This window comes from Rhodococcus sp. PvR099 (genome assembly GCF_017833315.1).
In the GTDB taxonomy this organism is placed as follows: Bacteria; Actinomycetota; Actinomycetes; order Mycobacteriales; family Mycobacteriaceae; genus Rhodococcus_G; species Rhodococcus_G oryzae.
In genome coordinates this window covers 5,505,897-5,690,814 of record NZ_JAFIBV010000001.1, presented here as the reverse complement: position 1 = coordinate 5,690,814, position 184,918 = coordinate 5,505,897, and the positions used below count along the sequence as shown (strand labels likewise).

Below are 184,918 nucleotides of genomic sequence, written 5' to 3'. Positions count from 1 at the left end.
ATTCGTCTGCGCTCACGGGCACTTCACCCCGCACCACCGCGAGCACGTCGGCACCGAAGCGCTCGAGCTTCTTCGCGCCGATGCCCGGGATCGACACCAGTCCACGGTCGTCCTGCGGCTGCTGTTCCGCGATCGCGGTCAGCGTGTTGTCGCTGAACACCACGTAGGCGGGCACCTTGAGCTCCCTCGACTTCGCGGACCGCCACGCCTTGAGCGCGTCGAACAGCGCGAGGTCCAGATTCGACGGGCACGTCTCGCACCGGCCGAGCATCGTCGCGTTGGTCCCGAGGAGTTGCTTGCCGCACACTCGGCACCGCGGGCGCTTCTTCTGCGGCGCGGGCTCCGCGATCCGGGACGCGGGCGAGTCCTCGGGGATGAGACCGTGCAGGAACCGCGAGCGACGCCTGGACTTTCGGCCGCCCGCGTTGCGGGCCAGGGCCCAGGACAGCTGCAGGTGCTCGCGCGCCCGGGTGACCCCGACGTAGAGCAGTCGGCGTTCCTCCTCGACGGCCGCCTCGTCGTCGGGTGACTTGCTGTCACCGAGCGCGTGGGCGATCGGCAGGGTGCCGTCCGCGAGCCCGACCAGGAACACCGCGTCCCATTCGAGCCCCTTCGCCGCGTGCAGCGAGGCGAGCGTGACACCCTGCACCGTCGGTGGGTGCCGGGCCTCGGCACGGGCGGCCAGATCCTTGAGCAGTCCGTCGAGGTCGAGGTCCGGCTCGTGCACCAGTAGGTCCTCGGTGAGCGCGACGAGCGCACCGAGCGAGGCCCAGCGCTCTCGGGCCTGGGCGCCCACCGGTTCGGAGTCCGTCAGTCCCAGCGGTACCAGGATCGCGCGGACAAGCGTGATCAGTTCCTTGCCGCTCCCGGCCTCGGGCGGCAGGTCGTCGCGGCCGGCGGCCTGCCGGAGCGCGGACACGGCCTGGCGCACCTCTGGCCTGGTGAAGAAGCCCTCGCCCCCGCGCACCTGGAACGGTATGTCCAGCTCGGTCAGCGCCTGCTCGTGTGCCTCGGACTGCGCGTTGATGCGGTAGAGCACCGCGATCTCCGCGGCCGGGGTGCCGCCCGCGATGAGCTTCTGGATCGCCTTCGCGACTCCCGCGGCCTCGGCGGGCTCGTCGTCGAACTCGACGAACTCCGGCGCCGGACCCGGGGGGCGCTGCCCGATCAGCTTGAGCCGGGTGCCCGCGATCCGGCCGCGCGCGGCGCCGATGACCTGATTCGCCAGCGATACGACCTCCGGCGTCGAGCGGTAGTCACGCTCGAGGCGGACCACCGCGGCGTCGGGGAAGCGCCGGGAGAAGTCCAGCAGGTACCGCGGCGTGGCACCGGTGAACGAGTAGATGGTCTGGTTCGCATCGCCGACGACGGTGAGGTCGTCGCGCTCGCCCAGCCAGGCGTCGAGCACCCGCTGCTGCAGCGGCGTCACGTCCTGGTACTCGTCCACCACGAAGCAGCGGTACCGGTCGCGGAACTCCTCGGCGACCGTGGAGTGCTCCTCCAGGGCGGCCGCGGTGTGCAGAAGGAGATCGTCGAAGTCGAGGAGCATCGCGCCGTCGCGGACCTTGAGCGCCTCGTACGCGGCGTAGACGTCGGATACCTTCGCCGCGTCCGCGGGCGGTTCCCGTCGCGTCCGCGCTGCCGCGGCCGGATAGTCCTCGGGCGCGATCAGCGATGCCTTCGACCACTCGATCTCGCCCGCCAGATCGCGGACGGATTCGGTGCTGGTGGACAGGCCGACCCGGTTGGCCGCCTGCGCGACGATCGCGAACTTGCGGTCGAGCAGGTCCCACTGGGTGTCGCCGACGACCTGGGGCCAGAAGTAGCGGAGCTGACGGAGCGCGGCGGCGTGGAAGGTCCTGGCCTGCACCTGGTTGGCACCGTCGCCGATGCCAAGGGTGCGCAGCCGCGCCCGCATCTCGCCCGCGGCGCGCGCCGTGAACGTGACCGCGAGCACCTGTCCGGCGGAGACGTGCCCGCCCGCGACGAGGTGCGCGATCCGGCGGGTGATCGTCCTGGTCTTGCCCGTACCCGCGCCTGCCAGCACGCATACCGGTCCTCGTGGCGCGAGCACCGCGGCCGACTGCTGGGGGTCCAGGCCCGTATCGTCCGCTGACATGGCGTCCATCATGGCAGGGCGCACCGACAGCTCCGCATCGAGTCGTCGGGATCACAACCGGCGTGGAACAGAGCCGACGGCCGTGGTGTTATATCCGCCGTGACCGCTACAGAGACCGCCACCGACCTGACCATCTACTCCACCACTTGGTGCGGGTACTGCCGACGCCTCAAGAAGCAGCTCGACGAGTCCGGCATCAGCTATGTCGAGATCGACATCGAGGACGATCCGGCGTCCGCCGACTTCGTCGGCAGCGTCAACGGCGGCAACCACGTGGTCCCGACCGTGAAATACGCCGACGGCAGCACGGCAACCAATCCGACGCTGGTCCAGGTCAAGCAGGCGCTCGGTCGCTGACGTGCGGGCCGCTAGCTAGGCCTTCGCCCACGCCTCGAGCATCCCGCGGGCGATCGACACGGACCCCGGCACCAGGAGCCGGGCGTCCGTGTCCGCGGACCAGTCCCCCGCCTCGAGTGCGGCCTTGACCTCGTCCCGGCCGAACCAGTGCGCCTCGGCGATCTCACCGTCGGCGAAGATGATCGGCGCGTCGGGATCGCCCACCGCGGAGAACCCGATCATGACCGACCGGGGGAACGGCCACGGCTGACTGCCCAGGTACCGGACGTCGCTGACCACGAGCCCGACCTCTTCGGCGATCTCCCTCATCACGCAGGCCTCCAGCGACTCGCCCGCCTCCACGAACCCGGCGAGGACCGAGAAGCGCCGCTCGGGCCAGTTCCCGTTCCGCGCCAGCAGCACCCGGTCGGCGCCGTCGTGGACCAGGCAGATCACCGCGGGATCGGTGCGCGGGAACTCCTCGTGACCGGTGCTGGTGCTGTGTCGCGACCAGCCGGAGATCGTCGGCGTCGTCGCGGCCCCGTCGACGGGGCTGAACCCGGCGCTGTCGTGCCAGTTCAGGATGGCGATGGCCGTCGTCAGCAGGCCGGCGCTGGTCTCGGCCAACCGGTCCCCGACGAACCTGAGGTCACCCAGTTCGCCGGTCAGCGCGGCCACCCGGATCGCCCACAGGTGCCTGCCGTCGCGGCGGCCGAGAAAGACCGCACCGGAGACCGGTTCGGGCCCGAGTTCGGCCGCGGGGTCGAGGACCAACTCGGAACCGTCGAGCCGGACCTGACCACGGTGGTTCACCCGGAGCACCAGCGCGTCGGCCCAACCAGACCGCAAAGCCTCACTGTCCGAGCGCAATTCCTCGGCTCGGTCCAGCGCCGACCGCGACAGCATCGGCACGTCGGTCATTTCGAAGTTGGCCACGACCCCAACCCTAGGTGTCGCGCCTAATTGCTCACGCGGCGGATGTAGAGCAGGCGGTCGTTCTCCTCGACGGCGTCGACCTCGGGGCTGCCGACCCGGACCAGGCGGCCCTCACGCACCACACCGAGCACGATGTCGGACAGGTGCCGCGGCGAGCCGCCGATCTCGTCGCGTTCCACCTCGCGCTCGGCGATCGCGAACCCGGCCTCGGGGGTGAGCAGGTCCTCGACCATCTCGACGACGGTCGGGGTGGTCCTGGCGATGCCGAGCAGTCGTCCGGCGGTCTCCGAGGAGACGACCACCGAGTCGGCACCGGACTGACGCAGCAGGTGCGCGTTGTCCGTCTCCCGGATCGAGGCGACGATCTTCGCCTTCGGGGCGAGCTCTCGGGCGGTGAGGGTGACCAGGACCGCAGTGTCGTCGCGATTGGTCGCGACGATGATCGCCGCCGCGTGCTGTGCGCCTGCCAGCCGCAACACGTCCGACTTCGTGGCCGACCCGTGCACGGTCACCAACCCGAGGCTCGCGGCGGACTCCAGCACCGTGGCGTCGGTGTCGACCACCACGATGTCGGAGGCCGCGACGCCGTCCCCGAGCATCGCTTCGACCGCGGTGCGGCCCTTGGTCCCGTATCCGACGACGACGGTGTGATTGCGCACGGCATGCCTCCAACGCTGGATCTTGAATGCCTGGCGGGAACGCTCCGTCAGTACCGAGAGCGTGGTGCCGACCAGGATGATGAGGAAGAGCACCCGCAGCGGCGTGATGACCACGACGTTGATGAATCGAGCGCTCGGGGTGATCGGGGTGATGTCACCGTAGCCGGTGGTCGAGAGCGAGACCGTCGCGTAGTAGAGGCAGTCCAGGAAGGACAGCTCGTTCTCCTGGGCGTCCCGGTACCCATCACGATCGAGATAGACGACAACGACGGCGGCCATCAGCACCACGACGGCCATCAGGACCCGCCGGTAGATCGCGCTCGCGGGACTGCGCAGCACCTCGGGGATCCGCAGCACCCCGACCAACGCGAAGTCCGGCCGATCGGTCAGAGCCGCCTCCTGGTTGCGTAGCCGCGCACGCAATTTACCGGCCATGACGTGTTCTCCAGTTCGCTGACATCGGCTGGCAGCCTAACCCCCGATCCGGCGCCTGGGCCGGACAACCACGCGCGGCGCGTCTGGCGCGCCCGGTTCCGGTGGGGCAGGCTGGCGGCATGAAGATCTCGCCTGCCACCGGACTCGCCGCTCTCCTGCTGGGAACGGGCACGCTGCATTTCGTCAGCCCCAAGCCGTTCGACAGCATCGTCCCGCGCGCGTTGCCGGGCAGTGCCCGCACCTACACCCACCTCTCAGGTGCGGCCGAACTCGCGATCGGGGCGGCCATCGCGGTGCCGCGGACGAGGCGGCTCGGCGGTGCGCTGGCCGCGGCGCTGTTCGTCGCGGTCTTCCCCGCGAACGTGCAGATGGCCGCGGACTGGCTCGGCCGCAGCTCGACGCCGCTGCCGCTCAAGGCGATTGCGGTCGCTCGCCTGCCACTGCAGATTCCGCTGATCCTCGCGGCCATGAAGGTCCGCAAGGGCGACGTCGACTCCTGACCGTTCACCCAGTGCCAGGATCCGGTCGAGCTGCAAAACCCTAACTGGGCTCGGTGCTCGCCCCCGCCGAGTCGATCAGGCGGGCGAGCGCGTCGCCGTCGGGCAGCTCGGTCGGCGCGATGGTCCGTCCGCTGCGCACATAGTGGAACGCCGCACGGACCTTGCCCAACGGCACCGGCGGACCGCCCCTGGCGGCGGACCGCGCCGACATCAGCTCCGACCACGCCAGCCGGTAGGCCGCGAGCTGCATCACCACCGCCCGCTCGTTTGCAGCCGACGGCTCGGCACCGGTCTTCCAGTCGATCACGGTCCACCCGCCGTCCGGGTCGGCGAAGACCGCGTCGATGCGACCCCTGATCACCGTGCCCGCGATCGATGTCTCGAACGGGACCTCCACCTCGACCGGGCTGCGGTTCGCCCAATCCGAGCGCAGGAAGGCCTCCTGCAGCCCTTCCAGGTCGGTGTCTCCGACGGCCCCTGTGTCGGCGGCGCCCGGCAGCTCGTCCAGATCCAGCAGCCTGGTGGCACCGAACCTGCGCTCGATCCAGGCGTGAAACGCGGTTCCCCTGCGCGCCAGCGGATTCGGCGGATACGGCAACGGCCGACGCAGCCGGGCCGCGAGCGCATCGGGCGCGGCGGCCAGTTCCACCAACTGGCTCACCGACAGCTGTGCGGGCAGCGCGACCTCGGCGCGGGTCAGCGCCCGCTGCCTGCGCTCGGCCAGCAGCACGTCCACGTCGGCGGCCCAGCCCTCCGGGTCCGCATCGTCGTCTTCGGCCTCGTCTTCGTCTTCGTCTTCGGGGCCGAGCGCGATCAGTTCGGCCAGCACCAGTTCCGCGCCGTGTTCCACCGGATCACGCCTGCTCCCCAGCGGATCGCTCGGCCACTGCGCGGTCACCGGCTCCGCGGTGAGCGGATTCTCCGCGTCCTCGTCCGGGGCCTGCGCCCACAGCTCCACCGTCCCGATCGGTTCGGTCGGGTCGGCACTGTCGACGAGCTCGCGCATCTCCAGCAGGAACTCCGACGGACCCCGTGGCGCGCTGCCCGACTCCGACCAGTGATGGCCGGACAGATACAGCGCCCGCTCGGTACGGGTGAGCGCCACGTAGAACAGGCGCCTGTCCTCGTCGAGCCTGCGCCGACCCAGCGCGGCCTTGTGGTCGGCGAGGGCGTCCTCGAGGTCCTTGCGGTTGAACAGTTCCTCGAGATCGAGCACCGGGACACCTTCCGCGCCATCGCCGTCTCGGGCCCGGTCGCCGCGCAGCGCGGGCGGCAGTTCACCGACCGCTCCCAGCCAGCTGCCGGAGGCGGTCTTCGACGGGAACACGCCCTCCACCAGGTGGGGCACCGCGACGACCTCCCACTCGAGCCCCTTCGCCGAGTGCACCGTCAGGACCTGCACCCGATCCGGCGCGACCTCGACCTCGCCGGGGGCCAGGCCCTTCTCGATCGTTTCGGCGGCCGACAGGAAGGCCAGCAGTCCGGTCAGCGTCGCCGTGGAATTGCGGGAGTACCCGGCGACCGCGTCCGCGAAGGCGTCCAGATGCTCGCGGCCCGCACCACCGTCACCTGTGAAGCGCAGCCGGGCCTGCGCCTCGATGCCGATCCCCAGCACCCGCTCCACCTCGGCCACCAGCTCCGTGAGCGGCTGACCGATGCGTTCGCGCAGCGAGACCAGTTCGGCCGCCAACGCCCCGATCCTGGCGTAGCCGAGGGGCGAATAACGCTGCGGACCACCGGGGTCCGAGATCGCGTCGGCCAGGCCGGCTAGCTCGGCGTGCTCGCCGGGGAGCGCGGCCTCGAGCGCCTGGTCGAGGCTGGCCGCATCGGTGACCGCTCCCCCGGTGCCGTGTGTCGACCCGATCGCCAGCTCGCGCGCCCTGCGCCACAGCGCGGCCAGGTCGGCGGCCCCGATCTGCCACCTCGCCCCGGTCAGGATCCGCATCGCCGCGCTGCCCGCGAGCGGATCGGCGACCATCCGCAGCATGGCGATGACGTCCGCCACCTCGGGTGTGTGCAGCAACCCGCCGAGCCCGACCACCTCCACCGGCAGGCCGTGGCGGCGCAGCGCGGCCGCGATCGGCGCGGCGTCGGCGTTGCGGCGGATCAGGACGGCCGCGGTGGGCGGGGCCTGGCCGGAGGCGGCCGAGGCGGCGTACTCCTCGGCGATCCGGGCGGCGAGCCAGTCCCGCTCGCGCTCGACGTCCTCGGTGACCGCGAGCCGGATGTCACCCGCGACCGCACCCGGCCGCGGTCGCAGCTGCTGCACGGGAACCCCACGCTCGCGCAGCGATTCCGAGGCCGCGTTCGCGAGGGTCAGCGCCTCGGGCGGGTTCCGCCAACTGGTGAGGAGCTCGAGGCGCGGCGCGGGATCGCCGCCCGGCAGCGGGAAGTCGGTGGCGAACCTGGGCAGGTTGGCCGCCGACGCGCCCCGCCAGCCGTAGATGGACTGCATCGGGTCGCCGACGGCGGTCAGCGCGAGGTCGCCGTCCTCGCCGCCACCGAACAGCGAGGACAGCAACACCCGCTGGGCGTGCCCGGTGTCCTGGTATTCGTCGAGCAGGACCACCCGGAAGCGCCGCCGCTCCGAGCGCCCCACCTCGGGATGCTCCGAGGCGACCCGGGCGGCCAGCGACATCTGGCTGCCGAAGTCGAGCGCGCCCTCCCGCCTGAGCGTCTCGGAGACCCGCTGCACCAGCGGCAGCAGGGCGACCCGCTCGTGCTGGGTCTCGAGGACGTCGAGCAGTTCCTTCTTCGGCCCGCCGCGCTGCTTGGGGCCCGCGGGCAGCGTGTGGATCAGCTTGTCCAGCTCGGTGTGCGCCTCGCGCAGGTCGTCCGGCTCCACCAGATGCTCGGCCAGCTGCCCGGACAGCGCGAGCACCGCCTCGGTGAGCGAGGTCGGGGTGCGGTCGGTCTCCAGGTCGCCGTCCCATGAGCTGACCACCCGGTGCGCGAGCTGCCACAGCTCGGTCTCCGACAGCAGCTCGGCGGACGGCTCGATCGGCAGCAGCAGCCCGTGCTCGGACAGCAACCGGCCGGCGTAGGAGTGGTAGGTGCTCACCTCCGGCTCACCACCGAGGATCCGCCCGCGCAGGTCACCAGTCGGATCGAGCTTGCGCAACAGGGCCGAACCGGCAAGGCGCGCAAGACGTTGCCGGATCCGGCTGGTGAGCTGCTGGGCGGCCTTGCGGGTGAAGGTGAGCCCGAGGACCTGCTCGGGGTCGACCAGGCCGTTGGCCACCAGCCAGACCACCCTGGCCGCCATCGTCTCGGTCTTGCCCGCTCCCGCGCCCGCGACCACCAGGGTCGGCCCGAGCGGCGCCGCGATGACGGCGGCCTGTTCGGCGGTCGGCGGATGCTGGCCGAGCGCGACCGCCAGGTCGGCCGGGCTCACCCGGACCCGACTCCTCCATGTCTCGGTGTCCCGCATCATCCCTCGGTCACCTGCCGTCCGGTCTCCTGTGCCGGGCAGCTCGACTGGGCGGGGCAGTGCCTGCACCCGTCGTTCGGCTGCGCACGGAACCCGGGGCCCTTGGTGGCCGCGGCCGCGTCGTGCACCACGGTGAGCCACTCCTGTTCGCCGTCCTCGCCGAGCGGGGTCTGCAGGCGCTGGGTGGCGCCCTCCTTCTTGTTCGGCTTCGCCACGAACACCAGGCGCGCCCCGCCCGGCTCCGAGGGCGGCTCGCCCTCGATCGCGCCTGCCAGCGCCGCCACCTGATAGGTCGCCAGCTGCGCGTGCTGCTGCGCGGCCTCCTTGCTGACCGGGCTGCGCGCGGTCTTCACGTCCACGATCACCGGCCTGCCCTCGGTGTCGCGCTCGAGGCGGTCGATCCGGCCGCGCAGCCGGATCTCGGGTCCGCCCTCCTCGCGTGGTTCAAGGACGCCGTCGACGGCGACCTCCACGCCGACCTCCGTGAGCTCGCCGCGCGAGAGCCGCAGCCACTCGGAGAAGCTGTCGAGCATCTGACCTGTGCGGTCCATCTCCCGTCTCGAGTACCACTGCGAGCCGAGATCGACCGCATCCCAGGCGGTGGCGAGCGCCTTGCGCACCTGGTCGGGCGGCAGCTTGCCCGCCACGGCCTGGACCAGGGTGTGCACCAGGGTCCCGGTCACCGCGTGGGTGTTCTCGCCGTCGGTGCCGCCGTTGCGTTCGAGCGCCCACCGCAACGGGCACGTGCTCAGCTGCTCGATCGTCGACGGCGACAGCGGGACCGGCCCGTCGTCGGGTTCCCACAGCGGGGCGTCGGTGCTCATGCCGCCCACACCCCACCAGTTCTGCGGATGCGCGCCGCGCACACCGTCCCTTGCCAGCCGGGCGAGTTGCCGAGCCGCCCGGGCCTGACGTTGCGGATCGCTGCGGGCCAGGTCCGGATCGCACACGGCCCGACGGAGTTCCGCGACCAGCGACGGCAGCGACAGCACCCGCCCCGCGGGCACCGGCTGCTCCACGACCACCTCCGCGGGACCGTCGTCGCCCTCGACGCGGCCGATGAGCTCGTCCACGAACCGCGAGGGCACCAGGTCCGCATCCCCTGTCGCCGACTCGACGGCGGTGATCAGCAGGGACCGGCGGGCCCGACTGCAGGCGAGCAGGAACAGCCGCCGCTCCTCGGCCAGCAGCGGGGCGGTCCGCGAGAGCTGCGACTCGCTCGCCGGGGAGGCGTCGCCGACGCCTGCGGTGAGATCGACCAGCACCTCGGTGCCCAGCAGGGTGCCGCGGGCGCGCAGGCCCGGCCACAGCCCCTCCTGGACCCCGGCGACGGCCACCACGTCCCATTCCCGGCCGGCCGCGGAGTGCGCGCTGAGCACCGTCACCGCTTCTCCGGGGACCGCGACGGTCCTCGAGTCGCTCGAGATCTGTTGTTCGGAAAGGTATTCCACGAAACCGGCGAGAGTCGCCCGGGGCAACCGGTCGACATAGCCGGCGGCGGCGTCGAAGAGCGCGACCACCGCGTCGAGGTCCCGGTCCGCCTGCGCGCCGATCGGCCCGCCGCGCAGCGAGGCGGCGGCCCACCTCTTCTCCAGGCCGGTCGCCTGCCAGCTCGCCCAGAGCACGCCCTCGACGCCGCGCGCCTTCCGGTGGGCTGCCCTGGCCTGGCCGAGGATCGAGAGGACCCGGCGCAGCGCGGCGGACTCGCCGTCGCTGAGCTTGGCGATCAGCCCGCGGTGCTCGTCCTCGCCGTCCACGATCAACGACCGCAGCAGGTCCGCGGAGTCGCGCTGACCACCGGCGGCGAGTTCCACCCTGCGCAGGCCACGGCGCAGCCGGCGCAGCGTCACCGGATCGGATCCGCCGACCGGTCCGGACACCAGCGCCAGCGCGTCCTCGCCGGTGAACTCGACGCCCGCGACCGCGCGCAGCACCAACAGCAGACCGCCGACCGAATGCTGCCGGGCGAGTGGGAGTTCCGAGGCCGAGGTGGTGACGGGGACACCCGCGGCCAGGAGGGCGCGACGCAGCGGGGCCAGCACCCGCGGCACCGACCTGACCACGACCGCAATCCGCGACCAGGGCACACCGTCGTGCAGGTGTGCGCGGCGCAGGGTGTCGGCGATCAGTGCGGCCTCCTTGCCCTGGGTGCCGAGCACCTGCACCTGGGCCCGGCCCGGTTCCTCGGTCGCGGCCGCCGCGCCCCGATGCGGCGGCCGACCGGGCAGGCGGCCGGCGATCGCGGCGGTGACCGCCGAGATCCGTTCCGCGCAGCGATGATCGGTGTCGAGGATGAGCCGGTTCTCGGAGCCGTTGTCGGCGAGGTCCATCAGGAACCGCGGGTCGGCACCCCGGAATCCGAAGACCGCCTGGTCCGGATCGCCCGCCACGACGGACAGGTCGGTGCCCGCGCCGATCAGCCGGACCAGCTCGGCCGCCTGCGGGTCGAGGTGCTGGGCGTCATCGACGAGCAGGTACCGGATCCGTGAGCGCTCCTGCTGCAGCAGCTCCGGGTCGGTGGCGAACGCGGTCAGCGCCGCGCCGACGAGTTCGGCCGCGTCGAGCGCGGGTGCCGTGGCCTCGGGGGCCTCCACCCCGACGGCGCCGCGCAACAGCATCACGTGCTCGTAGTGGGCGGCGAAGCGTCCGGCCGCCACCCACTCCGGCCGTGAGTGCGTCCGGCCGAGGGCGATGAGGTCCTCGGGCCCGAGGCCGCGCTCGCCTGCCCGCAGCATCAGATCACGCAGCTCGACCGCGAAGCCGGTCAACGACAGCGCGGGCCGCAGCCGCTCAGGCCAGTGCTGGGCACCGTCCGCGACGTCACCTCGCAGCATCTCGCGCAGCACCGCGTCCTGCTCGGCCCCGGTGATCAGCCGCGGCGGCGGGTTGGAATGCGCGGCGGCCTGCAGGCGGAGCACCGCGAACGCGTACGAGTGCACCGTCCTGACCAGCGGCTCACGGGTGGCCCGCAGCGCGTCGGGGCCGGCGGACCCGAGCAGACCCGCGGTGATCGCCTCCCTGACCACGGTGGCGGCGCGGCGTGAATGGGTCAGCACGAGAATCGATTCCGGGTCGCACCCGCCGTCGGCGATCCGCGAGACCGCGAGGTCGACCAGCAGCGAGGTCTTGCCCGTGCCCGGGCCGCCGAGCACCTGCCACGGCCGTCGACCCCGGCCTCCGCGCGGCACATCCATCAGCCGCTGTGCTTCGGGGCCCCACGCCCGGCGCGGGCCTGCCTCCGTCGACCGACGGACCAACGTGGCGGTGGCCCGCCGCGACTGTTCCCGATCGACCGACATGGGTGGCATTCCATCACGGGAGGCCGACAACCACCGCCGCGCGTCCGCCGCGTCCTCCGTGGTCCGTGGGATCCGGCAAGATGTCCGGCATGGGCGAGATCCACATCCACCGCTTCGGGCCCCCGGTCGGCAGGCAGGTCATGGCGCTGCACGGCCTCACCGGCCACGGTCAGCGCTGGCAGCACCTCGCGGAGGGGCACCTGCCCGAGGCCAGGGTGATCGCGCCCGACCTGCGGGGCCACGGCCGCTCGACGTGGTCGCCGCCCTGGGGCATCGCCGACCATGTCGACGACCTCGTCGGGGTCCTGGAGTCGGAGGCCACCGAGCCGGTCGTGCTGGTGGGCCACTCGTACGGCGGCGCCATCGCCGTGCACCTGGCCCGCCGTGTACCGGAGCGGGTGCGCGCCCTGGTGCTCCTCGACCCCGCGATCGGAATGGATCCGGCGTTCATGGCGGAGATCGCCGACCTGACCGTCCGGTTCCCGGACTACACCGACGCCGCGGAGGCGCGTTCGGAGAAAGTGCACGGGGCGTGGGCGGACGTGGCGGACGAGGTGCTCGACGTCGAGCTCGCCGAGCACCTGATCGACCGCGAGGGCGGCCGGGTCGGCTGGCGGATGTCGATCCCCGCGATCGTGGCGTCCTGGGGCGAACTGGCCCGGCCGTTCGTGCTGCCGCCAGCGGACCTGCCCACGATCCTGGTGCAGGCGATGCGGGTGCAACCGCCGTACGTCACCGCGGCGTTCCGGACCGCCCTCGCGGCACACCTCGGCGATCGCCTCACCGTGGTCGAGATGGACGTCGATCACATGGTCGGGCAGGCCCGGCCGGTGGACGTCGCGGAACTGATCGGGAAGCTGCTGTAGGTGGCCGCCACCACGGAGGCGCAGATCGAGCGGGTCCGCGAGCTGGTCGCGGCGATCCCGCCCGGCAAGGTGGCGACCTACGGCGACATCGCGGCGGCCGCCGGGCTGTCGAGCCCCAGGACCGTCGGCTGGATCATGCGCACCGACTCGGCCGACCTGCCGTGGCACCGGGTGCTCGGCGCGAGCGGCAGGCCCGCCGCCCATCTCGCGCACCGGCAGATCTCGAAGCTGGCGCTCGAAGGTGTGCCGATCCGTGACGGACGGGTCGACCTCGCCGCCGCGCGACACGAGTTCTGAGATCGTCGAGCGATGAGCGGCGAACGCGACCTCGAGGTCCTGATCTCATCGATGAACCCGGTCCGACATCCGGGGACGTTCGTATTCGTCTCGGTGCCCGCTGCAGCGGCCGCCGGGATCCCGGCTGCGGCAACGATCACGGAGGAGGAGGGCGTCACCCTGGTGGTCGCCAAGGCGGAGGCCGACGCCCGCGGCTGGGGCTACGACTTCGAAGCGGCCTGGCTGACGCTGCGGGTGCACTCCGCGCTGGACGCCGTCGGGCTCACCGCGGCGGTGAGCTCGCGGCTGGCCGAGGCCGGCATCAGCTGCAACGTCATCGCCGGATACCACCACGACCACCTGCTGGTGCCCGTCGACGATGCGTCGCGTGCGATCGACGAGCTGAACGCGCTGGCCGCCGAGGCTCGGGGCCGCCGGGCTTGACCGATCGGCTGCTCAGTCCCCGACCGCCAGCTCGGCGCGTATCGCCTCCACGCCGGCGACCACCTCACTGAAGCTGGTGCTCAGCGGGCTCAGCCCCAGCCGAAGTCCCTCGGGCGCCCGGAAGTCGGGAATCACCCCGCGCTCCCACAGCGCGGGGGTCGCGGCCCGGAAGCGCGGGTGGTCGATGGTGACGTGGCCGCCGCGCAGACTCGGGTCGACCGGCGACGCGATCGTCACCCCCAGCGGAACGAGCGACTCGGCTACGAGCTCGAGCGTGAACTCGGTGAGCCGCACCGATTTCGCCCTGATCTCACCGATCCCCGCCCCGTCGATGAGCTCGACGGTGTCGCGCATCGCGATCATCCCCAGGATCGCCGGCGTGCCGCTGAGGATCCGCCGGATGCCGCGCGCGGGCCGGTAGCCCGCCGCCATCTCGAAAACGTCCTCGCGGCCCATCCACCCCCAGATCGGCTGCACGAACTCCTCCAGCAGCCCGGCACGGACATAGGCGAACGCGGGCGATCCGGGCCCGCCGTTCAGGTATTTGTAGGTACAGCCGACGGCGAGATCGACTCCCCACTCGTCGAGTTCGATCGGGACCGAGCCGACCGAGTGGCACAGGTCCCACAACATGAGCGCGCCCGCAGCATGCGTGACCCGGGTGATCGAGGCGGCGTCGGCCAGATAACCCGACCGATAGGCGACGTGGCTGAGCACCACCAGCGCGGTCCGGTCCCCGACCACCGCGGCGACCTCGTCCGCGCGCACCCCGCTCCGCGGGTCCGACTCGATCCACCTCAGAGTCATCCCGAGCTCGGACGCGACCGCCTCGAGGACGTAGCGGTCGGTGGGGAAATTGTCTGTGTCCACCACGATCTCGTCGCGCCCCGGCCGCAGCGCGACGGCGCCCCTGGCCAGCTTGTAGAGCAGCACGCTGGTGGAGTCGCCCACCGCGGTCTGGCCCGCGGCCGCGCCGAGCACCACCCGCCCGAGATCATCGCCGATGGTCAGGGGCAGGTCGAACCACTCCTCGTCCCAGCCACGGATCAGCCTGCCGCCCCAGGACTCGGCGACGAAGCGGGCCACCTGCTCGGCACCCGCCTTGGTCGGCCGCCCCAGCGAGTTCCCGTCCAGGTAGGAGACGACGGACGGGGCGTCGACGAACAGGTCCCGGTACGAGCACAGCGGATCGGTATCGTCGAGTTCGACGGCGCGCACCGAGAAGTGTTGTGGGACAGGACTCGAGAGACTCATCCGAACTGCTCCTTGATCTGCGCCGACTCGAGGTTGCGGGTCGAGGCGAGCCAGGAGGCCCAGTGCCTCTCATCGCTGGGCGGCGCACCCGGCGCCCACGCGAGCCGGGTCGAGGTGCCCGGCGGCCACGGGATGGTGATCGACTCCAGCACCGCCACCCGATCGAGGCCTGCGTCGAGCAGGGCGTCGAGTTCACGCGGGTTGAGTCCGACCGGCTGCGGACCGTTGCCCTGGTCGGTTCCGTACTTCACGACCCCGCCACACGCACGGAACCGGCGAAGGTTGTCGGTGGCGACATCGAATTCGCCTCCGCGGCCGTGAATGTCGAGCGTGCTGATCCACCGCATCGACGCCGCCATCGCCGTGAGCAGTTCCTCGGGCAGGCGCTCGGTCCACGGGGTGTGCGCGAGTCGTTCCACTCCGGCCTCGAAGGCGCGCGCGGCCTGGCCCCGTCCCTCCGCGTGCGCGACGACGGGAACTCCGTCCGCGTGCGCGGCTCCGACCAGTGCGTCGAGCGTCGCGTCGTCGAACACCGGCCCCGCCGCGCTGTTCAGCATGATCTTCACGAAGGACGCGCCCGCCCTGACCTGGGTGTCGACGGCGCTCGCCGCCGCCTGCGGTCCGTCGACCACGCGCACCGACTCGGCCGCCGCCCAGGACCGGTCGGTGGGGTATCCGCCAGGGGCGGTGAGGAACTGACCCGCAAAGCTCACCTCGGGTAGTCCGGTGTGCACCGCCGCGTCGGCGAACGGGGCGAGAACCGACGGCGGCGAGCCGAGGTCGTGCACCACCGCCAGCCCACCCGCGAAGAGGGCGCCGGCATCGACCAGCCCGAGGTGCACGTGGGCGTCGCGCAGGCCCGCGAACACCACGCCGGGAATCTCGAGATCGGCGCGCCCGTCCATGGCGTTCCGCCGCCGAGCCGAGACCAGCAGATCGCCGCCAACCGTCAGTCGGCAGCGTCCCAACCACGCCCCGCTCCACAGGTTCGCGACGTCGACGTTCATGCCCCGGCCCGTCAGTTCCCCAGCTCGGTGCGTACCGCGAACAGCTCGGGAAAGAAGCTGAGTTCGAGCGCGCGCTGTAGGTACCCCGCGCCGCCAGAGGACCCGCCGGTGCCGGTCTTCATCCCGATCACCCGCAGCACGGTCCGTAGGTGCCGAAACCGCCAGAGCTGGAAGCTCTCCTCCAGGTCGACGAACTCCTCGAAGGACTCGTACGCGGGCCAGCAGTCCCCCGGATGCTCGTAGACGTGCTTGACCAGCGGCATCAGCTCTGGGTTCAGCACATAGGCCGCGGTGACCGCGCGGTCCAGCGCGGAGCCGGGCACGTCGTAGCCCGCACGGGCGAGGCAGCGCCAGAACTCGTCGTACAGGGTCGGCTCGCCCAGGAGATCGTCGAGGACGGCATGGGACGGCGGATCCGCCTCGAACACCCCGAGCAGGTCCGCGTTCTTGTTCCCGAGGATGAACTCGACGGCCCGGTACTGGTACGACTGGAATCCGGATGCGCTGCCGAGGAAACCTCGGAACTCGGCGTACTCGGTCGGCGTCAGCGTCGCCAGGATCGACCACTGCTCGGTCATCGACTTCTGGATGTGCTTGACGCGGGCGATGCACTTGAGCGCCACCCCGATGGCGTCCTCGGCGAACGCGGCGCGGGCCGCGCGGATCTCGTGCAGGACGAGCTTGAGCCAGAGCTCGGTGGTCTGGTGCGCGATGATGAAGAGCATCTCGTCGTGGTGCTGCGGCTCGCTGACCGGGTTCTGCGCGCTGAGCAGCGTGCCCAGGTCGAGGTAGGAGCCGTAGCTCATTCTGGCGCTGAAGTCCGTGACGATGCCAGGCTCGAGCTCCCGGAAGTTCGGTTCACCGCCCAGCGTCATGCGTGTGATTGTCCGCCGACCTGCGGATATCGTCCGCGGCCGTGGCCGAATCGTTGTGTTTACATCCGCACCGGGCAACTGCGACACTGAAAGGCGGCGTATTTCTACGACCGAATCGCGGTGAGCGATCATGGGCGGCGAGTACGACGTCGCAATTGTCGGATCGAGCCTGGCCGGGTGCACGGCCGCCATCCTGCTCGGACGCCGAGGCCTGCGGGTGGCGCTGCTGGAGGCGAATCGGAATCCGGCGGCGTACAAGCGAATGTGCACGCACTACATCCAGTCGTGCGCGCTCCCCACCCTCCAGCGGCTCGGACTCGACTCCGAACTCGAGGCCGCCGGGGCGATCCGCAACCACGGCAACGCCTGGAGTCGATTCGGCTGGGTCGAGGAACCGGAACCGACAAACCGACCATCGCACGGCTACAACCTCCGACGCGAGATCCTCGATCCGCTGATGCGGCGAACCGCCGCCAAGGCGCCGGGTGTCGATCTGATGTTGGGCGCGAAGCTGCGTGAGCTGACTCGAGGTCCCGATGGGCGCGTCGACGGTGTGGTCGCCGACCGCGTGGGACGGCTCTCCTGCCGACTGGTCGTCGGCGCGGACGGTCGGTTCTCGAAGGTGGCCCGGCTCGCCGGCCTACCCGGCCGGGAGTCCCGGAACGACCGCTTCGCCTACTTCGCCTCCTTCGTGAACGTCACCATCCCCCATGGGCAATCGGTCCAGCTGTGGCTGCTCGAGCCCGACGCGGCATACGCGTTCGGCAACGATGCCGGGGTCACCGTCCTCACCGCCGTGCCCGACAAGAGCCGACTGCCGGAGTTCGACGACGACAAGGAGGCAGCGCTGGTGCGCATGTTCGAGGGTCTGCCGGACGCCCCGGACCTGACCGATGCGGAGCGAGTGTCCGATGTCGTCGGCACCCGCGACTACCCGAGCGTCACCCGGCTCCGCATCACCGCTCCCGGCGTCGCGCTCGTCGGGGACGCCGCCCTGGTACTCGACCCTGTCTGGGGCGCCGGGTGCGGCTGGGCGCTGCAGACCGCCGAGTGGCTGAGCGACTCCGTCGCGAAACCGCTCGTGACCGGCACCGACCGAGAGATAGACCGGGCGGCACGTCGCTACCAGCGTCATCACCGGATGCGACTGTGGCCGCACCAGTTCTTCGCGATCGAATTCAGCCAGCGTCCTCGACTCAATCCGCTGCAACGCCTGCTGTTCGCAGGCGCCGCCCGCGATCCGTGGGTGGCGGACCGGTTCTTCGCGTACGGCACCCGCAACCGCTCGCCCTTCGTGATGCTCTCTCCACGAATGCTGGCCCGCGCGGCGCGCGCCAGGCGAGCGGTCCGGTGACGATCCTCCTCGCGAATACGATGGACAGATGGATCAGACCCTGCCCCCGTGCCCCCAGTGCTCCTGCGAGTTCACCTACGAGATGGGCTCGCTCCTTGTCTGCCCGGAATGCGCACACGAGTGGGCGGCGGGCGCGGGCGATGACGAGGGCACCGACGTGATCCGCGACGCCGTCGGCAACGTGCTCGCCGACGGCGACACCGTCACGGTGATCAAGACGCTCAAGGTCAAGGGCAGCCCGACCGGCATCAAGTCGGGCACCAAGGTGCGCAACATCCGTCTGGTCAAGGGCGTCGGCGACCATGACATCGACTGCAAGGTCGACGGCATCGGTCCGATGCAGCTCAAGTCGAGCGTGGTCAAGAAGGCCTGACTCGGGGTTACGTCGACGGTTGCACCAGTGGGGCGCCCGCGACGTACTCCATCGCGGCCACGAATTCCGGCTGCTGCGAACGGATCTCGAGTTCTTCTGGCGTCAGATCCACCACGCGGGTCTGAATCCACCACAGGTTGCCCAGCGGATCGCGGACGCGACCGACGCGATCCCCGAAGAAGAGTTCGGTCACCTCCGTGACCGGCGTTGCCCCCGCCTCAAGTGCCTGCAGGAAGGTGGCATCGGCGTCCTCGACGTACAGCCGCAGGAAGCCGGACGTGTCCGGCCAATCCGGGCGACCGTCGAACATCATCACCACCGAGTCCCCGATCCGCACCTCCGCGTGTCCGATCGCGCCCCCGTACTCGACGCGGGCCAGTTCTTCGGCGTCGAACGCGTCCCGCACGAAGTCGAGCAGCCGCGCGGTGTCCCGGGAGATGATCCAGGGCGTGACGGTGGCGTAGCCCTCGGGGACTGGCCGGACCTGGGTGGATTGCATCGTCTTTTCCATGCCTCCGACGCTAGGGAGGATCGAGGACAACCGGCGTCCTCAATTCGAATCACCTGCAGATCAATGGGATCATCTATCGATGACCACCGGCGCTCCCTCGGCATACGATGCAGTCATTCTCGCCGGCGGATCCGCCACCCGGATGGGTGGCGTCGACAAGCCCGCGATCGTCATCGCCGGCCGTTCGATGCTGCGCGCCGCGCTCGACGCCGTCGCCGGGGCGGAGCGGGTGGTCGTGGTCGGACCGCACCGCGACGACCTCGCCGCCTCGATCGCACAGACTCAGGAATCGCCTGTCGGCGGCGGCCCGGTCCTCGCGATGGACGCGGGCCTGCTCGAGTTGGGCGGCGGCACCACCCCGGTGGTGGTGATCGCCGCCGACCTACCGTTCCTGTCCTCGGCATCGATCGAGAGCCTGGTCGCGGCGCTAGACCGCGAGCCGAGTGCACCCGCGGCCTTTGCGCTCGACGAATCCGGTCGGGTGCAGTTCCTCCTCGGTGTGTGGCGCCGGGATGCGCTGTCCGCGGGGCTCGACGAGCTCGGGCGCACCGATCTGGCCAACAGGCCGATGAAGACACTGATCCCGGCCGGGTACGTCACCGTTCCCATGGCCGGGATCTCCGACTGCGACACCGAGGCCGATGTCGCAGCCGCCCGGGCGCGCAGCGCCTCCCCCGCCGTCGGTCTCGATGAGGCCAGGCGGGCCGTCCGCGAGGCCGTCGCCATGCTGCCCGCTCGCTCGGCCGCCCCGCTCGCCGCGATCGGGGGGGTGCTGGCGCGACCGATGCTCGCCGCCGACGCGCTGCCCCGGATCGACATCTCGGCGATGGACGGCTACGCCGTATCCGGCGACGGCCCCTGGCAACTCGACACGGCCATCCGCTATGCCGGCTCGGAGGACGAGGTCGAACTCGAACCCGGGCACGCGGTGCGCATCGCCACCGGTGCCCATGTGCCGTCCGGGGCCACCTCCGTCGTGCGCGACGAGCACGTCGAACTCGCGGACACCACGCTGAGCAGGCGCCCGGACGCACCGGTCCGCGACGACACCCGCAGGCGCGGTGAGAACTGGCAGCCGGGTGCACCGCTCGCGGAGGCGGGCGAACCGGTCACCCCCGCCGTCGTCTCGGTGGCGCTCAGCGGTGAGGTCACCGAACTACTGGTCCGTGGGCCCGTCACGGCCCACATCGTGGTGACCGGGGACGAGATCCGCCGAGACGGCCCGTTGCGCACCGGCCAGACCCGGGACAGCCTCGGACCCGTGATGCCGCATTTCTTGTCCTGGTGCGGGATTCGCACGGCCGCCGAATCGCACCTGCGCGACACCGTCGGGGGCTTCGATGAGCTACTGGCGCAGCCGGTTTCGGACACGGGAGCGCAACCCGACCTGATCGTCATCGTCGGCGCGACCGGGGGCGGCGCCGCCGATCACCTGCGGATGGCGCTCACCCGCTGCGGCGCCCGCCTGGTGGTCGGGCGGGTGCGATGCCGGCCGGGCGGTTCGCAGGTGGTCGCGGTGCTGCCGGACGGCCGCATCGTGCTGGGGTTGCCCGGCAACCCCTTCGCGGCGGTCGCCACGATGCTCATGACGGCGCCTGCCGTGGTCGCCGCGCTCACCGGCGCCCCGGCCCCTACCCGGCCGCGCGCGCCGATCGAGAACGCCGCGGAACTCGCCTCCGACGCCCCTCGGGTCGTCACGGCCACCCGACGGTCAGACGGTCACTGGCACGCGACCGCGCCGGTGGGGACGGCTCACCTCGCCGCGCTGATCGGGGCCGACGCCCTCGCGATCATCGAACCGGCAACGCCTGACGGTGGCTCCGCGGAACTGCTGCCGTTGCCTCGTTGACGGAGGCGATGTCCGCGCAGCCGGCGCGATAGCGGTCGGCCAACAGCCGAACCAGAGCCGGGTGCACCCCGAGCGGCTCGGCCACCCCGTCCGATCCGGCATCGACCAGCCTCCGGTGGAACAGGCCGTGCGCCAACAGATACGAGGCGATGAACACCCGGCGGTGACCCGCCGACCGCAGCCCCTCGACCACCTCGGGCACCCGCGGCTCCGCGGTCGCGACGTAGCCGATGTGCACCGTGCTCCGGACCAGTTCCGCGAGCATCATGGCGCCGCGGCGCACGTCGGCCAGCGCGCGCGGATCCGACGATCCGGCCGCCGCGAGCACCACCGCGTCGCCCAGCCGCCAGCCCGCCTCGCGCAGGCGCTCGAACAGCACGGTGGCCAGCACCGGGTCCGGCCCGAGTGCCCTGGTGACGGTCACATCGGGGTGCCCGGAATCGACGACCTCGCGCGGGACGTCCGTGTGCACGTGATACCCCGAGGCGAGAAAGGCGGGCACCACGACGGCGGGCCCGCCGAGGTCGCGGAGCACCTCCGAGGGCGACGGACCGAGGACGTCGACGAAGGCGACGCGGGTGGTGCCCACCTCGTCCGCCACGGCATCGGCGAGCGCGGCGACCATGTCGACGCCGCGCGGGCTCCTGGTGCCGTGCGCGACGAGCACCAGCGCCGGCCCGGCCACTAGTCGTCCCCGCAATCGACCGGGTCGAGCGCGAGACGGTAGCCGCGCTTGACCACCGTCTGCACGATCTTCGGGGCGCCGAGACAGGTCCGCAGCCGCGCGATGGCGGTCTCCACCGCGTGGGTGTCCTCGCCGCCGCCGGGGAGCACGGAGAGCAACTCCTCCCGCGAGACGACCCGTCCGGGCCGGTGCGCCAGTGTTCGCATCAAAGCCATTGCGGCAGGAGCGAGTTGACGAACCTCGCCGTCCACGACGACACATCCGCCCCGCACGCTCACGTCGTGACCCGCCGCGCGCAGGCGCATCGAGCGGCGCGGCAGCTCCTCGGCGATGTGCCGGGCCAGCGACCCGAGCCTCGCCCGCCCCGGCATGGTGCTCGGGACACCGAGCGCCTCGAGCGGCGCCGCGGTCACCGGGCCGACGCAGACCGCGAGCACCCGGGTGCGCAACGAGTTCAGCAACGGATCGATGAGACCGATCTCCTTGGCCCGGATCAGCATCGACGCCACCGCGGGCGCGCTGGTGAAGCTCAGCGCGTCCAGACCCCCTCCGACGGTCAGCTCGATGAGCCGGTCCATCGCGGTGGGGTCGTCGGGCTGGGTCCACCGGTACACCGGAACCGGGACGACCTCGGCCCCGGCCACCCGCAGCACCTCGCAGAAATCGGGCAGCGGCTCCCACTCGGTGGTGGCGCCGTGCAACTGCACGGCGATCCGCTTGCCCTCGACACCCTCGGCCAGCAGGTGATCGATCACCTCGGCCGACGACTCGGAAACCGGGGACCACTCCTCGCGCAGGTCCGCGGCGCGGATCGCGCCCTTTGCCTTCGGACCGCGGGCCAGCAGCCGGGCGGTCGACAGCGCGCCGCCCAACTGCTCGGCGAGGCCCCAGCCATCGGCGGCCTCCATCCAGCCGCGGAACCCGATTCCGGTGGTCGCGACCGCGATCTCGGGCGGGTTGTCGATCAGTTCCCTGGTCACCCTTTCCAGCTCGGCATCGTCGACGAGCGGGATGATCCGGATCGCGGCCGCGTGCACGACGGTGGCACCGCGACGGGTCAGCAGGGTGGTGAACTCCTCCGATCGCCTGGCCGCGGTCACCCCCACGGTGAAACCGGACAGAGGCTCACCGACCTGCGGCACCGCCTTGCCCTCGCTCATGCGCTGTCCGCCACGGCAGACGAGGTGCTGTGGACCTGGACCATGCCCGCCCAGACCCGCACGTCGTACACCGGCAGCCGGACGGACTCGTCGTCGAGGCAGCGCCCGTCGACGAGCGAGAACACCTGCTTGAGCAGGGGCGAGACCACGATGGGCTCGCCTGCCCTGTCCCCGACCAGGCCGCGCGACATCACCGCCGCGCGCCCGAAGGGGTCGATGTTCCCCACTGCGTAGAGCGAGCCGTCCTCCATGAGGAACAGGGCTGCCTGCTCGCCCCCCCGAATCAACACCGCGACACCGAGCCCCGGGATGAGGTGGCTGAGCGGGCAGGCCGAGGTCCATTCGAGTCGTCCGTCGTTGACGCTCTCGCGTCCGGGTCCGGTCACGTTGTGCGCCTTCATCTCGATAACGGTCATCATCGTGGTCCTCCTGTAATGCAGGCTTACTTTCTACTTTTCCGGTGTTACCTGGGCGTTAAGCCGTGATTCCCTCGGGGTAAGCAGGTTCTGAGCGGTCGTCATCCGCTACTGGGAGATCGTGGCTGGCATCGGCGGAATCCCCATCAGGACCGGGATCTTGCGATCGCCGGACTCGTCGAACACCACGGTCGGGTCGGCCTCCTCCGGTGCGTTGACGAAGGACACGAAGCGCGAGAGCTTCTCCGGATCGTCGAGCACGCCAGCCCACTCGTCCTGGTAGCCCTCGACGTGCTTGGCCATGGCCGCCTCGAGCTCCTCGGCGATACCAAGGCTGTCCTCGCAGACCACAGCTTTGAGGTGATCGAGGCCGCCCTCCATAGCCTCCACCCACGGCGCGGTGCGCTGCAACCGGTCGGCGGTGCGGACGTAGAACATCAGGTACCGGTCGATGTAGCGGATCAGCGTCTCGTCGTCTAGACCACCGGCCAGCAGCTGCGCGTGCTTGGGCGACTGACCGCCGTTGCCGCCGACGTAGAGGTTCCAGCCGTTCTCGGTGGCGATGACGCCGACGTCCTTGCCGCGGGCCTCCGCACACTCACGCGCGCACCCGGAGACACCGAACTTGATCTTGTGCGGGGAACGCAAACCGCGGTAACGGTTCTCGAGTCCGACGGCCATGCCAACGGAGTCCTGGACGCCGTACCGGCACCAGGTGGATCCGACACAGCTCTTCACCGTGCGCAGCGACTTGCCGTAGGCCTGACCGGACTCCATGCCGGCGTCGACCAGTCGCTTCCAGATCGCGGGCAGCTGCTCGACGCGGGCACCGAACAGATCGATGCGCTGGCCACCGGTGACCTTGGTGTACAGACCGAAATCCCGTGCCACCTCACCGATCACGATCAGCTGCTCGGGTGTGCACTCGCCACCGGGCATCCGCGGCACCACCGAGTAGGTGCCGTTCTTCTGGATGTTGGCCAGGAAGTGGTCGTTGGTGTCCTGCAGCGAGGCCTGGTTCCTGTGCAGGATGTGATCCGAATCGGTCGAGGCCAGGATCGAGGCGACCACAGGCTTGCAGATGTCGCATCCGCTTCCGGTGCCGAACTTGGTGATCAGCGCGGAGAAGGTGCGGGTACCGGTCGCCATCACGATCTCGAACAGCTCCGCGCGCGACTGCTCGAAATGCTCACAGAGAGCCTTCGACATCACCACGCCGGACGAGGCCAGTAGCTGCTTGATCGTGGGCAGGCACCCCCCGCAGGTGGTTCCCGCGTTGGTGCAGCTCTTGACGGACGCGATGTCGCAGGCGCCCTCGGCGATCGCACCGCAGATGGCGCCCTTCGTGACGCCGTTGCAGGAGCACACCTCGGCATCGTCGGGCAGCGATCCGGCGCCGGGCTTCTCGCCCGCAGGCGAGATCAGCGACGCCGGGTCGCCGGGGAGCTCGCGTCCCACCAGGGGCCGCAGCGACGCGTACGCGGACGCGTCGCCGACGAGGATGCCGCCGAGCAGGATCTTGGCGTCGTCGGACACCACGAGCTTGGCGTAGGTGCCCTTGGCCGCGTCGCTGAGGACCACCTCGAGCGCACCGGGCGTCTGCGCGTGCGCGTCACCGAAACTGGCGACGTCCACCCCCATCAGCTTGAGCTTGGTGGACAGGTCCGCGCCAGGGAACTCGGCCGCGCCGCCGAGCAGCCGATCGGCCACGATCTCGGCGGTGGTGTAGCCGGGCGCCACCAGGCCGTACGCGACGCCCTCGACGGCCGCGCACTCGCCGACGGCGTAGACAGCCTCGTCGGAGGTCCGGCAGCCGAGATCGGTGAGGATGCCGCCGCGTTCACCGACCTCGAGTCCGGCCGCACGGGCCAGCTGATCCTGCGGCCGGATGCCCGCGGAGAACACCAGCAGCGCCGCCTCGATCACCGATCCGTCCGAGAGCTCGACGCTCACGCCGTCGGGCCCCTCGGTGATGGCGGCGGTGCCGACGCCCGCGTGCACGGTCACGCCGAGGTCGGTGACCAGCCGCGCCAGCAGCGCGCCGCCGCCCTCGTCGACCTGCAGCGGCATCAGCCGCGGGGCGAACTCGACCACATGCGGGGTCATGCCCATCAGCCGGAGCGCATTGGCCGCCTCCAGGCCCAGCAGGCCGCCACCGACGACGACGCCGACCGCCCCCGGACCCGCCTTCTCCGCGGTGGCGCGGATACCGTCGAGATCGTCGAGGGTGCGGTACACGAAGCACTCGGGTCGGTCGTGGCCGGGAATCGGCGGCACGAACGGGTACGAGCCGGTGGCCATGACGAGGGCGTCGTAGCCGAGGGTGTCGCCGGCGCCGGTGGTGACGGTGCGTGCGGTGCGGTCGATCGCGACAGCCCGCTCGCCGGTCCGCAGGTCGACCAGCGGGTCACCGGCGTAGTCGTTGCCCGCGAGCGCCAGTTCCTTTGCGTCCCAGGACCCGATGTACGAGGACAGGCCGACCCGGTCGTAGGCGGGCAGCGCCTCCTCACACAGAACGGTCACTCGCCACTGGGCGTCCTCGTCCCGCGCGCGCAGCGCCTCGACGAATCGATGGCCGACCATTCCGTGCCCGATCACCACTACCGACTTGTTGTTCATGCTGCGCCCTCTTCTTCGATCGATGGTGTTTCGTGTGCTGGTTGGTCTCTTGGTTCCGGATCCGAGTTACGTAGCCATTCGCAGATGCCATGGACGACGGAGCTGCAACCGCCGCAGCCGGTGGTCGCCCTGGTTTCCGTGGCCATGGCCGCCACGCTGCGCGAGCCCGCCTTCCACGCCGTGGTCAGCTGCGACTTGGTCACCGAGTTGCACCTGCAGACCACAGCCGACCCCGGCATGGTGGCCGGGCTCGCCACCTCGACGCCCGCGCCCGATCCGCGGCCGATGAGAAGCGACATCCGATCCACCGGAACCGGCAGCTGCGCGTCGAACAGCTGGGTCAGGGTGCCGACCACGTCGGGGTTTCCCAGCAGCACCGCCCCGACCACCCGGTCCTCCCGCACCACGACCTTCGCGTAGCGCCCCCGGGTCGGGTCGGCCAGGGTCAGCACCTCGCTGTGGCTGCAGTGCATCTCGGCGCTGATGTCGCCCATCGAGGCGAGGTCGATGTCGTGCGCCTTGAGCCGCGTCACGTTCGCGGTCCCGTGGTAGGTGGCGAATCGGTTCTCGCCCGCGAGCCGCTCGGCCACCACCGCGGCCTGCTCCCAACCCGGCTGCACCAGTCCGTAGACCTCGCCACGGTGCTGCGCGCACTCCCCGATGGCGGAGACGCGCGGGGCGCTGGTCCGCAGCAGGTCGTCGACCACGATGGCCTGATCGATCGCGATGCCCGCGGACTCGGCCAGCGACACCTCCGGCCGGATCCCCGCGGACAGCACCAGCAGATCGGCGGGCAATTCGGTCTCGTCGTCGAGCACCACGGTCCGGTTCTCTGCGTCGCGGGCGACCGCCCTGCGACCGAGCACCATCCGCATGCCGAGCTCGGTGAGCACCCGGGTCAGCACCGCGCCGCCCGCGGGGTCGAGCTGGCGCTCCATCGGAAAGTCCTTGGGGTGCACCACCGTGACGTCCATGCCGCGCATCAATAGCCCGCGGGCCGCCTCCAGTCCGAGCAGGCCGCCACCCAGCACGACGGCACTGGAACCGCCGGTGGCCGCGGCGATGATCTGGTCGCAGTCGCCGATCGTGCGGAACGCGGCGACGCCGTCGACCAGCGTGCCCGACTCGTCCACCGCGCCCGCGATCGGCGGGATGAACGATCGGCTACCGGTCGCCAGCACCAGCTCGTCGTAGCCGATCTCCTCGTGACCGGACCCGGTGCCGTCGTCGCAGCGCACGGTCCGTGCGGCCGTGTCGATGCCGGTCACCCGGACTCCGGAGCGGACGTCGATGCCCTGACGCTCCCACCAGCCGTCCGGCTTGAGCCGGGTGTCGCGGCCGGTGATGCTGCCCGCCAACACGTTCGAGAGCAGGATGCGGTTGTAGGCGGGGTGCGCCTCGGCACCGATCACCACGATGTCGAGCCGCGCTCCGTCCGGGTCCCGTCGCCGCAGTTCCTCCGCCAGTCGCGAGCCGGCCATGCCGTTGCCCACCACCACGATTCGGGTCCTGGTCATGCCATCGCCTCCGTGTCTGATGTCGACTGACGTATCGTCTCCAGCCTCACCGCACATGCCTTGAACTCCGGCATCCCGCTCGTCGGGTCGAGAGCCGGGTTGGTCAACAGGTTCGCCCGACCGGAGCCGGCGAAATGGAACGGCAGGAACACGGTGTCGAGCCGCATGCTGTCGTCGCAGCGCACAGTCGCCTCGGTCCGGCCCCGCCTGCTCACCACGGCGGCCTGCTGACCCTCGGCGAGGCCCACCCGGTGCGCGGTGTCGGGGTGCACCTGCACGAACATCCCGCCCGCGGCGCGGACCAGTTCGTCGATCCGGCGGGTCTGCGCCCCGGACTGGTAGTGCGCGAGGACCCGTCCCGTCGTGGCCACCAACGGGAACTCGGCGTCCGTCCCCTCGCTCGGCCCACGGTGCTCCACCGCGACGAAACGCGCACGGCCGTTCGGGGTCTCGAATCGATCAAGAAACAAACGCGGTGTCCCCGGGTGTTCGGGCTCGCCCGCTGGGGTGGCCGGGCACGGCCAGTGCAGCGCGGCGCCCTCGTCCAGCCGGGCGTAGCTGATCCCCGAGTAGTCCGCGACCCCGCCCGCGGAGGCCAACCGGAGCTCTTCGAAGACGGCCTCGGGATCGGTTCCGAACCGACCCGCGGGCTGACCGAGACGGCGCGCGAGCCCGGCCAGCACCTCGAGCTCGGAACGCGGTCCCTCGGGGGCGGGCACGGCGGCCTTGCGGCGCAGCACCCTGCCCTCGAGGCTGGTCATGGTGCCCTCTTCCTCTGCCCACTGCAGGACCGGCAGGACGACGTCCGCCATGGCGGCGGTCTCCGAGAGCAGGAAGTCGTTGACGACCAACAGGTCCAGCGCGGACAGTCGGTCCACGACATGGCCGGCTCGGGGAGCCGACACCGCGAGGTTCGCCCCGTGCACCATCAGCGCGCTCGGCCCGCCGGGCGTGCCGAGCGACTCGAGCAGCTCGTACGCGCTCTTGCCCGGGCCGGGCAGCTCGGCGGGGTCGATGCCCCACACCTGCGCGACATGCACCCGCGCGGCGGGATCTGTGATCTTGCGGTAGCCGGGCAGCTGATCCGCCTTCTGCCCGTGCTCGCGACCGCCCTGCCCGTTGCCCTGCCCGGTGATGGCGCCGTAACCGCTGCCCCGGCGGCCGGGCAGCCCGAGGGCAAGGGCCAGGTTGATCACGGCCGAGACGTTGTCGGTCCCGGTCGCGTGCTGCTCGGCTCCCCTGGCCGTCAGGATGTAGGCACCAGCGTCGGACTGCTGTGCGCGCCACAGGATCTCCACCGTGCGGCGCAGCGCGCTCACCGGCACCCCGGTGACCCGCTCGGTGCGCTCGGGCCACCACTGCGCGGCGGCCAGCCAGGCATCGTCGAATCCCTCGGTGCGGGCGCCGACGAAGTTGTGGTCGATCCGGCCGTCGAGCACGGCCAGGTGCAGCAGGCCCAGTGCCAGCGGCAGGTCGGTGCCCGGGCTCAACTGCAGGTGCACCCCGCCGCCTGCGAGCGCGCGTTCCACGGTGGCCGTGCGCCGGGGGTCCGCGACGATGAGTCCGCCCGCGTCCGCCGCGGTCGCGAGGTGACCGACGAACGGCGGCATGGTCTCGGCGACGTTGCCGCCCAGGATCAGGATCGCCCGCGCCGCACCGAGATCGGCCACGGGGAAGGGCAGACCGCGGTCGAGCCCGAAGGCCTTGCCACCCGCTGCCGCCGCCGAGGACATGCAGAACCGGCCGTTGTAATCGATGTTCGAGGTGCGCAGCGCCACCCGGGCGAACTTGCCCAGCTGGTACGCCTTCTCGTTGGTGAGCCCGCCGCCGCCGAAGATGGCAACGGCGTCGCGCCCGCCCTTTGCCTGCGCCGCCGCGAAGCCGTCGGCCACGATGTCGAGCGCGGTGTCCCAGCTCGCGGGGGTCAGTTCCCCGTCCCGGCGCACCAGCGGTGCGGTGAGCCGGTTCGGGTTCCGCAGCAGTTCCGCACTGGTCCAGCCCTTCTGGCACAGCCCGCCCCGGTTGGTGGGGAAGCTCCGACCCGTGACCGTCGCGGTCAGGGCCTGATCCGTTGCCGAGGAGTCCCGCGCGATGTTCATCGCGCACTGGAGTCCGCAGTACGGGCAGTGGGTGGGGGTGGAGACCAGTGACGGAACTGCGATGGTCATACCAGCACCGACTCCTCGGTCTCGGTGACGTCCCTGGCCGCCGGGCGGCGCAGGAACACCACATAGGTGACGACGATGCAGGCCAGGTAGAAGCCGAAGAAGACCCAGAACGCCATGGTCGCGGACTTGGCCGGGCTCAGGTACGAGGCCCGGAGCACCAGGTTGATGCCGACGCCGCCGAGTCCACCGATCGCGCCCGCGAACCCGATCAGCGCGCCTGACATGCTGCGGGACCAGGAGGCCTTCTCGACCTTGCTGAGCTCGTCCATGCCCTGGGCCTTGGCCTCGAAGATGGACGGGATGATCTTGTACACCGAGCCGTTGCCGACGCCGGACAGGATGAACAGCGCGATGAAGCCCAGGACCAGGATGGCCAGCGTGCCGGTGGTCGCGGGGCCCGCCGCACGGTCGTCGAGGGTGCTCGCGCCGACCACGACCGCCGCGGCCAGCGCCATCGCCGAGAAGGTGTACAGCGTGATCTTGCCGCCGCCGACGCGGTCCGCGAGCTTGCCACCTATCGGCCGGGCGATCGAGCCGAGCAGCGGTCCGATGAACGCGATCTGTGCGGCGTGCAGCGCGGCCTGGGCGGGGGTGTCGCCGCCTGCCAGGAAGTTGATCTGCATGACCTGGCCGAAGGCGAAGCTGTAGCCGATGAAGGAACCGAAGGTGCCGATGTACAGGAAGCTGATGACCCAGGAATCGCGGAACTTGAGCGCCTTGCCCATCGCCCGCAGGTCGGCCTTCTGGTTGCCGAGGTTGTCCATGAACAGCGCGGCGCCGATCGCGGCGATGCCGACGAAGACCAGGTAGATCGAGCAGACGATCCAGGGCTCGGTGTTACCGACGGTGGCGATCACGAGCAGACCGATGAGCTGGATCAGCGGCACGCCGATGTTGCCGCCGCCCGCGTTCAGGCCGAGGGCCCAGCCCTTGAGGCGCTGCGGGTAGAAGGCGTTGATGTTCGTCATCGAGGACGCGAAGTTGCCGCCGCCGACTCCGGCGAGGGCCGCCACCAGCAGGAACGTGGTGTAGGAGGCGCCTGGGTTCAGCATCAGCACCAGGGTCAGCACCAGGGGGATGAACAGGACCAGCGCGCTGAACACGGTCCAGTTGCGCCCGCCGAACCGCGCGGTCGCGACGGTGTAGGGGATGCGGAGGATGGAGCCGACCAGGGTCGGGACCGCCACCAGGAAGAACTTGCCCGCAGGGTCGATGCCGTAGACATCGGTCGGCATGAACAGGATCATCACCGACCAGATGGACCACACCGAGAAGCCGACATGCTCCGCGATGACCGACCAGACGAGATTGCGCTTGGCGATGTCCTTGCCGCCGGCCTCCCAGGCCTCGACGTCCTCGGCATCCCATTCCGCGATGTAGTGCTTGCGATTCGAGAACTTGTCCTCGAGCGCGCCGGCTGTTGCCGTGGCTTCGTCCGAACGTGTGGTCACCGGGCCTCCTCTATGCGTGGGAGACCTAAAGGTACGAGTCGGATGTTGCCGAGGTGCTGCCGGCAATGACTCCGGAATGAACTTGCGCTCACGAACGCGGAGGCCGGTTGGTGAGGACGTTTCCGCAGGTAAACGCCGTGTTACGGCGTGTGACGACCGCTCACAGCAGGGTCAAGATGTGACAGGTGTCACAACCAGCTGTCCTCGAGGAACCTCGGTTTGCACGCCACGTAGCCCGCGACCAGGATCACCGCGACCGCGCTGAGCAACAGGGCGAACGGCCAGGTCCAGCCGCCGGTCAGGTCGTGCAGGATGCCGAACAGCAGCGGGCCGATGCAGGCCACCGCATACCCGAGCCCCTGGGTGAAGCCGGAGAGCGCGGCCGAGCCGGCCGCGGTGCGGGTACGCAGGTTGATCAGCGTCAACGACATGGGGAACGTGCTCGGGCCGAGGCCGACCAGCAGGATCCACAGCACCGGGGCCGCCATGGGCGCGAACAGCAGACCGGCGAATCCGGCCAGGTAGAACACGGCACAGGCGACCACGACGGGGTACGGGTTGGCAATCCGCGCGCACAGCGTTGGCGCCCCGATCGCCGCGATGAATCCGACCGCGGAGAACAGCGCGACCATGGCACCGCCGAATGCCGCGCTCGCGCCGGCCTCGGTCAGGATCTTCGGCACCCAGGTGAACATCGAGTACGTGATCAGCGAGGTCATACCGAACATCCCGGCCATCCCCCAGGCCACGGGCGAGCGCCACGCACGACCGCGCTCGCCGTGCTCCGTGTGCGGTTCCGCGGAGGTGTCGACACGGTCTCGGCCGCGCCTGCTGATCACGATGCCGACCCAGGGCAGGGCCGCAGCGAAGGCCAGCAAGGACCACAGCCCGAGCGAGACGCGCCACCCGTAGGCGTCCGCGACCGGCACCGCGACGAGCGCGGGAAGGAAGGTGCCGACCTGCACACAGGTGATGTAGATCGTGCTCATCATCGCGACGCGGTCGGAGAAATAGCGCTTGACCAGCGGCGGGATCACCACGTTGCCGATCCCCATGCCACCGAGGGCCAACGCGGAGAGCGCGAGCAGGGCCGCGGTGTCGGACACCATCGAGCGGGTCGCGATCCCGATGCCGGTCATCAGCATCGCCCCGAGCGCCACCCGCTCCAGGCCGAACGTCAGGGCCAGCCGGGGCGTGAGCAGCCCGAAGACGGCGAACATCGCCGTGGGCAGCATCCCGAAGACACCGACGATGGTGGACCCGAACCCGACGTCCCTGCTGATCTCGTCGAGCAGCGGGGTCAGGGAGGTGACGGCGGTGCGGAGCGTGAGCGCGGAGAGCACGATCGCGACCAGCACCATCAGCCGGCCGGTGACCAGTGCGCGGCGGTCGATCGGGTGCCGATGCCGTTCGGTTGCTTGCACGGACACCGCACACCTCGTTCCCTCAACAAATGATCGCAAAATCATAGGATGAATGGATGATCCGATGCAACTGAGTATGATGCGCAGACGTCTTACCAGAGAGGGACCGCGTGCAACCCGTACGACGAACAAGCCTCATCGCGCAGGTCACCGACCAGCTGCGCGCGGAGATCGTGGCCGGCCGCTGGCCGACCGGCTCTCGGATTCCGACCGAGCCGGAACTCGCCGAGCTGACGGGGACCGGGCGCAACACGGTCCGCGAAGCGGTCCAGGCGCTCGTGCACGCGGGCATGCTCGAACGACGCCAGGGTTCGGGCACCTACGTGATCACCACCAGCGACCTCGGCGGGACGCTCGGCAAGTACTTCGCGGCCGCGCACGAGCGGGACATCCTCGAGTTGCGTCAGGCCCTGGACGTCACCGCGGCCGCCCTCGCCGCGCGGCGCCGCGACGACACCGACATCGCAACCCTGCGCGATCTGCTCGCGCGCCGGAACCTGCTCTGGTCGCCCGTCGAGGGCGCGGCCGACACGACGGCCGCCGTCGCCGCCGATCTCGCCCTGCATCGCGCGATCGTCGCGGCCAGCCACAACGAGGTGTACCTCGAGTTCTACGACTCGTTACTGCCCGCCATCGAGCAGACCATCCTCCGCCACCCCGTCGCGGCCGAGAACTCCTACGAACCCGAGCACGACCAGCTCGTGCAGGCCGTCATCGACGGCGACAGCGAGCGCGCGGCGACCGCGGCGCGCCGGTTCCTCACCGAACTCCTCGCCCACCGCACCTGAGTCGCTAGAGCATCAACCGGATCAGGTCCGCGGTGCGGACCAGGCCAGGCAGCGCCTCCGCCGTCGAGCGCGGATGCAGCGCATGCACCGCCAGACGGAACATCAGGGCGCGCAACAGCATCTGCGGCCATTCCGGCAGATCTTCCCACCGGGCGATCAGCTCCGCGTCGGCTCCGCCCCAGGACAGCGCGTCCACCACGACGACCCCGGCCGCCCAGGCCACGGGCCGCCAGTACGGGGTGATGTCGGTGATGCCGGGTGCCTCCGAGCCGGAGAACAGGACGGTGCCGAAGAGGTCGCCGTGCACCAGCTGGTCGGGGCTGCGCACCGGCTTACGCAACGTCGCGAGTTGCCCGATCAGCTCGACACTGGTCCGGCCGTCGTCCGTGACCGCCTCGAACTGGCCCTTGACCGCCCGGAGGGGAACCTGCTCCCACGCAGCCCGGTCGGCCGCGACGAACACGTCGACGTCCGCCCACGGCGCCACCGGGGGTTGCACCAGGAACCGCGGCCGCTCGAGTGGCGCGGTCGCCGCGTGCAGCCGCATCGACAGCGAGACCACCTCGTCGTGCCGCGGCTCCGGCGAACCGCCGATGAATGTGTCTGCCCGCCATCCCGATACGACGTAGCGTCCATCCGTTGCCCGGACCGGCCTCGCGATCCGCACCCCGTCTGCGGTCAGCGTCTCGCGCACCTTCGCCGACCATGCGGCGCGGGCGTGGTCGGCGACCGGCGAGAGGACGACATCACCGCAACGCCAACCGCCGTCCCAGTCGGCTCCGAGCGGAATCGGAACCGTCTCGCGCAGACCAAAGGTGGAGCGCACGTGCTCGGGAGGTTCGACAGAGCTCACGTCAACAACGCTACCGCCGTCAGGCCTGTCGCCGTCCCTGACGCGCCGGGTCTGCCTCAGTACACCGGCAGGGACTTGTCCACCTGGTTCGCCCAGGCGATCACGCCGCCCTGCAGATGGGTCGCATCGGCGAAGCCCGCCTTCTTCAGTGCAGCCAGTGCCTCGGCAGACCTGATGCCGGTCTTGCAGTGCAGCACGATCGGCCGGTCCTGGGGCAGCTCCGCGAGCGCCTCACCGGAGAGTATGCGGTCCTTGGGGATGAGCGTCGCCCCCGGCAGGTGGACGATGTCCCACTCCACCGGTTCGCGGACGTCGACGATCTCGATCTCCTTGCCCGCGGCCAACATCGCGGCCAGTTCGGGCGCCGTGATCGTCGAGTCCGCGGCCGCGGCCACACCCTCATCGGACACCACGCCGCAGAACGCGTCGTAGTCGATGAGCTCGGTGATCGGCTCCCGGGCCGGGTCACGGCGCAGCTTGATGGTGCGATAGCTCATCTCGAGGGCGTCGTACACCATGAGCCTGCCGAGCAGCGACTCCCCGATTCCGGTGATGAGCTTGATCGCCTCGGTGGCCATGATCGACCCGATCGAGGCGCAGAGCACGCCGAGCACGCCACCCTCGGCGCACGACGGCACCATCCCCGGCGGCGGCGCCTCCGGGTACAGGTCCCGGTAGTTCAGCCCGCGTCCGTCCGGGGCGTCCTCCCAGAAGACCGACGCCTGCCCCTCGAACCGGTAGATCGAGCCCCAGACGTACGGCTTGCCCGCGAGCACCGCGGCATCGTTGACCAGGTAACGGGTGGCGAAGTTGTCGGTGCCGTCGAGGATCAGGTCGTACTGCGCGAACAGCTCCACCGCGTTGTCGGGCTCGAGCCGGAACTGGTGCAGCCGCACCTCGACGTTGGAGTTGATCTCGAGGATGGAGTCACGAGCGCTCTCGGCCTTGGGCCTGCCGACGTCGTCCTGCCCATGGATGACCTGGCGCTGCAGGTTGGACTCGTCGACCTCGTCGAACTCGACGATGCCGATGGTGCCGACGCCCGCTGCGGCCAGGTAGAGCAGCGCAGGCGACCCGAGCCCACCCGCGCCGATCACCAGCACCCGGGCGTTCTTGATCCGCTTCTGCCCCACCATGCCGACGTCGGGGATGATCAGGTGCCTGCTGTAGCGCGCCACCTCGGCGCGACTCAGCTCGGCCGCGGGTTCGACCAGCGGCGGCAATGAGTTCTTGGACTTCAGGTCAGACACGACGGCTCCTACGGTCTACGCGCTCACGCAGCTACAACGCTCCGCACGAGTCCATTCTTCCCCCGGTCGGTTACGGTCGGTCGCCCTGGTACGCACGATATTCGCGAGGAGTCCCGATGAGCACCGCCCCGACCCCGACCACCGATCCGGTCTCCTACCGCGCCGAGGTGCCGGTGCGGTGGTCGGACATGGACGTCTTCCAGCACGTCAACCACGCCAGGATGGTGACCCTGCTCGAAGAGGCCCGGATCGACTGGCTGCGCAGCGTCGGCCCGGAGGCGTCCCAGTTGCTCGGGACCTCGGTGGTGGCACACATCGACGTGCGGTACCGCTCCCCGCTCACCCACGCGGACAGCCCGCTGTCGGTCACGATGTGGATCGAGCGATTGCGCACCGTCGACGTGACCGTGCGCTACGAGGTGCGCGCGGCAACGGCGCAGGCGGATTCCCGGCCGGCCGTCGAGGCCGTCACCCAGCTGGCCCTCGGCGATCCGCACACCCAGCGGCTGCGCCGCCTGACCGCGGACGAACGCGCGCTCCTCGCGACCTGGGTACGGGGCTAGTCGACTAGCCGCGCGGGTGCGGCCAGGGGTTGAACCGGCAGGTCTTGCCGTCCATCGGCACCACACCCTCCGGGTCGAGCTTGGCGATGTCGTTGTTCGAGGTGCCGAAGGTCTGCTGCATCATCACCGGTGCCAGTCCCCCGTCCGACTCGCAGGGCTGATGGTCCTGATAGCCGATGGCGTGACCGACCTCGTGGTTGATCTGGTACTGCCGGTATGAGCCGATGTCGCCCTGGAAGGAAATCGCGCCGCGGACCCAGCGCGGCTCGTTGAGGACCACCCGGTTGATCGACGGGTTGTAGCAGGAGACCTCGAGTTCGATGTCGTATCCGCAGGCCTGGCGAACGGTCATCTGAGACGTCAGCGACACCCTGAACGAGGGTTCGCCGCTGTCGATCCGGCGGACCGCGAACCGCTGGTCCTTGGTCCAGCTCTTCGGGTTGGCCAGGGTCTGGTCCACCATCCGGCCGAACGCCTCGTCGCCGCCGAAACCGGACGTGTCGACGCCGTCCTCGACCTCGACGGTGTACGTGAAGACCTGCTCGGTGCCCTGCCCCGCCTGCCCGGTGCCACCCGGGATCACGTGCCACGTGCCCGCGCCCTGAGCTGTGAACGGTCCGCCGTCCGGGAGGGCGCCGGACGGGATCGTCGCGGCGAAGTTGCCGTCGGCCTGCGGCGGTACGCCGATAACGTCGGTGCCGTCGGTGGCCGTGCTGAGTGCGCCGAGACCCGGGCCGTCGCCGGTCTCCGATTCGGGGGAGCTGCCGCCGCCGCGGATCGCGTCGACGGCGACCAGCACGGTGACCACCAGCAGGATCGGGATCGCGTACGCCCGCCATCCGTACACGGAGACGAACTTGCCGAGCTTGCTCTGCTTACGGGCCTGACGTTCCGGTCTCGGGGCGCGGGGTCGTCCCGGCTCGCGACTGGTGGGATCCCATTGCGCTCGAAGCGGCTGATGGGAGCCGGTCTCACGGCGCCCGTAACGCTCGTCGTCGGGGTATCGATCGTCTCGGTAGTCGTCGCCTGCGCGCGTGGCCGAGTAGCGGTCGTCGGGGTAGTCACTGTCGCCGGAGCGACGCGGAGCGTCGCCCCGCAACCGCGGTCCACCTCGATCTGTCACGGAGCCAGAATCTCACAGACCGGCGCCACGGCGATTCGGCGCGCCGAACGTCGCCCCGACCGGGCACCCGACGGCGACATGCCGACACCGACCGCATCACCTGGAATACTCACTTACACAGCATGCGCCATTGTGAGGGTGGCCCGGCGATCGTCCGGGTATCGTTCGATGACTTTGTGCACTCAGTGCAGTGAGCACCCTCACGGCACCGCACAGGTCAGTGATGGTGGATAGGCAGCAGATTGGGAGCACGATGACAGAACTCGCGGATCGGGCCGCAGCACCAGCCGGCCAGACCACCAAACGCAGCACCCGCCTTCCCCGCGACGCGCGGCGGTTGCAGCTGCTCCAGGCCGCGAGCGAGGTCTTTGTCACCAGGGGCTATCACGCTGCGGGCATGGACGAGATCGCCGAGTGCGCGGGTGTCAGCAAGCCCGTGCTGTACCAGCACTTCCCCGGCAAGCTCGACCTCTACCTCGCGGTGCTGCAGAGCTACGTGGACAGCCTGATCTCGGGCGTGCGGCAGGCCCTTCGATCGACCACCGACAACAGGCAGCGCGTCCGCGCTGCCGTGCAGGCCTTCTTCGATTTCGTCGACAACGACAGCCAGGGCTACCGGTTGGTGTTCGAGTCCGACGTGATGGGTGACCCGCAGGTCCTTGCGCGGGTCGACCAGGCCACCGAGGCCTGCGTTGACGCCGTCTTCGACCTGGTCAGCCACGACTCGGGACTCGATCCCTATCGCGCCCGCATCCTCGCGGTCGGGCTCGTCGGCACCAGCCAGTTCACCGCGCGCTACTGGTTGCAGGCCAACCGGCCGATCCCCAAGGAGGAGGCCGTCGACACCACCGTCGTGCTCGCCTGGGGCGGACTGTCACACGTGCCGCTGCAGCACTGAACCGCGCGACACGAACCACACAGGCACATACGAGAACGGGGCGCGGATGACCGCGCCCCGTTTCTTCGTCCGCTTCGCCAGATCAGCTGGTCGCGGCGAACCCGACCTTGCGGCTGTCCGACGGTCCGATCTCCACGTACGCGACCTTGCTGGCCTGGATCAGGAACTTGCGTCCCTTGTCGTCGACGAGCGCCAGCACGCCGCCCTCGCCGCCGAGTGCGCCCGCGACCAGGGCCTCGACCTCTTCGGATGTCTGTTCGCTGTTCACGATGAGCTCGCGCGGGCTGTCAGAAACACCGATCTTGACCTCCACGGCCAACCTCCGAAATCTCGTGCCATCACTATCGAAGCCCAAGGCTAGTGCAGCCGCTCGCCGCCGCGCCCGCGCTGTGCGTGTGCTGAGAGCGAACAGCAGCGGACCGGCCTCACACGAGTCCGAGCACCGTCATCCGCTCGGAGTGCCGTTCCTGCATCCGGTCGAACATGGCGGCGATGCCGCTGAGGTCGCCGCTCGCGGTGATCACCAGCTCGGTCAGATCCTGGCGCTGAGCCATCACGTACTGCGCCTGGGTGATCGCCTCCCCCAGCAGCCGACGTCCCCACAGCATCAGCCGATCCTTGTCCTGCGTGCTCGAGCGGACCGCCGCACTGACCTCGTGCACCACGAACTCCGAGTGCCCGGTCTCGGCGAGCACCTCGCGCACGACGCCTGCGACCGACGGGTCGAGGGAGTCCGCGATCTCCAGGTAGAAGTCCGCGGCGATGCCGTCGCCCACGTACGCCTTGACCAGCGATTCCAACCAGGTCGAGGGGTGCGTGGAGGCGTGATAGTCGTCCAGCGCCGCAACGAACGGCTTCATCGCGGAGTACACGTCGTGCCCGCGTGCGGTCAACGCGGACTGGAGGGTCTCGAAGTGGCTCATCTCCGCGGCCGCCATGCTCGCCAGCGCGACCTTCCCCTGCAGGGTCGGCGACATCTGCGCGTCCTCCGCGAGGCGATAGAAAGCCGAGATCTCGCCATACGCGAGAACGGCGAACAGTTCGCCCACTCCCGGATGATCGGCGGCGATGGCTGGCGTCAAAGAATCCGACGAATTGGCTCCCATGCGCACAGCCTAGACGTCGCGCGGCGCTCCTCGACCGGGGCCGCGCCAGGGCGGAGACGGTGAGATTGGCCATGCAAATACCGGCAGAGGCGGTCGCGCAAGCTACCATGGACGCGGGCAGCCGCCCGTAGCCCGAGCAAACGGGCCGACACAACCACGCGGCGACCCGCAGATAATGTGCGCGCACCTGATCTTGAAGTCCCTTCCCGCGCCGCGTCGAGATCCCCAGATTTCCGCGCTCAGGCAGCAGGAAGCGCGACTCACGGACGAGGGCACCGACATCGGCCGACAATCGGCCTGGCCCCACCTCGTGCGCGCGTGCCAACGAGGAAGGCCAGACCCCTGAGCAAGATCACGATCGACCATGAAGACGACGCGACCGAAACCACTCTCTCCGCCCAGCTCGACGAGACCCACACCGCCCCGACCTTCGCCGAACTCGGCGTCCGGGACGAGATCGTCCGGGCCCTCGCGGAAATCGGCATCGACCGCACCTTCGCCATCCAGGAGCTGACCCTGCCGCTCGCGCTGGCGGGCGACGACCTCATCGGCCAGGCCCGCACCGGCATGGGCAAGACCTTCGGATTCGGCGTCCCGCTGCTGCACCGCATCGCAACCGGCGACACCGGCACCGCGACGCTGGACGGCACCCCCCGCGCGCTGATCATCGTGCCGACCCGCGAGCTGTGCATCCAGGTCACCGAGGACCTGGTGAACGCGAGCAAGTTCCTCAAGGCAGGCAACCGCAAGCTCGAGGTGCTCTCGATCTACGGCGGACGCCCGTACGAGACCCAGATCGCCGCGCTGCAGAAGGGCGTCGACGTCGTCGTCGGCACCCCGGGCCGGCTGCTCGACCTTGCCAAGCAGGGCCACCTCATCCTCGGCAAGGTCGGAGTGCTCGTGCTGGACGAGGCCGACGAGATGCTCGACCTCGGCTTCCTGCCGGACATCGAGCGGATCCTCGGCATGGTCCCCGACAAGCGCCAGACGATGCTGTTCTCGGCCACCATGCCGGGACCGATCATCACCCTCGCGCGCACCTTCCTGACCCAGCCGACGCACATCCGCGCCGAGGAGCCGGAATCGTCGGCGGTGCACGACCGCACCAGCCAGCACATCTACCGGGCACACGCGCTGGACAAGGCCGAGATGGTTGCCCGCGTGCTGCAGGCCGAGGGTCGCGGCGCCACCATGATCTTCACGCGCACCAAGCGGACCGCGCAGAAGGTGGCCGACGATCTCGCCGAGCGCGGGTTCTCCGTCGGCGCAGTGCACGGCGACCTCGGCCAGGTGGCGCGAGAGAAGGGCCTCAAGGCCTTCCGCACCGGCAAGATCGATGTGCTGGTCGCCACCGACGTCGCGGCCCGCGGCATCGACATCGACGACGTCACCCACGTCATCAACTACCAGTGCCCCGAGGACGAGAAGACCTACGTGCACCGCATCGGCCGCACCGGTCGCGCGGGCCGCACCGGCATCGCGGTCACGCTGGTCGACTGGGACGACATCCCCCGCTGGCAGCTGATCGACAAGGCACTCGGACTCGGGATCCCTGACCCCGCCGAGACCTATTCCAGCTCCGAGCACCTGTACGCCGAGCTGAACATCCCGACCGACGCCAAGGGCACGATCAAGCGGGCCAGGCCCGAGCGCGCGACGGAGACCGGCGGCGACTCCGCCGACACCACCGGCACCGAGCGGAGCGAGAAGTCCGAGCGCCCGGCGCGCACGCGGTCCCCCCGCAAGCGCACCCGCGGCGGTCGCAGCACCACCGAAACCAACACCACCGCAGCGGTTTCCGACGCCCCGGCAACGGACACCACCGCACCCTCGGGCGACGGCACCGCGCCCGCGCGCCGTCGCAGGCGTCGGCGTAAGCCGGCGGCAGCGGCAGCCGCACCCTCCGTGGCCGTGGCCTCGGAGTAGCCCGCCGCCGTGGTCGCACCGGAGCGGCGCACGCGCGCCGACCTCATCGCCGCTGCCGCGATCGCGGTCGTCGTTGTGCTCGCCGCCGGTGTGATCTGGCTGCGCAGCGACGCCAGGGGCACCACCTCGATCACCGCGGAAACCCCTGCCACACCGGCAGATACGGCGCTGTCCATCCCGGAGAACGTCACCGAGATCTGGCGCGCCGACAGCGCATCGACCGGGCGTCCGGTCGTCGCGGGTGGCGCCGTGGTGACCGCGGAGGGCGGTGCGGTCATCGGTCGCGACCGTGACACGGGCACGCAGCTCTGGAACTACACCCGGGACCTGCCGCTGTGCGGGGTGATCGGGGCGTGGAACTCCGTCGTCTCGGTGTACCACGACGGTCGCGGCTGCGGCGCCGTCACCGAACTCGCAGGCGCGGACGGCGCCCGGGTGGCCCAGCGCAGCAGCGATGCCGACGACGCCGTGGTCCTGTCCGAGGACGGCACCTACGTGACCTCGCGCGGGATGGACCGGATGGAGCTGTGGCGTTCGGATCTGGTGCGCACCCTGGAATTCGGCCGCGTCGACGCGCCGGTGAACCCGAACACCCAGCCACGCTCGGGCTGCGAGCTGGTCTCGTCGGCGTCGAGCAGCACGCGGCTCGCGGTACTCGAGCGCTGCCCGGACGAGCCCGCCGACCGGCTCAGTGTGTTGAACCCCGCTCCCAAGGACAACACCGAACCCGACGAGTACGGCTCGAGCGTGCTCGCCGATCTCGACCCCGGCGTCACCGGTGCGAAGGTCCTCGCCGTCGCGGGTGACCGCACCGCCGTCTACCTGCCCGCCGGACCCTCGACGGGGGCCAGGGTCGGCGTCTTCGACGGCTCCGGCACGCCCATCGCCATGCACCCGGTACCGGCCGATGTCTCCGCCGATTCGAAGGTGGTCAAGGTCGGTTCGGTGTACTCGTGGTGGACGGGTTCACGGGTGATCGCCCTTGGCGCAACCGATTTCGTGCCCCGGTGGACCATCGAGGGGGCCATCGGCCCCGGCGCGCTGATGGCGGGCCAGATGCTGGTCCCCGTCGACGGTGCCATCGCCGTGCACGACCTGTCGACCGGAGCCGAGGTGCGTCGGATCGCCGTGGACCGCGCGGGCGAGCAGTCACCGATCACCAGCGCGGTGGTGGGCACGGTGCTGCTCGAGCAGCGCGGGGACGACCTCGTCGCCCTGCGCTGACGAGTCAGGCCGTGGGGCTGAAGGTCACCAGGTCCGCGCCGGTGTCCCAGTGCGCAACCAGTTGCTCGGCCAGCTCCCGGTAGGCGAGGGCGCCCTTGTTGCGCCTGCCCGCGAGCACCGTCGCCCCCGAGGCCGAGGCCTCCGCGAACCGCACCGTGCGCGGGATCGGCGGCGCCAGTACGGGCATCTCGTAGCGATCGGCCACGTCGGAGATCACGTCACGACTGTGCGTCGTGCGGGCGTCGTAGAGCGTCGGCAGCGCGCCGAGCAGGCGCAGGTCGGGGTTGGTGATCTGCTGCACCTCGCCGACAGTGCGGAGCAACTGTCCGACGCCGCGGTGCGCCAGCGTCTCGCACTGCAACGGCACCAGCACCGAGTCGGCCGCGGTCAGCCCGTTGAGGGTCAGGACGCCCAGCGACGGCGGGCAGTCGATCAGCACGATGTCGTAGTCGTTGTCCAACGTCGCCAGCGCGCGCTTGAGCGCGAACTCCCGGCCAGGCCGCATCAGCAGCATCGCCTCAGCGCCCGCGAGGTCGATGGTCGCCGGCACCAGCGAGATGCCCTCCTCGGTGTCGAGGATCACCTCGCGCAACGCCGCCTCGCCGGTCAGCACCTCGTGCACCGACGATTCGACCCGATCCGGGTTGTGTCCCAACGAGAACGTCAGGCAGCCCTGAGGGTCCAGATCCACCACGAGCACCTTGCGCCCGAGACCCGCGAGCGCGGCCCCAAGCGAGGCAACCGTCGTGGTCTTGGCGACCCCACCCTTTTGATTCGCCACAGCGAGCACAGTTGTCACGGGGTGATCTTTGCGCACTTCGTCGGATGTGGCGAGCGGTCGGGCTCAGATCGTCCTGGCATCATGGCGACATGAGCACCGCACGCCCCCGCATCGCCCTGGTCAGACACGGCGCAACGGAGTGGGCACTGAACGGCAGGCACACCGGCAGCACCGACATCCCGCTCACCGCGGCGGGAGAGGAGCAGGCACGGGAGGCCGGGCACCGGATCGCCCGGCTGGGGCTGCGGGACCCGCTGGTCCTGACCAGCCCGCGCAGCCGGGCCACCAGGACCGCGGAGCTGGCCGGACTCGAAAGGGCCACCGCCTGGGACGCGCTGGCGGAGTGGGACTACGGCCGGTACGAGGGCCTGACCACCCCCGAGATCCGCGAGAGCGTGCCGGGCTGGACCGTCTGGTCGCACCCGTGCCCGGGCGGGGAGAGCGCCGAGTCCGTGGCGGCCCGCGCCGATATGGTGCTGTCCACGGCGCTGTCCCAGCTCGAGGAACGCGACGTGATCCTCGTCGGGCATGCACACTTCTCCCGCGCCCTGTTGGCCCGGTGGGCCGAGCTCCTGGTCACCGAGGGCAGGCGGTTCGCGATGGACCCGGCGGCGATCTCCGTGCTCGGCTTCGATCACGGTGTTCAGCAGATCAATTCACACAACGTCACCTGTTGACGCGATTCGAGAGAGAGCAATCATGATCCGGCGGGCCACCCCCGACGACGCCGCTGCCATCACCGGCCTGATCTACGACCTGGCCGAGTACGAGAAGGCCAGGCACGAGTGCACCGTGACCGTCGAGCAGATCACCACCGCCCTGTTCGGCGAGAACCCGTCCGCCTTCTGCCACGTGGCCGAGGAGGCGGGAGACGTCATCGGATTGGCGCTGTGGTTCCGCAACTTCTCCACCTGGGACGGCGTCCACGGGATCTACCTGGAGGACCTCTTCGTCCTGCCCGAGCGGCGCGGCGCCGGCCACGGGAAAGCCCTGCTGGCCGCACTGGCCAAGGAATGCGCCGACAACGACTACAGCAGGCTCAGCTGGTCGGTGCTGAATTGGAACGCCCCGTCGATCGCGTTCTACGAGTCGCTCGGTGCGACCGCCCAGGACGAGTGGACCACCTACCGTCTGTCCGGCGACGCCCTCGGCAGCCTCGCCGAGCAGGCGTAGCGGCTAGGAGGCCTCGTCGCCGTACTCGTCGGCCATCCACCGCGACGAGGGACTGCTGAAGAGCAACACCAGCGCGGCGACCGCGACGACCGCGAGCAACACCCCGTACGCCGGCTGGTGCGAGTCGGTCAGCAGCGACCAGGACACCGGGAGCAGCAACAGCTGGGCGACGACGGCGATCGTGCGACCCCATCGCCTGCCCGTGATCAGCGCGATGCCCGCGGCCAGGACCGCGCCACCGAGGATCGCAAACCACGCCGCGGTGCCGTATCCGCTGGTCGCGGTCTGATCGTGGCCGAGGAGGCCGCGGATCACGAGCACGATCGCGATGCCGACCGCGACGGTGCCCTGCAGGGTCACCAGCATTCCGGCCCAACGGACCGTGGCGGGCGGGCTGGGGCGTGTGGGCTGTTCTGGCACCGCGCCAGCCTATAGAACGCGAAGCTCCCCGCTAGGGTGGTGTCCTGTGCGCGCGCTGCTGATCGTCAACCCGAATGCCACCTCGACGACCCCCGCGGCGCGTGATCTGCTCGCGCACGCCGTGTCGAGCCGAGTCCAGGTGCGGGTCGCGCACACCACCCACCGCGGTCACGCGGGCGAGCTCGCCCGGCGCGCTGCCCTCGAGGGCATCGGCCTGATCGTCGTGCACGGCGGCGACGGCACCGTGAACGAGGTCATCAACGGGCTGCTCGGCGCGCCCCGGCCGGATTCGATGAGCGAGGTCCCGATCGGGCCCATCCCGCTCATCGCGGTGGTCCCCGGCGGCTCGGCCAACGTGTTCGCCCGCTCGCTCGGTATCAGCGCGGATCCCGTGGCGGCGACCAATCAGCTCATCGAGCTGCTCGCCCTGCGTCAGAACAGGCGGATCGGACTCGCCCATTGCGACAACCGCTGGTTCACCTTCAATGCCGGTATGGGCCTCGACGCCCAGGTGTGCGAGGCGATCGATGCGAGCCGCGGCAACGGCCACCCGGCGACGCCGTCGCGCTACGTCCGGAGCGCGGTCCGCGCCTTCTTCCGCAATCGGGGCACCGAACCGACACTGACCGTCCAGGTACCCGGCCACGACCCCGTCGAGGGCGTGCACTACGCCTTCGTGTCGAACTCCAGCCCGTGGACGTACCTGAACGACCGTCCCGTCCGGATCAACCCCGAGACCACGTTCAGCACCGGCCTCGGCGTCTTCGCGATGCGGACGATGAGCGTCCCCAAGACACTGAAGTTGGTCCGGCAGCTCCTCACGCCCGGCGCACAACCCAAGGCGCGCAACCTCTTTCGGGTCGACGATGTACCGACGATCCTGATCCGCTCGAGCACACCGATCGCCCTGCAAATGGACGGCGACTACATCGGCATGCGCACCGAGGTCGAGTTCGTCTCGGTCCCCGACGCGATCTCGGTCGTGGCGCCCAGCGGCGTCTGACGACTCGACCCATCCCTCTGTCGCCACACTGCGCGATCGTCCCCAACATGAGAAAATGCCAAGAAATCTTACGGGACTAGTGCAATCTCGCCGCAACCGGGGTAGAAAGTAGCCCAGACCACATAGGGCAACCTAACAGAGTGAGTTACCCCACGAAGCGGTCTGATTCCATTGACATCCCGCTAGTTCGTGAAAGCATTCACAAGCAACAGCGCGGAAACATTTCACACAATGCGCATGAACTCAGCGATACGAAACGGTGCAGAACGCACCCGGTTAAGGAGCAGAAGGATGGACTGGCGCCACAACGCAATTTGTCGGGATGAAGACCCGGAATTGTTCTTTCCCGTGGGCAACAGCGGTCCGGCCATCGCCCAGATCGCAGACGCCAAGCTGGTGTGCAACCGGTGCCCCGTCACCGCCGATTGCCTGTCCTGGGCACTCGAGTCCGGCCAGGATGCAGGCGTCTGGGGCGGCATGAGCGAGGACGAGCGCCGCGCCCTCAAGCGTCGCAACGCGCGCACCCGCGCCCGCACCACGGTCTAGCAACACAGCACCGTACGAACGGGCCCGGCACCATGATGGTGCCGGGCCTCAGTCGTTTCTGGGGGTCGATCGTTTCTGGGGGCGGATCCGCGACTACACGCGGTTCGCGCGGCGCCCGAGCGGCACCCGCAGAGCGGCGTCGGTTCCGCCGCCTTCCGCGGGATGCAGCCCGAGCGAACCGCCTAACTCGGCGGATACCAGGGTCCGGACGATCTGCAGGCCGAGTCGATCGGACCGCTCCAGGCTGAAGCCGGGCGGCAGGCCGTTGCCGTCGTCGTGGATCACCACGTCCAGCCAGCGCGCGGACCGCTCCGCGCGCAGCGTCACGGTGCCGGGCTCTCCCGGCTCGAAGGCGTGCTCGATCGCGTTCTGCACCAGCTCGGTCAGCACCATGACCAGCGGGGTGGCCCGTTCGGCCGGGAAGACACCCAGGCTCCCCTCACGACGGATCTGGACCGCGCTGCCCACCATGGCGACGTCGGCCATGATCGGCACCAGGCGATCGACCACCTCGTCGAGGTTGACCTCCTCGTCCACCGACATGGACAGGGTGTCGTGGACGAGCGCGATCGAGGTCACCCGGCGCACCGATTCGCTCAGCGCCTGACGCGCCTCGTCGTTGTTGGTGCGCCTGGCCTGCAGCCGCAGCAGCGCGGCGACGGTCTGCAGGTTGTTTTTCACCCGGTGGTGGATCTCCCGGATGGTCGCGTCCTTGCTCAGCAGCGCGCGGTCGCGGCGCTTGACCTCCGTGACATCGCGGATCAGCACCGCCGCGCCCGCGGGCTGGCCGCCCGGCCGCAGCACCAGGGTGCGCAACAGCACCGTGGCCCCGCGCGCCTCCACCTCCATCCGCTTGCCCGCCTTGCCCGCGAGCGCGGCCCTGATGTCGTTCGCCACGTCCTGGGAGTCGAACGGGTCGGTGACCAGCGTCCTGGTCACCGAGGCCAGGTCGCTGCCCGTCAGGGTCGTGGTCGTCAGACCCATCCGGTGGTAAGCCGAGAGCGCGTTCGGGCTGGCGTAGACGACGGTCCCGTCGGAGTCGAGCCGGATGAAGCCGTCGCCCGCGCGCGGGCTGGAGAGGATCTCGCTGTGTTCTTCCGGCGTCGGGAAGGTGCCCTCGCTGATCATCTGACACAGATCCGCGGCGCAGTCGAGGTACGCGACCTCGAGCGGGCTGGACTGCCGATGCTGGGTGGGGTTGGTGTCGCGGCTGAGGACGGCGATCACGTCCCCCGCGCAGCGGACGGGGATCGCCTCCCGGCGTACCGGCGTCCCCTCGCCGGGCGGGCCGTCCTTAACCCGCACGATCCGCCACTCCGTCAGCGCCTGGCGTACGTGCGGGTGCTCGGCGTCCGAGACCACGGTGCCGACGGCGTCCTCGGCGAACGCGGTGGGGGCGGTGGTCGGACGGCACTGCGCGACGCAGACCACTTCACCGTGGCCGGCGACCTCCGGGTTGCCGCTGTCCGCGCCCACCCACAGCAATACGTCGGCGAACGACAGGTCGGCGAGCAGCTGCCACTCCCCGACCACCCGCTGCAGGTGGTCGACCGCACTGCCCGGTAGGTCGGTGTGTTCGGCGAGCAGGTCGCTGAGGGTGGACATCGATCAGGGTGTGGCGGTCAGGAGATGACGGCGATGAGGTCGCCCTGCTGGATGACGTCGCCGACCGTGACATCCACCGAGGTCACGCGGCCGTTCACCTCGGCAATCACCGGGATCTCCATCTTCATCGACTCCAGGATCACGAGGGTGTCACCCTCCTTCACCTCGTCACCTTCGGCGACAACCACCTGGAAGACGGTGGAAACCATCTCGGCACGCACGTCTTCTGCCATCGAGCACCTCGCTTCTCTAGACCTGCCAATGGAAGTACAGCCAACCACACGTGGAAGAATGTCCCGGAGCGAGATCAGAGGGAAGGAGACAACCATGGGTAAGCGTGGTCGCAAGAAGCGCAGCCGCAAGGGCAACAAGGCCAACCACGGCAAGCGTCCAAACAGCTGACGCGCCGTAGGCGAAGCCTCACGAGGGCCGGGACACACTGTGTCCCGGCCCTCGTTGCGTCCAGCGGCACCGAGGCCAAACCTCCGAAATATCGTTATACACAACAGTTTTCGCATTCTCCGACGGAGCTGAGTGGCTGTCCATACGATGACCGCACGCGGCCGGGGCACGCTCTGCGTACTCCCCCCAACGCGACCTGACATCGCCTGAGATCGGAGATCCGTGTCCCGCCCCACCACCATCACCCGGCGCGTCGCGACCATCGTCGCCACCACAGCCCTGGTCGTATCCGGTCTGGTCGCCGGCGTCGGCACCGCAGGCGCCATCGGCTCCTCGGACCTCGGCATCGGCTTGCCCAACCACCCCGAGCTGATCCCCACCGCAATACGCACCGCGGAGAACGTATCGGTCACCCGGGAGGTCATCGGCCCCAACGCCGGCTATGCGGGCGACAAGATCACCTTCAGGACCACGATCTCCGCTACGGCGGGGCCGGCACGGCAGGTCACCAGAATCATCGACCGCGCACAGCTCATGTTCTACGTCCCGAACACGGCGAAACTCACTTACACCAGCGCGAACGGCACCCGCACCACCGAGGCGGTCACACCGACCTACGTCAAGGCGACACATGACGGCCTCAACCTGACCGATCAGGGGGGAATGGAAGTATCGAGCGCTGGGTGGCCGATCTCCGTCGAATCCGGCGCCACCGTGGTCTTCGAGATCACCTACCAGTGGATCGATTTCCGAGGCAGGCCCTCCATGGAGGATGGCGTGGCCTACACCGGTGTGGGAATCGACGTCACCGGGCTGGACACGCTGGACTGGCCCAAGATGACCACGTCCTTCGGCAGTCTCCACAAGGGCGGCCCCTTCGGGAGCTGACCTCACCGAATCGATCGACGACGAGGGCCGCCCGGGAACTCCCGGGCGGCCCTCGTCGCGCGTATGCCTACTGTCCGGGGTCGACCCGCGTGATGATCGTCGTGCTGCGCAGCTGGATCTTGAGCCGCTCCCGCAGCCCGTCCGGCGCGTGCTCGCCGCCGCACTTGCGGTTCACCAGGGACTTGACCTTCTCCTCGATGCCATAGGCCTCGAAGCAGGATCCGCAGTCCTCCATGTGCCGCTTCAGCCGGGCGCGCGTCGTCTCGTCGCACTCGTTGTCGAGCATCAGCCACACGTCCGCGATCACCGCGGAGCAGTCCAACCGCTCGAACTCGTCCTGCTCGCTCACCGGGTCGCCTCCTGCTCCTGCGCCGCCGCCGACGCCGCGGCGCCGCTCCGGTTGAATCCACGTTCTCGTGCCACGTCGGCCAGCAGCCCACGCAGCTGCTTGCGCCCGCGATGCAGGCGGGACATCACGGTACCGATGGGCGTGCCCATGATCTCCGCGATCTCCTTGTAGGGGAAGCCCTCGACGTCGGCGTAGTACACCGCCATCCGGAACTCCTCGGGCAGCTCCTGCAGGGCCGCCTTGATGTCGTCGTCGGGCAGGGCGTCGAGCGCCTCCACCTCCGCGGACCGCAGGCCCTGCGAGGTGTGCTCGGCGGTGGCCGCGAGCTGCCAGTCGGTGATCTCGTCCGTCGGGTACTGCGCAGGCTGACGCTGCTTCTTGCGGTACGAGTTGATGTAGGTGTTGGTCAGGATCCGGTACATCCAGGCCTTGAGGTTCGTGCCCTCCTTGAAGGAGCGGAACGCCGAATAGGCCTTGATGTAGGTCTCCTGGACCAGGTCCTCCGCGTCGGCCGGGTTGCGGGTCATCCGCAGCGCCGCGCCGTAGAGCTGATCCAGCAGCGGCAGCGCATCGCGCTCGAACCGCGCGGTCAGATCGCCGCCCGACTCGTCCTGCGGTGGCTGATCGTTCTCGGGCCGGTCGTCAGGCACGCTGATCCCTTCGCTCGCCATAGGGATCAAGGCTACCGCTACCCGGTCGAGGGGACTGCGGTCAGCGGGGCGCTCGAGGCACTGCACCGACACCTACGACTCCTTTCGAGAGGGACCAACGTGCTGGGTGTAACGCCGGTCCACAGCGTTGTGTTCCCGGCTCACTAGAGTCGGCGCCATGGCCGGTACCTCGACCCCCGCGACCCAGGCGCTCTCCAAGGGCAAGATCGCGCACCGCGTGCACAGCTACGAGCACGACTCCGCCAACGCCTCCTACGGGGCAGAGGCGGTGGACGCACTGGCCGGGCAGCTCGGACTCGAGCCGGCGCAGATCCTCAAGACCCTGGTGATCAAGACCTCGGACGGCAAGCTGGCGGTCGCCGTGCTCCCGGTCCCCGAGAAGCTCTCCCTCAAGGCCGCGGCTGCCGCACTGGGGTCGAGCAAGGCGGTCATGGCCGAGCAGGCCGAGGCGCAGCGGTCCACCGGCTACGTGCTCGGCGGCATCTCCCCGCTCGGTCAGCGCAAGCGGCTGCCGACCGTGATCGACGCCTCCGCCGCGAACTGGGACCGGGTGCTGTGCAGCGCGGGCAGGCGCGGGCTGGAGATAGACCTGGACCCGGCCGACCTGGTCCGGCTGACCGGTGCGGTGCTCGCCCCGATCACCGCGGGCTGACCAGAAATACTCGGGCCCCGGCGACGGTTGCACCACGAGGCGCTCATCCCGCCGACGACAGTCATCTCCCGAACAAAGGCGGCACCACCGTGACGGTTCCACTCTCCATCCTCGATCTGGCGCACATCGGCGAGGGCGAGAGCGCAGGCGACAGTTTCCGGTCGAGCGTGGAGATGGCGCAGCGCGCCGAGCAGTGGGGCTACCGGCGGATCTGGTACGCCGAGCACCACAACATGCCGTCCATCGCGTCCTCGGCCACCAGCGTGCTGATCGCGCACATCGCGGCCCACACGCAGCGGATCCGCCTCGGCGCAGGCGGCATCATGCTGCCCAACCACGCGCCGCTGACCATCGCCGAACAGTTCGGCACCCTCGCCGAACTGCACCCCGGCCGGATCGACCTCGGGCTCGGCCGCGCACCGGGCAGCGACCAGAAGACCATGCGGGCGCTGCGCCGCGACCCCGCGTCCGCGGAGTCGTTCCCGCAGGACGTGCTGGAGCTGCAGGGCTACCTGACCGGTCCGTCGCGGATCCCGGGGATCGAGGCGACGCCGGGCAAGGGCACGAACGTGCCGCTGTACGTCCTCGGTTCGTCCCTGTTCGGCGCCAAACTCGCCGCCGCGCTTGGACTTCCGTACGCATTCGCATCGCACTTCGCCCCCAACGCGCTGCTCGACGCCCTCGCGATCTACCGCCGCGAGTTCCGCCCCTCGGCCCAGCTCTCCCAGCCCTACGTGATCGCCGCCGTCAACGTCATCGCGGCGGACACCCAGGACGAGGCGGACCGGCTGTTCCTCGAGACCAAGCGCAAGCGGGTCGGGCTGTTCGTCGGTCGGGGACGGACCTTCACCCCCGACGAGGCGGACATGATCCTCGAATCCCCCGCCGGCCAACAGGTGCTGCAGATGGTGCGGTACTCGGCCGTCGGGACGCTCACCGTGGTGCGTGAGTACCTGGACCGATTCGGTGAGGAGACCGCCGCCGACGAGCTGATGGTCGTCTCCTCGGCGACCGACCGCGCGGCCTGGCTGCGCTCGCTCGAGCTGGTGGCCGAGGTCAGCGACCTGTCCTCACAGCAGGGTGATCTGCTCGCCGACCGCTGACCCCGGCGCCCCGACCGGCGCGATCAGCTCCGGACCGTCGTTCCTGACGCTGTTCACCCGATCCGACACCCGCCGGATCTCGATGCCCGCCGCGACCGCCTCGTCGATCGGGTCCAACAGGTCGTCGGGTGCGTCCGCGTCCGGGTCGAGCCAGCTCTGCCACCGATCGGGCGTGAGGATCAGCGGCATCCGGTCGTGGATCGACTGCAGCGAGCCGACGGAGTCCGTGGTCAGGATCGTGACGCTGAGCAGTGGTGGGCCGTCGGCGTCCCGGTCCCGCCACACCGACCAGAGGCCGGCCGCGTACATCCGGGAGCCGTCGGTCGGGGTCATGAAGTACGGCACCTTCACAGCCTTGCCCTTCGCCGCCGGTTCCGTCAGCCACTCGTACCAGCCGTCCATCGGCACCAGGGCGCGCTTGGTCTTCAGCGCCGTGCGGAAGGCGGGCTTGGTTGCGGCGGTGTCCGCGCGGGCATTGAACAGCGGCGCGCCCTTCGCAGGACGGCTGACATTGCCCGAGGCTGCGCCCGAGGAGCTCGGTGCCGCCGCCTTGGTCCATGGCGGGATCAGGCCCCACCGCATCCGCCGGATACGACGGGTCGGAGTGTCGTCCGGGTGCTCGTGCGAGTGCCTGCTCACCACGGCGAGCACCGGGTCGGTCGGTGCCACGTTGTAGCTCTCGGCCGGCTCGCGCGCACCCCCGGGACCGGACGTCTCGTCGATCGCATCCAACTCGACCGCGAGCAGCGCCGGGTCGACCGTCGTCGCATATCTGCCGCACATACGACCATTGTGTCTCGCACCACCGACACTCTGGGAAGATGGTGCACGTGAGTCTGTGGAGAGCACCCGTCGCCGCATCGCCCGTGCATGCGTCCGTGACCCTGCCCGGGTCCAAGTCGATCACCAACAGGGCGCTGATCCTGGCCGCGCTCGCCTCCGGTCCGTCGACGATCACCGGCGCGCTGCGCAGCCGCGACACCGACCTGATGATCGACGCCCTGCGCGCCCTCGGCGTGCGGATCGACGACGGCGACGAGCCCACCACCCTGCGCGTGACCCCCGGGCCCCTTGGCTCCGCCGCCGTCGACTGCGGCCTGGCGGGCACCGTGATGCGGTTCCTGCCGCCGCTCGCAGCGCTGTCCGACGGCACCGTCGAGTTCGACGGCGACGAGCAGGCCCGCACCCGGCCCCTGAACACCATCCTCGACGCGCTGCGCGGTCTCGGCGTCGACATCGACGGCGACGGCCTGCCCTTCACCGTGAACGGGCACGGCAAGGTCTCGGGGGGCGTCGTGACCATCGATGCCTCGGGTTCGTCCCAGTTCGTCTCCGGGCTCCTGCTCTCCGCCGCGCGCTTCGACGACGGCATCACCGTGCGCCACGAGGGCCGTTCGGTGCCCTCGATGCCGCACATCGACATGACCGTGGAGATGCTCCGGGAGGCGGGGGTTCTGGTCCAGACCCCCCGCGACGGCGGCGACGCCGACACCTGGCGCGTGTCCCCCGGGCCCGTCGACGCGGTCGACTGGGTGATCGAGCCCGACCTGTCCAATGCCACCGCGTTTCTCGCCGCGGCCGCGGTGACCGGCGGCTCGGTCAGCGTGCCGCTGTGGCCGGACCGCACCACGCAGCCGGGCGACGCCATCCGCGGCATCCTCACCGAGATGGGCGCCGAAGTGTCGCTGGCGAATTCGACGCTGACCGTGCGCGGGCCGCGTAGCCTTCGTGGCATCGACGTTGACCTGCACGACATCGGCGAACTCACCCCCACCGTCGCGGCCCTGGCCGCCCTGGCGGACGGGCCGTCAACGCTGCGCGGGATCGCCCACCTGCGCGGTCACGAGACCGACCGCCTCGCCGCCCTGCGGACCGAGATCAACAATCTCGGCGGTGCCGTCACCGAGACCGAGGACGGGCTGCACATCGAGCCGCGCCCGCTGCACGGGGGCGCGTGGCACTCCTACGCCGACCACCGGATGGCGACCGCGGGAGCGATCCTGGGCCTGGTGGCGCCGGGCGTGGAGATCGAGGACATCGGCACCACGGCCAAGACCCTGCCCGGATTCGAGAACCTGTGGGCGACGATGTTGAACCAAAGCAGCGCCGACCAGACCGGAGCGCCCTCCTGACTGCGCGCCGGTACGACGAGTCCGATGTCCGGGTCCGCCCGGGCAAGGGTTCGCGTCCGCGCACCAAGACCAGGCCGGAACACAAGGGCGCCGAGACGGCGATGGTCGTCTCCGTGGATCGCGGGCGATGGGGTTGCGTCCTCGGCGACGATCCGGACCGCCTGGTGGTCGCCATGCGCGCTCGCGAGCTCGGCCGGACGCCCATCGTGGTTGGCGACCAGGTGGGCGTGGTCGGCGACGTCTCCGGCCGCACCGACACGCTGGCCCGCATCGTGCGCGTCGAGGAGCGCTCGACGGTGTTGCGGCGGACGGCCGACGACACCGATCCGTTCGAGCGGATCGTGGTGGCCAACGCCTCCCAGCTGCTGATCGTGGTCGCCCTGGCTGACCCGCCGCCCCGCACCGGATTCGTCGAGCGGGCTCTCGTCGCCGCCTACGTCGGTGGGCTGGCGCCGATCCTCTGCCTGACCAAGGGCGATCTGGCCGACCACGCGGAGTTCGCCGCCGCCTTCGCCGATCTGGACGTGCCGGTGATCCTCGCCGGCCAGGACGATCCGCTCGGACCGGTCAAGGACGCGCTCGCCGGAAAGGTCACCGCACTGATCGGCCACTCGGGCGTCGGGAAGTCGACCCTCGTCAATCGCCTTGTGCCCGATGCCGATCGGGCCACCGGCGTGGTCTCCGGCGTCGGCAAGGGTCGGCACACCTCGACCCAGTCGGTGGCCCTGCCGCTGCCCGATGCCACGGGGAGCGGACGCTCCGGTGGCTGGGTGGTCGACACGCCAGGAATCCGCTCGTTCGGCCTGGCACACATCTCGCCCGACGACGTGCTCGGCGCGTTCACCGACCTGGCGGCAGCCATCGAGGACTGCCCGCGCGGCTGCAGCCACCTGGGCCCGCCCGCCGACCCCGAGTGCGCGCTGGACCGCCTCGAGGGCGAGGCCGCCCGCCGGGTCGCCGCCGTGCGATTGCTGCTGGTTGCGCTCAATTCCAACGAGGCCTGGTAACGGTTTCGTCACCGGACAAGGTCACGGTCGGGTCAACTCCCCCGTGAAATCCCATGTTTGTAGTAATCGTGTTTTTACACTGTTTGGGCTCGACCTGATTCGAATCACTTCAAGGTCAAGACACACCGGGATCACCCGATCTCACCGTCACGACACAAGGAGTTTCAGATGGGTAGTGCAGAAGTCATCCTCGCCGCCGGATCGTCCATCATCGGCGACATCCAGAGCATTTTCGGAACGTTGCTCGACACCGGCTCGGCATTGGTCGGGTCCTAGCAAAGCAAAGTGACGTGAGTGCCCCGTCACCGCGGGGCACTCACGTCACCTTCCACAGATCAGTTCAGCGGGAGAACAGTCCCCGCACGGTCCTGCGCTTCTTCGCCTCACGGATGGCGGTGCGCAGACCGCGACTACGGCCGGTGACCGGATCCACCGTCAGCACCGCCTTGGTCCCCTCCCACTTGCGCTCCGAGGCGGTCTCCGGCGCATCGTCGGTGGTGTCGCGCAGGTACTGGTTGGGCAGTGACAGCTTGGCGATCGTCCGCCAGGCCTTCGCGTACTGAACCAGCAGGGGGCCAGTGGTGTAGGGCAGGTCGTACTTGTCGCAGAGCGCCCGCACCCGCACCGCGATCTCGGCGTACCGGTTCGACGGCAGGTCGGGGAAGATGTGGTGCTCGATCTGGTAGCTGAGGTTGCCGGTCATGAAGTCCATCACCGGGCCGCCGCTGATGTTGGCGCTGCCGAGCATCTGCCGCAGGTACCACTGGGCCTGGGTCTCGTTGTCGACATCGTCCTTGGTGAACTTCTCGGCGCCGTCCGGGAAGTGTCCACAGAAGATCACCGCGTTGGTCCACACGTTCCTGATCATGTTCGCGGTCAGGTTCGCGGTCATCGTCGACTTCCACGCCTTGCCGGTCAGGGCAGGGAACAGGACGTAGTCCTTGGCGAGCTGCTTGCCGACCTTCTCACTGACCTCGCGCAGCTTGCGCTTGGTCTCGGCGCGGTCGTCGCGTCCCATGGCGACCTTGCCCAGCTCGACGTGTTGCGCGGCGATGCCGAACTCGAAGAACAAGGCCAGCACGGTGTTGTACGCGATGTTGCCTGCGTTGAACGGCTTCCATCGCTGGTCCCGCGTGACACGGAGCAGGCCGTATCCCACGTCGTCGTCCATGCCGAGGATGTTGGTGTACTTGTGGTGCAGGTAGTTGTGCGTCTGCTTCCAGTGCGCCGACGGCCCGACGACGTCCCACTCCCAGGTGCTCGAGTGCACCTCGGGATCGTTCATCCAGTCCCACTGGCCGTGCATGACGTTGTGGCCGAGCTCCATGTTCTCGATGATCTTCGCCGTGCCGAGCAGTCCGGCGCCCAGCAGCCACAACGGGCGCTTTCGGCTGCCGAACAGGACGGCCCGGCCCGCGACCTCGAGGCCGCGCTGCAGGCGGATGGTGTTGCGCAGGTAGCGGGCATCCCGCTCGCCGCGCGACTCCTCGATGTCGCGGCGGATCGCGTCCAGCTCGATACCGAGCGCTTCCACATCCGCCTCGGTAAGGTGCGCGTATTCCTTGACGTCCGCAATCGCCATTCCGGCTCTCCCCGCAGTCGATCAGTTCCCTTGGTTCCGACCTACCGTACCGTAAGTTACGGCTGCGTAGGTTACCTGGACCGAGGTGTGATCCAACTCACGGGGAGAGCTCAGCGACGACGCTGGCGGAGCTCGCGCAGCGCCGACCTCAGGCCGCTGCGCCTGCCGGTGACCGGGTCGACCCGAAGCGGATTCAGCGATCCCTCCGAGCGGAACTTGCGCTCCGAACTGGTCTCCGGCGCGTCGTCGGAAGTGGCCGTCAGGAACCGGTCCGGCAGGGCCAGCTTGTGAATCGTCCTGAGCGCCAACAGGTACTGGCGCGCCAACGAGCCCGTCGTGTACGGCAGGTCGTACTTGTCGCACAACGCCTGCACCCGGACCGACACCTCACGGAGCCGATTGCTCGGCAGATCCGGGAACAGGTGGTGCTCGATCTGGAAGCTGAGGTTGCCGCTCATGAACGCCATCACCCGGCCCGCCTTGAAGTTGGCGCTGCCGAGCATCTGCCGCAGGTACCACTCGGGCTTCGTCTCGTTGCGGTACTGCTCGACGGTGAACTTCTCCGCCCCGTCCGGGAAATGCCCGCAGAAGATCACCGCGTACGCCCACAGATTCCTGGCGAGGTTGGCGGTCGCGTTCGCGGTCAGCGTGTGCTTCCACGCCGGACCGGTCAGCGCCGGGAACAGCACGAAGTCCTTCGCGACCTGCTTGGCGGCCTTCGCGTAGAACTCCCGATTCAGCTGGGCGACGTTGGCGCCGCCGCGCTTGAGGTCCTCGGCCTTGGCGCTCCCCAAGTCGTGCATCGCGATGCCCCACTCGAAGGTGGTCGCGAGCAGCACGTTCGCCGCGGGCTGCATCAGGTTGATCGGCCGCCACGGCTCATCGCGGGTCATCCGGAGGATCCCGAATCCCACGTCATGGTCCATCCCGACGATATTGGTGTACGTGTGGTGCGAGTAGTTGTGCGCGCGCTTCCACTGCGACGTCGGACCGGTCATGTCCCACTCCCACGTGGTGGAGTGGATCTCCGGATCGTTCATCCAGTCCCACTGGCCGTGCACCACGTTGTGGCCGAGCTCCATGTTCTCGATGCACTTGGCAAGGGCCAGCATGGTGGTGCCCGCAAACCAAGCCGGCCGGTACTTGCTGCCGAACAGGGTCAGCCGGCCGCCGACCTCGAGGACGCGCTGGAGCCGGATGACATTGCGGATGTACCGCGCATCGCGCTCACCGCGCGAATCCTCGATGTCGCGGCGGATCTCGTCGAGCTCGCGCCCGAGCGCCTCGATGTCGGCTTCGGTGAGGTGTGAGAATTCTTTGATGTCCGTGATGGCCATCAGGGCCCTCCGATGGGGATAGATAGATTGCCTGCGGAGGCCCCCGCGGCGTATCCGATACCGACAACGATAGCCGACATCCGTGAACTCGAGATGACGAAGAACCTAGAGGTCAAAGGTGCAGTCACCAGCAGCCGAGGCGATGCATGTCTGCACCCGCTCGCCCTCGCCGTGTTCGCGCCCGGACCGCAGATCCCGGGTGTGACCGGCGACGAGGGGAACCACACAGGTCTGGCAGATTCCCATCCGGCACCCGAACGGCATCTGGACCCCGACCTTCTCTCCGGCCTCGAGCAGGGTGGTCGCGCCGTCGATCTCGATGCTGCGGCCCGTCTTGGTGAAGGTCACCGTGCCGCCCTGCCCGGCGTCGTCCGCGCGCGAGATCGCGAACCGCTCGGTATGAAGCCGGTCGGCGAGACCCTCCTCCTGCCAGACGCGTTCGATCTCGTCGAGCATCGGCGTCGGCCCGCACGCCCAGGTCTGCCGCTCGCGCCAATCCGGGTACAGCGCGTCGAGGTCCGCCAGCCGGAACCGGCCACCGGTCCTGGTGTGCTGGACCTGGGAGACGAAATTGGGATGCGACTCGTGCAGCGCCGACAACTCCTCGCCGAACATCACGTCCTCGGCGGTCGGCGCGGAATGCACGTGCACCACGTCCGGCAGCTCGTCTCGGCGGACCATCGCGCGCAGCATCGCCATCACGGGGGTGATGCCGCTGCCCGCGGTGAGGAAGAGGATCTTCTCCGGCGGCGGCTCCGGGAGCGCGAAGTTGCCCTGCGGCGCGGCCAGCCGGATCACGGTCCCCGAGGGCACGCCGTTGATCAGGTGGCTCGACAGCTTGCCCTCCGGCATCGCCTTGACCGCGATCGAGATCCGCTTCTTCTCCCAGTTCGGCGGGGAGGTCAGCGAGTACGACCGCCAGTGGAATCGTCCGTCCACGAGCAGTCCGATGCCGATGTACTGGCCCGGCTGGTAGTCGAAGTCGAAGCCCCACCCGGGCTTGATCACGAGGGTTGCCGAGTCCGCGGTCTCCTTGCGGACCTCGATGACCTTGCCGCGCAGCTCGCGCGCCGACCACAGCGGGTTCGCCAGGTGCAGGAAGTCGTCCGGCAGCAGGGGCGTCGTCACCCGCGTCACCGCTCCGCGCAGCATGTTCAGCTTCGGCCGGCGGGGCGCCGAGATATCGGCAGCAGGCGCCTCGAGCCAGTTCCTCAAACCCATCAACAATCCATCCACTCGCGTAGGTTACGGAACCGTAGGTTACCTACACGCGTGCCCTGCTGTCACGCGGACCGTCACAACAGATCGAGTAAGAATGCGAGCTCCTGGGTGGCATACCAGGCCAACTCGTGATCCTCGGCGTCACCGAGCACGAACTCGGCGTCCGCATCACCCAGATCGGCCGCGTCGATCGCCTCGACCGCCTTGGCGATCGCCGGCTCCGCCTCCGCGAGATCGACATGGACCGACGCGACCTCGGCGAGGGTCACCGGCGCCGCCAACCGGACAACGGCGTCGTCGAGATCGGGCCGCAGCTTCACCTCGTCCACGTCGGCGGCGATGACCGCGCGGCGCTGGTTGCTCGCGACGCCCTCGTCATCGTCCTCGGCGGCCAGCAGTCGCAGCGAGGCACGTGCCGCCTCCGTCATCGCGACCTCGGCCAGCTCATCGTCGTCGCCGGAGGCGTACGCCTCGCGCAGCGCCGGGGTGACCGCGAACGCGGTGCGGCTCACCGGATCGAACTCCTGGTCCGCGACCAACCTCTGCAACATCGCGATGGTCGCCGGGATGTAGACCCTCATGCGTAATCCTTATGTAGTGGCATCCAACAGCTCCTCGAGCGACTCGTACAGAAGCGCCGTCACCACATCCACGTCGGACATCGCATCGCGGTCGGCATTCAAACCGTAGTAGACGTGGCCGTTATATGACGTCAGGCCGACACTGAGCGTCTGATTCTTCAGCAACGGCGACACCGGATACATCTCGAGAACCTTCGCCCCGCCCAGGTACAGCGGGGACTGCGGGCCGGGCGCATTGGTGATCATCAGGTTGAACACCCGTTGCGAGAGCCCACTGGCCACCCGCAGGCCCATCGCGTGCAGGGTCGCAGGCGCGAGACCGGACATCCGGGCCAGCGGCAGCGCGGCCGACCTGTTCTGCTTCGTGTGTGCCTCGGTGGCGTGCGCGATGTGCGAGAGCCGCACCACGGGGTTCAGCTCCCCCACCGGCAGGTCGACAAGGAACGAGGACACCCCGCGCTCGGCGACCCCGGAATCGACCGCCATCGGCACCAGCGCACGCACCGTGGTGAACGCGGTGACCGGCTCGCCACGGGACAGCAACCAGTTCCGCAGCGCCCCGGTCAGCACCGCCAGGATCGCGTCGTTGACCGTGCACGAGTACTTGTCACGGACGGCCCGGTAGTCCGCAAGGGACGTCTTCGCGACCGCGAATCGCCGGTTCCGGGAGATCGGCGCGTTCAGCGGGCTGGTGGGCGCCGTGTGCGCGGCGGTCCGGACCACCGCGGCGATGTTGCCTGCCACCTCGGCCGCCGTCCCGATCAGGTCGCCGACCGCCATCCGGAGGGTGGCCGCACCCTCGCTCGGGCGCGCGACCATCTCCGCGACGGCGTCGAGCACCAGCTCCGCCTCGCGCGGTTCGCGACGCGGCATCCACAGTTCCTCGATCGGCGGCGGCGGCGTCTTCGTCGGGTCGAGCAGCACCTGGCCGATCTCGAGCGCGTGCTCGCCGTCCACCAGCGAGGAGTGCGATTTGGTGAAGATCGCCACCCGGTTCTTGGACAGCCCCTCCACGAGGTACATCTCCCACAGCGGCCGGGACCGGTCCAGCGGTCGCGAGGTCAGTCGCGCCACCAGGTCGTGCAACTGCTCGTCGGACCCCGGCTTCGGCAGGGCCGAACGCCGAACGTGATAGGTGATGTCGAAGTCCCTGTCGTCCACCCACACCGGACGGGCGAGGCCGAACGCCACCTCCCGCACCCGCTGCCGATATCGCGGCACCAGCGCGAGCCGGTTCTCGACGCGGGTCAGCAGGTCCTCGTAGTCGAGACCCGACCGCGGCGGCTGCAGGATCGACAGCGAACCGAGATGCATCGGGGTGTTGCTCGCCTCGAGGAAATAGAACGACGCGTCGAGAGTGGTCAACCTGTTCACCATTGCACCGGCACCCCCTGCCCGAGATCGAAGAGTATCCGCAGTTCCTTTGCCGTGGTCTCCGCGTCCACGTGGTGTACCCCGACCATCCCAGACTCGGCGGCGCCGCGGACGTTGACCGCGAGGTCGTCCACGAACACGCAGTCCACCGGTGCCAGTCCGAGACGATCCGCGGTCAACCGGTAGATCCGAGGGTCGGGCTTGGCCATTCCGACGTCGCCGGAGAGCACCACCTCGTCGACCAGAACCCCGTTGCCGAGCCCGCGCAGGTCCGCGCCCGCAGGCCCGCCGGGATCGTTGCTGAGGATGGCCGAGCGGACCCCGACCGCGCGCAGTGCCCCGATGATCGCGGTCAGTCCCGCGCGGTCCGAGCCCGGCCCGGCCAGCACGCCGCCGAAGTCCACCACCAACCCTTGCATCCGCCCACCCTATGGCTCCGGGAACATCCGCGCGCGACGAGGTTCGCGAGAACCCGCGCGCCGCTTCCTGATCCGTGCGATCCTTCAGTCCGTCCGGCCTCTCCTCGGACTCGGCACCGCTGCCCGGCGACTCGTCACGAGCCGCCCGTCGAGACAGGAGACGTCCCTCATGCGTGACACCCACAGGTTCTTGACCCAGGCCCCTCGATGCGAACCGCCCATTGCGGGCCGGACGGAGCCTCGAGCGGCCGCACACCGCGCTCCGACCCGCTCGCCGCACAGCGGTCGATCCCCCGTCAGCGGCCGCGGTCACGGGAGGCCACCGGCCGAGGCCGTCGCCATCGACCCCGACGCGCAACGGTTCGCCGAGCACGCCCTCCGGCTGACGCTCGAGGTACTCGACCGTCGGCGTCCCCCCGCGCAACTGCGGCCGCTGCTGGCGCCGGCGCTGGTCGGGCTCGTCGGCACGCTGGCCCAGCGACCCCTGCCCGCCCGAGGGCTCGGCGTCGCCTGCCTGGGCCGCGTACATCTGCGACCGAGCGGTGCCGACTCCGCCGAGGTGTTCGGCAGCTACTCGCGCGGGCCGCGGATGTTCGCCGTCGCGGCCCGCCTCGAACGCACGCCAGCCGCCCTCGGATGGGGCGGCTGGCGTGTCACATCACTTCAGGTCGGCTGAGGCCGTCACTTCTTGCGCTTGGACCGTCCGGCCTGTCGGCGCTCGCGTCGGGAACCCTCGCCGGCACCCGCGGCGGTCCGGCGGACCTGAGCGTTGCCGTCCTCGGCGGGACCCGAGTAGGTCAGCCTGGTCTCCTCCGACGCATCGAGCCCCTTGGCACGCAGCGCGGCAGGCGCGGCAGGGGCCGCGGGAGCGGGCTCCTCGGTCGGCAGCACGGCGGGCGCCTGACGCGCCGCGGTGGCGGCGGCCGTCCAACCCGAGTGCTCCGGTTCGGCCGCGGGCGCGGCCTCGACCTGAAGGTTGAACAGGAATCCGACCGACTCCTCCTTCAGCCCCTCCAGCATTGCGGTGAACATGTCGAAGCCCTCGCGCTGGTATTCGACCAGCGGGTCACGCTGGGCCATCGCCCGCAGGCCGATGCCCTCCTTGAGGTAGTCCATCTCGTAGAGGTGCTCACGCCACTTGCGGTCGAGAACCGACAGCAGCACGCGACGCTCGAGTTCACGCATCCCGTTCTCGCCTGCGATCTCGTCGATCTGTCGCTCGCGCGCGTCGTAGGCCGCCCGCACGTCCGCCAGCAGCGCCTCGCGCAGTTCCTCGCGGGTGAGATCGCCGCGCTCGCCGATCTCGGTCTCGCCGGTCAGCTCCTTGTGGTCGATGCCGACCGGGTACAGCGTCTTGAGCGCCGTCCACAGCTGCTCGAGGTCCCAATCCTCCACATAGCCCTCAGCAGTGGCGCCGTCGACGTAGGCGGTGACCACGTCGGTGATCATGCCCTCGACCTGGCCCTCCATGTCCTCGCCCTCGAGGATCTGGCGACGCTCGGCGTAGATGACCGTGCGCTGCTGGTTCATCACCTCGTCGTACTTCAGGACGTTCTTGCGGATCTCGAAGTTCTGCTGCTCTACCTGCGTCTGCGCGCTCTTGATGGCCTTGGAGACCATCTTCGCCTCGATCGGCACGTCGTCGGGAAGGTTGAGGCGCGTCATGATCGACTCCAGCGCGGCACCGTTGAACCGTCGCATCAGCTCGTCGCCGAGCGACAGGTAGAAGCGGGACTCGCCCGGGTCGCCCTGGCGGCCGGAACGGCCTCGGAGCTGGTTGTCGATGCGGCGCGACTCGTGCCGCTCGGTGCCGAGCACGTACAGTCCGCCGGCCTCGCGCACATCCTCCGCGTCGGCCTTGACCTGGGCCTTGACCTCCTCGAGGGCGGGCTCCCACGCGGCCTCGTACTCGTCGGGGGTCTCGACCGGGTCCAGCCCCTGCTTGCGCAGATGCAGGTCGGCGAGGATGTCGGGGTTTCCGCCCAGCACGACGTCGGTGCCACGGCCGGCCATGTTGGTGGCCACGGTGACCGCACCGGTGCGGCCGGCCTCGGCGACGATGGTCGCCTCCTGCTCATGGAACTTCGCGTTGAGGACGCTGTGCGCGACGCCGCGCTTGGTGAACTGCTTCGACAGGTACTCGGAGCGCTCGACGCTGGTGGTACCGATGAGGACCGGCTGGCCCTTCGCGTGGCGCTCGGCGACATCGTCTACGACGGCGGCGAACTTCGCCTCCTCGGTCTTGTAGATCAGGTCGCCCTGGTCGACTCGGACCATCGGACGGTTCGTCGGGATCGGGATCACGCCGAGGCCGTAGGTCTGGTGCAACTCGGCGGCTTCCGTCTCGGCCGTACCGGTCATGCCCGAGAGCTTGTCGTAGAGACGGAAGTAGTTCTGCAGGGTGATCGTGGCGAGCGTCTGGTTCTCGGCCTTGATCTCGACCTTTTCCTTGGCCTCGATGGCCTGGTGCATGCCCTCGTTGTAGCGGCGTCCGACCAGGATGCGTCCGGTGAACTCGTCGACGATGATGACCTCGCCGTCGCGGACGATGTAGTCCTTGTCCTTCTGGTAGAGCTCCTTGGCCTTGACGGCGTTGTTCAGGTAGCTGACCAGCGGCGAGTTCGCGGCCTCGTAGAGGTTGTCGATGCCGAGCTGATCCTCGACGAGTTCGACGCCCGCCTCGTGCACGCCGACAGTGCGCTTCTTGATGTCGACCTCGTAGTGCACATCGCGCTTGAGCAGCGGCGCGATGCGGGCGAACTCGCCGTACCACTTGCTGGAGGCGTCGGCCGGGCCGGAGATGATCAGCGGCGTGCGGGCCTCGTCGATGAGGATCGAGTCGACCTCGTCGACGATGGCGAAGTTGTGGCCGCGCTGCACCAGGTCGTCGAGGCTGTGCGTCATGTTGTCGCGCAGGTAGTCGAAGCCGAACTCGTTGTTGGTGCCGTAGGTGATGTCGGCCGCGTACGCCGAGCGCCGCTCGGCCGGGGTCATCCCCGACAGGATCACGCTGGTGTCGAGTCCGAGGAAGCGGTGCACACGGCCCATCCACTCGGAGTCGCGCTTGGCCAGGTAGTCGTTGACCGTGACCACGTGCACGCCGTCGCCCGCGATCGCGTTGAGGTAGGCCGGGAGCACACAGGTGAGGGTCTTGCCCTCACCGGTCTTCATCTCGGCGACGTTCCCGAAGTGCAGCGCCGCGCCGCCCATGACCTGGACGGTGTAGTGCTTCTGGCCGAGCACCCGCCAGGAAGCCTCCCGTGCCGCGGCGAACGCCTCGGGCAGCAGCTCGTCGAGGGTCTCCCCGCGGGCGTACCGCTCCCGGAACTCCGCAGTCTTCGCGTGGAGTTCGGCGTCGGACAGGGCCTCCACGTCGGGCGAGAGGGTGGATACGTGCTCGGCGATGTGCTTGAGCCGCTTGACCATGCGACCTTCACCAACACGGAGCAGCTTCGAAAGCGACAACGACGGCACGGGCTTAAACGTCCTCAATCCTCGGCGGGCAGGTGGTGTACATGGTGGAGCCGGTCGGGAGAGTTCTCTCCCAACCGGCTCCATGGTAGGCGTTAACTCAATTGACCGGGGTCAGGCCAGTCGGATCAGGCCATAGTCGAACGCGTGTCGCCGGTAGACGACAGAGGGCCGATCCGATTCCTTGTCGTGGAACAGGAAGAAGTCGTGGCCGACCAGTTCCATCTCGTACAGGGCGTCATCGACGCTCATCGGTGCTGCGGTGTGCACCTTGGTCCGCACGACCTGACCTGGGCCGTCGGGCGGCGCGGTCTCGGATTCGAGTGACAGGTCGGGCGAAATCGCCAGGGAATCGTCCTCGGCGAGCGCCGCGGTCGCCTCGGCCACCGAGACCGGTGTCTTGTCGCCGTAGTGGACGCGGCGCCGATCCTTGGTGCGGCGCAGTCTGCTCTCCAGCTTGGTGGTCACGCCCTCGAATGCCGCGTAGAAACTGTCGGCGGTGGCCTCAGCCCTGGCGACGGGGCCCTTGCCCCTGGCGGTGATCTCGACGCGCTGGCAGCTCTTGGCCTGCCGTCGATTGCGCTCGTGATAGAGCTCCACATCGAAGAGGTAGATCGTGGGATCGAAGCGCTCGAGCCGAGCCAGCTTCTCTGAGACATACACACGGAAGTGGTCGGGGACCTCGACATTGCGGCCCTTCACCACAATGTCGGCGCGCGGGCCGTCAGGCTGCCCGGCCGAGTCCGTCTCTTCTTCGAAAAAAACCGAGGCTTTTGAAGGGTTCGTCACGGTACCTCCAGGTTACGGCCGTGTCACCGCGGTGACAGTCGGCGGGTGATCTGCGCCGGGAGGGGACCGCCCGGCGCCAGGTTTGGGGTATCACCTCCCGCCCGTGTCGTCGGTTGTGTTGGCGACGCTAGTCCGAGTTGGACGCGAGTGCCAGCGTTCTCCCCGATTGATTCATGCGGCGCCGATCACAAGCACGGCATCGACCCTGACACCGCTCCCGGCGAGCACCCGCACGGACTCCGCGGCCGTCGCCCCGGTCGTCAGAACGTCGTCGACGAGCACCACGCAAGCAGACCGGCCGGTTCGCGCACCGGGGGCCACCACGATCCGACCCGACAGGTTCTCGACGCGCGCCCGCGCCGAGAGTCCGACCGAATCCCGAACTCCCCGAGCAAGTTTCAGAATCGGCAACACCGCAACCGGTTCGGGCGACAGCGCCGACACCGCCGCGAGCGCCGCCCGGGTCACCGGGTCTCCCCCACGCACCCGCGCCGCCCTCGCCCGGGTCGGCGCCGGCACCAAGGCCAATCCGGCGAGTTCCGGCGGGTCGATCTCGCCGAGTTCTCGAAGCCGCCCAAGAGCACCGGCCAGCGCCTGCCCCAGCGGCCTCGCCAGGTCCCGGCGTCCGCGCTCCTTGGCGGCGATCACCGCGCTCCGTCGCGGACCCGTGTACCGCCCCAGCGCCCAGGCCGGAACCCCCGGATCGAGCCGGGGAGCGAGCCGCACCGGATCGCCCGACAGCTCCGCCCGGCAGCGGTCACACCAATCGGTGCCGACCGCCCCGCAGCCGCCGCACTCGCGGGGCAGGATCAGGTCGACGAGCGCGCGCATGCACCGCAGTGTGCACCCGCGCTACGACAGTCAGCCGGGCAGCACGGGGGTGGCCTTGACACCGGTCAGTCCGGGCACCTCACGCCAGTACCGATCGGACGCCGGGTCGTTGTTGTTGAGCTGGAACACCCCGCGCGCGTCTCCGACGAACACCGTCGTCGGGGAGGCGTCGACGGAGTCCACCGGCGACGTCAGGTTCCGGCTCGGCAGCGCGTCCATCCGGGAGCCGTCCTGCGACACCATGACCACCGGGATCTCGGACGCCGCCCGGACCACCACCACGGAGTCGGCACCACTCCAGTCCAGAGCCACCGCCGGGCTGCCGAGACCGACCGCGGCCGGCCGTGGATTCGTGAGCTGATACTGGCCGTCCGGACGACGCTCTGCGGTCGCCACGTACACCTTGCCGTCGACGATGATCGCCGCCCGCACCCCGTCTCGGGACAGCCGCAGTTCGGTGATGGACCCGCCCAGCCCGGCGATCGCGGCCGAGTCGACGGGCTGAACGGACATCTGGCCTGCCGGGTCCCGCTCGGCGCGCACCACCCGGGAACCGTCCACCACCGCCCAGATGGACCCGTTGTCGGGCGACCAGGTGGGCCTGGTGATGGACCCGCCCTGGAGCAGCGGCACCGCGTCACCGTCGATCGGTCCCGCCATCAGCGTCCGGACCGTCCCGGACGCCCGTCCCGCCGCCGACACGCCCGCAGCCCATCTGCCGTCCCGGGACAACGCGATCGACTCGAGGCTCGTCGCCGAGCCGAAGTAGCCGGGCCTCGGCGACACGCCGGTATCGGTCACGCTGACCAACGCCCCGTCCCGCAGCGCGTTCAGCCCGACGACCCCGCTCACCGAGGCGGTCGGGTTGGTCGAGGCGACGTCGGCGGTGCTCCATCCCTGTGGGAACCGCTCGTCGAGCGGCTTGCCGTCCGCGAGCAGCACATACGGCCCGGAGATCTCGGCCGTGGCGAGGGTCCACACGACCTGCGCCGCCAGCAGCTCGCGCTGGTGCTGGTCGAGTCCCTGCGCGCCCTGGAAGTCGATGCGGACGCCGCCGAACCCGATGCCGACGCCCTCGGTGCGGCCGTCGGCCTTGGTGACCGGCCCGCGCCGCGACAGGCCTGCCAGCTCGTTCTCGACCGCGTTCGCCAGCACCGCCTTGGGGCCCGCGATCAGCAGGTCCACCAGCCGCTCCGGGAGGTTCTCCTGGCGCGCCGAGATCCAGCGCAGGTCGGGAACCACCATGTTCTCGCCGGGAGCGACGAAGTACAGGGCGTTGCGCTGATAGGTCTTGAGAAACTGCGGCCGGTCCATGATCACGCCGGGCGGGAGTTCGTCGATCCGCCACTGACCGTCGGTTCGGTGCAGGTGGACCTTGGCCTCGAAACTCCCCTCGGTCGCCTGATAGGAGCCGCCGGGTTCGAGCTGACCGACCTTGTTCGCGCGGATGGTGAAGGTGGCCGTGTCGCCATTGCGCTGTTCCTCGAGCACGTCCACCTTGTCGACGATGGTCGTGCTCGCGGCGTCGTCCCAGCGCTCCGCCGCGGCCGGGGTCAGGAACTGGCGTGCCGCGGCATGCCGGTTCAGCGGGTCCGTGCTGGCCGCGAAGAAGTCCCGCAGCAGCAGGTTCGGCTCGCGGCCGGGCAGCGGCACCGGCACCTCCCCGGTGACAGGGCTGGGCGCGATGGTGCCGATCGCCTGCGGGGTGGACGAGTCGGGGAGGCTGGCGCAGCCGGCAAGCAGGAAAACCGACGCCAGCGCCGCGGCGATTCGTACCCTCATGGCCGCTCCCTGAGCATCGGCACGCTGCTCGCCTCATCCGGGTCGAGCGACTCGCTCCGCGTCTCGAGCCCGTCGTCGGATCGGGCGGTCCCCGGAATCGGCTGACCCTGAGCGTGTTTGCGGGTCGACGGCTTCAGCGGCAGCGGACTGCTGGTGATCTTGTGGCCGCGCACCAGGGGCAGCGTCAACCGGAAGCATGCGCCCTCCCCCGGCTCGCCCCACGCCTCGAGTCGGCCGTCGTGCAGCCGCGCGTCCTCGAGGCTGATGGCCAGGCCGAGCCCGGTTCCCCCGGAGCGGCGCACCCGGGATGGGTCCGACCGCCAGAACCTGTTGAACACCAGCTTCTCCTCGCCTGGGCGAAGTCCGATCCCCTGATCCCGCACGATGAACGCCGCCGCGTCGGCATCCGCGCGCAGCCGCAGCAACACCGGCTTGCCCTCCCCGTGGTCGATCGCGTTGGCGAGCAGGTTCCGCAGGATGCGCTCGACCCGGCGCGGATCTACGGACGCGATCACCGGCTCGTCCGGCAGATCGAGGATCAGCTCGGTCGAGGACTCACGGGCGAGATGACGGATCGTCGACACCGCGGCCCGCGCGCTCATCCGCAGGTCGAGTTGTTCGTTGGACAGCTCGGCGACGCCCGCGTCGTGGCGGCTGATCTCCAGCAGGTCGTTCAGCAGCGACTCGAACCGGTCCAGCTCGGCGACGAGCAGCTGGGAGGAACGCCGCATCGCCGGATCCAGGTCCGCACTGCCGTCGTGGATCAACTCGGCGGCCATCCGCACGGTGGTCAGCGGGGTCCGCAGCTCGTGGCTCACATCCGAGGTGAACCGCTTCTGCAGGTTGCCGAACTCCTCGAGCTGAGTGATCTGTTTGGACAGGCTCTCCGCCATGTCGTTGAAGGAGACGGCCAACCTGGCCATGTCGTCCTCGCCGCGGACCGGCATCCGTTCCTTGAGCCTGCCGTCCGCGAAGCGCTCCGCGATCCGCGAAGCCGACCGGATCGGGAGCACCACCTGACGCGCGACCAACATCGAGATCGCGGCCAGCAACACCAACAGCACCGCGCCGCCGATGAGCATCGTGCCGCGCATCAGCGACAGGCTCTTCTCCTCGGCCGCCAGCGGGAACACCAGGTACAGCTGCAGGCCGGCAACGTCGGACGCCACCGGGCTGCCGACGATCAGCGCCGGACCGGAGTAGCCCTCCGGATCCGAGACCGTCGCGAACTGGTAGCTGACCTGATCCTTCCTGACGAACTCTCGGAGGTTGTCCGGGATCTGCCCGATCGGGCCGCTCGACTCGGTTTGATGTGGCGGCACAGCCGGTGCCACCAGGACGGGAGTGAAGGTGCCCGCGGCGCCCGAGGCCGCGCCCGCATCACTCTCCCGATTCGTCAGCGCCGCGCGCGCCCCGTCGAGCTGGGTCTCGAGCGAGGTGCCGTCGTCGGCTCCCGCCAACTCGTTCTGCACGGTGCTTCGCGCACGGTCCATCTCCTCGGTGGCGGCGGTGATCTTCGCCTCGAGCAGCCGATCGGTGATCTGGCTGGTCAGCACCACGCCGAGAATGGTGATGACCACCAGCGACAGCGTCAGGGTCGAGACCACGACCCGGAGCTGCAGGGAACGCCGCCACAGATGCCCGAGCAAATGACTCAGGTCCTTGCAACGACGCAGCAGCGGCGTGAACGTTCCGTTGATACGCCGCCGCGTACGAGAGAATCGGATCACGGCGGTCCGGCCTTGTAGCCGACCCCCCTGACCGTGAGCACCACTTCGGGATTCTCAGGATCGGTTTCGACCTTGGCGCGCAGCCGCTGGACGTGGACGTTGACCAGGCGGGTGTCGGCGGCGTGGCGATATCCCCACACCTGCTCGAGCAGGACCTCGCGGGTGAAGACCTGGCGGGGCTTGCGGGCCAGGGCGACGAGGAGGTCGAACTCGAGGGGCGTGAGGGCGATGAGCTGGCCCTCACGGGTGACCTTGTGGGCGGGCACGTCGATGACGATGTCCGCGATGCTGAGCAGCTCGGCCGGCTCGTCCTCGGTGCGCCGTAGCCGGGCCCGCACGCGGGCGACGAGCTCCTTCGGCTTGAAGGGCTTCATGATGTAGTCGTCGGCACCCGACTCGAGCCCGAGCACCACATCGACGGTGTCCGTCTTGGCGGTCAGCATCACGATCGGGACCCCGGAATCGGCACGCAGCACCCGGCACACGTCGATGCCGTTCATCCCCGGCAGCATCAGGTCCAGGAGCACCAGGTCAGGTCGGATCTCTCGGACCGCGGTCAGCGCCTGCGTGCCGTCCCCGACGACGAAGGGCTCGAAGCCCTCCCCACGGAGCACGATGGTGAGCATCTCGGCCAGAGCCGTGTCGTCATCGACAACCAGAATGCGTGGCTTCATATCCCTATCGTGTCATCTCGGGACGCCGGAACCCGTCGTTGCGTGGGGTCCGGCGCAGTGTGTCGTCATATCCACTGTGCCAGATCCGCGGCGAGTGCCGCCGGATCGACGTTCGGGTCGATCAGCTTCCAGCTCGAGACCCACTCCCGCTTCGCCAGTCCCCGGTACACCGCACCGGTCCTGGTCTGCAGGTCCGAGTCCCGCTCATAGGCGTCGAGTTCGCGGGTCGAGTCGGAGGCCTCCCTGGCCAGCGCCCGCGCCCGCGCCAGTTCGACCGGCACGTCGAGCAGCATCTGCAGCGCCGGCCGCGGCAGGCCGAGGCGATCGAACTCCAGCTCGCGCACCCAACGGACGAACTCGCCGTCCGGCCCCTGCCGCAGGCGGGCCGCACCGTAGGCCGCGTTGGAGGCCACGTACCTGTCGAGCAGCACGATGTCGTGTCGCTCGAGCAGGTCCGTCAGTTCCGCCACCGCGCCGCCTCGGTCGAGTGCGAAGAGCACGGCCATCGCGTTGACCGACTCGGCCAGGTCACCGTGGGCGCCCTTGAGCGCCTCGGCGGCGAGATCCGCGTGGATCGAGACGCCGTAGCGGGGAAAGGTGTCCACAGCGACGCGGACGCCGGCCGACGTGAGCTCGGAGACGAGCTTGTCGACCAGCGTCCGCTTGCCCGCGCCATCGAGACCCTCCAGCGCGATCAGTGTTCCCACTGCGGTGTTGCTCAGTACCGGTAGTGCTCGGGCTTGTACGGGCCCTCGACGTCCACGCCGATGTACTCGGCCTGGTCCTTGGAGAGCTTGGTCAGGGAGCCGCCGAGCGCCTCGACGTGGATCTTCGCGACCTTCTCGTCCAGGTGCTTGGGCAGGCGGTAGACCTCGTTGTCGTACTCGTCCGGCTTCGTCCACAGCTCGATCTGGGCGATGACCTGGTTGGAGAAGCTGTTGCTCATCACGAACGAGGGGTGGCCGGTGGCGTTGCCCAGGTTCAGCAGGCGTCCCTCGGACAGCACGATGATCGAGTGGCCGTCCGCGAACGTGAACTCGTCGACCTGCGGCTTGATGTTGATGCGGGTGACGTCGGCCGCCCGCTCCAGACCTGCCATGTCGATCTCGTTGTCGAAGTGACCGATGTTGCCCAGGATCGCCTGGTGCTTCATCTGCTTCATGTGCTCGAAGGTGATGATGTCCTTGTTACCGGTCGAGGTGATGACGATGTCGGCCCAGCCGATCGCCTCCTCCACCGTCTTGACCTCGAAGCCGTCCATCAGCGCCTGCAGGGCGTTGATGGGGTCGATCTCGGTGACCGCGACCCGCGCGCCCTGGCCGCGCAGCGCCTCGGCGCAGCCCTTGCCGACGTCGCCGTAGCCACAGACCAGCGCCGCCTTGCCGCCGATCAGCACGTCGGTGCCCCGGTTGATGCCGTCGAGCAGCGAGTGCCGGGTGCCGTACTTGTTGTCGAACTTGCTCTTGGTGACCGAGTCGTTGACGTTGATGGCCGGGAACGTGAGCTCACCGGCCGCGGCCACCTGGTACAGGCGCAGCACGCCGGTGGTGGTCTCCTCGGTGACGCCCTTGACGGACTCCGCGATGGTCGTCCACTTGGACTTGTCCGCCTCGAGCGACTGACGCAGCAGCGCGAGGAACACCTTGTACTCGTCCGAGTCGTGCTCGTCGTCGGTGGGCGGCACGACGCCCGCCTTCTCGAACTGCGCGCCCTTGAGCACCAGCATGGTGGCGTCGCCGCCGTCGTCGAGGATCATGTTCGCGGGCTCGCCCGGCCAGGTGAGCATCTGCTCGGCGGCCCACCAGTACTCATCCAGCGTCTCGCCCTTCCAGGCGAACACGGGGATGCCCTTGGGCTCCTCCGGGGTGCCGTGCGGGCCGACGACGATCGCGGCCGCGGCGTGATCCTGGGTGGAGAAGATGTTGCACGAGGCCCAGCGGACCTCGGCGCCGAGCGCGGCCAGCGTCTCGATCAGCACGGCGGTCTGGATCGTCATGTGCAGTGACCCGGAGATGCGGGCACCCTTGAGCGGCAGGACCTCGGCGTACTCACGACGAAGGGCCATCAGGCCCGGCATCTCGTGCTCGGCGAGACGGATCTCCTTGCGGCCGAACTCGGCGAGCGAAAGGTCCGCCACCTTGTAGTCGATTCCGTTGCGGGTATCCGCCTCGAGCTTGTTCTCAGACACTGAGGTCGTCATCTGCCTCTCCTGGTTGCCGATATCTCGGGTAAGGCTATCGGGTTTCCTCCTGGGGCGGGCGCGCGAGTTACGCCTCGGCGGCGCCGACGATCGCCTCGATGAAGGGCACGAAGATCCGGGCCAGGTCCTCGGCGACGTTGCGATCGGAATCCGGCGGCATCGAGATGTAGCTGATCGCCAACCTGACGATCCCCCGACTGAGGACTCCGGCATCGGCAGGCGAAGCCTGAATCCAGCTGCGCTCCAATGTTTCCGCGAGCCTTGCCGAGGCGTGGTCGAGCAGCGGGGCACTGTCGGTGGTGATCAGCCGCAGCAGGTCCGGCTTGGCTTCCCCGGTGAGCAGCGACTGGACCAGCGGATCGGAGGCACTCTGCTGGAAGAACGTGGTGAACGCCTCGACCAGCCCCACGTGCGGCAGGCCCACGTTGCCGTAGATGGAGTCCTCGATGGCCCCGACGAAGCGGTCCGCCAACTGCAATGCGTACGCCTGCGCGAGACCCTGCCTGGACTTGAACTCGTTGTAGACGGTCTGCCTGCTGACCCCGGCTTCGGCCGCGATGTCGGTCATGGTCACCTCGGACCAGTCCTTGACCGACAGCAGATCCCGCATCGCGCCGAGAACCGAATCCCGCAGCAGTGTGCGGGTCGCCTGTTGGAACGGGATTCGGTTCGTCGGTGCCATGGTGGCGAGAGTGGCAGCATGCATCCGGGCCGTCAAACAGGAACCCGCTGACTCAACGCCGTGAGGTCCTGGCTCTCATCCGCCAGGAGCGCCGGATCGATCGTCGGGTGCTCGCCGATCAGGACTCGCGCGGCGCGGAGGTCCTTGGGCCTGCCGAGGGTCACCGCGCCGACCAGGCGGCCGTCCCGCCGCGCGAGCAGGGTGAAATCACGCCCGGCGATGCTGCCCCGAACGACGGTGTCGTCGTCGGCCTGCGGCCACCCCGCGATCTGGAGATTGAGCCCGTACTGCGAGGACCAGCACCAGGGCACCTCGCGGGCCGGAGCGGGCTCCGCGCCCGCCAGGCCCGCGAGCATTGCCCGCGCGGCCCCGGCGCCCTGGGTCTGCGCGGAGTTCCAGTGCTCGGTTCGATGCCTGCCGCCCAGCACGAGATTCGGGCAGTTGGCCACGTCCCCCGCCGCATACACACCGGGCTCGGAGGTGGCGTGGCGCTCGTCCACCACGATTCCGTCCGCGGTGGCGAGCCCGGCCCGCTCCGCGAGGAGCGTGTTCGGCACCATTCCGACCGCGAGCAGCGCCGCGCCCGCGGACCACACCGTCCCGTCGTCGGCGGTGGCACGCACCCCGCCCGCGCCGTCCGAGGCGAGCTCGGCGAGCCGCACCGAGGTGTGCAGCGCCACGCCGTTTTCGCGGTGGATCTGCTCGTACAGCGCGCCGACCTGCGGCGGGAGTACCCGGTGCAGCGGCGCGGGCGCCGCTTCGAGCATCGTCACCTCGGCACCGAGGCCCCTGGCGGTGGCGGCGACCTCGGAACCGATCAGGCCCGCCCCGATCACCAGGATCGAATTGGTCCGGTCGATGGCGGCACGCAGCGGTGCCACGTCGTGCATCGACCGCAGCGCCAGCACCGCGTCACCGGCCGAGTGCTCGATGCCGCGCGCCCGGCCGCCGGTCGCGAGGAGCAGGGCGTCGTACGGCAGCTCCTCGCCGGTGTCGAGCCGGACCGATCGGCCGGCCAGGTCGATCGAGATGACGGCCACCGACGTGCGGAACTCGATCGCTCGCTCGGTCCAGTAGTCGGCCGCGCGGATCCGGGCCTTCTCCGCGGGCATCGTCCCGAGCAGCAAGTCCTTCGAGAGGGCGGGCCGGCGGTACGGATGCGCGGGATCGTCGCCGATCACGGTCACCGCTCCCGAGAAGCCCTCCGCCCGTAGCGTTTCGGCAGCGGTGATCCCGGCTACCCCGGTGCCCACGATCACGATGGAGCTCACGAGCGGGCAACCTCGACCATCTCGAAATCGGCCTTGGCCGCGCCACAGTCGGGACAGCTCCAGTCATCGGGAATGTCGTCCCAGCGGGTGCCGGGCGCGATGCCGTCCTCGGGCCACCCCAGTTCCTCGTCGTACTCGAAACCACACTGGACACAGCGGTAGAGCTTCATCATTCAGTCCTCTCGAAATCGATCTTCTCCCGCACTCCGCAGTCCGGGCAGCACCAGTCGTCGGGAACCGAATCCCATGGGGTGCCTGCCGGGAATCCTTCTCGCGGGGCACCTTTCAGTTCGTCGTAGCGGTAGTCGCATACCGGGCACTGATAGGCAGCCATGATCACGCCGCCCCGTAGCGGGCGAGGATCCGCTCACGCTTGGCCGGCTGGACGTTCACCCGGGTGATGTCGCCGTCGTAGTGGTCGAGGACACGCTTGTCCATCACCTTGCGCCAAACCGGCGGGAAGTACGCGAGGGAGATCATGCTGGCGTAGCCGCTCGGCAGGTTAGGGGCGCCGTCCATGCTGCGCAGCGTCTGGTAGCGCCGCGTCGGATTGGCGTGATGGTCGCTGTGCCGCTGCAGGTGGTACAGGAAGATGTTGGTGCAGATGTGATCCGAGTTCCAACTGTGCACCGGGGCGCAGCGCTCGTAGCGGCCACTGGCGGTCTTCTGACGAAGCAGTCCGTAGTGCTCGAGGTAGTTCACGGTCTCGAGCAGCGAGAATCCGTAGACGGCCTGCAGTAGCAGGAAGGGCAGCACCTCCCAGCCGAACCCGGCGACGAGCGCGACGTACAGGACGGCGGACATCAGCCAGGCGTTGAGCACGTCGTTGTGGATGCTCCACGCGCTCTTGCCGAGGCGCTCCATGCGGGCCTTCTCCAGCTCCCACGACGACTTCAGGCTGCCCCAGACGCTGCGCGGCAGGAAGGACCAGAAGGTCTCGCCGAATCGGGCACTGGCCGGGTCCTCCGGGGTGGACACGCGAACGTGGTGGCCGCGGTTGTGCTCGATGTAGAAGTGCCCGTAGAAGGTCTGGGCCAGGGTGATCTTGGACAGCCAGCGCTCGAGCTCGTCCTTCTTGTGACCGAGTTCGTGGGCGGTGTTGATGCCGATGCCTCCCATCACCCCGATGCTGAACGCGAGTCCGATCTTGGAGGCGAGCCCCAGGCCGCCCTCGATACCCAGCCAGGCGAGGTTGTCCGCGGTCCACAGGTAGCAGGCGAACACCAGGCTCGCGAGCTGGAACGGGATGTAGACGTACGTGCAGTACCGGTAGTACTTGTCGTTCTCGAGCCGCTCCATCACCTCTTCCGGCGGGTTCTGGCCGTCCGGCCCGAAGAAGATGTCGAGCACCGGCAGCAGCCCGTAGACGAGGATCGGCCCGATCCACCACCACACCGGCGAGACCGCGGACCAGCCCAGCTCGTTGAATCCCCAGACCAGTCCGGCCGCGAGGAAGACGGCGGTCGGCGGGATCAGCCCCAGCAACCACAGATGCCGCTTCTTGTCTCGCCACTGCTCGGCGGGTGCCTGCGCCCCCGGATCGACCTGCATTGCCACGACTGCCTCCTCTGGGAACGGGGCCCGGCGCTGTGAGGTGGGCCACGTAGAAATAGACGATATGCGACCTTCCGTCTGCTGTCTATACAAATCGAATGATTTGTACACGCGGGGAATCCGACCGATGAACGCAGAACACCCCGCCGGGATCCGGCGGGGTGTTCGCAGCACAACGGTTCGGCCTGGTCGGCCAGGGGTCAGAGCCCGACCCCGCCTGGCCCCTCCGGACCACCGAGGTGACCGAGTGCCTCGGCCTCCACCCCCGGCTGGGGCCTGCCACGTAGGCCCACCATCGAATGCCGGTACCCGTAGAGGAAATAGACGACGATGCCGATCGCCATCCAGACGACGAAACGGATCCAGGTCTCCACCGACAGGTTGAGCATCAGCCACAGGCAGGCCAGCACCGCGAGGATCGGCACCAGCGGGACCAGCGGGACCCGGAAGCCGCGCGGCAGGTCCGGCCGGGTACGACGCAGGACGATCACGCCGAGGCACACCAGCACGAACGCGAACAGGGTGCCGATGTTGACCATCTCCTCGAGGGTCCCCATCGGGAAGAAGCCGGCGAGCAGCGCGGAGACGACACCGACGATGACGGTGATCCGCACCGGGGTCCCGTTGCGCCCGGTGTGCGCCAGTTGGCGCGGCATCAGCCCGTCCCGCGACATCGCGAACAGCACCCGGGTCTGGCCCAGCAGCATCACCATCACCACGGTGGTCAGGCCGGCCAGGGCACCCAGGTTGATCACCCACTGCGCCCAGGTGATGCCGTGGTACTCGAACGCCGTCGCCAGCGTCGAGTTCTCGCCCGCGAGGTCGGTGTACTTGACCATGCCGGTGAGCACCAGCGTCACCGCGACGTACAGGACGGTCACGATCAGGAGGGAGGCGATGATGCCTCTCGGCAGCGCCTTCTGCGGGTTCTTGGTCTCCTCCGCCGTGGTGGCCACGACGTCGAATCCGATGAACGCGAAGAACACCAGGCTGGCGGCGGCAAGCAGGCCGTACCAGCCGTAGGTGCTGCCACCCGCGCCCGTGAGGTAGGAGAACAGCGACTGGTGGATGCCCTCGCCGGTACTGCCCGGCTGCGACGGCGGGATGTACGGCGAATAGTTGTCCTTGTTGATGTAGAAGGCACCGACGACGATCACCAGCAGCACCACGCCGACCTTGATGCCGGTGATCACTGCGGACACCCGCGATGACAGCTTGGTGCCGGTCACGAGGATGACGGTCAGGGCCGCGATCAGCAGGATCGAACCCCAGTCCATGTCCACCGGCCCCATCGAGATCACCGTCGACCCTTCGGCGCCGATCACATTGCCGAGGTACAGCGACCACCCCTTGGCCACCACCGAGGCGGCAAGGGCGAATTCCAGGATGAGGTCCCAGCCGATGATCCAGGCGACGAACTCGCCGAACGTGGCGTAGGAGAAGGTGTACGCGCTGCCGGCGACCGGGACGGTCGAGGCGAACTCCGCGTAACACAGCGCGGCCAGTCCACACGCGATGGCGGCGAGCACGAACGCCAGCGAGACCGAAGGCCCGGCAACATTGCCCGCGGTGCGCGCGGTCAGCGTGAAGATGCCCGCACCGACGACCACCGCGACGCCGAAGACCGTCAGGTCCCAAGCCGTGAGATCCTTCCGGAGCTTGCTGTCCGGCTCGTCGGTGTCCGCGATCGACTGCTCGACCGACTTCGTTCTGAAAATCCCGGATCCCATCGCTACCTCCTCGTGAGGGAATGCGGCCAAGCCTATTGCGCCCGGCACCCCTCACACGAGGTTTCGCCGCGGTGGCGCGTCGGCTACGAGGCGGGTTCCCGGTACAGGTCAGGCTCGAGGTAGATGACCCGGGCCAACGGGACCGCGGCGCGCACCCGGGCCTCTGCCTCGTCGATCGCGGCCGCGACGGTCTCGATATCGGATCCGGGCGCGATCGCCACCTTCGCGGCGACGAGCATCTCCTCGGGACCGAGGTACTGGGTCTTGCAGTGGATGACCCGGTCGATCTGCTTGCCGTCGACCAGCGCGGCCAGGATCCGCTCCTCGTCGTCCTCCGTGGCACCCTCGCCGATCAGCAGGCTCTTCATCTCGATGATCAGGATGACCGCGATGATGCCGAGCAGGACACCGATGCAGAGCGTGCCGATGCCGTCGAAGACCGGGTTCCCGGTGAGCATCGACAGGCCGACACCACCGAGCGCGAGGACCAGGCCGACGAGCGCGCCGGTGTCCTCGAGCAGCACGACGGGCAGCTCAGGGCTGCGCGAGGTCCGGATGAAGTGCCACCAGCCGGCCTGCCCCTTGAGCGGACGGGATTCCTTGACGGCGGTGAGGAAGCTGAAGGTCTCCAGCCCGATCGCGATCACCAGGATGATCACGGCCACGATCGGGGACGTCAGGTCCTCCGGATGCTGGATCTTGTGGATGCCCTCGTAGATGGCGAACATCGAGCCGAGGGTGAACAGCACCAGGGCCACGACGAAGGAGTAGAAGTAACGGTTGCGGCCGTACCCGAACGGATGCAGCCTGGTGGCCGCCCGATTCGCCCTGGCCTGCCCGAACAGCAGCAGACCCTGGTTCGAGGTATCCGCGACCGAGTGCACCGACTCGGCGAGCATCGACGAGGAACCGGTGATGAGGAAGCCGACGAACTTCGCCACCGCGATACCGGCGTTCGCGAGCAATGCCGCGACGATCGCCTTCTTGCCACCATGAGCGGACACAGCAGTTCTCCTCTCCCCGATCGCATCTGCGACCCGGGCATCGATCAAACCTGACTAGGGGGTGTTCACCCGACAGCGGCGCTGAACACCTGCGCGGTCGAGGTCCGGGCGACGGCCACGAGCTCGGGATCCGAGGCCGCGATCCACGCCGCGCCGCCCTGCTCGAGATCCAGGGTCTTTCCGCCGCTCCGAAGTGTGACAGATCCGGAGGTGCACAACAGTATCCGCGGTCCGGCGAGTTCGAACTCCACCGAGGCGGGGTGCCGATCGCCGGATCGGTCCAGGTCCACCCGCGTCAGCGCGAACTCGGGGGCGGGCGTCTCGTAGACGACGGTGGCGGCACCGGGGACCGCGGACGGCGTCAGCACCGGCCCGGTGAGCGGCTCGAAGTCGAGCACCCGTAACAGTTCTGGCACGTCGACGTGCTTGGGGGTGAGCCCGCCACGCAACACGTTGTCCGAGTTCGCCATCACCTCGACAGCGAGCCCGTGCAGGTACGCGTGCAGGTTCCCGGCCGCGACGTAGAGGCCCTCGCCCGGCTGCAGGGTGATCCGGTTCAACAGCAACGAGGCCAGCACGCCCGCGTCGCCCGGGTAGGACTCGCCCAGACCGAGCACGGTCCGCAGCTCCGCGGTGTACGCGCGCGAGCCGGGCCCACCCGACAGGTACCGAACACAACCCTCGAGAATCTGTGGGAGCAGCGCTTCGAGCGCGGGCGGGGGCAGCGTGATCCAGGTGGTGAACAGCGCCCGCAAACCCGACGAATCGGGCTGTCCCGCAAGGAGAGCGATGTAGTGATCGAGCGCGGGCACCTCGAGTGCCATGAGCAACTCGATGGTCCGATGCGGATCCCGGAACCCGGCGAGCACCTCGAACCGGGTCAGCGCCACCACCAGTTCCGGCTTGTGACTGTCGTCGCGGTAGTTGCGTACCGGTGAGTCGAGCGGAATCCCGGCGGCCTCCTCGCGCTGGAAGCCCTCCTTGGCCTGAATCGCGCTCGGGTGGGCCTGCAGCGACAGCGGTTCCTCGGCGGCGAGCAGCTTGAGCAGGAACGGCAACCGGTCACCGAACTCGGCCCGCGCCCGGTCACCGAGCTGGCCGGCCGGGTCGGCGTCGACCGCCTCGAGCAGCGAGACCGGGTCCGCGCCGCCGAGCAGACGTGCCGGGTCGGCCGGATGGGCGCCGAGCCAGACCTCGGCCTCCGGATGGTTCGACGGCACGGGCCTGCCACACAGTTCGGCGATAGCGGTGCGCGAACCCCAGGCATAGGTGCGCAGCGCGCCTTCGAGCAACTGCACTAGCTACCGCCGATCAACTGCAGATAGGCCGCGGCCATCTCCAGGCGCACGGCCGTCACCGCCAGCTGCTCGATCTCGGTGCGCTCCCCAGCCATCTCCCGGCCCCCCTTGTCGATCTCTTCGTCGTCCTCCACGGCGAGCACCAGCTCGGCATCGCGCAGGACCGCGATCCTGCGCGATGCCGCGGCCTTGGTGGCCGCGCTGGACAGCACGAAGACCCGCACCGGATTGCTCGGTGGCGGACCGTCGAGTTCCTCGTCATGGAAGATCGGATCGTATCCAGCCGCGTCCGCGACGGATCCGCCGGACGCGAATCGTGTGGCCGAGGCCACCACATCGCTGAGGTCGGCCGCCGCGACCACCGCGCCCGCGGTGCGCATGAGCACCTCGGCTCCGTGCCGTGCGAGCGCGCCGGTTGCCGGGCCGTCTCCGGCGAGCACCACCCGGCGTCCACCCATGCGGACAGCCAGTGACTTCGCGGGATTGTGGAACACCTCGTTGGCCGGGTGCCCGCGCAGCGCCTCCGCGTCGACCGCGTCGGCGAGTTCGTGTAAGTCAGGCAGCAGGTTGTCGGTGCGCGACGGCCCGAGCACGGTCAGCACCGCGAGACCGGCGGACAGGTACCGCAGGAACCCGTGCTGATCGGCGACGCGAATGCGCGGCGGCAGCTGCATCGCCCGTCCGGCACCCGCTGCGCGGAGCGGCCCCTCGTCCGGCGCGGCGATCACTACCTCGGCGCCCCGGCGCAGAGCCGAATCGACCGCGGACAGCAACAGTGGATCCCCCGCGTCCTCGCCGGCGACGACCACGACATCGAGCGAGCCGACCCACGGCGGGACCGCGGGCAGGTGCAGGATCGGCACGCCGATCCGGGCGCCGAACGCACCGGTGAGCACCGAGGCGGCCCGGCCTGCGCGGCCACCGCCCGTCACCAGGACGATGCTGCGCGGGCGGAGATCCCTGATCCGATCGAGGGCGCCCTCGTTGACCGACTCCGCGGTGGCCCGCACCTGCGCGCCACCGAGCGCGGCGGACCGCAGCGATCCCTCGGAATCGGCTGCGGTGACGCTTGCGGAGTCATCGAGGTCGAGAAGGTGTGACGGAGCCGTCATGGCGTCCTTCCTCTCTCGCTCTGCCCGGGGCAAGAATTCTACGGCTCTTCCCGTGTCCGCTAGGCGCGCACGACACCAAGTATCTCAGCCACCAGCGCTTCGACCTCTTCGACCGTCCGTGCTTCCACGTTCAGCCGCAGCAAGGGCTCGGTGTTCGAGGCGCGCAGATTGAACCACGCGCCCTGGCCGAGATTGACCGTGACACCGTCGAGGCGGTCGACGGACTTCGTGCGGCCCGAGAAGGCGGCGAGGACGGCGGCGGTCCGTTCGGCGGCGTCGGCGACCGTCGAGTTGATCTCGCCCGAGGCCTCGTAGCGCTCGTAGCTCTTCATCAGGTCGGATAGCGGTCGGTCCTGCTCGCCGAGCGCCGCGAGTACGTGCAGCGCGGCGAGCATGCCGGAGTCGGCGCCCCAGAAGTCGCGGAAGTAGTAGTGCGCCGAGTGCTCGCCGCCGAAGATCGCGCCAGTCTCCGCCATCTGCTGCTTGATGAAGGAGTGCCCGACCCTGGTCCGCACCGGAGTGCCGCCGAGCTCGGTCACCAACTCGGGCACCGCCCTGGAGGTGATGAGGTTGTGGATGATCGTGGCGCCGGGCTCCTTGGCGAGCTCCCGCTCCGCGACCAGTGCCGTCACCGCGGACGGGGACACCGGGTTGCCGAGCTCGTCGACGACGAAGCAACGGTCCGCGTCGCCGTCGAAGGCGAGGCCGATGTCCGCGCCGGTCTGCCGGATCCGCTCCTGCAGGTCGACCAGGTTCTTGGGGTCGAGCGGGTTGGCCTCGTGGTTCGGGAAGTTCCCGTCGAGCTCGAAGTACATCGGATCCACGCTCAGCGGCAGCGGTTCGAACACGGCCGGGACCGTGTGCCCGCCCATGCCGTTACCCGCGTCCACCGCGACCGACATCGGCTTCATCGACGACAGGTCGACGAGGCCTCGGACGAAGTCGGCGTACTCGGCGAGCACATCCTGCTCGCTGACCGAGCCCGCCTCACCGTCGTAGCCGGGCACGCCCTCGATGACCTCGGCCGAGATCGTCGCCAGCCCTGTGTCCTGTCCGACCGGCTTGGCGCCCGCACGGCACAGCTTGATCCCGTTGTACTTCGCGGGGTTGTGGCTCGCGGTGAACATGGCACCCGGACAATCGAGCAACCCCGACGCGAAGTACAGCTGATCGGTGGAGGCGAGGCCGATGAGGACGACGTCGAGCCCCTGGGCCGTCACTCCGTCGGCGAACGCGTTCGCGAGCTCCGGCGACGACTCCCGCATGTCGTAGCCGATGGCCACGCGGTCGGCGCCGGCGCGGACCAGGCGGGCAAACGCGCCACCGACATCACGCACGAAGTCGACATCGATCTGTTCGCCCACCACTCCGCGGACGTCGTATGCCTTGATGACGGCATGGACGGATTCGGCGGGACGTGCCACTGCGATAACTCCTGCGTTCGGGGACGGTCTTGATCGGTGCACCGCCAGCCTAGTGCCAGGTGCCGCGCGGGTCAGTTCGTGGGATCGGGCAGAACCCGCAGATGGCCGCGACGACCGGTGCGCGGGGCCGGGGCAGGCGCGTGTGCCGTTTCCACCGAACCCGACGCCACGGAATCGACGGATGCACGCTCGGGCATACCCGCCTCGCGGACGGCCTCGGCGAGTGCCGTGAGGTCGTCCTCGTCCGGGGTGGTGGTGGAGAAACCGCCCTCGTAGCGGACCAACTCCCAGCCCTTCGGCGCGGTGATCCGGGAAGCATGCGTCTCGCACAGATCCCAGGAATGGGGCTCGTCGACGGTGGCGAGCGGACCGACCACTGCCGTCGAGTCCGAATAGACATACGTCAGCGTCGCAACGGCGGGGTTCTTACACCCAGGCCGGCAGCATCGACGCAGTGCTCTCACGCTGATGAGGGTAGCTGGCAGACCCGCAGGCTCCTACTCGGACACACCGGAAGCCGATGGGTGTCGGTAGGATTGACCTTCATGCGCAGAGCCCGACACGGACGACCGTTGACCTCCCGATCGGCCGCTCGACGGGGACGCGGTATCCGCGGACCGGTGCTCCCGGCGAGTGTGCCCGCATGGCGCAGCCGGGCGGAGAAGTTCGACATGCTGGTCCTGGAGGCGTTCGCCCCGATCGACGCCCGCTGGCACGATCGGATCACCAAGCTCGACATCGCCGTCGACGAGGTGCCGAAGATCCGCGCGCTCGACCCCGATTCGGTCACCTGGCCGCCGGAGGTGGTGGCGGAGGGACCGGTGCCGCTCTCGCGACTGGTACCGGCAGGCGTTGACCGGCACGGCGCCGCCACGAGAGCGCGACTGGTCCTGTTCCGCCGGCCCCTCGAATTGCGCGCCAAGCGTCAGGAAGATCTCGTCGATCTGTTGAACGAGGTGTTGGTCCGGCAGGTCGCCACCTACCTCGGAGTCGACCCTGAAGTGATCGACCCGGAGCTCGGTGAAGACCCCGAGGACTGAAAAGTACTTGATCCGTAAAGGATCCGGCTCTAGACGATTCCGCGCTTGAGCCGACGACGCTCGCGCTCCGAGAGTCCCCCCCAGATTCCGAATCGCTCGTCATTGGAGAGCGCGTACTCGAGGCACTCGTCGCGAACCTCGCAACCGAGGCAGATTCGCTTTGCCTCGCGGGTCGAGCCACCCTTCTCGGGGAAGAATGCCTCGGGATCGGTCTGAGCGCACAGGGCGCGCTCCTGCCACTGATCTTCGATGTTCTCGAACATCTCATCAAATCCGGTGACCAGGCTCAGCTGAGGCCGTACCGGCTCCCTCTCCCCCAAAAGTTCGCCAACACCCTCCACTGCGTTCGCTGTGAAATCGGTCTGCGGTTCGTAATCAAGCGCGCTCAGAAGTCGTGATCCCTCGTACTGGTTGGGCATCGTTCCGCCTCCTCACCTTGGATTGCGCAGAAAATTCCGGTCACTTTCGTTCCCCGACAATGTCATCCACTCCGAACGAACGTTCGAATCAAGGTTCGCCACAACTGATCTCGGGTGGCGAAGGTTGAATGACATACCTGTGATTAGACACGGCACCGAGCGCTGGGGTCAAGCTGTTGGGCAATTCCCCTTACCACCACACACGGCGGAATCGCCTCGACGACGCATTCGTGCGCGTCACCAGCGTGTCGCACCGGCTGTCACCGATCGACCGGTGCAAGTCGGCTGCACCGGCGCAGGACGCCTAGGCTCTTGAGCTGTGAGAGTCACAGTATTGGTCGGCGGCGTCGGCGGAGCCCGTTTCCTGCAAGGTGTGCGGAGCCTGCTCGGAGAACCGGATGCCGCGGGCGCACACGAGATCACCGCGGTCGTGAATGTCGGAGACGACGTCTGGATGCACGGCCTGCGCATCTGCCCCGACCTGGACACCTGTATGTACACGCTCGGCGGCGGCATCGACCCCGAGCGGGGTTGGGGTCACGTCGGCGAAACCTGGAACGCGAAAGAGGAACTCGCGGCCTACGGCGCGAAGCCGGACTGGTTCGGTCTCGGCGACCGCGACATCGCCACACACCTCATCCGGACCCAGATGCTGCGCACCGGCTATCCACTGTCGGCGGTCACCGAGGCGCTGTGCAATCGCTGGCAACCCGGGGTGCAACTGCTCCCGGTGACCGACGACCGCAGCGAAACCCATGTGGTCATCACCGATCCGGCCGACAACGAGCAGCGGGCGATCCATTTCCAGGAATGGTGGGTCCGCCACCGCGCCCAGGTACCGACGCACAGCTTCGTGCACGTCGGTGCCGACAAGGCCACGCCTGCACCCGGGGTCATCGATGCGATCGAGAACGCGGACGCGGTGCTTCTTGCACCCTCCAACCCGGTGGTCAGCGTCGGCGCCATTCTCGCGGTGCCCGGGATCCGCGGCGCGCTGCGAACCGGCAAGGCAAAGGTCGTGGGCCTGTCGCCCGTCATCGACGGAAAGCCGTTGCGCGGCATGGCCGACGAATGCCTGGAGGTGATCGGCGTGGAGACCACCGCCGAGGCGATCGGCCGCTACTACGGCGCCCGCTCGGACACCGGGATCCTGGACGGCTGGCTCGTCCACGAGACCGACACCGCGCAGGTTCCCGGAGTCCAGGTCGAGGCGGTCCCGCTGCTGATGACCGACCCGGAGACGACGGCGGAGATGGCGCGGGCCGCGCTGCGCCTGGCCGGGATCACGGTGTGAACGGCGATCACGGAGCCGGCGGTTCCATCGAGATCCTCCCCGTGCCAGGACTTCCCGAGTTCCGGCCGGGCGATGACCTGGCCGCTGCGATCGCGGCTCAGGCGCCGTGGCTGGTGGACGGCGACGTACTGGTCGTCACGAGCAAGGTCGTCTCCAAGGTCGAGGGCCGAATCGTGGCCTCCCCCACCGATCCCGACGAACGCGATGCCGTTCGCCGACGCCTGGTGGATCAGGAAGCGGTCCGGGTCGTGGCCCGCAGGGGCCGCACCCTGATCACCGAGAACAGGCTGGGCATCATCCAGGCGGCGTCCGGCATCGACGGATCGAATGTGGACCCGGCGGAGCTGGCGCTACTGCCGGAAGACCCCGATGCGAGCGCTCGGCAGTTGCGTGAACGGTTGGCCGAACTACTGGGCGTGAGCGTCGCCGTGGTCATCACCGACACCATGGGACGGGCGTGGCGGGTCGGCCAGACGGACGCCGCGATCGGCGCATCGGGACTACCGGTGCTGCACGGCTACGCGGGATCGGTCGATGCGCAGGGCAACGAGCTCTACGTGACGGAGGTGGCGGTCGCGGACGAGCTCGCGGCGGCGGGCGATCTGGTAAAGGGCAAAGTCGGGAGCGTACCGATCGCCGTGGTCCGCGGGTTCGAGTTCGCGGACGACGGTTCGGTGGCGCGGGACCTGGTGCGGCCGGGCGAGGAAGACCTGTTCTGGCTCGGCTCCAACGAGGCAGTGGAGCGCGGCCGCCACGAAGCCCTGCTGCTGCGTCGCTCGGTGCGCGAGTTCTCCACCGAATCGATTGATCCGCAGTCCCTTCGGGATGCGATCGCGGAGGCCCTGACGGCCCCGGCACCGCACCACACCCGCCCGGTGCGGTTCGTGTGGATCCGCACGGCCGCGACCCGCAGGCGCCTGCTGAACGCGATGCGGGAGCAGTGGCGCTCGGATCTCACCGCGGACGGGCTGAGCCTGGAGAAGATCAACGCGCGGCTCGACCGCGGCAACATCCTGTTCGAGGCGCCGGAGCTGGTGATCCCCTTCTGCGTGCCCGAGGGCGCGCACCGCTACCCCGACGAGGCCAGGACCAGGTCCGAACAGACGATGTTCACCGTCGCCGCGGGCGCCGCCGTGCAGGGGCTGCTGGTGTCGTTGGCCACCAAGGGAATCGGTAGCTGCTGGATCGGTTCGACCATCTTCGCGGCGGACCTCGTCCGGGCCGAACTCGGCTTGCGCGCGGATTGGCAGGCCCTCGGCGCCATCGCCGTCGGGCATCCTCTCGAGCCCCTCGCGCCTCGCGTACCGAGCGAGCCCGGAGACCTGCTGGTGGAAATGTGAGTGCTCAGTCCCTGCACCGTTCGGCGCGCGAGGCGTTGCTGGGCTGGCAGACACCGAACGCTGCCGACGAGTCGTTGCGGCACACCATGCTCGCATTCCTCGACTCGGCGCCGCTGGGTTGCCTGCGCGAGCACGCCCCCGGCCACATCACCGCGTCGTCGCTGGTACTCAGCGAGGACCGGCGCCAGGTGCTGCTCACCCTGCATCCGCGGGTGGGCCGCTGGATCCAGCTCGGCGGGCACTGCGAGGCAGCCGACGAGACGGTCGTCGGCGCGGCACTGCGGGAGGCCACGGAGGAGTCCGGGATCGCGGGCCTGCGGATCGATCCGTTGCTGCTGTCGGCGCACACCCACCCCATCACCTGCTCGCTCGGGGTGCCCACCCGGCACCTGGACCTGAGATTCCTGGTGTGGGCCGAGGTGGGCGCCACGCCGGTGCGCAGTGACGAGTCGCAGGACCTGCGGTGGTGGCCGGTCGACGACCTGCCCGACGGCGCCGAGAAGGAGACGATCGACCACCTGGTCCGGCTGGCGAACGGGCGCTGAGCCCGTCCGCCGGCCGGCGGCGACGCTAGAGCAGCAGCGTCGCGGCGGTGGCGGCGACGACGTCGTCGACGCTGATGCCGGGCGCGGTCTCGACCAGGCGCAGGCCCTCGTCGGTGACGTCGAGGACGGCCATGTCGGTGATGATCCGCTGTACGCACGCCTTGCCGGTGAGCGGCAGGGCGCACTCGTCGAGGATCTTCGACTCGCCCTTCTTGGAGACGTGCTCCATCATCACGATGACGCGCTTGGCGCCGTGGACGAGGTCCATCGCGCCGCCCATGCCCTTGACCATGTGGCCGGGGATCATCCAGTTGGCGAGGTCACCCTTGGCACTGACCTGCATCGCGCCCAGCACCGCGACGTCCACCTGGCCGCCGCGGATCATGCCGAACGACTGCGACGAGTCGAAGTACGACGCACCCGGCAGGACGGTGACGGTCTCCTTGCCGGCATTGATCAGCTCGGGGTCGAGTTCGTCCTCGGTGGGGTACGGGCCCACACCCAGGATGCCGTTCTCCGAATGCAGGACCACCGTGATGTCCTCGGAGATGTAGTTCGGCACCAGCGTCGGCATACCGATGCCGAGGTTGACGTACTGCCCGTCGGAGAGTTCCTGCGCCACCCGCGCGGCCATCTGCTCGCGGGTCAGCTTCTGCACAATCGTCTGAGTCATGCTCGCACCGTTCGCTTCTCGATTCCGACAGTGACCTTGCCCACGTGCACGACGCGCTGCACGTGGATGCCAGGGGTGTGGATCTGGTCGGGATCCAGCTCGCCCGGCTCGACGAGGTGCTCGACCTGCGCGATGGTGATCCGGCCCGACGCGGCGGCCGGGGGGTTGAAGTTGCGGGCGCTGCGGCGGAAGACGAGGTTGCCGTGGCGGTCACCCTTCCACGCGTGGACGAGGGCGTAGTCGGCGACGATGCCCCGCTCCATGACGTACGTCTGCCCGTCGAACTCGCGGGTCTCCTTGGCCGGGCTCGCGACGGCGATGCCACCGTTGCCGTCGTAGCGGCGGGGCAGGCCTCCGTCCGCGACCTGGGTGCCGACGCCGGCCGGGGTGAAGAACGCGGGGATGCCGGCGCCGCCGGCGCGCAGCCGCTCGGCGAGGGTGCCCTGCGGCGTCAGCTCCACCTCGAGTTCACCGGAGAGGTACTGCCGGGCGAACTCCTTGTTGTCGCCCACGTACGAGCTGACGGTCCGGCGGATCCGGCCCTGCTCGAGCAGCACACCGAGGCCGAAGCCGTCGGTGCCGCAGTTGTTGCTCACCGTCTCGAGATCCGTCGCGCCCTGTTCCAGCAGCGCGTTGATGAGGATCTCCGGCACTCCTACCAGGCCGAACCCGCCGACCGCGATCGTCGCGCCGTCGGGCACGTCTGCGACGGCCTCGGCCGCCGTGGCAATGACTTTGTCCATCATGCGAGCCAGCATACGACGGTTCGTGCGTAATATGAACCCCCGTCCGCATTGCGAACAATTTGGGCACGGGCCGTTGATCGCGCCCGCGGAACGCACTACGGTTGTTCGCATAACGTAACTTCGTCCACATTCCGAACAGGGAAGGCCGAACAAGACTCGGTGCCCCTCACCCGGACCGTCCCCACACGAGGTCGTCACATGCTTCATCTGCCCCCGCAATACCGGCCGATCGGCGCCGACGTGAATGCGCCGCCGGACTTTGCCGACTACAAGACCACCGCGCTGCGCAGCCCCCGGCAGCCCCTCAAGCTGATCCAGCAGCGCCTCGGCGAGGTCACCGGACCCGTGTTCGGCGAGGACCGAGTCCAGCCCGGCGACGCCGACCTGACCATCGCCAACGGCGGCGAGGCCCAGGGGCAGCGCATCGTGGTGCACGGCCGGGTCCTCGACTCGGGCGGCAAGCCCGTCCCGAACACACTGCTCGAGGTGTGGCAGGCGAACGCAGGCGGCCGGTACCGGCACATCGGCGACAACTGGCCCGCGCCGCTCGACCCGCACTTCGACGGCATCGGCCGGTGTGTCACCGACGCCGACGGCCACTACACGTTCACGACGGTCAAGCCGGGCGCGTACCCGTGGCGCAACCACGACAACGCGTGGCGCCCGTCGCACATCCATTTCTCGCTGTTCGGCCAGGCGTTCACGCAGCGCCTGGTGACGCAGATGTACTTCCCGGACGACCCGCTGTTCTTCCAGGACCCGATCTACAACGCGGTCCCCGCCGCCGCCCGGCACCGCATGGTCAGCGTCTTCGACTACGACGCGACCGTGGCCGACTGGGCCCTTGGCTTCCGTTTCGACATCGTCCTGCGCGGACGCGACGCCACCCCGTTCGAGGACGACGAGGATCACGATGACTGACACTTCCCCCAAGAACTCCGGTGCACCGACCTACGAGGTCACCCCTGGCGACTTCACCACCGCCGAGTTCGGCGTCACCCCGTCGCAGACGGTGGGCCCGTACTGGCACATCGGCCTGCCGTGGGCGGACGGCCCCGACGCCGCCCCCGAGGGCACCCCGAACCGGATCACGCTGCGCGTCACCGTCATCGACGGCGCCCGCACGCCGGTCGCGGACGCGATGATCGAGACGTGGCAGGCCGACGCGGCGGGCCGATTCGCCCACGCCGACGACCCGCGCGGCGCGGCCGAGCCGACGCCCGCCGGGTTCCGCGGCTTCGGGCGGGCCGGGGCGGACGAGAGCGGTACCGCTGTGGTCCACACCGTCAAGCCGGGTCCACTGCCCGCCGAGAACGGCGCCGTCGAGGCCCCGCACGTCAACGTCGGTGTCTTCGCCCGCGGCATTCTCGAGCGCCTGTACACCCGGCTGTACTTCCCGGAGGACACCGATGCGCATGCCGTCGACCCGGTGTTGACGTCGCTGCCCGAGTCACAGCGGCCGAAGCTGATCGCGAACAAGACCGACGACGGCTACAGCCTCACGGTCTATGTTCAGGACAGCGATCCCGAGGGCGTCGAGACGCCGTTCTTCGAGCTGTGATCAGGAGCCTGGCGTGACACACACCCGCGGTGCACTGTTCGATCCTGTCTTCGGCGGCTCCGCTGTCGCCGAGGAGGTCTCGGATCACGCGTGGGTGGTCGCACTGCTCACGGTCGAGGCGGCCCTGTCACGGGCCGCCTCGACCGTGGACCTGGTGACGGTCGAGCACGCCTCGACCGTCACGGCCGTCGCGACCGGGCTCGCCGTGCCCGGCACACTCGACATCGCCGACCTCGGCCGCAGGTCCGCTGCCGGCGGCAACCCCGTCATCCCGTTGCTGAAGATCCTGCGGGCGGCCTGCGCCGACGAGGGGGTGCCCGCGTCGGCCGTTCACGTCGGCGCCACCAGCCAGGACGTGATGGACTCGGCGCTGATGCTGATCGCACGCAGGGCGGGTCACATCGTGCTCGCCGGAATGCGGGCGGCGGCGACCTCCGGTGCCGAACTCGCGCGAGCGCACCGCGCCACCCCGATGGTCGCGCGCACGCTCGGGCAGCAGGCCCTGCCCACCACCTTCGGCGCGCTCGCGGTGTCGTGGTTCACCGGCCTCGACGACGCGGCCGCCCAGCTCGAGCGGGCCCTGTCCGCGCTGCCCGTCCAGTTCGGTGGCGCGGCAGGCACTCTCGCCGCCGTCCACCCGCACGGCCTCGACATGGCCGACGCCCTCGCCGACGAACTCGGCCTGGCGCGGCAGGTGGCGCCGTGGCACACCACCCGCACTCCGGTCGCGGCCCTCGCGGCCGCGCTCGGCGTGGCCGCGGGCGCGGTCGCCAAGCCCGCCACCGACATCATCGCGATGGCCTCAACCGAGTTCGACGAGGTCGCCGAGGACGCGCCCGGCGGCTCGTCGGCCATGCCGCACAAACAGAATCCGGTGGCGGCCATCACCGCACGTGCCGCCGCCCGCCGGGCGCCCGGCCTGGTCTCGACCGTCCTGTCGTCGATGGACCACGAGTTCGCCCGGGCCGCGGGCGCGTGGCACGCCGAGTGGGAGACGGTCACCGACCTGCTCCGCCTGGCGGGCGGGGCGGCACACCAGTTGGCGTCGAGCCTCAGCGGACTGCACGTCCACGCCGACTCGATGGCCCGCAACCTCGACATCACCGGCGGGCTGATCCTTGCCGAGCGGGTCACCGGAGCCCTTTCCGCGCACACCGACTCGGCGCGCGAGATCGTCACCGCCGCGGCGGCATCCGGGATCCCGCTCGACCGTGCCCCCGAGATCACCGCGCACCTGTCCGCCGACGAACTGCGCGACCTGCTCGAGCCCTCGAACTACCTCGGCCACGCCGTCGACCTCGTCGACCGTGCCCTCGCTTTCCGGCCCGCCCGAACCACCGGAGGACCCGCATGACCGTGGACCTGCACTACGAACGCCACGGCGACCCGACCGCGCCGCCGGTGCTGCTGCTCGGCTCGCTCGGCTCGGATCTGCACATGTGGGATCCACAGGTCCGTGCACTATCGAACCGCACACACGTGATCGCCGTCGACCACCGCGGCCACGGCGGCTCGCCGGCCCCCGCGGGCCCGTACACGATCGCCGACCTGGGCTGCGACGTCATCGCGCTGCTCGACACGCTCGGCCTCGACGCGGCGCACCTCGTGGGCCTGTCTCTCGGGGGGGCGGTCGGGCAGTGGCTTGCGGCGCACCACCCGCAGCGCGTGCAGACCCTGACCCTGCTGTGCACGGCCGCGCAGTTCGCGCCGGCCCAGCCATGGCTCGATCGCGCGGCCACCGTCCGCGCCGACGGCGTCGCGTCCATCGCGGAGTCCATCGTCGGCCGCTGGTTCACCCCCGAACTGGCGCAGCGTGATCCGGAACTGGTGGCCCGCCACGTCGCGATGGTCTCCGGCACCTCCGACGAGGGGTACGCCGCGTGCTGCGAGGCCCTCTCCCAGTGGGACGGCCGCACCGACCTGGCCCGCATCGCGGCGCCCACGCTGGTGATCGCGGCCGAGCAGGACGGCCCCACTCCGCCGTCCGCGCTGCGGACCGTCGCCGACGGCATCGCGGGGGCCCAGTTCCACGTGCTGTCCCCCGGCGCGCACCTGGCGAACGTCGAGCAGGCAGGCGCGGTGACCCGCCTGATCGAGGCCCACATCGCGGCGTCGACCCCGGTGGGTGTGGCCCGCCGCTCCGTCCACGACGTCGGAATGTCGGTGCGCCGTTCGGTTCTCGGCGATGCCCACGTGGACCGCGCGATCGGCTCCAGCACAGCGTTCACCGAGCCGTTCCAGGACTTCATCACCCGCACCGCATGGGGTGACATCTGGGCCCGCGAGGGTCTCGACCACTCCACCCGCCGGCTGCTGACCCTCGCGATCCTCACCGCCGTCGGCAACGAGCACGAGCTCGACCTGCACATCCGGGCCGCCCTCCGGGCGGGCATGGACCCCGAACAGCTCGTGGAAGTATTCCTCCATACCGCGGTGTACGCGGGTGTGCCGAACAGCAACCGTGCGTTCGCGCTCGGGAAGCAGGCTCTCGCCGACCTGGCGGGGGCCACCGAGGGGAGTACCTGACAGTGAGCAACTCGAGCGAGACGACTTCGACCGGGACCGAACCGATCGGGGCGTCGCCCGACTACGTGCAGTCGCTCGCGCGAGGACTGTCCGTCATCAAGGCGTTCGACGCCGACCATCCGCGGCGCACCCTGAGCGAGGTCGCCAAGCACACCGACCTGACGCGGGCGACCGCACGCCGGTTCCTGCTGACGCTCGCCGAACTCGGCTACATCCGCACCGACGGTTCGGTGTTCTGGCTGACTCCGCGAGTGCTCGAGCTCGGCTACAGCTTCCTGTCGAGCCTGTCGCTGCCCGAGATCGCCGGACCTCATCTCGAGGCGTTGTCCGAGCAGGTCCGCGAATCGACGTCGGTCTCGATCCTCGACCAGGACGACGTGGTGTACGTGGCCCGGGTCCCGGTCAGCCGCATCATGACCGTATCCATCAACATCGGTACCCGCTTTCCCGCCTTCGCCACCTCGATGGGCCGAGTCCTGCTCGCGGGGCTGAACAAGCCCGAACTCGACGAGTACCTCGCGCGGGTGACGCTGACACCCCTCACCGGCCGCACCATCGACACCCCGGACATGCTCCGCACCGAACTCGAGCAGGTACGCGCGGACGGCTACTGCGTGGTGGACCAGGAACTCGAGGAGGGCCTGCGCTCACTCGCCGCCCCCATTCGCGACCGCTCGGGCACAGTCGTTGCCTCCGTGAACATTTCGACGCAGGCGGCGCGGTACTCGATCGAGGACGTGTACAACACCCTCGTTCCCGCCGCCGTCGCCGCCGCGGAGGCCATCTCGGCCGATCTCGTCCGCACCCAGCATTGACCATCTCTGCAAGGAAGTAACCATGCCCGACGCAGTCATCTGCGAACCCCTCCGCACCCCCGTCGGCCGATTCGGCGGCGTGTTCCGCGACATCGCCCCCGAGGACCTCGCGGCCACCGTGATCACCGAACTCGTCACACGCACCGGCATCTCCGGAGCCGACATCGACGACGTGATCCTCGGCCAGGCCTCCCCCGGCGGCGAGGCACCCGCGATCGGCCGGATCGCGGCCCTCAATGCCGGTCTCGGCGTGGACGTTCCGGGCCTGCAGGTGGACCGCCGCTGCGGCTCCGGGCTGCAGGCGATCATCCAGGCCGTGATGCAGGTGCAGTCCGGCGGCAGCGACCTCGTCCTCGCGGGCGGTGTCGAGTCGATGAGCCAGGCCGAGTTCTACGCCACCGGAATGCGTTACGGCGTCCGCGGCGAGTCGCTGGCCCTCAACGACCGGCTGGCCCGGGCCCGCGTCACCGCCGGCGGACGGAACCACCCGGTGCCCGGCGGCATGATCGAGACCGCCGAGAACCTGCGCGCCGAGTTCTCCATCAGCCGCGCGGACCAGGACGCGCTCGCCGTGGCGTCCCACCAGCGGGCCGTCGCCGCGCAGCGCAGCGGCGTCTTCGCGCAGGAGATCGTCCCGGTCGCGGTGCCGCAGCGCAAGGGCGACGCCCTGATGGTCGACACCGACGAGCACCCGCGAGCCGACACCACCGTCGAGTCGCTCGCGAAGCTGCGCCCGATCCGCGGCAAGGTCGACCCCGACTCCACCGTCACCGCAGGCAACGCCAGCGGCCAGAACGACGGCGCCGCAATCGCGATCGTCACCACGCCGGAGAGGGCCAAGGCCCTCGGGCTGCGTCCGCTCGCCCGGCTCGCCAGCTGGGCGGTGGCCGGTGTGCCGCCGCGGACGATGGGCATCGGGCCGGTGCCGTCCACCGAGAAGGCGCTGAGCCGCCTGGGCCTGTCGCTGTCCGACATGGACGTCATCGAGCTCAACGAGGCGTTCGCCGCGCAGGCCCTCGCCGTCCTGCGCACGTGGGACCTCGAGGCCGACGACCCGCGCCTGAACCCCAACGGCTCGGGCATCTCCCTCGGCCACCCGGTCGGCGCGACCGGCGCCCGCATCCTCGCGACGTTGCTGCGCGAGATGGACCGTCGCGAGGCTCGCTACGGCCTCGAGACGATGTGCATCGGTGGCGGTCAGGGTTTGGCGGCGGTGTTCGAGCGGATCGCCTGACACCGAGCACAGACAGACGAAATGGCCGGTCCTCGTCCGGGACCGGCCATTTCGGTGCACCAAGAGCGAACCCGGCGACAGCGGATCAGGCATCCACAAGGGCCGACCGGGATTCCCGGTCGGCCCTTGTGCAGCCTGTGTCAGAGGCCCTGTGCAGAGATCGACTCCAACACAGGACGTCTCGCCGCCACGGTGTCACCCGAGGACTTTCCGGTCAGTCGGCGCCCGATCCACGGCCCGACGAAGTCCTTGGTCCAGATGTAGTTCACCCGACGCCGCTCGGCCTTGCTCAGCACCGGAGCCGGCCCCAGATCTGGCCCCTCGAGCTCGTGGCTGACACCGAGCGCATCGAGGGTCTCGACCGCCATCCGATGATGCCCGGCAGTCGACATGTGCAGGCGGTCCCAGTCCCACATCCGTTCGTCGTCGTAGCCGTCGAACCGCCAGAAATCGACAACCACCGCACCGTGCCGGTCCGCGACCTCGCGGACCAGTTCGTTGTAGATCGCGATGCGCCCGCGGATCTTGCCGAACACGGCCGACCACCCCGCGTCGTATGCCGTCCACAACGCCACCGTCGCCCCGCTCGCGGTGAGCTTGCCGATCGCCTCGTCGTAGCGGTCCACCATCGCGTCGATGTCCACCGACGGACGCATCAGGTCGTTCCCGCCGCCGTAGATCGTGACCAGATCCGGCCCAAGGGCGAGCGCCTGATCGACCTGGTCGTCGATGATCTGCCCCAGCAGCTTTCCGCGGACCGCGAGGTTGGCGTACCGGAAGTCCTCGCTCTTGCCCGCGAGCTGCTCGGCGACGCGATCCGCCCAGCCCCGCAGCCCGTTCGGCCGCGCCGGGTCGTGATCGCCGAGCCCCTCCGTGAACGAATCCCCGAGGGCGACGTAACGATTGAAGACAGGTTCCGGCGAATTCATCGCATAGATTTTGCCAGAATGGGCCAGGTCACACCTGCACGGGTTACACGTCGGTGGAGAACCGGACCCCGCCGTCGGGCAGGGCAACGCCCGGCCAGACCCGCGCACCGCGGAGCAGTTCGCAGCGGGCGCCGACGTCAGCGCCGTCGCCGATCACCGCATCGCGCACCAGCGCCCGGGGCCCGATCCGCGCGCCGAATCCGACGATCGACCGTTCCACCGTCGCGCCCGCTTCGATGACCGCGCCGTCGAAGACGACCGCACCGTCGAGCCGTGCGCCCGCGCCGATCTCGGCGCCGCGTCCGACCACCGTGCCGCCGATCAGCACCGCGCCGGGCGCGATGCCCGCGCCCGGGTGCACCAGCGACTCTCCCCGCGGGCCCTCGAGCGCGGGTGAGGGCGCGATGCCGCGCACCAGATCAGCGGACCCGCGGACGAAGTCCTCCGGCGTGCCCATGTCGCGCCAGTAGGCCGCGTCGACATGCCCGAAGACGCGTCGCCCCTCGGCCAACAGCCCGGGGAACACCTCACGCTCCACCGAGACCGGACGCCCGGCCGGGATCTTCTCGATGATCTCGCGCCTGAAGACGTAGCAACCGGCGTTGATCTGGTCGGTCGGCGGATCCTGGGTCTTCTCGAGGAAGTCCGTGACGCGGCCGTCGTCGTCGGTCGGCACGCATCCGAAGGCCCGCGGATCCCCCACCCGGACCAGGTGCATCGTCACGTCCGCCTCGGTGGTGCGGTGCGTATCCAGCACGGCCCGAAGGTCGGTGCCGCCGAGCACGTCGCCGTTGAAGACGATCACGTTGTCGGCCCTGAGCTTGGGCAGCACGTTCCTGATGCCGCCACCGGTGCCGAGCGGCTCGGTCTCGGTGACATAGTCGATCTCCAGACCCATCGACGACCCGTCGCCGAAGTAGTCCTCGAAGACCTCGGCCTTGAACGAGGTGCCGAGCACTACGTGTTTGATCCCGGCCGCGCCGATGCGCGCCAGCAGGTGCTGCAGGAAGGGCAGGCCCGCCGTCGGCAGCATGGGCTTCGGCGCGGAGAGCGTCAGCGGCCGCAGCCTGGTGCCCTTACCGCCGACGAGAACCACCGCGTCCACGTTCGGTTCGCTCGTCACTTGGTCATTCACCATCGTCTGCAGTCCCCTCGTTCTTCGCCCTGTTCCGTACCGCGGCCGCGACGGCCACCTTCGACCGCACCGCGAGACCGCCGCGTAGCGCCCACCGAAGCGGCGCCTGCCACCAATGCGGATGCCGATCGGCCTGGAAGCGGTAGGCGCTCTGGTGATGTGCCGGCAGCATCAACTCGGGATGGCGCCCTGCCGCATGTCCCTTGGCGTGGGTCACCTCGGCCGAGGGCACGAACACGTTGTGCCAGCCCGCGCGGCCGAGTCGATCGCCGAAGTCGACGTCCTCCATGTACATGAAGTACCGGGAGTCGAACCCGTTGATCGAGTCGAATGCGGCGCGACGCACCAGCAGGCAGGACCCGGAGAGCCACCCCACAGGGCGCTCGGACACCTGCTCGTTCTCCTGGCGGTACCGCTGGGTCCACGGATTGGACGGCCAGACGGTGCCGAGGAGGGCGTGGCCTGCGCCCGAGACGAGCCCGGGAACCTGGCGCGCCGACGGGTAGACGCTGCCGTCGGGTTCCAGCACCATCGGACCGAGTGCGCCCGCGCGGGGCCAGCGCTGAGCCGCGTCGAGCAGCACGTCGAGGGAGCCGGCGCCCCAGCGGAGATCGGGATTCGCGATCACCACGAACTCCACATCGGGGTCCAGCTCGGCCACCGCGCGGTTGATGGCACCGCCGTAGCCGATGTTCCCGCCCGTGCGCAGCAGGCGCACGTTGGAATTCTGTTCGAGGGCCGCCTCGGGAGCACCGTCTGTCGACCCGTTGTCGGCCATGACGACCTGGGTCTCCAACGTCGTGGCTTCCTCGAGGGTGTCGAGGAAACTCTGAAGGTGCTTGCCCGGCGAATAGGTCACCGTCACCACGGCCAGCTGCGAACTCACGCCGGCAACCCTAGTCGCTGGCCGGCGGCAACTGCGCCAGGGCCGCCGTCAGCGCCTCCTGCCACGGCCGCAACGGGGTCAGGCCGGCGTCCACCCAGGATGCCTCCGACAGCACCGAGTACGCCGGCCGCGGCGCTGGCCGCACGAACTGGGCACTGGTGCAGGGGCGGACCCTCTCCCGATCCGCACCGACACCGGCGAACACCGCCCTGGCGAGGTCGAACCAGCTCGCCTGGCCGGCGTTCGTCGCGTGCAGCACCCCGCCCGGCACCTCAGGCGAACCGGCCAGCTGCAGCAGGCCGTCGGCCAGGTCACCCGCATAGGTCGGCGACCCGATCTGGTCGTCGACCACGTCGACCGTGTCGCGCTCGCGTTCCAGGCGCAGCATCGTGGCCACGAAGTCCGCGCCCACACCGGTGTAGACCCACGCGGTCCGCACCACGAGGGCGTTCGGGTCGGCGGCGAGCACCGCGCGCTCGCCGTCGAGCTTCGTCCGCCCGTAGGCGGTCCGCGGCCCGGTCTCCGAGTCGGTCTCATATGGGCTGGCCGCGTCGCCCGCGAACACGTAGTCCGTCGACACATGGATCAGTCGGGCGCCGACACGCGCGGTCGCCGACGCCAGATTCCGTGGGCCGAGCACATTCACCCGCTCGGCGGCCTGCTCGTCGGATTCGGCCGCATCGACGGCGGTGTATGCAGCGCAGTTGATGACGACGGTGCCGGGCTCGACGAGCCTGTCGACCGCCTCACCATCGGTGATGTCCAGGTCTCTTGACCCGAATCCGACGATGTCGAGACCGGCCGCGGAACCGCGACGCAGCAACTGCGTGCCGAGCTGGCCACCGGCCCCGGTCACAAGGATCTTTCTCACACAGGAAAGTCTGGCACGCCGGTCCGCGGACACCGGAACCACGCGTCCCCACCAGTAGCCTGGACCCCGGTCGGGGTGAACCACATGCAGAGTTAGGGGGCATCAGGTGCCGGACAACGAGGGAGCTCCGACGGCGAGGCGTACCGCCTTCGGTCGGGGCCAGATAGCCGTCGCGGCCGCGTCGGTCCTCGTCCTCCTCATCACCGGATTCGCGTGGCGCAGCGTCGATGCCCTCACGTCGAACCTCGCAACCGCGCGACTCGAGCTGGGCGACGGCGGCAAGGACGGCGCGGTCGACATCCTCATGGTCGGCACCGACAGTCGCACCGACGCGCACGGCAATCCGCTCTCCGCCGACGAACTGGCCTCGCTCAGGGCAGGCGAGGCGGAGGCAGACAACACCGACACCATCGTGCTCATCCGGGTCCCCACCGACGGCGGCTCTGCGACGGCCGTCTCGATCCCACGCGATTCGTATGTCGAGGTCCCCGGCATCGGCCATTCGAAGATCAACGCCGCCTTCGGGGCCACCCGGGCCACCGAGCAGCAGCGGTTGCTCGACGAGGGCGAGTCCGAGGACGAGGCCGACAAGGCATCGACCCAAGCCGGCCGTGAGGCCCTGATCAAGTCGGTAGCGAACCTCACCGGCATCACCGTCGACCACTACGCGGAGGTCGGGCTGCTGGGATTCGTCCTGCTCACCGACGCCGTCGGCGGTGTCGATGTGTGCCTGAACAACCCGGTCGACGAGTGGATGTCCGGTGCGAAGTTCCCAGCGGGCGAACAGACCCTCAGCGGGTCCAACGCATTGTCCTTCGTCCGGCAGCGACACGACCTCCCGCGCGGCGACCTCGACCGGATCGTCCGCCAGCAGGTGTTCATGGCGTCGCTGGTGCACGAGGTCATCAGCGCCAAGACGCTGAGCAATCCCGGCAAGCTCGCGCAGCTGAGCTCCGCGGTGCAGCGTTCGGTCGTGCTCGACGACGACTGGGACATCATCGATTTCGCGAAGCAACTGCAGGGCCTCGCGGGCGGCGAGGTCAAGTTCCAGACCATCCCGGTCGTCGACCTCAACGCGATGACCGACTACGGCGAGTCGATCGTGCAGGTGGACCCGAAGGCCGTCCGCACGTTCGTTGCCGGCCTGGTGGGCGAGCACGACAGCGGCAGCGAGGCCACCGGCACCGGCGAGGCGCCGTCCATCGACACCTCGAAGGTCACCGTCGACGTGTCCAACGACAGCGGGATCGGCGGGCTCGCGTCCCGGGTGTCCGAGGCACTGACCGAGCAGGGCTACGTGCAGGGTGAGGTCGGGAACAACACCGGCACCACGGTGAGCACGAGCCGCGTCCTCGCGGCCGACCCCGATTCCGACGCGGCGAAGGCCGTCGCGGCCGCGCTCGGCGGCCTGACGATCGTCGGCGACAGCTCGCTGTCCGCGGGCACGGTGAAGGTCCTGATCGCGGCCGATTACACCGGCCCCGGTTCCGGCTCCGACTCCACCTCGGAGCCGACCTCGGATATCGTCGACATGGGCACCAGCCCCACCCCCGCGCCCCCTGGCCCGGCGATCGACGCCGGGAACAAGGGCCCGCGGTGCGTCAACTAGCGAGAACGGCGGCGGAAGTGCCCGACCCGAACACATCCGTGACCAACCTGAGCGCGGCATTTCTCGATCCGATCCTGCAGCAGGATCCGGCCGGCCCGCGCATCACCTACTACGACGATGTCAGCGGCGAGCGGATCGAACTGTCCGCGCTCACCCTCGCCAACTGGGCCGCCAAGACCGCCAACCTGATTCGCGACGAGTTCGGCCTGCTGCCGGGCGCCCGGATCTGTGTGCTGCTCCCCGCGCACTGGCAGAGCGCCGCCGTGCTGCTCGGCTGCTGGTGGGCCGGCGCCGAGGTGCTGCTGGCGCCCGCGGACGACGCGGAGCTCGCGCTGGTCGCGGCAGACCGGCTGGCCGAGGTCGAGGACGTGCCCGAGGTCGCGGTGCTCTCGCTCGACGCGTTCGGTCGCCCCGCCGAGGGGCTCCCGATCGGCGTCACCGACTACGCCACCTCGGTTCGCGTGCACGGCGACCAGTTCCGGCCGGACGCCGGAGCGTCGTCGGCTCTCGACGGCATGTCGATCGCCGAGGTGCTCACCGCGGCAACGGACTCCGCCGCGGCCCAGTCCATCGGCCGCGCGGATCGCGTGCTCTCGAGCTCAGAGTGGGGCACCACGACCGAACTGATCGACGGCCTGCTCGCGGTGCTGGCGGCCGGCGCCTCGCTGGTGCAGGTCGCGCGCCCCTCCGACGACGCGATGGCCAGGCGGATGGGCACCGAGAAGATCACGATCCGACGCTGACCCGATCGCCTGCGTGATCGACGGTCCAGATCCGGCTGCGCAGATCCCCTCCCCGAATCACCTGGATTCGCCAGGGATCAAGGCGCAGGACGTGTAGTTCGGGATCGTCGGGCGACCGCCAGAAGTTGCCCAGGTCGTATCCCGCCCCACGCGGGCTGGTCCGGCGATAGAGGTCCCACACCCGGCGCCTGGTGTCGCCGTCGTCGACCCATTCCGCGACCGTGTCGACCGCCACCGAATTGTTGCCGGGCGCCCAGTACGAGAAGTTCGTGTGCGGGTTCCCGCGCGGGTGCGCGGCTTTGACCGGGGTCCGGTAGGTGGCCAGCCAACCGACGTCACCTTCATGCCACTCTCCCGACGTATCCGCCGTCGACCAGTCCGGCCTCGATCTCGAATCGGTTGCGGTGCATCGGATGCCGAACCTCTTCGATGAGGTAGCGGACAACGAATCCGAGACCGTACCGGGCCCACTGCTCGGCATGGACCGCCTCGTGACGCAGGGTCGCGGCGCCGGTGTTTCGCCCGGTCAGGTAGGCCCCACCGATCGTGGTTCCTCCCCGCGCGAAGCCGAACCGCATCCCGGCACAGACGAAAGGGGCGAACTCCTCGTCGAAGGCGATCCTGGCACGCAGCGCCGCCGCGTACGCCAGCGCCGCCACTGTCGCCACCATCGACCCCGCGCTGCCCCGCGAGGCCCGGGCCAGTCGGAGTCGACCGGCCCGGGCCTCGCGGGGCAGCGAACTCGGTCCCGCAGGCACCCCTCCAGATTAGGCCGCCATGGCCTCGACGGGCGTCACCTTCGCGGCGCTCCTCGCCGGCAGCAGCGCCGCGATCACCCCGGCGATCCCGCCGACCAACACCGTCGCCACCAACTCCGGCCACGGCAGCGAGGGCAGCACCAGATCGTCGACACCGAACACCGAGGCCGTACCCGCCAGCCCGAAGGCCAGCCCGAGCACCACTCCGAGCACCGACGCGACCACCGACACCAGGACCGCCTCGTAGATCAGCAGGGTTCGCAGCCCGGCCCGGGTGACACCGATCGACCGCAGCAGACCGCTCTCCCGCCGACGTTCGATCACCGACAGCGCCATCGTGTTGCCCACCCCGATGACCGCGATCAGGATCGCCACCGACAGCAGTCCCACCACGATCATCAACATGGTGTCCAGGACCGAGTTCAGTGCCGCTCGCATGGACACCGCCCCGCCGATCTCCGCGGTGGGAACGATGTCGGTGGCCAGCGCGGTGACCTCACGTTGCGCGGTCGCGATCTCGTCGTCGGTCAGGCCATCCGCGATCCGGATCCACAACGAATCCGCGGCCGGGTTCGCCGTCACCGCGGCCAGGTCCTCACGGACCATGAGCGGCGGCGGACCCTCCGTGCCTTCCACAACAGTCAGGCTCCGGGTGGTGCCCGCGCCCCGGACGTCGATCGGCTCGCCTGCGCGCGCGCTGAGCTCCTGGAGGAGCTCCGGCGGAATCACGATCTGGCCGGACCTCGGCAGCGTGATCGGCACCCGCAACACCGCGGCTGCCTGCGCCGGATCCACCCCGGTCACGGTCAGCTCCTTCCCCGCAGCGGTGCTCACCTCGCCGCGTGAGAGCTCCGCGACCGCGGTCACCCGGTCCACGCCGCCGATCCGCTCGCCCATCGTCACCGGCAGCGCGGAGCCAGCGGCACCGTCCACCGAGACATCGACGGGGAACTGCTCGTCCAGCGCGCCCGGGGCGCTGGCCTTGACGGTCGCGATCCCGACGATCATCGTCGCGGTCACGGTGACGCCGATCAGCAATGCCGTTGCCGTTGCCGTGGTGCGGCGGGGATTGCGGCCCGCGTTGCCTGCCGCCAGCTCCCCCAACGGACCCGACACACGTCCCAGCCCCCTACCGAACGCCGCAACCGCGGGCGGGATGATGTACCGGCACAACAGGATCACCGCCACGAAACAGACCAGCGCACCCCCCGCCGCCACCAGTACCTGCTTGCCCAGCACACCGGCGGTCAGCACCGCGACGCCACCGATCAGGCCCACCACACCGACGAGCCGTCGCACCCGCGACGCCGTGACGGGTTCGGGCTTCGCCTCGGCCGGGGTCAGGGCGGCGAGCGGCGACACGGTGGTGGCAGCCCGCGCGGGCGCGACCGCCGCCAGGTACGTGACGACGACCCCGACCAGCAGACCGACCGCGAGCGCACCGGGCGAGACGGAGAGGTTGTCCAGCGGGATGGGAACATCAAGCGCGCCTGCGACTTCGGTCACGCCCGCAGCCAGGGCCACGCCGGTCGCAAGGCCGGCGAGCGAGGCCAGCAGCCCCACCACCAGCGACTCGATGCGGACGCTGCGGCGAATCTGATCGCTCGTCGCGCCGACGCAGCGGAGCAACGCCAGCTCCTGGGTCCGCGCCGCCAACAGCACCGCGAACGTGTTCGCGATGACCAGGCCGGACACCACCACCGCGAGCGCACCGAATGCGAGCAGCACGTTGCGCAGCATGTCGCTGCTGCCGAGGAAGCTCGCCGAGACGTCCTCGGCCTTCTCGGCGCCTGTGATCACCGTCGCGCCTGGCGGCAGCGCGGCGGCGACGGCCTCGCGGTCACCGCCCGCCACCCGCATCTCCCTGGCGGCCTGACCGTCGGTCCATGCCTCGATGTCCGCAGCGGTGCCATAGACCGAGATCCCGTCCATCCGCTGCGCGGTGCCGTCGAGGTCCACCGTGCCCACGACCGTCGCCTCGCCCGCCTCCGGGCCGGTGCTCTCGCCCAGCGCGGTCACCGAGACTCGTGTCCCGATGGGTAGGTCCGAGTTCGAGCCGACCGCGATCTCGCCTGCCGCGCTCGGAAATCGACCGTCCGACAGTTTCTGCCAGCGCAGACCCGCATCCGCGGCCAACGAGGTGGCCGTGCCGAACGACTTGTCCGAACCCGCCGCCGTCACCTTCACCGGCGTGGAGACGTCGGTGGTCACCGCCCGCACCCCTGCTGCCGACCGGACGGCACCCGCGGCCCGCTGCGCCTGGAGGCCGTCCCCGAGATCGGAGACCACGAAGTCGGTACTCCGATACTGTCCGGCAAGGGAATTGGTGACGCCCGCGGTGGCCGTCGAACTGAGCACCAGGGTCGCGACGACAAAGGCAACCGCGATGAGCACCGCGAGCATCGCGGCCAGGTATCGCCCGAAGTGCGCGCGCGCCTGTGCGAGGGTGAGCCTCAGCATGCCCGGGTCCCGAGTTCGCGCATCGTCTCGATCACCGAATCGGTCGTCGGGCGATCGATCTCACCGGCGATCCGTCCGTCGGCGATCAGCACCACCCGGTCCGAATAGGACGCCGCCACCGGGTCGTGGGTGACCATCACGACCGTCTGCCCGAACTCTCGGACGCTGGAACGGAGCAGCTCGAGAACCTCGGTGCCCGAGCGTGAATCGAGGTTTCCCGTCGGCTCGTCCGCGAAGATGACGTCGGGCCTGGGCAGCAGGGCCCGGGCGACCGCGACGCGCTGCTGCTGGCCGCCGGACAGCTCGTGCGGCAGGTGTCCGAGTCGCTCGGTGAGACCCAGTCTTCCGACGACCTCCGCCATCCACTCCGGATCTGGGTCCACTCCGCCCAGTCGCATGGGCAGCAGCATGTTCTCCTCCGCGGTGAGCACCGGCAGGAGGTTGAAGGCCTGGAACACGAATCCGATTCGGTGCCGACGCAATTCGGTCAGCTCCCGGTCGCTCAGCCCGGTCAGCTCGGTGTCCCCGAGGTACACCAGCCCGGACGTCGCCGTGTCGAGCCCGGCCAGGCAGTGCATCAGGGTGGACTTGCCCGACCCCGACGGTCCCATGATCGCGGTGAAGGCCGCGCCCAGGAACTCGGTGTGCACACCGTCGAGGGCGCGCACGGCCGCCTCGCCCTCGCCGTAGCTCTTGCTCAGGCCGACGGCGCGGACCGCGGCGGTTCGTGTGATGGTGGGTGCATTCATGTCCTCGACGCTACGAACGACACCCACTCGGCGCGTCGGCGTGCGGACGGATCCTCGCTGCGGCCGCGTCATACCTGGGTAGGACGGCTGCCTCTCCCCGGTCCTACCCGCCCAGCAGATCCTCCGGCTGCACCAGCCCGGTCTGGTACGCGAACACCACCGCCTGCACCCGGTCCCGCGATCCCGTCTTCGCCAGCACCCTGCCCACGTGCGTCTTCACGGTCGCCTCGGAGACGAAGAACTTCTCCGCAATCTCGGTGTTGGACAATCCGTGCGCCATCGCCTCGAGCACCTCCACCTCACGGGGCGTCAGGTCGTCGGGCAGTTGCGGGCGCTCGACGGTGGACGCGCCTGCCAGCATCGGACCCACGTGCTGGAGCAGCCGACGCGTCGAGCGGGCCGCGATCACCGCATCCCCCCGGTACACGGTCCGCAGCGCGGCGAGCAGGTCCTCCGGCTGCGCGTCCTTGAGCAGGAAGCCGCTGGCACCGGCGGAGATCGCGGCGACCACGTATTCGTCGTTGTCGAAGGTGGTGAGCACCACCACCTTCGGCGAGTGCTCCAGCGCGGTCAGGCGGCGGGTGGCCTCGATGCCGTCCAGGTTCGGCATCTGCACGTCCATCAGCACCACATCGACCGGAACCCGCGCGAGCTCACGCAGCGCCTGCTCGCCGTCCGAGGCCTCGACCTCGACGCTCATGTCGGGCTGGGAGTCGATCACCATCCGGAAGCCCGCTCGGACCAGCTGCTGATCGTCGACGATCGCGATCCGGATCGGATCCGTTGTGGCATCGGACATGTCATTCACCTCTCGAATATGGCAGCGCGGTGTGCACCCGGTAGCCGCCGCCTGCGGCGGGTCCGGCCTCGAATCTGCCGCCGTACAACTCGGCCCGTTCGCGCATGCCGAGCACACCCTGCCCACCCGCGGAGGGCGCGACCAGGGCGCCGGACGCTCCCCTGCCGTCGTCGACGACAGTCAGTTCCAGCGCACTGTCGGTCCAGCGCTCGGTGACCTCGACACTCGCCGCAGGACCCGCGTGCTTGAGCACGTTGGTCAGCGATTCCTGCACGATCCGGTACGCCGTCAGCTCGGCGCCGGTGGACAGCACGCGTCGCTCCCCGTCGGTGGTGAGCTGCACGTCGAGGCCGCCCTTGCGGACCTCTTCGATCAGCGTATCGATATCCGAAACCCCTGGCGTCGAGGAGTACTCGCGTGGCCGGTCCTCCCTCAGCACGGATAACAGCGCGCGCATGTCAGTCAGCGCCTGCCGCCCGGTCTGGGAGATGGTCTCCAGCGCCGTGACCGCCGCGGCGGGATCGGCGGCCGCGCTGTACCGACCACCGTCGGCCTGCGCGATCACGACGGTCAGCGAGTGCGCGACGATGTCGTGCATCTCCCGCGCGATCCGGGTGCGCTCATTGATGGCGGCGATCTCCGCCTCCTGCGCGCGTTCGAGTTCGAGAAGCCGGGCCCGCTCGGTGAGCCCCTCGAGTTCCTGGTTACGCACCCGGCGCAGGTCGCCGAACGCCCACACCGCGGTGACGTACACGATGAGGAACGCGATCAGGAAAGCGTGGGCCTGCCATGTGGACTCCGCACCGCCGAAGTACCGGAGGCCCGCCGCGATCACGCCGAGGATGGCCGCCGCCAGGCCCCATCCGCTCGCCCACCTCGGTCCGTACGCCGCCAGCGCGTACAGCGCGATCGGAACGCAGATACCGGGCATGACGAGGTTGGTCTGGTCACTCGAGATGATCAGATACGCCACCGAGAAAAACGCGACCACGGCGGCGGCCGCGACCGGCCGGATGCGACGCCAGGCCAGCGGCACGGTGAGTCCCAGCGCGATCACCACGTCGACCCACCCGACGGCCACCGACGCCGCCACCCCGATGAGCGCGAAGAAGGCCGCGACACTGCGATCGATCCCGACGACGTGATCGGCGCTCCAGCGGTACCAGCGCTCACTCAGCGGGAATCGGGGCATGGCCCCCAGGGTAAACACCTGTGGCCGGTGAGCGAGCTCACCGGCCACAGGTCGACTCACGCGTCAGCTCACTTGAGCAGCGCGCGCGACATCACGACTCGCTGAATCTGGTTGGTGCCCTCGTAGATCTGGGTGATCTTGGCGTCGCGCATCATCCGCTCGACCGGGAAGTCGGTGGTGTAGCCGGCGCCACCGAACAGCTGCACGGCGTCGGTGGTCACCTCCATCGCGACGTCCGAGGCGAAGCACTTGGCGGCGGCCGAGATGAAGCCGAGGTTCTTCTCGCCACGCTCGGCGCGGGCGGCCGAGGTGTAGACCATCAGACGAGCGGCCTCGACCTTCATCGCCATGTCGGCGAGCATGAACTGCACGGCCTGGAAGTCGGAGATCGACTTGCCGAACTGCTTGCGGTCCTTGGTGTACGCGAGGGCCGCGTCGAGCGCGCCCTGCGCCAGGCCGACGGCCTGGGCACCGATGGTCGGGCGGGTGTGGTCCAGGGTCTGCAGAGCGGTCTTGAAGCCGGTGCCGGGCGCGCCGATGATGCGGTCGCCGGGAATACGGCAGTTCTCGAAGTACAGCTCCGCGGTGGGCGAGCCCTTGATGCCGAGCTTCTTCTCCTTCGGGCCGACGACGAAGCCCTCGTCGTCCTTGTGCACCATGAAGGAGGAGATACCGTTGGCCCCCTTGTCGGGGTCGGTGACGGCCATGACGGTGTACCAGGTCGACTTGCCGCCGTTGGTGATCCAGCACTTGGAGCCGTTGAGGATCCAGTCGTCACCGTCGGCCTTCGCGCGGGTGCGCATGCTGGCGGCGTCGGAACCCGCCTCCCGCTCGGAGAGCGCGTAGGAGGCCATCGCCTCGCCCGAGGCGAGCGACGGGAGGACCTGCTGCTTGAGCTCCTCGGAGCCGTTGAGGATCAGGCCCATGGTGCCGAGCTTGTTGACGGCGGGGATCAGCGAGGACGAGCCGCAGACGCGGGCCACCTCCTCGATCACGATGCAGGTGGCCACGGAATCGGCGCCCTGGCCGTCATAGGCCTCGGGGACGTGGATCGCGTTGAAGCCGGAGTTGACGAGTGCCTTGAGCGCCTCCTCGGGGAACCGGGAGTTCTCGTCGACATCCTTCGCGTAGGGCGCGATCTCCTTCTCCGACAGCGCGCGGATCGCGGCCCGCAGCTCATCGTGCTCGTCGGCGAGCTTGAACAGGTCGAAGTCGGGGTTGCCAGCCATCTGGTTGCTCCTCGTGGAAGTCTCGGGGCGCGGCACTCAGTGCCATTCACGGGCAATCATACCGCACCGACCCGACGAGAAGCCGGTAAGACGTGCCACACTGCGGCACCGAGTGCCACCTCCCCTACTCGCCCTCCTCGAGCCTGCGGCGCAGCAGCTCCGCCACCCGGCGCGGTGCGGTGCCGCGCGGGAACACCGCCACCACCATCTCGCCGTCGCCGTCGGCGACTGAGGCATCGGGTCGGCCGACCCCGCGGCGGATATCGGCCAACGCCGCGCGCAGGTCCTCGGAGGTGGTCCGGGCGCCGTCGCGCACCATCCGGCGCAGCAGGTAGTTGTGTGTGGCGGTCACCGAGGCGGAGAACTGCACCATCGACAGGTCCGGCTCGCCGGGCAGCGCGCGGCGCAGGTAGTCGACGAACAATCGCTCGTACCGGAATCCGGTGACGATCTCCCTGTCCCGCAGCGCGGGCACCTCGTGCACCACCGCGTAGCGCCGGGTCGCCATGTCGTTCCACTGCGAGAACCGTTCGAAGACGATCATCGCGGCGTCGCAGACCGCATCCCACGGGTCGTCATGATCGGCGGCGAGATGCTCCTGCGCCTGGGCCAGCAGGATCTCGTGGTCGGCGAACACCACGTCTTCCTTGGAACGGAACTGCCGGAAGAAGGTGCGACGCGAGATGCCTGCCGCCTCGGCTATCTCGTCGACGCTGGTCGCCTCGTAGCCCTTCTCGGAGAAGAGCCGCAACGCCTCCGACACCACGTGGAGACGGAAACGGTCAGTGTCGTCGGGCATGAGCACAGCGTAGGCGGCTGCGCCACCCGTGCGCGGTTGACGAGTCCCTGCACCCGTCAACCGCGCACGGGCGCGCAGCGCCTACTGCGCCACCGAACCCCAGTCCACGAAGCCGGTTGGATCGTGCCTGCCCATGCTCGCGTGCTCGAACATGCCTGCACCCGGAACACCGTTGCAGGTGACACTGGACGGATACTCGTTGACGCCGTAGGGAATTCGTGCCGCGATCGCGGGGTCGGTGAGGTCGTACACCGACCGGGAAGTCCAGTTGCGGCCGCGCCATTGCCCGTGCGTCCACTCCGGGTCGCCGCCGTATCCCGCACCGACATGCAACGCGAGACCGTCGCGCGGGGCCACCTCGACGGTCAGCGGGCTGCCGTCGGAGGCGGTCAGGTGCAGCGTCGCCGCGAACGGCCTTCGGGTACCGGGGTGGTACTTGATGTCGTAGCGCGGCCAGCCGAGCTGCTCGATCCGGCCGTCGTTCCAGACCCGGGTCGCATCGTTCAGCGTCCGGTAGCCGTCGGGGTTCTCCTGCAGGATCACGATGATCGAGAACTCGTCGAAACGCAGCGGCACGTACATCCACCAGAAGCCCTCGGACGGCTCGTCGGCGAGCCTGCCCGCCGGGTCCCCGTCGCCGACAGGGCGGATGCCCCAGGAACGATCGCGGCTGCCGATCCACCGATCCGGGCTCACCACGACGTCCTCGCCGTCGACCGACAGCACGCCGGTCCACGTGCCGGTCTGTGCGAAACGACTCGCGTCCAGGGTCGGCCGGAACTTGCTCATCAACAGGTGCGGCTGCTCCGAGATCGCCGGGCCGGAACCCTCCCACGTGAGGTCGAACCCGAGCCCGCCCTCGCCGTCGCCCTCGCAGACCATCCGCAGCCTGCGCAGCGGCTCGAGCACCTCGATCCGATACCCGCCGACGGCGAGATCCATCGACCGCTCCTCGAGCGCATCGGAGAACTTGACCGCCCACTGCCGCTCACCCTTGCGGATGGTGGCGAACGCGTCGGTGACACCGAGGTTCGGGTACACGCCGAAGCCGCTCACCAGGAACAGCTCGCCCTGGGTGTCGATCGCGTTGAAATAGGACCGGTCGTAGAAGTTCTTGTCACTGGAGGCGACCCGGGCCATCGAGAGCGGCGTCTGATGGATCGGGTATTCGTCAAGCGGCGCAGGCATGGGGACACTCCCTGAGGATTCGTTACAGCGTCAAACGTAATCCGGACGACGCCATTTAACCCCGGAAGATCCGCTCAAGTGAGCCGATTGGCAGAACTCTCAGTCCAGCAGCTTCGCGCGCAGCGCCGCGTCCTTCTCCAGCACCATCGCCTCGAGTCCGGCCTGGAACGTCGCCATCGCCGCACGCAGCGCGGGGTCCGAGGCGCCGAGGATCCGCGCCGCCAGCAACCCGGCGTTGCGCGCGCCACCGATCGACACCGTCGCGACCGGCACGCCCGCGGGCATCTGCACGATCGACAGCAGCGAGTCCATGCCGTCGAGGTACTTGAGCGGCACGGGCACGCCGATCACCGGGAGCGGCGTCGCCGAGGCGACCATGCCCGGCAGGTGCGCCGCCCCACCCGCGCCCGCGATGATCACCTTGATGCCGCGATCGGCGGCGTCACGGGCGTAGTCGAGCATCCGCTGCGGGGTCCGGTGCGCCGAGACGACACCGACCTCGAACCGGATCCCGAACTCGGCGAGCGCCTCGGCGGCCGCCTCCATCGTCGGCCAGTCCGAGTCGCTGCCCATGATCAGGCCGACAACGGGCCCATTCGAATCACTCACCGTGCACATCCCATCCGTCGGTCCATTCCCCGTGCGAGAGCCAGTGTGCCGCCCGCTCGGCGCGCTCACGCACCGCCGCGACGTACGCCTCGTCGGCGATCGAGCCCTGCGCGCCGCCGACCACGTTGACGTGCCCGATCTTGCGTGCCGGCCGCTCGCCTTTGTCGTAGAGGTGCACCTTCGCGTCGGGCATACGGGCGAACAGGTGGTGCAGGCGCTCGTCCATGCTCATCTCCGGGGCCGACTCCGCGCCCAGCACGTTCGCCATCACGGTGACCGGCGCGATCGGCGCCGTGTCGCCGAGCGGATAGTCGAGCACCGCCCGCAGGTGCTGCTCGAACTGCGACGTCCGCGCCCCGTCCTGGGTCCAGTGCCCGGAATTGTGCGGCCGCATCGCCAGCTCGTTCACCACCAGCCGTCCGTCGGTGGTCTCGAACAGCTCCACCGCCATCGACCCGACGACGCCCAGCTCGGCGGAGATGCGCAGCGCCATCTGCTCGGCCTCCATGGCCAGCGAATCGGACAGCTCGGGGGCGGGGGCGATCACCACCGCACACTGCCCGTCGCGCTGCACCGTCTCCACGACCGGCCAGGTCGCGCCCTGCCCGAACGACGACCGAGCGACCATCGCGGACAGCTCACGCCGCATCGACACCTTCTGCTCGACCATCAGGGCGACGCCCTTGTCGAGCTGCTCGGTCACGATGGCCTCCGCCTCGTCGGAATCCGCGGGCATCCACACACCGCGCCCGTCGTAGCCGCCCCGAACCGCCTTGATCACGATCTGCCAGTTGTGCTCGTCCCCGAAGCGCACGACGTCGCCCGCCCAGGTGATCTCCGCGAACGCGGGCACGGGCGCGCCCAGCTCCGCGAGCTTGCGTCGCATGGCGAGCTTGTCCTGCGCGTAGATCAACGCCTGCGGCGGCGGCTGGACGTTCACGCCCTCCGCGACGAGGACCTCGAGGTGCTCGGTCGGGACGTGCTCGTGGTCGAAGGTCAGGGCGCTGGCCCCGGCCGCGACCTCCCGGAGCGCGTCGAGGTCGGTGTGGCTGCCGATCACGACATCCGCGCACACCTTGGCGGCCGGCTCGTCGGGGCCGCCGGAGAGCACCCGGAGGCACTGACCGAGTTCGATGGCGGCCTGATGGGTCATCCGGGCCAACTGCCCGCCGCCGATCATCGCGACCACCGGCAATCCGGCATTCGGGCCGCGGGGGGTGCTTGGGCGGTGCTGGGATCCGGAATCGACGCTCACGGCAGTCAATGGTGTCATGACGGCCTTCGAACCCACGATCGGAGTGTCAGTTCGTCGGATCGGCATCCTCTTTCGTACACTCAGTCGTTGTGTCTTTAGTCGATCAGGCGGTCAGCCGCGTACCCCAGCCCTACCGGGACGTGGTCCTTCGCCATCACGAGCTGATCAAGTTCGCGATCGTCGGCGGCACGACCATGGTCTTCGACCTCGCGATCTTCTACTCGCTGAGCCTCACGATCCTCGAGCAGAAGCCCGTCGTCGCCAAGATCATCTCCGGCGTGATGGCCACGATCTTGAGCTACATCCTCAACCGAGAGTGGTCATTCAAGAACCGCGGCGGCCGCGAGCGCCACCACGAGGCGTTGCTGTTCTTCACCATCAGCGGCATCGGCGTCGTCATCGCCGCAGCCCCGCTGTTCATCGCCAACAACGTCTTCGACTTCCGGTCAACGGCGAGCCTGACCACGCTGGTGATCGTCGACTTCATCCTCAACTACGTCATCGGCAACGTGCTGCAGATGGTCTTCCGATTCTGGGCACTGCGCCGGTTCGCGTTCCCCGAGGAGAACGCCAGGGGCACGGCGGCCGGGTCCACCGGCTTCGACCCGACGCCCGAGGAACTCGCCGAGGAAGAGCTCGGACACAGCTAGCGCTAGCGCGGCTCCGCATCGGGCGCCATCGGCAGGAACGCCGCGAACAGCGCGGGTCGCCTGCGCTGGAGATCGAGCCGGCCGCCGTCCGCCTCGACCAGGGCCCTGGCCAACGCCAGCCCCACCCCCGTCGAGCCACCGCCGGAGAACCCGCGGTCGAAGATGTGCGGGGCCAGTTCGTCGCTGACGCCATCGCCCTCGTCGCCGACCTCCACGCAGACCATCGCCTCGCGCTCCGCCGTCCCCGGCACCGACCGGACTGCGACGGTGCAGGTGCCCCCGCCGTGCATGAGCGCGTTGTCGACCAGCACGGACACGGACTCGCGCAGTCGCGAGGACCTGGCCGTCGACATCACCGCGGCCTCGCCCCTCAGCACCAGGTCCCGTCCCGCGTCCCGATAGGGCCGCTGCCAGTCCGAGACCACCCCGGCGAGCTCCCGGACCACCGCGACGGGTTCAGGGAGCTCGCCTGCCATCCGGGACGACCGCACCAGCTCGTCGATCGCCACCGTCAAACGGTCCACCTGGGCCAGCGCCTCCGTCGCCTCGTCGACCACCGCGGGATCCGGGTGCACCGACAACTCGTCGAGCCGCAACCGCACGGCGGTGAGCCTGCTGCGGAGCTGATGGGAGACGTCGCCGACCAGTGCCCGCTCGCGCTGCAATCGCCCGGCGATCTCGACGGTGACCGCGTCGAGCACGTCGGACACCCGGTCCAGTTCGGCGATCCCGTGCCTGCGCGGGTCCTTGCGGAAGTCGCCCTCCGCCAGCCGGGCGGCGCGGCCCGCGACGTCCCGCAGCGGATCCGCGAGCCGCCTGGCGGTCACCGTCGCCACCGCCGCGCCCGCGCCGAGTGATGCCAACACCACCAAGGCGACCGCGCCGACCGCCTGCTGCTGGAGCGATCGCATCGAATCCGACGGTGCCTCGAGACGCAACGAACCGGAGCGGCCCATGGAGAGCGACTCGCTCAGTGGCTGCTCGACCGCGGGCTCGCCGATGTCGACCTGCACCTCGCGATCGCCCGGGGTCGGATAGATCACGGTGAGTTTGGCGCCTGCGGGGACCACCAACCGCAGTGGCGCCGTGTCGAGGCCGTCCACGATCACGCCCTGCTCGCCCTCCTGCGAGACGATCTCCGCCGCCATCCGGTCAAGCCTGGCCTGCAGATCGCTCCTGGTGAGGTCCTCGACCCACAACCAGGCGGTGTACATCAACGGCAGCCCCAGCAGGAGCGCGATGAGGATGACGACGGCCAGGATGGAGAGCAGGATTCGGCGGCGCACGGCTGCGCCCGGCTAGGTGTTCAGCCGGAAGCCGACGCCCCGCACGGTCGCGATGCGCCGCTCGGCGACCGGACCCTCGTCGCCGATCTTCCGGCGCAGCCACGACATGTGCATGTCGAGGGTCTTGGAGCCGCGCAGATCCGCGTCACCCCACACCTCCTGCAGGATGACGTCGCGCGAGACCACCTCGCCCGCCCGGTCGAGCAGGACCTTGAGCAGCTCGTATTCCTTGTTCGCGAGGATGACCTCGGAGCCACCGACCAGCACGCGCCTGGCGGCGGGTTCGAGCCTGATGTCCCCCACCGCGATGGCGGTGTCCTCGGAGCCACCTCGGCGGCGCATCAAGGCGCGGACCCGCGCCATCAGCTCGGCCAGCCGGAACGGCTTGCCCACGTAGTCGTCGGCGCCCGCGTCGAGCCCCACCACGAAGTCCACCTCGTCTGTGCGCGCCGTCAGCATCAGTACCGCGAGGTCGGAGCCGCCTGCGCGTAGTTGCCTGCACACCTCCAGCCCGTCCATGCCGGGCAGGCCGAGGTCGAGAACCAGCAGATCGAATGACCCGCTCAGAGCGAGCTCGAGGGTCCCGGGACCGGTCGGTTCGACGGTGACCGTGTAGCCCTCACGGCCAAGGGCACGGGAGAGCGGGGCGGCAATGGCCTCGTCGTCTTCGGCAAGCAGTACGGCTGTCACGACCCCAGCCTACGGAGCGGCCCCACCGTACTCCGTCGGCGGACCGGAATCGAGATTCATCGCGTCGAACACCTGGTGATACAGAAGCGAATGCACCCGCTGCACATCGGGGATGTCGTCGAACTCCAGCGGATCGTCGGCCGCCGACGCGATCACCAGGGTGCCGGTCCGCAGCATCCGGTCGATCAGTCCGTGCCTGAACTGCACGTTGCTGATCCGCCCCATCGGGATGTCGATCCCCGTGTGGGTGATCACGCCGTGCCGGATCAGCACCCGTCGGTCCGTGACGATGAAGTGGGTGAACTTCCACCTCAACAGCGGTCCGACACAACGCCACCCGACGATCCCGACCCAGGCCACCGCAACCACGATCAGCGCGACGGAGCGGGCGGTCCCGTCGAGCCGGTCCTGGGCCAGTCCGAGCGCGAACCCGGCGAGCGCCGTCGCCACGATGAACGTCAACGCGGGTAACACCAGCATCTTCCAATGCGGGTGTCGGTGCAGCAGCAGCTCCTCGTCCGTGGCGAGGGCGTCCTCCGGATATCCCATCAGGAAAGCGTATCGACTACTTCACTTTCTCGACCGCACCCTCGATTTCGGACTCAACCGCATCCTCGACCTCGGATTCGGCCTCCGCGTGCAGCTCCGCTGCCTTCTCTGCGGCGTCGGCCTCGGCCGTCGCCAGCTCCTCCGCGGTTGGTGGGGAGCCCGTGATCAGTGCGTTGGCCCACCGGGTCGACGGATCGATGTCGAGCAGGAGCGCCTTGGCCAGCAGCGTCATCGGAATGGCGAGCAGCGCACCGAGCGGCCCGATCACCCACGCCCAGAACACCAACGCCAAGAACGTGAGCGTCACCGACAGCCCGACGGCATCGCCGACGAACTTCGGCTGGATCACCGACTGGATGATGACGTTGATGACGCTGTAGACGACGATCACCCACAGCATCAGCATCGGACCGCCCTCCAACAGTGCGATCAGTGCGGGCGGGATCACTCCGATGACGAACCCGATGTTGGGGATGTAGTTGGTGATGAAGGAGAGCAGTCCCCACAGGATCGGCAGCGGGATGCCCAAAGCCCAGAGCGCGCCCGCGTCGATCACGGCGACGATGAGGCCGAACACCGTCGAGACGATGAGGTAGCTGCGGGTACCGCTGGCGAAGGAGGAGAACGCGTAGGCGATGTCCGCGCGGGAGTAGGCCATCGCGCGCATCCGCTCGCCGAACGAGCTCGCGTCCATCGCCATGAAGATCAGGAGAGCCAGGATGAAGAAGAGATTCGAGAAGACACCCAGCAGCCCGAGCAACACGTCGTCGACGACACCGATGATCTTGCCGAGATCGACGCTCGAGAGCGCCTTCTCCACCTGTTCGGAACCGATGTTCAGCTGGGCGAACTGTTTCTGCACGTTGGCGATCAGCTCGTCGGCCTTGTCCGAGTACTGCGGCAGCAGCGTTGCCAGCTGGGCGATCGAGACGACGAGCGCCGCAACCAGACCGAGCAGGATCAGGTAGACGGCCGTCAGCGTCGAGATCACCGCGACCCATTTGGGCGCGCCCTTGCGCTGCAGCCAGTCGCCCAGCGGCTGCACACCCACCACCAACATCAGCGCCAGGAACACCGGCCCGATGATCCCGGCGAAGGCCTTGGTGCCGGCAATCGCGACCACGGCGCCCGCGAGGCCGAGCAGCACGATCAGCCCGCGCGGCAGGGTCGAGGGGGGCACCGGGGACGACGGGGTGGGCACGAGCACTGTGGCGACGGATCGACTCATTTCCACACCGCGGCTCGACCGGCGACACCGGGCAACAGCCCGAGGATCGGCAGGCCGATGGCGAGGTGGACCAGACTCGTGGCGATCCGGTCACCCATCACCGCGTCATAGGCGAAGGGCAAGATGGCCAGAGCAAGCGTGATCAGGCCGATGATCCAGCCGAAGAACGAGTCGCCGCCCGGGGTGGTCAGCAGCAACAGATAGAGAAGCCCGGCGGCGATGAGCGCCCCGACGAACCCGATGATCGCGAACCGGACCGCGACGGTGGTCTCGGGCATCCAGTTCGGCGAGAGCGGCATCAGGTCGAAGACCCGGAGGATCACCGTGGCCACCAGCGCGCTGAGCGCGGTGACCAGCGCGGCCGCGGCGGCACCCGCCCAGAACTTGCCCCCTGCGATGCCGCGCGTTGGCGCTCCTTGGGTGCCGGACATGCCCGGCTGTCCCTGATAGTTCGTCATTGCTGCTTTCCTCCCTCGATCTCACAGTCGATCACAGTGAGCGTCGCACCTACCGCGCCGTGCACGCTTCACCCACGACGGATGAGGCACAAGTGTCTAACGGGACTCACACTGCTTGTCGAAGCACCACTCCCATTTCTGAGAGAGGAACAGCTATGACGGCAAACCGCGCGGACAACAGCGTCAAGCAGGGATTCGCGGCCGGAGGCTCGATCGCGGCAGCGGTCCTGCTGCTGACCGTGGGCATCCTCCAGGTCTTCCAGGGAATCTCCGCGCTCGCCAAGGACAGCGTCCTGATCGTCGGGCCGGAATACTCCTACGCGCTCAACACCACGGGCTGGGGCTGGATTCACCTCATCGTGGGAATCCTCATCGCGCTGACCGGCTTCGGTCTGCTCACCGGTGCGACCTGGGCGCGGATCGCGGGCATCTTCCTGGCCGCCCTCTCGATCATCGCCAACTTCATGTGGCTGCCCTACTACCCGTGGTGGTCGATCCTGATCATCGCCCTCGACGTGGTCGTCATCTGGGCCATCGCGACGTGGGACAACGACTAGCCACGACGCTGTGCTGAAGAGGGTGCGGGCCATGGGCCCGCACCCTCTTGTCGTCATTCCTGCGGGCGCAGGTGCGTGATGTCGCCTGCCGAGACCGCGACCGGTTCCCTGCCACCGTCCGGGCTGATCACGATCCGGCCCTGCGCATCGATCCCGCTCGCGGTGCCCAGCAGTTCGCCGCCGCCCGGCAGTTCCGCGCGGACGCGCTGCCCGATCGTGGCGCACCGATCCCGGTACGACTCGGCGAGCGCCTTTGTGTCCCAACCATTCCGCTGCCATTTCGTCCACTCCGCCGCCAGCGCACGGAGCAATGCGCGCACCACGGTGTCCCGATCGGTTGTGGCGGCACCCGCGAGCGCGAGCGAGGTGGCGGTCGGCACCGGCAGTTCCGACTCGGTGAGGCTGACGTTCAACCCGATTCCGAGCACGACCGACGGGACCGGTGCGGTCGCGGCGACCTCGGCCAGGATGCCCGCCACCTTCTTGCCACCGATCAGGACATCGTTCGGCCACTTCAGCACGGCATCCACCTCGGCGACCGATCGCATTGCATCGACCACCGCGACGCCCGCGAGCAGCGGGAGCCACCCCAGATCGGCGGGATCGATCCCCGGCATCCGCAGCAACACCGAGACGGAGACAGCCGACCTCGGCGGTGCCACCCAGGAGCGGGCGTGCCTGCCCCGGCCGTGGTCCTGGAACTCCGAGATCAGCACCGCGCGGTCGAGGGCGGAGTCCGCCGCCCTGGCCAACAGGTCGGCGTTCGTCGAACCGGTCTCGGTGACGACGTCGAGACTCGAGTAGAAGGCGTGGGGGTCGCCGCCTGCCATCCCACGCACCAGCGCTCTGCGCAGTGCGTCGGCGACGAGCGGGGGCCGATTCAGATCGGTGTACATGCCGATCAGACTATGGGCTCCGGCCGCTGCGGCGGGGATCACAATTTCGTACTGGCCAGTAGCTTGGGTTCAATGATTGAACGCAACCTGACCTCGGTCAACAGGCACCGAGAGCGGCTGGATAAGCTCTGTCCTCATGACCAGTGTCCAGGAGCCCACTGCGCCAGAGGCGACAAACACCCCTGATATCCACACGACGGCTGGAAAGCTCGCCGACCTGCGTAGACGTCAGGAAGAGGCGAAGTACCCCAGCGGCGAAGCCGCCGTCGAGCGGGTGCACGCGAAGGGCAAACTGACCGCCCGTGAGCGCATCACCGCGCTGCTCGACGAGGGCTCCTTCGTAGAGCTCGACGCTCTCGCCCGGCACAGGAGCGTGAACTTCGGTCTCGCCGACAACCGCCCGTTCGGCGACGGCGTGGTGACCGGCTACGGCACCATCGACGGCCGCGACGTGTGTGTCTTCTCCCAGGACGCCACCGTGTTCGGCGGCAGCCTCGGCGAGATCTACGGCGAGAAGATCGTCAAGGTCATGGACCTGGCACTCAAGACCGGCCGCCCGCTCGTCGGCATCAACGAGGGCGCGGGCGCCCGCATCCAGGAGGGTGTGGTCTCGCTCGGCCTCTACGGCGAGATCTTCCACCGCAACGTGCAGGCCTCCGGCGTCATCCCGCAGATCTCGCTGATCATGGGCCCGGCCGCAGGCGGCCATGTCTACTCCCCCGCGCTGACCGACTTCGTCGTGATGGTCGACCAGACCAGCCAGATGTTCGTCACCGGCCCCGACGTGATCAAGACCGTCACCGGCGAGGACGTCACCATGGAGGACCTGGGCGGCGCCCACACCCACATGGTCAAGTCCGGTGTGGCCCACTACGTCGCCTCCGGCGAGCAGGACGCCCTCGACTACGTCAAGGACCTGCTCAGCTACCTGCCGAGCAACAACCAGGCCGCCGCGCCGCGACTGGCCCCGTCCGACCCGATCGTCGGCTCCATCGAGGACTCGCTGACCTCCGAGGACATCGAGCTCGACACCCTGATCCCGGACTCGCCGAACCAGCCGTACGACATGCACGAGGTCATCCGGCGCATCCTCGACGACGACGAGTTCCTCGAGGTCCAGGCCGAGCGTGCCGCGAACATCATCTGTGGCTTCGGTCGCGTCGACGGCCGCAGCGTCGGCATCGTCGCGAACCAGCCCACCCAGTTCGCCGGCTGCCTCGACATCAACGCCTCCGAGAAGGCCGCCCGCTTCGTGCGCACCTGCGACGCCTTCAACGTCCCGATCATCACCCTGGTCGACGTGCCCGGCTTCCTTCCCGGCACCGAGCAGGAGTACAACGGCATCATCCGCCGCGGCGCCAAGCTGCTCTACGCGTACGGCGAGGCCACGGTCGGAAAGATCACCGTCATCACCCGCAAGGCGTACGGCGGCGCGTACGACGTCATGGGCTCCAAGCACATGGGCGCCGACCTGAACCTCGCCTGGCCGAGCGCGCAGATCGCGGTCATGGGCGCCTCCGGCGCCGTCGGCTTCGTCTACCGCAAGCAGCTCAAGGAGGCCGAGGCCTCGGGCGCCGACGTCGACGCGCTGCGCCTCAAGCTGCAGAACGAGTACGAGGACACTCTGGTGAACCCGTACGTCGCTGCCGAGCGCGGTTACATCGACGCGGTCATCCCGCCGTCGCACACCCGCGGTCAGATCGTGGCGGCCCTTCGCCTGCTCGAACGCAAGCAGGTTTCCCTTCCGCCCAAGAAGCATGGGAACATCCCGCTATGACAGCGACGAGGGAAACGACACTCGAAGACGTCGAGGTGCTCTCCGCAGCCGCGGAGGCCATCGACTCCGCTACGGTCGAGGACGTGGCTGCCGACAGCAAGGGCTCTCAATTGCCGGTCATCACGGTGGTCAAGGGCAAACCAACCGACATCGAGGTGGCGGCACTGGTGACCGTCTTCGCCGCCGCTGCAGGCGCCGAGGAAACACCGGCCGACACTCGTCCGGCCGAGCGGTGGGGCGACCCCGCAGGCATGCACCGGGGCGCCGCCCCCCTGTCCCCGTACGCGTACTCGAACCGTCGGTGACCACGCTCGTTCTGGCCTCGGCCTCGCCGGCACGGTTGACCGTGCTGCGCAAGGCCGGGGTCGAGCCATTCGTACGGGTCTCCGGAGTCGACGAGGACGCGGTGCAGGAAGCGCTCGGCCCCTCGGCAGCGCCATCGCGGGTGGTCACCGAGCTCGCGCGGGCGAAGGCCACCGCCGTGCTCCCCGGGCTGCCGGCGGAGGTCTCCGCCGACGCGGTGGTGATCGGCTGCGATTCGATGCTGCTGATCGACGGCACCCTGCAGGGCAAGCCGCACACCGCCGACGTGGCCCGGGCCCGCTGGCGTTCGATGATGGGTCGCAGCGGCACCCTGCTCACCGGGCACTGCGTGCTGCGGGTGCGCGACGGGGTGACCGTCGGCGAGGCCGGCGCGGACAGCGCGACGATCGTGCACTTCGGGACCCCGTCCGGGGACGATCTCGAGGCCTACCTCGAGTCCGGCGAACCCATGCAGGTCGCGGGCGCGTTCACGCTCGACGGGCTCGGCGGGTGGTTCATCGACCGGATCGAGGGTGATCCCTCCAGCGTGATCGGCATCGGCCTGCCGTTGGTCCGCCGACTGCTCGGCGAGGTCGGCGTCGGCATCTCCGAGCTCTGGGCCGCGACCCCGGCCACCTGAACTCGAAGCCCCGCCCACTGAAAGTCATCGCCCACCGAGACCGCGATCGCGGTGTCGGTGGGCGACTTCATGTCCCGACCGAGGCCCGTCCCTACCGGACCCGGTTCCCGCCGGTGTGCTCCTTCAGGACGGGTCCGACGACACGCAGTGCGGCTGGCGACGTCATTCCCCAGTGGGTGCTGGCGATGCGATGGTTCTGGACATCGCCACTGACGTACGACTGCCAGCCGGTGGCCGCGAACCGACCCGTGGGGTCGTCCTCGGCAGCGGTGAAGAACAGCAGGTCGCCCTCGAACACTCCGGGCCGGTACGACGCGGTGAGGCCCGCATTGTGCTCGGCAGCCGCGAGCAGGCGCCCGACGACCTCGGCGGCCTGCTCCTCGCTCTGCCCGGTCAGCTGACCGAACATGGCCACCGCCTGGGGCAGGGTGACGTCCGCGACCAGCTGATCACCGGCTCCATCCATTCCCATGCCGCTGAGGACCTCGGCCATGGTCACCGAGCCGTTCGGCGAGGTCGGCAGGGTCTCCGCGGTGAAGCTGTCGAGCATCGCCAGCAGTTCCACCACCTCGCCCTGTTCCTGCAGTTGCACCGCGATCGCATGGCTGATCGTGCCACCGAGGGACCACCCGAGCAGGTGATACGGGCCGGAGGGCTGCACCCGACGGATCTCGCGGAGGTAGAGCTCGGCGACGGCCTCGATCGAACCGGGCAGCTCACCGTCGCCCTGTGCCGCCGGGGTCTGCAGGCCGTAGATCGGACGATCCGCATCGATGTGCTGGGCCATTCCCACGTAGCACCACGCCAGCCCGACGATCGGGTGGACGCAGAACACCGGCGGCTTCGACCCCGCCGCGCGGATCGGGAACAGCATGTCGAAGGCCTGCCCGACGACATCGTCGGCGCCACGCTCGATCTGCCGGGCCAACGCCTCCGGCGTGGCATCGGAGAACAGCCACGGCAGCTGGACCACGGTCTCGAGTTCGGTCCGCAGCCGCCCGACCACCCGCATGCCGATCAGCGAATTGCCACCGAGCTCGAAGAAGTTGTCGTCCAACCCCACTCGCTCCACACCGAGCAGCTCCGCGAACACCGCCGCGACCGCCTGCTCCGTGGCGGACACGGGGGCCCGGTACTCGCGTGCCGCGATCTCCGGAACCGGCAGCGCCCGACGCTCCAGCTTGCCGTTCGCGCTGAGCGGGAACTCGTCGAGCACCATGATCGTCTCCGGGATCATGTACGACGGCAGTGCCGCGGACAGACCCCGGCGAAGCGCCGCGGTGTCGATCTCACCCTCGCCGACCACATAGCCGATCAGCTGCTGGCCCGAGGTCCCCGAGTGCACGACGACCACCGCCGCCCGCACCGACGGGTCCGCCACCAGCGCGGCCTCGATCTCGCCTAGTTCGATCCGCAGACCGCGCAGCTTCACCTGGAAGTCGGTGCGGCCGAGGAATTCCAGCTCGCCGCCGGAGTTCCACCGGACAAGGTCGCCGGTTCGGTACAGGCGCTCGCCGGGACCACCGCACGGATCGGCGACGAACCGTTCCGCGGTCAGGTCCGCCCGGTCGTGATAGCCGCGGGCCAGCTGTGCGCCCGCCAGGTAGAGCTCACCCGGCACGCCAACCGGCACCGGCCTCAGCCGTGAGTCGAGCACATGCGCCCGGGTGTTCCACACCCCGCGACCGATGGGCACCACCGCACCGACGTCGGGCCCGATCCGATGCGCGGTCGAGGTCACGGTGACCTCGGTGGGTCCGTAGGTGTTGTCGAGCACAGCGATGGACCGGGCCGCGAAGCGACGAGCCAGCTCGGCCGGGAGTTCCTCACCACCGGCCAGGACGTAGCGAAGCGACGCAGGCAGCTGCAGCTGCGGATCGGCAAGGAAGACGTCGAGCATCGACGGCACGAACTCCATGATCGTGACCGACTGTTCCTCCGCGACGGCCACCAGGTACTCGGGGTCCCGATGTCCGCCCGGCTTCGCGATCACCGTGCGGGCACCCACCTGCAGGGGCATGAACAGCTCCCACACCGACACGTCGAAGGTGACGGGGGCCTTCTGGAGCACGGTGTCGGACGGACCCAGTGGGTACTGGCCCTGCATCCAGGCGATCTGGTTCACCACCGAACCGTGTGTGACGGTCACGCCCTTCGGTCGACCGGTGGACCCCGACGTGAACATCGCGTACGCGACGTTGGCCGGCCGCAACGGTCGGAGACGATCCGCATCCGTCAACGCGGTGTCGGCGAAGCCGGACAGGTCGAGCCCGTCGATCTCCATCACGTCGACCGAGGCCGGCAGGTCACCGGCGTCCTGTGATCTCGACAGCACCACAACCGGATTCGCGGTCGCCACGACATACTCGGTGCGCTCGTCCGGATGCTCCGGATCGATGGGCAGGTAGCCGCCGCCGGCCTTGAGGATGGCGTACATGGCCACCATCAGGTCGACCGAGCGATACATGCCGAGCCCGACCAGCGTCTCGGGCCCGACACCGATCGAGACCAGGTGGCGCGCCAGCCTGTTCGCCTCGCGGTCGAACTCCCGGTAGGTCAGCTCCTGCTCGCCGAAGATCAGCGCGGTGGCATCGGGCGTGCGTTCGACCTGTGCCTCGAAGGCATCGGCGAGCGTGAGTGCGGGTACGACGACATCGGTCTCGTTCCAGCGTTCCATCTCGGAACGTTCCGTGTCGCTGCGCAGTTCGATCGCGTCGACACTCACCGTGGCGTCCTTGGTGACCGCCTCGAGGATCGCGGTGAACTTCTCCGTGAAGCCGACCACCGTCGACTCGTCGAAGAGGTCACGCGCGTAGTTGAACACCCCCCGGATCCCGGTGCGCCGCGCCTCCTGATCGAACTCGGTCGACAGCGTCACCTGAAGGTCCAGCTTCGCCCCGTCGGGTACCGCGTCGAGCGGGGTGACAGTCAGCCCGGGCAGCGCGACCTCCGCTCGGGCGAAGTTCTGCACCACGAGCAGCACCTGGAACAGCGCCGAGTAGGCGGTCGACCGCCTCGGGTTGAGCACCTCGATCAACTGCTCGACCTGGGTGTCGGCGTGGGCGAAACCGTCGATGTCGTTCGCGCGGACCTCGTCCAGGAAGTCGGTGAACGCGGTCGCGGCCTCGACCCGGTTGCGCAGAACCAACGTGTTGCCGAACATGCCGATCAGGTCGTCGAGGGCCTCCTCACCTCGGCCGGCGACCTGCACTCCGATCACGATGTCGTCGCTGCCGGAGAGCCTCGACAACAGCACCGCGAGTGCGGCGTGGGCCACCATGAAGAAGGTCGAGTTGTGTTCCCGCGCCATGCGGTCGATCCGATCCGCGAGATCCGCCGACAGCACGAAGTCGACGTAGCCGCCGCGGTTCGACGCGACCGCGGGACGCGGCCGATCGGTCGGGAGCTCCAACAGGTCGGGAGCCCCATCGAGGTGCTGTGTCCAGTAGCCGATCTGCTTGGCGGACAAGCTGTTCGGATCGTCCTGATCGCCGAGCAACGCTCGCTGCCACAGTGCATAGTCCGCGTACTGCACCGCCAATGGCGCCCAACCGGGCTCGAGGCCCATGCGTCGCGCCTCGTAGGCGACGAGTATGTCCCTCGACATGGGCGCCATGGACCCACCGTCGCTGGAGATGTGGTGCAGGACGATGGCGAGCACGAACTCGTCCTCGTCGAGCTGGAACAGGCCGGCCCGCAACGGGACCGCCGCGGCGACGTCGAACCCGCCGCCGACGATCCCGATCAGCCGAGACCACATCTGATCCTCGTCGATGCGCTCCGGCTCGAGCGGCGGCACCACGTCGGCAGCGGGCAGGATCACCTGCTGCGGTCCCTCCGCCGAGTCCGGGAAGACCGTGCGCAGCGCCTCGTGACGCTCCACCACGTCGGCGATGGCCGCGCGCAGCGCCGCGGTGTCCAGCGCGCCGCTCAGGCGCACCACGAGGGGGATGTTGAACGCGGGCGAACTGGTGTCGAACTGGTTGAAGAACCACATCCGCTGCTGTGCATGTGACAGCGGGATACGTTCCGGCCGAGGACCCGCAACCAGCGCGGGGCGCCCGCCCTCGCCTGCGTGACGCTCCACCGCAACTGCGAGCGCGCCGACCGTCGACGCCTCGAAGAGCACTCGAACCGGCACCTGCGCGTCCAGCGCAGCACCCAACCGCGAGATCACCTGGGTGGCGATCAGCGAGTTGCCACCGAGGGCGAAGAAGTCGTCGTCGACGCCGACGCGTTCGACCCCGAGCACATCGGCGAACACGCCCGCCACGATCTCCTCGATCGGCGTCGACGGCGCCCGGTATGCGACGGCCTCGAAGGCAGGCACCGGCAGCGCCTTTCGGTCGAGCTTGCCGTTGACCGTCACCGGCAGCGCGTCGAGGACCACCAACTGGGCCGGCACCATGTACGCCGGCATCGATCCCGACAGCTGGGTGCGCAGTTCCTGCGGGTCGAGTGCGATCTCCTGGTCGGCGACGACGTAGCCGAGCAGACGCTGTCCGGTGTGCGGGTCCTCGTGCACCGTCACCACGGCCTGCGCCACCCCGGCGCAGGCCAGGAGGGCGGACTCGATCTCGCCGAGCTCGATCCGCAGACCGCGAAGCTTGACCTGCGAATCGGCGCGGCCCATGAAGTCGAGCTCGCCGTCGGACGTCCAGCGCACCAGGTCGCCGGTCGCGTACATCCGCGTACCTGCCTCGCCGAACGGGTTGGCCACGAACTTGCCCGCGGTGAGCTCGGCGCGGTCGTGGTAGCCGCGCGCCAGCCCGGCGCCGGAGGTATAGAGCTCACCGACCACGCCGATCGGCACCGGCCGCAGCCGAGTGTCGAGGACCACCGCACCGACGCCGCCGATCGGCGCGCCGATGGTGATCGGGTCACCGGCGGCCAACGCCCCCGTCAGCGTGACGACGATGGTGGTCTCGGTCGGGCCGTAACCGTTGAAGAACCGTCGTCCCGGCGCCAGCCGCGCGACCAGCTCCGGCGGGCAGACGTCGCCGCCGACGCCCACCATCTCCAGGTCGGGCAGATCCTCGGCGCGCATGGTCCCCATCGCGGCGGGCGCGCTCATCAGGTGGCTGACCCGCTGCTCGCGCACCAGCCCCGCGAGTTCGTCACCACCGACGACCTCCGGCGGCGCCACCACCATCGTGGCGCCTGCGCTGAAGGAGGTCAGCATCTCGAACATCGAGGCGTCGAAGCTGGCCGAGGCCAGGCGCAGCACCCGCGACTTGGCGGTGATGACCATCTCCGGGTGGGCGTCCGCGGAGAATGCGGACAGCCCGGTGTGGGTGACCACCACGCCCTTCGGCAGGCCGGTGGAACCCGAGGTGTAGATCATGTACGCGCCGTTGCCCGCGGACAGCGGCGCCGTCCGGTCGCGGTCGGTGACCGGGGCGGACGAGAGCCCGTCGGCCGTCGCGCCGTCGAGCTCGAGCCAGTCGGTGGTGCCCGGCAGATCCTCGCGGACCCCGGCGACCGTCAGCCCCAGGACCGCGGCGGAATCGGTGAGGATGTGCTCGATCCGTGCGAGCGGCAGCGCCGGGTCCACCGGCACGAACGCGGCCCCGCTCTTGGCGACCGCCCACATCGCGACCACCGACTCGAGCGACCGCGGGAACGCCAACGCCACGAACGTCTCCGGCCCGATACCCCGCGAGATCAACAGCCGCGCAATACGGTTCGACGTCGCATCGAGCTCCGCATAGGTCATCTCGGTGCCACTCGCGGCCAGCGCGACCTTCTGCGGGTCCACTGCCGCGCCGGCGGCGAGCATCTCCGGCAGCAGTCGCGCCTGCAGCGGTCGTGCGAGCGCGCGCTGCGCCAGGGTCGCCCGCTCGCCCTCGTCGAGCAGGTCCAGCTCGCCGACCACCACGGCCGGTTCGGCCACGATCGATCCCAGCAAGCGCACCAGGCGCTCGACGAAGACTCGTGCCGTGCACTCGTCGAACAGGTCCGCCGCGTAGGTGAGCGAACCGGCCAGGCCGTCCGCGCTCTCCCGGAAGGTCAGCTCGAGGTCCATCTTCGCGACCGCGGCGTCCGCCTCGAGCGGCGACACCTCGATGCCCGGCAGCTCGAACGAGGCCAACCCCTGGTTCTGCAGCGACAGGGCCACCTGGGCCAGCGGCGGGTGCGCCTGCGATCGAGGCGGGTTCACCACCTCCACGACCCGCTCGAACGGCACGTCGGCATTGCCGAACGCGGCCAGGTCCACCGCGCGGGTGCGCGCCAGCAACTCGGCGAAGGTCAGGGTCGGGTCGACCTGCGTGCGCAGCACCAGGGTGTTGACGAACATGCCGACCACGTCGTCGAGCTCGGCATCACCCCGACCGGCGATCGGGCTGCCAATGGTGATGTCGGTGGACCCGCTCAGGCGGGCCAGCTGCACCGTCAGTGCCGCGTGCAGCACCATGAACAGCGTGGACTGACGCTCCCGAGCCAGCTCCGTCAGCTGCCCCAGCAGCTCCGCGTCGATTGTAAAGTCGGTACGCGCGCCGCGCATCGACGCCACCGGCGGCCGCGGGCGGTCCGTCGGCAGTTCCAGGAGTGCGGGCACCCCTGCCAGCTGCTCGACCCAGTAGCCGAGCTGGACTGCCGCAGGCGACTCCGGGTCGTCCTCCGACCCGAGCACCTCGTGCTGCCACAGCGCGAAGTCCGCGTACTGCACCGTCAGGGGCGCCCACGTCGGGGCCTGACCCTCGGTCCGCGCCAGGTACGCCACCATCAGATCCCGCGCCAACGGCCCCGCCGAGAATCCGTCGGACGAGATGTGGTGCACCACGAACGCGAAGACATGCTCCGTCTCCGAAACGCGGAACAGGCTTGCCCGCAACGGGATCTCCGCAGACACGTCGAAGCCCCGCAGCGCGAAACCGGTGAACGCGGCCATCAAGCCGTCCGCAGACACCGCCACCTCGTCCAGCTCCAACCGGACGTCGTCGATGCCGACGACCACCTGGGACGGGCCGTCCGCCGAGTTCGGGAACACCGTCCGCAGCGACTCGTGCCGCTCGACAACGTCACCGACGGCCGCCCGCAGGGCCGCGACGTCCAGCTCGCCCGACAGCCGCACCGCGACCGGAATGTTGTAGGCAGGCGAGGCGGTGTCGAACTGGTTGATGAACCACATCCGGGACTGCGCGGGCGAGAGCGGGATCCGCTCCGGCCGGGGGCCCGCCACCAGCGCGGGGCGCCCACCGGAGCCCGCGTGCTGTTCGAGGGCCACGGCGAGGGCCGCTACCGACGACGCCTCGAAGAGCACGCGGACCGGAACCTGGGCATCCAACTCCGCGCCCAGCCGCGAAACCACCTGTGTGGCGATCAGCGAGTTGCCACCCAACTCGAAGAAGTCGTCGTCTGCGCCGACCCGCTCCACGCCGAGCACATCCGCGAACACCCCGGCCACGATCTCCTCGATCGGCGTCGACGGCGCCCGGAAGGCCCGCACCTCGAACACCGGGGCCGGTAGCGCCGTCCGATCCACCTTGCCGTTGGCACTCAACGGAATCCGATCGAGCACCGTCACCGACGAGGGCACCATGTACGCGGGCAACCGCGTCGCCAGCGCCGACCTCAGGTCGTCTGCCGAGACGGTCTCACCCGGCACCGCCACCACATAGCCCACCAGCCGGTCACCGAGGTGTCGGTCGTGGTGCAGTACGACCACAGCCTGTCCGACCGAGCCGTGTTCGACCAGCGCGGCCTCGATCTCTCCGAGCTCGATCCTCTGACCGCGCAACTTCACCTGGAAGTCCGACCGCCCGATGTACTCCAGGTTGCCGTCACCGTTCCACCGCACCAGGTCACCGGTGCGGTACATCCGGGAACCGTTGTCCCCGAAGGGGTTGGCCACGAACCGGTCCGCCGTCAACCCGAACCGGCCACCGTAGCCGCGACCCACGCCGATGCCGCCGACGTAGAGTTCGCCCTCCACACCGGTCGGGACCGGCTGCATCCGCCGGTCCAGCACGAACAGGTCGATGTTCGCGATCGGGGATCCGATCGGTACGCCGGAGCCGTCGGAGACCGCCGCGTCGAACGCGGAGACCACGTCCGAGGCCTCGGTCGGTCCGTAGCTGTTGACCACCCGCAGACCGGAATTCATCAGCGTCTCGAACTTGCCGATCCGGATCGCCTCGCCACCGAGGAAGACCACCTCAAGGGCGGACAGGATCCCGTCGGCGTCGGTGTCGACGACCGCCTCGAACGCGCTTGGCGACATGTTCGCCACCCTGACACCCGACCCGACCGCGGCGCCGGCCTCGACAATCCGCAGGATGTCCCGCGCGTCGAAGCCGTCGGCGGCGAGATGGATCGCGCGCCCCTCCGTCAGCGCCGCCCACACGTTCTTCTGCGTCAGGTCGAAGCTCGGCGAGGAGGCGATCAACAGTCCACCGACGGCGGGCAGTTCACGTCGGTACCAGGCCAGGGTGTTCTCAATGCCTGCCATCGGCACCAGCGTCGGCTTCGGCTTGCCCGTCGACCCGGATGTCGAGATGACGTAGCCCAGCCGCAGCCCCGCCGCGGGCTCACGCCACCGGTCGACAGGACGCGCGGAAACCTCACCGGCCCCTACGAACTCGTCCATTGCGACGACCGGGATCGGCAGGTCCCTGGCCGACGCACTCACCACGCACCGCGCACCGGTGTCGTCGAGGATCGACTCGATCCGATCCGCCGGGTACGTCGGATCGATCGGCGCGTAGGCCGCACCGGCCTTCCACGCCGCCAGCATCGCGACGACCCACTCCACCGACCGCGGCAGCACCAGCGCCACCACATCGTCGACGCCGACACCCAGCCGGACCAGTTCGGCCGACAACGCCGTCGATCGTGTGTCGAGCTCCGCGTAGGTCACCGATTCGTCACCGGCCGCCACCGCGACCGCGTCGGGGAACCGGTCCACCCGGTCACCGAACAGCGACACCGGAGACGTCACCGACACCGCCGAGCGCCTGCCCCGCGACCACCCGAGCACGCGGGCGCTCTCGACCTCGTCGAGAATCTTGACGTCGCCGACGGCGACGGACATGTCGGCCGCCATCGCGGACAGGATCCGCTGAAGCATCTCGGCGAACGACGCGACCGTCGACTCGTCGAAAAGATCTGTCGCGTACTCGAACTCGGCCTGCATTCCCCCGCCCGCCGCGTCAACCTCAGACATCGTCAGCTGCAGGTCGACCTTCGCTGCCGCTGCGTCGTAGTCGACTCCCGAGATCGTCAGTCCCGGCAGCTCGAACGAGGCCTCCGCGAAGTTCTGGAACACCAGCATCACCTGGAACAACGGGTGACGGGCCTGCGAGCGAGCCGGGTTGAGCACCTCGACCAGCCGCTCGAACGGTACATCGGCATGCCCGAAGGCCTGCAGATCCGACTCCCGGGCGCGCACGAGCAGCGCTGCGAGGGACTCGGACTGGTCCAGCTCCGTCCGCAACACCAGCGTGTTGACGAACATGCCGACGAGGTCGTCGAGGGCCGCGTCGCCGCGACCCGCCACCGGGGTGCCGACAGCGATGTCGTCCGTACCGGACAGACGCGAGAGCAGGACCGCCAAGGCCGCGTGCACGACCATGAACAGCGTGACGTGGTTCTCCCGCGCCACCCGGTTCAGCCCGCGCTGCAGGTCGGCATCGAGCGAGAAGCGATGCCGCGCACCACGGTACGAGGCGACACTCGGCCGAGGCCGGTCACCCGGGAGGTTCAGCTGGTCCGGCAGACCCTCCAGCGCGTCCCGCCAGTGGGTGAGCTGACCGGCGATCAGGGACGTCGGATCGTCTTCGGAGCCGAGGACCTCACGCTGCCACAGAGCGAAGTCCGCGTACTGCACGGCCAGCGGTGCCCAGCCCGGTGCCTGTCCGCGACTGCGGGCCTCGTAGGCGACCATGACGTCGCGGGCCAGCGGCCCGACGGAGAACCCGTCGGCCGCGATGTGGTGCACGACGACGACGAGAACGTGCTCGGCGTCGGAGAGCTCGAACAGCCGCGCCCGCACCGGAGCGCCGGTCGTGACGTCGAATCCGGCCGAGGCCACCTCGGTCAGTGCCGGGATCAGCGTGTCCGGGGTGAGCGGGAGGCCGACAATGTCGATTCCGGCCTCGGAGGAGGTCAGGATCCGCTGCCGTGGGCCGTCGTCCGAGCCGGGGAAGACTGTCCGCAGGGACTCGTGCCGCTCGAGCACGTCAGCCAACGCGGCCCGCAGCGCATCGACGTCCAACTCGCCCGACAGACGCAGCGCGATCGGCACGTTGTACGCCGACGACTGCGGATCGAACCGGTTGAGGAACCACATTCGTTGCTGCGCAAGCGACAACGGGATTCGCTCCGGGCGCGGAGCCGCGACCAGCGCCGTGCGTCCGCCCGCACCGGCGTGCCGCTCGACGGCCACCGCCAGTGCCGCCACCGACGACGCCTCGAACAGGAGGCGTACCGGAACCCGGGCATCCAGCGCCGCACCCAACCGCGAAACCACCTGCGTGGCGATCAGCGAGTTGCCACCCAACTCGAAGAAGTCGTCGTCTGCGCCGACCCGCTCCACGCCGAGCACATCCGCGAACACCCCGGCCACGATCCCCTCGATCGGCGTCGACGGCGCCCGGAAGGCCCGCACCTCCAACTCCGGCACAGGCAAGGACTTCCGGTCCAACTTGCCCACCACCGTGCGCGGGAGCTCGTCGAGCACCACCACCTGCGCAGGCACCATGTACGTCGGCAGCACAGCGGACAGCCCATCGCGCAACACCTGCGGTTCGAGCGCCGAATCCGCCTCACCCACCACGTAACCGAGCAACCGCTGTCCGGTGTGCGGGTCCTCGTGCACCATCACGACCGCCTGCGCCACTCCGTCGCAGCCGGCCAGTGCCGCCTCGATCTCGCCGAGCTCGATCCGCAACCCGCGGAGCTTGACCTGCGAATCCGCACGCCCCACGAAGTCCAGTTGGCCGTCTACGGTCCAGCGAACCAGGTCGCCAGTCGCATACATCCGACTCCCAGGGGCGCCGAACGGATTCGCCAAGAACCGGCTCGCCGTCAGCGCGGAACTGCCGTGGTAACCCCGCGCCAGCCCGGCACCCGACAGGTACAGCTCTCCCACCACCCCGAGAGGGACCGGCCGCAGCCGCGCATCGAGCACCGCGGCGCCCGCTCCCCCGATGGGTGCACCGATGGTGATCCGGTCGTCCACCGACAGCGGCGCCGTCAAGGTGATGACGATGGAGGTCTCCGTCGGACCATAGCCGTTGAAGAACCGGCGCCCCGGCGCCAACCGCTCCACCAACTCCGGCGGGCACACGTCACCGCCGACACCCACCATCTCGAGATCCGGCAGGTCCTCGCCGCGCATGGTTCCCAACGCCGCGGGCGCGCTCATCAGATGGCTCACCCGCTCGTCCCGCAACAGCACCGCGAGCTCGTCGCCACCCATGACCTCCGGCGGCGCCACCACCATGGTGGCGCCGGTGCTGAACGCGGACAGCATCTCGAACAGCGACGCGTCGAAGCTCGCCGACGACAGTCGCAGCACGCGCGACGCGGCCGTGATCGCCAGCTCCGGACGTGCCTCGGCCATGAACGTCGCGAGACCGGTGTGGGTCACCACCACGCCCTTCGGCGTGCCCGTCGACCCTGACGTGTAGATCATGTACGCGGCGGTGTTCGCGGACACCTGCGCCGTCCGGTCCCGATCCGAGACCGGGCCGTCCGGCAGCCCCTCGGCCACCTCGCCGTCCAACTCGAGCCACTCGACGAGGCCGGGCAGCCCATCACGGACCCGGGTCATCGTCAGCCCCAGCACCGCACCGGAATCGGTCAACATGTGCTCGATCCGCGCGTCCGGCAGCGCAGGATCCACCGGCACGAACGCGGCCCCGGTCTTGACGACCGCCCACATCGCGACCACCGACTCCACCGTCCGCGGGAACGCCAACGCCACAAACGTCTCCGGCCCCACACCCCGCGAGATCAAAAGCCGGGCAAGACGATTGGACGACCCGTCCAACTCCGCATAGGACATCTCGGTGCCGCTCGCGGTCAGCGCGACCGCCGCCGGGTCGACGGCCGCTCCGAAGCCGAGGATCTCCGGCAGCAGCCGCACCGGCAGCGGCGCCGCGATCGCGCGCTCCGCGAGCACCGACCGCTCCCGAGGGTCGAGCAGATCGGCCTCGCCGACCAGGACCGACGGGTCGGCCGAGACCGCACCCAGCACCCGCACCAAGCGGTCGACGAACCGCTGGGCGGTGCCGCCGTCGAACAGGTCCGCCGCGTAGATGAGCGAGCCCGACATGCCCGCCTCGCTCTCGCGGAAGGTCAACTCGAGATCGGTCTTCGCGAGGTCGGTCTCCTGGTCGAGCATCGTCACGCGGACGTCCGGCAGCTCGAGCGAGCCGACGCCCTGACTCTGCAGCGACAGCGCCACCTGGAACAACGGCGAATACGCCTGCGAGCGAGGCGGGTTGGCGACCTCGACGACGCGTTCGAACGGCACGTCTGCGTGCCCGAACGCGGCCAGGTCGACCCCGCGGGTCTGGGCCAGCAGGTCCGCGAAAGTCGCGGTCGGATCGACCTCGGTGCGCAGCACCAGGGTGTTGACGAACATCCCGACCACGTCGTCCAGCGCCGCCTCGCCGCGGCCGGCGATCGGGCTGCCGACGGTGATGTCGGTGGAGCCGCTGAGCCGAGCGAGCTGGAGCGAGAGCGCCGCGTGCAGGACCATGAACAGGGTCACGCGGTGCTCGAGCGCGAGCCCACGCAGACGATCGGTCAACTCGGCGTCGACGACGAAGTCGACGCGGGCACCGCGATAGGAGGCGACCGCAGGCCGGGGTCGGTCGGCGGGCAGGTCGAGCACGGCAGGCACGCCTGCCAGTCGCTCGGCCCAGTAGGCGAGCTGGACCGATGCCAGCGAGTCCATGCGGTCCTCGGACCCGAGTACCTCACGCTGCCACAGCGCGTAGTCCGCGTACTGGACCGCCAGTGGCGCCCAGGCCGGGCACTCGCCGCGGGTCCGGGCCGCATAGGCGGTGACCAGGTCGCGGGCCAGCGGCAGCGTCGAGAATCCGTCGGCGCTGATGTGGTGGACCACGAGCACCAACACGTAGTCGCCTGCGTCGAGGCGGAAGAGGCCGCCGCGCAGCGGGATGGCGGCGGTGACGTCGAATCCACCGGAGACGAGCTCGACGATCGCCGTCCGTAGCGCGTCCTCGCCGTCGACGTCGACGGGACTGAGGTCGACGGGCATCTCGGTCGCCGGCAGGATCCGCTGTTGCGGACCGTCAGCGGAATCCGGGAACACCGTGCGGAGGGATTCGTGCCGGTCGATCACGTCGTGCACGGCGGCGGCGAGCGCGGCGGCGTCCAACTCGCCGGTCAGGCGCACCGCCAGCGGGATGTTGTAGACCGCGGACGTGGGGTCGAATCGGTTGAGGAACCACATCCGCTGCTGTGCCAGCGACAGCGGGATCCGGTCCGGCCGGGTCCCGGCCACGAGCGGGATCCGGTCCGCGGCCTCGTGTGTGTCCACCAGGGCGGCGAGGCCTGCCACGGTCGAGCTACCGAAGATCTCCCGAACCCGCAGGCCGGTGCCCGCGGTGGCGTTGAGCCGCGCGACAACCTGGGTGGCGCTGAGCGAGTTGCCGCCGAGCGCGAAGAAGTCGTCGTCCGCGCCGACCCGCTCGCTCCCGAGCACCTCGGCGAAGATGTCGGCCACCACCTGCTCGGTGGCCGTGCGCGGCGGCAGGTACTCGCGCACCTCGAACACCGGCGCAGGCAATGCCTTCCGATCCAGCTTGCCACCCGGTGTCAACGGCACCGCCTCGAGCACCGTCACCGATGCCGGCACCATGTACTCCGGCAACCGATCGCGCACGAAGCTCGTCAACGCGGAGGTCTCCACCGGGGCGCCTGCCCGCGGCAACACATACGCGACCAGCGACCGGCCACCGGCCGGGCCGTCGAACCCGACCGTCGCCGCGAAATCGACGTCCGGATGAGCGGACAGCACGGCGTCGATCTCACCCAACTCGATCCGGTGGCCACGGATCTTCACCTGGGCATCGGTCCGTCCGAGGTACTCGAGCGTCCCCTCCCGAGACCACCGCACCAGGTCACCGGTCCGGTACAGCCGCGACCCCGCGCCTCCGAACGGGTTGGCCACGAACCGCTCCGCGGTCAGCGGCAGCCGCGCGTGGTAGCCGCGTGCCAGCCCGGCTCCCGACAGATAGAGCTCTCCCGCGACGCCGACCGGCACCGGGTGAAGCCGGGCGTCGAGCACCACGACGTCGGTGCCAACGACGGGACCGCCAAGCACCACCGGCCGACCCGCGACCATCGGGTCCGAGTGCACCGCGACAACCGTCGACTCGGTCGGCCCGTATGCGTTGAACATCCGTCGGCCCGGCGCCCACCGCTCGACCAGTGAGGCCTCGCAGGCGTCACCGCCGACGACGACGACCTCGAGCTGCTCGAGCCCGGCCGGATCGACCGTCGCCAAGGCCGCGGGGGTCACGAACGCGTGTGTCACCCGCTGCTCGCGCAGCAGGTCGGCGAGGGCTTCGCCGCCGTAGACGTGCGTCGGCGCCACCACCATCGTGGCCGCGCCGCCCGCCGCCATCATCAGTTCCAGGATCGACGCGTCGAAGCTCGGCGACGCGAAGTGCAGGGTCCGCGAATCGGTCCGCACCCCGTACCGGTCGCGCTGGTCGTCCACGAACGCACCGAGACCGGCGTGGCTCACCACCACGCCCTTCGGGACACCCGTCGACCCGGACGTGTAGATCACGTAGGCCGGGTTCTCCGGCCGCACCACGCCCGACAGCTCGCCGCCGGTGACCGCCGCCGAGCTCCGGTCCGCGACCCGAGCCGCAGCACTGGCGTCGTCGAGCACCAACCAGTGCACCGAGTCTCCCAGCGCGGGCCGGTTCTGCCCGACGGTCACACCGACCCGCGCGCCGGAGTCGGAGAGCATGTGCTCGATCCGGTCGGCCGGATACGTCGGATCCACCGGCAGGAATGCGGCACCCGTCTTCGCCACCGCCCACACCGCGGTGACGGACTCGACGGACCGTTCCAGGGCCACGGCCACGCAGGACTCGGGCCCGGCGCCCATGCCGATCAGCTCACGCGCGAGACGATTCGAGCGCACATCCAGCTCGGCGTAGGACAGAGCTGTCCCCTCGAACACGATCGCGTCCCCGCCCGGGTTGCGGTCCGCCGCCTCCGCCAGCAGCGCCGCCAGGGTCACCCCCGGCCGCTCGGACCGCGACGGCGCGCCGCCCAGCGATCGCAACGCCGTCCGTTCGGACTCGTCGAGAATCTCGACGTCACCGACGGCTCCGTCGGGCCGTTCCACCGCAGCGGCCAGGATCCGCAGGAAGCGCGCCGCGAACTCGAGCACGGTGGCCTCGTCGAACAGGTCACTCGCATAGACGAACTCGGCTGCGGCGCCCTCCCCGTCAACCAGCTCGCCGACCGTCAGCTGCAGGTCGAACTTCGCGACCCCGAAGTCGAGGGGTTCACGGTGGATCTGCAGTCCGGGCAGGGCGAAACCGTCGACCTGCAGGTCCTCGAACGCCAGCACCACCTGGAACAGCGGGTGGTACGCGGTGGATCGGGCCGGGGCCACCACCTCGACCAGTCGCTCGAACGGCACGTCCGCCTGTCCGAACGCGGCGAGGTCGACATCCCGGATCTCACGGAGCAGTTCGTCGAAGGGCAGCGCGCCGTCGACCTCGGAGCGCAGCACCAGCGTGTTGACGAACATGCCCACGACGTCGTCGAGCGCCGACTCGCCGCGGCCGGCGACCGGGGTGCCGATCGCGATGTCGGTGGACTCGCTCAGCCTGGCCAGCAGAACCGCGAGCGCGGCGTGCAGCACCATGAACGGCGTCGCGTTGGCGCGGCGGGCGAGCTCGCGGACGCCGTGGTAGACGTCGGCGTCGATGCTGAACGGCACTCCGGCGCCGCGGTAGGTCGGGGTCGCCGGACGCCGGTGGTCGTGGGGCAGGGCCAGCAGGTCCGGCAGACCCGCCAACTGCTGCGACCAGTACCCGAGCTGCCGCGCGGCCAGCGACTGCGGGTCTGACTCCGATCCGAGGATCTCCTGCTTCCACAGCGCGTAGTCGGCGTACTGGACCGGCAGCGGCTCCCATCCGGGCGCCGTGCCGTGCGCGCGAGCACTGAACGCGGACATGACATCACGCGCCAACGCCTGCATCGACCACCCGTCGATGCTGATGTGGTGCACGACCATCGACAGGACGTGCTCGTCACCGGCCACCCGGAACAGGCGCAGCCGGATCGGCAGTTCGGTGGTGACGTCGAAGCCGCCCGCGACCTCCTCGCGGAGTCGGTCCGCGAGCTCGGCCGGCGCCATCGCCGCGACCGGCAGGTCGACCGCGACCTCGCCGACCGCCAGGATCTGCTGGCTTGGACCGTCGACCGAGTCGGGGTAGCGGGTGCGCAGGGACTCGTGCCGGCCCGTCACGTCCGCGACCGCGTCCCGCAACGCCGCGACGTCGAGGGTGCCGCTCAGCCGCAGTGCCACGGCGACGTTGTAGGCGCCGGAGCTGGTGTCGAACTGGTTGAGGAACCACATCCGGGACTGCGCCGGCGAGAGCGGGACCCGGTCCGGACGGACCGCCGGCACCAGGGGCGGCCGCACGCCGGCGCCGTTGGCGTCGTCGAGCCGGGCAGCCAGTGCCCCGACCGTCGGCGACTCGAACAGATCCCGCACGCTCACCCGCACACCCAGCTCCGAGTCGAGCCGTGCGAGCAGACGGGTGGCGAGCAACGAGTTGCCGCCGAGGTCGAAGAAGTTGTCGGACGCGCCGACCTGAGGCTTCCCGAGCAACTCCGCACTGATCCGCGCGACCACGATCTCGGTGGCGGTGGCGGGGGCGACGAATTCTGCGCCCGTGAACTCGGGTTCCGGCAGCGCCTTCCGATCGAGCTTGCCGTTCGCGTTCAGCGGAAACGCGTCGAGGACGATGAGGACCGAGGGCACCATGTACGCCGGCACGTCGCGCCCGACGGACTCGAGCAACGCCGCGCGGTCGATCTCCGCGCCGGCCGCCGGCACCACGTATCCGGCGAGGAACTCGCCGCCGGCGCCGCCGCGCAGCAGCACCGCGGCCTGGCCGACCGAGTCGTCACGCGTGAGCGCCGACTCGATCTCGCCCAGCTCGATGCGTTGGCCGCGCAGCTTCACCTGGAAGTCGGTGCGCCCCAGGTACTCCAACTCACCCTGAGAGTTCCACCGGGCCAGGTCGCCGGTCCGGTACATCCGCGCGCCCGGGCGGCCGAAGGGGTCCGCCACGAAACGGTCCGCCGTCAGGTCCGGCCTCTGGACGTACCCGCGCGCCAGCTGGACGCCCGCGAGGTAGAGCTCTCCCGCGGCACCGACCGGGAGCGGACGCAGCCTGGCGTCCAGCACGTAGGTCTGGGTGTTCCACACCGGTGCGCCGATCGGGACGACCGGCTCCGCTCGGTGCGTCTCGTGGAAGGTGACGTCGACCGACGCCTCGGTCGGGCCGTACAGGTTGTGTAGCCGCGCCCGGCTGCGCCGGTGGAACTCGGCGACCGCGCTGGGCGGGAGCGCCTCGCCGCTGGCGAACACGTGGCGCAGGGACTCACACCGGGACAGGTCGGCGTCGGCGAGGAACAGTTCGAGCATCGACGGCACGAAGTGCAGCGTCGTGATCCGCTGGTCGTGGATCACCGCCTCGAGGTACCGCGGGTCGCGGTGGCCGTCGGGTTCCGCGATGACCATGCGGGCGCCGGTCTGCAACGGCCAGAACAGCTCCCACACCGAAACGTCGAAGGTGACCGGCGTCTTCTGCAGCACCGCGTCGTCGCCGCCGAGCGGGTACCTGCTCTGCATCCACAGCAGTCGGTTCACGATGCCGGCGTGCGGGACCGCGACGCCCTTGGGCCGCCCGGTCGAGCCGGACGTGTAGATCACGTAGGCGGTGTTGTGACCGCGCAACTGCGCCCGCTCGGACTCCTGCAGCGGGGCATCGCCCTGGCCGGACAGGTCCATGGTGTCCACCGCCACCGTCGTCGCGGCGTCGGGCATGGCGGCGGCGTCGGCCGAGGTGGTCAGCACCAGCACCGGCCGGGCCTGGGACAGCACGTAGTCCGTCCGCTCGGCGGGCTGGTCGGGATCGATCGGCACGTACGCGCCGCCCGCGGCGAGGACCGCGTAGATGCTCACCATCAGGTCGACGGACCGTCGCATCGACACCGCGACGAACGACTCCGGCCCCACCCCGGCGGCGAGCAGGTACCGCGCCAGTCGATTGACCCGGCGGTCGAATTCGCGGTACGAGACGCACTCGTCCCCGGCCACCAACGCGACCGCGTCCGGGGTCGAGGCGACCTGCGCGGCGAACAGGTCGACCAGGGTGGCCGGGGCCACTGGGTGGTCGGTGTCGTTCCACTCCGCGACCACGAGGTCCCGCTCGCCCGGGGCGAGGATGTCGATCTCCTCGACCGCGAGACCGGGCTGCGCCGCCATCGTGTCCAAGATGCGGATCAGCCGGGAAGCCAACAGCGTCACGGCATCCCGATCAAAGGATTGCGGGCTGTACCGCAGGTTCAGTCGCAGCCGCGGGTCGAGGATCGACATCAGCGTCAGCGGGAAGTGCGTCGCGTCGTGTGCGTCGAGGTCGAGCACCCGCATTCCGCCGATGTCGGTGTTCTCGTCGAATCCGGACTTGTCGACCGGATACGACTCGAACACCGTCAAGGTGTCGAAGAGCTCCCCCAGACCGACCGCAGCCTGGATGTCACCGAGTCCGACGTGATGGTGATCGAGCAGGTCCGCCTGGTCGGCCTGCAGCCGGGACAGGAAGTCCGAGACCGACTCGTCCTGGTCGACGCGGACGCGGACGGGCACGGTGTTGATGAACAGGCCCAGCATGGACTCGACGCCTGCCAGCTGCGGCGGGCGTCCGGATACGGTGGCGCCGAAGGTGACGTCGTCGCGGGAGAGCAGCCGGGCAAGCAGCAGCCCCCACGCCGCCTGGATCACCGTGTTCACGGTCACCCCGAGCTCGCGGGCCATCCGGCCGATCCCGTCCTCCAGCCCGGCGGGCAGATCGACGACCAACTCCTCGGGCAGCGGTCCCTGCTCCCCCGGCAGCCGGGCAGGCGCGAGCAGGGTCGGTTCGGTGACGCCGTCGAGTGCGCGACCCCAGGCCGCGTGTGCGGCCGCGGTGTCACAATCGGCCAGCCAGGCGAGGTACTCGCGATAGGAGCGCGGCCGGGCCAGGCCCGCGATGTCGGCGCCCGCGGCATAGGAGATCAACAGTTCCCGCACCAGCAGCGGCATCGACCAACCGTCGAGCAGGATGTGGTGATTGGTGATGGCGAGCACGTACCGCTCGGGCGCCGTGCGCACCAACAGGATCCGTAGCAGCGGCGGGCTGTCCATCGGGAACCGAGCGGTCCGCTCGTCGTCCAGTAGCTTCTCCAGGCGCACGTCCCGCTCGTGCTCGGGCAGCGCCCGGACGTCCACCTCCCGCCACGGCAGGTCGACGCGCTCGACCACGATCTGCACGGCGGAACCGTCCTCCGCGTAGCCGAACGCGGTACGCAGATTCTCGTGGCGCCGAACCAGATCCGTTGCGGCGGAACGCAACCTGCTCGAATCGACGACCCCCGCCAGGTTGAGCCTCAGCTGCGCGGTGTACACGTCCACCGTCTGCTCCGACAGCTCGGCGTGGAAGAGCAGGCCACGCTGCAGCGGCGAGAGCGGCCACACGTCGGACAGCAGCGGGTACCGGCTCTCCCACCGCTCGATCTCGGCCTGACCCACCCGGACCAGCGGGAAGTCCGAGGGCGTGAACCCGCCCGCGGCGGGCAGCTCGGCGCGCGCCGCAAGCCCCACCAGTGCACGCTGCCAGAGTCCGGCGAGCTCGGCGACGTCGTCGGCGGTCAGCAGTCCGGTCGGGAAGGCGAAGGTCGCCGAGAGCCGCGGCCCGTCGACTCCGTCGTCGACCACCGCGTTGACGTCCACCACCGCCCCGACGGTCAGATCGGAACCGCTGGCGGCGTTGAGGTCCGGTGCGTCCGGGTCCGGGATCCACCCGAGACCCCGCATCGACTCGGGCACCTGGGCCGCGCCGGTGCGTCCGAGATAGTTGAAACTGACCTGAGGCACGCGCAACGACGCGAGCACCGGAGAGGTCGCGTCGTCGAGGTACCGCAGCACGCCGAATCCGACACCGCGATTCGGAACCGCGTGTAGTTGCTCCTTGACGGCCTTCATCACTGCGCCCGCCGCGGTGCCCCCGTCCACGGCGTCGGCGAGATCGACCCCGGTCAGGTCCAATCGCACCGGGAACAGGCTGGTGAACCAACCCACCGTCCTCGACAGGTCCGCACCGGCGACGGCCTCGTCCTCGCGGCCGTGACCCTCGAGGTTGAGCAGGAGCGAGGGCAACTCGAGCCCGCGATCGCGGCGCCATGCCGACACCGCCACGGCGAGTGCGGAGATCAGCCCCTCGCTGACTCCGCACCGGAAGGCAGCAGGCAGGGTGGTCAGCAGGGATTCGGTGACGGCGGTGGTCAGCTCCACCCGCACCCGGCCCGCGGTCTCCACCGTGTCCAGATCCGGGTCGAGGTCCCTGGTGCCGAGCGCCGGGTCCGGACCCGAGAGAACACCCGTCCAGTAGTCCATTTCGCCGGCGAACGTCTTCGCGGCGGCGGAATCGGCGACGCCGTGGGCCCACCTACGCAGCGAGGTCCCGATCGGCGTGAGTTCCGGCGTGGCGCCAGCGGAAGCCTGCATCCACGCCTGCGCGAGGTCGGGGACGATGGTGCGCCACGACACCCCGTCGACGACGAGGTGGTGGGCGACTATCAGGAGCCGGTCCGCCGATTCCGTTGTCAGCCATACGAACTGGATCATGATTCCGCCGGCGGGGTCGAGTCGGCCCGCGGCCGTCTCGCACTCCTCGAGCAGGGCTTCGGTCATGCCGGCCTGGGTCACGGTGACAGTGCGCAGCAGCCGTTCCGGGTCGAGCGAGTCGGCCCTGGTCTCGAAGACCCAGCCATCTCCGTCGGGCAGGAACCGCGCGCGCAGCGCGTCGTGACGATCGGTCAGCGCGGCGACGGCGGCGGTCAGCGAGGCGTGGTCGATGCCGTCGGGCAGGGTGAGGGCGATCGCCTGGAAGAACGTGCCCGGTCCTCCGCGGTCGAGCATCGAGTGCACGATCGGCGTCAGCGGCACCGCTCCGATGCCCCCGCCCGCGAGCTCCTCGAGCGCAGTGTTCTCCGCGCCCTCTGCCTGGACTGCGATCTTCGCGATCTCGGCGATTGTCTTGCGCTCGAAGACGTCCCGCGCCGAGAACCGCAGTCCACGTGCCTTGGCCCGCGCGACGAGCTGGATGGCGATGATGCTGTCGCCGCCGACCGCGAAGAAGGACTCGTCGACACCGATGCGCTGGACGCCGAGCAGCTCCGAGACCACCTCCGCGATCAGCTTCTCGGCCTCGGTGACCGGTTCGCGGTACTCCGCCGTGGCGGTGCCGAACACGGGGATGGGCAACGCGCGCCGATCCAGTTTGCCGGCGGTGGTCAGCGGGACGTGGTCGATCACCATCACCGCGGACGGCAGCATGTGACCGGGCAGGAACTCCCCGGCGCGGGTGATGACAGCGGCCGGATCCACCGCGTGACCGGTCCGGGGACGTACGTAGGACACCAGCGCGATCGCGCCGTTGCTGCGCTCGTGCGCGATGGTGACCGCGAAGTCGATCCCGTCCTGCGACGTCAACGCGGCGTCGATCTCGCCGAGCTCGATCCGGAATCCGCGGATCTTGACCTGGTGGTCGGCGCGTCCGACGAACATCAGCTCGTGATCGGGAGTCCACCTGACCTCGTCGCCGGTCCGGTACATCCGAGAACCGGGCTCCGCGAAGGGATTCGCGACGAAACGGTCGGAGGTCAGCCCCCGCCGGTCGTGGTATCCGCGGGCGAGCGCGGGGCCGGCCAGGTACAGCTCACCAATGGCCCCCACCGGCACCGGGCGGAGCAGGCGATCGAGCACAAGGGCGCTCGCACCCTGGATCGGCGCACCGATGGTGATCCGATCGTCCACCGAGAGCGGGCGGCCGGTCGTGATGACGATCGTCGTCTCGGTCGGCCCATAGCTGTTGGTGAACCTGCAGACGTCGGCGAACTTCCCGACCAGGTCCGGGGTGCAGACGTCGCCACCCACGACCACCGCCTGCAGGTCGACGAGACCCTTCGGGTCGACCGACCCGAGCACGGTCGGCGCCGAGATGATGTGGGTGACCCGCTCCGATCGCAGCAGGTCCACGAGGTCCTCGCCGCCGTACACCTCGGGCGGGGCGACCACCATCGTCGCGCCTGCGGTGAAGGCCTGCAGCATCTCGAAGACCGAGGCGTCGAAGCTGGCGGACGAGAAACGCAGCACCCGGGAGGCCGAGGTGATCCCCAGCTCCTGGCGCGCCGCAGCCGCGAAGTTGACCAGACCGGCGTGGGTGACCACCACGCCCTTGGGCAGCCCCGTCGATCCCGAGGTGTAGATGACGAACGCCGGGTTTCCGGTGCGCAGCGGACGTCGCCGGTCCGCGTCGGTGACGGGATCCGTCGGCAGCACCGAGTACCGGGCGGTCGTCTCCTCGTCGTCCGTGATCAGCCAGTCGACCGAGGACGGCAACACACCCCGCTGCGCCGCCGTGGTGAGCCCGACCAGGACGCCGGAGTCGGTGACCATGTGCAACTTGCGATCGACGGGCAGTTCCGGGTCGATGGGCAGGAAGGCCGCACCGGACTTCGCCACGGCCCACACGGCCACCAGCGCCTCGACCGACCGGGCGAAGGAGAGGGCCACGAACGACTCCGGGCCGACGCCGCTGTCGATCAGCAGCCGAGCGAGCTGGTTGGACCGGGTATCGAGTTCGCGGTAGCTGACCCGATCCTCGCCTGCGACGATCGCGAGGCCGTCCGGATTTGCCGTCGCACCGTCCGCGAACAGGTCCGGCAGGAGTCGGGCATCGGAGGCCGCGGGCCCACGCAGCGGCACCAACTCCGCGCGCTCGTCGTCGTGCAGCACGTCCAGATCGGACACCAGCGCGGCACGATCGGCCGCGGCGAACTGCGTGAGGTACTCCAGGAACCGCGCGTGGTGCCCATCCAGGTCCTCGGCGGTGTACAGGTTCGGGTTCGCCTCGAAGTCGATGTGGGGCCGGCTCCCGGCGACGCTCGGATAGATGTTGACGGACAGGTCCTCGACCGGCCCGGTGGTCAGGACCCGCATCTGCCCGGTCAGGGTGCCAAGGCGGATCTCGCTGTGGAACATCATGATGTTGATCGCGGGACCGAAGAATCCACGCTGTCCCGCACCCGAGCCGAGTCCGCGCCGGATGTCCTCGTGGCGATAGCGCTGGTGGCGCAGCGCCCCGGTCAATTCCAACTGCACCTGGGAGACGAGGTCCGAGACGGTCGTCTCGTTGCCGACCTGCACCCGCAGCGGGATCACGTTGGAGACCATGCCGCCGGATCGGCGCATCCGGGCGGTCGTCCGTGCCGACACGGGCAGGCTCAGCGCGACATCGCTCTCGCCGGTCAGCCGGGAGAGGAAGGCCGCGACCGCGGCGATGGCGGTCGGGGTGAACTGGGAGTCCTGTCCCTCCATGGCCGCCTCGGTCGCAGCGGCCATCGGCCCTCCGGCCACCAGCGAGAAGGCGCCGACCGCCGCGGTGCTGGCGGCGAGGCTGATCGGCTCGGGCAGGTCCCGGGTCCGCTCTGTCCAGTACTCGCGGTCCTTGGCGAACCGGGTGGACTCCCGGTAGCGAGCCTCGTCCTCGCAGATCTCACGGACGGGACTGGCGGTGAGCTCGGCGGCGGGCCTGCCCTCGGCGGTCGCCGTGTACAGCTCGGCCACGCGGTTCATGTACGTCATCGCGCCGAATCCGTCGAGCACGATGTGGTGGATGCGGGCGTACCAGTAGTAGTGGTCGTCCCCGAGCCGAAGGACGGCGGATTCGATCAACCGGTCCGTGAGCAGGTCGATCGGAGCGCTGTACTCGGCACGCATCCAGTCCTCGGCCGCCTGGGCCGGATCGGCCGCGGACCGCAGGTCGATGACCTTCATCTGGTCGTTGAGCGTCGCGTCGACGACCTGGGCGGGATCACCCTCGTGTTCGACGATCCGCAGCATGCCGGTGCCCATCTCCCGCGAACCAAGGGCCCCCGCGGCCCGCAGGGTCTCGACGTCGAGGTCACCGACCACCTCGACACACTGGGCGATCGTGATCGGCACATCCGGCAGCAGGTGCTGCGCGAACCAGATCCCGCGCTGCGCAGCCGACAGCGGGAACGCTTCGGCACTGCGGTCCGCATCCAGCTGCGGATGCGAGTGGCGGGGATCGGACTCACGGACAGCGTCGCGTGCAGGAACCACGGGTAGAACCTCTCGAGATGATTGCTAAGCCCGAAGAGACTCGGCGATTAGGCAAGTGTCCAGTTGATGGGGCGATGCGTGGGCAATGTGTGGTTTGCGGCGGGGTCCTTCAGTGCCGATGGCGAGTGCTGGGCACGCGAATTACGCACGCGGATCGGCGCGTGTCTGTGCGGGAGACTACGAGACACCGCGGGCATCGCGCATGCGAATGGTCCAATTGTCCGACAAATTACAAGGGAGCCCCCGGATCGATTCGACATCGAATCGATGCAGGTCAACGTGCCACAAGGCGGCTAACGACGATTCCCCTACCGGCGTTGTCCGGAGTCCGAAACCGCGAACTATACACTTCATCCCGCGCGAGGCCCGCGCCGATCGACGTCGGCGCGGGCGGCACACCCGGCGCCGTCAGCTTAGAATCGACGGCGACCCATTTGCCGCCTCGTCAGGAGATCCCCAGTGCCCGTAGCGCCCGACCCGAACCCCTCCTTCGCGGCGTACGCCCATCCCGAACGACTGGTCACCTCCGAATGGTTGGGCGCTCACATCGGCGCACCGGGCGTCAAGATCGTGGAGTCGGACGAGGACGTGCTGCTCTACGACGTGGGCCACATCCCGGGCGCGGTGAAGATCGACTGGCACCTCGACCTCAACGATCCGGTGACCCGCGACTACATCGATGGCGAGGCCTTCGCGGACCTGATGAGCCGCAAGGGCATCAGCCGCGATGACACCGTCGTGATCTACGGCGACAAGAGCAACTGGTGGGCCGCCTACGCGCTGTGGGTGTTCACCCTCTTCGGCCACGAGGACGTGCGACTGCTGGACGGCGGCCGGGACGCGTGGATCGCGGAGGACCGGGGCACCACGCTCGACGTGCCGGAGAACCCTCGCACCGACTACCCGGTGGTCGAGCGCGACGATGCCGCCATCCGCGCCTTCAAGGACGACGTCCTCGGGCACCTGGGCAAGGGACCGCTGATCGACGTCCGCTCGCCCCAGGAGTACACCGGCGAGCGCACCCACATGCCCGACTACCCGGAGGAGGGCGCCCTCCGCGGCGGCCACATCCCGACCGCGGCGTCGATCCCGTGGGCAAAGGCCGCGGCGCCGGACAGCCGGTTCCGCTCCCGCACGGAGCTGGAAGAGATCTACGCCGCCTACGCGCCGACCGACGACGTGGTCGCGTACTGCCGTATCGGCGAGCGGTCGAGCCACACCTGGTTCGTGCTCACCCACCTGCTCGGCTTCGACAAGGTGCGCAACTACGACGGTTCCTGGACCGAGTGGGGCAACGCGGTGCGGGTCCCGATCGCCAAGGGTGAGGAGCCCGGAGAGGTCCCGGCGACCGCATGAGCCTGCCCGAACCGCTCGCCGAGATCGTCGACGACTTCGCCGCCGTCGACGGTCAGCAGAAGCTGCAGTTGTTGCTCGAGTTCAGCCGCGAACTCCCCGATCTGCCCGCCGAGCTCGAGCAGGCGGCGATGGAACCGGTCCCCGAGTGCCAGTCGCCGCTGTTCCTCTCGGTCGACGCCGCCGACAGGGAGCACGTGCGGTTGTACTTCAGCGCCCCACCCGAGGCGCCGACGACAAGAGGCTTCGCGTCGATCCTGCACCAGGGCCTCGACGGCCAGAGCGCCAAGGCAATTCTCGATGTCCCCGCCGACTTCTATTCGGCGCTTGGCCTCGCGGAGGCGGTGAGCCCGCTCCGGCTACGCGGGATGTCCGCGATGCTGACGCGCATCAAGCGACACCTCACGGACTGATCGAGACCTGCACACCGACCCGCCCGCCGGTAGACTCCCGGACGGGCGGGTCAGTGTTGTCCTCCCCATCCATCAGCACACCACTCGCAAGAATTGGATGTTGCCAATGGAATTCACCGAACTCTCCGATTACCCCATCTCCGCGGGCACCCTCACCGAGTGGCTCCCGTCCGCGCCCTTCGACGACGGATCGTCGCCCTGGTTCGACGATCCCCGGCCCGCGTCGTACGTGCACGAGGCTCGCCTGCGTCAGGCCACCCGCACCACCGGTCCCGAACACGGATCGTGGCTCGGGACAGCATTCGAGATCACCGGACAGCTCGACACCGCGGCCCTCGCACACGCGCTGAACGAGTGGATCGATCGGCACGAGGCGCTGCGAAGTCACGCGAGCATCAGCCCGACCACAGGCGCGGTCAGCCGTCACACGATCGAGACGGGGCGGGTTCGGGTCACCGCCCGCAGCCACGGCTACCGGACCAGCGGTGCAGAGAACCACGCCGACCTGGCCGAGCTGTTCGACGGCTGCACGTCCCCGCTGTCCTGGCCCTCGTATGCCTTCGCCACGCTGGTGCCGCCCGGCCCCGACGATCGCTTCACCGTGTTCCTCGCGGCCGACCACGCGATCATCGACGGCCTGTCCGTCGTGATCGTCGCGCAGGAGATCGAGGCGCTGTACCGGCAGGCCCGCGGCGGCATCGACGCCGACCTGTTCCCGGTGGGCAGCTACGTGGACTTCGGGGCCCGTGAACGGGACACCGCGGCCGAGCTGGACCCCGGCCACCCGGTGGTCGAACTGTGGCGGTCGACCCTCGATCACTGCGGCGGGACCCTGCCCGAGTTCCCGCTCGACATCGGCGCCGCCGACCCCGGCCCGGTGCCGCAGAGCGGCGTGTCCGCGTGGGCGCTCGACGCCGACGGCGCGGACGCGTTCACGCTCGCCTGCCGCAAGCTCGGTCACAGCTTCTTCGCGGGCACCCTCGCGTGCCTCGGCATCGTCGGAGCCGAGCTCGCGGGCGAGCCGCGATTCGAGGCGGTCACCCCGATGCACACCAGGAACGACCCGCAGCTGGCCGCGTCGGTCGGCTGGTATGTGGGACTCGGCCCGATCTGCTTCGACGTGTACGGCGCCCAGTCGTTCGGCGAACTGGCGGCGCGCGCGCAGGCGCAGATCGCGGCGGCGAAGCCCGCGGCCCGGTATCCCTACGAACGGGTCAGTGAGGTCCTCACCACCGCGGCCAGGCCGCGATTCGTCGTCTCCTACATGGATCTGCGCTTCGTTCCTGCGGCGACGCAGTGGCCGGAATGGAACGCGCGGGCCCTGCGGAGCAAGCAGTACGAGCACGACGTGCACATCTGGGTGAACCGAACCCCTCGAGGTGTGAACATCGCCGCCCGGTACCCCGACACCGGTGAGGCGGCGGCCAACGTCCACCGCTATCTCGGCCGGCTCCGGAACCTGATGGAGGAGGTCGTGGGCACCGGTACCTGCACGCTCGCGGACCAGATCACCCGGTGACCGGAAGAATTACTGGTCAGTAGGGTTTGGCCGCCCCACGGGGCCTTCGCGACGAATTCGCTATCCGATTACATAGGGCCGGTGGGCGATGCCTACACTCCGATGTGATGCCCGTAACCACCCCGCCGGGTACGACCCCCGGAAGGGGATCGAACAGCGGGTACCCCTTGCGACAAACAGGAGGCTCAGTGCCCAGTCATGCCAGCGCGCACATCACCAAGGTGCTCGTCGCCAACCGCGGCGAAATCGCCGTGCGTGTGATCCGGGCGGCAGCGGACGCAGGCCTGGCCAGCGTCGCCGTGTACGCCGAGCCGGATGCCGACGCGCCGTTCGTGCGCCTTGCCGACGAGGCCTTCGCCCTCGGCGGCCAGACATCCGCCGAGTCGTACCTCGTGTTCGACAAGATCCTCGACGCAGCGAAGCGGTCCGGTGCCGACGCGATCCACCCCGGCTACGGCTTCCTGTCCGAGAACGCCGACTTCGCCCAGGCCGTCATCGACGCCGGGCTGATCTGGATCGGTCCCTCGCCGCAGTCCATCCGCGACCTCGGAGACAAGGTCACCGCCCGGCACATCGCCGAGCGCGCCAAGGCCCCGATGGCCGCAGGCACCAAGGACCCGGTCAAGAACGCCGACGAGGTCGTGGAGTTCGCCAAGCAGTACGGCGTCCCGGTCGCGATCAAGGCCGCCTTCGGTGGCGGTGGCCGCGGCATGAAGGTCGCCCACACCATCGAGGAGATCCCCGAGCTCTTCGACTCCGCCACCCGCGAGGCGATCGCCGCCTTCGGCCGCGGCGAGTGCTTCGTCGAGCAGTACCTCGACAAGGCCCGCCACGTCGAGGCCCAGGTCATCGCCGACCAGCACGGCAACGTCATCGTCGCGGGCACCCGCGACTGCTCGCTGCAGCGCCGCTTCCAGAAGCTGGTCGAGGAGGCGCCCGCGCCGTTCCTCACCGACGACCAGCGCGCCCGCATCCACTCCAGCTCCAAGGCAATCTGCAAGGAGGCCGGCTACTACGGCGCGGGCACGGTCGAGTTCCTGGTGCAGGGCGACACCGTCTCGTTCCTCGAGGTCAACACCCGCCTGCAGGTCGAGCACCCCGTCACCGAGGAGACCGCCGGCATCGACCTCGTCCTCCAGCAGTTCAAGATCGCCAACGGCGAGGAGCTGGAGTTCACCGAGGATCCGGCACCGCGTGGCCACTCCTTCGAGTTCCGGATCAACGGCGAGGACGCGGGCCGCGGCTTCCTGCCCGCCCCCGGTCCGGTCACCAAGTTCGTCCCCCCGACCGGCCCCGGCGTCCGCATGGACTCCGGCGTCGAGTCCGGCTCCGTCATCGGCGGCCAGTTCGACTCGATGCTGGCCAAGCTGATCGTCACCGGCGCCACCCGCGACCAGGCGCTCGCCCGCGCCCGCCGCGCGCTGGCCGAGTTCCACGTCGAGGGCCTCGCGACGGTCATCCCGTTCCACCGCGCCATCGTCGAGGACCCCGCGTTCATCGGCAACGGCGAGAGCTTCGACGTCTACACCAAGTGGATCGAGAACGAGTGGAAGAACACCGTCGAGCCGTTCACCGCCGGTGAGGCGCTCGACGAGGACGAGGCGCTGCCGCGTCAGTCCGTCGTGGTCGAGGTCGGCGGACGCCGCGTCGAGGTGTCGCTGCCCGGGCAGTTCTCGCTCGGCGGCGGCGGGTCCACCAACGGTGCCACCCGCAAGAAGCCGAAGCCGCGCAAGCGTGGCGGCGGCGCGGGCGGAGCCGCGTCCGGTGACGCCGTCACGGCCCCCATGCAGGGCACCGTCGTCAAGGTCGCCGTCGAGGAGGGCCAGGAGGTGGCCGAGGGCGATCTGATCGCCGTGCTCGAGGCCATGAAGATGGAGAACCCCGTCAACGCGCACAAGGCCGGCATCGTGACCGGACTGGCCGTCGAGCCGGGCGCCGCCATCACCCAGGGCACCGTCCTGGCCGAGCTCAAGTAGCTCGCAATCCAACGACGAACGCCCCGACCGCATCAGCGGTCGGGGCGTTCGTCATTACATCGAGAGACGGGAACGGCGAGTAGATGGAACCGATCGAGGTCAACGCGGGCGCCTGGTACCTGCGCGCGCTGCGCGCCGACGAGCGGGTCGACGACCGGCCCGCCCTCGCCGACGGCGGGATCGACGACCCTGACTACGTCGCCACCCGCACCGCGCAGTGGGCGTCCGACGAGCACTACTCGTGGGCGGTGTGCCAGCCGAACACCGGAGAGCTGCTCGCCGAGGTGGGCCTGACCCTGGACGGACCCAGGGCCGCGCTGGCCGGCTGGGCCCGTCCAGGGCACGAGGATGCGCTCGGTACTGCGACGACCGTCATCCGCCGGTTCGCCGAGGGCGCGTTGGAGCTGACTGTTACGTGAGCAGGTTCGTGCGCAGCGCGTCCCGGTCGGCCGCCGAGATCCCGAGGCCGTCCGCGAAGTAGCCCTCGAAGTCGCCGAAGCCGGAGCGAACCTGCTCGATCGCGGCCTCGAGGTAGGGCCTGCGCACGCCGAGGATCGGCAGGAGGAGGTCGGGGTTGCCGCCCGCGGCACGGAACTTGTCGAAGACCGGCTCGAACGAGGGCAGCAGCTGCTCGTTGGTCAGCAGGTAGTCCGCGAACGCGTCCTCCTCGCTGACCCCGAGGAACAGCAGCAGCGACGCCGACGCCCAGCCTGTCCGGTCCTTGCCGGTGGTGCAGTGGATCAGCGCGGGCGCGCCCTCCGCGCGCGCCAGGTCCGTGAACAGCATGCGGTAGGACGAGACCGCGCTGGGCAGGGTGACGAACTCTCCGTAGACCTTGAGCAGGAATTCGTTGGTGTCGCCGGTGCCGAGCAGCTGCTCCGCCACCTTCGGGTCGGTGAGGATGTGCTGCATCATCGCCGGGGCCGCGCTCGGGTCGGTGTCCGCGAGGACGTCCAGCGCCACCTCCTTCGCGCCGCTCGGGGCCCGGTCGGGCAGCAGCTCCCGCTCGGATTCGGTCCGCAGGTCGAAGACCGTGGTGATCCCCAGGGCGTCCAACGCGGCGACGTCACCGTCGGCCACGCGCCCGAGGTCGGTCGACCGGTAGACGACGCCGGTCCTGACCCGGGCCCCTTCTGCCGCCGGGTAGCCGCCGATGTCGCGTAGGTTGGGCACCGAAGGGATGGGAATGCCGGCGCCGACCGTGGAAGAAGTGCTCATATCAGCACGGTAGACCACGATCCCGCGCCGCTCTCAGGCCCGCCCGTAATTTCGTTCGATGTTTGAACGGATTTCATGGATGCTCGCCTTCTCGGCAAGCAGACGCGCGATACCCGCGTCCAACTGGCGACTGCGCTCGTCGAGCTTGGCCAGAGCGGCCTCGCGCTCGTCGTCCGATGGGTTCGGCTCGTCGCCGCACACGATGTGCAGCATCGCGGCCGCCTCGGACAACGTCAGACCCGATGCCAGCAGGCATCGGACATCGTCGACCGTCTTCGCGTCCTCGGGCGCGTAGCGGCGATAGCCGTTGAGGTCGCGGCCGGGCGAGAGCAGGCCGGCGCTCTCGTAGTGACGAAGCATCCGGGCACTCGCGCCCGTCACGGCACTCAGCTCACTGATCCGCATCAGCCCTCCACCCTTGACATTGACGTTAATGTCATACTTTACGTTGGCCGCATGACAAACGAAACGACTCGACCGAACGTGGTTCTCGTGGTTGCCCATCCGGACAACGACTCGGCCACCTGGGCCATCGGCCGCGCAATCGAGCAGGGCATCGAGACCGACGGGAACGCGACCGTCACGACGCACGACCTCTCTCGAGCGGGATTCGATCCCGTCTTCGGCGAGCAGGATCTCGCGCACTACCGGCAGGCCGGTGCCGTCCCCGCCGACGTGCTGCGGGAGCAGCGACTCCTTGATTCCGCGGACGTGGTCGTCGTCCTCTTCCCCGTGTACTGGTGGGCCATGCCCGCCCTCGCCAAGGGCTGGATCGACCGCGTGTTCACCCGCGGCTGGGCCTACGACGACGGCCCGGACGGCGGTCCGAGCGCGATCGACCAGCTGCACTTCGTCGGGGTCGCCGCCGTCGACGGCGGAACCTACGATCGGCGCGGCTACCGCGAGGCGATGACCACCCAGCTGCAGCACGGCATCGCGGGATACTCCCGAATCGAGGAGTCGTCCGTGCGGCTGCTCTTCGGAGCGGAAACCGATGACCCGCAGGTGCACGAGCACCTGATCGCCGAGGGCTACAAGATCGGCGCCGACATGGCGCAGCGTGCGCAGCTCGTCTTCGATCGGGCCGGCGAATCCTGAGCTGGGCGCCTACTACCCCCAAGCCCCCGCGACCTGCCGGGTGGCGGCGTTCACCCGATTCCAGACGTTCACCGTGGCGATCGACAGGATCAGCGACGCCAACTCCTGCTCGTCGTAGAGGTCCGCGGCCTCGTCCCACACCTGGTCCGGCACCGCGTCCGCCCGATCGCTGAGCCGGGTGACCGCCTCGGCCAGCGCCAGTGCAGCGCGTTCGGCGTCGGTGAAGTACGGAGTCTCCCGCCACGCCGCGACGGCGAACACCCGCTCGTCCGACTCGCCGCCCTTCTTCAGCTCGCGGGCGTGCATGTCGACACAGACGCTGCAGCCGTTGATCTGGCTGGCCCGCAGGTGGACCAGCTCGTGTGTGGTCTTCGGAACGGTGCCGCTCTCGCTCGCCTTGCCCAGCGCCAGCAACGCTTCCATCGCGCCTGGAACCACCATTGCCGGGTTGCCCATTCGTGCCTGCATAATGACCCCTCCAGTGTTGTCCGGGTTTTCGTCCGTCACAGTGATGACGGAACGCGACGGGAGAATGTGACAGATGGACGAGAACGACTCCTTGGCGCTGCGTTTCGAGGACCACCGCACCCATCTGCTGGCGGTGGGCTACCGAATGCTCGGCTCGTTCAGCGATGCCGACGACGCGATCCAGGAGACCTGGCTGCGACTGAGCCGGTCCGAGGCCGAGAGCCTCACGAATCTCGGCGGGTGGCTGACGACGGTCATGGGACGGGTCTGCCTGGACATGCTGCGCTCTCGCAAGGTCCGCCGCGAGGACTCCATCGACGACCAGCAGCTGCCCGATCCGATCGTCAGCGCGGTGGAGGGCACCGACCCCGAACACGAGGCGCTGCTCGGCGATTCCGTCGGCCTCGCACTGCTCGTGGTCCTGGACACCCTGACCCCCGCCGAGCGCCTCGCCTTCGTGCTGCACGACATGTTCGCGGTGCCCTTCGAGGAGGTGGCGGCCGTCGTGGGGAAGACCACCGCCACCACCCGGCAGCTCGCCAGCCGCGCCCGCCGCCGCGTCCAGGACTCGACCCCGGTACCCGATCCCGACCTCGCCCGACAGCGGGAGGTCGTGGACGCGTTCCTCGCCGCATCCAGGGGCGGCGACTTCGACGCCCTCGTCGCCGTCCTCGACCCCGACGTGGTGCTCAGGGCCGACACCGGCGTCGGAATCCTGAAGGTGGTTCGCGGGGCGGAGGCGGTGTCCGCGCAGGCGCTCAGCTTCGCGCGGTTCGCCCACTCGTCCGTGCCCGCGCTCGTCAACGGCACGGTCGGAATGGTCAACGCACCGGACGGCCTGCTGCAGTCGGTCATGGCCGTGACCATCACGAACGGCCGGATCGTCGAGATCCACATCCTCGCCGATCGCCCTCGCCTGGAGCGCCTCGAGCGGGAGGCAGCCAGGGGCTGACGCGCTACCGGCTCAGCAGCCGATCGAGCGCATCGACTGCGGCGTCGAGTTCGGCCACCGTCACCGTGAGCGGTGGCCGGAACCGGATGCCGCGCTCCCCCGTCGCCAGGATCAGCACGCGCTCGCGTTCGCGCATCTGGGTGACGAGGGCATCGCGCCTGGCGGTCGAGTCCAGGGTGCATGCGCACATCAGCCCCCGCCCGCGGGGGTCGGTCACGGTCGGGTGCCGCTCGGCCAGTTCGACGAGCCGCGAGAGCAGGTGCGCGCCGAGCAGCCGGGCCCGGTCGATCAGCCGGTCCCGTTCGATCACCTCGAGGATGCGGCGGGCCCGGACCATGTCGGCCAGGTTGCCGCCCCAGGTCGAGTTGATCCGCGAGGCCACCCGAAACACGTTGTCGGGCACCTCGTCCACGCGACCACCGGCCATGATCCCGCACACCTGCGACTTCTTCCCGAACGCGACCACGTCGGGCGCGAGCCCGAGCTGCTGGTACGCCCACGCGGTCCCGGTCAGTCCGACGCCGGTCTGCACCTCGTCGAGCAGGAAGAGGGCGTCGCGCTCGTGGCACAGCGCCGCCATCTGCTGGAGGAACTCGGGCCTGAAGTGGTGGTCCCCGCCCTCGCCCTGGATCGGCTCCGCGATGAAGCAGGCGATGTCGTCGGGATGTCGATCGAACGCCAGTCGCGCCTGTGCCAGCGCCCGCTCGTCGGCCTCGTCCGCGTCGCGGCCGGGCTCGAGGAAGGGGGCGTCGATGCGAGGCCAGTCGAACTTCGGGAACCGCGCGACCTTGTTCGGGTCGGTGTTGGTCAGCGACAGCGTGTACCCGCTCCGGCCATGGAAGGCGTGGGTCAGGTGCAGCACCCTGGTGCCGAGCGCCGGATCGAGCCCGCGGGCCTCGTTCGTCCGGCTCTTCCAGTCGAACGCCACCTTGAGCGCGTTCTCGACGGCGAGCGCCCCGCCGTCGACGAAGAACAGGTGTGGCAGTGCCGGGTCGCCGAGGACCCGGACGAAGGTGCGCACGAACTCTGCCATCGGCACGGTGTAGATGTCGGAGTTGCTCGGCTTGTTCACCGCGGCGGTGGTGAGCTCCGCCAGGAAGGTCTCGTCCGCCGCGAGGTCGGGGTGGTTCATCCCGAGCGCCGAGGACGCGAAGAAGCCGAACATGTCCAGGTAGGTGGTGCCGTCGCGCTGATCGACGAGCCGCCGCCCGTGCGATCGCTCCAGATCCAGGACCAGGTCGAAGCCGTCGACCAGCAGGCTCGCCCGCAGCACCTCGTGCACCTCGTCAGGGGCGAGGCTGGGGACGGGCCGAGAACGCCGGATCGCGGTGCTCATACCCCAAGATTATGTTAATAATCCTGTCAGAGTCACTAGTATGTGGAAAATTGTTCGGCACTTAGCTAGTCACCGTAAAATGTTTGCAGAATGATGGTGCTGCGCGTCCGTACGTTCGCGGTCGACCGGATCTCCTGCAGCAGCGCCTCGAGCGCCCGCGGCGACGCCACTCGCACCAGCAGGACGTAGCTCTCCTCCCCTGCGACCGAATGACAGGCCTCGATCCCCGGGATGTGCTCGAGGCGGGCAGGCGCGTCATCGGGACTGGACGGGTCGAGAGGGGTGATCGCGACGAACGCCGAGAGCTGGTTGCCCAGCGCTTCCGGATCGACCTTCGCGGCGTAACCCCGGATCACCTGACGGGCCTCCAGCCTGCGCACCCGGGTCTGGACGGCCGACACCGACAACCCCGCCTTCTCGGCAAGCGTCGCCAGCGTGGCCCTGCCATCGGCGATCAGTTCACGCACCAACAGGGTGTCGATCTCGTCCAGTGTGTCCGGCACCAAGGCAGGCTAACTCAGCGGACACTGGAGCAGGCACCGACAGGAGGAACACCATGGACCTTCCCGACACCGAGACCCTGCGGACGATGGCCGAGACGGCGTTGCGCGCATGCGGTGCCCGTGACGAGCACCCGTCGTCCGATGGCACCCTGCTCGCCCGCACCCCGATCACCGGCGGAGTCCTGTGCCGGCTGACGCCGTCCACACCGGCGCAGGTCGCCGACGCCATCACCGACGCGCACGACGGATTCCTCCAGTGGCGGACGGTGCCGGCACCGCAGCGTGGCGCGCTGATCCGACGGCTCGGCGAACTGCTGACCGAGCACAAGTCGGACCTCGCCACCCTCGTCACGCTCGAGGCGGGAAAGATCACCTCCGAGGCGCTCGGTGAGGTCCAGGAGATGATCGACATCTGCGAGTTCGCGGTCGGCCTGTCCCGCCAGCTGTACGGCAGGACCATGGCGTCCGAGCGCCCCGGACACCGCCTGATGGAGACCTGGCATCCGCTGGGCGTGGTCGCGGTGATCTCCGCGTTCAACTTCCCTGTGGCGGTGTGGTCCTGGAACACCGCGATCGCCCTGGTGTGCGGGGACACCGTGGTGTGGAAGCCGTCGGAGCTGACGCCGCTGACCGCGATCGCGTGTGATGCATTGCTGCGCAGGGCCGCCGAGGACGTGGGCGCGCCCGCCGGGGTCCATCGCCTTGTCCTCGGCGCCGGTCCCGTCGGTGAGCAGCTCGTCGACGACCCGCGGGTCGCCCTTGTCAGCGCGACCGGGTCGGTCCGGATGGGCAGGGAGGTCGGACCGCGGGTCGCGCAGCGCTTCGGCCGGTGCCTGCTCGAGCTCGGCGGAAACAACGCGGCCGTGATCGCGCCGTCTGCAGACCTCGACCTGGCCGTGCGGGGGATCGTGTTCTCCGCGGCAGGCACGGCAGGCCAGCGGTGCACCAGCCTGCGCAGGCTGATCGTGCACTCCTCGATCGCCGAGGAGACGATCGAGCGGGTCGCGACCGCCTTCCGGCAACTCCGCGTCGGCAACCCACTCGAGGCGGACACCCTCGTCGGTCCGTTGATCCGCGAACGATCGTGGGAGGCCATGACGGTCGCGCTGGACAAGGCCAGGGCGGACGGCGGCACCCTGGTGTGGGGCGGCGAACGGGTGGAGGCGGTCGGCGGCCACTACGTCTCCCCCGCGCTGGTCCGGATGCCCGCGCAGACCTCGGTGGTGCGCGAGGAGACCTTCGCCCCCATCCTCTACGTGCTCACCTACGAGGCCCTCGACGAGGCGATCGCGCTGCACAACGATGTGCCGCAGGGGCTTTCGTCCGCGATCTTCACCACCGACCAGCGCGAGGCCGAACGGTTCCTCGCGGCGGACGGCTCCGATTGCGGGATCGCCAACGTGAACATCGGCACCTCAGGAGCGGAGATCGGCGGTGCATTCGGCGGCGAGAAGGAAACCGGGGGCGGCCGCGAGTCGGGATCCGATTCGTGGAAGGCCTACATGCGGCGCGCCACCAACACCGTCAACTACTCCGATCAGCTTCCGCTCGCGCAGGGGGTGAAGTTCGGCTGATCGACTTCACCCGTTCGTCATAGTCTGCTCGCCCTGCCGGGTCGACGGACGTCACCGCCCGGTTCCCGCCGATCACCCGGCGCACCAGGGTGATCAGCGCTTCGGGGGCCAGCGCCAGGCCGACATCCAGTGCGGCCAGGTAGCCGGGCACCGGGGTCTGCGCGCGCCGCGTCGACACCGTGCGCACGACCGCCGCCGCGATGTCCTCGGGGTCGACGGTCGGCAGCCCCTTGCCGAGCGGGAGCCCAGAGGTCAACGTCGTCCGCACGGCACTGGGCAGCACCGTGGACACGCTGACGCCCGCCTCCGCGAACTCGAGGCGGGCCGTCGAGGAGAGTCCGACGGCGGCGAACTTGCTGGCGTTGTACACGGCCAGCCCCGGGATCGCGATCTTGCCCGCGAGCGAGGCGACGTTGACGATGTGGCCGCGGCCGCGTGCGACCATCGCGGGGGCCACCGTCCGCATGCCGTGGATCAGCCCCCACACATTCACGTCGAGGGTGGTCTCGCCGATCTCGTCCGGTTCGTCCAGGAAGGCGGCCACCGGCATCACGCCTGCGTTGCCGACCAGGATGTCGATCGGGCCGAGATCGGCGATGACGCCTGCGACGCAGGCATCCCACGACGCCCGGGTCCGCACGTCGAGCGTGTAGGCCCGTGCCGCCGAACCGATCTCGGCCGCGACCTCGTCGGCCGCGCCGCGATCGAGGTCGGCGACCGCGATCAAGGCGCCGCGCGCGGCCATGGCGTGTGCGGTCGCACGGCCGATGCCACGGCCCGCTCCGGTGATGAGGACGACCGCACCGCGCAGATCGATCTCGGGATACTTCATCGCGTCTCCATCTCGTATGCACGCTCGTCGAACTCGCCGAGCCTGGTCTTCATCCGCGCCGTGGACCACGGCCAGTTGAAACTGTTGCGCCCGTTCACGTCCAGGAAGTAGCTCTGGCATCCGCCGGCGTTGTAGACGGTGGTGGCCAACGCCTGCTGCACCTCGGCATTGAAGGCCGCCTGCACCTGCTGGCGGGTCTCCATCCGGGTCCAGTTGCCGTCCTTGGCCGCGGCGATCGCCTTCGCCAGGTATCCCAGCTGCGCCTCGAGGATCATGAACGCCGAGGTGTGGCCGGTGCCGAGCGCCGGGCCCAGCAGCACATAGGCATTGGGGAAGCCGGCGATCGTGGTGCCGAGGTAGGCCTGCGGGCTGCCCTTCCAGTGCTCGTCGAGGCTGCGGCCCTCACCGTCGAAGATCTTGCCGCCGATCGGCATGTCGAGGATGTGGAAGCCGGTGCCGAAGATGATCGCGTCGACCTCCCGCTCGGCACCGTCGGCCCCGACCACGGTGTTGCCCCGGACGGAGGCGACCGCGTTGGCGTGCACCTCGACATTGGGGCGGGTCAGCGCCGGGTAGTAGGTGTTCGACAGCAGCATGCGCTTGCAGCCGAGGGTGTAGTCGGGCGTGAGTGCCTTCCGCAGCTCCGGGTCGCGCACCTGGGCACGCAGCTGCACCTTGCCGATCTGCTGCACGATCCGCAGGATCCACGGGTGCCGGAATCCGAGCCCGAGCGCCTCCATGATCGAGTACTCGATCGCGCGCAGGGCGCGATGCGCGCCCGGGACACGGCGCATCACCCAGCGTTCAGCCTTCGGCACGTGATGGTCCGGCTTCGGCAGCACCCATTGCGCCGTGCGCTGGTAGAGGTGTAGCTCCCCCACGGTCGGTGCGATCGCGGGCACGAACTGCACCGCGGAGGCGCCGGTGCCGACGACCGCGACGCGCTTGCCTGCCAGGTCGTAGTCGTGATCCCAGCGCGAGGAGTGGAACACCTTGCCGCCGAAGGTGTCCAGGCCGGGGATCGGCGGCACCAGCGGCTCGTTCCATGGCCCGACGGCCGCGACGACGGAGTTCGCGGTGAGCGTGCCCGTCGAGGTCTGCAGCACCCAGCGGTGGGCGGGCTCGTCCCAGTCCGCGCGGATCAGCTCGGTGCCGAATCGAACGTGCGCGTCGACCCCGTGTTCAGCGGCGGTGCGGTCGATGTAGCCGCGGATCTCGTCCTGACCCGCGAACAGCCTGGTCCACTCCGGATTCGGCGCGAACGAGAACGAGTACAGGCCGGACGGGACGTCGCAGGCGCACCCGGGGTAGTCGTTGTCGCGCCAGGTGCCACCGACCGAGTCGCCCTTCTCGAGGATCGCGAAGTCCGTGATCCCCATCCGTCGCAGGGTGATCCCGGCGCCGATGCCGGAGATGCCGGCCCCGACGATGAGGACCTCGAAGTGCTGTTCCTGTGTCATGCGAGCGCCTTTCGGGTCGTGCGGAGGGCGGCCTCCAGCGTGGCCAGACGCCTGCGGTCGTCCATGAAGTTCGGGCCCATCACGGCCAGGTCCTCGGCGGTGGCGTCGAGCCGGATGACCCGGGTGCCGGCCGCCTCGACGGTGGTGATCTCCGCGTCCAGGCCCGCGCTCATCCAGCTCCGCAGGACCAGTCGTTCCGCGCGGGCGGCTCCCCTGGCGCGGACGGGGCCGGTGGAGGCCATCGGCGCCAGCACCACCAGTTCGTCGAGTTCGAGCGGGGCGAGGACGTCCGCGGACGCGGTCGAGGCGGCGCCGCCGTCGACGTAGCGGCGGCCCTTGATCCGGACGGGTGGCATCCAGCCCGGGATCGCCCAGGACGCGCGGAGCGCCTGCGACAGTGTCGCTTCCGGCGCACCGGGCGAGCCGAACGCGACGCGGGCTCCGGTGTCGTAGTCCATCGCGACGAGCCAGGTCGCGGGGTGCGGGACCCAGGAACGGTCGGGGTTCAGTCCCACCGCGAGCCGGTGCAGCCAGGACGCGTCACCCCCGCCGGGCGGCAGCAACCCGCTCAGTGCCGTCACCGGCGCCACCTCATGGCGCAGGCCCGCGCGCACCAGCTTCGGCGAGCCGAGCCCGAGTCGAGGCAGCGGCGGCACCCGGCCGGGGGCGTCCGCCAGGTGATCGCGCAGCGCCGGATGGGTCGGCTGCTCCCCCAGCTGCATGGCCAGGATCTCGTCCACGCCAACCCCGCTGCCGAGCATGGTGACCAGTTCCGCGCCCGCCGAGGTGCCGACGAGAACGTCCGCCTCGCGGGGGTCCCAGCCGAGGCTGTCGCGCACCGCCACCAGCGCGGCAACGGTCCAGGCCGCGCCGAGAGTTCCGCCGCAACCGATGACGAGGCCGCGACGGAGTTGTCTGTCACTCGAAGTCATATTCAGAAACTAACAGTATTTGGATACGATGGGTATACCAAGAGTGAGAATTTTCGAGAGGACCGCAAATGGCACGCTTGACCAGGTCGGAGAGCCAGGCCCAGACCAGGACCAATCTGATCGCGACCGCCCGCGACCTGTTCCTCGCCGACGGGTTCGCCGCGACCTCGCTCGAGAAGGTCGCCGAGGAGGCCGGCTACTCCAAGGGCGCGGTGTACTCGAACTTCCGCAACAAGAACGAGCTGTGCCTGGAGGTGCTCCAGCTGATCCACGTCACCAAGGGCGCCGAGGTGGCCGAGGTGATGTCGCGGCAGGCGCCGCTGGAGGAACGGCTGACGGCGTTCGAGGACTGGGCGCAGCGCACCCTCGGCGATGTCGGCTGGACGACGCTCGAGTTCGAGTTCATCGTGCTGGCGCGCCACGACCCGGAGCTGCGGGCCGCGCTCGTGGCCAGTCTCGACATGGCGCGTGGCATCGTGGCGGCCCTGCTCGATGCGCTCACGGCGTCCGGGGAGGTCACGCTCCCGATGTCGGTGGACGACGCCGCGACCAGCGTGCTGAGTATGGGCGTCGGCCTCGGCATCCAGCGCGCCATCGACCCCACGATCTCGACCGGCATCGTCACCCGAAACCTCCGCGCGCTTCTCACTGCTGCCGGCCCCGCGGATCTACCCTCACAGGCGTGACGAACTGGCCCGAGCTCGCGCGCGAGATCGCCGACGACGTGCTGTACCCCGCCGCCGACAGCGTCGATGCCGACGGCGAGATCCCGCTCAGTCACTTCGAGGCGCTGGCCGCGGAGGGCTTCTACGGCCTCGCCGCACCGACCGAGTTCGGCGGACCCGGTCTCGGTATCGACGACCTGGTGGCGGTGGTGGAGACGCTGTGCGGCGGCTGCCTCGCCACCTGTTTCACGTGGATGCAGCACCACGGCGTGGTCGCGGGGCTGGCGTCGAGCCCGAATCATGATCTGCGCGATGAATATTGGGACGGGTTGATGGACGGGTCGGTCCGGGCAGGCGTCGCCTTCGCAGGCGCCATCCCGCAGCCGCCGCTCCTGTACGCGCGCCGCGTCGAGGGCGGGTACGTGCTCGACGGCGTCGCGCCGTTCGTGACCGGCTGGGGCATCGTCGACATCCTGCAGCTGAGCGCCCGCGACGAGTTCGACGATTCGATCGTGCACGCCATCGTCGACGCGGCCCCCGGCCAGGGCGTGTCGGTGGAAGAGCTGCCGCTGATCGCCGCGCGCGGGAGCAACACCGTCCGGATGCGGTTCGACGGCTTCGAGGTGCCGGACGAGCGGGTGAGCAAGGTGGTGCCCCAGGAGGAGTTCGCCGCCGGTCAGGGATTCGGGTCCTGGCTCAACGCGTGCATGGCGATGGGCGTCGCCCGGCGCTGCCTCACCGAGCTCGGCGAGCGGGGCGTGGACACCACCGGATTCGCGTCGGAGGCGACGGCGGTCCGGGCGAATCTCGATGCCGCACTCGGCGGCCGGTTCGACCTCTTCGCGGCGCGGGCCCAGGCCTCCGAGCTCGCGATCCGGGCCGCCGCCGCGCTGGTGACCGCGACGGGCAGCTCCGCGGCCGTCAGCGGCGCCACCGCCGAACGGCTGATGCGCGAGGCCACATTCACACTGGTGGCGGCGTCGAGGCCGCAGATGCGAGCGGCCTTGCTTGGCGAGCTCGGGGCTGACGCCGCCGGCGTCTGAACCGTCTCGACGCGGCGGCCGATCGCCACTACCCGCCGGTGCCGATGACGGTCCTGAGGGTGGCGAGCTGCTCGCCGGTGAGATCCACGGGCTGCAGCACCGCGTTCCATCCGTCGACGTACTCGGACGTGTACTTGTGGCCGTGACCGCCGGGAACGCCGGTGGAGAACGGCAAGTCTGCGGTGATCTGCCAGAACGTCACGAACGGTATCCAGACCATTTCCTCGAGCACGTCCCGCCCCGGCGGCTGACCGATCCAGTCCGGCTCACTCAAGATCAGGTTCGGACTCCACCAGACGATCGGGTCCGAGGGATGCATCAGGTACAGAACGCGGCTGCCGTCCCAGGGGCTCCCCTCGGGGGGAATCCCGGCCTCGGGGTCGTTGCTGAATCGCACCGTTCGCCCGTCCTTGTAGACGGGCTCGACCTCCGGGCTCCCCGGCTCACGCCGGTCGCTGAACTCGCGGAACAGCGTGTTGAAGTTGGGAGGGCCGGCGAACAACGTTCCCGAGGTCCGGTTGCGCAGGTCGTACTCACCGCTGAAGGCGGTCTCGCCGCCGAACGAGCCAAGGCTCTCCCCCGCGACGAACAGCCGGGGACGGGCATCCTGCGGCAGTTTCGACCACACGTCGTAGACCGCGTCGAACAGATCGCGGCCCGCCTCCCTGGCCTTCGATTGATCGACCAGGTAGGAAATCCACGACGGCAGGTACGAGTACTGGATCGCCACGGTCGCCGCGTCGCCACCGGTGAGGTACTCGAAGCTGTCCACCAGGGCCGGATCCACCCAGCCGCTCCCGGTCGTCGTCACCACGAGCAGGTTGGCGCGCTGGAAGCCTCCGGCACGGCCGAGGTCCTCGACCGCCAACGCCGCCCTCGACTCGGAATCGTCCGACGACGCCAGCCCGGCGTAGCTGCGAATCGGTTCCAGGGCCGGGTGGTCGACGAACTGGCCGATCTGATCGGTGGTCGGACCTGCGCCGATGAAGCTGCGTCCCTGCCATCCCAGCGAATCCCACGGCACCACTGAGCCGGGGCCGCCTGACCGGAGGCCGGTCGCGGGCTGCTGGACACCTTCCGGAGTCATCGTGTCGCGCAACGAGAACGCCCCGTTCGCGACGCTGACGAGGCCTCCGAGCAGCACTCCCGAGACCACCGCGTAGACGATTCCGGCAATCAGGAACCACCCGACAACGCTCGCCGCCCGCTGGCCGATCCACCGGTCGAGCCGCCGCGCGCTCCAGCGATACATGCCGCGAATGCCGCGCCCGATCGCAATGAGGAGACAGAACACCACCGCCGCGACGACGGGCGCGAGCACCACCAGCGGAACGTTGTACTCGGTGACACCCATCAACGCGCGGATCTGGTGCTGCCAGTACTGCCCTGCCGCGAACGAGACTGCGAACAGCACCACCGCACTGACGAGGAAGACCAGCCACGAGCGACGTCCCGGGCGCCGAGCAGCTCTATCGGCGAACGCGCGCCACACGAAGGCCGCGAACACGCCCAGCCCGTACCCGATCGCGGCGGTGATTCCACAGACCACCCCTTGCAGCACACCCCCGCGCGGGAGCAGCGACGGCGTGAACGACAGGCACGCGAAAACGAGTGCACCCCAGCACCCGGGCAGCGTGACATAAAGCAGCTTCCTGTGCTCACCGGACTCGGGCGTATCCACGACCGTCGACACCATGGCCACCTCCGCCTACCGCAACGGCTTCTCCCAGCCGGAGCTCGGAATCCAGGTCCATACCGCCCAGATGACGAATACATCGAGGACGATGATCAGGCCGGCCCACCCCGGGGCGTAGGGAAGCCACAGGAAGTTGACCACGATCGACAGTGCCGCGATGACGATCGCCAACGTCCGCGCCCATATCCCGGCCCGGAACAAGGCGACACCCACCAGCGCGATCACCACACCGAGGGCGATGTGGATCCAGCCCCACGCGGTCAGATCGAGCTCGTAGGTGTAATCGACGCCGACGGTGAAGACCTCGTCGGTGCCGACCGCAGCCAACCCCTGAAGAACCTGGAGCACGCCGACGGCAACCAGAAGCACCGCGGCCCCGATCGAGGTGCCGGCGGCGACCTCCTGCTTGACGCTCGACTTCTCGGACACGACGGTTCACCTCTCCGGACTCGGATGCAGTACGCCTCCCTCAGTGTGCGCCCAGTGTCGGGGGCCCGAGGCACTATGGACACCATGGACACGGTGCTCGGCAGGTTCTCCGCCCCCACCCGGGAGTGGTTCGCCGGCGCCTTCCCCGCGCCCACCGCCGCCCAGCTCGGGGCCTGGGACGCCATCGCCGACGGCTCGCACGCGCTGGTCGTCGCGCCGACCGGATCCGGCAAGACACTCTCCGCGTTCCTGTGGGCGCTCGACCAGCTGGCCGCCCGCCCGCACGACGATCAGCGCCCGCCTGGCACCACCGTCCTGTACGTCTCGCCGCTCAAGGCGCTCGCGGTGGACGTCGAGCGGAACCTGCGCGCCCCGCTGGTCGGCATCACCCAGACCGCCAAGCGCCTTGGCCTGACGCCGCCGGAGATCACCGTCGGCGTCCGTTCCGGCGACACCAGCCCCGCGGATCGCCGTGCCCTGGTGCGCACACCCCCCGACATCCTCATCACCACGCCCGAGTCGCTGTTCCTCATGCTCACCTCGGCGGCCCGCGAATCGCTCGCCACCGTGCAGACCGTGATCGTCGACGAGGTGCACGCCGTCGCGGCGACCAAACGCGGTGCACACCTGGCTCTCTCGCTCGAGCGGCTCGACATGCTGCTCCCCCGTCCTGCGCAACGGATCGGGCTGTCCGCGACGGTCCGCCCGCACGAGGAGGTGGGCCGCTTCCTCACCGGGTCCGCGCCCATCCACATCGTCTGCCCACCCTCCCCGAAGACCTTCGACCTGACCGTGCGGGTACCGGTCGAGGACATGACCGAACTGGGGGTCACGACACCGGACGAGAATTCCGTTTCCCCGGCCCCACAACAGGGTTCGATCTGGCCGCATGTGGAGGAGCAGATCGTCGACCTGGTCCTCGAGCACCGGTCCTCGATCGTGTTCGCCAATTCCCGCCGGCTCGCGGAGCGGCTCACCGCCAGGCTCAACGAGGTCTATGCCGACCGCCTCGGCGCCCCGGTCGAGACCGTGCACAAGCCGGCCTCGCTGATCGGCTCCACCGCCGAGGTGGGGCACGGCGCCGAGGCGCTGCTCGCCCGCGCCCACCACGGCTCGGTGAGCAAGGACCAGCGCGCGCTCATCGAGGACGACCTCAAATCCGGGCGGCTGCGCTGCGTGGTGGCCACCAGCAGCCTCGAGCTCGGAATCGACATGGGCGCGGTCGATCTCGTCGTGCAGGTGGAGGCGCCGCCCTCGGTGGCGAGCGGGCTGCAGCGGGTCGGGCGAGCCGGGCACCAGGTCGGGGAGATCTCCAGGGGGGTGCTCTTCCCCAAGCACCGCACCGACCTCATCCACTGCGCGGTCACCGTGGAACGGATGACCGCGGGCCGGATCGAGGCGCTCGCGGTCCCGGCGAACCCGCTCGACATCCTGGCCCAGCACACCGTGGCCGCCTGCGCCCTCGACCAGCTCGACGTCCAGTCCTGGTTCGACGCGGTCCGCCGCACCGGGAACTTCGCGACACTGCCCCGGTCCGCGTTCGACGCCACCCTCGACCTGCTGGCGGGCCGCTACCCGTCCGACGAGTTCGCCGAGCTGCGCCCGAGACTCGTCTGGGATCGCGACGCCGATGTCCTCACCGGCAGGCCCGGCTCACAGCGGCTGGCCGTCACCTCCGGCGGAGCGATCCCGGACCGCGGACTGTTCGCCGTGTACATGGTGGGTGAGAAGGCCTCCCGGGTCGGCGAGCTCGACGAGGAGATGGTCTACGAGTCGCGGGTGGGCGACGTCTTCGCGCTCGGCGCCACCAGCTGGCGGATCGAGGAGATCACCCACGACCGGGTCCTCGTCAGCCCGGCCTACGGCCTGCCCGGCCGGCTCCCGTTCTGGCACGGTGACGGCCTCGGCAGGCCCGCCGAGCTCGGCGCGGCTCTGGGCGAGTTCCTGCGCGAGATGTCACTCGGCGCGGACACGGATCTGCGGGCCCGCCTGGCCGACCAGGGCCTCGACACCAACGCCACCCAGAACCTGCTCGCCCTCGTCGAGGAGCAGCGCACCGCCACCGGACAGGTCCCCACCGACCGCACCCTCGTGGTCGAGCGGTTCCGCGACGAGCTCGGCGACTGGCGACTCGTGCTGCACTCGCCCTACGGGCTGCCGGTGCATGCGCCCTGGGCCCTCGCGGTCGGCGCCCGGCTGCAGGAGCGGTACGGGATCGACTCCGCGCCGACCGCATCCGACGACGGCATCATCGTCCGGCTACCGGACACCGAGGACGCCCCGCCCGGCTCGGAGCTGTTCGTCTTCGATCGCGACGAGATCGCGGACATCGTCACCGAGCAGGTCAGCAACTCCGCGCTGTTCGCGTCCCGATTCCGCGAGTGCGCCGCCCGTGCCCTGCTGCTGCCGCGGCGCAACCCGGGCAAGCGGGCGCCGCTCTGGCAGCAGCGACAGCGCTCCGCCCAGCTGCTCGACGTCGCGCGCAAGTTCCCGACCTTCCCGATCCTGCTCGAGACCGTCCGCGAATGCCTGCAGGACGTCTACGACCTGCCCTCCCTCACCGCCCTGTTCGACGGCATCGGCCGCAAGCAGATCAGGCTCGTCGAGGTCGAGACGCCGTCGCCGTCGCCCTTCGCGGGGGCGCTCCTCTTCGACTACGTCGGAGCGTTCATGTACGAGGGCGACAGCCCGCTCGCCGAGCGACGGGCCGCCGCCCTGTCCCTCGACTCCACCCTGCTCGCCGAGCTGCTCGGCCGGGTGGAGCTGCGCGAACTGCTCGATGCCGACGTCATCGACCTCACCGAAGGCGAACTCCAACGCCTCGTCCCCGATCGCAGGGCAAAGGATCTCGAGGGGGTCGCGGACCTGCTGCGCCTGCTCGGGCCGCTGACCGACTCGGAGATCGCGAACAGGACGCACGGTGATGCCGCGCTCTGGGTCCGCGAGCTCGAAGCGCAACGTCGGGCCATGCGGGTCGGCTTCGCCGGCGAGCAGTGGTGGGTGGCGATCGAGGACGCGAGCCGGATGCGCGACGCGCTCGGCGTGCCGCTGCCGATCGGCACCCCGGCCGCGTTCATCGAACCGGTCGACGACCCGCTCGGCGACCTCGTCGCGCGCTACGCCCGCACCCACGGACCGTTCTCCCTCGCCGACGCGGCCGCCCGGTTCGGACTCGGGACCTCCGTGGTCCGGGACGTGTTGCGCCGCCTCGCCGCCGACAAGCGCGTGCTGGAGGGCGAGTTCCGGCCCGCAGCCGCGGGCAGCGAGTGGTGTGACGCCGAGGTGCTGCGGCGGCTCCGGCGCCGCTCCCTCGCCGCCGCCCGCAAGGAGGTCGAGCCGGTCGAGCCGTTCGCGCTCGGCCGCTTCCTGCCCGACTGGCAGCACATCGGCGGCGGCCTGCGCGGAATCGACGGGGTGGCCGCGGTGATCGAACAGCTTGCGGGCGTACCGATCCCCGCCTCCGCCTGGGAACCGATGATCCTGAGTTCGCGGGTGCGCGACTACCAGCCGGCGATGCTCGACGAGCTGACCGCCACGGGCGAGGTGCTGTGGTCGGGCGCAGGCGCGATCTCCGGCAGCGACGGCTGGGTGTGCCTGCACCCGGCCGATGCGGCGCCGCTGACGCTGGCCCCGCCCGTCGACACGGAGCTGTCCGAGCAGCAACGCCAGATCCTCGACGCGCTCGCGTCGGGTGGCGCCTACTTCTTCCGGAACCTCTCGGACCTGATCGGCGGGACCGACGACGCCGCCCTCGCGGCCTCGCTGTGGGAGCTGGTGTGGGCCGGCCACCTCAGCAACGACACCTTCGCTCCCCTGCGTGCCCTGTTGTCGGGGCCCTCGCGCTCGACGCCGAGCCACCGGGCGCCGCGCCGGGCACCGCGAGCCCGGCCCTACCGCGCCCTCGCCCGTCCGGCGTTGCCGAGCCGGACCGGGCCGCCCACCGTCGGCGGACGGTGGTCGCTGCTGCCCGAACTCGAACCCGACCCGACCATCCGGGCACACGCGCGGGCGGACGTGCTGCTGGACCGGTACGGCGTGCTCACGCGGGGATCGGTGGTCAGCGAATCGGTCCCCGGTGGCTTCGCCCTGATGTACAAGGTGCTGCGGGGTTTCGAGGACAGCGGGCGGTGCAGACGTGGGTACTTCGTCAACACCCTTGGCGCCGCACAGTTCTCGACCTCCGAGGTGGTCGACCGGCTGCGGGCCTACGGCGACCGGGTCGGCCCGGCCAACGCACCAGCCGCCGTGACCCTCGCCGCGACGGACCCGGCGAACCCGTTCGGCGCCGCGCTGGCCTGGCCCGCCACCGCGGGCGGGCACCGGCCCGGCCGCAAGGCGGGCGCCCTGGTGGTGCTCATCGATGGGGAGCTCGCGCTGTACGTCGAGCGCGGCGGCAAGACCGTGCTCACCTTCACCGATGATCCCGGCGCATTGCACGGTGCGGCCGGATCGCTGGCCGCCGTGGTGGACCACGGCGGCGTCGACAAGATCGTCATCGAGAAGGTCGACGGCGAGTCCGTGCACACCAGCCCCCTCTCGCCGGTCCTCGTCGAGGCCGGTTTCGCGGCGACTCCGCGCGGCCTCCGCAAGCGGGCCCTCCATGCCCGAGGGTGACACCGTCTGGCAGGTCGCGGGGCAGCTCCGCGCCGCGCTCGCGGGCCGGCCGCTCACCGTCTGCGACATCCGGGTGCCGCGCTTCGCGACCGTCGACCTCACCCCTGGACCGGTCGACGAGGTGGTCAGCAGGGGCAAGCACCTGCTGATCCGGGTGAGCGGGCAGACCGTGCACACCCATCTGAAGATGGAGGGCGCCTGGCACGTCTATCCCGAGGGCGGACGCTGGCGGAGGCCCGCGTGGCAGGCGCGGATCCTGCTGGGCACCACCGACTTCCTCGCGGTCGGGTTTCAGCTCGGCATCGTCGAGGTCCTCGCCAGGGACGAAGAGGAGCGGGCGGTCGGTCATCTCGGGCCGGACCTGCTCGGCCCCGACTGGGACCCCGACCGCGCCGCGACGAATCTCGCCGCCGACCCCGCCCGCACGATCGGCCTGGCCCTGCTGGACCAGCGCGTGATGGCGGGCATCGGCAACGTCTACCGCAACGAGCTGTGTTTCCTGCGCGGAGTGCACCCGGCGACCCCGGTGGCCGCCGCAGGTGAGCCGCACGCGTGGGCCGAACTCGCGCACCGACTACTGGTGGCGAACCGGGACCGCGTCGTGCGCATCACCACCGGAGACCGCCGGCGCGGCCGCAGCACCTGGGTGTACGGCCGTTCCGGCAGGCCCTGCCTGCGCTGCGGCACCCTCGTCAGGGGCGGGGTCCTCGGCGACGGAACCCACGAAAGCGAACGGCAGATCTTCTGGTGTCCGCGCTGCCAACCGTCGGCCTGAGCTACGGACGGCTCGCCCGGTCCAGCAGGCCGAGGCAGTGCCGGATCAGCGTCTCGCGGGGCACGGTGACCGTGCCGTCGAGGTAACCGATGAACAGACTCGTCAGGGCCCCGACGAGACCGAGCGCACGCAGGGTCCGTTCGTCGGGATCGGCGACGCCTTGCAGTTGATCCTGCACCAGCACAACGAAACTCGGGGCGAGTTCCAGGCCGCGCCCGCCCAGTGCGGGTTCCCGCAGCGGCGCCAGCAGCAGGACCCGGCCTGCTTCGGGGTGGTCGAGGACGAGGGCAACGAACGCGCGGACGGCGAGTTCCGCGATCTCCGTCGGCGTCTCGGCGCCCGCGACCGCGGACACCAACGCGTCGCGGGCCCGCTCACCGACCTCCGCGTACACACCGCGGATGTAGGCGTCGCGGTCGTCGAAGCTCTCGTAGAAATACCGCTCGGTGACCCCGGCCGCGCGGCACGCCGCGCGCACGCTCACCGCGGGCCCGCCTGCCACACCGAGCAGATCCACCCCGACCTCGAGCAGGCGCGTCCGTCGCTGCAGACGGCGCTGATCGAGGCCGGGGCGGTCGGTGGTGCTCATCGGACCCAGTGTATTCGGGCCCGGTCGATCACATGTGGGTGCCGCCGTCGATGCGAATCTCGGTCCCGGTGACGAACTTTCCGTCGTCGGAGGCGAGCATCGCGATCACGCCTGCGACGTCCTCCGGCGGCGCGAAGCCCTCGCCGATCCACGGGTAGAGCTTGCCGATCAGAGTCGGGTCCAGGTCGTGCTCCGGGAAGCCCGGGTTGCTGGTCATGCCGGAGGCGATGCTGCCGGGCTCGACCGCGACAGCGCGCAGGCCGGCCTTGGCGTACTCGAGGGCGATGGCATGGGTGAAGGACCGGATGCCGCCCTTGGTGGCCGCGTACGCCGCCATGTACGGGTGCGCGAACGACGCCGAGGTGGAGCTGAAGTTCACCACGACACCCTGACCGTTCTCGACCAGCGCGGGCAAGGCCTCGCGGGTGACCAGGAAGGTGCCCGTGAGGTTGACGCCGATCACCTTGTTCCAGAAGTCGAGGCTGGTCTCGTGCGTGTGCGAGGCGCGCAGGATGCCCGCGGCGTTGATCAGCACCTGCAGCCCGCCGAGGTCCTTGATCGCGCCGCCGATGGCCTCCTGTACCGACGCCTCGTTCGAGATGTCGACGACGACGGTGGTCAGGCGGTCCGCGGCCCCGGCCTCCTCGGCGCGGGCGCGCGTGACCGCGAGCCCCTCCTCGGACACATCGGCGGCGGCGACCACGCCGCCCTCCGCGAGAATCCGGGCGACCGTCGCCTGACCGATGCCGGATCCGGCCCCGGTGATGAGCGTCTTGCGGCCCTCGAAGCGGTTCATGAACTGATCTCCTTCTACTGGGTAGTGGTGTGTTCCCGGTCTCAGCTGCACGTTACGCCGAGATGGCACAACGTGCCATGATGGTGTCCATGGCGGACCCCGGCGCACAAGCCCCCCTCCCTCTCACCGAGCGACGGCGACTCCAGACCCAGCTCGAGATCGCACACTGCGCGGCCGAGCTGTTCGCCGCGCGGGGCGCGTCCGCGGTCACCGCCGAGGACATCGCGACCGCCGCCGGAATCAGCTTGCGGACCTTCTACCGGTACTTCCGGACAAAGGAAGAGGCGGTCACCCCGATGCTCGCCGGCGGGGTCCGGGATTGGATCCACGACCTGGCCCGTGGCCCCCGCGACCTCCCGGCGGCCGAGGCACTCGAGCGGTCCGCGCGCCGCGCCCTCTCCCGCACCGACCGGGCAGGCGTCGATTCACTGCGGCTGACGCACGAGCTCTTCCGGGCGATTCCCGGCGACCCCGGACTCGAGTCCGTCTGGTTCCGGATCGTCCACGACACGGAGGAGTCGCTCGTCGAGGTCCTGCGCGACCTGATGGGCCCCGAGGCCGACCCGCTGGACGTGCGGCTGATGGCGGTGGCAGGCAACACCGCGATGCGCATCGCCATCCAGACCTGGGCGGATTCGGATGTGGCCGCCGGAAGCGACGGCACTCCCGCCGAGATCGTCGCGCGATGCATCCGGACGCTCACCGCCGGTCTGCGTACTCCTCAGGGATGACACGACTCTCAGCGAGTTCACACCTGGCGCTGATGTGCGTCAAGGGTTCGCTCGCGATCCTTGAGACATGATCACATTCCCGCTCGTCTTCATCGTCCTGACCGCCATGGCCGTGTCCGGCCTCGCCGCGCGTTCGGTTCCCTCGACCGTGGTCCGCACGCGTTGACCCGACCGGACGTGGAAAGCTCTACGTCCATGGAGCGAACCCCCTTGGACGTCGAGGACTCTGCGAGCCGGATCAGCGCGTACGTCTACGGCAACGTCCTGGTGCTCGCCGCCCTCATCCCGCTGCACGACGCCAGCACCTCGCACGCCGCCATGGTGGTCATCGGCACCGTGCTGTCGACCTTCATCGCGCACGCCTTCGCCGAGTCGGTCGGCAGGAGCGCCCGAATCGGGCGCCCGCTGACCCGATCCGAGCACTTCGAGGAGCTCCGCGACTCGGTGCCGGTGCTGACCTCCGGGCTCGTCCCGGCAGCAGTGGTCGGGCTCGACGCCCTCGGCGTGCTCGAGGGGCAGACCGCGCTGTTGCTCGCCGAAATCTGGGTGGTCAGCCGCATCGCCGGCCTCGGCATCGTCATGACCCGCCTGCGCGGCGAGAAGCTCAGCAGGCACACCCTGGTGGCCTGCAGCCTGCTGGCCTTCGTCGCGATCGCCGTGGTCGCAGTGAAGCTCGTGCTGACGCACTGACCCCCGGCGCAACCGATCAGCGCGAGATCGGCACCGGCTCCAGGATCTCCGCCCTCGCCTCGGGCGCGGCGGCCCGCAGGGCGTCCGCCGCGGAGTCGTCGGGCTCCGCCTGCGAGTGGACCTCCGCCTCGACCCGCGCCCGATAGGTCTCCACCTCCCGGTCCACGGTGGCCGCGTCCCAGCCGAGGACCGGCGCCACCAGCTGCGCGACCTGCTCGGCGCAGTTCACCCCGCGGTGCGCGTACTCGATCGAGATCCGGGTACGCCGCGCGAGGATGTCCTCGAGGTGCAGCGCGCCCTCGGCTGCGGCCGCGTACACCGCCTCGACCTGAAGGTAGTCGGGCGCATCGGTGATCGGTTGCAGCAGTTCCGGGGTATCCGTCGCGAGCCCGAGCACCTCGTGGATCAGCGAACCGTACCGGTCGAGCAGGTGCTTGACCCGGTACGGGTGCAGCCCGTACTGCTCACCGACCGCTGTCGTCTGGTTCACCAACGCGAAGTATCCGTCCGCCCCGACCAGCGGCACCTTCTCGGTGATCGAGGGCGCGACGCGGGCCGGAATGTCCTCGGAGGCCATGTCGACGGCGTCCTCCGCCATCACCCGGTAGGTCGTGTACTTGCCACCGGCGATCGCCACCAGTCCCGGCGCGACCCGCGCCACGGCGTGCTCACGCGAGAGCTTGGACGTCTCGTCGCTCTCCCCCGCGAGCAACGGCCGCAGCCCGGCGTACACGCCGTCGATGTCGTCGTGGGTAAGCGGCGTGACCAGCACCTTGTTCACGTGGCCCAGGATGTAGTCGATGTCCGCCTTGGTGGCGGCCGGATGGGCGAGGTCGAGATTCCAGTCGGTGTCGGTGGTTCCGATGATCCAGTGGTTTCCCCACGGGATCACGAACAGCACCGACTTCTCCGTGCGCAGGATGATCGCCGCCTCGCTGACCACCCGGTCGCGGGGCACCACGATGTGCACGCCCTTGCTCGCACGCACGCGGAACCGCCCACGCTGGTTGGAGAGCGCCTGGATCTCGTCGGTCCACACACCGGTCGCGTTGATGACGACGTGACCGCGGACCTCCGTGGTGCTGCCGTCCTCCGAATCCCGCACCCGCACACCGGAAACCCGGTCGGCCTCGCGCAGGAATCCGACCACCTGCGTCGAGGTGCGGACCACCGCGCCGTAGTGCGCGGCGGTGCGGGCCACGGTCATGGTGTGGCGGGCATCGTCGACGACGGTGTCGTAGTAGCGGATCCCACCGACCATCGAGTTCCGCTTGAGGCCGGGTGCCAGGCGGAGCGCGCCCGAGCGGGTGAGGTGCTTCTGCGCAGGCACCGACTTGGCGCCGCCCATCGTGTCGTAGAGGAAGATCCCGGCCGCCATGTACGGACGCTCCCACACCCGGTGGGTGATCGGGAACAGGAACTTCAACGGCTTGACGAGGTGCGGGGCCAGCGTCGACAGCGAGAGCTCGCGCTCGCGCAAAGCCTCACGCACCAGTCCGAATTCGAGCTGCTCGAGGTAGCGCAGGCCGCCGTGGAACATCTTCGACGACCGCGAGGAGGTGCCGGAGGCGTAGTCGCGCGCCTCGACAAGGGCGACACGCAGCCCCCGGGTGGCGGCGTCGAGCGCGATGCCCGAGCCCACGACTCCGCCACCGACGACGACGATGTCGAATTGCTCGGATCCCAGCTGGTCCCACGCATCCTTGCGCTGTTGCGGGCCCAGAAACTGTGCTCCCGATTGCTTGCTCAACGCATGCTCCTGTGAGTTGTCGACGAATCAGCACCAAGGCTAGGCCATGTCGACCGGTCTTCGCTGCCTCGAACGGGTGGTATGCAGCACCGGGACGACGCCTGGGAAGGGCGCCGTCTCACGATCGACGTGAATTGTGAGGCGCGCTTTAGTAGCTTTTAGCCGTGTATGTCGCCGCGATCGACCAGGGCACCACCTCGAGCCGATGCATGATCTTCGATCATGACGGGCTGGTGGTCGCCTCCGCTCAGAAGGAACACGAGCAGATCTTCCCTCGTGCGGGGTGGGTCGAGCACGATCCGGAGGAGATCTGGCGGGCCACCCGCGAGGTCGTCGCGGCCGCCCTGGCCAAGAAGGATCTGACCCGGCACGACATCGCCGCGGTCGGCATCACGAACCAGCGCGAGACCACCGTGGTCTGGGACCGCCGCACCGGCAAGCCGGTGTACAACGCGATCGTCTGGCAGGACACCCGCACCGACGAACTCTGCACCGAACTCGCCGGCGACGAGGGCCCCGGACGCTACCGCGAGCGCACCGGGCTGCCCCTGTCCACCTACTTCTCCGGCCCCAAGATCCGCTGGATCCTCGACAACGTCGAGGGGGCCCGCGAGCGAGCCGAGGCGGGCGAGCTCTGCTTCGGCACGATGGACACCTGGATCCTGTGGCACCTCACCGGCGGCGCGGACGGTGGGCTGCACGTCACGGATCCGACCAACGCGTCCAGGACCATGCTGATGGACCTGCGGACGCTCGAATGGGATGAACAGATCTGCGCCGAGTTCCGGATCCCGACCTCGATGCTGCCGCAGATCCGCAGCTCCTCCGAGGTGTACGCGCAGGTTCGCGAGCGCGGCATCCTGGCCGGGGTGCCGATCGCGGGCATCCTCGGCGACCAGCAGGCCGCCACCTTCGGGCAGGCCTGCCTGAGCGTCGGTGAGGCCAAGAACACGTACGGCACCGGCAACTTCCTGCTGCTCAACACCGGCACCACCCCGATGCCGAGCAGCAACGGGCTCCTCACCACCGTCTGCTACCGGATCGGCGACGCGCCCGCCGTGTACGCGCTCGAGGGTTCGGTGGCGGTCACCGGATCGCTCATCCAGTGGCTGCGCGACAACCTCGGGATCATCAACTCCGCCAAGGAGATCGAGGGACTCGCCGCCAGCGTGGAGGACAACGGTGGGGCATACTTCGTGCCCGCGTTCTCCGGTCTGTTCGCGCCGAGGTGGCGCCCCGACGCACGCGGGGCGATCGTGGGGCTGACCAGGTTCGTCAACAAGGGGCACCTCGCGCGGGCCGCGCTGGAGGCCACCGCCTTTCAGACCCGTGAGGTCCTCGAGGCGTGCCTCGCCGACTCCGGTGTCGAGCTGACCGCCCTGAAGGTGGACGGCGGCATGGTGCTCAACGAGATCCTGATGCAGTTCCAGTCCGACATCCTCGACGTCCCGGTGATCCGGCCGGTGGTCAACGAGACCACCGCCCTCGGCGCCGCCTACGCCGCGGGGCTCGCGGTCGGGTTCTGGGCGGGCGAGGACGACATCCGCAAGAACTGGGCCGTCGGGCGCACCTGGAAGCCCACCATGGCCGCGGCCGAGCGTGATCGGCTGTACCGGGAGTGGAACAAGGCCGTCGAGCGGACCTACGACTGGGTCGACTAGGCCCCCCTGCGCTCAGCGGCCTCTGTGCGCCGCCGCCAGCCGGCCGACCGCATCGCTCAGGGTCGACTCGTCGTTGGTGGTGAAGCACAACCGCGCGGTGCCCCGATGGTCACCACCGACGGCAAAGGCCGATCCGGGCACGAACGCGACGCCGTGGTCGAGTGCGGCAGGCAGCAGCAGCCCGGTGTCGGTGCCGTCGCGGAACTCGAGCCAGCAGAACATGCCGCCGCCGATCTCGGTCGCGGACACGGCGTCACCGAACGCGCCGGTGACCGCGGAGGCGAGCGCCCCGGCGCGGGCGCCGTACACGGCGCGGATCCGCGCCAGGTGCCCGGCCAGCCACGGTCCGTCGGCCAGCATGGTCGCCGCGATCTGCTGGGTCAACGCCCCGCCGCACAGGTCCGCGCCCTGCTTGACCAACTCGACGGCGTCGCAGACCGCGCGCGGGCCGCGCAGCCACCCGACCCGTAGCGCGGGTGCCAGGATCTTCGACGCGCTCGAGAGCCGGATGACCCGGTCGGAGTGGTCCGCGACCGGTGCGGGCGGCGCGCCGTCGAACCAGATCTCGCCGTACGGGTCGTCCTCGATCACCCAGAATCCGTACGCCTCGGCGAGTGCGGCGAGGTGCCGCCTGCGCGCGACGGACATCGTCGCGCTTCCGGGGTTGTGGAAGTTGCTCACCGTGTGCACCAACGTGGGCCGTTCGCCCGCGGCGAGGAGCTCCTCCAGGTGGTCGGTGCGCATCCCGTCCGCGTCGAGCGGCACCGTCAGGATCCTCGCCTCGGCGAGGCGGAGCACCTGGAGGGCCCCCGTGTAGGCGGGTTCCTCGACGACGACCGTGGCGCCGGGGTCGAGCAGCACCTGGGCGAGCAGGCTCAGCGCCTGCTGGGACCCGTGGGTCACCACCACCTCACGCGGGTCCACCGAGCGCGATCCGGCTGCGGACTCCCGCGCCGCGATCACCTCGCGCAGGCCGAACCAGCCCGCGGTCTCGGTGTACTGGACCGCGTCGGGTCGCGCGAGCACCGCCTCGCTCGCCTCGCGGATCCGCTCCCGAGGGATGAGCTCTGGGTCGGGCAGCCCGCCTGCCAGGCTGACGATCTCCGGGCGGGCGGTGATGGTGAGCAGATCCCGGATCGCCGAGCTGCGCAGCCCGTTCATACGGCGTGCGAACGCGGGGTGCGGGGACGGGGACATGAGACCTCCCGGGGCAGGCGGGGACAGGACGAGGCAGAAACACCTGGTCGTCCCGGGTCTGCGGGGCGGGAGGCGCCGAAGCGGGGGGCCGATGGTCGCGGCCGGCACCATCGACTATCACACAGGCGGGCCCACGATATGAACCCTCTGTTTCATATCGTGGGACCAGCGAGGTCAGTCGAGGTCGTCGTGGCGCATCAACTGGCGGGCGGCCTCGGTGATGGATCCGGTCAGCGACGGGTACACCGAGAAGGTCTGCGCCAGGTCGTTCACCGACAGGTTGTTCTGGACCGCGATGGCGATCGGGAGGATCAACTCCGACGCGGTCGGGGCGACCACGACCCCGCCGATCACCACGCCGGTGGCCGGGCGGCAGAAGATCTTCACGAAGCCGCGGCGCAGTCCCGACATCTTGGCCCGCGGGTTGGTGTTCAGCGGGAGCATCACGGTGCGCGCCGGCACCTCGCCGTCGTCGATCGAGGCCTGGCTGACACCGACGGTGGCGATCTCGGGACGGGTGAACACCGCGGAGGCGACGGTCTTGAGCTTGATGGGGCTGACCCCCTCGCCAAGGGCGTGGTACATCGCGATCCGGCCCTGCATCGCCGCGACGGAGGCCAGCGGCAGCAGTCCGGTGCAGTCGCCCGCCGCGTAGATCCCCGACACCGAGGTTCGCGAGACGCGGTCCACCCGCAGGTAGCCGCCCGGGTCGAGCTCGATGCCCACCCGCTCGAGTCCGAGATCGTTGGTGTTGGGGATGGAACCGACCGTCATCAGGGCGTGGCTTCCGGTGACCACCCGACCGTCGGCCAGCGTCACCGCGATGCCGTCCGCGGTGCGCTCGACGGAGTCGGCGCGGGCGTGCTTGACCAGCGTCACACCACGCTCGGACAGCGCATCCTCGAGGACGAGGGCCGCGTCCGCGTCCTCGTGCGGCAGCACCCGGTCGCGACTGGAGACCATCGTCACCTTGACGCCCATCTCGGTGTAGGCGGAGACGAACTCGGCGCCGGTGACGCCTGAACCGACCACCACCAGGTGCTCGGGCAGCGAATCGAGGTCGTAGAGCTGACGCCAGTTCAGGATGCGCTCGCCGTCCGGCTTGGCGGTCGGCAGAATGCGGGGGCTCGCGCCGGTGGCGATCAGCACGACATCGGCGTCGAGTACCTGCTCGCCGCCGCCGTGCAGCGTCGCCTTCACCTGGTGCGCCGCCATCCCGAGCTCCTGGTCGATCAGCTCCCCGTGCCCCGCGAGCAGCTCGACGCCGACGGTCTGGAGCCGATCCCTGATGTCCGAGGACTGGGCCTGCGCGAGGCTCTTGACCCGGGAGTGGATCTGCGGCAGCGAGATGGTGGCCTGGGACGGCTCGAGGCTGATGCCCAGGTCGGTGGCCCGGCGCATGTCCGTGCGCACCCCGGTCGAGGCGATGAACGTCTTCGACGGCACACAGTCCCACAGCACGCAGGCACCGCCGACCCCGTCGCAATCGATCAGCGAAACCGACGCACCGTGCTGGGCGGCGACGAGCGCCGCCTCATACCCGGCCGGTCCGCCGCCAATGATCACGATCCGGGTCATTCATCCTCCAGTTGTTCGGGAGCTGTTACGCAGGGTGTCGGTGCGTTCCACGCTATTGCACCGGCCCCTTCCGACGCACGTTGGCACGGGTTCCCTGCGGCGAACGGGTTTCGTTTTGCTGTGTGCGGTTCTGCAGTCACCCCGACACGGTTTAGGCTTTCGCCGTGCCGATCTACGCCGCTTACGGATCCAACATGCATCCGGAGCAGATGCTCAAGCGCTGCCCGCACTCGCCGATGGCGGGAACGGGCTGGCTGCACGGTTGGCGATTGACCTTCAGCGGCGGCGACATCGGCTGGGAAGGCGCACTGGCCACCGTCGTCGAGGACCCCGACTCCAGCGTCTTCGTGGTGCTCTACGACGTCCCCGACGAGGACGAGGTGAGCCTCGACCGGTGGGAGGGCTCCGAGCTCGGCATCCACCGCAAGATACGGCTCCGCGTCGACACCGACGGCGAACCGGTGCTGGCCTGGCTCTATGTCCTCGACGCCTACGAGGGCGGGCTGCCCTCCGCGCGCTACCTCGGCGTGATGGCCGAGGCCGCCGAGATCGCGGGAGCGCCCGCCGAGTACGTCCGCGATCTGCGAACCCGCAACAGCCGCAACGTGGGCCCCGGGACTCCCGGCTACCCCAGCTAGAGAACGCCCGCCGCGGCCAGCGGCAGGTTGGCCAACACCCGGACACCGACCCCGAGCGCGCGCTCGTCCAGATCGAAGGTCGGCTGATGGATGTCGAGCTGCGGCCCGACTCCCGACCACACCCCCAGGCGGGCCATGGCGCCGGGAACCTCCTCGAGATACCAAGAGAAGTCCTCGCCGCCGCCCGACTGCGGGGTGTCCGATCTCGCGTCCGGTCCGATCGCGGCGATCGCGCTCTCGAAGATCCGGGTGGAGTCCTCGTCGTTCACCACCGGCGGCACGCCGCGCCGGTAGTTGAGCTGATAGCGCACCCCCGTCGGCGCCAGCAGACCGTCCACGATCTCGTGGACCATCGGTTCGAGCAGCGCCCAGGTGTCGTGGTCGCCGGTCCGGACGGTCCCGATCAGCCTGCCCGACTGAGGAATCGCGTTCGGTGCCTGACCCGCGGTGACCGCGCCCCACACCATCACGGTGCTCGTGCGCGGATCGATCCGCCTGCTCAGCATTCCCGGCAGTCCGGTGATGACCGTGCCGAGGGCGTACACCAGGTCGGTGGTCAGGTGCGGTCGGGACGTGTGCCCGCCCGGGGAATCGAGAATCAGTTCGACGGTGTCCGCCGCGGAGGTGATCGCACCGAGCCGGACGCCGACGCGGCCCGCCTCCAGCCGTGGGTCACAGTGCAGCGCAAAAATTCTCGACACCCCCTTGAGGGCTCCGGCCGCGACCGCCTCCAGTGCGCCGCCGGGCATCACCTCCTCGGCGGGCTGGAAGATCAGCCGCACCCCGACCGGCAGGTCCGGCGCCTGGGCGAGCGCAAGGCCCGCGCCGAGCAGGATGGTGGTGTGTGCGTCGTGGCCACACGCATGGGAGACCCCGGTGACCGTGGACGCGTAGGGCGCTCCGGTGGCCTCCTGGAGCGGCAGCGCGTCCATGTCGGCCCGAAGCGCGACCCGCGGGCCGTCCGGGCCGATGTCACAGGTCAAACCGGTTCCGCCGGGAAGGATCTCGGGTGCCAGGCCGGCCGCGATCAGGCGGGTCGCGACGAACTCGGTGGTGGCGTACTCGTGCCGGGCCAGCTCCGGGTGCGCGTGGATGTGGCGCCGCCACGACGAGAGGTCCGCGGTGTGGTCGGCGACCCAGCGGTCGATCCACTCGGTCATCGACCGCCCACCCCCCGCCGCTGTGCGCCGTCGAGCAGACGCGCCCGCTGTTCGGGGTCGGTCGCCGCACGGATCGCGGTGCCCGCCAGCGCCACCGCGCCGTCGGTGACCGCGCGGTCGGCGGACTCGGTCACGCACGCCGCGGCGAACGCCGGCTGATGGGTGGCCGCACCGCCCGACTCGATCCCGATCACGGGGTGGATCCCCGGCAACACGTGCGTGACGTTGCCCATATCTGTGCTGCCCAAGGGACGCGATCCTTCCAATGCCGGGGCCAACGGACTGCGCCCCATCTCCACTATCAGTTCACGATAGGACCGGACCAGCCACGGATCGGGCCGCAGTTCGGTGTAGTTCGGTGAGACGGTACGAATCTCGTGCGTGCACCCGGCCGCCAGCGCGCCCGCCTCGAAGCAGGCCAGCGCCCGTTCCGTCAGTTCGGTGAGCGAATCCGCGGTCTGCGCCCTCAGGTAGTAGTGCATCTCGGTCCTGGCGGGCACGATATTCGGCGCGATCCCGCCGTCGCTGACGATCCCGTGCATCTGCTGGCCCGCGGACAGGTGCTGACGGAGCAGCCCGAGACCCACCTGCGCGATGGTGGCCGCATCGGCCGCATTGCGCCCGAGCTGCGGCGATGCCGAGGCGTGCGCCTCGCGGCCGCTGAAGACGACGGCCAGATCGGCCATCGCGAGTGAGGTGGCACCCGCGATGTCCTCCGGGCCAGGGTGGACCATCATCGCCGCACCGAGGTCGTCGAAGACACCACGCTCGAGCATCAGCACCTTGCCGCCGCCGCTCTCCTCGGCAGGGGTGCCGAGCACCCGGACGGTGATACCGAGGCGGTCCGCGAGCGGCGCGAGCGCAAGGCCCGCGCCGACCGCGGACGCCGCGATGATGTTGTGCCCGCAGGCGTGTCCGATCTCCGGCAGCGCGTCGTACTCCGCGAGGATCCCGATGACCAGCTCGCCGCTGCCATAGCTGGCGGTGAACGCCGTCGGCAGTTCGGCAACCGGCGACTCGACGTCAAAACCCCGCTGCGAGAGCAGTTCCGCGACCTTTGCGGCGCTGCGATACTCCTCGAAAGCGAGCTCCGGCTCCGCGTGGATCGAATGCGACAGCGCGACGAGGTCGGACGCCGCTGTCGCGACCGTACCGACCACTTCCGAATTCACGGCTCCAGTATCTCATCCGTGTCCGGCGTCACCCGCCGCTCGAGCCCGATGGCTACCCGAAGCTGAGGTTCGACGGATCCGTCGGCACGGCGAAAGCCTCGAGGACCGGCCGGTGGATACCGGACTTGATCCCGGCGAGGTTCGGCCCGTGCAGCGCCGTCGACGCCGCCGCCCGCGCCACCGCGGCGGCCAGCACGCCGTCGCCGTCCGCCGTCTGGTTCACGATCCCGGCCGCCAGCGCGTCCGGACCGCCGTACCTGCGGCTGGTGGTCATCGCCTCGACCGCGGTCTGGCGGGGCAGGGCGGTCGTCATCAGCGCGTTCATGCCGATGGTGAACGGCATGTTCAGTGCCGCCTCCGGCAGGCTGTAGAAGCCCCGGTCCGCGCGCATCACGCGCAGGTCCTGCGAGGTGGCGAGCATGGCGCCCGCCCCGAACGCGTGGCCCTGCACGGCGGCGACCGTGACCATCGGGAAGTTCAGCAGCCGGGTGAACACGGTGTGCACCTGGTCCAGGTACCAGTGCGACTTGTCGAGGTTGCCGAACAGCCAATCGGTGTCGAGACCATTGCTGTAGAACTTGCCGGTGGCGTAGGTGACCAGGGCAGCGGGACCCTCATGGGCCTCGACCTCGTCCAGCTTCGCGTGGATCTCGGTGATCCAGTCCGGATGGAAGCGGTTCTCGCTGTCCGTCTGACCCTCGGCACCGAGGTACAGGATGAATACGTCGCCGTCGCGCTCAAGAAATGGCATATGGGCACAATAGCGGCCATGGACGATTCCGATTTGGTCGCCGACCCGTTCGGCACCGCGGCGCGGGCCGCGAGTGTGCTCGCCGAACGCACCGGTGTACCCGCCCACGACGTGGCGGTGGTGCTCGGCTCCGGTTGGCAGGCCGCCGCGGATGCGTTCGGTGTCCCGACCGCCACGGTGCCGATGGCGGAACTGCCCGGCTTCGCCGCTCCGTCCGCGTCCGGGCACGCCGGGCAGGTGCGCTCGGTGCGCGTCGGCGACACCCGGGTGCTGCTGCTGCTCGGTCGCACGCACGCGTACGAGGGGCACGACCTGACCCGGGTGGTGCACCCGGTCCGGACGGCCTGCGCCGCGGGCGCGGGGACCGTGATCCTGACCAACGCGGCGGGTGGGATCCGGGAGGGCATGAGTGTCGGTACACCGGTCCTGATCTCCGACCATCTGAACCTGACGGCCAGGTCGCCGCTGGTCGGCGCCGAGTTCGTGAACATGGTGGACGCGTACTCCCCCGATCTGCGCGCGCTCGCCAGGCGGATCGACCCGACACTGGCCGAGGGCGTGTACGCGGGCCTGCCGGGACCGCATTACGAGACCCCCGCCGAGATCCGGATGCTGCGGGTGCTCGGCGCCGATCTGGTCGGGATGTCGACCGTGCACGAGGCGATCGCGGTCCGGGCGATCGGCGCACGGGTGCTGGGGCTGTCGCTGGTGACCAACCTGGCCGCAGGCATCACCGGCGAACCGCTCGACCACTCCGAGGTGCTCGCGGCGGGTGCCGCGTCCGCCGCCCGGATCGGCGAACTGCTCCGCGACCTGGTCGCCCGGCTGTGACGGACCAGACAGTGACGGACGAGAGCGGGACACCGCTGACCTTCGGCACCGCCGGACTGCGCGGACCGCTGGGTCCGGGTCCGGGCGCGATGAACGTCGACACCGTCGTCCGGACCACCGCCGGGCTGGCGTCCTGGTTGCAGGCCCGCTGCCTCGGCGGGTCCACCGTGGTGGTCGGCCGGGACGCGCGGCACGGTTCGCGGGAGTTCGCCGCCGCGACCGCGGAGGTGCTCGCAGCGGCTGGATTCGACGTGGTGGTGCTGCCCCGACCACTGCCGACACCGGTGCTGGCGTTCGCCGTCCGCAGGCTCCGCGCCGCCGCGGGAGTCCAGATCACCGCCTCGCACAATCCCGCAACGGACAACGGATACAAGGTGTACACGGACGGCGGGGCACAGCTCATCGCGCCCGCCGACCGAGAGATCGAGCACGCCATCGCGGCGGTCGGTCCGGCCCTCGCGGTTCGCAGGGCCCCCGCCACTCCCACCGACGACGCGCTGCTCACCGAGTACCTCGCGCGGGTGGCGGCGCTCCCACACGGGAGCAACCGGGACCTGCGCATCGCGCTGACCCCGCTGCACGGAGTCGGCGGGGACACCGCGATCGCCGCCCTGACCGCGGCCGGATTCACCGATCTGCACACCGTGACAAGCCAATTCGATCCCGACCCCGACTTTCCCACCGTGCGGTTCCCCAATCCCGAGGAGGACGGGGCCACCGACGCCCTGCTCGAGCTCGCCGAGAGCGTCGGCGCAGACCTCGCGATCGCGCTCGACCCGGACGCGGATCGGTGCGCGGTCGGCGTCCCAGGACCCGACGGGTGGCGGATGCTGCGCGGCGACGAGACCGGCGTCCTGCTCGGCGACCACGTGCTGGCCACCGCGGGGCCTGATCCCCTCCTGGCGACCACGATCGTGTCCTCGCAATTGCTCGCGAAGGTGGCGGCGGCAAGGGGCGCCCGGTTCGCCGAGACGCTCACCGGCTTCAAGTGGCTGGTCCGGGCGGGCGCCGGCCTGGTCTACGCCTACGAGGAGGCGCTCGGGCACTGCGTCGACCCGGAGGCGGTCCGCGACAAGGACGGGATCTCCGCTGCCGTGCTGATGGCCGATCTGGCGGCGGGGCTCAAGGCGCGGGGCCGATCCCTGCCCGACGTCCTCGACG

At 69.7% G+C, this 184,918-nt stretch carries 156 protein-coding genes (1 of these 156 running past the window's edge); 59 read left to right on the top strand and 97 right to left on the bottom strand.

All coding sequences use genetic code 11. The features are described 5' to 3' along the window. Positions 1–2,131: ATP-dependent DNA helicase UvrD2 (locus JOE46_RS26180; protein ID WP_209929269.1), on the bottom strand; the 2,131-nt coding region annotated here is incomplete at its 3' end. 87 nt (positions 2,132–2,218) lie between these two features. On the opposite strand from JOE46_RS26180, the gene JOE46_RS26175 reads away from it, so the two are divergent. Continuing rightward, positions 2,219–2,476: a mycoredoxin gene (locus tag JOE46_RS26175; RefSeq protein ID WP_077041062.1), complete on the top strand. Its 258-nt coding sequence runs from the start codon at positions 2,219–2,221 to the stop codon at positions 2,474–2,476. Positions 2,477–2,491: 15 nt separating this feature from the next. Here JOE46_RS26175 and nudC read toward each other — a convergent pair whose 3' ends face one another. Then, on the bottom strand, positions 2,492–3,376 hold the full coding sequence (nudC, locus tag JOE46_RS26170) for an NAD(+) diphosphatase (RefSeq protein WP_245222398.1): 885 nt from the start codon (positions 3,374–3,376) through the stop codon (positions 2,492–2,494). 38 nt (positions 3,377–3,414) lie between these two features. Continuing rightward, positions 3,415–4,485, bottom strand: a complete 1,071-nt coding sequence (locus JOE46_RS26165; RefSeq protein WP_097210607.1) for a TrkA family potassium uptake protein — start codon at positions 4,483–4,485, stop codon at positions 3,415–3,417. A gap of 119 nt (positions 4,486–4,604) precedes the next feature. Between JOE46_RS26165 and JOE46_RS26160 the strand changes: the two genes are divergently transcribed. After that, positions 4,605–4,985, top strand: a complete 381-nt coding sequence (locus JOE46_RS26160; protein ID WP_209928876.1) for a hypothetical protein — start codon at positions 4,605–4,607, stop codon at positions 4,983–4,985. A 40-nt stretch (positions 4,986–5,025) separates the two neighbouring features. Here JOE46_RS26160 and JOE46_RS26155 read toward each other — a convergent pair whose 3' ends face one another. Beyond that, on the bottom strand, positions 5,026–8,415 hold the full coding sequence (locus tag JOE46_RS26155) for an ATP-dependent helicase (RefSeq protein ID WP_209928874.1): 3,390 nt from the start codon (positions 8,413–8,415) through the stop codon (positions 5,026–5,028). After that, positions 8,415–11,714 (bottom strand): ATP-dependent DNA helicase, encoded by a 3,300-nt coding sequence (locus JOE46_RS26150; RefSeq protein ID WP_209928872.1) that lies wholly within the window; start codon positions 11,712–11,714, stop codon positions 8,415–8,417. Before JOE46_RS26150 ends, JOE46_RS26155 begins: the two co-directional genes overlap by 1 nt. Before the next feature lie 89 nt (positions 11,715–11,803). Between JOE46_RS26150 and JOE46_RS26145 the strand changes: the two genes are divergently transcribed. From JOE46_RS26145 to JOE46_RS26135, 3 genes are read left to right on the top strand one after another with little or no spacing between them, the layout of a single operon-like run. Further along, the gene (locus JOE46_RS26145; protein ID WP_209928871.1) at positions 11,804–12,580 is read left to right on the top strand and encodes an alpha/beta fold hydrolase; all 777 of its coding nucleotides are present in this window, start codon (positions 11,804–11,806) and stop codon (positions 12,578–12,580) included. Beyond that, positions 12,581–12,877, top strand: a complete 297-nt coding sequence (locus JOE46_RS26140; RefSeq protein ID WP_097210604.1) for an MGMT family protein — start codon at positions 12,581–12,583, stop codon at positions 12,875–12,877. It begins immediately after the preceding gene. A gap of 12 nt (positions 12,878–12,889) precedes the next feature. Next, entirely contained in the window at positions 12,890–13,300 is a 411-nt protein-coding gene (locus JOE46_RS26135; protein ID WP_097210603.1) for an ACT domain-containing protein, read from the top strand. 12 nt (positions 13,301–13,312) lie between these two features. Here the strand turns inward: JOE46_RS26135 and JOE46_RS26130 are convergent, their stop codons facing one another. From JOE46_RS26130 to JOE46_RS26120, 3 genes are read right to left on the bottom strand one after another with little or no spacing between them, the layout of a single operon-like run. Further along, positions 13,313–14,554 carry a kynureninase gene (locus JOE46_RS26130; protein ID WP_097210602.1) on the bottom strand — a complete coding sequence of 414 codons (1,242 nt, stop codon included), beginning with the start codon at positions 14,552–14,554 and terminating at the stop codon, positions 13,313–13,315. Further along, positions 14,551–15,561, bottom strand: a complete 1,011-nt coding sequence (locus tag JOE46_RS26125) for an amidohydrolase (RefSeq protein WP_097210601.1) — start codon at positions 15,559–15,561, stop codon at positions 14,551–14,553. The genes JOE46_RS26130 and JOE46_RS26125 overlap by 4 nt, the downstream gene beginning before the upstream one ends. Positions 15,562–15,572: 11 nt before the next feature. Further along, positions 15,573–16,436: a tryptophan 2,3-dioxygenase family protein gene (locus JOE46_RS26120; protein WP_245221178.1), complete on the bottom strand. Its 864-nt coding sequence runs from the start codon at positions 16,434–16,436 to the stop codon at positions 15,573–15,575. Positions 16,437–16,566: 130 nt separating this feature from the next. On the opposite strand from JOE46_RS26120, the gene JOE46_RS26115 reads away from it, so the two are divergent. After that, entirely contained in the window at positions 16,567–17,790 is a 1,224-nt protein-coding gene (locus JOE46_RS26115) for an NAD(P)/FAD-dependent oxidoreductase (protein ID WP_209928870.1), read from the top strand. 28 nt (positions 17,791–17,818) lie between these two features. Further along, on the top strand, positions 17,819–18,163 hold the full coding sequence (locus JOE46_RS26110; protein WP_097210599.1) for a zinc ribbon domain-containing protein YjdM: 345 nt from the start codon (positions 17,819–17,821) through the stop codon (positions 18,161–18,163). Positions 18,164–18,170: 7 nt separating this feature from the next. Here the strand turns inward: JOE46_RS26110 and JOE46_RS26105 are convergent, their stop codons facing one another. Next, positions 18,171–18,674, bottom strand: a complete 504-nt coding sequence (locus tag JOE46_RS26105) for a VOC family protein (RefSeq protein WP_245221177.1) — start codon at positions 18,672–18,674, stop codon at positions 18,171–18,173. Between the two features lie 79 nt (positions 18,675–18,753). Between JOE46_RS26105 and JOE46_RS26100 the strand changes: the two genes are divergently transcribed. Continuing rightward, a complete protein-coding gene (locus tag JOE46_RS26100; RefSeq protein WP_209928868.1) occupies positions 18,754–20,523 on the top strand; it encodes an NTP transferase domain-containing protein in 1,770 nt (589 codons plus the stop codon). On the opposite strand, the gene JOE46_RS26095 is transcribed toward JOE46_RS26100, so the two are convergent. The 8 genes from JOE46_RS26095 to JOE46_RS26060 form a co-directional block, all read right to left on the bottom strand. Continuing rightward, positions 20,465–21,148, bottom strand: a complete 684-nt coding sequence (locus tag JOE46_RS26095) for a sirohydrochlorin chelatase (RefSeq protein ID WP_245222396.1) — start codon at positions 21,146–21,148, stop codon at positions 20,465–20,467. The two genes, JOE46_RS26100 and JOE46_RS26095, sit on opposite strands and share 59 nt — an antisense overlap. A gap of 59 nt (positions 21,149–21,207) precedes the next feature. Further along, positions 21,208–22,368 carry a uroporphyrinogen-III synthase gene (locus tag JOE46_RS26090; protein WP_097210595.1) on the bottom strand — a complete coding sequence of 387 codons (1,161 nt, stop codon included), beginning with the start codon at positions 22,366–22,368 and terminating at the stop codon, positions 21,208–21,210. Then, the gene (gene nirD / locus JOE46_RS26085; RefSeq protein WP_097210594.1) at positions 22,365–22,784 is read right to left on the bottom strand and encodes a nitrite reductase small subunit NirD; all 420 of its coding nucleotides are present in this window, start codon (positions 22,782–22,784) and stop codon (positions 22,365–22,367) included. The genes JOE46_RS26090 and nirD overlap by 4 nt, the downstream gene beginning before the upstream one ends. 108 nt (positions 22,785–22,892) lie before the next feature. Continuing rightward, positions 22,893–25,403, bottom strand: coding sequence for a nitrite reductase large subunit NirB (gene nirB / locus JOE46_RS26080; RefSeq protein WP_209928867.1), 2,511 nt, complete (start codon positions 25,401–25,403; stop codon positions 22,893–22,895). Next, positions 25,400–26,920, bottom strand: a complete 1,521-nt coding sequence (locus JOE46_RS26075; protein WP_209928865.1) for an FAD-dependent oxidoreductase — start codon at positions 26,918–26,920, stop codon at positions 25,400–25,402. Before JOE46_RS26075 ends, nirB begins: the two co-directional genes overlap by 4 nt. Then, positions 26,917–29,088: a molybdopterin oxidoreductase family protein gene (locus JOE46_RS26070; protein ID WP_209928864.1), complete on the bottom strand. Its 2,172-nt coding sequence runs from the start codon at positions 29,086–29,088 to the stop codon at positions 26,917–26,919. The genes JOE46_RS26075 and JOE46_RS26070 overlap by 4 nt, the downstream gene beginning before the upstream one ends. Beyond that, positions 29,085–30,464, bottom strand: coding sequence for a nitrate/nitrite transporter (locus JOE46_RS26065; protein ID WP_257017132.1), 1,380 nt, complete (start codon positions 30,462–30,464; stop codon positions 29,085–29,087). The genes JOE46_RS26070 and JOE46_RS26065 overlap by 4 nt, the downstream gene beginning before the upstream one ends. Before the next feature lie 263 nt (positions 30,465–30,727). Next, on the bottom strand, positions 30,728–31,900 hold the full coding sequence (locus tag JOE46_RS26060; protein WP_245222395.1) for an MFS transporter: 1,173 nt from the start codon (positions 31,898–31,900) through the stop codon (positions 30,728–30,730). Between the two features lie 173 nt (positions 31,901–32,073). Between JOE46_RS26060 and JOE46_RS26055 the strand changes: the two genes are divergently transcribed. Next, on the top strand, positions 32,074–32,751 hold the full coding sequence (locus JOE46_RS26055; protein ID WP_097210588.1) for a FadR/GntR family transcriptional regulator: 678 nt from the start codon (positions 32,074–32,076) through the stop codon (positions 32,749–32,751). A 4-nt stretch (positions 32,752–32,755) separates the two neighbouring features. On the opposite strand, the gene JOE46_RS26050 is transcribed toward JOE46_RS26055, so the two are convergent. Then, positions 32,756–33,604, bottom strand: coding sequence for a TIGR02569 family protein (locus JOE46_RS26050; protein ID WP_097210587.1), 849 nt, complete (start codon positions 33,602–33,604; stop codon positions 32,756–32,758). 56 nt (positions 33,605–33,660) lie between these two features. Then, on the bottom strand, positions 33,661–34,845 hold the full coding sequence (gene moeZ, locus JOE46_RS26045) for an adenylyltransferase/sulfurtransferase MoeZ (protein WP_209929266.1): 1,185 nt from the start codon (positions 34,843–34,845) through the stop codon (positions 33,661–33,663). A 125-nt stretch (positions 34,846–34,970) separates the two neighbouring features. Here moeZ and JOE46_RS26040 point away from each other — a divergent pair, with 125 nt between their 5' ends. Then, positions 34,971–35,417: a thioesterase family protein gene (locus tag JOE46_RS26040; protein WP_209928860.1), complete on the top strand. Its 447-nt coding sequence runs from the start codon at positions 34,971–34,973 to the stop codon at positions 35,415–35,417. A 4-nt stretch (positions 35,418–35,421) separates the two neighbouring features. On the opposite strand, the gene JOE46_RS26035 is transcribed toward JOE46_RS26040, so the two are convergent. Beyond that, complete coding sequence (locus JOE46_RS26035; RefSeq protein ID WP_209928859.1) at positions 35,422–36,540, bottom strand: DUF3152 domain-containing protein; 1,119 nt, start codon at positions 36,538–36,540, stop codon at positions 35,422–35,424. Between the two features lie 253 nt (positions 36,541–36,793). Here JOE46_RS26035 and JOE46_RS26030 point away from each other — a divergent pair, with 253 nt between their 5' ends. Beyond that, a complete protein-coding gene (locus JOE46_RS26030; RefSeq protein ID WP_027500149.1) occupies positions 36,794–37,438 on the top strand; it encodes a TetR/AcrR family transcriptional regulator in 645 nt (214 codons plus the stop codon). An 82-nt stretch (positions 37,439–37,520) separates the two neighbouring features. On the opposite strand, the gene JOE46_RS26025 is transcribed toward JOE46_RS26030, so the two are convergent. Continuing rightward, positions 37,521–37,751 (bottom strand): DUF3107 domain-containing protein, encoded by a 231-nt coding sequence (locus JOE46_RS26025; protein ID WP_077041048.1) that lies wholly within the window; start codon positions 37,749–37,751, stop codon positions 37,521–37,523. 112 nt (positions 37,752–37,863) lie between these two features. Further along, on the bottom strand, positions 37,864–38,544 hold the full coding sequence (locus tag JOE46_RS26020; protein WP_097210584.1) for a ferritin-like fold-containing protein: 681 nt from the start codon (positions 38,542–38,544) through the stop codon (positions 37,864–37,866). A 318-nt stretch (positions 38,545–38,862) separates the two neighbouring features. On the opposite strand from JOE46_RS26020, the gene JOE46_RS26015 reads away from it, so the two are divergent. Further along, positions 38,863–40,470, top strand: coding sequence for a DEAD/DEAH box helicase (locus tag JOE46_RS26015; RefSeq protein ID WP_097210583.1), 1,608 nt, complete (start codon positions 38,863–38,865; stop codon positions 40,468–40,470). A 9-nt stretch (positions 40,471–40,479) separates the two neighbouring features. Further along, positions 40,480–41,694, top strand: coding sequence for a hypothetical protein (locus JOE46_RS26010; RefSeq protein WP_209928858.1), 1,215 nt, complete (start codon positions 40,480–40,482; stop codon positions 41,692–41,694). Positions 41,695–41,698: 4 nt separating this feature from the next. Here the strand turns inward: JOE46_RS26010 and JOE46_RS26005 are convergent, their stop codons facing one another. Next, positions 41,699–42,493 carry a ParA family protein gene (locus tag JOE46_RS26005; RefSeq protein WP_077041046.1) on the bottom strand — a complete coding sequence of 265 codons (795 nt, stop codon included), beginning with the start codon at positions 42,491–42,493 and terminating at the stop codon, positions 41,699–41,701. Positions 42,494–42,564: 71 nt separating this feature from the next. On the opposite strand from JOE46_RS26005, the gene JOE46_RS26000 reads away from it, so the two are divergent. After that, positions 42,565–43,152, top strand: a complete 588-nt coding sequence (locus JOE46_RS26000; RefSeq protein WP_209928855.1) for an acid phosphatase — start codon at positions 42,565–42,567, stop codon at positions 43,150–43,152. Positions 43,153–43,174: 22 nt separating this feature from the next. Continuing rightward, positions 43,175–43,648, top strand: coding sequence for a GNAT family N-acetyltransferase (locus tag JOE46_RS25995; RefSeq protein ID WP_209928852.1), 474 nt, complete (start codon positions 43,175–43,177; stop codon positions 43,646–43,648). A gap of 3 nt (positions 43,649–43,651) precedes the next feature. Here JOE46_RS25995 and JOE46_RS25990 read toward each other — a convergent pair whose 3' ends face one another. After that, on the bottom strand, positions 43,652–44,014 hold the full coding sequence (locus JOE46_RS25990) for a hypothetical protein (protein ID WP_097210579.1): 363 nt from the start codon (positions 44,012–44,014) through the stop codon (positions 43,652–43,654). Between the two features lie 100 nt (positions 44,015–44,114). On the opposite strand from JOE46_RS25990, the gene JOE46_RS25985 reads away from it, so the two are divergent. Continuing rightward, entirely contained in the window at positions 44,115–45,071 is a 957-nt protein-coding gene (locus JOE46_RS25985) for a diacylglycerol kinase family protein (protein ID WP_097210578.1), read from the top strand. A 291-nt stretch (positions 45,072–45,362) separates the two neighbouring features. Further along, positions 45,363–45,617 (top strand): WhiB family transcriptional regulator, encoded by a 255-nt coding sequence (locus tag JOE46_RS25980; RefSeq protein ID WP_027500159.1) that lies wholly within the window; start codon positions 45,363–45,365, stop codon positions 45,615–45,617. Between the two features lie 93 nt (positions 45,618–45,710). On the opposite strand, the gene JOE46_RS25975 is transcribed toward JOE46_RS25980, so the two are convergent. Further along, positions 45,711–47,222: a sensor histidine kinase gene (locus JOE46_RS25975; RefSeq protein ID WP_097210577.1), complete on the bottom strand. Its 1,512-nt coding sequence runs from the start codon at positions 47,220–47,222 to the stop codon at positions 45,711–45,713. A 17-nt stretch (positions 47,223–47,239) separates the two neighbouring features. Continuing rightward, entirely contained in the window at positions 47,240–47,455 is a 216-nt protein-coding gene (locus JOE46_RS25970) for a biotin/lipoyl-binding carrier protein (protein ID WP_027500161.1), read from the bottom strand. 94 nt (positions 47,456–47,549) lie between these two features. Between JOE46_RS25970 and JOE46_RS27165 the strand changes: the two genes are divergently transcribed. Together JOE46_RS27165 and JOE46_RS25965 are read left to right on the top strand one after the other, a co-directional pair. After that, positions 47,550–47,624 carry a 50S ribosomal protein bL37 gene (locus tag JOE46_RS27165; RefSeq protein ID WP_115967926.1) on the top strand — a complete coding sequence of 25 codons (75 nt, stop codon included), beginning with the start codon at positions 47,550–47,552 and terminating at the stop codon, positions 47,622–47,624. 222 nt (positions 47,625–47,846) lie between these two features. Then, the gene (locus tag JOE46_RS25965; RefSeq protein WP_097210576.1) at positions 47,847–48,512 is read left to right on the top strand and encodes a hypothetical protein; all 666 of its coding nucleotides are present in this window, start codon (positions 47,847–47,849) and stop codon (positions 48,510–48,512) included. A gap of 67 nt (positions 48,513–48,579) precedes the next feature. On the opposite strand, the gene rsrA is transcribed toward JOE46_RS25965, so the two are convergent. Then, a complete protein-coding gene (gene rsrA, locus JOE46_RS25960; protein WP_097210575.1) occupies positions 48,580–48,861 on the bottom strand; it encodes a mycothiol system anti-sigma-R factor in 282 nt (93 codons plus the stop codon). After that, complete coding sequence (locus JOE46_RS25955) at positions 48,858–49,532, bottom strand: sigma-70 family RNA polymerase sigma factor (RefSeq protein ID WP_097210574.1); 675 nt, start codon at positions 49,530–49,532, stop codon at positions 48,858–48,860. Before JOE46_RS25955 ends, rsrA begins: the two co-directional genes overlap by 4 nt. A 157-nt stretch (positions 49,533–49,689) precedes the next feature. Here JOE46_RS25955 and ybaK point away from each other — a divergent pair, with 157 nt between their 5' ends. Both ybaK and JOE46_RS25945 read left to right on the top strand, forming a co-directional pair. After that, complete coding sequence (gene ybaK / locus JOE46_RS25950; RefSeq protein WP_209928850.1) at positions 49,690–50,184, top strand: Cys-tRNA(Pro) deacylase; 495 nt, start codon at positions 49,690–49,692, stop codon at positions 50,182–50,184. Positions 50,185–50,273: 89 nt separating this feature from the next. Continuing rightward, positions 50,274–51,287, top strand: a complete 1,014-nt coding sequence (locus JOE46_RS25945) for an LLM class flavin-dependent oxidoreductase (RefSeq protein ID WP_209928849.1) — start codon at positions 50,274–50,276, stop codon at positions 51,285–51,287. On the opposite strand, the gene JOE46_RS25940 is transcribed toward JOE46_RS25945, so the two are convergent. Beyond that, positions 51,255–52,070: an SOS response-associated peptidase gene (locus JOE46_RS25940; RefSeq protein WP_209928847.1), complete on the bottom strand. Its 816-nt coding sequence runs from the start codon at positions 52,068–52,070 to the stop codon at positions 51,255–51,257. The two genes, JOE46_RS25945 and JOE46_RS25940, sit on opposite strands and share 33 nt — an antisense overlap. Positions 52,071–52,108: 38 nt before the next feature. On the opposite strand from JOE46_RS25940, the gene aroA reads away from it, so the two are divergent. Then, positions 52,109–53,419, top strand: coding sequence for a 3-phosphoshikimate 1-carboxyvinyltransferase (gene aroA / locus JOE46_RS25935; RefSeq protein ID WP_209928846.1), 1,311 nt, complete (start codon positions 52,109–52,111; stop codon positions 53,417–53,419). Further along, complete coding sequence (rsgA, locus tag JOE46_RS25930) at positions 53,416–54,426, top strand: ribosome small subunit-dependent GTPase A (RefSeq protein WP_179800472.1); 1,011 nt, start codon at positions 53,416–53,418, stop codon at positions 54,424–54,426. The genes aroA and rsgA overlap by 4 nt, the downstream gene beginning before the upstream one ends. A gap of 340 nt (positions 54,427–54,766) precedes the next feature. On the opposite strand, the gene JOE46_RS25925 is transcribed toward rsgA, so the two are convergent. The 6 genes from JOE46_RS25925 to JOE46_RS25900 form a co-directional block, all read right to left on the bottom strand. Next, complete coding sequence (locus JOE46_RS25925; protein ID WP_209928844.1) at positions 54,767–56,008, bottom strand: fatty acid desaturase; 1,242 nt, start codon at positions 56,006–56,008, stop codon at positions 54,767–54,769. Positions 56,009–56,118: 110 nt separating this feature from the next. Further along, a complete protein-coding gene (locus tag JOE46_RS25920) occupies positions 56,119–57,345 on the bottom strand; it encodes a fatty acid desaturase (RefSeq protein ID WP_097210567.1) in 1,227 nt (408 codons plus the stop codon). Positions 57,346–57,450: 105 nt separating this feature from the next. Further along, positions 57,451–58,566, bottom strand: a complete 1,116-nt coding sequence (locus tag JOE46_RS25915) for a ferredoxin reductase (RefSeq protein WP_077041033.1) — start codon at positions 58,564–58,566, stop codon at positions 57,451–57,453. A gap of 74 nt (positions 58,567–58,640) precedes the next feature. Next, complete coding sequence (locus tag JOE46_RS25910) at positions 58,641–59,147, bottom strand: hypothetical protein (protein WP_097210566.1); 507 nt, start codon at positions 59,145–59,147, stop codon at positions 58,641–58,643. 9 nt (positions 59,148–59,156) lie between these two features. Next, on the bottom strand, positions 59,157–60,524 hold the full coding sequence (locus tag JOE46_RS25905) for a wax ester/triacylglycerol synthase family O-acyltransferase (RefSeq protein WP_077041031.1): 1,368 nt from the start codon (positions 60,522–60,524) through the stop codon (positions 59,157–59,159). Further along, positions 60,518–60,940, bottom strand: coding sequence for an HAD-IA family hydrolase (locus JOE46_RS25900; protein WP_097210565.1), 423 nt, complete (start codon positions 60,938–60,940; stop codon positions 60,518–60,520). Before JOE46_RS25900 ends, JOE46_RS25905 begins: the two co-directional genes overlap by 7 nt. Positions 60,941–61,109: 169 nt before the next feature. On the opposite strand from JOE46_RS25900, the gene JOE46_RS25895 reads away from it, so the two are divergent. After that, positions 61,110–61,616, top strand: coding sequence for an Rv3235 family protein (locus JOE46_RS25895; protein ID WP_097210564.1), 507 nt, complete (start codon positions 61,110–61,112; stop codon positions 61,614–61,616). 5 nt (positions 61,617–61,621) lie between these two features. Here the strand turns inward: JOE46_RS25895 and secA are convergent, their stop codons facing one another. The 19 genes from secA to JOE46_RS25800 form a co-directional block, all read right to left on the bottom strand. Then, positions 61,622–64,414, bottom strand: coding sequence for a preprotein translocase subunit SecA (gene secA, locus JOE46_RS25890; RefSeq protein ID WP_097210563.1), 2,793 nt, complete (start codon positions 64,412–64,414; stop codon positions 61,622–61,624). Positions 64,415–64,525: 111 nt separating this feature from the next. Continuing rightward, positions 64,526–65,200: a ribosome hibernation-promoting factor, HPF/YfiA family gene (hpf, locus tag JOE46_RS25885; RefSeq protein ID WP_097210562.1), complete on the bottom strand. Its 675-nt coding sequence runs from the start codon at positions 65,198–65,200 to the stop codon at positions 64,526–64,528. Between the two features lie 171 nt (positions 65,201–65,371). After that, positions 65,372–66,031 carry a ComF family protein gene (locus JOE46_RS25880; protein WP_097210561.1) on the bottom strand — a complete coding sequence of 220 codons (660 nt, stop codon included), beginning with the start codon at positions 66,029–66,031 and terminating at the stop codon, positions 65,372–65,374. Positions 66,032–66,061: 30 nt separating this feature from the next. After that, on the bottom strand, positions 66,062–67,813 hold the full coding sequence (gene lpqB, locus JOE46_RS25875; protein WP_097210560.1) for an MtrAB system accessory lipoprotein LpqB: 1,752 nt from the start codon (positions 67,811–67,813) through the stop codon (positions 66,062–66,064). Beyond that, complete coding sequence (gene mtrB, locus JOE46_RS25870) at positions 67,810–69,543, bottom strand: MtrAB system histidine kinase MtrB (protein WP_209928843.1); 1,734 nt, start codon at positions 69,541–69,543, stop codon at positions 67,810–67,812. The genes lpqB and mtrB overlap by 4 nt, the downstream gene beginning before the upstream one ends. Further along, positions 69,540–70,217 carry an MtrAB system response regulator MtrA gene (mtrA, locus tag JOE46_RS25865; RefSeq protein WP_097210558.1) on the bottom strand — a complete coding sequence of 226 codons (678 nt, stop codon included), beginning with the start codon at positions 70,215–70,217 and terminating at the stop codon, positions 69,540–69,542. Before mtrA ends, mtrB begins: the two co-directional genes overlap by 4 nt. A 65-nt stretch (positions 70,218–70,282) precedes the next feature. Then, entirely contained in the window at positions 70,283–70,924 is a 642-nt protein-coding gene (locus JOE46_RS25860) for a dTMP kinase (protein WP_097210557.1), read from the bottom strand. An 11-nt stretch (positions 70,925–70,935) separates the two neighbouring features. Beyond that, positions 70,936–72,417, bottom strand: coding sequence for an adenosylhomocysteinase (ahcY, locus tag JOE46_RS25855; protein WP_097210556.1), 1,482 nt, complete (start codon positions 72,415–72,417; stop codon positions 70,936–70,938). Positions 72,418–72,484: 67 nt separating this feature from the next. Beyond that, positions 72,485–73,123: a TetR family transcriptional regulator gene (locus tag JOE46_RS25850; protein ID WP_097210555.1), complete on the bottom strand. Its 639-nt coding sequence runs from the start codon at positions 73,121–73,123 to the stop codon at positions 72,485–72,487. 8 nt (positions 73,124–73,131) lie between these two features. Further along, positions 73,132–74,370 carry an NAD(P)/FAD-dependent oxidoreductase gene (locus JOE46_RS25845; RefSeq protein ID WP_269588328.1) on the bottom strand — a complete coding sequence of 413 codons (1,239 nt, stop codon included), beginning with the start codon at positions 74,368–74,370 and terminating at the stop codon, positions 73,132–73,134. Then, complete coding sequence (locus tag JOE46_RS25840) at positions 74,367–74,540, bottom strand: rubredoxin (RefSeq protein ID WP_027500191.1); 174 nt, start codon at positions 74,538–74,540, stop codon at positions 74,367–74,369. The genes JOE46_RS25845 and JOE46_RS25840 overlap by 4 nt, the downstream gene beginning before the upstream one ends. Beyond that, entirely contained in the window at positions 74,540–74,704 is a 165-nt protein-coding gene (locus JOE46_RS25835; RefSeq protein ID WP_209928842.1) for a rubredoxin, read from the bottom strand. The genes JOE46_RS25840 and JOE46_RS25835 overlap by 1 nt, the downstream gene beginning before the upstream one ends. A 2-nt stretch (positions 74,705–74,706) precedes the next feature. Further along, entirely contained in the window at positions 74,707–75,921 is a 1,215-nt protein-coding gene (locus JOE46_RS25830; RefSeq protein WP_209929263.1) for an alkane 1-monooxygenase, read from the bottom strand. 203 nt (positions 75,922–76,124) lie between these two features. Then, on the bottom strand, positions 76,125–77,654 hold the full coding sequence (locus JOE46_RS25825; protein ID WP_097210550.1) for an amino acid permease: 1,530 nt from the start codon (positions 77,652–77,654) through the stop codon (positions 76,125–76,127). 83 nt (positions 77,655–77,737) lie between these two features. After that, positions 77,738–78,658 (bottom strand): cation diffusion facilitator family transporter, encoded by a 921-nt coding sequence (locus tag JOE46_RS25820; RefSeq protein ID WP_097210549.1) that lies wholly within the window; start codon positions 78,656–78,658, stop codon positions 77,738–77,740. Positions 78,659–78,723: 65 nt separating this feature from the next. Continuing rightward, positions 78,724–79,956 carry a mannose-6-phosphate isomerase, class I gene (gene manA / locus JOE46_RS25815; protein ID WP_097210548.1) on the bottom strand — a complete coding sequence of 411 codons (1,233 nt, stop codon included), beginning with the start codon at positions 79,954–79,956 and terminating at the stop codon, positions 78,724–78,726. After that, positions 79,956–81,068 (bottom strand): tobH protein, encoded by a 1,113-nt coding sequence (locus JOE46_RS25810; protein WP_209928841.1) that lies wholly within the window; start codon positions 81,066–81,068, stop codon positions 79,956–79,958. The genes manA and JOE46_RS25810 overlap by 1 nt, the downstream gene beginning before the upstream one ends. 59 nt (positions 81,069–81,127) lie before the next feature. Continuing rightward, complete coding sequence (locus tag JOE46_RS25805; RefSeq protein ID WP_097210546.1) at positions 81,128–82,492, bottom strand: phosphomannomutase/phosphoglucomutase; 1,365 nt, start codon at positions 82,490–82,492, stop codon at positions 81,128–81,130. A gap of 71 nt (positions 82,493–82,563) precedes the next feature. Next, entirely contained in the window at positions 82,564–82,956 is a 393-nt protein-coding gene (locus tag JOE46_RS25800; RefSeq protein WP_097210545.1) for a DUF3499 domain-containing protein, read from the bottom strand. Positions 82,957–83,037: 81 nt separating this feature from the next. On the opposite strand from JOE46_RS25800, the gene JOE46_RS25795 reads away from it, so the two are divergent. Beyond that, positions 83,038–83,532, top strand: a complete 495-nt coding sequence (locus JOE46_RS25795) for a metallopeptidase family protein (RefSeq protein ID WP_077041018.1) — start codon at positions 83,038–83,040, stop codon at positions 83,530–83,532. A gap of 29 nt (positions 83,533–83,561) precedes the next feature. Here the strand turns inward: JOE46_RS25795 and JOE46_RS25790 are convergent, their stop codons facing one another. Continuing rightward, on the bottom strand, positions 83,562–83,795 hold the full coding sequence (locus JOE46_RS25790) for a WhiB family transcriptional regulator (RefSeq protein ID WP_179800471.1): 234 nt from the start codon (positions 83,793–83,795) through the stop codon (positions 83,562–83,564). A 475-nt stretch (positions 83,796–84,270) separates the two neighbouring features. On the opposite strand from JOE46_RS25790, the gene cofD reads away from it, so the two are divergent. From cofD to JOE46_RS25780, 3 genes are read left to right on the top strand one after another with little or no spacing between them, the layout of a single operon-like run. Further along, positions 84,271–85,245 (top strand): 2-phospho-L-lactate transferase, encoded by a 975-nt coding sequence (cofD, locus tag JOE46_RS26670; protein WP_097210543.1) that lies wholly within the window; start codon positions 84,271–84,273, stop codon positions 85,243–85,245. After that, complete coding sequence (locus JOE46_RS25785; RefSeq protein WP_097210542.1) at positions 85,242–86,585, top strand: coenzyme F420-0:L-glutamate ligase; 1,344 nt, start codon at positions 85,242–85,244, stop codon at positions 86,583–86,585. Before cofD ends, JOE46_RS25785 begins: the two co-directional genes overlap by 4 nt. After that, complete coding sequence (locus tag JOE46_RS25780; RefSeq protein WP_209928840.1) at positions 86,582–87,130, top strand: NUDIX hydrolase; 549 nt, start codon at positions 86,582–86,584, stop codon at positions 87,128–87,130. The genes JOE46_RS25785 and JOE46_RS25780 overlap by 4 nt, the downstream gene beginning before the upstream one ends. A gap of 25 nt (positions 87,131–87,155) precedes the next feature. Here JOE46_RS25780 and JOE46_RS25775 read toward each other — a convergent pair whose 3' ends face one another. Both JOE46_RS25775 and JOE46_RS25770 read right to left on the bottom strand, forming a co-directional pair. Then, entirely contained in the window at positions 87,156–87,803 is a 648-nt protein-coding gene (locus JOE46_RS25775) for a CoA transferase subunit B (protein ID WP_097210540.1), read from the bottom strand. Then, a complete protein-coding gene (locus tag JOE46_RS25770; RefSeq protein ID WP_097210670.1) occupies positions 87,800–88,546 on the bottom strand; it encodes a CoA transferase subunit A in 747 nt (248 codons plus the stop codon). The genes JOE46_RS25775 and JOE46_RS25770 overlap by 4 nt, the downstream gene beginning before the upstream one ends. Positions 88,547–88,747: 201 nt before the next feature. Between JOE46_RS25770 and pcaH the strand changes: the two genes are divergently transcribed. From pcaH to JOE46_RS25740, 6 genes are read left to right on the top strand one after another with little or no spacing between them, the layout of a single operon-like run. Beyond that, complete coding sequence (gene pcaH / locus JOE46_RS25765) at positions 88,748–89,470, top strand: protocatechuate 3,4-dioxygenase subunit beta (protein ID WP_209928838.1); 723 nt, start codon at positions 88,748–88,750, stop codon at positions 89,468–89,470. After that, the gene (pcaG, locus tag JOE46_RS25760) at positions 89,463–90,110 is read left to right on the top strand and encodes a protocatechuate 3,4-dioxygenase subunit alpha (RefSeq protein WP_097210538.1); all 648 of its coding nucleotides are present in this window, start codon (positions 89,463–89,465) and stop codon (positions 90,108–90,110) included. Before pcaH ends, pcaG begins: the two co-directional genes overlap by 8 nt. A 13-nt stretch (positions 90,111–90,123) precedes the next feature. After that, the gene (locus JOE46_RS25755; protein ID WP_307861338.1) at positions 90,124–91,464 is read left to right on the top strand and encodes a lyase family protein; all 1,341 of its coding nucleotides are present in this window, start codon (positions 90,124–90,126) and stop codon (positions 91,462–91,464) included. Further along, positions 91,461–92,636, top strand: coding sequence for a 3-oxoadipate enol-lactonase (pcaD, locus tag JOE46_RS25750; protein WP_097210536.1), 1,176 nt, complete (start codon positions 91,461–91,463; stop codon positions 92,634–92,636). The genes JOE46_RS25755 and pcaD overlap by 4 nt, the downstream gene beginning before the upstream one ends. A gap of 2 nt (positions 92,637–92,638) precedes the next feature. After that, positions 92,639–93,451, top strand: coding sequence for an IclR family transcriptional regulator (locus tag JOE46_RS25745; RefSeq protein ID WP_097210535.1), 813 nt, complete (start codon positions 92,639–92,641; stop codon positions 93,449–93,451). Positions 93,452–93,473: 22 nt separating this feature from the next. Then, the gene (locus JOE46_RS25740) at positions 93,474–94,685 is read left to right on the top strand and encodes an acetyl-CoA C-acetyltransferase (protein WP_097210534.1); all 1,212 of its coding nucleotides are present in this window, start codon (positions 93,474–93,476) and stop codon (positions 94,683–94,685) included. Between the two features lie 140 nt (positions 94,686–94,825). On the opposite strand, the gene JOE46_RS25735 is transcribed toward JOE46_RS25740, so the two are convergent. From JOE46_RS25735 to rfbD, 4 genes are read right to left on the bottom strand one after another with little or no spacing between them, the layout of a single operon-like run. Beyond that, positions 94,826–95,614, bottom strand: a complete 789-nt coding sequence (locus JOE46_RS25735; RefSeq protein ID WP_097210533.1) for an SGNH/GDSL hydrolase family protein — start codon at positions 95,612–95,614, stop codon at positions 94,826–94,828. A 43-nt stretch (positions 95,615–95,657) separates the two neighbouring features. Further along, on the bottom strand, positions 95,658–96,752 hold the full coding sequence (locus JOE46_RS25730; protein ID WP_077041012.1) for a sugar phosphate nucleotidyltransferase: 1,095 nt from the start codon (positions 96,750–96,752) through the stop codon (positions 95,658–95,660). Next, positions 96,742–97,635: a glycosyltransferase family 2 protein gene (locus JOE46_RS25725; RefSeq protein ID WP_097210669.1), complete on the bottom strand. Its 894-nt coding sequence runs from the start codon at positions 97,633–97,635 to the stop codon at positions 96,742–96,744. Before JOE46_RS25725 ends, JOE46_RS25730 begins: the two co-directional genes overlap by 11 nt. 10 nt (positions 97,636–97,645) lie before the next feature. After that, positions 97,646–98,506, bottom strand: coding sequence for a dTDP-4-dehydrorhamnose reductase (rfbD, locus tag JOE46_RS25720; RefSeq protein ID WP_097210532.1), 861 nt, complete (start codon positions 98,504–98,506; stop codon positions 97,646–97,648). 106 nt (positions 98,507–98,612) lie between these two features. Between rfbD and JOE46_RS25715 the strand changes: the two genes are divergently transcribed. Both JOE46_RS25715 and JOE46_RS25710 read left to right on the top strand, forming a co-directional pair. Then, positions 98,613–100,115 carry an LCP family protein gene (locus JOE46_RS25715; RefSeq protein WP_097210531.1) on the top strand — a complete coding sequence of 501 codons (1,503 nt, stop codon included), beginning with the start codon at positions 98,613–98,615 and terminating at the stop codon, positions 100,113–100,115. A 38-nt stretch (positions 100,116–100,153) separates the two neighbouring features. Continuing rightward, positions 100,154–100,858 (top strand): TIGR03089 family protein, encoded by a 705-nt coding sequence (locus tag JOE46_RS25710; RefSeq protein ID WP_097210530.1) that lies wholly within the window; start codon positions 100,154–100,156, stop codon positions 100,856–100,858. On the opposite strand, the gene JOE46_RS25705 is transcribed toward JOE46_RS25710, so the two are convergent. The 11 genes from JOE46_RS25705 to JOE46_RS25655 all read right to left on the bottom strand — a co-directional run bounded on the left by JOE46_RS25705 (position 100,842) and on the right by JOE46_RS25655 (position 111,914). Next, the gene (locus tag JOE46_RS25705; RefSeq protein WP_209928834.1) at positions 100,842–101,093 is read right to left on the bottom strand and encodes a hypothetical protein; all 252 of its coding nucleotides are present in this window, start codon (positions 101,091–101,093) and stop codon (positions 100,842–100,844) included. The genes JOE46_RS25710 and JOE46_RS25705 overlap by 17 nt on opposite strands. A 106-nt stretch (positions 101,094–101,199) precedes the next feature. After that, on the bottom strand, positions 101,200–101,529 hold the full coding sequence (locus tag JOE46_RS25700; protein ID WP_097210529.1) for a hypothetical protein: 330 nt from the start codon (positions 101,527–101,529) through the stop codon (positions 101,200–101,202). Between the two features lie 96 nt (positions 101,530–101,625). Beyond that, a complete protein-coding gene (locus JOE46_RS25695; RefSeq protein WP_097210528.1) occupies positions 101,626–104,076 on the bottom strand; it encodes an ABC transporter permease in 2,451 nt (816 codons plus the stop codon). Further along, positions 104,070–104,825 (bottom strand): ABC transporter ATP-binding protein, encoded by a 756-nt coding sequence (locus JOE46_RS25690; RefSeq protein ID WP_097210527.1) that lies wholly within the window; start codon positions 104,823–104,825, stop codon positions 104,070–104,072. Before JOE46_RS25690 ends, JOE46_RS25695 begins: the two co-directional genes overlap by 7 nt. A 103-nt stretch (positions 104,826–104,928) precedes the next feature. Then, the gene (locus JOE46_RS25685) at positions 104,929–105,624 is read right to left on the bottom strand and encodes a response regulator transcription factor (protein ID WP_097210526.1); all 696 of its coding nucleotides are present in this window, start codon (positions 105,622–105,624) and stop codon (positions 104,929–104,931) included. Position 105,625: 1 nt separating this feature from the next. Beyond that, a complete protein-coding gene (locus JOE46_RS25680) occupies positions 105,626–106,816 on the bottom strand; it encodes a sensor histidine kinase (protein ID WP_097210668.1) in 1,191 nt (396 codons plus the stop codon). Positions 106,817–106,884: 68 nt separating this feature from the next. Next, positions 106,885–108,045, bottom strand: a complete 1,161-nt coding sequence (locus JOE46_RS25675) for an acyl-CoA dehydrogenase (protein WP_077041003.1) — start codon at positions 108,043–108,045, stop codon at positions 106,885–106,887. A 124-nt stretch (positions 108,046–108,169) separates the two neighbouring features. Beyond that, the gene (locus JOE46_RS25670; protein ID WP_097210667.1) at positions 108,170–108,844 is read right to left on the bottom strand and encodes a TetR family transcriptional regulator; all 675 of its coding nucleotides are present in this window, start codon (positions 108,842–108,844) and stop codon (positions 108,170–108,172) included. A gap of 81 nt (positions 108,845–108,925) precedes the next feature. Beyond that, a complete protein-coding gene (locus JOE46_RS25665) occupies positions 108,926–110,032 on the bottom strand; it encodes a hypothetical protein (RefSeq protein ID WP_097210525.1) in 1,107 nt (368 codons plus the stop codon). A 99-nt stretch (positions 110,033–110,131) separates the two neighbouring features. Beyond that, entirely contained in the window at positions 110,132–110,650 is a 519-nt protein-coding gene (gene purE, locus JOE46_RS25660; RefSeq protein ID WP_097210524.1) for a 5-(carboxyamino)imidazole ribonucleotide mutase, read from the bottom strand. Then, positions 110,634–111,914 carry a 5-(carboxyamino)imidazole ribonucleotide synthase gene (locus JOE46_RS25655; RefSeq protein WP_097210666.1) on the bottom strand — a complete coding sequence of 427 codons (1,281 nt, stop codon included), beginning with the start codon at positions 111,912–111,914 and terminating at the stop codon, positions 110,634–110,636. The genes purE and JOE46_RS25655 overlap by 17 nt, the downstream gene beginning before the upstream one ends. A 71-nt stretch (positions 111,915–111,985) precedes the next feature. Between JOE46_RS25655 and JOE46_RS25650 the strand changes: the two genes are divergently transcribed. After that, positions 111,986–112,546 (top strand): GtrA family protein, encoded by a 561-nt coding sequence (locus JOE46_RS25650; protein ID WP_097210523.1) that lies wholly within the window; start codon positions 111,986–111,988, stop codon positions 112,544–112,546. A gap of 2 nt (positions 112,547–112,548) precedes the next feature. Here JOE46_RS25650 and JOE46_RS25645 read toward each other — a convergent pair whose 3' ends face one another. From JOE46_RS25645 to JOE46_RS25625, 5 genes are read right to left on the bottom strand one after another with little or no spacing between them, the layout of a single operon-like run. Then, a complete protein-coding gene (locus tag JOE46_RS25645) occupies positions 112,549–113,832 on the bottom strand; it encodes a HAMP domain-containing sensor histidine kinase (RefSeq protein WP_097210522.1) in 1,284 nt (427 codons plus the stop codon). 12 nt (positions 113,833–113,844) lie between these two features. Beyond that, positions 113,845–114,522: a response regulator transcription factor gene (locus JOE46_RS25640; RefSeq protein WP_097210521.1), complete on the bottom strand. Its 678-nt coding sequence runs from the start codon at positions 114,520–114,522 to the stop codon at positions 113,845–113,847. Between the two features lie 9 nt (positions 114,523–114,531). After that, complete coding sequence (locus tag JOE46_RS25635; RefSeq protein WP_077040997.1) at positions 114,532–115,071, bottom strand: PH domain-containing protein; 540 nt, start codon at positions 115,069–115,071, stop codon at positions 114,532–114,534. 16 nt (positions 115,072–115,087) lie between these two features. Next, positions 115,088–116,299, bottom strand: coding sequence for an AI-2E family transporter (locus JOE46_RS25630; protein ID WP_209928832.1), 1,212 nt, complete (start codon positions 116,297–116,299; stop codon positions 115,088–115,090). Beyond that, the gene (locus JOE46_RS25625) at positions 116,296–116,757 is read right to left on the bottom strand and encodes a DUF6069 family protein (protein ID WP_209928830.1); all 462 of its coding nucleotides are present in this window, start codon (positions 116,755–116,757) and stop codon (positions 116,296–116,298) included. The genes JOE46_RS25630 and JOE46_RS25625 overlap by 4 nt, the downstream gene beginning before the upstream one ends. A gap of 155 nt (positions 116,758–116,912) precedes the next feature. Here JOE46_RS25625 and JOE46_RS25620 point away from each other — a divergent pair, with 155 nt between their 5' ends. Beyond that, a complete protein-coding gene (locus tag JOE46_RS25620) occupies positions 116,913–117,314 on the top strand; it encodes a hypothetical protein (RefSeq protein ID WP_097210518.1) in 402 nt (133 codons plus the stop codon). Between the two features lie 53 nt (positions 117,315–117,367). Here the strand turns inward: JOE46_RS25620 and JOE46_RS25615 are convergent, their stop codons facing one another. Then, positions 117,368–118,210, bottom strand: a complete 843-nt coding sequence (locus JOE46_RS25615; protein ID WP_097210517.1) for a biotin--[acetyl-CoA-carboxylase] ligase — start codon at positions 118,208–118,210, stop codon at positions 117,368–117,370. Positions 118,211–118,346: 136 nt separating this feature from the next. Between JOE46_RS25615 and JOE46_RS25610 the strand changes: the two genes are divergently transcribed. The 3 genes from JOE46_RS25610 to JOE46_RS25600 are packed head-to-tail and all read left to right on the top strand — an operon-like array spanning position 118,347 to position 120,930. After that, positions 118,347–119,987: an acyl-CoA carboxylase subunit beta gene (locus JOE46_RS25610; protein ID WP_097210516.1), complete on the top strand. Its 1,641-nt coding sequence runs from the start codon at positions 118,347–118,349 to the stop codon at positions 119,985–119,987. Further along, positions 119,984–120,292: an acyl-CoA carboxylase subunit epsilon gene (locus tag JOE46_RS25605; RefSeq protein WP_097210515.1), complete on the top strand. Its 309-nt coding sequence runs from the start codon at positions 119,984–119,986 to the stop codon at positions 120,290–120,292. Before JOE46_RS25610 ends, JOE46_RS25605 begins: the two co-directional genes overlap by 4 nt. Beyond that, positions 120,289–120,930: a nucleoside triphosphate pyrophosphatase gene (locus tag JOE46_RS25600; protein ID WP_097210514.1), complete on the top strand. Its 642-nt coding sequence runs from the start codon at positions 120,289–120,291 to the stop codon at positions 120,928–120,930. The genes JOE46_RS25605 and JOE46_RS25600 overlap by 4 nt, the downstream gene beginning before the upstream one ends. Before the next feature lie 91 nt (positions 120,931–121,021). On the opposite strand, the gene JOE46_RS25595 is transcribed toward JOE46_RS25600, so the two are convergent. Continuing rightward, a complete protein-coding gene (locus JOE46_RS25595) occupies positions 121,022–145,357 on the bottom strand; it encodes a non-ribosomal peptide synthase/polyketide synthase (protein WP_209928828.1) in 24,336 nt (8,111 codons plus the stop codon). 459 nt (positions 145,358–145,816) lie between these two features. Between JOE46_RS25595 and JOE46_RS25590 the strand changes: the two genes are divergently transcribed. The 5 genes from JOE46_RS25590 to JOE46_RS25570 all read left to right on the top strand — a co-directional run bounded on the left by JOE46_RS25590 (position 145,817) and on the right by JOE46_RS25570 (position 151,037). After that, the gene (locus JOE46_RS25590) at positions 145,817–146,713 is read left to right on the top strand and encodes a sulfurtransferase (protein ID WP_097210513.1); all 897 of its coding nucleotides are present in this window, start codon (positions 145,817–145,819) and stop codon (positions 146,711–146,713) included. Then, positions 146,710–147,123, top strand: a complete 414-nt coding sequence (locus JOE46_RS25585) for a SufE family protein (RefSeq protein WP_097210512.1) — start codon at positions 146,710–146,712, stop codon at positions 147,121–147,123. The genes JOE46_RS25590 and JOE46_RS25585 overlap by 4 nt, the downstream gene beginning before the upstream one ends. A gap of 106 nt (positions 147,124–147,229) precedes the next feature. Continuing rightward, on the top strand, positions 147,230–148,642 hold the full coding sequence (locus JOE46_RS25580; RefSeq protein WP_097210511.1) for a condensation domain-containing protein: 1,413 nt from the start codon (positions 147,230–147,232) through the stop codon (positions 148,640–148,642). A gap of 188 nt (positions 148,643–148,830) precedes the next feature. Beyond that, a complete protein-coding gene (locus JOE46_RS25575) occupies positions 148,831–150,618 on the top strand; it encodes an acetyl/propionyl/methylcrotonyl-CoA carboxylase subunit alpha (protein ID WP_097210510.1) in 1,788 nt (595 codons plus the stop codon). A gap of 83 nt (positions 150,619–150,701) precedes the next feature. After that, the gene (locus tag JOE46_RS25570; protein WP_209928827.1) at positions 150,702–151,037 is read left to right on the top strand and encodes a hypothetical protein; all 336 of its coding nucleotides are present in this window, start codon (positions 150,702–150,704) and stop codon (positions 151,035–151,037) included. Here the strand turns inward: JOE46_RS25570 and JOE46_RS25565 are convergent. Together JOE46_RS25565 and JOE46_RS25560 are read right to left on the bottom strand one after the other, a co-directional pair. Beyond that, positions 151,030–151,836: a tyrosine-protein phosphatase gene (locus tag JOE46_RS25565; RefSeq protein WP_097210508.1), complete on the bottom strand. Its 807-nt coding sequence runs from the start codon at positions 151,834–151,836 to the stop codon at positions 151,030–151,032. The genes JOE46_RS25570 and JOE46_RS25565 overlap by 8 nt on opposite strands. Positions 151,837–151,869: 33 nt before the next feature. Beyond that, complete coding sequence (locus JOE46_RS25560; RefSeq protein ID WP_209928826.1) at positions 151,870–152,241, bottom strand: MerR family transcriptional regulator; 372 nt, start codon at positions 152,239–152,241, stop codon at positions 151,870–151,872. A 51-nt stretch (positions 152,242–152,292) separates the two neighbouring features. Here JOE46_RS25560 and JOE46_RS25555 point away from each other — a divergent pair, with 51 nt between their 5' ends. Then, the gene (locus JOE46_RS25555; protein ID WP_097210507.1) at positions 152,293–152,934 is read left to right on the top strand and encodes an NAD(P)H-dependent oxidoreductase; all 642 of its coding nucleotides are present in this window, start codon (positions 152,293–152,295) and stop codon (positions 152,932–152,934) included. Positions 152,935–152,946: 12 nt separating this feature from the next. On the opposite strand, the gene JOE46_RS25550 is transcribed toward JOE46_RS25555, so the two are convergent. Beyond that, positions 152,947–153,402: a carboxymuconolactone decarboxylase family protein gene (locus JOE46_RS25550; RefSeq protein ID WP_097210506.1), complete on the bottom strand. Its 456-nt coding sequence runs from the start codon at positions 153,400–153,402 to the stop codon at positions 152,947–152,949. Between the two features lie 73 nt (positions 153,403–153,475). On the opposite strand from JOE46_RS25550, the gene JOE46_RS25545 reads away from it, so the two are divergent. Then, positions 153,476–154,354: a sigma-70 family RNA polymerase sigma factor gene (locus JOE46_RS25545; RefSeq protein WP_097210505.1), complete on the top strand. Its 879-nt coding sequence runs from the start codon at positions 153,476–153,478 to the stop codon at positions 154,352–154,354. A gap of 4 nt (positions 154,355–154,358) precedes the next feature. On the opposite strand, the gene lat is transcribed toward JOE46_RS25545, so the two are convergent. Both lat and JOE46_RS25535 read right to left on the bottom strand, forming a co-directional pair. Then, positions 154,359–155,690 carry an L-lysine 6-transaminase gene (gene lat, locus JOE46_RS25540; protein WP_209928824.1) on the bottom strand — a complete coding sequence of 444 codons (1,332 nt, stop codon included), beginning with the start codon at positions 155,688–155,690 and terminating at the stop codon, positions 154,359–154,361. A 65-nt stretch (positions 155,691–155,755) separates the two neighbouring features. Beyond that, positions 155,756–156,196: an Lrp/AsnC family transcriptional regulator gene (locus tag JOE46_RS25535; RefSeq protein WP_097210503.1), complete on the bottom strand. Its 441-nt coding sequence runs from the start codon at positions 156,194–156,196 to the stop codon at positions 155,756–155,758. 50 nt (positions 156,197–156,246) lie between these two features. Between JOE46_RS25535 and JOE46_RS25530 the strand changes: the two genes are divergently transcribed. Next, positions 156,247–157,767, top strand: a complete 1,521-nt coding sequence (locus tag JOE46_RS25530; protein ID WP_209928822.1) for an aldehyde dehydrogenase family protein — start codon at positions 156,247–156,249, stop codon at positions 157,765–157,767. Here JOE46_RS25530 and JOE46_RS25525 read toward each other — a convergent pair. From JOE46_RS25525 to JOE46_RS25515, 3 genes are read right to left on the bottom strand one after another with little or no spacing between them, the layout of a single operon-like run. Next, positions 157,718–158,599: an SDR family oxidoreductase gene (locus tag JOE46_RS25525; RefSeq protein WP_097210501.1), complete on the bottom strand. Its 882-nt coding sequence runs from the start codon at positions 158,597–158,599 to the stop codon at positions 157,718–157,720. The two genes, JOE46_RS25530 and JOE46_RS25525, sit on opposite strands and share 50 nt — an antisense overlap. Next, positions 158,596–160,059, bottom strand: coding sequence for an NAD(P)/FAD-dependent oxidoreductase (locus tag JOE46_RS25520; RefSeq protein ID WP_209928820.1), 1,464 nt, complete (start codon positions 160,057–160,059; stop codon positions 158,596–158,598). The genes JOE46_RS25525 and JOE46_RS25520 overlap by 4 nt, the downstream gene beginning before the upstream one ends. Then, positions 160,056–160,991, bottom strand: coding sequence for a patatin-like phospholipase family protein (locus JOE46_RS25515; RefSeq protein ID WP_097210499.1), 936 nt, complete (start codon positions 160,989–160,991; stop codon positions 160,056–160,058). The genes JOE46_RS25520 and JOE46_RS25515 overlap by 4 nt, the downstream gene beginning before the upstream one ends. A 68-nt stretch (positions 160,992–161,059) precedes the next feature. Between JOE46_RS25515 and JOE46_RS25510 the strand changes: the two genes are divergently transcribed. Then, positions 161,060–161,677, top strand: coding sequence for a TetR/AcrR family transcriptional regulator (locus JOE46_RS25510; protein ID WP_209928819.1), 618 nt, complete (start codon positions 161,060–161,062; stop codon positions 161,675–161,677). Then, a complete protein-coding gene (locus JOE46_RS25505) occupies positions 161,674–162,699 on the top strand; it encodes an acyl-CoA dehydrogenase family protein (RefSeq protein ID WP_209928817.1) in 1,026 nt (341 codons plus the stop codon). The genes JOE46_RS25510 and JOE46_RS25505 overlap by 4 nt, the downstream gene beginning before the upstream one ends. 28 nt (positions 162,700–162,727) lie before the next feature. On the opposite strand, the gene JOE46_RS25500 is transcribed toward JOE46_RS25505, so the two are convergent. Both JOE46_RS25500 and JOE46_RS25495 read right to left on the bottom strand, forming a co-directional pair. Beyond that, entirely contained in the window at positions 162,728–164,395 is a 1,668-nt protein-coding gene (locus tag JOE46_RS25500; RefSeq protein ID WP_209928816.1) for an alpha/beta-hydrolase family protein, read from the bottom strand. A gap of 12 nt (positions 164,396–164,407) precedes the next feature. Then, the gene (locus JOE46_RS25495) at positions 164,408–164,824 is read right to left on the bottom strand and encodes a hypothetical protein (RefSeq protein WP_097210496.1); all 417 of its coding nucleotides are present in this window, start codon (positions 164,822–164,824) and stop codon (positions 164,408–164,410) included. 84 nt (positions 164,825–164,908) lie between these two features. Here JOE46_RS25495 and JOE46_RS25490 point away from each other — a divergent pair, with 84 nt between their 5' ends. Both JOE46_RS25490 and JOE46_RS25485 read left to right on the top strand, forming a co-directional pair. Continuing rightward, positions 164,909–169,438 (top strand): ATP-dependent helicase, encoded by a 4,530-nt coding sequence (locus tag JOE46_RS25490; protein WP_209928815.1) that lies wholly within the window; start codon positions 164,909–164,911, stop codon positions 169,436–169,438. Then, on the top strand, positions 169,425–170,213 hold the full coding sequence (locus JOE46_RS25485; RefSeq protein ID WP_209928814.1) for an Fpg/Nei family DNA glycosylase: 789 nt from the start codon (positions 169,425–169,427) through the stop codon (positions 170,211–170,213). Before JOE46_RS25490 ends, JOE46_RS25485 begins: the two co-directional genes overlap by 14 nt. 1 nt (position 170,214) lies before the next feature. On the opposite strand, the gene JOE46_RS25480 is transcribed toward JOE46_RS25485, so the two are convergent. Continuing rightward, positions 170,215–170,802 (bottom strand): TetR/AcrR family transcriptional regulator, encoded by a 588-nt coding sequence (locus JOE46_RS25480; RefSeq protein WP_209928812.1) that lies wholly within the window; start codon positions 170,800–170,802, stop codon positions 170,215–170,217. Positions 170,803–170,830: 28 nt separating this feature from the next. After that, the gene (locus tag JOE46_RS25475; protein WP_097210492.1) at positions 170,831–171,598 is read right to left on the bottom strand and encodes an SDR family NAD(P)-dependent oxidoreductase; all 768 of its coding nucleotides are present in this window, start codon (positions 171,596–171,598) and stop codon (positions 170,831–170,833) included. 62 nt (positions 171,599–171,660) lie between these two features. On the opposite strand from JOE46_RS25475, the gene JOE46_RS25470 reads away from it, so the two are divergent. Beyond that, positions 171,661–172,329 carry a TetR family transcriptional regulator gene (locus tag JOE46_RS25470; protein WP_245221173.1) on the top strand — a complete coding sequence of 223 codons (669 nt, stop codon included), beginning with the start codon at positions 171,661–171,663 and terminating at the stop codon, positions 172,327–172,329. Positions 172,330–172,524: 195 nt separating this feature from the next. Beyond that, complete coding sequence (locus JOE46_RS25465) at positions 172,525–173,019, top strand: hypothetical protein (protein ID WP_097210491.1); 495 nt, start codon at positions 172,525–172,527, stop codon at positions 173,017–173,019. Positions 173,020–173,035: 16 nt separating this feature from the next. Here the strand turns inward: JOE46_RS25465 and glpD are convergent, their stop codons facing one another. Then, the gene (gene glpD, locus JOE46_RS25460; protein WP_097210490.1) at positions 173,036–174,769 is read right to left on the bottom strand and encodes a glycerol-3-phosphate dehydrogenase; all 1,734 of its coding nucleotides are present in this window, start codon (positions 174,767–174,769) and stop codon (positions 173,036–173,038) included. Between the two features lie 164 nt (positions 174,770–174,933). Between glpD and glpK the strand changes: the two genes are divergently transcribed. Continuing rightward, positions 174,934–176,430, top strand: coding sequence for a glycerol kinase GlpK (gene glpK / locus JOE46_RS25455; RefSeq protein WP_269588349.1), 1,497 nt, complete (start codon positions 174,934–174,936; stop codon positions 176,428–176,430). Between the two features lie 12 nt (positions 176,431–176,442). On the opposite strand, the gene JOE46_RS25450 is transcribed toward glpK, so the two are convergent. Then, positions 176,443–177,627, bottom strand: a complete 1,185-nt coding sequence (locus JOE46_RS25450) for a PLP-dependent aminotransferase family protein (RefSeq protein ID WP_245221172.1) — start codon at positions 177,625–177,627, stop codon at positions 176,443–176,445. 174 nt (positions 177,628–177,801) lie between these two features. Next, complete coding sequence (locus JOE46_RS25445; protein ID WP_097210489.1) at positions 177,802–179,205, bottom strand: NAD(P)H-quinone dehydrogenase; 1,404 nt, start codon at positions 179,203–179,205, stop codon at positions 177,802–177,804. A gap of 164 nt (positions 179,206–179,369) precedes the next feature. On the opposite strand from JOE46_RS25445, the gene JOE46_RS25440 reads away from it, so the two are divergent. Further along, positions 179,370–179,843 carry a gamma-glutamylcyclotransferase gene (locus JOE46_RS25440; RefSeq protein ID WP_027500255.1) on the top strand — a complete coding sequence of 158 codons (474 nt, stop codon included), beginning with the start codon at positions 179,370–179,372 and terminating at the stop codon, positions 179,841–179,843. On the opposite strand, the gene JOE46_RS25435 is transcribed toward JOE46_RS25440, so the two are convergent. From JOE46_RS25435 to JOE46_RS25425, 3 genes are read right to left on the bottom strand one after another with little or no spacing between them, the layout of a single operon-like run. Further along, positions 179,840–181,003, bottom strand: coding sequence for a M20 family metallopeptidase (locus JOE46_RS25435; protein WP_097210488.1), 1,164 nt, complete (start codon positions 181,001–181,003; stop codon positions 179,840–179,842). The two genes, JOE46_RS25440 and JOE46_RS25435, sit on opposite strands and share 4 nt — an antisense overlap. Next, the gene (locus JOE46_RS25430) at positions 181,000–182,175 is read right to left on the bottom strand and encodes a M20 family metallopeptidase (RefSeq protein WP_209928810.1); all 1,176 of its coding nucleotides are present in this window, start codon (positions 182,173–182,175) and stop codon (positions 181,000–181,002) included. The genes JOE46_RS25435 and JOE46_RS25430 overlap by 4 nt, the downstream gene beginning before the upstream one ends. Before the next feature lie 52 nt (positions 182,176–182,227). Continuing rightward, positions 182,228–182,926 carry an enoyl-CoA hydratase/isomerase family protein gene (locus JOE46_RS25425; protein ID WP_097210486.1) on the bottom strand — a complete coding sequence of 233 codons (699 nt, stop codon included), beginning with the start codon at positions 182,924–182,926 and terminating at the stop codon, positions 182,228–182,230. Between the two features lie 18 nt (positions 182,927–182,944). Between JOE46_RS25425 and JOE46_RS25420 the strand changes: the two genes are divergently transcribed. Continuing rightward, the gene (locus JOE46_RS25420) at positions 182,945–183,757 is read left to right on the top strand and encodes a purine-nucleoside phosphorylase (RefSeq protein ID WP_209928808.1); all 813 of its coding nucleotides are present in this window, start codon (positions 182,945–182,947) and stop codon (positions 183,755–183,757) included. A gap of 11 nt (positions 183,758–183,768) precedes the next feature. Next, positions 183,769–184,918, top strand: the 5' portion of a protein-coding gene (locus JOE46_RS25415) for a phospho-sugar mutase (RefSeq protein WP_374102910.1). It continues 356 nt past the right edge of the window; 1,150 of the gene's 1,506 nt are visible here — the first part of the coding sequence; its start codon is at positions 183,769–183,771; its stop codon lies off the right edge, out of view.

Bases quoted from the DNA above. Each gene is read 5' to 3' on its own strand.
- nudC (WP_245222398.1), bottom strand. From the start codon at position 3,376: ATGACCGACGTGCCGATGCTGTCGCGGTCGGCGCTGGACCGAGCCGAG.
- JOE46_RS26165 (WP_097210607.1), bottom strand. From the start codon at position 4,485: ATGGCCGGTAAATTGCGTGCGCGGCTACGCAACCAGGAGGCGGCTCTG.
- JOE46_RS26160 (WP_209928876.1), top strand. From the start codon at position 4,605: ATGAAGATCTCGCCTGCCACCGGACTCGCCGCTCTCCTGCTGGGAACG.
- JOE46_RS26155 (WP_209928874.1), bottom strand. From the start codon at position 8,415: ATGCGGGACACCGAGACATGGAGGAGTCGGGTCCGGGTGAGCCCGGCC.
- JOE46_RS26150 (WP_209928872.1), bottom strand. From the start codon at position 11,714: ATGTCGGTCGATCGGGAACAGTCGCGGCGGGCCACCGCCACGTTGGTC.
- JOE46_RS26145 (WP_209928871.1), top strand. From the start codon at position 11,804: ATGGGCGAGATCCACATCCACCGCTTCGGGCCCCCGGTCGGCAGGCAG.
- JOE46_RS26135 (WP_097210603.1), top strand. From the start codon at position 12,890: ATGAGCGGCGAACGCGACCTCGAGGTCCTGATCTCATCGATGAACCCG.
- JOE46_RS26130 (WP_097210602.1), bottom strand. From the start codon at position 14,554: ATGAGTCTCTCGAGTCCTGTCCCACAACACTTCTCGGTGCGCGCCGTC.
- JOE46_RS26125 (WP_097210601.1), bottom strand. From the start codon at position 15,561: ATGAACGTCGACGTCGCGAACCTGTGGAGCGGGGCGTGGTTGGGACGC.
- JOE46_RS26120 (WP_245221178.1), bottom strand. From the start codon at position 16,436: ATGACGCTGGGCGGTGAACCGAACTTCCGGGAGCTCGAGCCTGGCATC.
- JOE46_RS26115 (WP_209928870.1), top strand. From the start codon at position 16,567: ATGGGCGGCGAGTACGACGTCGCAATTGTCGGATCGAGCCTGGCCGGG.
- JOE46_RS26110 (WP_097210599.1), top strand. From the start codon at position 17,819: ATGGATCAGACCCTGCCCCCGTGCCCCCAGTGCTCCTGCGAGTTCACC.
- JOE46_RS26105 (WP_245221177.1), bottom strand. From the start codon at position 18,674: ATGGAAAAGACGATGCAATCCACCCAGGTCCGGCCAGTCCCCGAGGGC.
- JOE46_RS26100 (WP_209928868.1), top strand. From the start codon at position 18,754: ATGACCACCGGCGCTCCCTCGGCATACGATGCAGTCATTCTCGCCGGC.
- JOE46_RS26095 (WP_245222396.1), bottom strand. From the start codon at position 21,148: ATGGTCGCCGCGCTCGCCGATGCCGTGGCGGACGAGGTGGGCACCACC.
- JOE46_RS26090 (WP_097210595.1), bottom strand. From the start codon at position 22,368: ATGAGCGAGGGCAAGGCGGTGCCGCAGGTCGGTGAGCCTCTGTCCGGT.
- nirD (WP_097210594.1), bottom strand. From the start codon at position 22,784: ATGACCGTTATCGAGATGAAGGCGCACAACGTGACCGGACCCGGACGC.
- nirB (WP_209928867.1), bottom strand. From the start codon at position 25,403: ATGAACAACAAGTCGGTAGTGGTGATCGGGCACGGAATGGTCGGCCAT.
- JOE46_RS26075 (WP_209928865.1), bottom strand. From the start codon at position 26,920: ATGACCAGGACCCGAATCGTGGTGGTGGGCAACGGCATGGCCGGCTCG.
- JOE46_RS26070 (WP_209928864.1), bottom strand. From the start codon at position 29,088: ATGACCATCGCAGTTCCGTCACTGGTCTCCACCCCCACCCACTGCCCG.
- JOE46_RS26060 (WP_245222395.1), bottom strand. From the start codon at position 31,900: ATGGTGCTGGTCGCGATCGTGCTCTCCGCGCTCACGCTCCGCACCGCC.
- JOE46_RS26040 (WP_209928860.1), top strand. From the start codon at position 34,971: ATGAGCACCGCCCCGACCCCGACCACCGATCCGGTCTCCTACCGCGCC.
- JOE46_RS26030 (WP_027500149.1), top strand. From the start codon at position 36,794: ATGACAGAACTCGCGGATCGGGCCGCAGCACCAGCCGGCCAGACCACC.
- JOE46_RS26020 (WP_097210584.1), bottom strand. From the start codon at position 38,544: ATGGGAGCCAATTCGTCGGATTCTTTGACGCCAGCCATCGCCGCCGAT.
- JOE46_RS26000 (WP_209928855.1), top strand. From the start codon at position 42,565: ATGAGCACCGCACGCCCCCGCATCGCCCTGGTCAGACACGGCGCAACG.
- JOE46_RS25995 (WP_209928852.1), top strand. From the start codon at position 43,175: ATGATCCGGCGGGCCACCCCCGACGACGCCGCTGCCATCACCGGCCTG.
- JOE46_RS25990 (WP_097210579.1), bottom strand. From the start codon at position 44,014: ATGCTGGTGACCCTGCAGGGCACCGTCGCGGTCGGCATCGCGATCGTG.
- JOE46_RS25980 (WP_027500159.1), top strand. From the start codon at position 45,363: ATGGACTGGCGCCACAACGCAATTTGTCGGGATGAAGACCCGGAATTG.
- JOE46_RS25975 (WP_097210577.1), bottom strand. From the start codon at position 47,222: ATGTCCACCCTCAGCGACCTGCTCGCCGAACACACCGACCTACCGGGC.
- JOE46_RS25970 (WP_027500161.1), bottom strand. From the start codon at position 47,455: ATGGCAGAAGACGTGCGTGCCGAGATGGTTTCCACCGTCTTCCAGGTG.
- JOE46_RS25955 (WP_097210574.1), bottom strand. From the start codon at position 49,532: ATGGCGAGCGAAGGGATCAGCGTGCCTGACGACCGGCCCGAGAACGAT.
- ybaK (WP_209928850.1), top strand. From the start codon at position 49,690: ATGGCCGGTACCTCGACCCCCGCGACCCAGGCGCTCTCCAAGGGCAAG.
- JOE46_RS25940 (WP_209928847.1), bottom strand. From the start codon at position 52,070: ATGTGCGGCAGATATGCGACGACGGTCGACCCGGCGCTGCTCGCGGTC.
- aroA (WP_209928846.1), top strand. From the start codon at position 52,109: ATGGTGCACGTGAGTCTGTGGAGAGCACCCGTCGCCGCATCGCCCGTG.
- JOE46_RS25925 (WP_209928844.1), bottom strand. From the start codon at position 56,008: ATGGCGATTGCGGACGTCAAGGAATACGCGCACCTTACCGAGGCGGAT.
- JOE46_RS25920 (WP_097210567.1), bottom strand. From the start codon at position 57,345: ATGGCCATCACGGACATCAAAGAATTCTCACACCTCACCGAAGCCGAC.
- JOE46_RS25915 (WP_077041033.1), bottom strand. From the start codon at position 58,566: ATGGGTTTGAGGAACTGGCTCGAGGCGCCTGCTGCCGATATCTCGGCG.
- JOE46_RS25910 (WP_097210566.1), bottom strand. From the start codon at position 59,147: ATGAGGGTCTACATCCCGGCGACCATCGCGATGTTGCAGAGGTTGGTC.
- JOE46_RS25905 (WP_077041031.1), bottom strand. From the start codon at position 60,524: ATGGTGAACAGGTTGACCACTCTCGACGCGTCGTTCTATTTCCTCGAG.
- JOE46_RS25900 (WP_097210565.1), bottom strand. From the start codon at position 60,940: ATGCAAGGGTTGGTGGTGGACTTCGGCGGCGTGCTGGCCGGGCCGGGC.
- JOE46_RS25895 (WP_097210564.1), top strand. From the start codon at position 61,110: ATGCGTGACACCCACAGGTTCTTGACCCAGGCCCCTCGATGCGAACCG.
- JOE46_RS25880 (WP_097210561.1), bottom strand. From the start codon at position 66,031: ATGCGCGCGCTCGTCGACCTGATCCTGCCCCGCGAGTGCGGCGGCTGC.
- lpqB (WP_097210560.1), bottom strand. From the start codon at position 67,813: ATGAGGGTACGAATCGCCGCGGCGCTGGCGTCGGTTTTCCTGCTTGCC.
- mtrA (WP_097210558.1), bottom strand. From the start codon at position 70,217: ATGAAGCCACGCATTCTGGTTGTCGATGACGACACGGCTCTGGCCGAG.
- ahcY (WP_097210556.1), bottom strand. From the start codon at position 72,417: ATGACGACCTCAGTGTCTGAGAACAAGCTCGAGGCGGATACCCGCAAC.
- JOE46_RS25850 (WP_097210555.1), bottom strand. From the start codon at position 73,123: ATGCATGCTGCCACTCTCGCCACCATGGCACCGACGAACCGAATCCCG.
- JOE46_RS25840 (WP_027500191.1), bottom strand. From the start codon at position 74,540: ATGAAGCTCTACCGCTGTGTCCAGTGTGGTTTCGAGTACGACGAGGAA.
- JOE46_RS25835 (WP_209928842.1), bottom strand. From the start codon at position 74,704: ATGGCTGCCTATCAGTGCCCGGTATGCGACTACCGCTACGACGAACTG.
- JOE46_RS25830 (WP_209929263.1), bottom strand. From the start codon at position 75,921: ATGCAGGTCGATCCGGGGGCGCAGGCACCCGCCGAGCAGTGGCGAGAC.
- JOE46_RS25825 (WP_097210550.1), bottom strand. From the start codon at position 77,654: ATGGGATCCGGGATTTTCAGAACGAAGTCGGTCGAGCAGTCGATCGCG.
- JOE46_RS25810 (WP_209928841.1), bottom strand. From the start codon at position 81,068: ATGACGGCTCCGTCACACCTTCTCGACCTCGATGACTCCGCAAGCGTC.
- JOE46_RS25795 (WP_077041018.1), top strand. From the start codon at position 83,038: ATGCGCAGAGCCCGACACGGACGACCGTTGACCTCCCGATCGGCCGCT.
- JOE46_RS25790 (WP_179800471.1), bottom strand. From the start codon at position 83,795: ATGTTCGAGAACATCGAAGATCAGTGGCAGGAGCGCGCCCTGTGCGCT.
- JOE46_RS25775 (WP_097210540.1), bottom strand. From the start codon at position 87,803: ATGACTCAGACGATTGTGCAGAAGCTGACCCGCGAGCAGATGGCCGCG.
- JOE46_RS25770 (WP_097210670.1), bottom strand. From the start codon at position 88,546: ATGGACAAAGTCATTGCCACGGCGGCCGAGGCCGTCGCAGACGTGCCC.
- pcaH (WP_209928838.1), top strand. From the start codon at position 88,748: ATGCTTCATCTGCCCCCGCAATACCGGCCGATCGGCGCCGACGTGAAT.
- pcaG (WP_097210538.1), top strand. From the start codon at position 89,463: ATGACTGACACTTCCCCCAAGAACTCCGGTGCACCGACCTACGAGGTC.
- pcaD (WP_097210536.1), top strand. From the start codon at position 91,461: ATGACCGTGGACCTGCACTACGAACGCCACGGCGACCCGACCGCGCCG.
- JOE46_RS25740 (WP_097210534.1), top strand. From the start codon at position 93,474: ATGCCCGACGCAGTCATCTGCGAACCCCTCCGCACCCCCGTCGGCCGA.
- JOE46_RS25735 (WP_097210533.1), bottom strand. From the start codon at position 95,614: ATGAATTCGCCGGAACCTGTCTTCAATCGTTACGTCGCCCTCGGGGAT.
- JOE46_RS25730 (WP_077041012.1), bottom strand. From the start codon at position 96,752: ATGGTGAATGACCAAGTGACGAGCGAACCGAACGTGGACGCGGTGGTT.
- JOE46_RS25700 (WP_097210529.1), bottom strand. From the start codon at position 101,529: ATGGTGGCGACAGTGGCGGCGCTGGCGTACGCGGCGGCGCTGCGTGCC.
- JOE46_RS25695 (WP_097210528.1), bottom strand. From the start codon at position 104,076: ATGCTGAGGCTCACCCTCGCACAGGCGCGCGCGCACTTCGGGCGATAC.
- JOE46_RS25690 (WP_097210527.1), bottom strand. From the start codon at position 104,825: ATGAATGCACCCACCATCACACGAACCGCCGCGGTCCGCGCCGTCGGC.
- JOE46_RS25685 (WP_097210526.1), bottom strand. From the start codon at position 105,624: ATGTCCGATGCCACAACGGATCCGATCCGGATCGCGATCGTCGACGAT.
- JOE46_RS25680 (WP_097210668.1), bottom strand. From the start codon at position 106,816: ATGCCCCGATTCCCGCTGAGTGAGCGCTGGTACCGCTGGAGCGCCGAT.
- JOE46_RS25675 (WP_077041003.1), bottom strand. From the start codon at position 108,045: ATGGCTGGCAACCCCGACTTCGACCTGTTCAAGCTCGCCGACGAGCAC.
- JOE46_RS25670 (WP_097210667.1), bottom strand. From the start codon at position 108,844: ATGCCCGACGACACTGACCGTTTCCGTCTCCACGTGGTGTCGGAGGCG.
- JOE46_RS25665 (WP_097210525.1), bottom strand. From the start codon at position 110,032: ATGCCTGCGCCGCTTGACGAATACCCGATCCATCAGACGCCGCTCTCG.
- purE (WP_097210524.1), bottom strand. From the start codon at position 110,650: ATGTGCACGGTGAGTGATTCGAATGGGCCCGTTGTCGGCCTGATCATG.
- JOE46_RS25655 (WP_097210666.1), bottom strand. From the start codon at position 111,914: ATGACACCATTGACTGCCGTGAGCGTCGATTCCGGATCCCAGCACCGC.
- JOE46_RS25635 (WP_077040997.1), bottom strand. From the start codon at position 115,071: ATGGGATATCCGGAGGACGCCCTCGCCACGGACGAGGAGCTGCTGCTG.
- JOE46_RS25630 (WP_209928832.1), bottom strand. From the start codon at position 116,299: ATGAGTCGATCCGTCGCCACAGTGCTCGTGCCCACCCCGTCGTCCCCG.
- JOE46_RS25625 (WP_209928830.1), bottom strand. From the start codon at position 116,757: ATGACGAACTATCAGGGACAGCCGGGCATGTCCGGCACCCAAGGAGCG.
- JOE46_RS25620 (WP_097210518.1), top strand. From the start codon at position 116,913: ATGACGGCAAACCGCGCGGACAACAGCGTCAAGCAGGGATTCGCGGCC.
- JOE46_RS25615 (WP_097210517.1), bottom strand. From the start codon at position 118,210: ATGTACACCGATCTGAATCGGCCCCCGCTCGTCGCCGACGCACTGCGC.
- JOE46_RS25610 (WP_097210516.1), top strand. From the start codon at position 118,347: ATGACCAGTGTCCAGGAGCCCACTGCGCCAGAGGCGACAAACACCCCT.
- JOE46_RS25605 (WP_097210515.1), top strand. From the start codon at position 119,984: ATGACAGCGACGAGGGAAACGACACTCGAAGACGTCGAGGTGCTCTCC.
- JOE46_RS25585 (WP_097210512.1), top strand. From the start codon at position 146,710: ATGAGCCTGCCCGAACCGCTCGCCGAGATCGTCGACGACTTCGCCGCC.
- JOE46_RS25580 (WP_097210511.1), top strand. From the start codon at position 147,230: ATGGAATTCACCGAACTCTCCGATTACCCCATCTCCGCGGGCACCCTC.
- JOE46_RS25570 (WP_209928827.1), top strand. From the start codon at position 150,702: ATGGAACCGATCGAGGTCAACGCGGGCGCCTGGTACCTGCGCGCGCTG.
- JOE46_RS25565 (WP_097210508.1), bottom strand. From the start codon at position 151,836: ATGAGCACTTCTTCCACGGTCGGCGCCGGCATTCCCATCCCTTCGGTG.
- JOE46_RS25560 (WP_209928826.1), bottom strand. From the start codon at position 152,241: ATGCGGATCAGTGAGCTGAGTGCCGTGACGGGCGCGAGTGCCCGGATG.
- JOE46_RS25555 (WP_097210507.1), top strand. From the start codon at position 152,293: ATGACAAACGAAACGACTCGACCGAACGTGGTTCTCGTGGTTGCCCAT.
- JOE46_RS25550 (WP_097210506.1), bottom strand. From the start codon at position 153,402: ATGCAGGCACGAATGGGCAACCCGGCAATGGTGGTTCCAGGCGCGATG.
- JOE46_RS25545 (WP_097210505.1), top strand. From the start codon at position 153,476: ATGGACGAGAACGACTCCTTGGCGCTGCGTTTCGAGGACCACCGCACC.
- lat (WP_209928824.1), bottom strand. From the start codon at position 155,690: ATGAGCACCGCGATCCGGCGTTCTCGGCCCGTCCCCAGCCTCGCCCCT.
- JOE46_RS25530 (WP_209928822.1), top strand. From the start codon at position 156,247: ATGGACCTTCCCGACACCGAGACCCTGCGGACGATGGCCGAGACGGCG.
- JOE46_RS25525 (WP_097210501.1), bottom strand. From the start codon at position 158,599: ATGAAGTATCCCGAGATCGATCTGCGCGGTGCGGTCGTCCTCATCACC.
- JOE46_RS25520 (WP_209928820.1), bottom strand. From the start codon at position 160,059: ATGACACAGGAACAGCACTTCGAGGTCCTCATCGTCGGGGCCGGCATC.
- JOE46_RS25515 (WP_097210499.1), bottom strand. From the start codon at position 160,991: ATGACTTCGAGTGACAGACAACTCCGTCGCGGCCTCGTCATCGGTTGC.
- JOE46_RS25510 (WP_209928819.1), top strand. From the start codon at position 161,060: ATGGCACGCTTGACCAGGTCGGAGAGCCAGGCCCAGACCAGGACCAAT.
- JOE46_RS25500 (WP_209928816.1), bottom strand. From the start codon at position 164,395: ATGGTGTCGACGGTCGTGGATACGCCCGAGTCCGGTGAGCACAGGAAG.
- JOE46_RS25490 (WP_209928815.1), top strand. From the start codon at position 164,909: ATGGACACGGTGCTCGGCAGGTTCTCCGCCCCCACCCGGGAGTGGTTC.
- JOE46_RS25485 (WP_209928814.1), top strand. From the start codon at position 169,425: ATGCCCGAGGGTGACACCGTCTGGCAGGTCGCGGGGCAGCTCCGCGCC.
- JOE46_RS25480 (WP_209928812.1), bottom strand. From the start codon at position 170,802: ATGAGCACCACCGACCGCCCCGGCCTCGATCAGCGCCGTCTGCAGCGA.
- JOE46_RS25475 (WP_097210492.1), bottom strand. From the start codon at position 171,598: ATGAACCGCTTCGAGGGCCGCAAGACGCTCATCACCGGGGCCGGATCC.
- JOE46_RS25470 (WP_245221173.1), top strand. From the start codon at position 171,661: ATGGCACAACGTGCCATGATGGTGTCCATGGCGGACCCCGGCGCACAA.
- JOE46_RS25465 (WP_097210491.1), top strand. From the start codon at position 172,525: ATGGAGCGAACCCCCTTGGACGTCGAGGACTCTGCGAGCCGGATCAGC.
- JOE46_RS25450 (WP_245221172.1), bottom strand. From the start codon at position 177,627: ATGTCCCCGTCCCCGCACCCCGCGTTCGCACGCCGTATGAACGGGCTG.
- JOE46_RS25445 (WP_097210489.1), bottom strand. From the start codon at position 179,205: ATGACCCGGATCGTGATCATTGGCGGCGGACCGGCCGGGTATGAGGCG.
- JOE46_RS25435 (WP_097210488.1), bottom strand. From the start codon at position 181,003: ATGACCGAGTGGATCGACCGCTGGGTCGCCGACCACACCGCGGACCTC.
- JOE46_RS25425 (WP_097210486.1), bottom strand. From the start codon at position 182,926: ATGCCATTTCTTGAGCGCGACGGCGACGTATTCATCCTGTACCTCGGT.
- JOE46_RS25420 (WP_209928808.1), top strand. From the start codon at position 182,945: ATGGACGATTCCGATTTGGTCGCCGACCCGTTCGGCACCGCGGCGCGG.